This is a genomic window from Streptomyces stelliscabiei, from assembly GCF_014873495.1.
Classification (GTDB): Bacteria; Actinomycetota; Actinomycetes; order Streptomycetales; family Streptomycetaceae; genus Streptomyces; species Streptomyces bottropensis.
On record NZ_JADBGF010000001.1, the window covers coordinates 7,388,193 to 7,618,878 of the forward strand.

179 protein-coding genes, 6 tRNA genes, 3 rRNA genes and 5 pseudogenes are annotated in these 230,686 nt (G+C 70.9%); 136 read left to right on the forward strand and 57 right to left on the reverse strand.

Annotated elements, in window-relative coordinates; translation table 11 throughout:
* Positions 1 to 589: 589 nt before the first annotated feature.
* From H4687_RS32835 to H4687_RS32880, 10 genes are all read right to left on the reverse strand, one after another.
* Positions 590 to 1,066, reverse strand: a complete 477-nt coding sequence (locus H4687_RS32835; RefSeq protein WP_046919883.1) for a YbjN domain-containing protein — start codon at positions 1,064 to 1,066, stop codon at positions 590 to 592.
* A complete protein-coding gene (locus H4687_RS32840) occupies positions 1,056 to 2,054 on the reverse strand; it encodes a serine/threonine-protein kinase (RefSeq protein ID WP_046919882.1) in 999 nt (332 codons plus the stop codon). Before H4687_RS32840 ends, H4687_RS32835 begins: the two co-directional genes overlap by 11 nt.
* Before the next feature lie 183 nt (positions 2,055 to 2,237).
* Positions 2,238 to 2,819, reverse strand: a complete 582-nt coding sequence (locus H4687_RS32845) for a GTP-binding protein (protein ID WP_013000463.1) — start codon at positions 2,817 to 2,819, stop codon at positions 2,238 to 2,240.
* Positions 2,800 to 3,369 (reverse strand): DUF742 domain-containing protein, encoded by a 570-nt coding sequence (locus H4687_RS32850; RefSeq protein ID WP_045561500.1) that lies wholly within the window; start codon positions 3,367 to 3,369, stop codon positions 2,800 to 2,802. The genes H4687_RS32845 and H4687_RS32850 overlap by 20 nt, the downstream gene beginning before the upstream one ends.
* Positions 3,370 to 3,467: 98 nt before the next feature.
* On the reverse strand, positions 3,468 to 3,881 hold the full coding sequence (locus H4687_RS32855; protein WP_005479603.1) for a roadblock/LC7 domain-containing protein: 414 nt from the start codon (positions 3,879 to 3,881) through the stop codon (positions 3,468 to 3,470).
* Between the two features lie 10 nt (positions 3,882 to 3,891).
* Positions 3,892 to 7,128 (reverse strand): sensor histidine kinase, encoded by a 3,237-nt coding sequence (locus tag H4687_RS32860; protein WP_179860004.1) that lies wholly within the window; start codon positions 7,126 to 7,128, stop codon positions 3,892 to 3,894.
* A 398-nt stretch (positions 7,129 to 7,526) separates the two neighbouring features.
* Positions 7,527 to 8,102 (reverse strand): GTP-binding protein, encoded by a 576-nt coding sequence (locus H4687_RS32865; protein ID WP_013000460.1) that lies wholly within the window; start codon positions 8,100 to 8,102, stop codon positions 7,527 to 7,529.
* Positions 8,083 to 8,481, reverse strand: coding sequence for a DUF742 domain-containing protein (locus tag H4687_RS32870; protein WP_037695902.1), 399 nt, complete (start codon positions 8,479 to 8,481; stop codon positions 8,083 to 8,085). The genes H4687_RS32865 and H4687_RS32870 overlap by 20 nt, the downstream gene beginning before the upstream one ends.
* Positions 8,482 to 8,592: 111 nt before the next feature.
* Entirely contained in the window at positions 8,593 to 9,006 is a 414-nt protein-coding gene (locus H4687_RS32875) for a roadblock/LC7 domain-containing protein (RefSeq protein WP_005479910.1), read from the reverse strand.
* Between the two features lie 9 nt (positions 9,007 to 9,015).
* Positions 9,016 to 12,954: a sensor histidine kinase gene (locus H4687_RS32880; protein WP_046913010.1), complete on the reverse strand. Its 3,939-nt coding sequence runs from the start codon at positions 12,952 to 12,954 to the stop codon at positions 9,016 to 9,018.
* Between the two features lie 606 nt (positions 12,955 to 13,560).
* Here H4687_RS32880 and H4687_RS32885 point away from each other — a divergent pair.
* The 9 genes from H4687_RS32885 (at position 13,561) to H4687_RS32925 (ending at position 17,678) form a co-directional block, all read left to right on the forward strand.
* Positions 13,561 to 13,740 (forward strand): hypothetical protein, encoded by a 180-nt coding sequence (locus H4687_RS32885; RefSeq protein WP_005479907.1) that lies wholly within the window; start codon positions 13,561 to 13,563, stop codon positions 13,738 to 13,740.
* A 232-nt stretch (positions 13,741 to 13,972) separates the two neighbouring features.
* Positions 13,973 to 14,749, forward strand: coding sequence for a fumarylacetoacetate hydrolase family protein (locus H4687_RS32890; protein ID WP_046913011.1), 777 nt, complete (start codon positions 13,973 to 13,975; stop codon positions 14,747 to 14,749).
* Complete coding sequence (gene gltX / locus H4687_RS32895; RefSeq protein ID WP_078907346.1) at positions 14,742 to 16,217, forward strand: glutamate--tRNA ligase; 1,476 nt, start codon at positions 14,742 to 14,744, stop codon at positions 16,215 to 16,217. Before H4687_RS32890 ends, gltX begins: the two co-directional genes overlap by 8 nt.
* A 101-nt stretch (positions 16,218 to 16,318) precedes the next feature.
* Positions 16,319 to 17,050, forward strand: a complete 732-nt coding sequence (locus H4687_RS32900; RefSeq protein WP_046913013.1) for an HAD family hydrolase — start codon at positions 16,319 to 16,321, stop codon at positions 17,048 to 17,050.
* Positions 17,051 to 17,141: 91 nt separating this feature from the next.
* A tRNA-Gln gene (locus H4687_RS32905) sits at positions 17,142 to 17,213 on the forward strand.
* A gap of 43 nt (positions 17,214 to 17,256) precedes the next feature.
* Positions 17,257 to 17,329, forward strand: a tRNA-Glu gene (locus H4687_RS32910).
* A 62-nt stretch (positions 17,330 to 17,391) separates the two neighbouring features.
* Positions 17,392 to 17,464: transfer RNA gene (locus H4687_RS32915), tRNA-Glu, on the forward strand.
* A gap of 23 nt (positions 17,465 to 17,487) precedes the next feature.
* Positions 17,488 to 17,559, forward strand: a tRNA-Gln gene (locus tag H4687_RS32920).
* 46 nt (positions 17,560 to 17,605) lie between these two features.
* A tRNA-Glu gene (locus H4687_RS32925) sits at positions 17,606 to 17,678 on the forward strand.
* An 82-nt stretch (positions 17,679 to 17,760) separates the two neighbouring features.
* Here the strand turns inward: H4687_RS32925 and H4687_RS32930 are convergent.
* On the reverse strand, positions 17,761 to 18,405 hold the full coding sequence (locus H4687_RS32930; protein WP_046913014.1) for a MerR family transcriptional regulator: 645 nt from the start codon (positions 18,403 to 18,405) through the stop codon (positions 17,761 to 17,763).
* Between the two features lie 81 nt (positions 18,406 to 18,486).
* Between H4687_RS32930 and H4687_RS32935 the strand changes: the two genes are divergently transcribed.
* Entirely contained in the window at positions 18,487 to 18,996 is a 510-nt protein-coding gene (locus H4687_RS32935) for a DUF4188 domain-containing protein (RefSeq protein ID WP_046913015.1), read from the forward strand.
* A 176-nt stretch (positions 18,997 to 19,172) separates the two neighbouring features.
* Here H4687_RS32935 and ndgR read toward each other — a convergent pair whose 3' ends face one another.
* Positions 19,173 to 19,889 (reverse strand): IclR family transcriptional regulator NdgR, encoded by a 717-nt coding sequence (gene ndgR, locus H4687_RS32940; protein WP_003993203.1) that lies wholly within the window; start codon positions 19,887 to 19,889, stop codon positions 19,173 to 19,175.
* Between the two features lie 193 nt (positions 19,890 to 20,082).
* Here ndgR and leuC point away from each other — a divergent pair, with 193 nt between their 5' ends.
* The 4 genes from leuC (at position 20,083) to H4687_RS32960 (ending at position 23,417) form a co-directional block, all read left to right on the forward strand.
* Positions 20,083 to 21,507, forward strand: a complete 1,425-nt coding sequence (leuC, locus tag H4687_RS32945) for a 3-isopropylmalate dehydratase large subunit (RefSeq protein ID WP_046913016.1) — start codon at positions 20,083 to 20,085, stop codon at positions 21,505 to 21,507.
* Positions 21,508 to 21,513: 6 nt separating this feature from the next.
* Positions 21,514 to 22,107 carry a 3-isopropylmalate dehydratase small subunit gene (gene leuD / locus H4687_RS32950; protein WP_046913017.1) on the forward strand — a complete coding sequence of 198 codons (594 nt, stop codon included), beginning with the start codon at positions 21,514 to 21,516 and terminating at the stop codon, positions 22,105 to 22,107.
* A 288-nt stretch (positions 22,108 to 22,395) separates the two neighbouring features.
* The gene (locus tag H4687_RS32955) at positions 22,396 to 22,626 is read left to right on the forward strand and encodes an SCO5555 family protein (protein ID WP_020665515.1); all 231 of its coding nucleotides are present in this window, start codon (positions 22,396 to 22,398) and stop codon (positions 22,624 to 22,626) included.
* Positions 22,627 to 22,763: 137 nt separating this feature from the next.
* The gene (locus tag H4687_RS32960) at positions 22,764 to 23,417 is read left to right on the forward strand and encodes an HU family DNA-binding protein (protein ID WP_046913018.1); all 654 of its coding nucleotides are present in this window, start codon (positions 22,764 to 22,766) and stop codon (positions 23,415 to 23,417) included.
* Between the two features lie 87 nt (positions 23,418 to 23,504).
* Here H4687_RS32960 and H4687_RS32965 read toward each other — a convergent pair whose 3' ends face one another.
* On the reverse strand, positions 23,505 to 23,708 hold the full coding sequence (locus H4687_RS32965) for a hypothetical protein (RefSeq protein ID WP_005479889.1): 204 nt from the start codon (positions 23,706 to 23,708) through the stop codon (positions 23,505 to 23,507).
* Between the two features lie 9 nt (positions 23,709 to 23,717).
* Entirely contained in the window at positions 23,718 to 24,368 is a 651-nt protein-coding gene (cofC, locus tag H4687_RS32970) for a 2-phospho-L-lactate guanylyltransferase (RefSeq protein WP_046913019.1), read from the reverse strand.
* Positions 24,369 to 24,533: 165 nt separating this feature from the next.
* Between cofC and H4687_RS32975 the strand changes: the two genes are divergently transcribed.
* The 3 genes from H4687_RS32975 to H4687_RS32985 are packed head-to-tail and all read left to right on the forward strand — an operon-like array spanning position 24,534 to position 27,570.
* Complete coding sequence (locus H4687_RS32975) at positions 24,534 to 25,346, forward strand: lysophospholipid acyltransferase family protein (protein ID WP_046913020.1); 813 nt, start codon at positions 24,534 to 24,536, stop codon at positions 25,344 to 25,346.
* On the forward strand, positions 25,343 to 26,353 hold the full coding sequence (locus H4687_RS32980; RefSeq protein ID WP_046913021.1) for an NAD(P)H-dependent glycerol-3-phosphate dehydrogenase: 1,011 nt from the start codon (positions 25,343 to 25,345) through the stop codon (positions 26,351 to 26,353). Before H4687_RS32975 ends, H4687_RS32980 begins: the two co-directional genes overlap by 4 nt.
* 59 nt (positions 26,354 to 26,412) lie before the next feature.
* The gene (locus H4687_RS32985) at positions 26,413 to 27,570 is read left to right on the forward strand and encodes a D-alanine--D-alanine ligase family protein (RefSeq protein WP_046913022.1); all 1,158 of its coding nucleotides are present in this window, start codon (positions 26,413 to 26,415) and stop codon (positions 27,568 to 27,570) included.
* Positions 27,571 to 27,672: 102 nt separating this feature from the next.
* Here the strand turns inward: H4687_RS32985 and H4687_RS32990 are convergent, their stop codons facing one another.
* Positions 27,673 to 28,194: a DUF3515 family protein gene (locus H4687_RS32990; RefSeq protein WP_046913023.1), complete on the reverse strand. Its 522-nt coding sequence runs from the start codon at positions 28,192 to 28,194 to the stop codon at positions 27,673 to 27,675.
* Between the two features lie 20 nt (positions 28,195 to 28,214).
* Positions 28,215 to 28,448, reverse strand: coding sequence for an Lrp/AsnC family transcriptional regulator (locus tag H4687_RS32995; protein ID WP_005479877.1), 234 nt, complete (start codon positions 28,446 to 28,448; stop codon positions 28,215 to 28,217).
* 227 nt (positions 28,449 to 28,675) lie between these two features.
* On the opposite strand from H4687_RS32995, the gene H4687_RS33000 reads away from it, so the two are divergent.
* Together H4687_RS33000 and thiD are read left to right on the forward strand one after the other, a co-directional pair.
* Positions 28,676 to 29,641: a thiamine-phosphate kinase gene (locus H4687_RS33000; RefSeq protein WP_046913024.1), complete on the forward strand. Its 966-nt coding sequence runs from the start codon at positions 28,676 to 28,678 to the stop codon at positions 29,639 to 29,641.
* Positions 29,638 to 30,447, forward strand: coding sequence for a bifunctional hydroxymethylpyrimidine kinase/phosphomethylpyrimidine kinase (gene thiD, locus H4687_RS33005; protein ID WP_046913025.1), 810 nt, complete (start codon positions 29,638 to 29,640; stop codon positions 30,445 to 30,447). Before H4687_RS33000 ends, thiD begins: the two co-directional genes overlap by 4 nt.
* On the opposite strand, the gene H4687_RS47605 is transcribed toward thiD, so the two are convergent.
* Together H4687_RS47605 and rpmB are read right to left on the reverse strand one after the other, a co-directional pair.
* Positions 30,422 to 30,550, reverse strand: a complete 129-nt coding sequence (locus tag H4687_RS47605; protein WP_257034341.1) for a hypothetical protein — start codon at positions 30,548 to 30,550, stop codon at positions 30,422 to 30,424. The two genes, thiD and H4687_RS47605, sit on opposite strands and share 26 nt — an antisense overlap.
* A gap of 76 nt (positions 30,551 to 30,626) precedes the next feature.
* Positions 30,627 to 30,812: a 50S ribosomal protein L28 gene (rpmB, locus tag H4687_RS33010; RefSeq protein ID WP_003993230.1), complete on the reverse strand. Its 186-nt coding sequence runs from the start codon at positions 30,810 to 30,812 to the stop codon at positions 30,627 to 30,629.
* Between the two features lie 300 nt (positions 30,813 to 31,112).
* Between rpmB and H4687_RS33015 the strand changes: the two genes are divergently transcribed.
* Positions 31,113 to 32,798, forward strand: a complete 1,686-nt coding sequence (locus H4687_RS33015; RefSeq protein WP_050398710.1) for a DAK2 domain-containing protein — start codon at positions 31,113 to 31,115, stop codon at positions 32,796 to 32,798.
* A 175-nt stretch (positions 32,799 to 32,973) separates the two neighbouring features.
* On the opposite strand, the gene H4687_RS33020 is transcribed toward H4687_RS33015, so the two are convergent.
* Positions 32,974 to 35,931: a tetratricopeptide repeat protein gene (locus H4687_RS33020; RefSeq protein WP_192781832.1), complete on the reverse strand. Its 2,958-nt coding sequence runs from the start codon at positions 35,929 to 35,931 to the stop codon at positions 32,974 to 32,976.
* 8 nt (positions 35,932 to 35,939) lie between these two features.
* Positions 35,940 to 37,793, reverse strand: coding sequence for an HSP90 family protein (locus tag H4687_RS33025; protein WP_179860003.1), 1,854 nt, complete (start codon positions 37,791 to 37,793; stop codon positions 35,940 to 35,942).
* A 195-nt stretch (positions 37,794 to 37,988) separates the two neighbouring features.
* On the opposite strand from H4687_RS33025, the gene recG reads away from it, so the two are divergent.
* From recG to mutM, 8 genes are all read left to right on the forward strand, one after another.
* Positions 37,989 to 40,205, forward strand: a complete 2,217-nt coding sequence (gene recG / locus H4687_RS33030; RefSeq protein ID WP_046914201.1) for an ATP-dependent DNA helicase RecG — start codon at positions 37,989 to 37,991, stop codon at positions 40,203 to 40,205.
* Between the two features lie 339 nt (positions 40,206 to 40,544).
* Positions 40,545 to 41,132, forward strand: coding sequence for a 16S rRNA (guanine(966)-N(2))-methyltransferase RsmD (rsmD, locus tag H4687_RS33035; protein WP_046914202.1), 588 nt, complete (start codon positions 40,545 to 40,547; stop codon positions 41,130 to 41,132).
* A gap of 26 nt (positions 41,133 to 41,158) precedes the next feature.
* Complete coding sequence (gene coaD / locus H4687_RS33040; protein ID WP_005479853.1) at positions 41,159 to 41,638, forward strand: pantetheine-phosphate adenylyltransferase; 480 nt, start codon at positions 41,159 to 41,161, stop codon at positions 41,636 to 41,638.
* Positions 41,639 to 41,727: 89 nt separating this feature from the next.
* Positions 41,728 to 42,792, forward strand: coding sequence for a cell division initiation protein (locus tag H4687_RS33045; protein WP_192781833.1), 1,065 nt, complete (start codon positions 41,728 to 41,730; stop codon positions 42,790 to 42,792).
* Positions 42,793 to 42,944: 152 nt separating this feature from the next.
* Positions 42,945 to 43,598 carry a YceD family protein gene (locus H4687_RS33050; RefSeq protein WP_005479851.1) on the forward strand — a complete coding sequence of 218 codons (654 nt, stop codon included), beginning with the start codon at positions 42,945 to 42,947 and terminating at the stop codon, positions 43,596 to 43,598.
* Between the two features lie 2 nt (positions 43,599 to 43,600).
* Positions 43,601 to 43,774, forward strand: a complete 174-nt coding sequence (gene rpmF / locus H4687_RS33055; RefSeq protein WP_007493396.1) for a 50S ribosomal protein L32 — start codon at positions 43,601 to 43,603, stop codon at positions 43,772 to 43,774.
* Between the two features lie 19 nt (positions 43,775 to 43,793).
* Positions 43,794 to 44,609 (forward strand): ribonuclease III, encoded by an 816-nt coding sequence (gene rnc / locus H4687_RS33060; protein WP_046914204.1) that lies wholly within the window; start codon positions 43,794 to 43,796, stop codon positions 44,607 to 44,609.
* 211 nt (positions 44,610 to 44,820) lie between these two features.
* Positions 44,821 to 45,681 (forward strand): bifunctional DNA-formamidopyrimidine glycosylase/DNA-(apurinic or apyrimidinic site) lyase, encoded by an 861-nt coding sequence (mutM, locus tag H4687_RS33065; RefSeq protein WP_005479848.1) that lies wholly within the window; start codon positions 44,821 to 44,823, stop codon positions 45,679 to 45,681.
* Here mutM and H4687_RS33070 read toward each other — a convergent pair.
* Positions 45,654 to 46,094: a winged helix-turn-helix transcriptional regulator gene (locus tag H4687_RS33070; protein ID WP_078907347.1), complete on the reverse strand. Its 441-nt coding sequence runs from the start codon at positions 46,092 to 46,094 to the stop codon at positions 45,654 to 45,656. The genes mutM and H4687_RS33070 overlap by 28 nt on opposite strands.
* Positions 46,095 to 46,173: 79 nt before the next feature.
* Positions 46,174 to 47,160, reverse strand: coding sequence for a CAP domain-containing protein (locus H4687_RS33075; protein WP_046917003.1), 987 nt, complete (start codon positions 47,158 to 47,160; stop codon positions 46,174 to 46,176).
* A gap of 189 nt (positions 47,161 to 47,349) precedes the next feature.
* Between H4687_RS33075 and H4687_RS33080 the strand changes: the two genes are divergently transcribed.
* The 4 genes from H4687_RS33080 to H4687_RS33095 all read left to right on the forward strand — a co-directional run bounded on the left by H4687_RS33080 (position 47,350) and on the right by H4687_RS33095 (position 53,784).
* On the forward strand, positions 47,350 to 47,631 hold the full coding sequence (locus H4687_RS33080) for an acylphosphatase (RefSeq protein WP_005479842.1): 282 nt from the start codon (positions 47,350 to 47,352) through the stop codon (positions 47,629 to 47,631).
* 401 nt (positions 47,632 to 48,032) lie between these two features.
* Positions 48,033 to 48,233, forward strand: a complete 201-nt coding sequence (locus tag H4687_RS33085; RefSeq protein ID WP_005479841.1) for a hypothetical protein — start codon at positions 48,033 to 48,035, stop codon at positions 48,231 to 48,233.
* A gap of 301 nt (positions 48,234 to 48,534) precedes the next feature.
* Positions 48,535 to 52,152, forward strand: coding sequence for a chromosome segregation protein SMC (smc, locus tag H4687_RS33090; RefSeq protein WP_046917004.1), 3,618 nt, complete (start codon positions 48,535 to 48,537; stop codon positions 52,150 to 52,152).
* 213 nt (positions 52,153 to 52,365) lie between these two features.
* Positions 52,366 to 53,784, forward strand: a complete 1,419-nt coding sequence (locus H4687_RS33095; RefSeq protein ID WP_046917005.1) for a sugar porter family MFS transporter — start codon at positions 52,366 to 52,368, stop codon at positions 53,782 to 53,784.
* A gap of 94 nt (positions 53,785 to 53,878) precedes the next feature.
* On the opposite strand, the gene H4687_RS33100 is transcribed toward H4687_RS33095, so the two are convergent.
* Positions 53,879 to 54,850 (reverse strand): LLM class flavin-dependent oxidoreductase, encoded by a 972-nt coding sequence (locus tag H4687_RS33100; RefSeq protein ID WP_046917006.1) that lies wholly within the window; start codon positions 54,848 to 54,850, stop codon positions 53,879 to 53,881.
* Between the two features lie 136 nt (positions 54,851 to 54,986).
* Between H4687_RS33100 and ftsY the strand changes: the two genes are divergently transcribed.
* On the forward strand, positions 54,987 to 56,192 hold the full coding sequence (gene ftsY / locus H4687_RS33105; protein ID WP_005479836.1) for a signal recognition particle-docking protein FtsY: 1,206 nt from the start codon (positions 54,987 to 54,989) through the stop codon (positions 56,190 to 56,192).
* A gap of 106 nt (positions 56,193 to 56,298) precedes the next feature.
* On the opposite strand, the gene H4687_RS33110 is transcribed toward ftsY, so the two are convergent.
* Entirely contained in the window at positions 56,299 to 56,955 is a 657-nt protein-coding gene (locus H4687_RS33110) for a bifunctional DNA primase/polymerase (protein WP_046917007.1), read from the reverse strand.
* A 439-nt stretch (positions 56,956 to 57,394) separates the two neighbouring features.
* Here H4687_RS33110 and nsdA point away from each other — a divergent pair, with 439 nt between their 5' ends.
* The 5 genes from nsdA to ffh all read left to right on the forward strand — a co-directional run bounded on the left by nsdA (position 57,395) and on the right by ffh (position 65,061).
* Positions 57,395 to 58,870: a transcriptional repressor NsdA gene (gene nsdA / locus H4687_RS33115; protein WP_046917008.1), complete on the forward strand. Its 1,476-nt coding sequence runs from the start codon at positions 57,395 to 57,397 to the stop codon at positions 58,868 to 58,870.
* A gap of 433 nt (positions 58,871 to 59,303) precedes the next feature.
* Positions 59,304 to 60,548, forward strand: coding sequence for an ammonium transporter (locus H4687_RS33120; protein ID WP_373560669.1), 1,245 nt, complete (start codon positions 59,304 to 59,306; stop codon positions 60,546 to 60,548).
* On the forward strand, positions 60,545 to 60,883 hold the full coding sequence (locus H4687_RS33125; RefSeq protein WP_003997576.1) for a P-II family nitrogen regulator: 339 nt from the start codon (positions 60,545 to 60,547) through the stop codon (positions 60,881 to 60,883). The genes H4687_RS33120 and H4687_RS33125 overlap by 4 nt, the downstream gene beginning before the upstream one ends.
* A 26-nt stretch (positions 60,884 to 60,909) precedes the next feature.
* Positions 60,910 to 63,360 (forward strand): [protein-PII] uridylyltransferase, encoded by a 2,451-nt coding sequence (locus tag H4687_RS33130; RefSeq protein WP_046917010.1) that lies wholly within the window; start codon positions 60,910 to 60,912, stop codon positions 63,358 to 63,360.
* Between the two features lie 150 nt (positions 63,361 to 63,510).
* Positions 63,511 to 65,061: a signal recognition particle protein gene (gene ffh, locus H4687_RS33135; RefSeq protein WP_005479823.1), complete on the forward strand. Its 1,551-nt coding sequence runs from the start codon at positions 63,511 to 63,513 to the stop codon at positions 65,059 to 65,061.
* A 348-nt stretch (positions 65,062 to 65,409) separates the two neighbouring features.
* On the opposite strand, the gene H4687_RS33140 is transcribed toward ffh, so the two are convergent.
* Positions 65,410 to 66,168 carry a class I SAM-dependent methyltransferase gene (locus tag H4687_RS33140; protein WP_046917011.1) on the reverse strand — a complete coding sequence of 253 codons (759 nt, stop codon included), beginning with the start codon at positions 66,166 to 66,168 and terminating at the stop codon, positions 65,410 to 65,412.
* A 304-nt stretch (positions 66,169 to 66,472) separates the two neighbouring features.
* Here H4687_RS33140 and proS point away from each other — a divergent pair, with 304 nt between their 5' ends.
* The 18 genes from proS (at position 66,473) to H4687_RS33230 (ending at position 81,526) form a co-directional block, all read left to right on the forward strand.
* Positions 66,473 to 67,888: a proline--tRNA ligase gene (gene proS, locus H4687_RS33145; protein ID WP_046917023.1), complete on the forward strand. Its 1,416-nt coding sequence runs from the start codon at positions 66,473 to 66,475 to the stop codon at positions 67,886 to 67,888.
* 260 nt (positions 67,889 to 68,148) lie between these two features.
* A complete protein-coding gene (locus H4687_RS33150) occupies positions 68,149 to 68,745 on the forward strand; it encodes a hypothetical protein (protein WP_005479817.1) in 597 nt (198 codons plus the stop codon).
* Positions 68,746 to 69,112: 367 nt separating this feature from the next.
* Positions 69,113 to 69,532: a 30S ribosomal protein S16 gene (rpsP, locus tag H4687_RS33155; RefSeq protein ID WP_046917012.1), complete on the forward strand. Its 420-nt coding sequence runs from the start codon at positions 69,113 to 69,115 to the stop codon at positions 69,530 to 69,532.
* 2 nt (positions 69,533 to 69,534) lie between these two features.
* On the forward strand, positions 69,535 to 69,774 hold the full coding sequence (locus tag H4687_RS33160; RefSeq protein ID WP_031100565.1) for an RNA-binding protein: 240 nt from the start codon (positions 69,535 to 69,537) through the stop codon (positions 69,772 to 69,774).
* Positions 69,775 to 69,858: 84 nt separating this feature from the next.
* Positions 69,859 to 70,446, forward strand: a complete 588-nt coding sequence (gene rimM, locus H4687_RS33165; protein WP_046917013.1) for a ribosome maturation factor RimM — start codon at positions 69,859 to 69,861, stop codon at positions 70,444 to 70,446.
* Complete coding sequence (trmD, locus tag H4687_RS33170) at positions 70,446 to 71,279, forward strand: tRNA (guanosine(37)-N1)-methyltransferase TrmD (protein ID WP_046917014.1); 834 nt, start codon at positions 70,446 to 70,448, stop codon at positions 71,277 to 71,279. Before rimM ends, trmD begins: the two co-directional genes overlap by 1 nt.
* 132 nt (positions 71,280 to 71,411) lie before the next feature.
* Entirely contained in the window at positions 71,412 to 71,762 is a 351-nt protein-coding gene (gene rplS, locus H4687_RS33175) for a 50S ribosomal protein L19 (protein ID WP_013000407.1), read from the forward strand.
* 57 nt (positions 71,763 to 71,819) lie between these two features.
* Entirely contained in the window at positions 71,820 to 72,548 is a 729-nt protein-coding gene (gene lepB / locus H4687_RS33180) for a signal peptidase I (RefSeq protein WP_046917015.1), read from the forward strand.
* Positions 72,541 to 73,671: a signal peptidase I gene (gene lepB, locus H4687_RS48180; protein WP_046917016.1), complete on the forward strand. Its 1,131-nt coding sequence runs from the start codon at positions 72,541 to 72,543 to the stop codon at positions 73,669 to 73,671. The genes lepB (H4687_RS33180) and lepB (H4687_RS48180) overlap by 8 nt, the downstream gene beginning before the upstream one ends.
* The gene (lepB, locus tag H4687_RS33190; protein WP_046917017.1) at positions 73,637 to 74,527 is read left to right on the forward strand and encodes a signal peptidase I; all 891 of its coding nucleotides are present in this window, start codon (positions 73,637 to 73,639) and stop codon (positions 74,525 to 74,527) included. The genes lepB (H4687_RS48180) and lepB (H4687_RS33190) overlap by 35 nt, the downstream gene beginning before the upstream one ends.
* Before the next feature lie 79 nt (positions 74,528 to 74,606).
* Positions 74,607 to 75,353 (forward strand): signal peptidase I, encoded by a 747-nt coding sequence (gene lepB / locus H4687_RS33195; protein ID WP_046917018.1) that lies wholly within the window; start codon positions 74,607 to 74,609, stop codon positions 75,351 to 75,353.
* Positions 75,343 to 75,858, forward strand: a complete 516-nt coding sequence (locus tag H4687_RS33200) for an NUDIX hydrolase (RefSeq protein ID WP_046917019.1) — start codon at positions 75,343 to 75,345, stop codon at positions 75,856 to 75,858. Before lepB (H4687_RS33195) ends, H4687_RS33200 begins: the two co-directional genes overlap by 11 nt.
* Positions 75,859 to 75,914: 56 nt before the next feature.
* A complete protein-coding gene (locus tag H4687_RS33205) occupies positions 75,915 to 76,223 on the forward strand; it encodes a DUF2469 domain-containing protein (RefSeq protein ID WP_005311352.1) in 309 nt (102 codons plus the stop codon).
* 128 nt (positions 76,224 to 76,351) lie between these two features.
* Positions 76,352 to 76,717 (forward strand): YraN family protein, encoded by a 366-nt coding sequence (locus tag H4687_RS33210; protein ID WP_046917020.1) that lies wholly within the window; start codon positions 76,352 to 76,354, stop codon positions 76,715 to 76,717.
* Entirely contained in the window at positions 76,717 to 78,339 is a 1,623-nt protein-coding gene (locus H4687_RS33215; protein WP_046917021.1) for a YifB family Mg chelatase-like AAA ATPase, read from the forward strand. The genes H4687_RS33210 and H4687_RS33215 overlap by 1 nt, the downstream gene beginning before the upstream one ends.
* Before the next feature lie 55 nt (positions 78,340 to 78,394).
* Positions 78,395 to 79,555, forward strand: coding sequence for a DNA-processing protein DprA (gene dprA / locus H4687_RS33220; RefSeq protein WP_225966900.1), 1,161 nt, complete (start codon positions 78,395 to 78,397; stop codon positions 79,553 to 79,555).
* 272 nt (positions 79,556 to 79,827) lie between these two features.
* Entirely contained in the window at positions 79,828 to 80,664 is an 837-nt protein-coding gene (whiG, locus tag H4687_RS33225; protein WP_020114085.1) for an RNA polymerase sigma factor WhiG, read from the forward strand.
* 304 nt (positions 80,665 to 80,968) lie between these two features.
* Entirely contained in the window at positions 80,969 to 81,526 is a 558-nt protein-coding gene (locus H4687_RS33230) for a TetR/AcrR family transcriptional regulator (RefSeq protein ID WP_050398715.1), read from the forward strand.
* Positions 81,527 to 81,655: 129 nt separating this feature from the next.
* Here H4687_RS33230 and H4687_RS33235 read toward each other — a convergent pair whose 3' ends face one another.
* Positions 81,656 to 82,267, reverse strand: a complete 612-nt coding sequence (locus H4687_RS33235) for a M23 family metallopeptidase (protein WP_050398717.1) — start codon at positions 82,265 to 82,267, stop codon at positions 81,656 to 81,658.
* A gap of 273 nt (positions 82,268 to 82,540) precedes the next feature.
* Here H4687_RS33235 and rpsB point away from each other — a divergent pair, with 273 nt between their 5' ends.
* The 9 genes from rpsB to H4687_RS33280 all read left to right on the forward strand — a co-directional run bounded on the left by rpsB (position 82,541) and on the right by H4687_RS33280 (position 92,719).
* Positions 82,541 to 83,467, forward strand: a complete 927-nt coding sequence (gene rpsB / locus H4687_RS33240; RefSeq protein ID WP_046917404.1) for a 30S ribosomal protein S2 — start codon at positions 82,541 to 82,543, stop codon at positions 83,465 to 83,467.
* A 159-nt stretch (positions 83,468 to 83,626) separates the two neighbouring features.
* Positions 83,627 to 84,463 (forward strand): translation elongation factor Ts, encoded by an 837-nt coding sequence (tsf, locus tag H4687_RS33245; RefSeq protein WP_005479786.1) that lies wholly within the window; start codon positions 83,627 to 83,629, stop codon positions 84,461 to 84,463.
* A gap of 195 nt (positions 84,464 to 84,658) precedes the next feature.
* On the forward strand, positions 84,659 to 85,420 hold the full coding sequence (pyrH, locus tag H4687_RS33250; protein WP_013000392.1) for a UMP kinase: 762 nt from the start codon (positions 84,659 to 84,661) through the stop codon (positions 85,418 to 85,420).
* A gap of 155 nt (positions 85,421 to 85,575) precedes the next feature.
* Positions 85,576 to 86,133: a ribosome recycling factor gene (frr, locus tag H4687_RS33255; protein WP_045561444.1), complete on the forward strand. Its 558-nt coding sequence runs from the start codon at positions 85,576 to 85,578 to the stop codon at positions 86,131 to 86,133.
* Entirely contained in the window at positions 86,133 to 87,260 is a 1,128-nt protein-coding gene (locus tag H4687_RS33260; RefSeq protein ID WP_097249290.1) for a phosphatidate cytidylyltransferase, read from the forward strand. The genes frr and H4687_RS33260 overlap by 1 nt, the downstream gene beginning before the upstream one ends.
* A gap of 195 nt (positions 87,261 to 87,455) precedes the next feature.
* On the forward strand, positions 87,456 to 88,562 hold the full coding sequence (gene rlmN / locus H4687_RS33265; protein ID WP_046917402.1) for a 23S rRNA (adenine(2503)-C(2))-methyltransferase RlmN: 1,107 nt from the start codon (positions 87,456 to 87,458) through the stop codon (positions 88,560 to 88,562).
* A gap of 343 nt (positions 88,563 to 88,905) precedes the next feature.
* Positions 88,906 to 89,982, forward strand: coding sequence for a thiamine ABC transporter substrate-binding protein (locus H4687_RS33270; protein ID WP_046917401.1), 1,077 nt, complete (start codon positions 88,906 to 88,908; stop codon positions 89,980 to 89,982).
* Positions 89,958 to 91,685, forward strand: coding sequence for an ABC transporter permease (locus H4687_RS33275; RefSeq protein ID WP_179860001.1), 1,728 nt, complete (start codon positions 89,958 to 89,960; stop codon positions 91,683 to 91,685). Before H4687_RS33270 ends, H4687_RS33275 begins: the two co-directional genes overlap by 25 nt.
* Positions 91,685 to 92,719: an ABC transporter ATP-binding protein gene (locus H4687_RS33280; protein ID WP_046917399.1), complete on the forward strand. Its 1,035-nt coding sequence runs from the start codon at positions 91,685 to 91,687 to the stop codon at positions 92,717 to 92,719. The genes H4687_RS33275 and H4687_RS33280 overlap by 1 nt, the downstream gene beginning before the upstream one ends.
* A 91-nt stretch (positions 92,720 to 92,810) precedes the next feature.
* Here the strand turns inward: H4687_RS33280 and H4687_RS33285 are convergent, their stop codons facing one another.
* The 7 genes and pseudogenes from H4687_RS33285 to H4687_RS33315 all read right to left on the reverse strand — a co-directional run bounded on the left by H4687_RS33285 (position 92,811) and on the right by H4687_RS33315 (position 99,918).
* Entirely contained in the window at positions 92,811 to 93,569 is a 759-nt protein-coding gene (locus H4687_RS33285) for an LAETG motif-containing sortase-dependent surface protein (RefSeq protein WP_046917398.1), read from the reverse strand.
* 193 nt (positions 93,570 to 93,762) lie between these two features.
* Positions 93,763 to 94,887, reverse strand: coding sequence for an LOG family protein (locus tag H4687_RS33290; protein ID WP_046917397.1), 1,125 nt, complete (start codon positions 94,885 to 94,887; stop codon positions 93,763 to 93,765).
* A gap of 133 nt (positions 94,888 to 95,020) precedes the next feature.
* Positions 95,021 to 95,428 (reverse strand): VOC family protein, encoded by a 408-nt coding sequence (locus H4687_RS33295; protein WP_046917396.1) that lies wholly within the window; start codon positions 95,426 to 95,428, stop codon positions 95,021 to 95,023.
* Between the two features lie 113 nt (positions 95,429 to 95,541).
* Complete coding sequence (locus tag H4687_RS33300) at positions 95,542 to 96,828, reverse strand: hypothetical protein (RefSeq protein WP_046917395.1); 1,287 nt, start codon at positions 96,826 to 96,828, stop codon at positions 95,542 to 95,544.
* A 230-nt stretch (positions 96,829 to 97,058) separates the two neighbouring features.
* Positions 97,059 to 97,769: pseudogene (locus tag H4687_RS33305) on the reverse strand (ABC transporter ATP-binding protein); the annotation flags it as partial.
* A gap of 249 nt (positions 97,770 to 98,018) precedes the next feature.
* Positions 98,019 to 99,383 carry an aspartate aminotransferase family protein gene (locus H4687_RS33310; protein WP_046917393.1) on the reverse strand — a complete coding sequence of 455 codons (1,365 nt, stop codon included), beginning with the start codon at positions 99,381 to 99,383 and terminating at the stop codon, positions 98,019 to 98,021.
* Positions 99,384 to 99,402: 19 nt separating this feature from the next.
* Entirely contained in the window at positions 99,403 to 99,918 is a 516-nt protein-coding gene (locus H4687_RS33315) for an Lrp/AsnC family transcriptional regulator (protein WP_078531442.1), read from the reverse strand.
* A gap of 164 nt (positions 99,919 to 100,082) precedes the next feature.
* Here H4687_RS33315 and H4687_RS33320 point away from each other — a divergent pair, with 164 nt between their 5' ends.
* The 4 genes from H4687_RS33320 to H4687_RS33335 all read left to right on the forward strand — a co-directional run bounded on the left by H4687_RS33320 (position 100,083) and on the right by H4687_RS33335 (position 105,332).
* On the forward strand, positions 100,083 to 101,519 hold the full coding sequence (locus H4687_RS33320) for a gamma-aminobutyraldehyde dehydrogenase (RefSeq protein WP_046917392.1): 1,437 nt from the start codon (positions 100,083 to 100,085) through the stop codon (positions 101,517 to 101,519).
* 677 nt (positions 101,520 to 102,196) lie between these two features.
* The gene (locus tag H4687_RS33325; protein ID WP_046917391.1) at positions 102,197 to 102,856 is read left to right on the forward strand and encodes a YceI family protein; all 660 of its coding nucleotides are present in this window, start codon (positions 102,197 to 102,199) and stop codon (positions 102,854 to 102,856) included.
* A gap of 84 nt (positions 102,857 to 102,940) precedes the next feature.
* Complete coding sequence (locus H4687_RS33330) at positions 102,941 to 103,489, forward strand: hypothetical protein (protein ID WP_046917390.1); 549 nt, start codon at positions 102,941 to 102,943, stop codon at positions 103,487 to 103,489.
* A gap of 148 nt (positions 103,490 to 103,637) precedes the next feature.
* Positions 103,638 to 105,332 carry an RNA polymerase sigma factor gene (locus H4687_RS33335; RefSeq protein WP_046917389.1) on the forward strand — a complete coding sequence of 565 codons (1,695 nt, stop codon included), beginning with the start codon at positions 103,638 to 103,640 and terminating at the stop codon, positions 105,330 to 105,332.
* A gap of 23 nt (positions 105,333 to 105,355) precedes the next feature.
* Here H4687_RS33335 and H4687_RS33340 read toward each other — a convergent pair whose 3' ends face one another.
* Complete coding sequence (locus H4687_RS33340; protein WP_050398724.1) at positions 105,356 to 106,045, reverse strand: glycerophosphodiester phosphodiesterase; 690 nt, start codon at positions 106,043 to 106,045, stop codon at positions 105,356 to 105,358.
* Positions 106,046 to 106,067: 22 nt separating this feature from the next.
* A pseudogene (locus H4687_RS33345) lies at positions 106,068 to 107,290 on the reverse strand (adenosine deaminase).
* A 79-nt stretch (positions 107,291 to 107,369) separates the two neighbouring features.
* Between H4687_RS33345 and H4687_RS46775 the strand changes: the two are divergent.
* Positions 107,370 to 108,269, forward strand: coding sequence for a DUF4190 domain-containing protein (locus H4687_RS46775; protein ID WP_225966901.1), 900 nt, complete (start codon positions 107,370 to 107,372; stop codon positions 108,267 to 108,269).
* Positions 108,270 to 108,351: 82 nt separating this feature from the next.
* Here the strand turns inward: H4687_RS46775 and H4687_RS33355 are convergent, their stop codons facing one another.
* Positions 108,352 to 108,918 carry an NADAR family protein gene (locus tag H4687_RS33355; protein WP_179860000.1) on the reverse strand — a complete coding sequence of 189 codons (567 nt, stop codon included), beginning with the start codon at positions 108,916 to 108,918 and terminating at the stop codon, positions 108,352 to 108,354.
* 212 nt (positions 108,919 to 109,130) lie between these two features.
* On the opposite strand from H4687_RS33355, the gene H4687_RS33360 reads away from it, so the two are divergent.
* From H4687_RS33360 to H4687_RS33390, 7 genes are all read left to right on the forward strand, one after another.
* A complete protein-coding gene (locus H4687_RS33360; RefSeq protein WP_046912853.1) occupies positions 109,131 to 110,666 on the forward strand; it encodes a gamma-aminobutyraldehyde dehydrogenase in 1,536 nt (511 codons plus the stop codon).
* Positions 110,667 to 110,722: 56 nt separating this feature from the next.
* Positions 110,723 to 111,970: an ABC transporter substrate-binding protein gene (locus H4687_RS33365; RefSeq protein WP_046912854.1), complete on the forward strand. Its 1,248-nt coding sequence runs from the start codon at positions 110,723 to 110,725 to the stop codon at positions 111,968 to 111,970.
* Positions 111,967 to 113,133, forward strand: a complete 1,167-nt coding sequence (locus H4687_RS33370; protein ID WP_046912855.1) for an ABC transporter ATP-binding protein — start codon at positions 111,967 to 111,969, stop codon at positions 113,131 to 113,133. Before H4687_RS33365 ends, H4687_RS33370 begins: the two co-directional genes overlap by 4 nt.
* Entirely contained in the window at positions 113,133 to 114,062 is a 930-nt protein-coding gene (locus H4687_RS33375) for an ABC transporter permease (protein ID WP_046912856.1), read from the forward strand. The genes H4687_RS33370 and H4687_RS33375 overlap by 1 nt, the downstream gene beginning before the upstream one ends.
* Complete coding sequence (locus H4687_RS33380) at positions 114,063 to 114,863, forward strand: ABC transporter permease (RefSeq protein ID WP_046912857.1); 801 nt, start codon at positions 114,063 to 114,065, stop codon at positions 114,861 to 114,863. It begins immediately after the preceding gene.
* A 34-nt stretch (positions 114,864 to 114,897) separates the two neighbouring features.
* Positions 114,898 to 116,316 (forward strand): NAD(P)/FAD-dependent oxidoreductase, encoded by a 1,419-nt coding sequence (locus tag H4687_RS33385; protein ID WP_046912858.1) that lies wholly within the window; start codon positions 114,898 to 114,900, stop codon positions 116,314 to 116,316.
* Positions 116,317 to 116,516: 200 nt separating this feature from the next.
* The gene (locus tag H4687_RS33390; RefSeq protein ID WP_046912859.1) at positions 116,517 to 116,993 is read left to right on the forward strand and encodes a hypothetical protein; all 477 of its coding nucleotides are present in this window, start codon (positions 116,517 to 116,519) and stop codon (positions 116,991 to 116,993) included.
* Between the two features lie 90 nt (positions 116,994 to 117,083).
* On the opposite strand, the gene H4687_RS33395 is transcribed toward H4687_RS33390, so the two are convergent.
* The gene (locus H4687_RS33395; RefSeq protein WP_046912860.1) at positions 117,084 to 117,770 is read right to left on the reverse strand and encodes a phosphatase PAP2 family protein; all 687 of its coding nucleotides are present in this window, start codon (positions 117,768 to 117,770) and stop codon (positions 117,084 to 117,086) included.
* 477 nt (positions 117,771 to 118,247) lie between these two features.
* Positions 118,248 to 119,591 carry a 4-aminobutyrate--2-oxoglutarate transaminase gene (gabT, locus tag H4687_RS33400; RefSeq protein WP_046912861.1) on the reverse strand — a complete coding sequence of 448 codons (1,344 nt, stop codon included), beginning with the start codon at positions 119,589 to 119,591 and terminating at the stop codon, positions 118,248 to 118,250.
* A 339-nt stretch (positions 119,592 to 119,930) separates the two neighbouring features.
* On the opposite strand from gabT, the gene H4687_RS33405 reads away from it, so the two are divergent.
* From H4687_RS33405 to H4687_RS33415, 3 genes are all read left to right on the forward strand, one after another.
* Positions 119,931 to 122,060 carry an ATP-binding protein gene (locus tag H4687_RS33405; RefSeq protein WP_078907348.1) on the forward strand — a complete coding sequence of 710 codons (2,130 nt, stop codon included), beginning with the start codon at positions 119,931 to 119,933 and terminating at the stop codon, positions 122,058 to 122,060.
* Positions 122,061 to 122,195: 135 nt separating this feature from the next.
* On the forward strand, positions 122,196 to 123,818 hold the full coding sequence (locus H4687_RS33410) for a PucR family transcriptional regulator (RefSeq protein WP_046914037.1): 1,623 nt from the start codon (positions 122,196 to 122,198) through the stop codon (positions 123,816 to 123,818).
* A 275-nt stretch (positions 123,819 to 124,093) separates the two neighbouring features.
* Positions 124,094 to 125,545 (forward strand): aldehyde dehydrogenase family protein, encoded by a 1,452-nt coding sequence (locus H4687_RS33415; RefSeq protein ID WP_046919341.1) that lies wholly within the window; start codon positions 124,094 to 124,096, stop codon positions 125,543 to 125,545.
* A gap of 158 nt (positions 125,546 to 125,703) precedes the next feature.
* Here the strand turns inward: H4687_RS33415 and H4687_RS33420 are convergent, their stop codons facing one another.
* Positions 125,704 to 128,556 (reverse strand): glycoside hydrolase family 3 C-terminal domain-containing protein, encoded by a 2,853-nt coding sequence (locus tag H4687_RS33420; RefSeq protein WP_046919340.1) that lies wholly within the window; start codon positions 128,554 to 128,556, stop codon positions 125,704 to 125,706.
* A 377-nt stretch (positions 128,557 to 128,933) separates the two neighbouring features.
* On the opposite strand from H4687_RS33420, the gene H4687_RS33425 reads away from it, so the two are divergent.
* From H4687_RS33425 to H4687_RS33450, 6 genes are all read left to right on the forward strand, one after another.
* Positions 128,934 to 130,619: an extracellular solute-binding protein gene (locus H4687_RS33425; protein ID WP_046919339.1), complete on the forward strand. Its 1,686-nt coding sequence runs from the start codon at positions 128,934 to 128,936 to the stop codon at positions 130,617 to 130,619.
* Positions 130,620 to 130,645: 26 nt separating this feature from the next.
* Positions 130,646 to 131,686 carry an ABC transporter permease gene (locus H4687_RS33430; RefSeq protein WP_046919338.1) on the forward strand — a complete coding sequence of 347 codons (1,041 nt, stop codon included), beginning with the start codon at positions 130,646 to 130,648 and terminating at the stop codon, positions 131,684 to 131,686.
* Complete coding sequence (locus H4687_RS33435) at positions 131,683 to 132,654, forward strand: carbohydrate ABC transporter permease (protein WP_046919337.1); 972 nt, start codon at positions 131,683 to 131,685, stop codon at positions 132,652 to 132,654. The genes H4687_RS33430 and H4687_RS33435 overlap by 4 nt, the downstream gene beginning before the upstream one ends.
* Positions 132,655 to 132,899: 245 nt before the next feature.
* Positions 132,900 to 135,122, forward strand: coding sequence for a sialidase/neuraminidase family protein (locus H4687_RS33440; protein ID WP_192781746.1), 2,223 nt, complete (start codon positions 132,900 to 132,902; stop codon positions 135,120 to 135,122).
* Positions 135,122 to 137,113, forward strand: a complete 1,992-nt coding sequence (locus tag H4687_RS33445) for a beta-galactosidase (protein WP_046913145.1) — start codon at positions 135,122 to 135,124, stop codon at positions 137,111 to 137,113. Before H4687_RS33440 ends, H4687_RS33445 begins: the two co-directional genes overlap by 1 nt.
* A gap of 130 nt (positions 137,114 to 137,243) precedes the next feature.
* Complete coding sequence (locus H4687_RS33450) at positions 137,244 to 137,990, forward strand: glycoside hydrolase family 12 protein (protein ID WP_046913144.1); 747 nt, start codon at positions 137,244 to 137,246, stop codon at positions 137,988 to 137,990.
* Positions 137,991 to 138,066: 76 nt separating this feature from the next.
* Here the strand turns inward: H4687_RS33450 and H4687_RS33455 are convergent, their stop codons facing one another.
* Positions 138,067 to 140,301: an alpha-galactosidase gene (locus tag H4687_RS33455; protein WP_046913143.1), complete on the reverse strand. Its 2,235-nt coding sequence runs from the start codon at positions 140,299 to 140,301 to the stop codon at positions 138,067 to 138,069.
* A gap of 105 nt (positions 140,302 to 140,406) precedes the next feature.
* Between H4687_RS33455 and H4687_RS33460 the strand changes: the two genes are divergently transcribed.
* The 5 genes from H4687_RS33460 to H4687_RS33480 all read left to right on the forward strand — a co-directional run bounded on the left by H4687_RS33460 (position 140,407) and on the right by H4687_RS33480 (position 147,234).
* A complete protein-coding gene (locus H4687_RS33460) occupies positions 140,407 to 141,447 on the forward strand; it encodes a LacI family DNA-binding transcriptional regulator (protein WP_046913142.1) in 1,041 nt (346 codons plus the stop codon).
* Between the two features lie 96 nt (positions 141,448 to 141,543).
* On the forward strand, positions 141,544 to 142,875 hold the full coding sequence (locus tag H4687_RS33465) for an ABC transporter substrate-binding protein (protein WP_046913141.1): 1,332 nt from the start codon (positions 141,544 to 141,546) through the stop codon (positions 142,873 to 142,875).
* 36 nt (positions 142,876 to 142,911) lie between these two features.
* Positions 142,912 to 143,835 (forward strand): carbohydrate ABC transporter permease, encoded by a 924-nt coding sequence (locus H4687_RS33470; protein ID WP_046913140.1) that lies wholly within the window; start codon positions 142,912 to 142,914, stop codon positions 143,833 to 143,835.
* 8 nt (positions 143,836 to 143,843) lie between these two features.
* On the forward strand, positions 143,844 to 144,659 hold the full coding sequence (locus tag H4687_RS33475) for a carbohydrate ABC transporter permease (protein ID WP_046913159.1): 816 nt from the start codon (positions 143,844 to 143,846) through the stop codon (positions 144,657 to 144,659).
* Between the two features lie 100 nt (positions 144,660 to 144,759).
* On the forward strand, positions 144,760 to 147,234 hold the full coding sequence (locus H4687_RS33480; protein ID WP_046913139.1) for a CBM35 domain-containing protein: 2,475 nt from the start codon (positions 144,760 to 144,762) through the stop codon (positions 147,232 to 147,234).
* Between the two features lie 67 nt (positions 147,235 to 147,301).
* On the opposite strand, the gene H4687_RS33485 is transcribed toward H4687_RS33480, so the two are convergent.
* The 4 genes from H4687_RS33485 to H4687_RS33500 form a co-directional block, all read right to left on the reverse strand.
* Positions 147,302 to 148,489 carry a sulfotransferase family protein gene (locus H4687_RS33485; RefSeq protein WP_046913138.1) on the reverse strand — a complete coding sequence of 396 codons (1,188 nt, stop codon included), beginning with the start codon at positions 148,487 to 148,489 and terminating at the stop codon, positions 147,302 to 147,304.
* A gap of 132 nt (positions 148,490 to 148,621) precedes the next feature.
* Positions 148,622 to 149,668 carry an AI-2E family transporter gene (locus H4687_RS33490; protein WP_046913137.1) on the reverse strand — a complete coding sequence of 349 codons (1,047 nt, stop codon included), beginning with the start codon at positions 149,666 to 149,668 and terminating at the stop codon, positions 148,622 to 148,624.
* Between the two features lie 305 nt (positions 149,669 to 149,973).
* Positions 149,974 to 152,025 carry a glycoside hydrolase family 31 protein gene (locus tag H4687_RS33495; protein ID WP_046913136.1) on the reverse strand — a complete coding sequence of 684 codons (2,052 nt, stop codon included), beginning with the start codon at positions 152,023 to 152,025 and terminating at the stop codon, positions 149,974 to 149,976.
* A 227-nt stretch (positions 152,026 to 152,252) separates the two neighbouring features.
* A complete protein-coding gene (locus H4687_RS33500; RefSeq protein ID WP_046913135.1) occupies positions 152,253 to 153,263 on the reverse strand; it encodes a LacI family DNA-binding transcriptional regulator in 1,011 nt (336 codons plus the stop codon).
* A gap of 456 nt (positions 153,264 to 153,719) precedes the next feature.
* On the opposite strand from H4687_RS33500, the gene H4687_RS33505 reads away from it, so the two are divergent.
* The gene (locus H4687_RS33505) at positions 153,720 to 155,660 is read left to right on the forward strand and encodes an acyl-CoA dehydrogenase family protein (protein ID WP_046913134.1); all 1,941 of its coding nucleotides are present in this window, start codon (positions 153,720 to 153,722) and stop codon (positions 155,658 to 155,660) included.
* Between the two features lie 112 nt (positions 155,661 to 155,772).
* Here the strand turns inward: H4687_RS33505 and H4687_RS33510 are convergent, their stop codons facing one another.
* Complete coding sequence (locus H4687_RS33510) at positions 155,773 to 156,228, reverse strand: lamin tail domain-containing protein (protein WP_046913133.1); 456 nt, start codon at positions 156,226 to 156,228, stop codon at positions 155,773 to 155,775.
* A gap of 200 nt (positions 156,229 to 156,428) precedes the next feature.
* On the opposite strand from H4687_RS33510, the gene dxr reads away from it, so the two are divergent.
* The 6 genes from dxr to H4687_RS33540 all read left to right on the forward strand — a co-directional run bounded on the left by dxr (position 156,429) and on the right by H4687_RS33540 (position 163,904).
* Positions 156,429 to 157,712, forward strand: a complete 1,284-nt coding sequence (gene dxr / locus H4687_RS33515) for a 1-deoxy-D-xylulose-5-phosphate reductoisomerase (RefSeq protein WP_005479683.1) — start codon at positions 156,429 to 156,431, stop codon at positions 157,710 to 157,712.
* Positions 157,709 to 159,013 carry a M50 family metallopeptidase gene (locus H4687_RS33520; RefSeq protein WP_046913132.1) on the forward strand — a complete coding sequence of 435 codons (1,305 nt, stop codon included), beginning with the start codon at positions 157,709 to 157,711 and terminating at the stop codon, positions 159,011 to 159,013. The genes dxr and H4687_RS33520 overlap by 4 nt, the downstream gene beginning before the upstream one ends.
* 249 nt (positions 159,014 to 159,262) lie before the next feature.
* Positions 159,263 to 160,399 (forward strand): flavodoxin-dependent (E)-4-hydroxy-3-methylbut-2-enyl-diphosphate synthase, encoded by a 1,137-nt coding sequence (gene ispG / locus H4687_RS33525; RefSeq protein WP_046913131.1) that lies wholly within the window; start codon positions 159,263 to 159,265, stop codon positions 160,397 to 160,399.
* Positions 160,400 to 160,603: 204 nt separating this feature from the next.
* Entirely contained in the window at positions 160,604 to 161,458 is an 855-nt protein-coding gene (locus tag H4687_RS33530; RefSeq protein ID WP_046913130.1) for a GNAT family N-acetyltransferase, read from the forward strand.
* 118 nt (positions 161,459 to 161,576) lie between these two features.
* Positions 161,577 to 162,107 (forward strand): GNAT family N-acetyltransferase, encoded by a 531-nt coding sequence (locus H4687_RS33535; RefSeq protein WP_046913129.1) that lies wholly within the window; start codon positions 161,577 to 161,579, stop codon positions 162,105 to 162,107.
* A 90-nt stretch (positions 162,108 to 162,197) separates the two neighbouring features.
* Complete coding sequence (locus tag H4687_RS33540) at positions 162,198 to 163,904, forward strand: proline--tRNA ligase (protein ID WP_046913128.1); 1,707 nt, start codon at positions 162,198 to 162,200, stop codon at positions 163,902 to 163,904.
* A 251-nt stretch (positions 163,905 to 164,155) separates the two neighbouring features.
* Here the strand turns inward: H4687_RS33540 and H4687_RS33545 are convergent, their stop codons facing one another.
* From H4687_RS33545 to H4687_RS33555, 3 genes are read right to left on the reverse strand one after another with little or no spacing between them, the layout of a single operon-like run.
* Positions 164,156 to 165,088, reverse strand: a complete 933-nt coding sequence (locus H4687_RS33545; RefSeq protein ID WP_046913127.1) for an aminoglycoside phosphotransferase family protein — start codon at positions 165,086 to 165,088, stop codon at positions 164,156 to 164,158.
* A 28-nt stretch (positions 165,089 to 165,116) separates the two neighbouring features.
* Entirely contained in the window at positions 165,117 to 165,572 is a 456-nt protein-coding gene (locus tag H4687_RS33550) for a ferritin-like domain-containing protein (RefSeq protein ID WP_046913126.1), read from the reverse strand.
* Positions 165,569 to 166,081 (reverse strand): hypothetical protein, encoded by a 513-nt coding sequence (locus H4687_RS33555; protein WP_063778506.1) that lies wholly within the window; start codon positions 166,079 to 166,081, stop codon positions 165,569 to 165,571. Before H4687_RS33555 ends, H4687_RS33550 begins: the two co-directional genes overlap by 4 nt.
* A gap of 308 nt (positions 166,082 to 166,389) precedes the next feature.
* Here H4687_RS33555 and rimP point away from each other — a divergent pair, with 308 nt between their 5' ends.
* The 9 genes from rimP to H4687_RS33600 all read left to right on the forward strand — a co-directional run bounded on the left by rimP (position 166,390) and on the right by H4687_RS33600 (position 178,697).
* Complete coding sequence (gene rimP / locus H4687_RS33560; protein WP_046913124.1) at positions 166,390 to 166,899, forward strand: ribosome maturation factor RimP; 510 nt, start codon at positions 166,390 to 166,392, stop codon at positions 166,897 to 166,899.
* A 2-nt stretch (positions 166,900 to 166,901) separates the two neighbouring features.
* Complete coding sequence (gene nusA / locus H4687_RS33565) at positions 166,902 to 167,888, forward strand: transcription termination factor NusA (protein WP_013000332.1); 987 nt, start codon at positions 166,902 to 166,904, stop codon at positions 167,886 to 167,888.
* Between the two features lie 148 nt (positions 167,889 to 168,036).
* Positions 168,037 to 168,333 carry a YlxR family protein gene (locus H4687_RS33570; RefSeq protein ID WP_167358649.1) on the forward strand — a complete coding sequence of 99 codons (297 nt, stop codon included), beginning with the start codon at positions 168,037 to 168,039 and terminating at the stop codon, positions 168,331 to 168,333.
* Between the two features lie 147 nt (positions 168,334 to 168,480).
* A complete protein-coding gene (infB, locus tag H4687_RS48185; RefSeq protein WP_078907351.1) occupies positions 168,481 to 171,618 on the forward strand; it encodes a translation initiation factor IF-2 in 3,138 nt (1,045 codons plus the stop codon).
* Between the two features lie 196 nt (positions 171,619 to 171,814).
* Entirely contained in the window at positions 171,815 to 172,108 is a 294-nt protein-coding gene (locus tag H4687_RS33580) for a DUF503 domain-containing protein (protein ID WP_046913123.1), read from the forward strand.
* A 60-nt stretch (positions 172,109 to 172,168) separates the two neighbouring features.
* On the forward strand, positions 172,169 to 172,615 hold the full coding sequence (rbfA, locus tag H4687_RS33585; protein WP_005479664.1) for a 30S ribosome-binding factor RbfA: 447 nt from the start codon (positions 172,169 to 172,171) through the stop codon (positions 172,613 to 172,615).
* Positions 172,612 to 173,526, forward strand: a complete 915-nt coding sequence (truB, locus tag H4687_RS33590; RefSeq protein ID WP_046913122.1) for a tRNA pseudouridine(55) synthase TruB — start codon at positions 172,612 to 172,614, stop codon at positions 173,524 to 173,526. Before rbfA ends, truB begins: the two co-directional genes overlap by 4 nt.
* Before the next feature lie 264 nt (positions 173,527 to 173,790).
* Positions 173,791 to 177,609 (forward strand): trypsin-like peptidase domain-containing protein, encoded by a 3,819-nt coding sequence (locus H4687_RS33595; RefSeq protein ID WP_050398730.1) that lies wholly within the window; start codon positions 173,791 to 173,793, stop codon positions 177,607 to 177,609.
* Between the two features lie 134 nt (positions 177,610 to 177,743).
* The gene (locus H4687_RS33600) at positions 177,744 to 178,697 is read left to right on the forward strand and encodes a bifunctional riboflavin kinase/FAD synthetase (RefSeq protein ID WP_078907352.1); all 954 of its coding nucleotides are present in this window, start codon (positions 177,744 to 177,746) and stop codon (positions 178,695 to 178,697) included.
* A gap of 131 nt (positions 178,698 to 178,828) precedes the next feature.
* Here H4687_RS33600 and H4687_RS33605 read toward each other — a convergent pair whose 3' ends face one another.
* Both H4687_RS33605 and H4687_RS33610 read right to left on the reverse strand, forming a co-directional pair.
* Positions 178,829 to 182,623 carry an SCO5717 family growth-regulating ATPase gene (locus tag H4687_RS33605; RefSeq protein ID WP_318787719.1) on the reverse strand — a complete coding sequence of 1,265 codons (3,795 nt, stop codon included), beginning with the start codon at positions 182,621 to 182,623 and terminating at the stop codon, positions 178,829 to 178,831.
* 579 nt (positions 182,624 to 183,202) lie between these two features.
* The gene (locus H4687_RS33610; protein ID WP_050398031.1) at positions 183,203 to 183,496 is read right to left on the reverse strand and encodes a DUF397 domain-containing protein; all 294 of its coding nucleotides are present in this window, start codon (positions 183,494 to 183,496) and stop codon (positions 183,203 to 183,205) included.
* A 488-nt stretch (positions 183,497 to 183,984) separates the two neighbouring features.
* Between H4687_RS33610 and rpsO the strand changes: the two genes are divergently transcribed.
* From rpsO to H4687_RS33635, 5 genes are all read left to right on the forward strand, one after another.
* Positions 183,985 to 184,272: a 30S ribosomal protein S15 gene (rpsO, locus tag H4687_RS33615; protein ID WP_046913577.1), complete on the forward strand. Its 288-nt coding sequence runs from the start codon at positions 183,985 to 183,987 to the stop codon at positions 184,270 to 184,272.
* A gap of 409 nt (positions 184,273 to 184,681) precedes the next feature.
* Positions 184,682 to 186,901: a polyribonucleotide nucleotidyltransferase gene (locus tag H4687_RS33620; protein ID WP_046913578.1), complete on the forward strand. Its 2,220-nt coding sequence runs from the start codon at positions 184,682 to 184,684 to the stop codon at positions 186,899 to 186,901.
* Positions 186,898 to 188,277, forward strand: coding sequence for a M16 family metallopeptidase (locus H4687_RS33625; RefSeq protein WP_046913579.1), 1,380 nt, complete (start codon positions 186,898 to 186,900; stop codon positions 188,275 to 188,277). Before H4687_RS33620 ends, H4687_RS33625 begins: the two co-directional genes overlap by 4 nt.
* A gap of 23 nt (positions 188,278 to 188,300) precedes the next feature.
* The gene (dapB, locus tag H4687_RS33630; protein ID WP_046913580.1) at positions 188,301 to 189,053 is read left to right on the forward strand and encodes a 4-hydroxy-tetrahydrodipicolinate reductase; all 753 of its coding nucleotides are present in this window, start codon (positions 188,301 to 188,303) and stop codon (positions 189,051 to 189,053) included.
* 17 nt (positions 189,054 to 189,070) lie between these two features.
* A complete protein-coding gene (locus tag H4687_RS33635; RefSeq protein ID WP_046913581.1) occupies positions 189,071 to 189,526 on the forward strand; it encodes a tetratricopeptide repeat protein in 456 nt (151 codons plus the stop codon).
* An 86-nt stretch (positions 189,527 to 189,612) separates the two neighbouring features.
* On the opposite strand, the gene H4687_RS33640 is transcribed toward H4687_RS33635, so the two are convergent.
* Positions 189,613 to 190,170 (reverse strand): hypothetical protein, encoded by a 558-nt coding sequence (locus H4687_RS33640; RefSeq protein WP_046913582.1) that lies wholly within the window; start codon positions 190,168 to 190,170, stop codon positions 189,613 to 189,615.
* Positions 190,171 to 190,358: 188 nt separating this feature from the next.
* On the opposite strand from H4687_RS33640, the pseudogene H4687_RS46780 reads away from it, so the two are divergent.
* The 10 genes and pseudogenes from H4687_RS46780 to H4687_RS33680 form a co-directional block, all read left to right on the forward strand.
* A pseudogene (locus H4687_RS46780) lies at positions 190,359 to 190,649 on the forward strand (FAD-dependent thymidylate synthase); the annotation flags it as partial.
* 159 nt (positions 190,650 to 190,808) lie between these two features.
* Positions 190,809 to 191,555 (forward strand): annotated as a pseudogene (locus H4687_RS47630) (HNH endonuclease); the annotation flags it as partial.
* 3 nt (positions 191,556 to 191,558) lie between these two features.
* Positions 191,559 to 192,008, forward strand: a pseudogene (gene thyX / locus H4687_RS47635) (FAD-dependent thymidylate synthase); the annotation flags it as partial.
* Positions 192,009 to 192,219: 211 nt separating this feature from the next.
* Positions 192,220 to 193,119 carry a 4-hydroxy-tetrahydrodipicolinate synthase gene (gene dapA, locus H4687_RS33650; RefSeq protein ID WP_005479644.1) on the forward strand — a complete coding sequence of 300 codons (900 nt, stop codon included), beginning with the start codon at positions 192,220 to 192,222 and terminating at the stop codon, positions 193,117 to 193,119.
* 148 nt (positions 193,120 to 193,267) lie between these two features.
* The gene (locus H4687_RS33655) at positions 193,268 to 194,953 is read left to right on the forward strand and encodes a ribonuclease J (protein ID WP_046913584.1); all 1,686 of its coding nucleotides are present in this window, start codon (positions 193,268 to 193,270) and stop codon (positions 194,951 to 194,953) included.
* A 501-nt stretch (positions 194,954 to 195,454) separates the two neighbouring features.
* Positions 195,455 to 196,982 (forward strand): 16S ribosomal RNA (locus H4687_RS33660).
* Positions 196,983 to 197,297: 315 nt separating this feature from the next.
* Positions 197,298 to 200,421: ribosomal RNA gene (locus tag H4687_RS33665) — 23S ribosomal RNA — on the forward strand.
* Positions 200,422 to 200,518: 97 nt separating this feature from the next.
* Positions 200,519 to 200,635 (forward strand): 5S ribosomal RNA (gene rrf / locus H4687_RS33670).
* Together the 16S, 23S and 5S rRNA genes form the textbook arrangement of a ribosomal RNA operon.
* 112 nt (positions 200,636 to 200,747) lie before the next feature.
* On the forward strand, positions 200,748 to 201,410 hold the full coding sequence (locus H4687_RS33675; RefSeq protein ID WP_046918132.1) for a DegT/DnrJ/EryC1/StrS family aminotransferase: 663 nt from the start codon (positions 200,748 to 200,750) through the stop codon (positions 201,408 to 201,410).
* Between the two features lie 129 nt (positions 201,411 to 201,539).
* Positions 201,540 to 201,612: transfer RNA gene (locus H4687_RS33680), tRNA-Thr, on the forward strand.
* Positions 201,613 to 201,661: 49 nt separating this feature from the next.
* Here H4687_RS33680 and H4687_RS33685 read toward each other — a convergent pair.
* Positions 201,662 to 204,406 carry a SpoIIE family protein phosphatase gene (locus H4687_RS33685; protein WP_046918133.1) on the reverse strand — a complete coding sequence of 915 codons (2,745 nt, stop codon included), beginning with the start codon at positions 204,404 to 204,406 and terminating at the stop codon, positions 201,662 to 201,664.
* Positions 204,407 to 204,816: 410 nt separating this feature from the next.
* On the opposite strand from H4687_RS33685, the gene H4687_RS33690 reads away from it, so the two are divergent.
* Together H4687_RS33690 and H4687_RS33695 are read left to right on the forward strand one after the other, a co-directional pair.
* Positions 204,817 to 210,315 (forward strand): HAMP domain-containing protein, encoded by a 5,499-nt coding sequence (locus tag H4687_RS33690; RefSeq protein ID WP_097249250.1) that lies wholly within the window; start codon positions 204,817 to 204,819, stop codon positions 210,313 to 210,315.
* A gap of 297 nt (positions 210,316 to 210,612) precedes the next feature.
* Positions 210,613 to 211,296, forward strand: a complete 684-nt coding sequence (locus H4687_RS33695; RefSeq protein ID WP_005481428.1) for a response regulator — start codon at positions 210,613 to 210,615, stop codon at positions 211,294 to 211,296.
* 219 nt (positions 211,297 to 211,515) lie between these two features.
* On the opposite strand, the gene H4687_RS48190 is transcribed toward H4687_RS33695, so the two are convergent.
* Positions 211,516 to 211,674: a hypothetical protein gene (locus tag H4687_RS48190; protein WP_233443575.1), complete on the reverse strand. Its 159-nt coding sequence runs from the start codon at positions 211,672 to 211,674 to the stop codon at positions 211,516 to 211,518.
* Between the two features lie 7 nt (positions 211,675 to 211,681).
* On the opposite strand from H4687_RS48190, the gene H4687_RS33700 reads away from it, so the two are divergent.
* The 8 genes from H4687_RS33700 to H4687_RS46785 all read left to right on the forward strand — a co-directional run bounded on the left by H4687_RS33700 (position 211,682) and on the right by H4687_RS46785 (position 220,121).
* The gene (locus H4687_RS33700; RefSeq protein WP_046918135.1) at positions 211,682 to 214,252 is read left to right on the forward strand and encodes an FtsK/SpoIIIE family DNA translocase; all 2,571 of its coding nucleotides are present in this window, start codon (positions 211,682 to 211,684) and stop codon (positions 214,250 to 214,252) included.
* Positions 214,253 to 214,575: 323 nt separating this feature from the next.
* Positions 214,576 to 215,442: a helix-turn-helix domain-containing protein gene (locus tag H4687_RS33705; protein WP_046918136.1), complete on the forward strand. Its 867-nt coding sequence runs from the start codon at positions 214,576 to 214,578 to the stop codon at positions 215,440 to 215,442.
* Positions 215,443 to 215,566: 124 nt separating this feature from the next.
* Positions 215,567 to 217,048: a 30S ribosomal protein S12 methylthiotransferase RimO gene (gene rimO, locus H4687_RS33710; RefSeq protein ID WP_046918137.1), complete on the forward strand. Its 1,482-nt coding sequence runs from the start codon at positions 215,567 to 215,569 to the stop codon at positions 217,046 to 217,048.
* Positions 217,045 to 217,791 carry a CDP-diacylglycerol--glycerol-3-phosphate 3-phosphatidyltransferase gene (pgsA, locus tag H4687_RS33715; protein ID WP_046918138.1) on the forward strand — a complete coding sequence of 249 codons (747 nt, stop codon included), beginning with the start codon at positions 217,045 to 217,047 and terminating at the stop codon, positions 217,789 to 217,791. Before rimO ends, pgsA begins: the two co-directional genes overlap by 4 nt.
* Positions 217,788 to 218,333: a CinA family protein gene (locus tag H4687_RS33720; protein WP_046918139.1), complete on the forward strand. Its 546-nt coding sequence runs from the start codon at positions 217,788 to 217,790 to the stop codon at positions 218,331 to 218,333. Before pgsA ends, H4687_RS33720 begins: the two co-directional genes overlap by 4 nt.
* Positions 218,334 to 218,442: 109 nt before the next feature.
* Complete coding sequence (locus H4687_RS33725; protein ID WP_005481441.1) at positions 218,443 to 218,820, forward strand: helix-turn-helix domain-containing protein; 378 nt, start codon at positions 218,443 to 218,445, stop codon at positions 218,818 to 218,820.
* Between the two features lie 276 nt (positions 218,821 to 219,096).
* Positions 219,097 to 219,567, forward strand: coding sequence for a Dps family protein (locus H4687_RS33730; RefSeq protein WP_046918140.1), 471 nt, complete (start codon positions 219,097 to 219,099; stop codon positions 219,565 to 219,567).
* Between the two features lie 260 nt (positions 219,568 to 219,827).
* Positions 219,828 to 220,121 (forward strand): hypothetical protein, encoded by a 294-nt coding sequence (locus H4687_RS46785; protein WP_078907481.1) that lies wholly within the window; start codon positions 219,828 to 219,830, stop codon positions 220,119 to 220,121.
* Here the strand turns inward: H4687_RS46785 and H4687_RS33735 are convergent.
* The 3 genes from H4687_RS33735 to H4687_RS33745 all read right to left on the reverse strand — a co-directional run bounded on the left by H4687_RS33735 (position 220,069) and on the right by H4687_RS33745 (position 226,798).
* A complete protein-coding gene (locus H4687_RS33735) occupies positions 220,069 to 220,833 on the reverse strand; it encodes an SDR family NAD(P)-dependent oxidoreductase (protein WP_050399281.1) in 765 nt (254 codons plus the stop codon). The genes H4687_RS46785 and H4687_RS33735 overlap by 53 nt on opposite strands.
* Positions 220,834 to 220,865: 32 nt before the next feature.
* Positions 220,866 to 221,720: an Fpg/Nei family DNA glycosylase gene (locus H4687_RS33740; protein ID WP_046920173.1), complete on the reverse strand. Its 855-nt coding sequence runs from the start codon at positions 221,718 to 221,720 to the stop codon at positions 220,866 to 220,868.
* Between the two features lie 131 nt (positions 221,721 to 221,851).
* Positions 221,852 to 226,798 (reverse strand): ATP-dependent helicase, encoded by a 4,947-nt coding sequence (locus H4687_RS33745; protein ID WP_192781747.1) that lies wholly within the window; start codon positions 226,796 to 226,798, stop codon positions 221,852 to 221,854.
* 246 nt (positions 226,799 to 227,044) lie between these two features.
* On the opposite strand from H4687_RS33745, the gene H4687_RS33750 reads away from it, so the two are divergent.
* The 3 genes from H4687_RS33750 to H4687_RS33760 all read left to right on the forward strand — a co-directional run bounded on the left by H4687_RS33750 (position 227,045) and on the right by H4687_RS33760 (position 229,177).
* The gene (locus H4687_RS33750; protein WP_050399282.1) at positions 227,045 to 227,908 is read left to right on the forward strand and encodes an AraC family transcriptional regulator; all 864 of its coding nucleotides are present in this window, start codon (positions 227,045 to 227,047) and stop codon (positions 227,906 to 227,908) included.
* A gap of 154 nt (positions 227,909 to 228,062) precedes the next feature.
* Entirely contained in the window at positions 228,063 to 228,872 is an 810-nt protein-coding gene (locus H4687_RS33755) for an AzlC family ABC transporter permease (protein WP_046920252.1), read from the forward strand.
* The gene (locus H4687_RS33760) at positions 228,869 to 229,177 is read left to right on the forward strand and encodes an AzlD domain-containing protein (protein WP_046920249.1); all 309 of its coding nucleotides are present in this window, start codon (positions 228,869 to 228,871) and stop codon (positions 229,175 to 229,177) included. The genes H4687_RS33755 and H4687_RS33760 overlap by 4 nt, the downstream gene beginning before the upstream one ends.
* Before the next feature lie 106 nt (positions 229,178 to 229,283).
* Here H4687_RS33760 and H4687_RS33765 read toward each other — a convergent pair whose 3' ends face one another.
* Positions 229,284 to 230,228 (reverse strand): hypothetical protein, encoded by a 945-nt coding sequence (locus tag H4687_RS33765; RefSeq protein WP_046920250.1) that lies wholly within the window; start codon positions 230,226 to 230,228, stop codon positions 229,284 to 229,286.
* Between the two features lie 79 nt (positions 230,229 to 230,307).
* Here H4687_RS33765 and H4687_RS33770 point away from each other — a divergent pair, with 79 nt between their 5' ends.
* Positions 230,308 to 230,502, forward strand: coding sequence for a DUF3046 domain-containing protein (locus H4687_RS33770; protein ID WP_046920251.1), 195 nt, complete (start codon positions 230,308 to 230,310; stop codon positions 230,500 to 230,502).
* The last annotated feature ends 184 nt before the right edge of the window (positions 230,503 to 230,686 follow it).

The following is a 230,686-nucleotide window of genomic DNA, read 5'->3' on the forward strand; positions in this document are numbered from 1 at the left end:
CCCCTCGGCGCCCGCACGCTCGTCCGACGCTCCGCGCCCGCCGGACCCGCCACTCTGATCGGGCGCCCCCTGCCCCCCGACCTCACCGTGCCCCGCGCCCTTCGCGGAGACCTCGTGGGCCCAGTGCCCCAGCGCGGCCCCCGCCCACTCCAGCAGTCGGCCGGGGAGGCCGAGCAGCCAGCGCACATCCGTGCTCAGGCGGCGGCCGGTCGTCCCCCGGGCCGGGCGTCCCGGGCGGCGGGCACGGTCGGACGTGGCCGACGAACCGCGGGTGCTGCCGACCCCGCGCCTGTTCCTCCGGCCCCCGAGCCGCACGCTCGCACGCTCTCCCCCGGGCTCGCCCCGCCGCCTCTCCCTACGCCTCCCAGGGCTTCCGGGACCGTCCTTCTCCCCCTCCTCCTGCTCGGCGTCGCGGCCGTCCCCGGGCTCTTCCCGCAGGTCCCGCTGCGGGCGCAGGTGCCCGTCCGGGGAGCGACGGCCGCCGGGCCGCCGGGAGGGGCGGGCGCGTGTGGCCCAGATGAGTGCCGTCCCCACCGTGATCAGTGCCACCAGCACGGCCCAGAGCGTGTGGAACACGAGTTGCACCGGATCACCCCCGCGCCGCGAGGTCGTCGGCGCCGCGCAGCGTGTGTCCCAGGTCCCGGCACTCCGCGAGCAGCCGGGTCGCCCGTTCCAGCACGGTGTCCAGCGTCGCGTCGAAGCCGGCCGGGGTCATGTGCGAGGTCAGGGGGAGCGTCGACACCGCGGAGAGCAGGGGGAGGTCGGTGCGGTCGTACCCGAGGACGGCCGTGGGGGTCACTTCGCGCGCGTTCCACGCCGTCGCCGCCGCGGCGGTCGACGCGACCCGGTCGGGCGGCACGAGGGTGCCGTCCGTGACGATCACCACCACCCACCCGCCGGCCTGGTTGAAGTCCACGACGAGCGCCGGCCCGGCGCTCCCCTCCGGGGTGATGTCGACGCCGAGCGCGCCGTGCTCGGCGGTGACGCGGGCGCCGCGTCGGCGGGCCCAGGTGCGGGCCAGTGCCTCCCAGCCGTCGCGCAGCGGGACGAGGGGATCAGCGGTCATGGTGCGCGAGTGCCTTCCGGATGAGTGCCTGGGTCAGTCCTGCGTCCAGCAGCCGGACGGCGGCGGGCCGCAGCGCGCAGCCGCCGCCCGGCTCCGGCGGCCCCGGCGCATGGCACCGGTGCGGCGGCCCGGGCACCGGGCGTGACCGCCTGCCGTCCCGCGAGGGCGCCCGCTGCGGCCGGGTCGGGGTGTCCGCCAGTGCGGCCAGACCGGCCATGACCTCCAGCGGGGTGGGCCGGGCCAGGGGCGCGTAGGAGAGGCAGGCGGTGATCAGCGGGGTGAGGGCCGCGGGCATGCCGCCCAGGTCGGGCCGGGCGGCGCCGAGGATCCGCCGGTCGGCCTCCCGGCCCGTGCCGTACGGGGGCCGGCCCGTCGCCGCGAAGGTCAGGACCGCGCCGAGGGCGAAGATGTCGACCGCGGGCGTGGGCGAGTGGCCCGTGAGCTGCTCGGGGGCCATGTAGCCGGAGGTGCCGAGGACGGTGCCCGGCGCGGTGAGGCCGCCGGCCGCGGCGGCCGACCGGGCGATGCCGAAGTCGATGAGGCGGGGCTCGTCGCCCTCCAGGACGATGTTCCCGGGCTTGAGGTCGCGGTGGATCACCCCGCGCTCGTGCACGGTGACGAGCGCCTCGGCGAGCATCAGACCGAACCGCTGGACGAGCCCCGTGGAGAGCGGCCCCCGCTCGTGGACCCGCACGGCCAGAGTGGGCCCGTCGACATAGCGGGTGGCCAGCCACAGCGGGGGAGTGCCGGTCTCGGCGTCGTACACCGGCACGGTGTAGGGGCAGTTCACCTCGCGCAGCGCCGCCACCTCGCGCGCGAACCGCAGTCGTATCTCGCTCTGTTCGGCGAGGTCCTCACGGATGACCTTGACCGCCAGCCGCTGCCCGGCGGGAGTGCGGCACAGATAGACCGTGCCCATGCCCCCGCTGCCGAGCCGGCCGACGACCGTGTACCGCCCCACCCGTGCCGTACCGCCAGGCCAGTCCATGTGTCCCCCGAGCGTCCCGGCGCCGACAGCCGTCCCCCTGACCTGTCGCCGCGCCGCAGGTCGCTCAACGTACCCGAAGGCACACGCTCGGTGGGTGGATTTGCTGTTAGTACGACAAAAGCCGCGTTCTCCCGGATCGACGGGGAACGCGGCTTTCGGCGCGAGGACTGCGGGGGCGGCTTCCTACCGGAGGCGGGCCATGAGCGCGTGCTCGACGAGCGTGATCAGAGCCGACTTGGCGTCCGACCGGTGCCGCGCGTCCGTCGTGATGATCGGCGTGTCCGGCCCGATCTGCAGGGCCTCGCGCACCTCGTCCGGGTTGTACGGCTGCTGACCGTCGAAGCCGTTGAGGGCGATGACGAAGGGGAGGCCGCTGTTCTCGAAGTAGTCGACGGCGGGGAAGCAGTCGGCGAGGCGGCGGGTGTCGACGAGGACGATGGCGCCGATGGCGCCGCGGACGAGGTCGTCCCACATGAACCAGAAGCGGTCCTGTCCGGGGGTGCCGAACAGGTACAGGATGAGGTCCTGGTCGAGGGTGATGCGGCCGAAGTCCATGGCGACCGTGGTGGTCGTCTTGTCTCCGGTGTGGGTGAGGTCGTCGATGCCCGCGGACGCGGACGTCATGACGGCCTCGGTACGCAGCGGGTTGATCTCCGAGACGGCCCCGACGAACGTGGTCTTGCCCACGCCGAAGCCACCCGCCACCACGATCTTCGCCGAGGTGGTGGAGCGGGAAGGACCGCCGCTAGAGCTTGCGAAGTCCACTGAGCACCCTTTCGAGCAGTGTCACGTCTGGCTGGCCGCCGGCGCTCTCGTCGCCGCCGGGCTGATGAATGGCGACCAGGCCCGCCTCCGCCAAGTCGGCGACGAGGATTCTGGCCACACCGAGAGGGATCGTCAGGAGGGCCGAGATCTCGGCCACCGACTTGATCTCCCGGCAGAGGTTGCAGATCCGCTGATGCTCGGGCAGCTGCCCCTGCATCTGGTGCGGCTGTGCGGTGGTGTGCACCAGCGCCTCGATGGCGAGCTGGTAGCGGGGCCTGGTGCGGCCGCCCGTCATGGCGTACGGGCGCACCAGGGGGTTGGTCGCCGCCCCCGCGGGCGAGGGCTCAGGGGTGCGGCGCTGCGGCTGCACGGGCTGGATGCGCGGTGCCGGCGGCTGGTCGTACGGCGAGGGGCCGGGGCCCTGCGGTGCGTACGGCTGCTGGCGGCTCGGTGCGGAGGGGAAGTTGTACCGGTTCTGGTCACCCTGGCCCGGCCCCTGGCCAGGGTAGGACCAGTTGCCCGACGATGAACCGCCTGGGGGTGTTGCCACGTTCTCTCCTCCTCCGACTGTGCTGGCATCCATGGCTCATTGGAAGCCGCGTCCCGAAACCTTACGGCCCCGGGACGCCAAAACGCACCGTCTGACTGTTAGTTGAGCAGGCTGCCCTGGAGCTCCGCACGAAGATCGGGCGTCAGGACCGTACCGGCACGGTCCACCAGAAGGGCCATCTCGTACCCGATGAGACCGATGTCGGCCTCCGGATGTGCGAGAACGGCGAGCGAGGAACCGTCGGAAACGGACATGATGAACAGGAATCCCCGCTCCATCTCCACAACCGTCTGATTGACGCTGCCACCTTCGAAGATGCGGGAGGCACCCGCGGTCAGAGAGGTCAGACCCGACGCGACGGCCGCCAGCTGGTCGGCACGGTCACGGGGAAAACCTTCGGACATCGCCAGAAGGAGTCCGTCGGCGGAGACCACCACCGTGTGCGACACCCCGGGGGTGTTGTCCACGAAATTGGTGATCAACCAGTTCAGGTTCTGCGCCGCCTGGCTCATCGGGCTCACACTAACGCTCCTGGTTGTAGGTGCTGTCAGGCCCACTGTGGTGATTCCTAGTGGCCTGGCCGTTCGTTTCACTGCTTGCGTTGCGCCCACGCTGGACACCCCGGCGCAGGTTGCTCAGCCTGCCCCGGACGTCCTCGGGAGCGCGGGAGATCTGTGGACCTCCCTGCGGGGTCGTCTGGGCGGCGCCCTCGACCAGGTTGGCCTTGGGCACCCGCCGCGGCAGGCCGGAGGAGGTGACCCCGCCCGCCTTGGGCTTCTTCAGCTGGGAGGCCTGCTGCCAGCGCGCGTCGTTGTCCGAGCGCCAGTCGCCGTTCGGTCCCCCGGCCGTCGGCTGGTCCTGGGCCACTTCCTGCCGTCCGTTCACGGCGCCCGCGCTCGTGCCGCCCATGCTCGCGGTGGATCCGCGGCGGGGCAGGCCGGCGTCGGTCAGCGCGTGGCCGGCGGAGGGTGTGGGTCCCGGACGGTCGAAGCCTACGCGGTCCGGCTCCTTCACGTCAGCGGCCTGCGAAGATTCCGGTTCCGGAGCGTACTCGGAGCGGTACGAGCTCTGGTAGTCCTGCTGCTGCGGCCAGTCGTCCTGATAGGGCTGCTCGTCGAAGCCCGCGTACGACTCCGGGGCGCTCGCGGCGGCTGCCGTGTGCTCCTCCTGGACGGACTCCGCATAGGAGGGCTCGGGGTAGCCGCCGGTGGCGGAGAACGTGTCGTTCCCGCCCGGCAGGTGCCCGTTGCCGTTCGCCATGCCGTTGCCGCCCTGGCCGAAGTACGTCTCGTCGTACGACGGCTGCTGCGGCTCCTCGTACGCCGTCTGCTGGTCGAACGACCGCTGCGGGTCCACGTAGGCCGTCGCGCCGTTGTCGTAGGACGGTTCGGGGGACTGGAAGTCGTCGCCGTAGCGCGGCGTCTGGCCCGGGGGCAGCTGAGGGCTCTGGTGCGCCTGCGACTCCAGGGCCGCACGGCGCTCCTCGCGTATCAGCGAGCGGCCCACGGGGTCCAGGTCGCGCAGGTCGTCCGGGATCTCGTAGCGGCTGTCGTCGAAGCCCAGCTCGGCGGCGGTCCGCATCGGGGCCACGGCCGGCTGCTGGAACGCGTGCTGCTGCTCCGGGATGATCTGCGAGACCGTGAACTGGTCGGCCGCCGGCTGCTGCTCGCCACCGCCACCGTGGGTGATGACGTCGGGGAGCATGACCAGCGAGGTCGTCCCGGCCTGCTCGCCCGAGGGGCGGAGCTGGACGCGGATGCCGTGCCGGTCGGACAGCCGGCCGACCACGAACAGACCCATGCGCTGCGAGATCGCGGCGTCCACGGTCGGCGGGTTGGCCAGCTTGTGGTTGATGTCCGCGAAGTCCTCGGCGGTGAGGCCGATGCCCTTGTCGTGGATCTCGATCATCACGCGGCCGTCGGGCAGTCGGGTCGCGGTGACGCGGACCTTGGTCTGCGGGGAGGAGAACGTGGTGGCGTTCTCCAGCAGCTCGGCGAGCAGGTGCACGAGGTCGGTCACGGCGCGGCCGTGGATCTCGGCCTCCGGGACGCCGGACAGCTCGATGCGCTCGTACTGCTCCACCTCGGAGGAGGCGGCGCGCAGCACGTCGATCAGCGGGACCGGCTGGTCCCAGCGGCGGCCGGGCTCCTCGCCGGCGAGGACCAGGAGGTTCTCGCCGTTGCGGCGCATACGGGTGGCCAGGTGGTCCAGCTTGAAGAGGTTCTCCAGCTGGTCCGGGTCGGCCTCGTTGTTCTCCAGGTCGGTGATGAGGGTCAGCTGGCCCTCGATCAGCGACTGGTTGCGGCGCGAGAGGTTGGTGAAGATCGCGTTGATGTTGCCCCGCAGCAGGGCCTGCTCGGCGGCGAGCCGGACGGCCTCACGGTGGACCTGGTCGAAGGCGCGCGCGACCTCGCCGATCTCGTCCGTGCTGTTGATGGGGATCGGCGCGACGCGGGTGTCGACGCGGCCGGGGTCGGTGCGCGAGAGCTGGTCGACCAGCATCGGCAGACGCTGCTCGGCGATGCCGAAGGCGGCGTTGCGCAGCTGGCGCATCGAACGGCTCATCTGGCGGGCCATGATCCCGGCGATGATGAACGCGGCGAGCAGGGCGACGATGACGATGGCGCCGTTGATGTAGGCGTCGCGCTGGGCGTCGGAGGCGATCTGTCCGGCCTCGGCCACCGCGCGGTTGATCAGCTCGGTCTCGACCTCGCTGTAGCCCTCGAACTTGAGAGTCGAGGCCGCCATCCAGTTCTGGTAGGTGACGCCCTGCTTCGCCAGGTCCTCGGGCGAGGCGCCGCTGCCGATCGCCTGGATCATCTTCAGCATGGTGTCCGGCGGCGGGACGTAGTTCTTGTCCTTGGCCGCGGCCTCGGCGGCCTGCTTCTTGCCCTCTTCGGTCTTCTGCGCCATGACCGACTCCAGGCGCGCGGCGTCGGCCTCGGTACCGCCGGAGACGTACTCCTGTACGGCGATGTTCTCCAGGTACGCGTACGAGGTGAACGCGGTGACCTGCTGACGGAAGATTTTCTGGTCCTCGCTGGGCCGGACCAGCAGGTGGGTGCCGATCGAGCGCTGCAGGGAGGCGGCGCCCTTGGCGAGCGTGACCGCGTAGACCGTACGGCCGTACGCGGTGATGTTGCCGGTACCGAGTCCCAGCTCGTTGGAGAACTCCGCCAGGAGGTGCTCGACGGTGACGTAGCCCTCTTCGGTCTGTACCGGGTCGGCGGCCCGGGTGAAGGCGGTCTGCCGGAGCTTCTCCAGCGCGGGCTCGGCCTCCTCCACCAGACGCAGCCGGCGCTCCAGGCCCTGCCCGGACGGCATTCCGACGACCTCCGCGTGGAAGGCGTCGGCCTTCTCGTCGGTGAAGGCGCGGGCGTCCTTGACGACCTCGCTGTCGCGGTCGCCGTCCAGCAGCGGCTGGGCGGAGATGTCCCGCTCGTTGAGGAGTGCCTCCGCGTAGACGCCGGCGGCGGATACGATCTTGGCGACCTTCTCCGCGTCCCGGGCGTCCTGCCAGGTGTCGATCGAGTTCTTCACCTGGAAGCCGCCCATGACCAGGCCGACCAGCACGGGTATGAGGAGGATCGCGTTCAGACGCGTGGGTACACGCCAGTTGCGGGGGGAGAGACGACTTCCGCTGGACGCGGGAGCTGCCGTCGGCTCCGGCCCGGTCACTTGTGCGGGTGCCGCTCCGCGCGGCGGCGGGGTGAAGTTGCCCCGCGCCGACGGCTCGGGACCTTTCTTGCTTCGCCTCACTCGACCAACAACCTCTCGGCGCCGGCACCTACGTCGTGCCGCGGGTGACTCCACGCCCTAGTACGTCTTTGACTAATGGGCAGTTCAGGCATTCCAGCACGTCACGCTGAGGACTTCCAAACACTGGGAGGCAACGATTCCGCGTGATGTAAGTCCCAGATAAAACGGTCATAAAGAGCGAGCCGCGCCAAAAAGCGGGGGCAAGGTGAGCGCAGTGGTACTGATCGACCGCGACGCGTGGTCGTACCACCCTATTTCTCTGTCGAAACGTTATGAACACCGGGGCCGACCGTGTCAAAGGACACAGCCGGCTCCGGTGTAACTACGACAACTGTCTTATGCGGTTGTGGACTTGGGTCCTGTTTTGGTCCCAGTCGTGGTACTTCGGCCCCGCGGAACTACCGCAGCCGTGCCATGAGGGCGTGCTCGACGAGGGTGATCAGGGCCGACTTGGCGTCCGCGCGGTGGCGGGCGTCCGTCGTGATGATCGGGGTGTCGGGCCCGATCTGGAGTGCCTCACGTACCTCGTCCGGCGTGTAGGGCTGGTGCCCCTCGAAGCCGTTGAGGGCGATGACGAAGGGGAGGCCGCTGTTCTCGAAGTAGTCGACGGCGGGGAAGCAGTCGGCGAGGCGGCGGGTGTCGACGAGGACGATGGCGCCGATGGCGCCGCGGACGAGGTCGTCCCACATGAACCAGAAGCGGTCCTGTCCGGGGGTGCCGAACAGGTACAGGATGAGGTCCTGGTCGAGGGTGATGCGGCCGAAGTCCATGGCGACCGTGGTGGTCGTCTTGTCTCCGGTGTGGGTGAGGTCGTCGATGCCCGCGGACGCGGACGTCATGACGGCCTCGGTACGCAGCGGGTTGATCTCCGAGACGGCCCCGACGAACGTGGTCTTGCCCACGCCGAAGCCACCCGCCACCACGATCTTCGCCGAGGTGGTGGCCCGCCCCGATTCAGAGCTTCCGAAGTCCACTGAGAACCCTTTCCAGCAGAGTCACGTCCGGGGCACCACCGGCGTTCTCGTCGCCACCGGGCTGGTGGATCGCGACGAGTCCGGCCTCGGCGAGGTCCGCGACAAGGATCCGTGCCACACCGAGCGGCATGGACAGCAGGGCCGACACCTCGGCCACCGACTTCACCTCGCGGCACAGGTGACAGATCCGCTGGTGCTCGGGGAGCAGTCCCGTCAGGTGCGCGGGGTCTGCCGTCGTGCTGATCAGCGCCTCGAGGGCGAGCTGGTAACGCGGCCGCGTCCGGCCACCGGTCATGGCGTACGGCCGAACCAGAGGCTGGTCGCCCTCGTCTCCGTACGGCTCTGCGTACGGATCGTGAGGAGCGGTGGGCGGGGTCATTGATCCTCCGAGCGGGACAGCATGTCGGTCAGTCGTGCCGTCTGACGGGGGCCGGTGGGGGGACTGTGTCGGCCTGACGGTGATGTGGTGAGGTCTGTGGATCCGCAGGCATCAGTGGAGCAGACTGCCTTGGAGTTCGGCGCGCAGATCGGGCGTGAGCACGGCACCCGCGCGGTCGACGAGCAGCGCCATCTCGTAACCGACCAGGCCGATGTCGCACTCGGGGTGGGCGAGTACGGCCAGGGACGATCCGTCGGAGACGGACATCAGGAACAGGAAGCCGCGTTCCATCTCGACCACCGTCTGGGCCACGTCCCCGCCCTCGAAGATCCGGGACGCCCCGGCCGTGAGCGAGGTGAGTCCGGAGGCGACGGCCGCGAGCTGATCGGCACGGTCGCGCGGGAAGCCTTCCGACATCGCCAGAAGAAGGCCGTCGGCGGACACGACGACGGTGTGGGACACCCCGGGGGTGTTGTCCACGAAGTTGGTGATCAACCAGTTGAGGTTCTGTGCCGCTTGGCTCATCTGGCTCAACTAACGCTCCTGCTGGTGAGTGGGGCTCGGGAAGCTGCCGGTCTGGCCGTTGCCGGCCTGTCGACCCTGCGCGATGCCCCGACGGAGATTGGTCAGCCGGCCGCGTACGTCGTCAGGCGAACGCGAGACCTGCGGACCGGTTTGGTGCTGTTGCTGCTGAGCCGTGCCCGGCACGAGGTTCGCGCGCGGGACCCGGCGCGGCAGGCCGGAGGTGGTGACCCCGCCCGCCGAAGGCTGTCGGGCACGTTCGGCCTGGCGGACCAGGTCGTCGTTGGGCGTGCTGCGCCAGCTGGTGGAAGCGGGCGCGGCGGGGCTCGCCGGACGCTGAGGAGCGGCCGGAGTCTGGGGAGCGGGGGCGGCAGGCTGCTGCGGCGCGGAACCGTTGCTCTGCTGTCCCTGCTGCTGGCCGTTCTGGCCGTTCTGGCCGCCCTGACCGTGGAACCAGTTGGTCTCCAGCGTGTCGTAGAGCGGGGTACGGCCGTCCATCGGACCCGTCGCCGGGGGCAGTGCCTCCGGCTCCTGCGGGCGCGCCGGACGCTGTGGCGGCACCGGGGGACGCTGCGGCGGCACGGGCGGGCGGGGCGCGTTGAAGCCCTCCCCGTTGACCTGCGGCCGCTCGAACTGACCGGTGTCCTGGGAGTTCTGCCGGCCCGGCGCGTCGTACCGCCCGGGGCCCTGGCCGTTCTGCCGGCCGGGCGCGCCGAACTGCGCCGGGTCCTGCGGACCGGGTCGGCCGGGAGCACCGAACTGGCCGGTGCCCTGCGGGTTCTGCCGTCCCGGCGCCGGGAACTGGCCCGTGCCGGAGCCGTCGTAACCCGTCACGGCGAACTGGCCGGTGGACGACGGGTCATGCGAGGCACCCCGGGACGGACCGGTGGGCGCCGGCGGAGCACCGGCCCCGCCGTAGACGTCGGAGCGGATGTAGGAGCCGGTGCCGTCCTGTGCGGGCGTGCCCGCGCCGGGGCGGCGGCTGTCGAAGTCGGCACCCGGGTTGTGCGGGAAGTCCGCGGGCGAGCCCGGAGCCTGGCCGGGGTCGACGCGCGGCATCGGCGCGGTGACGTCCGGCTGCTCCTCGTGGCCGCGCGGGGCGTCCAGCGAGGCGCGCGGTACCGGAGGCTGCGCGTTGTCGTCGCTCCAGCTGGGCGTCCGCGACGGGGCGTTGCCCCCGGGCAGCTCGGCGCGCGGGCCACCGCGGCCGGGCAGCTGCGGACGGCGCCTGCCGGAACGTTCCTTGCCCTGCTTGGGCGGTACGGCGCCCGGACCGCCGTCGGCCGGGCCGGGACGGGACGCGCCGGTGTCACCGGGACCGCCGGCCGGGCGCAGGCCCGAGCCGGTCGGGAAGCCGCCCTGGCGTCCGGAGTCGTCGAAGCTCTCGAAGCCGTTCGCGCCACCGGTCCCGGCGGCCTGGAGGCCCTGCGGGGCACCGGGCGCCTGACCGCCGCCGAACGCACCGCCGCCGCCGAACCCGCCGGCACCGGCGCCCGCCGGAGGCCGGCCGCCCTGCGGGGGCACCGGCGGACCCCCCTGGGGACCACGCGGGCCACCGGGGTTGCCGAGACCGCCCGGACCACTGGGGTTGCCGGGCAGCGCGGCCCGCGGGCCCTGGCCCGCGCCGACCTGCCCACGCTGGGGGGCACCACCGAGGAGGCCACCACCGGCGGAGGGGCCGCCGAGCGGCGGACCCGACTGGTTGCCGGCCTGGCGACGCGCGGCGGCGGCACCGGCCGCGGCCTGTGCGGCGGCCGGACCACCGGTGGAGGGAGCGCCCTGGCCGGGCTTGCCCGGGGTGGGCTTCTTGTTGCCCTGTGCCACGTCGACGGGAAGCATGACGAGCGCGGTCGTACCGCCCGAGTCGGACGGGCGCAGCTGGATACGGATGCCGTGGCGCTGCGACAGCCGGCCGACCACGAACAGACCCATGCGGCGGGAGACCGAGACGTCCACGGTGGGCGGCGAGGCGAGGCGCTCGTTGATCGCCGCGAGGTCCTCGGGGGAGAGGCCGATACCGGTGTCGTGGATCTCGATCAGCACCCGGCCGTCGGGCAGTGCGTGACCGGTGACCTTGACCTTGGTCTGCGGCGAGGAGAAGGAGGTGGCGTTCTCCAGCAGCTCGGCGAGCAGGTGCACGAGGTCGTTGACCACGCGGCCGGCGACCTCGGTCGTCGGCACGGAGGACAGTTCGATGCGCTCGTACTGCTCCACCTCGGACGCGGCGGCGCGGAGCACGTCGACCAGCGGGACCGGTCGGGTCCAGCGGCGGCCGGGTTCCTCACCGGCGAGGACGAGGAGGTTCTCGCCGTTACGGCGCATGCGGGTGGCGAGGTGGTCGAGCTTGAAGAGGGAGGACAGCTGGTCCGGGTCGGCCTCGCGCGACTCCAGTTCGGAGATGAGCGACAGCTGACGCTGGATGAGGCCCTGGGAGCGGCGCGAGAGGTTGGTGAACATCGCGTTGACGTTGCCCCGCAGGAGGGCCTGCTCGGCGGCGAGGCGGACGGCCTCGCGGTGCACGTCGTCGAAGGCCGCGGCCACCTGGCCGATCTCGTCCCGGGAGTGCACACCGACGGACTCGACTGAGGTGTCGACGTCCTGCGGATCCGACTCCGACAGCTGCTTGACCAGCTCGGGCAGCCGGTCCTGGGCGACCTTGGTCGCGGTGTCCTGCAGCCGGCGCAGCGAGCGGATCATGGACCGGGCCACGACGAACGCGCCGACCAGGGAGACACCGAGGACGAGGAGGATCAGCGCACCGGAGATGATCGCCTCTTGCTCCGCGTCGGCGCGGAGGTTGCGGGCGGTCTGTTCCATCTCCTCGAGGAGCGAGCCCTCGATCTTCTTCATCTGCTCGATCTTGGCGGCGGAGTCGTCGGTCCAGTCCTTGTACGAGCGCTTGTCCTGCCCGCCCAGACCGCCCGCGCTGGCGAGGACCCGGTCCGCGTAGACGTCGGAGGCCTCGATGGTCGGGCTCGCGTCGTCGATCGGCCTGGTGAGTTCCTCGGCACCGGAACCGTAGATGTCGGAGAAGGTGCTGCGGTCGGACTCCTCGTTCGCCAGCGCCGCGTTCGCGTACAGCCGGTCGTTCTCGGAGAGCTTGCCGGCCTTGTCGTCGGTCTCGGGCAGGGCCGCCGCGATGACCGCGCGCTGCACGGAGGCGTACTCCTTGGCGGAGGAGAACGCCGCCAGGGCACGGGTCCGCTTGATCATGTCCGGGTTGCTGGTGGCCTCGGCCATGTCCGTGGACAGGTCCAGCAGCTGGTCGACGAGGCGGTGGTAGGCCTCGACCGTCTGCGTGGAGTTCTTGGGGTCCACGTAGGCGTTCTTGCGGATGGTGCTCAGGTTGTAGAGCTCGCGCACGACCCGGACGAGGCTGTCGCGCACACCGGGCATCTTCTCGGTGGTGTTCGCGGTCTCGGCGGCCTGGGTCGCGTCGGTGAACTGGACGCGGGCCTGGTCCGTCTTCTCGCGGGCGCCCTTGACCGTGTAGTCGTTGGCGTTCAGACCGTGCGCGAGGGGACCGGCGGACAGGTCGCGCTCCTGCTGGAGCGCGGTGGCCAGCTCGGTCGCCTGCTTGGTCATGTCCGTGAGCAGCCGCATGTTGTCGAGCTGCTGGATGTCGTCCACGTTGTCGCCGATGCGCAGGGCACCGAGCGAGGTCGCCGCCACCACGGGGAGCGCGAGCAGCGAGACCAGACGGGTGGAGATGCGCCAGTTGCGCAGGGCTATTCGGGAGCCGCTCGTGGCCCCGCCGTTGGTGCCGCCCTTGGATTTCCCGGACGCCTGGGGAGCAACTGACGCGCCGGGGCGCCCTGAGCGCTCCCCGCCGTCGCCGATCTCCGCCGGACCCGGGTTCTGGGCGTGCTGGGGGGAGGAACCGTTACCGGTTCCGTTGTGTGGCTCCGGCTCCGCCGAAGCGCTGCCATCCCTCTTGAAACGTCCCTGCACTAGCGTCGCAACCTCTGGACCAGGCGCCCCACCGCGTGAACGGCGGGACGGTGTCGGCGTCTTCGGGGGCGCCCTGAATACGTCCCCAATTGGTGGTCGTGAGTGACCGGCGCTGGCTCCCCCTCCCACCGCCGCCAGGCGCTGTTTCTTCTGCGCCCCTGCGCGCCGGCACGATCCTGCGGCGGTCCGTGGAATTCCAGCACAGTGCCGGATCTCCAACAAGGCCAATGGGTAACGGTCTGTTCACTGTGACAGCATGTGAGGACCGTGTCACGGGGCGTGGAAGGTGTTTGCGTCGATAACGGACATACCCGTGCGATCCCATGGCGTGAGCAGGGTGTCCTAGTCGCCATGATCAGGAGCGGAATGGGCGCTTCAGGTGCGTTATGCCCGTTTGGTGAAGGTGTATGGATGGCCTGAATTGACCGTTTTGCCCATGACTGAGTGAGCAAACTCACACGCCGATCATGCCTTCTTCACGACTTGACCCGGGAATTGGATGTTTAGCCTGACGCTTTACAGGGATGGCGAATCCGACAACCCGCGCTTGTGGGACGGCCCTTGCGGTCCGCCCGGCGCCCGCACACGACGAGGTCCAGGACAACAGTGAAGACGACGACGATGTTCCGCAACATAGCCAACCCCCGGCGCACGACGCTGGCCCACCTCGCCGACGCCGAGGACCTGCGCACGCCGGAGCAGGAGCACTCCGTCGACCTCCCCTCCCAGACCGCCAACCCCCGCCGGACGGTCCTGATGACGGTCCCGGTCCAGGCGGCGGAGTAGTTGCAAGCTCAAGTACGCAGGGAATCCGCCCCCCGCTCAACGCGGTTCCGGTGAAGATTTTCCCGAGACCCGTGCGGACTCCCGCGCGTACGCACGGCGAAGGGCGCCCGGCACACCTGCCGGGCGCCCTTCGCCCTGCGTGGGCGAGTAATGCGCGAGGCGGCCGCCCCGCCCCGCGTTAGCCTGGACCGTCATACTCCAGCCAGCTCAGTCAAGGGGGCGCAGGCATCCCGTGCGCATCGCCAGGTTCTCCATCGACGGGAACGTAGCCTTCGGCGCGATCGAGGGCGACAAGCCGGACGAGCTCGTCCTCGACATCATCAAGGGCATCCCGTTCGCGGACTTCCAGCTCTCCGGTACGAAGGTCCCGCTCAGCAAGGTCAGGCTGCTGCCGCCGGTGCTCCCCAACAAGGTCGTGGCCTTCGGCCGCAACTACGCCGAACACGCGCGCGAGCTGGGCAACGAGGTCCCGGACGCCCCGTTCGCCTTCTTCAAGCCGGCCACCTCGGTGATCGGCTCCGGCGACGACATCCAGTACCCCGCGTTCTCCCAGGAACTGCACCACGAGGCCGAGCTGGCCGTCGTCATCGGCCGGCTGTGCCGCGAGGTCCCGCGCGAACGCGTCAAGGACGTGATCTTCGGCTACACCTGCGCCAACGACGTCACCGCACGGGACGTCCAGAAGCGCGAGAAGCAGTGGGCCAGGGCCAAGGGCTTCGACACCTCCTGCCCGCTGGGCCCCTGGGTGGAGACCGACCTCGACCCGAGCGACCTGACCATCCAGCTCACCGTCAACGGCGGTCAGCGCCAGCTGGGCCGCACCAGCGAGATGATCAACTCCATCGAGGACCTGATCGTCAACATCACCGAGGCCATGACGCTGCTCCCCGGCGACGTGATCCTCACGGGCACCCCGGCAGGGGTCGGCCCCCTCAACGTCGGCGACGAGGTCGCCGTCACCATCGAAGGCATCGGCACTCTCACCAACAAGGTGATCAAGCGTGGCTAACGGCTCCGTCCGCGTACGTTTCTGTCCGTCCCCGACCGGCAACCCCCATGTGGGTCTGGTCCGCACGGCCCTGTTCAACTGGGCGTTCGCCCGCCACACCGGCGGCACGTTCGTCTTCCGCATCGAGGACACCGACGCGGCCCGCGACTCCGAGGAGTCCTACGAGCAGCTCCTGGACTCCCTGCGCTGGCTGGGCTTCACCTGGGACGAGGGCCCCGAGGTCGGCGGCCCCCACGCGCCGTACCGCCAGTCGCAGCGCATGGAGACGTACCAGGAGGTGGCCGAGAAGCTCAAGGACGCCGGCCGCGCCTACCCCTGCTACTGCACCGCCTCCGAGCTGGAGGAGCGCCGCGACGCCGCCCGCGCCGCCGGCAGGCCCTCCGGCTACGACGGCAAGTGCCGCGAGGTCACACCGGAGCAGAAGGCGCGCTACGAGGCCGAGGGCCGCGAGCCGATCGTCCGCTTCCGGATGCCCGACGAGACGATCACCTTCACGGACCTGGTCCGCGGCGAGCTGACCTTCACCCCGGAGAACGTGCCGGACTACGGCATCGTCCGCGCGAACGGCGCCCCCCTCTACACGCTCGTCAACCCCGTCGACGACGCCCTCATGGAGATCACCCACGTCCTGCGCGGCGAGGACCTGCTCTCCTCCACCCCCCGCCAGATCGCCCTCTACAAGGCGCTGATCGAGCTGGGCATCGCCAAGGAGGTCCCGTCCTTCGGGCACCTGCCGTACGTGATGGGCGAGGGCAACAAGAAGCTGTCGAAGCGCGACCCGCAGTCCTCGCTCAACCTCTACCGGGAGCGCGGCTTCCTGCCCGAGGGCCTGCTCAACTATCTCTCCCTGCTCGGCTGGTCGCTCTCCGCCGACAAGGACATCTTCACGATCGAGGAGATGGTCGCCGCCTTCGACGTCGCGGACGTGAACCCCAACCCGGCCCGCTTCGACCTCAAGAAGGCCGAGGCGATCAACGCCGACCACATCCGTCTGCTGGACGTGAAGGAGTTCACCGGGCGCTGCGCCCCCTGGCTGCAGGCCCCCTTCGCCCCCTGGGCGCCCGAGGACTTCGACGAGGCCAAGTGGGAGGCCATCGCCCCGCACGCGCAGACCCGTCTGAAGGTCCTCTCCGAGATCACGGAGAACGTCGACTTCCTGTTCCTGCCGGAGCCGGTGGAGGACGAGGCGAGCTGGGCGAAGGCCATGAAGGAGGGCTCCGACGCCCTCCTGCGCACGGCGAGGGAGAAGCTGGAGGCGGCCGACTGGGCCTCGGCCGAGTCCCTGAAGGAGGCCGTCCTGGCCGCCGGCGAGGCCCACGGCCTCAAGCTCGGCAAGGCCCAGGCCCCCGTCCGAGTCGCCGTCACCGGCCGCACGGTCGGCCTCCCGCTCTTCGAGTCCCTGGAGATCCTGGGCAGGGAGAAGACGCTGGCCCGGATCGACGCGGCCCTGGCGAAGCTGGCCGCTTAACCGCCGCGGACGAAGGGGGCGGCACCCGGGCATCCCGGTGCCGCCCCCTTCGTCGTCCCAACCTCCGGACAGGACGCCCGGCCCCGGGCTACCGTCGGATCATGGACATCAAGGCCGTGCTCTGGGACGTCGACGACACCCTTTTCGACTACACCGCGGCCGACCGGGCCGGCATGCGCGACCATCTCGCCGCCGAGGGCCTGCTCCTCGGACACGACTCCGTCGAGGACGCCCTGACCCGCTGGCGCGAACTGACCAGCCTGCACTGGCGGCGGTACGCGGCCGGCGAGGGCGACTGGGAGTCCACCCGCCGCGACCGGGTGCGGGACTTCCACGGGCAGCCCCTGAGCGACACCGAGGCCGACGCCTGGTTCGAGCGCTACATCGCCCACTACGAACGGGCCTGGACGCTCTTCCCGGACGTCGTGCCCGTCCTGGACGCGCTGGCCGCCAGCCACCGGCACGCGGTGCTGTCCAACTCCAGCCTCCCCGTCCAGGAACGCAAGCTCCGCGCGCTCGGCGTGTGGGACCGCTTCGAGACGGTGCTGTGCGCCGAGCAACTGGGCATCCACAAACCGGCCGCCGAGGCGTTCCACGTGGCCTGCGAGGCCCTGGAGCTGCCCCCGCACGAGGTCGCCTACGTGGGCGACCACCCGGAGATCGACGGCCGGGGCGCGGCCGACGCCGGACTGCTGTCGGTGTGGATCGACCGCGGCGGCCTCTACGCGACCGTCGACCCGCCCGTCGGGCCGCACCGGATCGCCACCCTCGCCGAACTCCCGGCGATCCTCGGCTCGGATACCCGTTTTGGAGCGCCGTCCACCTTCGGGTAATGTTCTTCCTGCGCCGCCGGAGAGCGGGCCGAAAGGCCTGGAACCGGAGACGCACACTAGAACAAGATCCCTTCAAGGGCTTGAGTTCCAGTGGCCTATGGTGTAATTGGCAGCACGACGGTTTCTGGTTCCGTTAGTCTTGGTTCGAGTCCAGGTAGGCCAGCTCGCAGAGCTCATCTGCACCAGTGGAAGATCGCTTCCACGAAGCCCCCGTTGTGTAGCGGCCTAGCACGCTGCCCTCTCACGGCAGTAGCGCCGGTTCGAATCCGGTCGGGGGTACAGATCCTTCCCGCGAAGGTGGCCAGGGTAGCTCCCACCACGCTCGATGCAGGATCGCTAGGGCCCCCGTTGTGTAGCGGCCTAGCACGCCGCCCTCTCAAGGCGGTAGCGCCGGTTCGAATCCGGTCGGGGGTACGCAAAAAAGGTATCAACCATATTGGTCTATGGTGTAATTGGCAACACTACGGTTTCTGGTACCGTCATTCTTGGTTCGAGTCCAGGTAGACCAGCTCGGACCTGCGGCGTTGTAAATTAAACGCGTGCAGGATCGCTAGGGCCCCCGTTGTGTAGCGGCCTAGCACGCCGCCCTCTCAAGGCGGTAGCGCCGGTTCGAATCCGGTCGGGGGTACGTGAATGAAGGCCCTCCACTTCGGTGGAGGGCCTTCGTCGTGTGCCCCCGGCCGGTCGTGTGCCCTGGCCGGCCGTCCCGGCTACTCGATGCCGTACCGCCGGGCCGACTCCTCCTCCTGGGCCAGCCGGTGCAGCGAGCGCAGCACCGGCTCGAAGAGCACCGCCGACGAGACCGCCTGCTCGACCATCTCCGTGTCGGACTCACAGGTCTCCATGCGGTCCAGGTCACGCGCGGCTGCCTGGTGCATCAACTCGGCGTACGGGGCCATGCTTTCGGCGTCGCACGGATAGCCGAGCCGCAGCAGCGTCGCGACCAGCGCCACCAGGGAACGGTGGACGGGGGAGAGGGCGCCGATCTCCCGCGCCGCGTCCCAGCCCAGCCGCTGCAGCAGCCGGTCCACCTCGGCCGTCGCGGCGACGGTGACCGGGTCCTCCTCGTCCGGGCCGGGGGTCTGCGGCAGGGCCCACAGGGCCGCGCCGAGCCGGATCGTACGGCCCAGCGACTCGTCGTCCACGTGCCGGAGCACCTCCCGGGCGTTCACCACCGGCACCTTGCCCACCTGGATCAACGCCCGCACCAGCCGCAGCCGGCGCAGATGCTCCTCGTCGTACTCCGCCGTGGTCGCGTTGACCTGGCGGCCCGGCGCCAACAGGCCTTCACGCAGGTAGTACTTGATCGTCGCCGTGGACACCCCGCTGCGCTCGCTCAGCTCCGCCAGCCGCATCTCTCTTGCGCCTCTCCTTGGGAAGTGTCACTATCCAAGCACGGCAGTTCGGATAGTGCCGCTCACCAACCAGGGGGAGTCATGTTCGGAAAGCGGGTCGCGCCCGGCCGTACCACCGCGGCGGCCGAGGGCGAGGTGGTGGTGCTGCTGATCGGCACGCGGATCAACCACTTCTGGGCCGTGCACCACTGGGGTCCCGTGCTGACGGCGATGCCGCGGATGCTGCGGGAGCTGCGGAAGGACCCGGAACGGGGACTGCTGAACGCCGTGCTGCTGACGGCCTCACCGCGGACCTACTACGTCGTCCAGTACTGGGAGTCCAAGGAGAAGCTCTACGCCTACGCGCACGCGCCCGACGCGTTCCACCGTGTGGCGTGGGCGGCGCTCAACCGCAGGGAGCGCAAGGGGAAGTCGCGACAGCACGTGGGGCTCTGGCACGAGACCTATGTGGTGCCGGAGGGTTCGTACGAGTCGATCTACGCCGACATGCCCGCGTTCGGCCTCGCGGCGGCCACGGGGGTGCTGCCGCTGGAGAAGCGGGGGAGGTCGGCGAAGGAGAGGTTCGCTCACCGGCGGGGGGTCGGTGCCTAGCCTGCTGGCGTACTGGGCGCCGTGGGGGAGCTGTGTGGGGCGGCTGCGGGTGGATCGTGGTTGCTCGCGCGGTTCCCCGCGCCCCTGAAGGGCGCGGCTGCTGTCGCCCCATGAGAAAAGGCCTGCCGCGGCGTTGAGGCAGGCCTTTTCCCGTGGTCGGGCGGGGATGTGGTGGATCAACCGGTGCGGCGCAGGGCCTCCGAGAGACGGCCCGCGGCGTCGATGACCGCCTGGGCGTGCATACGGCCGGGGTGGCGGGTGAGGCGCTCGATGGGGCCGGAGACGGAGACGGCGGCCACCACGCGGTTCGACGGCCCGCGCACGGGGGCGGAGACCGAGGCGACGCCCGGCTCGCGCTCGCCGATGGACTGGGCCCAGCCCCGGCGCCGTACGCCCGAGAGGGCGGTGGCCGTGAAGCGGGCGCCCTGGAGGCCGCGGTGCAGCCGCTCCGGCTCCTCCCAGGCCATCAGGATCTGCGCCGACGAACCGGCCTTCATCGTGAGGGTCGAGCCGACCGGGACCGTGTCCCTGAGCCCCGAGAGTCGCTCCGCGGCGGCGACACAGATACGCATGTCGCCCTGTCGGCGATACAGCTGCGCGCTCTCGCCCGTGATGTCGCGCAGATGCGTGAGCACCGGGCCCGCCGTCGCGAGGAGGCGGTCCTCGCCGGCGGCCGCGGCCAGCTCGGCCAGCCGGGGGCCGAGGATGAACCGGCCCTGCATGTCGCGTGCCACCATGCGGTGGTGTTCCAGAGCCACGGCCAGGCGGTGGGCCGTGGGCCGTGCGAGTCCCGTGGCGCCGACCAGACCCGCGAGGGTGGCCGGACCGGACTCCAGAGCGCTCAGGACCAGGGCCGCCTTGTCCAGAACGCCGACGCCGCTACTGTTGTCCATGCAACGATACTCGCGTCTCACTCTGTGAAACGCAAGTTCAATTTCGCGTGGACCTTGCCACTCTGGAAGAAGAACAACGGCTCGCGGACCAACGAGCCCGGCGGCCGGCGCTCATACGAGGGGTACGTGCGCCCGCCACCTCCGATATCTCTAGTTGGGCCGGCGCTCGGACAAGCCGGCCGGAGGGAAAGCGATGGGTAGGACACTCGCGGAGAAGGTCTGGGACGACCACGTCGTCCGGCGCGCCGAGGGCGAGCCCGACCTCCTCTTCATCGATCTGCACCTGCTGCACGAGGTGACCAGCCCCCAGGCCTTCGACGGTCTCCGCAAGAGCGGGCGGAAGGTTCGCCGGCTCGACCTGACCATCGCGACCGAGGACCACAACACCCCCACCCTCGACATCGACAAGCCCATCGCGGACCCGGTCTCCCGCGTCCAGCTGGAGACGCTGCGCGCGAACGCCGCCGAGTTCGGTGTGCGTCTGCACCCGCTGGGCGACGTCGAGCAGGGCGTCGTGCACGTCGTCGGCCCCCAGCTGGGTCTCACCCAGCCCGGCATGACGGTCGTCTGTGGTGACTCCCACACCTCCACGCACGGCGCCTTCGGCGGTCTGGCGTTCGGTATCGGCACCTCCCAGGTGGAGCATGTGCTGGCGACCCAGACGCTGCCGCTGGTCCGCCCGAAGACCATGGCCATCACGGTCGAGGGCGAGCTGCCCGACGGCGTCACCGCCAAGGACCTGATCCTCGCGATCATCGCCAAGATCGGTACCGGCGGCGGCCAGGGCTATGTCCTGGAGTACCGCGGCCCCGCCATCGAGAAGCTCTCGATGGAGGCCCGCATGACCATCTGCAACATGTCGATCGAGGCCGGCGCCCGCGCGGGCATGATCGCCCCCGACGAGACCACCTTCGACTACCTCAAGGGCCGTCCGCACGCCCCCGAGGGTGCGGACTGGGACGCGGCCGTCGCGTACTGGAAGACGCTGAGGACGGACGAGGACGCCGAGTTCGACGCCGAGGTGATCATCGACGGTGCCTCCCTGTCGCCGTTCGTCACCTGGGGCACCAACCCCGGCCAGGGCGCGCCGCTTTCGGCGTCGGTCCCCGACCCGGCTTCGTACGAGGACGCTTCGGAGCGCCACGCCGCCGAAAAGGCCCTGGAGTACATGGGGTTGGAGGCCGGCCAGCCGCTGAAGTCCATCGACGTGGACACCGTCTTCGTAGGTTCGTGCACCAACGGCCGCATCGAGGACCTGCGCGCCGCCGCCGACCTGATCAAGGGCCGCAAAGTCGCCGACGGCGTACGGATGCTGGTCGTCCCCGGCTCCGCGCGGGTCGGTCTGCAGGCCGTCTCCGAGGGCCTGGACGTCGTCTTCAAGGAGGCCGGCGCCGAGTGGCGGCACGCGGGCTGCTCGATGTGTCTGGGCATGAACCCGGACCAGCTGGCCCCCGGTGAGCGCTCCGCGTCCACCTCCAACCGCAACTTCGAGGGCAGGCAGGGCAAGGGCGGCCGTACCCACCTGGTGTCGCCGCAGGTCGCCGCGGCGACGGCCGTCCTGGGCCACCTGGCGTCCCCCGCCGACCTGACCGACACCCCCGCGCCCGCTGGAGTCTGAACAGCCATGGAAGCATTCACCACCCACACCGGCCGGGCCGTCCCGCTGCGCCGCAGCAATGTCGACACCGACCAGATCATCCCCGCCCACTGGCTCAAGAAGGTGACCAGGGACGGCTTCGAGGACGGACTGTTCGAGGCCTGGCGCAAGGACGAGACCTTCGTCCTCAACCAGCCCGAGCGCCAGGGAGCCACCGTCCTGGTGGCCGGCCCCGACTTCGGCACCGGCTCCTCCCGTGAGCACGCCGTGTGGGCGCTGCAGAACTACGGCTTCAAGGCCGTCATCTCCTCCCGCTTCGCCGACATCTTCCGCGGCAACTCGCTCAAGAACGGCCTGCTCACGGTCGTCCTGGAGCAGGAGATCGTGGAGGCGCTGCAGCAGCTCGCGGAGAACGACCCGCAGGCCGAGATCACGGTCGACCTCCAGTCCCGCGAGGTGCGCGCCGAGGGCATCACCGCCTCCTTCGAGCTGGACGAGAACTCCCGCTGGCGGCTGCTGAACGGGCTGGACGACATCTCCATCACCCTCCAGAACGAGGCCGACATCTCCGCGTACGAGGCCAAGCGGCCGTCGTACAAGCCGAGGACGCTGAAAGTCTGATCCGCCCGGCGCGAGCCACCCGCCGGGCGGCCCGTGCAAGGCGCATTCCAGCCACCGCGACACCCCCAGGTACCCCCAATCGGGCACGGTTGGGGGTACCTGCATGTCCGGGTTCGGAGACCTTCGAAGTCATGTGCAGAAAGGTTTCAACTCCCCTAGTTACAAAGGTGATTGCTGGGGTACGCGCACCATGGTGTGGCATCGACCGGCAGTGCTCCTCAGGTCTCCGGAAGGCGGCAGTTGCCCCCTGCGCAGGCGACAACTCGCCCCAGATGGCACAATCTGTGCATGGAACACGACGGCCAACTCGAGCTCTATACGGCGGTCGCGGGCCAACTCAAGGAAGCGCACGCAAGAGTGCGCGCACTGCAAGTCCCGGAGGGCGTACGCATGGCGCTGACCCGGAAGCTGCTGGTCATTACGGCCGTGGCCAAGCACGATCTCGCCGACGCGGCAAGGCGGCTGGAGGGCTTCACGACGGACCTCGACGAGGGGCGAATGCCCGTAGAGGACCGCTGAGAGAACTCCGTGGCTGCCGAGTTCGTTGCGGCACAAGGGTGATAAGCCCGTTTCGTGTTTGATTTGCGGTATATATCTGCCTAACGTGCGAAAAGCTTGAACACTTTCGTTCTGGCGATGTCTCCGAAGGGGAAGACGTGAACAAGGCGCAGCTCGTAGAAGCGATTGCGGACAAGGTCGGCGGGCGTCAGCAGGCCGCCGACGCGGTCGACGCCGTTCTGGACGCCATCGTCCGCGCGGTCGTCGCCGGGGACCGGGTGTCGGTCACCGGCTTCGGTTCGTTCGAGAAGGTCGACCGGCCGGCCCGTTACGCCCGCAACCCGCAGACGGGTGAGCGGGTTCGGGTCAAGAAGACCTCCGTGCCGCGTTTCCGCGCGGGCCAGGGTTTCAAGGACCTGGTGAGCGGTTCGAAGAAGCTTCCCCGTGGTGGCGAGGTCGCGGTCAAGAAGGCGCCCAAGGGCAGCCTGAGCGGTGGGGCTTCGGCGACGGTCAAGAAGGCGGCGGCGAAGAAGACGGCCGCCAAGAAGACGACCGCCCGCAAGACCACCTCGGCCGCCGCCAAGAAGACGACGGCCGCCGCGAAGAAGACCACGGCGAAGAAGGCGACCGCGAAGAAGACGACCGCGAAGTCGACCGCCGCGAAGAAGACCACGGCGTCGAAGTCGACGGCCGCCAAGAAGACGGCCGCGAAGAGCGCGCCGGCGAAGAAGGCCACGGCCAAGAAGGCCCCGGCCAAGAAGTCGACGGCTCGCAAGACGACCGCGAAGAAGACCGCCGCCCGCCAGGCATAGGGCGCCTGGTACTCACACGCGCCGGGCCGGGCTCCTGATGGTGGAGCCCGGCCCGCGGCGTGTTCCGGGGAAGATCCCGGCAGGAGTTCAGAACGTCTGCAAGGTGATCAGGGTGATGCGCAGGGTCTCCCCCTCGCCCTCCGTCTCGATCCTGACCCGCTGCCCCGGGCGGAGCAGACGCAGGGCGCCCGCGTCGAAGGCCGGGGCGCCGAACGGGACCGGGGTGCCGTCGTCCAGGAGCACCTGGCCGGTGCGGGTGGCGGGGTCGTAGGTGTACGCGGTGGCCTGCATGGCCGCAGCCTACTGGCCGGGGATCAGCAGGCGCGCGGCGGCCGCGGCCGTCCGGGGGCCGACGCCGAGGCCGAGCGCGGCGCGGAGGTCGTCACCGGTGTCGACGTCCTGGCGCACGGAATCGACGGCGGTGACGGCGAGTTCCACGGCGCCGGAGCGACGGTGGCGCACCCGGGAACCGGGACCGAAGACGGGGGCGAGATCGTGACCGGGGGCCGCCGCGAGCAGGGTGGTGCCGGTGCCGGCCGCGTCCGGGAGGAAAGAGCGGGGGAATGCGGCGGCCGCGTTCAGCACCCGGGTCAATTCCCCGGGGCGCAGCGCGGGCAGATCGGCGTTCAGGGCCGCCACGGGGCTTTGCGGGCGTACATCGCGCACGACGGCCGTTCCGTGCCGCAGGGCGGCGTTCAGACCGTCCCCGGAGTCGCCGCGGGGGTCCTCCGGGACGGTGTGGGCACCCAGGGCGGCCAGTTCGCGCGCGGCGAGGGGGTCGTCCGTGACCACCACCACACCGGACACCGCCGTGGCGGCCAGGGCCGCGGCCACGGTGTCCTGGGCGAAGGCGAGGGCCAGGCCGGGGCGCACCGCGTCGGCGGCGGTGTCCGAGAGCCTGCTCTTGGCCCGCGCCAGGGGCTTCACGGGTACGACCAGGGTCCACTGCACGGGCGTTCCGTCCCTCTCTTGTCGCCGCCATTGTCACCTGGGCGCAATGGGCGGCCGTAGGGCGGGGCGTACGGTGTTCTCGACAGACCGGCAGCCCGGGGCGACACTTGTGCGGCTCCGGGCCCCCGGAACAGGCCCTGGGAAGTCCTAGAGGAAGGTGTCCGCGTGCCCCGCCGGAGAATCGGCTTCTGGTACCGCCTCGCCGCGGTGATCGCCAAACCGCCCCTGGTGGTGCTGATCAAGCGGGACTGGCGTGGAATGGAGAACATTCCGGCCGAGGGTGGATTTATCACCGCCGTGAACCACAATTCGCATGTCGATCCCTTTGCGTACGCCCATTATCAGTACAACAGCGGCCGGGTTCCGCGTTTTCTCGCGAAGAGCGGTCTCTTCGGCAAGGGATTCATCGGTGCCGTGATGCGCGGCACCGGTCAGATTCCCGTCTATCGCGAGAGCACCGACGCGCTGAGCGCCTTCCGGGCCGCCATCGAAGCCGTCGAGCGCGGCGAGTGCGTCGCCTTCTACCCCGAGGGCACCCTGACCCGCGACCCGGACGGCTGGCCCATGACCGGCAAGACCGGCGCCGCGCGGGTCGCCCTGCAGACCAGGTGCCCGGTGATCCCGGTCGCGCAGTGGGGCGCCAACGAGCTGCTGCCGCCGTACGCGAAGAAGCCCCATCTCCTGCCGCGCAAGACCCACCACGTGCTCGCGGGCCCGCCCGTCGACCTCACGCGCTTCTACGGCCAGGAGATGAGCCCGGACCTGCTGAAGGACGCCACGGAGGTCATCATGGCCGCCGTCACCCGCCAGCTGGAGCAGATCCGCGGCGAGCGGGCACCCGAGACCCCGTACGACCCGAAGCGGGAGCGGATCGAGCAGCGGCGCAGGAGCGCCGCCGCGGTCGAGCACCGGCGGCCCGAGCAGCACAATGGGGCACTGCGGGGACAGCGACGTCAGGAAGAGGGGCAGGGCAAGTGAGCAAGCCGGTCAAGGCGGCAGTGTTCGGCACCGGTTCGTGGGGCACCGCCTTCGGCATGGTGCTCGCCGACGCGGGATGCGACACCGTGCTGTGGGGGCGGCGTCCGGAACTCGCGGACGCGGTCAACTCCACCCGAACCAACCCGGACTACCTGCCCGGGGTGCGACTCCCGGAGAACCTGCGGGCCACCGCCGACGCCGCCGAGGCCGCCGCCGACGCCGACTTCACCGTCCTCGCCGTGCCCTCCCAGACGCTGCGCGCCAACCTCGCCGACTGGACCGGGCTGCTGGCGCCCGACACCGTCCTCGTCTCGCTCATGAAAGGCGTCGAACTCGGTTCCGCCATGCGGATGAGCGAGGTGATCGAGGACGTCGCCAAGGTCGGGCAGGACCGGGTCGCCGTCGTCACCGGGCCCAACCTGGCACGCGAGATCGCCTCCCGGATGCCGGCCGCCTCCGTGGTCGCCTGCACCGACGAGGCCGTCGCCCAGCGGCTCCAGGCCGCCTGCCACACCCCGTACTTCCGCCCGTACACCAACACCGACGTCGTCGGCTGCGAGCTGGGCGGCGCGGTGAAGAACGTCATCGGTCTCGCCGTCGGCATCGCGGACGGCATGGGCCTCGGCGACAACGCCAAGGGCTCGCTCATCACGCGCGGTCTCGCCGAGACGACCCGCCTCGGCCTCGCGATGGGCGCCGACCCGCTCACCTTCGCCGGACTCGCGGGACTCGGCGACCTGGTGGCGACCTGTTCCTCGCCGCTCTCCCGCAACCACACCTTCGGCACCAACCTCGGCAAGGGCATGACCCTCCAGGAGACCATCGCGGTCACGAAGCAGACCGCCGAGGGCGTCAAGTCCTGTGAGTCCGTACTGGACTTGGGGCGTCGGCACGGCGTCGACATGCCCATCACGGAGACGGTCGTCGACATCGTGCACGACGGCAAGCCGCCGGTCGTCGCCCTCAAGGAGATGATGTCGCGCAGCGCCAAGCCGGAGCGACGCTGAGCGAAAGCGACCGTATGGGCACTGACTGGCCCAGTACCAACGGGTACTCTCGACGCGATATGAGCACCGAGAACCTCCCCCAGAGCCCTGAGCAGCCGTCCCGCAAGCCGCGCGTGGCCGTCGTCTTCGGCGGCCGCAGCTCGGAACACGGGATCTCCGTGGTCACGGCCGGCGCCGTGCTGCGCTCCATCGACCGGACCAAGTACGACGTCCTGCCGATCGGTATCACCCGGGAGGGCCGCTGGTTCCTCACCGCCGACGAACCGGACCGCATGGCGATCACCGACCGCCGTACGCCGAGCGTCGAGGAACTCGCGGAGTCGCGCGAGGGCGGCGTCGTGCTCCCCGTCGACCCTGCCAACCGCGAAGTCGTCTACAGCGAGCCCGGATCGGTCCCCAAGGCGCTCGGCGAGGTCGACGTCGTCTTCCCCGTCCTGCACGGTCCCTACGGCGAGGACGGCACCCTCCAGGGCATGCTGGAACTCTCCGGGGTCCCCTACGTCGGCTCGGGCGTCCTCGCCTCGGCGGTCGGCCAGGACAAGGAGTACATGAAGCGGGTGTTCACCTCCTTCGGGCTGAAGGTGGGCCCGTACGTGGTCATCCGGCCGCGCGAGTGGCAGCTGGACGAGGCCGCCGCCCGCAAGAAGATCATCGACCTCGCCGGTGAGCACGGCTGGCCCCTCTTCGTGAAGCCCGCCCGCGCGGGGTCCTCCATCGGCATCACCAAGGTCGACGACCTCGCCGGTCTCGACGAGGCGATCGCCGAGGCCCAGCGCCACGACCCCAAGATCCTGGTCGAGGCGGCCCTGCGAGGCCGTGAGATCGAGTGCGGCGTCCTGGAGTTCGAGGACGGTCCCCGCGCCTCCGTCCCCGCCGAGATCCCGCCCCCCGAGGCGCACGCGTACTACGACTTCGACGCCAAGTACATCGACTCGACCCCCGGCATCGTCCCGGCGCCGCTGACGCCGGAGGAGACCGCCGAGGTCCAACGGCTCGCCGTCGACGCCTTCGACGCGGCGTCCTGCGAGGGCCTGGTCCGCGCGGACTTCTTCCTCACGGAGGACGGCGAGTTCGTGATCAACGAGATCAACACGCTGCCCGGCTTCACGCCGATCTCGATGTACCCGGCGATGTGGAAGGCGAGCGGCATCGCGTACCCGGAGCTGGTGGACCGCCTGATCCAGGCGGCGCTGCACCGTCCGACGGGCCTGCGCTGAGGCGGGCCCTTGATGGGCCGGAGGCTCAAAAGGTGCGCGGGGAACCGCGCGACCAGCCACAGGCCGGCCCGCATCCTCCCGACGGCCTCCCGAGGCACCCCCTCAGGAGGCGACCCCCTCAGGAACCGCCTTCTTGATGGCAGGCGCCAGCCCCACCAGGATCGGCGACGTGTCCTCGGCGGCCCGCTCGGCCGCCACCGTCACCTCCACGTACGCGGAGCGATTGGCCGTGGTGAAGCGGTAGGCGCCACCCTCCCGCTTCTCCATCAGCCAGTCCACCCCGTCGACGGCCCCGGCCACGGCATCGGCATCGCGTCCCTCCGCCACCCCGGGGTCGATCATCTTCGGCGGCCGGGGGACACCACAGCGCAGTATGATCACCGCGTCACCCCAGCCCGCCGTCAGCTCGGAGGCCGGCTGCGGATCCTGGCGGTCGAGACCGTCCACCTCGCGCGGCAACATCTCGTCCAGGTTCTGGCACAGTTTCACGGCGGCAGCCCCAGCGCTGGGAACCGCCGCCGAGCCGCCGTCGTCTGCTGAGGAGCAGCCCACGACGGCGATCAACGACACGGCCAGGACGGGCAGCCCGAGGCGAGCGGCGCGCCGGTGACGGAACGAGTTCACCGGCCAAGGGTAGACGGGGGCTACAGGTGCACGACCGGGCAGGTCAGGGTGCGGGTGATCCCGTCCACTTGCTGGACTTTCGCGACCACCAGCCGACCGAGGTCGTCGACGGTGTCGGCCTGGGCGCGCACGATGACGTCGTAGGGACCTGTCACGTCCTCGGCCTGGACGACGCCAGGGAGCTTGCTGATCGTGTCGGCGACGGTCGACGCTTTGCCGACCTCCGTCTGGATCAGGATGTACGCCTGTACCACGGAACCTCCAGGGCGGCCACGAGGATCATGTGGATCATGTCGGGAAAAGGAACGCCACGGTATCGCGTCGTCGGGCGCCGGGGGGAGACCCCTGGAGGCCGCGCCGCACGCACCGGGGGGCGCGGACGACGGAAGTTGACGGTCCACTCGACCGTACCGAGGACGACAACGGCCCGCGACCGGGCGCGAGTGACACTGCAAACGCCACGAGAAGGGGCGATACGACGATGAAGGGCACCGTGGGAGAGCTGGGGGAGTTCGGGCTCATCAGGGAGCTCACCTCCCGGCTCACCACCACCCCGGCGGTCCGGGTCGGTCCCGGCGACGACGCGGCCGTGGTGGCGGCGCCGGACCGCAGGGTCGTGGCGAGCACCGATCTGCTCCTGGAGGGGCGGCACTTCCGGCGCGACTGGTCCACGGCGTACGACGTCGGGCGCAAGGCCGCAGCCCAGAACCTCGCGGACATCGCCGCCATGGGGGCCGTGCCCACCGCCCTGCTGCTCGGTCTGGTCGCGCCCGCCGACCTTCCGGTGACCTGGGCCACCGAGCTGATGGACGGCCTGCGCGACGAGTGCCAGGTCGCCGGCGCGGCCGTGGTCGGCGGTGACGTCGTCCGCGGCGACACCATCATGATCTCCATCACCGCCCTCGGTGATCTGCGCAACCACGAACCCGTGACCAGGGGCGGAGCCCGGCCCGGTGACGCCGTCGCGGTCACCGGCTGGCTCGGCTGGTCCGCCGCCGGGCACGCGGTGCTCTCCCGCGGCTTCCGCTCGCCGCGCGCCTTCGTGGAGGCCCACCGGCGCCCCGAACCGCCGTACCACGCGGGTCCGGCGGCCGCCTCCCTCGGCGCGACCGCGATGTGCGACGTGAGCGACGGGCTGATCGCGGACCTGGGGCACATCGCGGAGGCGAGCAAGTGCCGGATCGACATCCGCTCCGGGGCGATCGACATCCCGACCCAGATGCACGACATCGGTCAGGCCGTCGGCGTCGACCCCCTCCAGTGGGTGCTCACCGGCGGCGAGGACCACGCGATCGTGGCGACCTTCCCGCCCGACGTGAAGCTGCCCGCGCGGTGGAAGGTGATCGGCGAGGTCCTCAACCCCTCGGCACTGCCCCAGGTGACCGTGGACGGGGCGCCCTGGACCAGCAAGGGCGGCTGGGACCACTTCGGGGACATCGAGTCATGACCCCGGCTCCCGCGCGCGTCCTCACCGTGGCCGGGTCCGACTCCGGCGGCGGGGCCGGTATCCAGGCCGACCTGAAGACGATGCTGGCGCTCGGCGTGCACGGCATGAGCGTCGTCACGGCGGTCACCGCGCAGAACTCCCGGGGCGTGCAGGGAGCCTGGGAACTGCCGGTCGAAGCCGTACGGGCCCAGTACCGCAGTGTCGTCGACGACATCGGCGTCCAGGCGGTCAAGACCGGCATGCTCGCCTCCGCCGAACTCGTCGAGGCGGTCGCCGAGTTGCTGGCGGCCACGGACGCACCGGTCGTCGTCGACCCGGTCGGCGTCTCCAAGCACGGAGACCCGCTCCTCGCCGCGACCGCGCTGGACTCCGTACGGACGCGGCTGCTGCCGACGGCCACGGTCGCCACCCCGAACCTCGACGAGGTCGCCCAGCTCACCGGCGTCGAGGTCCGGTCGGAGGCCGGGATGCGCGAGGCGGCCGAGGCCGTCCTGGCGTACGGGCCCCGGTGGGCGCTGATCAAGGGCGGGCATCTGCCGGGTGACGCCGTGGACCTCCTGACCGACGGCTCGGAGCAGCACTGGCTGCGCGCCCGCAGGTACGACAACCGGCACACGCACGGCACGGGCTGCACCCTCGCCTCCGCGATCGCCGCGCACCTCGCGCGGGGACTGAGTGTGCCGGAGGCCGTGACGGCGGCCAAGGAGTACGTCACCGGGGCGATCGCCGCCGGGTTCGCGCTCGGCGACGGGATCGGTCCCGTCGACCACGGCTGGGCTCTCACACGATCCGCTCCGGCGGGCTGACGTCGGTCGCCGACCGCTCGGTGAGGCGCCCGAACAGGGCGGGCATCGAGCGGACGGCCGCCGGACGGACGGGCATCGGGTGGTCGGCGAACGGCCGGGGCATGGCAAAAAGCCGGCCCACCTGACGGTGGACCGGCTCTGAGCAGCGAACCAGCAGTGGCCGCGCGCTTAGCTGAGCGTCAGCGCGAGACCTTGCCGGCCTTGATGCACGAGGTGCAGGCGTTCACGCGCTTCGGCGTCCCGCCGACCACGGTACGCACGCGCTGGATGTTCGGGTTCCAGCGACGGGACGTACGGCGGTGCGAGTGCGAGATGTTGTTGCCGAAGCCCGGCCCCTTGCCGCAGACGTCGCAGTTGGCAGCCACGGGTCACTCCAAAGACTTCAGATGCACTTACGGTTGATCCCGGCATGCCGGGATCACGATCCCGTTTGACGGGGATCTGAGTGGCGTTGCCAGGGGGAGAGTCCGGTTTGGATCAGCGATCCGAATCGGACAACCGGAGCAGCATACAACGACTGCGTCCGTACAACGAAACTACCATGGCTGGTCGGGGCCTCGTCCCGGCCCCCTTACCGGCGGTCACCACCGCGGGTCTACGCTGCGAGCGGCGTGCGGCGTCCCCCGGTCCCACGTCCAGCAGCCAAGCAGCTCAAGGAGGCGCAGGTGCCGCAGGTGCCGCAGACATTCTTCGATGCTCTCGCGGTACGCACCTGGTGCGCACTCGCGCTGGCGGCGCTGGGACGCGCGCGCGAGGAGATCGACGCCATCAACGTGTACCCGGTGGCCGACGGCGACACCGGCACGAACCTGTACCTGACCATGGAGTCGGCGGCGGCGGCCGTGGAAGCGGTCTTCGCGGGCCACGAGGCCGGCGCTCCCGCGGCCGGCGAGGGGGGACCCACGCTCGCCGAGGCCGCGCGGGCCATGGCGCACGGGGCCCTGATCGGGGCCCGGGGGAACTCCGGGACGATCCTCGCCCAGCTCCTGAGGGGCATGTCCCAGGTCCTCTCCGACGACAGTGAGGCGGTTCACACCGACGGCCGGGGTCTGCGGCTCGCGCTGCGGCACGCCGCCGACTCCGCCCGTGACGCCGTCGCCCATCCCGTCGAGGGCACCGTCCTCACCGTCGCCGCCGCGGCGGCCGACGCGGCCACCGGCACCGAGGGCGACTGCGCCGCGGTCGCCCGCTCCGCCTACGAGGGCGCCGGTACGGCCCTGGCGGCGACCCCGGGCCAACTGGCGGCCCTGGCCCGCGCCGGCGTCGTGGACGCGGGCGGACGGGGCCTGGTGGCGGTGCTGGCGGCGCTGGTGGAGACGTTCACGGGGGAGGCGCCGAGGGCGGTGGCCCTCGCCGGGGGCCGCGCGCGCGTGGCCGAGGCCGCGAAGGGCGCGGAGGTGTGCGTGGACGACCGGCCCGACGCGGGGGGCCCCGCGTTCGAGGTGATCTACCTCCTGGAGGCGGACGACGCGGCCGTGGCCCGCCTGCGGGGCCGGCTGGACGCGCTCGGCGACTCGCTCGTGGTGGTCGGCGGCGACGGACTGTGGAACGTGCACGTGCACGTCGACGACGCCGGGGCCGCGGTGGAGGCGGGCGTCGAGGCCGGGCGGCCGTACCGCATCCGGATCACGCACTTCGGGGCCGAGGACGCCCATGTGACCGGTGAGGCCGGACGGCCGCCGCGCGAGCGCGCCCAGCGGGCCGTCGTCGCCGTCGTGCCGGGGGAGGGGCTGGCCGGGCTGTACGCCGAGGCGGGCGCGACCACGGTCCTGGCCCGCCCCGGGGAGCCGCCCGCCAGCGGGGAGCTGGTGGAGGCCGTACGGCGCGCCCACGCGCGCGAGGTGGTGCTGCTGCCCAACGACGCGGACCTGCGCCACACGGCGGCTGCCGCCGCCGAGCAGGCCCGTACGGAGGGCGTCCGGGTCGCCCTCATCCCCACGCGCTCGGCCGTGCAGGGCATCGCCGCCCTCGCCGTCCACGAGCCCGACCGCCGCTTCGACGAGGACGTCGTCTCCATGACGTCCGCCGCCGGCGCCACGCGCTACGCCGAGGTCGTCATCGCCGAACGCCAGTCCTGGACCATGGCCGGCATCTGCCAGGCCGGGGACGTCCTCGGCCTCATCGACGGCGATGTCGCCGTCATCGGCTCCGACGTCACGCTCACGGCCGCCGCCGTGGTCGACCGGATGCTCGCCGCCGGCGGCGAGATGGTCACCCTCGTCCTGGGCGACGAGGCCCCCACCGAGGTCGTCGACCACGTGGAGACCCGGGTACGGGAGCACCTGGCGGTCGACACGGTGGTGTACCGGGGCGGCCGGCAGGGGTCGCTGCTGCTGATCGGCGTGGAGTAGCAGTCTGTCCGGGGCCCGGGGCCCTGACGCTTTTCAGGGGTGCGGGGGACTGCGCGAACGGGGTCCGGGGCGGAGCCCCGAGTCTGTGACGGGGGTCGAAGGGGCGCGCAGCCCCTGGGATGGGATGGGTAGGGGCGGCGGGGGCGAAATCCCCGGGGCACCCCCGGACTCCGGCTCAGCCCGGCGCCCCCGTCCCCGCCCCCGTCCCCTCCGCCGCCACGATCAACCGCTCCGCCTCCGCCCGCCGAGCCCCCGCCGTCTCGTCCTCACGATCACCGAACGCCGCCGACACCCCCCGCGCCCGCTCCACGGCCGCCTCCGAGCGCCCCAGATCGACCTCCAGCCACCCCGCCGCAAGCTCGGCCGCGGTCCGCGCGTCGAGGAACTCCCCGCCCAGGGAGCCGTACACGGCCACCGCCCGCTCGACGAAAACGAGCGCCTCCTCGAACACCGGCCCGAAGGAGACGAGTTCCGCGTCCTCGGCCACGGAACGGGCCAGCAGGTCGCCGAACTGCCGGTACGTCTCGCCCAGTTCCGCGACGATCCGCCGCCGGTTCTCCTCACCGCTCACGTCGGACAGCGCCGCCTCGCAGCCCACCACCGCGTCGCCCATCAGCTCCCGCGCCTCCTCCGGGGCGGAGCCCGCCGCACCCTCGCGACCCTCCCGTGCCGCGTACCAGGCCCGCGCCCGCAGCGCCCGGACGTACCCGTGGACGTTCCCCAGCTCGCCCCAGAGGTCGACGGCACGGGCGTACGCCCGGTCGGCCTCGGCGGGCAGCCCCGCGCGCGCGAGCGCTTCCGCCGCGAGGTGCGCGAGCATGGCGTGGTCGCGCTGCTCGGGCCAGTGCCGGGCGATGTCGGCGGCCCGCAGCCACCGTTCGGCGGCCTCGCGGTGCTCACCCAGCTCCGTGTGGCAGTCGCCGAGCCACCACAGGGTCTGGGCGAGGGCCCCGTCCCCGTGCGTCTCGGCAGTGAGATCCGACAGGGCCGACTCCAGCACCTCGGCCGCCTCCGCCCACCGCCCCAGCCGCAGCAGGAACCCGCCGAGCAGATGCCGGGCCCAGGCGCCGAGCGTCGGCCCCTCGCCCGCCTCGTCGGCCCAGTGCGCCGCCTCCAGGGCGTGTGCGAAGGCCGGCTCCACCCGCTCGCCGGCGCCGAGCAGTTCGGCCAGCTGGAGATGCAGCTGGGCGTGGCCCACCGGCTCCAGGTCCGACCCGCCGTGCTCCAGCGCCGCCAGCGCCGCCCGTTCGGCCGTCTCCAGGTCCCCGAGGTGCTGCGCGACCCCGGCGAGCCGGGCCTCGTACTGCACCGCGAACCACGGCAGCCCGGCCGTCACATAGCGCTCCGCGGCCTCCGCGAACAGGTCGGCGGCCGCCGCCGTGTCCCCGGCGCGCACGGCCAGCTCGCCGAACATCGCCCGCGCCTCCGCGGCCCGCGAGGCCAGCCGTACATCCTCTTCGCGGCGCGGCTCGACGAAGTCCGCCAGCGCGCGCACGGCGGCCTCGGCCGCGGGGACCGCGTCGGCGTCCTCGGTCTCGTGCATCCGCTGCACGAGTATCCGGGCACGCCCCACCAGCACGGACGCCGTCTGCCGGACACCCGTCCCGCCGTCCGCCCACAGGACGAGGATCTTCTCGTACGGCTCGGAGATCAACTCCAGGGCCGCGTCCGGGTGGCCCGTCAGCGCGTGCACGTTCGCCCCGCGCGCCCGTGCCGCCCACGCCTCGCCCGGGTCCCCGGCCTCCTCGTACAGCTCGGCCGCCCGCTCGAAGAGCGCGCGGCCCTCCGGCCCCCGGCCGATCGCTTCGTGGTCGACGATCTCCGCGCGGTCGAAGGCCTCCAGCTCCACGCCCTCGGCCTCGGCGGCCCGCGCCACGGCCGCCCAGGCGGCGACGGAACCGGGGTGCAGGGACTCGGAGAGCCGCCGAGCCTCCGCGAGGAGAGCGGGCAGGTCGTCCTCCGGCACGGCGGCGGTGTCCGTCCGCTCCTCGGCGGCCGGCTGCCGGGGTGTCGGCACCGGGACCACGGGCCGCGCCGAGCGCACGCCCAGCGGCAGCCGGTCCAGCAGCGGCGCCCGGTCCATCCGCTCCCGGACCCGGCCGCTGACGTACGCCGTGCCGTTGCGCTCGTCGAAGCGAGCGGCCAGGGAAAGGGCCTCCTCGCGCGCGTGGACGGCCAGTTCGCGGGCGGTCCAGGTGCGTCCGGCGGGGCCGGGGACCGTCTGATCGGCGAACCCACGGGCGGACAGGCGGCCCATGAGCAGGGCCACCACGCTCATGAAGTCCAGCTTGCTGCGCGGGTCGCCGGAGTCCGTGAAGTACGCCGGACGCTCCGCCAGCAGCTCCAGACCACGCGCCTCGTTGCCGGTCAGGGCGCAGAACTCCACGTGGTCCGCGTACGCGCCCCGCATGCTCTCCATGGCCCGCACCAGCCGGAAACCGCGCAGATGGTGGGCCCGGGCCTCGTCGTGGCGCCCCAGCCGCAGCAGCGGCACCAGGGACGACGCCAGGACGGTGTGCGGCTCGTGGGCGCACGTGTACTCGCCCTCCAGCACCGGTGCCCACAGCCGAAGCGCCTCGGCGTCCTCGCGCCGCCGGGCCCGCCACCAGCCCTGGCCGTGCAGCTCGCACGCGTGACAGTCGGCCATCGCGTCCCGGTCGGCGGCCAGCCACGCCCCGTACGCCCGCTCGGCCCGCGCCAGGTCGCCGACGTGCGCGGCCACGCTGAACTCGGCGCTGCGTACGGCCCGTTCCGAGTGCCCGGCGAGCCGGTAGCGGTGCTCCATCTCGCCGAGCCACTTCTCGATGGAGGCGAGCGGGACGTGCGGCTGGTTCAGCATCCCGGCCGACATCCACTTGAACACCCAGTGCAGGGAGTGGACCTCGTACTCGTCGAAGTCCTCCGGGCGCTCGTCCCACATGCGCAGCAGGCGCGCGAAGGGGACGAACATCTTGTCCTTCTCGGAGCTGTAGTTGTAGACCTTCAGCTGGTGCCCGAGCGCCTCGATCACGGCGAGCGGCTCGTTCAGCCTCTCCGCCTCCGCGAGCAGCACCTCCGCGCGCGCGTTGCGCGCGGGGCCCTCCGGCTGCTCGTAGTTCTCCGCCATGGCCCGGCGCAGCTCGTCGAAGTCCATGACGTCTCTCACGTGCGGCCGTCCCCCTCGGGGTGCGTGGCCCACTCCAGCAGGCCGATGAAGGCGCGGTTCAGCAGCGCCGAGTCCGCCGGCCGCAGCGGACGCTGCGCCATCAGCAGGGCCTGCCCGTACAGGGACTCGGTGGCCGTGCCGATCAGCTCCCGGTCGGACAGGGAACTGATCCGCCGGATCAGCGGGTTGAGATGGTTGAGCACCAGCCGCGCGCGCGGGGCGCTGCCCCGCAGCGAGCCGAGGATGCCCGCCCACAGGTCGTCCGCCCGCTCCTCCGCCTCCGCGCGGGCCTGCTCGTGCCGGGCGGAGCGGTCGTCCAGGTGCAGCGCTGGCACCGACAGCGGGTGGAAGGCCCGCAGCACCACATCGCACCCCAGGGGGTCGAGCCTGGCCCGCGCGGCCGACAGGAAACCCGCGAGAGCCAGTTCCACGTCCGGGTCCACCGCGTCCAGGTGCGCCGTCACCGTCTCCGCGTCCAGCTCGGCGACCACCGTCCCCGGCCGCACCGACGGCAGCGCCTCGACCAGCTCGCTGTCGTACGTGTAACCGCCGTTGACGACCCCGACGCCCTGGGCGGACGCGATCGGCGCCACCTGGCGGTACTCCTCGACCGTCCGCGTGAAGTGCACCACCGGATGCCGCTGCGCGAACTCCTCCAGGGACAGCCGCCCGTCCGTCGTCTCGAAGGGGAGCCACGGCAGCATCGTGCGCAGCATCTCCCTGTCGTGGCGTGCCAGGGACTTCACGCCCAGGTGGTGCACCGACAGGAAGGCCGCCAGCCGCTCCGGATCACCCGCGGCGAGTCCGCTCAGCCAGGAGCGGATCCGCTCGCCCAGGGCCTCCCGCACCGCCGCCAGGGTCTCGTCCTCGTACAGCGACTCGCGCGACGCCGTGGGCCGCAGACTGTCCGTGTCGAGCACGCACCGCACGAAGAACGCCCAGTCGGGCAGGAGCTGTTCGGCCCGCTCGGTGAGCAGCATGCCCTTCAGGTGCACCCGGTGGCTCGCCCGCTGGGCCGGACTGACGGCGGCCGGCAGGACGTACGCCACACCCCGGATCCCGGCCAGCGGCACGTTCAGCTCTATGGAGTCCAGCGGGGTGAACCCGAACAGGTCGTGGCAGTGCCGGGCCAGGGCCACCCGCCGGGTGGCGGGGGAGGGGTACGCGCGGTCCCAGGGAGCCGGCAGATCGGTGACCGCCTCGTCGCCCACCCGGACGTCGTAGGGCAGCAGCGACCCGAAGTCCCGCGCCAGGGTCAGCACGCGCGCGGGGGCGAGCCATTCGGCGGCTCCGGGCCGCGCGACCAGGTGCACGGTCGTGCCCGGCTCGACACGCGCCTCGTCGGGCAGGGTCCGCACGGTGTACGAGCCGTCGTCCGCCGCCGTCCACTCCACCGGCGGCGCCTGCGGCGTACGGGCGCTGCGGCTGACCACACGGATGCGCTCGGCGACCACGAAACACGCCAGCAGCCCGATGCCGAACTGCCCCAGGAAGTCCGAACGGACCTCCTGTATGCCGCCGTCGTCGCGCTTGGAACTGCGCCCGATCGTGGCGAGGAGGCTGTGCACATCGGCCTCGGTGAGCCCGATACCCGAGTCCTCCACCCGCAGCGCGCCGCCCTCGGCGAACAGCCGCACCCGGGCGGGCGCGCCGGGCTGCTCGGCGCGGCGGGCGGTGATCGCGTCCACGGCGTTCTGCAGCAGCTCGCGCAGGTAGACCTTCGGACTGGAATAGAGGTGGTGCGAGAGCAGATCCACCAGGCCGCGCAGATCGACCTGGAAGGTATGAGGCGACTGGGGCGCCGGAGGGGTCTGGGGTGCCTGGGATGACTGTGAGGTCATTGAATCCATCGTCGCAGCGCCGGTGGAGGGGATTCTGGCGACGGCGGCGGGGTCGGGCGGTCCCGGGAGAAGGTGACCGCGGACGGGAGGCGGTACGGACCCTGACTCGGCTGGGCCCGGGAGAGCGTCATCCTAGGCGCGAACGACCCGCCTGACCAGCGGATTTCACGTACCTCTACGGGATTGTCAGTGGCGTGGTGTGCAATGGATCTCGTGCCCGCGCTCGAAGAACCGCTCAAGAACTCGCTCGGCGCCGCCACCGCGAAGGTGATGGCCGAGCACCTCGGCCTGCACACCGTCGGGGATCTGCTGCACCACTACCCCCGCAGGTACGAGGAGCGCGGCCAGCTCACCCACCTCGCCGACCTGCCCATGGACGAGCACGTCACGGTGGTCGCCCAGGTCGCCGACGCCCGCCTGCACACCTTCGCCTCCGCCAAGGCTCCCCGGGGCAAGGGCCAGCGCCTCGAAGTGACCATCACGGACGGCAGCGGCCGCCTCCAGCTCGTCTTCTTCGGCCACGGCGTCCACAAGCCCCACAAGGACCTCCTCCCGGGCACCCGCGCCCTCTTCGCCGGCAAGGTCTCCGTCTTCAACCGCCGCCTCCAACTGGCCCACCCCGCCTACGAGCTGCTGCGCGGGGACGACGTCACCGAGACCGTCGACACCTGGGCCGGAGCCCTCATCCCGATCTACCCGGCCACCGCCAAACTGGAGTCCTGGAAGATCGCCAAGGCCGTCCAGACGGTCCTGCCGAGCGCCCAGGAGGCCGTGGACCCACTGCCCGAGTCGCTGCGGGAGGGCAGGGGCCTGGTCTCCCTGCCGGAGGCCCTCCTGAAGATCCACCGCCCCCACACCAAGGCGGACAGGGACAGCGCGCGCGACCGCCTCAAGTGGGACGAGGCCTTCGTCCTCCAGGTCGCCCTCGCCCGCCGCCGCCACGCCGACTCCCAACTCCCCGCCGTCGCCCGCCGCCCCGCCCCCGACGGCCTCCTCACCGCCTTCGACGCCCGCCTCCCCTTCACCCTCACCGACGGCCAGCAAAAGGTCTCCCGGGAGATCTTCGACGACCTGGCCACCGAGCACCCGATGCACCGGCTGCTGCAGGGGGAGGTCGGATCGGGAAAGACGATGGTGGCGCTGCGCGCCATGCTCGCCGTCGTCGACGCGGGCGGTCAGGCCGCGATGCTCGCGCCCACCGAGGTGCTCGCCCAGCAGCACCACCGGTCGGTGACCGAGATGATGGGCGAGCTGGCGGAAGGCGGCATGCTGGGCGGCGTCGAGCACGCCACCAAGGTGGTGCTGCTCACCGGCTCGATGGGAGCGGCCGCCCGCCGTCAGGCGCTGCTCGACCTGGTCACCGGCGAGGCCGGCATCGTCATCGGCACGCACGCCCTGATCGAGGACAAGGTGCAGTTCCACGACCTGGGCCTGGTCGTCGTGGACGAGCAGCACCGCTTCGGTGTCGAGCAGCGCGACGCCCTGCGCGGCAAAGGCAAACAGCCGCCCCACCTCCTCGTGATGACGGCGACCCCCATCCCGCGCACGGTCGCGATGACCGTCTTCGGCGACCTGGACACCTCGGTCCTCGACCAGCTCCCGGCCGGCCGCTCGCCCATCGCCAGCCATGTCGTCCCGGCCGCCGACAAACCGCACTTCCTCGCCCGCGCCTGGGAGCGCGTGCGCGAGGAGGTGGAGAACGGCCACCAGGCGTACGTCGTCTGCCCCCGCATCGGGGACGACATCGACGAACCCGCCGGTTCGAGGAAGGCCGGCGGGAAGTCCCCCGAGGACGAGGCGGAGAAGCGCCCGCCCCTCGCCGTCCTCGACGTCGCCGACCAGCTCTCCAAGGGCCCGCTCCAGGGCCTGCGGGTCGAGGTCCTGCACGGCAGGATGCACCCCGACGACAAGGACGCGGTCATGCGCCGCTTCGCCGCCGGCGAGACCCATGTCCTGGTCGCCACCACGGTCATCGAGGTCGGCGTGAACGTCCCGAACGCCACCGCCATGGTGATCATGGACGCCGACCGCTTCGGCGTCTCCCAGCTCCACCAGCTGCGCGGCCGGGTGGGCCGTGGCTCCGCCGCCGGCCTCTGCCTCCTGGTCACCGAGATGCCCGAGGCGAGCCCGGCCCGCCAGCGCCTCGGCGCCGTCGCCTCCACCCTCGACGGCTTCGAACTCTCCCGCATCGACCTCGAACAGCGCCGCGAGGGCGATGTCCTCGGCCAGGCCCAGTCCGGCGCCCGCACCAGCCTGCGCATGCTGACCGTCATCGACGACGAGGAGATCATCGCGGAGGCCAGGGAGGAGGCGGCCGCGGTGGTGGCGGCCGACCCGGACCTGGAGCACCTCCCAGCGCTACGGACAGCACTGGACGCCCTGCTGGACGAGGAGCGGGAGCAGTACCTGGACAAGGGCTGAGGGGCGGCCGCGGGCCCGGTGGGGCTTCTCGCGCCGTTCCCCGCGCCCCTGAGAACCCAGGCCGCGCGCCCCCGAAAACCCCAGACCCTGCGGGCCTGGGAGTCTGAACGGCAGTGGGCGCAACCCCTGTTCTCCAGGCGCGCGGGGAACGGCGCGACCAGCCCCACCCGCCCGCAGCCGAAAACGGTGCTGTCCGCGCAGACGGCACACCGGCAGCCCCGTTTCGCGCTCCTCCCGCATCCCCGACCGACAGCGGTCACCCTCCCGGTACCCGCACGCACCCCCCACCTCCGGCTGCCAGACTGGACCCGTGACCCCGCCCTCGAACAAGGACCCACGATGACCCGCGTGATCGCCGGCACAGCCGGCGGACGCCGCCTGGCGGTCCCGCCGGGGACAGGCACCCGCCCCACCTCCGACCGCGCGCGCGAGGGCCTCTTCTCCACCTGGGAATCCCTCCTCGGCGGCCCGCTGCACGGCGAACGGGTCCTCGACCTGTACGCCGGCTCGGGCGCCGTCGGCCTGGAGGCCCTCTCCAGGGGCGCCGGCCACACCCTCCTCGTCGAGGCCGACGCGCGAGCGGCCCGCACGATCCGGGACAACGTCAGATCGCTCGGCCTCCCCGGCGCCGAGGTGAGATCCGGCAAAGCGGAGCAGATCGTCCAGGGCCCGGCCCCGGACGAGCCGTACGGCCTCGTCTTCCTCGACCCCCCGTACGCCGTTCCGGACGACGATCTTCGAGAGATCCTGCTCACACTCCGTACCGGGGGCTGGCTCGACGGCGAAGCCCTCGTCACCGTGGAGCGCAGCACCAGAGGCGGTGAATTCGCCTGGCCGACCGGTTTCGACGCCATCAGGGCCCGTCGCTACGGCGAGGGAACGTTTTGGTACGGTCGCGCCGCCGCTACGTGCGAAGACGCACGATGACCGGACCGGAGAGCGAGGGATCCCAAGTGCGCCGTGCCGTCTGTCCCGGGTCGTTCGACCCCATCACCAACGGGCATCTCGACATCATTGGCCGCGCCTCCAAGTTGTACGACGAGGTCTATGTCGCGGTGATGATCAACAAGTCCAAGAAGGGCCTCTTCGAGGTCGAGGAGCGGATGGAGCTGATCCGCGAGGTCACCGCCGAGTACGCGAACGTGCGGGTGGAGGCCTTCCACGGCCTGCTCGTCGACTTCTGCAAGCAGCGCGACATCCCGGCCATCGTCAAGGGCCTGCGCGCGGTCAGCGACTTCGACTACGAGCTGCAGATGGCCCAGATGAACATCGGCCTGTCGGGCGTGGAGACCCTCTTCGTCCCCACCAACCCCACCTACAGCTTCCTGTCGTCCTCCTTGGTCAAGGAGGTCGCGACCTGGGGCGGCGACGTCTCCCACCTGGTGCCCCCGCTCGTCCTCGAAGCCCTCGGCGAACGCCTGAAGCAGGACTGAGCGGACGAACCTCCCCCGCTGGCCGTACAGTCGACCCGACCGTCTCCAACACAGTCGTAGAGAGTGGCGAGCACACGGTGGACCACACGGTGGACGTGCAGAAGAAGCTCGACGAGATCGTCTCGGTGGTCTCCGGCGCCCGATCCATGCCCATGTCGGCCTCGTGCGTGGTCAACCGCGCCGAACTGCTCTCCCTGCTCGACGAACTGCGCGCGGCCCTGCCGGACTCCCTCGCCCAGGCGCGGGAACTGATCGGCGACCGTGACCACATGGTCGAGCGGGCCCGCCAGGAGGCCGAGCGGATCGTCGCCAACGCGCACGCCGAGCGCGGCTCCCTGATCTCCGACACCGAGGTCGCCCGCCGCTCCCAGAACGAGGCCGACCGCATCCTCGGCGAGGCCCGCCAGGAGGCCGAGGAGGTCCGCGCCGAGGCCGACGACTACGTCGACTCCAAGCTCGCCAACTTCGAGGTCGTCCTCACCAAGACCCTCGGTTCCGTGGGCCGCGGCCGCGAGAAGCTCCTCGGGACGGGCCCCGGCCTCGACGAGCGGGGCTACGCGGACGAGGACGCCCCCGAGCGCAGTCAGGACCCCGAGACGCTGCGCAAGGACGCCGACGCCTACGTCGACGCCAAGCTCGGCGCCTTCGAGGCGGTCCTCGCCAAGACCCTGGAGGCCGTCGGCCGGGGCCGCCAGAAGCTCCACGGCCGGATCGCCTCCGACGACCTCGGCGCCCTCGCCCTGCACGACGACGGCACCTCCCCGCAGCTCACCAGCGACGCGGACTACCTGGCCAACCTCTCCGACACCTCCGCCCAGCAGTCCCGGCCGGTGCCGGAGCAGCAGTCGTACGGCGGGCAGCAGGAGTCGTACCAGGCGACGGCGTACCAGCAGGATCCGTACGGCGGCTACCAGCAGCAGTACGCCCAGCCCCAGCAGGCCGCGGACCCCTACGGCTACCAGCAGGCCGATCCGTACGCGGCCGGCTACCCGCAGCAGCCCGCGTACGACCCGAACCAGGGGCACCAGGACCAGGTGCCGCAGGACCAGCAGGGGTACCCGCAGCAGCAGGCGAACGTGCTCGACGAGACCAGTCTCTTCGACACCACCATGATCACGGCCGAGCAGTTGCGCCGGTACGAACAGGGCCGCTGACAGCGGATTGGGCCGATGGCGAAAGGTCCAGTATCCTGGATGTTCGGTCGCGAGTGCGTTCATGCTGTCCGCAACAGACGCCCGCGATCGAGCGCTGCCCGGAACACCAGGGGCGACGCTCCTCCTCCGCATCCCGAAGACCGAAAGCAGAAATGGCTCTGAACGCCCGCCTCGACCACCGCAACCCCCTCGTGTTCGACACGCACGAGCTGGGTCGGCGGCCCGGTGCGCAACAGCGCCTGACGCGCTCGGTCGACGCTCCGAAGGACCTCGGCCTCAAAGGGGTCGTCGGAGTGCCGGAAGGCGCCCCGGTGGAGCTCGAACTCCGTCTGGAGTCGGTCATGGAAGGGGTGCTTGTCACAGGCACCGCCCGTGCACTGGCCGAGGGGGAGTGCGTAAGGTGTCTGGAGCCACTGGAGCTGGAGCTCGCAGCGGACTTCCAGGAGATGTTCTCGTACCCCGACGCCGATGAGCGGGGCCGCGTGATCGCGGAGCCCGACACCGACGCCGAGGACGACGAGGACAGGCTCTTCCTCGAGGACGGCCTGTTCGACCTCGAACCCGTGCTGCGCGATGCGGTGGTGCTCGCACTGCCGATGCAGCCGGTGTGCCAGGACGACTGCCCCGGCCTGTGCTCCGAGTGTGGAGCGCGGCTGGCGGACGACCCGGACCACCACCACGACGCCGTCGACATCCGTTGGGCGGCACTGCAGGGACTCGCCGGTTCACTCGAAGATGGCGAGAAGGACGAGTTGAGCGGCGGCGCGCTTCCATCAGCGCACGTCGACGAGAAGCAGGAGAAGTAGCCGTGGCTGTTCCGAAGCGGAAGATGTCGCGCAGCAACACGCGCCACCGCCGGTCGCAGTGGAAGGCTGCGGTCCCCACCCTGGTTGCGTGCGAGCGCTGCCACGAGCCCAAGCTGCAGCACATCGCGTGCCCGTCTTGCGGCACCTACAACAAGCGCCAGGTCCTCGAGGTCTGAGCGGCTGGTGAGAGGCTCTATGTCTGACGCCAAGGCGGAGACCAACGCCAAGAAAAAGGCGGAGAACACAGCCTCGTCCCACACGCTTCTGGAAGGGCGGCTCGGCTACAAGCTCGAGTCCGCCCTTCTGGTGCGTGCGCTGACCCACCGTTCGTACGCGTACGAGAACGGCGGTCTGCCCACCAACGAACGCCTGGAGTTCCTCGGGGACTCCGTGCTCGGTCTGGTGGTCACGGACACGCTGTATCGCACCCACCCCGACCTGCCTGAAGGCCAACTGGCCAAGCTGCGGGCCGCGGTGGTCAACTCTCGTGCGCTGGCGGAGGTGGGCCGCGGGCTCGACCTCGGCTCCTTCATCCGGCTCGGCCGCGGTGAAGAGGGCACGGGTGGCCGGGACAAGGCATCCATCCTCGCCGACACCCTCGAAGCGGTGATCGGCGCGGTCTATCTCGACCAGGGGCTCGACTCGGCGGCGGAGCTGGTGCATCGCCTGTTCGACCCGTTGATCGAGAAGTCTTCGAATCTCGGAGCCGGCCTGGACTGGAAGACCAGTCTCCAGGAGCTCACCGCGACCGAGGGGCTCGGTGTGCCCGAGTACCTGGTCACGGAGACCGGCCCCGACCACGAGAAGACCTTCACAGCTGCCGCCCGCGTCGGAGGCGTCTCGTACGGCACCGGCACCGGCCGCAGCAAGAAGGAAGCGGAGCAGCAGGCGGCCGAGTCCGCCTGGCGGGCGATCCGCTCCGCGGCGGACGAGCGGGCGAAGGCGGCGGCCGAGGCCGCTGCCCAGGCCGACGACATCGCGGTCACCCCTTCGGACACCGCCCCGGCCTGACGCCGAGGACTGCCGCCCCCGGGCCCCCGCGAGGGGACGCGGGGGCGGTTTCGGTGCGTTGCCGGGTGGGAGTGGGGGCGGGCCTGAAAAGCATGGGGCGCAGCCCCTGCTTTTCAGGGGCGCGGGGAACTGCGCGAGAAGCCCCCACCGGACCCGCACCCACCCCCGACCGACACCCCCCAGCCCCCTCGCCCACCCTCCGGAGGACCCCGTGCCAGAACTCCCCGAGGTCGAGGTCGTCCGCCGCGGCCTGGAGCGCTGGGTGGCGCACCGCACCGTCGCCGACGTCGAGGTGCTGCACCCCCGGGCGATCCGCCGTCACCTGGCCGGCCCGGAGGACTTCGCGCTCCGGCTGAAGGGCCACCGCATCGGGGAGCCCAGCAGGCGCGGCAAGTACCTGTGGCTGCCGGTGGAGGACACCGGGATCGCCGTCCTCGCCCATCTCGGCATGAGCGGCCAACTGCTCGTGCAGCCGCACGAGACGGCCGACGAGAAGCACCTGAGGATCCGCGTCCGCTTCGCGGACGACCTCCGCACCGAACTCCGCTTCGTCGACCAACGCACCTTCGGCGGACTGTCGTTGCACGACACCACCCCCGACGGCCTGCCGGACGTCATCGCGCACATCGCCCGCGACCCCCTCGACCCGCTGTTCGACGCGGAGGCCTTCCACCAGGCGCTGCGCCGGAAGCGTACGACCATCAAACGGGCCCTGCTGGACCAGTCGTTGATCAGCGGGGTCGGCAACATCTACGCCGACGAGGCGCTCTGGCGGTCGAGGCTGCACTACGAGCGCCCCACCGCCGGCTTCACCCGCCCCCGCACCACCGAACTCCTCGGCCACGTACGGGACGTGATGAACGCGGCCCTCGCGGTGGGCGGCACGAGCTTCGACAGCCTGTACGTCAACGTGAACGGCGAGTCGGGGTACTTCGACCGCTCGCTGGACGCGTACGGCCGCGAGGGCCTGCCCTGTCGCCGCTGTGCCACGCCGATGCGGCGGCGGCCCTGGATGAACAGGTCCAGCTACTTCTGCCCGACGTGTCAGCGGGCCCCGCGCGCCTCGTCGTAACGCGCACGGGCCGTGAGCACGTCCTCCATGCGGTCCTCCACACAGGTGATGAGGGACAGCAGGCGCTCGGAGATCTCGCGGCCGAGCGGAGTGAGGCTGTAGTCGACGCGGGGCGGGTTGGTGGGCTGGGCCTCGCGGTGCACCAGGCCGTCCCGCTCCAGGGCGTGCAGGGTCTGGGAGAGCATCTTCTCGCTGACGCCGTCGACGCGGCGCCGCAGCTCGTTGAAGCGGAGCGAGCTGTCGTGCAGCGCGCCCAGTGTCAGCCCGCCCCAGCGGCCGGTGATGTGCTCCAGGGTGCCCCGCGACGGGCAGTTCCTGGCGAACACGTCGAAGGCCAGCTGGTCGAGGTTCCAGGCGTCCGCGCCCGCGGCGGCCTGCGCGGGCGTCACGGCACTCTGCGCGGTCGATTCCATACACCGAGCATACTCCGACGCAGCGCTAACCAGAAGGTCGCACTAACTTCTGGTTAGCGGGTGCTGTCCGGGGGATGTCTCAGTAGCCGAAGTCCTGCGTCCACCACGGTCCGCCGTCGCCCAGGTGGACACCGACGCCGAGGGTCTTGAAGTCGCAGTTCAGGATGTTCGCCCTGTGGCCGGGGCTGTTCATCCAGGCCTCCATGACCGCCTCGGCGGTGGCCTGGCCGCGGGCGATGTTCTCGCCGCCCAGCCCGGTGATCCCGAGGGCCGCCGCGCGGTCCCACGGGTCGGCGCCGTCGGGGTCCGTGTGGTCGAAGAAGGCGCGGAGCGCCATGTCCTTGCTGAAGGTCTCGGCCAGCCGGGAAAGGTCGCTGTCGGCCGCCACCGGGCTGCAGCCGGCCTTCGCCCGCTCCTCGTTGACGAGGAGGAGGACCGCGGCCTCGGCCTGGGTCTCGGTGGAGATCTCCACCGGAGAGGTCTTCTCCTTCTCCTTCTCCTTGCCCTTTTCCTTGGTGGGCTCGGAGGACGGCGTCCTGGTCTTCTCGGAGCCGGAGCCCTTGCCCGCCTTGTCGGCAGGAGCCTTCTCGGACGGGGTCTGCGAGGGGGCCGGGGTGCTGGACGGCGAGGCCTCGCGCTCGGCGTCACGGCTGGTGGACTCGTCCTCGCGCTGTTCCTGCGCGGCGCCGTCCGTACCGCCCTGCTGGGTGGCCGCGCCGGTCGGCGAGCCGGCGGGCACCACCGTCTCGTTGCTGCTGCCCCCGCTGACCGCGTACTTGTCGCCGCCCGGCAGCACTCCGGTGGCCACCGCGACGGTGCCGAGGGCGACGGCGGCGGACACACCGAGAAGACCGGTCTTCACCGGGGTCACGGTCCGCTTCTTGCGGCGGCGCGAGCCACCGCCGCGCGCTGCGGCCTGGGCGTCGGCCTCCAGGACCGCGGCGAACCCGTACAGGTTCTCCGGACCGTAGTGGGGTTCTTCGGAAGTGAAGCCCGTGTCGGTGACCCCGGCGGCGCGGCCCCCCCTGGCGGCGCGGCCGGCGGCGGAGCGTCGGTGGCGTCCCATGTCTTGGCCTTCCTCGTCCTTGCGGTGTCCTGCGTCAACGTTGGGGATGTTGTCAACGTTGTGATCGTCGCCTTCACGAATCTCACACGAAGGAGTGAGTTTCATATGAGATTCATTGGGTCGGGACGGTACAGCATGGCGCCGGGGGAGGGAGAGACCCGTGGGACATTGGCCCGTTAGCGTGCAGGCATGAGCGAGGATGTACGGCTGGTCACCTGGGTCCGCGGACGGGTGCAAGGGGTGGGTTTCCGCTGGTTCACGCGGGCGCGGGCGCTGGAGATCGGCGGACTGAGTGGTTTTGCTCTCAATTTGGCCGACGGACGGGTCCAGGTGGTCGCCGAGGGCCCCCGCGAGGCGTGCGAAGGGCTCCTGGGGTGGCTCCAGAGTGACGACACGCCCGGGCGCGTGGACGGCGTCACCGAGATCTGGGACACACCCCGAGGGGGCTACGACGGCTTCGCCATCCGCTGACCGTGCCGTGCGGAGCGGGCTGGGCGAGGGGGAGAGGTGCGCCACCGGCATATGCCAGGAGCATGCACACAACAGAAATGTGCAGGTGATTGCCAAGGCGGGTTTGTCATGGCACTCTCCGAAGAGACGATGATCCCCTCGCTCCGCCGGTCAGGAGAGGTCCCCGAACCGCCGCAGCGTCGCCCGCTCGGGGCCGCGCGGCAGAGGGATGCCCGTCAATGCGGGGCGTGATCGTGTTGACCGTCAAACTTTTTGGTGAGACGCTAAAAGCAACCCCGCGCACCTTAGCTGTTTGGCATGAAGACGGCAGCAAAAACTCAACAGTGCCAAGCATCGCGGGTGCGATTCCCTCACGACCCACACCGCTTCGGTCGGTCACTCAGTGTGGAGGACCATCCATCATGGCAAAGGCGCTTCTCGGTTACGTCGGCGGCTCCGACCCGCGACTCCTCGCCGAGATGCGACGGCTCCAGCAGCGTGTCCAGGACCTGGAATCCGAACTCGGACGCATCCAGGCGGAGAACGACGCGCTGACGGCTGCCGCTTCTCACGACTCGCTCATGGAGCTCGACGCACGCCAGGCGGAGCCTGCGCTCACCTGATCACTGCATCGCACACGACAGACAGCAGTGGTTGGGCTGCCCGTATCAACCGCTAAGTTGTCAGATCTGCAAGGGACGCCTTCTCACGAGGCGTCCCTTCTTTCTTTCCCCGACCCCTCGACCGGCGTCCCTGACCGACGCCCGACTTCTTGACGTGTCCGAGGGCCGACGACCCCCGGAAGACTTCAGAAGAACCCCCGAACTTCCTCACACTCCTTAACGTCTGATGTGCCCTGCACGTTCATGTGCGAAACCGCGCGTTCATGGAGTGGGACAAGGCCGGAAGGTAGAGTCCGGCGGCGTGCACCTCAAGGCCCTGACCCTTCGCGGGTTCAAGTCGTTCGCCTCGGCGACCACGCTCCGGTTCGAGCCGGGCATCACGTGCGTCGTCGGACCGAACGGCTCGGGCAAGTCGAACGTCGTGGACGCGCTCAGCTGGGTCATGGGCGAACAGGGCGCGAAATCCCTGCGCGGCGGCAAGATGGAGGACGTCATCTTCGCCGGCACCACCGGGCGCCCCCCGCTCGGCCGCGCCGAGGTGTCCTTGACCATAGACAACTCCGACGGGGCCCTGCCCATCGAGTACGCCGAGGTCACGATCACCCGGATCATGTTCCGCAACGGCGGCAGCGAGTACCAGATCAACGGTGACACCTGCCGCCTCCTCGACATCCAGGACCTGCTCTCCGACTCCGGCATCGGCCGCGAGATGCACGTCATCGTCGGCCAGGGCCAGCTCGACTCCGTCCTGCACGCCGACCCCATGGGCCGCCGCGCCTTCATCGAGGAGGCCGCCGGAGTCCTCAAGCACCGCAAGCGCAAGGAGAAGGCGCTGCGGAAACTGGACGCCATGCAGGCCAACCTGGCCCGCGTCCAGGACCTCACCGACGAACTCCGTCGCCAGCTCAAGCCGCTGGGCCGGCAGGCCGCCGTCGCACGCCGGGCCGCGGTCATCCAGGCGGACCTGCGGGACGCACGGCTGCGGCTGCTGGCCGACGACCTCGTACGGCTCCAGGCGGCGCTGCGCACCGAGGTCGCCGACGAGGCCGCGCTCAAAGCGCGCAAGGAGGCCGCCGAGACCGAGCTGAAGAAGGCGCTCCTGCGCGAGTCGCAACTGGAGGGCGAGGTACGGCGGCTGGCGCCGCGCCTCCAGCGGGCCCAGGAGACATGGTACGAACTGTCGCAGCTCGCCGAACGGGTGCGCGGCACGATCTCCCTGGCCGACGCCCGGGTCAAGAGCGCCACGTCCGCCTCCCCCGAGGAGCGGCGCGGGCGCGACCCCGAGGACATGGAGCGCGAGGCCGCCCGCGTCCGCGAACAGGAGGCCGAACTCGAAGCGGCCCTGGAGGCGGCCGAGCGCGCCCTGGAGGACACGGTCGAGCACCGGGCCGAGCTGGAGCGCGAACTGATGGCCGAGGAGCGGCGGCTGAAGGACGTGGCCCGGTCCATCGCCGACCGCCGCGAGTCCCTCGCCCGGCTGAACGGCCAGGTCAACGCCGCCCGCTCCCGTGCGGCCTCCGCCCAGGCCGAGATCGACCGGCTCGCCGCGGCCCGCGACGAGGCACAGGAGCGTGCCGTCACCGCCCAGGAGGAGTACGAGGCGCTGCAGGCCGAGGTCGACGGCCTCGACGCCGGCGACTCCGAACTGGCCGAGCTGCACGACGCCGCCAAGCGCGCCCTCGCCGAGGCCGAGTCCGCCGTCACCGAGGCCCGGGAGGCCACCACCACCGCCGAACGCCGCCGCGCGGCCACCCAGGCCCGCCACGAAGCCCTTGCGCTGGGCCTGCGCCGCAAGGACGGCACGGGCGCGCTGCTCGCCGCGAAGGACCGGCTCGGGGGCCTGCTGGGGCCGGCCGCCGGGCTGCTGACGGTCACTCCCGGCCACGAGGCCGCCCTGGCGGCGGCCTTCGGCGCGGCGGCCGACGCGATCGCCGTGACCACCCCCGCCTCGGCCGCCGAGGCCATCCGCCTGCTGCGCAAACAGGACGCGGGGCGGGCGGCACTGCTGCTGGCGGGGGCGCCGGAGGACCCGGAGCCGTCCCGGAGGGACGCGGGGGACCGCGCGACCGGCCTCGACCAAGTCGCGCGCGGGCCCCGGCCGCTCCCCGCGTCCCCCACCGCACACGTCGCGGCCGACCTCGTCCGCGGCCCCTCCGACCTCATGCCCGCCGTACGCCGCCTGCTCCACCGCGTCGTCGTGGTCGACACCCTCGAAGACGCCGAGGAACTCGTCTACGCGCGCCCCGACCTCACCGCCGTCACCGCCGAGGGGGACCTCCTCGGGGCGCACTTCGCGCACGGCGGGTCCGCCGGCGCGCCCAGCCTGCTGGAGGTGCAGGCGTCCGTCGACGAGGCGGCGGCGGAGTTGGAGGAACTGGCCGTACGGTGCGAGGAGTTGGCCGAGGTCCAGCGGAGCGCGGTCGAGTCGCGGCGGGAGCGGGCCGCGCTCGTGGAGGAGCTGGGCGAGCGGCGCCGGGCGGCGGAGCGGGAGAAGTCCGCGGTGGCCCAGCAGCTCGGGCGGCTGGCCGGGCAGGCGCGGGGCGCCGCCGGGGAGGCCGAGCGGTCCACGGCCGCCGCCGCACGCGCCCAGGACGCGCTCGACAGAGCCATGGAGGAAGCCGAGGAACTGGCCGAACGGCTCGCGGTGGCCGAGGAGATGCCCGTGGAGGAGGAGCCGGACACCTCCGTACGGGACCGGCTCGCGGCGGACGGGGCCAACGCGCGCCAGACCGAGATGGAGGCCCGGCTCCAGGTGCGGACGCACGAGGAGCGGGTCAAGGGGCTCGCGGGGCGCGCGGACTCGCTCGACCGGGCCGCGCGTGCCGAGCGGGAGGCGCGGGCGCGTGCCGAGCAGCGCAGGGCCCGGCTGCGGCACGAGGCGGCCGTCGCCGAAGCCGTCGCGTCCGGCGGCCGGCAACTGCTCGGCCATGTCGAGGTCTCCCTCGCCCGGGCGGCGGAGGAACGCACCGCCGCCGACGCCGCCAAGGCGCGCCGGGAGCAGGAGCTCGCGCGGGCCCGTGGCGAGGGGCGCGATCTCAAGGCCGAGATGGACAAGCTGACCGACTCCGTCCACCGGGGCGAGGTGCTCGGCGCCGAGAAGCGGATGCGGATCGAGCAACTGGAGACCAAGGCGCTGGAGGAGCTGGGCGTCGAGCCGGAGGGGCTGGTCGCGGAGTACGGGCCCGACCAGCTCGTACCGCCGTCGCCGCCGGCCGAGGGCGAGGAGCTGCCGGAGGACCCGGAGCACCCCCGCAACCAGCCGAAGACCTTCCACCGGGCCGAGCAGGAGAAGCGGCTCCGGGCGGCCGAGCGGGCGTACCAGCAGCTCGGCAAGGTCAATCCGCTGGCGCTGGAGGAGTTCGCGGCGCTGGAGGAGCGGCACAAGTTCCTCAGCGAGCAGTTGGAGGACCTGAAGAAGACCCGCGCCGACCTGCTCCAGGTGGTGAAGGAGGTCGACGAACGCGTCGAGCAGGTCTTCACCGAGGCCTTCTGGGACACCGCACGGGAGTTCGAAGGGGTGTTCTCCCGGCTCTTCCCCGGCGGGGAGGGGCGGCTGATCCTCACCGACCCGGACAACATGCTCACCACGGGCGTGGACGTCGAGGCCCGGCCGCCGGGCAAGAAGGTCAAGCGGCTGTCGCTGCTCTCCGGCGGTGAGCGGTCGCTGACCGCCGTCGCGATGCTCGTGTCGATCTTCAAGGCCCGCCCCAGCCCCTTCTATGTGATGGACGAGGTCGAGGCGGCGCTCGACGACACCAATCTGCAGCGGCTGATCCGGATCATGCAGGAGCTGCAGGAGGCCTCACAGCTGATCGTGATCACCCACCAGAAGCGGACGATGGAAGTCGCCGACGCGCTCTATGGCGTGTCGATGCAGGGTGACGGTGTGTCGAAGGTCATCAGCCAGCGGCTGCGTTAGCCGTTCCGGTCCACGGGTAGACGAGGGCCGTCGCGGGGTTCCCCGCGTCCGAGCCGGGGTCCCGATGCAGTCTCTTCAATACTTGAATCCAAACTCCTCACCAGTTCGCCGCATCCCTCGTGCAGGGATACTTGACCCCCCTCTTGACTTCGAAACTTGAAGACATATTCTCTGCGGCGTTGCCTTTACCTTCAAAGCGGAAGGTCCCCCCACGTGACCAGCACTGCGCAGGCGTCCAAGTCAGGAGCGCGCGAAGGCCAGCCCGACCATCTCTCGCACGTGATCTTCATCGCGGCGGCGGCCGCGATGGGCGGTTTCCTCTTCGGCTACGACAGTGCCGTGATCAACGGCGCGGTCGAAGCCATCCGGCACCGCTACGACATAGGCTCCACGGCTCTGGCCCAGGTCATCGCCGTCGCGCTCATCGGCTGCGCCGTCGGCGCGGCCACGGCCGGCCGGATAGCCGACCGCATCGGCCGCATCCGGTGCATGCAGATAGCCGCCGCCCTCTTCACGGTGAGCGCCGTCGGCTCCGCGCTCCCCTTCGCGCTGTACGACCTCGCCTTCTGGCGGATCGTCGGCGGCTTCGCCATCGGCATGGCGTCGGTCATCGGCCCCGCCTACATCGCCGAGGTGGCCCCGCCCGCCTACCGGGGACGGCTCGGTTCGTTCCAGCAGGCCGCGATCGTCGTCGGTATCGCCATCTCCCAGCTGGTCAACTGGGGCATCCTGAACGCCGCCGACGGCGACCAGCGCGGTGAGCTGCTCGGCCTGGAGGCCTGGCAGATCATGCTCGGCGTCATGGTCGTCCCGGCCGTGCTGTACGGCCTGCTCTCCTTCGCGATCCCCGAGTCCCCGCGCTTCCTGATCTCCGTCGGCAGGGACGAGCGCGCCCGTGAGGTGCTCGCCGAGGTCGAGGGCAAGGACGTCGACCTGGACGCCCGGGTCGCCGAGATCGAGTCGGCCATGCACCGCGAGCACAAGTCGACGTTCAAGGACCTGCTCGGCGGCAGCTTCCTCTTCAAGCCGATCGTCTGGATCGGCATCGGACTGTCGGTCTTCCAGCAGTTCGTCGGCATCAACGTCGCCTTCTACTACTCCGCGACGCTCTGGCAGTCCGTCGGCGTCGACCCGAGCGAGTCGTTCTTCTACTCCTTCACGACCTCGATCATCAACATCGTCGGCACCGTCATCGCGATGATCTTCGTGGACCGGATCGGCCGCAAGCCGCTCGCCCTGATCGGCTCCGTCGGCATGGTCGTGGGTCTGGCGCTGGAGGCCTGGGCCTTCTCCTTCGACCTCGTCGACGGCAAGCTCCCCGCCACCCAGGGCTGGGTCGCCCTGGTCGCCGCCCATGTCTTCGTCCTCTTCTTCGCCCTCTCCTGGGGCGTGGTCGTCTGGGTCATGCTCGGCGAGATGTTCCCGAACCGGCTGCGCGCCGCCGCCCTGGGCGTGGCCGCCTCCGCGCAGTGGATCGCCAACTGGGCCATCACCGCCAGCTTCCCGTCCCTGGCCGACTGGAACCTCTCGGTGACGTACGTGATCTACACGGTCTTCGCCGCGCTCTCCATCCCGTTCGTCCTGAAGTTCGTGAAGGAGACGAAGGGCAAGGCGCTGGAGGAGATGGGCTAGCCCGTCGGCCACCCGCCTCCCCGAGTTCGAGGAGAGGGGCCAAGCCCCCGCTGCCCCTCTCCTCGTACCCCTTCGTGCTCAGCGGCCGAGTCGCTCAGCCGCCGAGACGCGGCAGCACCCGCTCGGCGAACAGGCGCAGCCCCCGCCGGCCCTCCTCGACCGGCATCCCGCCCGCCAGCGGATGCAGGACGTAGGTGTCCAGGCCCAGCGCCACGCACTCGTCCGGCGTGACGATCCGGTACACGCCCTCCCCGCGCAGCTCCGCCACCGTCGCCGCCCCCGACCGCACCGCCGAGCGGATGCCGGCCGACTGCCAGGAGGCGTACGTCCGCGCCTCGTGCAGGAAGTGCGCGCCGTACTCGGCCCATGCCCGGTCCGGATCCTCCGCGACGTGCAGCAGCGGGGTCTCGGCGGCGGGCATCATCGTCCACCCCTCGGTGCCGTACTCCACGAGCCGCTCCTTGTAGTACGCCTCCAGCTCCGGCAGGTGCGCGCTCGGGAAGAAGGGGAGTCCGAGCCGGGCCGCCCTGCGGGCCGCGGCCTTCGACGAGCCGCCGACCAGCAGCAGCGGATGCGGCTCGGTCCCCGGACGCGGGGTGACCCGGACCGTGCGCCCCCGGTACGCGAACGGCTCGCCCGTCCACGCCCGCAGCAGCGTCTCCAGCACCTCGTCCTGAAGCTTCCCGCGGCTTTTCCAGTCGACGTCGAACTGCGCGTACTCCTGCGGTCGGTACCCGATCCCGGCGACGGTCACCAGCCGTCCGCCGCTCACCAGATCCAGTACGGCGATGTCCTCGGCCAGCCGCAGCGGGTCGTGCAGCGGGCCGATCACCGCCGACACCGTGACCGTGATCCGACGGGTGGCCCCGAACACCGCTCCCGCGAACACGAACGGCGACGGCAGCCAGTTGTTCTCGACCCCGTGGTGCTCCTCCGTCTGGACGGTGGAGATGCCCTGCTCATCGGCGTACGCGGCCATCTCCAGCGCGGCCCGGTAGCGGGCCCGGAGCGAGGCGGGCGTGGCGCCGGGCTCGACCAGATTGAAGCGGACGACCGTGACGGGCATGGGGGACCCCCTTCGGGCGACTGTGGAGGGGGACGTTAGCTGACGACTCGTCAGGTATCCAGGGGCGAGGAAGGGCAGCGTGCCCCCGTACGGCGACCGAACACCGCGCGGGGTGGTCCCGCATACTGGTGCCGTTATGGAACTCATCCTTGCTGTAGTCATCGCCGTGGTCGTGCTCGGCGTGCTGGGCGGGCTCGTCGTAGGCGGCCGCAGGAAGAAATCGCTGCCCCCGGCGCCCCCCACGACACCCGACATCACCGCACCCCCGGCCGAGCCGCACGTCGGCGACGAGGCCGAGACCCCGCGCGACGAGCCGCGCAGAACGATCGAGGAGGTGGACCTCCCGGCCGGCACGGCGACCCCGCCCGTCGCCGTCGAGGAGCCGTCGGTCGTGGAGGCTCCCGCGATCGAGATCCCCGAGCCGACCGCCGGCCGTCTGGTGCGGCTGCGGGCCCGGCTCTCCCGCTCGCAGAACGCGCTCGGCAAGGGGCTGCTCACGCTCCTCTCGCGCGAGCACCTCGACGACGACACCTGGGAGGAGATCGAGGACACCCTCCTCACCGCCGACGTCGGCGTCCAGCCCACCCAGGAGCTGGTCGAACGGCTGCGCGAGCGGGTGCGGGTGCTCGGCACCCGCACCCCGGCCGAGCTGCGCACCCTGCTGCGCGAGGAACTGCTGCAGATCCTCGTCCCCGAGTTCGACCGCGCGGTCAACACCGATTCGCCGCTCGACACCCCGGGCATCGTGATGGTCGTCGGGGTCAACGGCACCGGCAAGACCACCACCACCGGCAAGCTCGCCCGCGTCCTCGTCGCCGACGGCAAGAACGTGGTCCTCGGCGCCGCGGACACCTTCCGGGCCGCCGCCGCCGACCAGCTGCAGACCTGGGGCGAGCGGGTCGGTGCGCGTACCGTGCGCGGTCCCGAGGGCGGCGACCCCGCCTCCATCGCCTTCGACGCCGTCAAGGAGGGCATCGAGGAGGGCGCCGACGTCGTCCTCATCGACACGGCCGGCCGGCTGCACACCAAGACCGGCCTCATGGACGAGCTCGGCAAGGTCAAGCGGGTCGTCGAGAAGCACGCGCCGCTGGACGAGATCCTGCTCGTCCTCGACGCCACCACCGGTCAGAACGGTCTCGTCCAGGCCCGCGTCTTCGCCGAGGTCGTCGACGTCACCGGCATCGTCCTCACCAAGCTCGACGGCACGGCCAAGGGCGGCATCGTCATCGCGGTCCAGCGCGAGCTGGGCGTGCCCGTCAAGCTCATCGGACTGGGAGAGGGCGCGGACGACCTGGCGCCGTTCGAGCCGGAGGCGTTCGTGGATGCGCTCATCGGCGAATGACCCCGCGGACCACTTACGAGACTTCGTAGGTGCACGAAGAAGCGCCCGCCCCCGAGACAAGTCGGGGACGGGCGCTTCCCCGTGTACGTACCGCGGGCGGTCGAGGTCAGGCCCGTGACCGGTGGGCCACGTACGCCAGGGTCCCCAGCAGCAGGCGCGCGGCCGGAGGCTTCGTCGCCGAGTCGAGGTCGGGGGAGCGGAGCCAGCTGACCGGGCCGAGGCCGCCGCGGTCGGAGGGCGGGGCGGTGACATGGCTGCCGGGGCCGAGCCCGCGCAGGTCGAGAGCGGACGGGTCGTCCCAGCCCATGCGGTAGAGCAGAGTGGACAGCTCGGCGGCGGAACCCGGGGCGACGAAGAAGTGGGCGCGGCCCTCGGGGGTGGCGATCACGGGGCCGACGGGCAGGCCCATGCGTTCGAGACGGACGAGGGCGTGCCGGCCCGCGGACTCGGCGACCTCGATCACGTCGAAGGAGCGGCCCACCGGCAGCATCACGGCGGCCCCGGGGAACTCGGCCCAGGCCTCGGTCACCTCGTCGAGCGTCGCTCCGGCACGGACGGGGGGAGCGAAGTCGAGTGGATGCGCGCCGGGCGCGGAGCAGGTCGTCCTGCCGCACGAGCACGCGCCCGAAGCCGTCCGCGCGCCGGGGACGACGTCCCATCCCCAGAGCCCGGTGTACTCGGCCACAGCCGTGCACTCCGAGGAACGGCCGCGCCGACGCGTGCCGGATCGCATCTCCCGAATGCCGCCGATCGTGAAGCCCATGCCCCCTCCAACGGGTCCAGCGCGCCGGTGGTTACGCGACGGAGTCGGAAGGCGACGCTCTGCTTCCGCATGGGCGCTCCGCGTGGGCGGCGCACTACGGCGTTCTCGGTGGCGCGCTCGACGACGCGCGCCCCTGAATGCCTCGCTCCGCCCACTCCCGGCCGTCTGATGTCAAGTGAATCGCGTACGGGCGACCGTAGGTTCATTCGAAGGGGTGGCGAATGGTGGCGTTTCCGGAATCGCCGTGGCCGGACGCGTGATCGTAGGATTACTTTGAGTGCACGGGACCTGGGGACGCACGCGCTCGTGGGTATGCCGGAGGCAAGTCGTCTTTCCGTTCGATGGGTGACGGGGGTCGGACGTACGGCGTGGTAACCGGCATTCTGTTAGGGCTTGGCGCACACAGCGCACAGGTGGTTTCAGGGATGGGGGCGTTCCAGTGGGCGGCAACGGCGGAAGTGGTACGAACGCTGAGAAGCGCCCGAACGAACTCCTGGGCTCGTGGTTCGTCCGCAGCGGCTGGTCCAAGGGCGAGCTGGCCCGGCAGGTGAACCGCCGGGCGCGTCAGCTCGGCGCCAACCACATCTCCACCGACACCTCGCGCGTCCGGCGCTGGCTCGACGGCGAGAACCCGCGCGAGCCGATTCCCCGGATCCTGTCCGAGCTGTTCTCCGAGCGGTTCGGCTGCGTCGTCGCCGTGGAGGACCTGGGGCTGCGCGCGGCCCATCAGTCCCCTTCCGTCTCCGGTGTCGACCTGCCCTGGACGGGCCCGCAGACCGTGGCGCTGATCAGCGAGTTCTCACGCAGCGACCTGATGCTGGCGCGGCGCGGCTTCCTCGGGAGCTCGCTCGCCCTCTCCGCGGGCCCGGCCCTGATCGAGCCGATGCAGCGCTGGCTCGTCCCCGCCCCCGCCGCCCCGCGCGCGGAGCCCGAGCCGTCGGCCGCCGCGCGCCGCGCAGGCCGGCTCTCCCAGCCGGAGCTGGACCTCCTCGAATCCACCACCGTGATGTTCCGGCAGTGGGACGCCCAGTGCGGCGGCGGTCTGCGCCGCAAGGCCGTCGTCGGCCAGCTGCACGAGGTGACCGACCTCCTCCAGGAGCCCCAGCCCGAGGCCACCACCCGCCGGCTGTTCAAGGTCGCCGCCGAGCTGGCCGAGCTGGCCGGCTGGATGAGCTACGACATCGGCCTGCAGCCCACGGCGCAGAAGTACTTCGTCCTCGCCCTCCACGCGGCCAAGGAGGCGGGCGACAAGCCCCTCGGCTCGTACGTCCTGTCCAGCATGAGCCGCCAGATGATCCACCTCGGCCGGCCCGACGACGCCCTCGAACTGATCCATCTCGCCCAGTACGGCAGCCGTGAGTGCGCGAGTCCGCGCACCCAGTCGATGCTGTATGCGATGGAGGCCCGCGCCTACGCCAACATGGGCCAGCCCGGAAAGTGCAAACGGGCCGTGCGGATGGCCGAGGACGTCTTCGCCGACGCCGAGGAGTGGGACGACCCGGACCCCGACTGGATCCGCTTCTTCAACGAGGCCGAACTGCACGGAGAGAACTCCCACTCCTACCGCGACCTCGCCTACGTCGCCGGCCGCAGCCCCGCCTACGCCTCCCTCGCCGAGCCCGTGATGCGCCGGGCCGTCGAGCTGTTCTCCACGGACACCGAACACCAGCGGTCCTACGCGCTGAACCTCATCGGCATGGCCACCGTGCATCTGCTCCAGCGAGAGCCCGAGCGGGGGGCGGACATGGCCAAGCAGGCCATGGAGACAGCGAAGAAGGTGCGCTCCGAGCGGGTGAACACCCGTATCCGCAAGACCGTCGACACGGCCGTACGGGAGTTCGGCGGCCTCGCCGAGGTCGTGGACCTCACCGACCAGCTCGCCGTCCACCTCCCCGAGACCGCCGAGGCGGTCTGACCCCGGCCCCGCGCTCCGCGGGCCACGCCTGCTCCGGCCACGGCCGGCCATCCCGACTGCCCGACTCGGCTCCCCCATGCCAGGTCATCGGATGGTCTGCCGTGGCCGGTCCGTTCGGGGCGGCTCCACCGGAAGTTCCATCGGATACGAAACCGTTATCCGCGAAGGGCCCCGCAGAGGCTGGGCCCCACACGGGATGCCTCCTCCGCGATTCACGTTTCACCTGTCTGTAACGTGATGGGTGCCTTCGTCACGTCCGGGAAACATTTCCAAACTCCCGGCGAAACGGTGCTGCGTCAGTCTCCTCAGCACAGTCGGCCCTCCCCGATAGCTCCCCAGCTTCCGCATCCGCACGGGCCGTTCCGACCACGAGGAGATACCGGCATTGAACGGCACAGATACCGGATTCGTATTGATCAGTGCGGCGCTCGTCATGGTGATGACGCCGGGCCTGGCGCTCTTCTACGGCGGCATGGTCCGTGCCAAGAGCGTGCTGAACATGCTGATGATGTCCTTCATCTCGCTGGGCATCGTCAGCATCCTGTGGGTGCTGTTCGGGTACTCACTCGCCTTCAGCGGTGACGTCGGCCACTTCATCGGCAACCTCGACGCCATCGGTCTCAAGGGCATCGACGTCACGAGCACGGTCGACAGCTTCGTCACCAACGCCAAGGGCGAGCCGCACCAGATCGCCGCGTTCTCGTTCATCCTCTTCCAGATGCTGTTCGCGGTGATCACCCCGGCCCTGATGAGCGGCGCGCTCGCCGACCGCGTCAAGTTCAGCGCCTGGATGGTCTTCGTCGCGCTCTGGGTCACCCTCGCGTACTTCCCGGTCGCGCACTGGGTCTGGGCGCCGGGCGGCTGGCTCTTCGACATGGGTGTCATCGACTTCGCCGGTGGTACCGCGGTCCACATCAACGCCGGTGTCGGCGCGCTCGCCGCGGTCCTCGTCGTCGGCAAGCGGATCGGCTTCAAGAAGGACCCGATGCGGCCGCACAGCCTGCCGCTGGTCCTGGTCGGCACCGCCCTGCTGTGGTTCGGCTGGTTCGGTTTCAACGCCGGCTCCTGGCTCGGTGTCGACGGCACGACCGCCCGTATGGCCATCAACACGCAGATCGCGACGGCCGCGGCCATCATCGGCTGGCTGATCTACGAGCGCATCCGTCACGGCGCGTTCACCACCCTCGGTGCCTGCTCCGGTGCCGTCGCCGGCCTCGTCGCGATCACCCCCTCGGGCGGTCACGTCAACGCCTTCGGCGCCATGCTGATCGGCATCGTCGCCGGCGCGGTCTGCTCCTGGGCCGTCAGCCTCAAGTACAAGCTGGGCTACGACGACTCCCTCGACGTCGTCGGTGTCCACCTGGTGGGCGGTGTGCTCGGCACCCTGATGGTCGGCTTCCTGGCCACCGACGGGATCGGCGGCCTCGACCAGTTCGGCAAGCAGGCCACCGGCGCCTTCTCGGTCATGGGCTACACCTTCGTGGTGACCTGGCTCATCGCCTTCGCCATCCAGAAGACGATCGGCTTCCGGGCGTCCGAGGAGGACGAGGTCACCGGTGTCGACCAGACCCAGCACGCCGAGACCGCGTACGACTTCTCCTCGGCCGCCGGTTCCCACATCTCCAGCAGCACCACGAGCAGCGTCGCTGCCCCTGAGAGCAAGAAGGTCGAGGCATGAAGCTGATCACCGCCGTCGTCAAGCCGCACCGGCTCGACGAGATCAAGGAAGCCCTGCAGGCCTTCGGGGTGCACGGCCTTACGGTGACCGAGGCCAGTGGGTACGGTCGGCAGCGCGGCCACACGGAGGTGTACCGGGGTGCCGAGTACACGGTGGACCTGGTTCCCAAGATCCGTATCGAGGTGCTCGCCGAGGACGACGACGCCGAGCAGCTGATCGACGTCATCGTCAAGGCCGCCCGCACCGGCAAGATCGGTGACGGCAAGGTCTGGTCCCTCCCGGTCGAGACGGCCGTTCGGGTCCGGACCGGCGAGCGCGGCCCGGACGCGCTCTGATCGAAGAGAAGAACAGGAGTCGCTGGGTGACGAGTACGGACGTACGTACGGATGCAGAGGACTCGGGACCCAGCGGCTATGCGGCGGCCCGGCTGCGCCTCCTCCAGGAGGAGGCGCAGTCCGGGCCGCCGCGCCGTTCGGCCCTCGCGGAGCTGACCGACGACTGGCTCGCGGGCCTCTTCGGAGCGGGTGCCGCCGAACCGCGCGGGGTCTCCCTCGTGGCCGTCGGCGGATACGGGCGCGGTGAACTCTCGCCCCGCAGCGATCTCGACCTGCTGCTCCTGCACGACGGGTCCGACGAACGGGCGGTGGCCGCGCTGGCCGACCGCATCTGGTACCCCGTCTGGGACCTGGGGCTGGCCCTCGACCACTCCGTGCGCACCCCCGCCGAGGCCCGCAGGACGGCCGGCGAGGACCTCAAGGTGCAACTCGGGCTGCTGGACGCCCGCCACATCGCCGGTGATCTGGGCCTGACCGCGGGGCTGCGGACCTCCGTCCTCGCCGACTGGCGCAACCAGGCGCCCAAACGCCTCCCGGAACTGCAGGAGCTGTGCGCCGAGCGGGCCGAGCGGCAGGGGGAGCTGCAGTATCTGCTGGAGCCCGACCTCAAGGAGGCACGCGGCGGGCTGCGCGATGCCACCGCCCTGCGCGCCGTCGCCGCCTCATGGCTCGCCGACGCCCCGCGCGAGGGTCTCGCCGACGCCCGCCGCCGGCTCCTCGACGTGCGGGACGCGCTGCATCTGACCACCGGGCGCGCGACGGACCGGCTCGCGCTCCAGGAACAGGACCAGGTCGCCGCCGAACTGGGGCTGCTGGACGCCGACACCCTGCTGCGCCAGGTGTACGAGGCCGCCCGCGTGATCTCGTACGCCAGTGATGTGACCTGGCGTGAAGTGGGGCGCGTGCTGCGGTCGCGCGCCGTCCGGCCCCGGCTGCGCGCCATGCTGGGCGGCGGGAAGCCCGCTCCCGAGCGGTCGCCGCTGGCCGAGGGCGTGGTCGAGCAGGACGGCGAGGTCGTGCTCGCGCGGGCCGCCAAGCCCGACCGGGACCCCGTGCTGCCGCTGCGCGCCGCCGCCGCGGCCGCCCAGGCCGGACTGCCGCTCTCGCTGCACGCCGTGCGGCGCCTGGCGGCCGTCGCCCGGCCGCTCCCGACGCCCTGGCCCGCCGAGGCGCGCGAACAGCTCGTCACCCTGCTCGGTTCCGGGCGCCCGACCGTCGACGTCTGGGAAGCCCTGGAGGCCGAGGGCCTCATCACGCATCTGCTGCCCGACTGGGAGCGGGTGCGCTGCCGGCCGCAGCGCAACGCCGTGCACATCTGGACCGTCGACCGGCACCTCATCGAGACCGCGGTCCAGGCCTCCGAGATGACCCGCCGGGTGCACCGGCCCGACCTCCTGCTCGTGGCCGCGCTGCTGCACGACATCGGCAAGGGCTGGCCCGGCGACCACTCCGTCGCCGGCGAGATCATCGCCAAGGACGTGGCGGCCAGGATCGGCTTCGACCGCGAGGACGTGGCGGTGCTCGCCACCCTCGTCCGCCACCACCTGCTGCTCGTCGACACGGCCACCCGGCGCGACCTGGAGGATCCGGCCACCGTCCGGTCCGTGGCCGACGCCGTCGGATCGCCGGGCACGCTCGAACTGCTGCACGCGCTCACCGAGTCGGACGCGCTGGCCACCGGACCCGCCGCCTGGTCGTCGTGGCGGGCCTCGCTCGTGTCCGAGCTGGTGCAGCGGGTCGACGCGCTGTTCGCCGGGGACGCTCCCGAGGAACCGGAGCCCGGGGAGACCAGCGCCGAACAGGAGCGGCTCGCCATCGAGGCGTTCCGCACCGGCGGACCGGTGCTGTCGCTGCGCGCGCAGACGGAGGCCGCCGCCGACGACAAGGACGAGAAGGCCGACCCCGAGCCGCTCGGCGTGGAACTCCTCATCGCCGTACCGGACCAGGCGGGCGTCCTGCCGGCGGTCGCCGGCGTCCTCGCCATGCACCGGCTGACCGTGCGCACGGCCGAACTCGGCACGTTCGGCCTGCCCGACGGCGTCGAGGGCTCGGTGCTGCTGCTGAACTGGCGGGTGGCCGCGGAGTACGGCTCGCTGCCCCAGGCGGCCAGGCTCCGCGCGGACCTCGTACGGGCCCTGGACGGGTCGCTGGACATCGCCGGGCGGCTGGCCGAGCGGGACGCGGCCTATCCCCGGCGGCGAGGCGTCGTCGCACCACCGCCGCGCGTCACGGTGGCCCCGGCCGCCTCCCGGCACGCCACGGTCATCGAGGTGCGCGCCCAGGACGCCCCCGGGCTGCTGCACCGGATCGGGCGCGCCCTGGAGGACGCGCACGTACGGGTGCGCAGCGCGCACGTCAGCACGCTGGGCGCCAACGCCGTGGACGCCTTCTACGTCACCGGCACGGACGGGGCGCCGCTGCCGGGTGACGAGGCGGCGTCGCTGGCGCGCAAGCTGGAGGAGACTCTGCGCGGCTGAGCACGACGGGTACGGGGCCCGCCCGGCCCCGTACCCGTGCGGGCCCGGCCGCGTTCACGACTATCCACAGGGGTGGAGACCCGACCACACCCAGACAGATACCCTGGAGGGCAGCCCACCCTGCCCCCGACTCCGAGGACCGACACCGCCGTGTTCGATACGCTCTCCGATCGCCTCTCAGCGACGTTCAAGAACCTGCGCGGCAAGGGGCGCCTCTCCGAGGCGGACATCGACGCCACGGCGCGCGAGATCCGTATCGCGCTCCTCGAAGCGGACGTCGCGCTGCCCGTCGTCCGGACGTTCATCAAGAACGTCAAGGAAAGGGCACTCGGCAGCGACGTCTCCAAGGCGCTCAACCCGGCCCAGCAGGTCCTCAAGATCGTCAACGAGGAGCTGGTCGGGATCCTCGGTGGCGAGACCCGCCGGCTGCGGTTCGCCAAGAACCCGCCGACCGTGATCATGCTCGCCGGTCTGCAGGGTGCCGGTAAGACGACCCTCGCGGGCAAGCTGGGCCGCTGGCTGAAGGAGCAGGGCCACTCGCCGCTCCTCGTCGCCTGCGACCTCCAGCGCCCGAACGCGGTGAACCAGCTCAGTGTCGTCGCCGAGCGCGCGGGCGTCGCGGTCTACGCCCCCGAGCCGGGCAACGGCGTGGGCGACCCGGTCAAGGTCGCCAAGGACTCCATCGAGTTCGCGAAGTCCAAGGTCCACGACATCGTGGTCGTCGACACCGCCGGCCGCCTGGGCATCGACCAGGAGATGATGCGGCAGGCCGCCGACATCCGGGACGCGGTCTCCCCGGACGAGATCCTCTTCGTCGTCGACGCGATGATCGGTCAGGACGCCGTCAACACGGCCGAGGCGTTCCGGGACGGCGTCGGCTTCGACGGCGTGGTCCTCTCCAAGCTCGACGGTGACGCCCGCGGTGGTGCCGCCCTGTCGATCGCCTCGGTCACCGGCAAGCCGATCATGTTCGCGTCGAACGGCGAGAAGCTCGACGAGTTCGACCAGTTCCACCCGGACCGGATGGCCTCCCGCATCCTCGACATGGGTGACCTGCTCACCCTGATCGAGCAGGCGGAGAAGACCTTCAGCCAGGAAGAGGCCGCCAAGATGGCGGGCAAACTGGCGTCCAAGAAGGGGCAGGACTTCACGCTCGACGACTTCCTGGCCCAGATGGAGCAGGTCAGGAAGATGGGCAGCATCAGCAAGCTGCTCGGCATGCTCCCCGGCATGGGGCAGATCAAGGACCAGATCAACAACATCGACGAGCGTGACGTCGACCGCACGGCAGCGATCATCAAGTCGATGACCCCGGCCGAGCGCCAGGAGCCGACGATCATCAACGGCTCTCGCCGGGCCCGTATCGCCAAGGGTTCCGGTGTCGAGGTCAGCGCGGTGAAGAACCTGGTGGAGCGGTTCTTCGAGGCCCGCAAGATGATGTCCCGCATGGCCCAGGGCGGCGGCATGCCCGGGATGCCGGGTATGCCCGGCATGGGTGGCGGGCCGGGCCGCAGCAAGAAGCAGCCCAAGCAGGCCAAGGGCAAGCAGCGCTCCGGCAACCCGATGAAGCGCAAGCAGCAGGAGCAGGAGGAGGCCGCCCGCCGGGCCGCCGCCGCGCAGGGCGGTGCTCTCGGGCTGCCGGGCCAGCAGGCCCCTCAGGACTTCGAGCTGCCGGATGAGTTCAAGAAGTTCATGGGCTGACCCGCCACACGGCGGACGCCGCGTGCCGGCCGGGGGGTGTGGCCGGGCGCGCGGCGCCGGGTGCCGTTGCGTGGACGGCATGTGTGGTGATGTCGCTCGTGGTACTGGTGGTGGCAACCCCCGTACGCGGATGTGTTGTTCCCCTGGACGATGCGTCAGGCTATGGCTGCCGTGCGGCGTTTGGCCAAGCCTGAAGCGTTACCGACCCGCTTTCTTCACACCATTCACACCCGCGTCGGCAGATGTCTCGAAGACCTTCCCAGGCCGTCCCCGAACGGCTCCGGCCTTCCCCCTTCCCCTGACCGCGCGAACTTCCCCTGACCACGCGAACGCTCCTCGGCAGGCAGGCTAGGGCGTCCGAGCGATCAGATAGCGGAACACGTTCGGCATCCACACCGTGCCGTCCCGGCGGCGGTGCGGGTGCAGGGCCTCGGTGAGTTCCTTGTCCACCTGCACCTGGTCGGTGGCCGCGATCGCCGCGTCGAACAGGCCGGTCGACAGCAGTCCCCGCACCGCGTTGTCCACGTTGGCGTAGCCGAAGGGACAGGCCACGCGTCCGGAGCCGTCCGGCCGGAGGCCGGCCCGCTGGGCCACCTCCTCCAGGTCGTCCCTGAGCGCCGGGCGCCAACTGCCCCCGCCCCGCAGGGGATCGGCGAGCTTCGCGGCCACCCGCAGCACCGCCGACGTGGCGCAGCGCTCCGGCGGACCCCAGCCGGCGAGGACCACGGGGGTGCCGCGTTCCGCGAGCGGGGTCGCCGAGGCGAGCAGCTCACCGAGCCCCTCGGAGTCCCCGTCCAGGCAGCCGATCGGCTCGAAGGCGGTCACCAGGTTGTACAGCGGGTCACCGGGGGCGCGGGCCGCGTCCTCGGGAACGCCCTCGACGACACGGGCGCCGGTACGCGCGCGCGTGCCCCATGCCTCCGGCCGCAGCCGCTCCCGCGCGAGTGCCACTCTCTCGGGCGCCCCCGCGTCCACGCCGGTGACCGCGGCGCCCCGGGACGCCGCCATCAGCAGCGCGAGCCCCGAGCCGCAGCCGACCCCGAGCAGCCGGGTGCCGGAGCCGACGTCGAGCCGCCGATGGACGGCCTCGTACAGCGGTACCAGCATCCGTTCCTGGATCTCGGCCCAGTCACGCGCGCGTGCACACCGGTCCACGCGGGGTAAGGCCCCCGCGCGAGGCAGTTGCTGCCGCACGAGCGTAGGTGTCATATCGAAAGCGCCCCAATCCGCCGTGAGTTGCCGTTGCCGGATTTCCTGGCCCCCGTGGCAGTGCGCGCTCGCACACCCCCCGTATGCCAGGTAACTCCGCACCCGGCGCGCCGTCCAGGGGTCTCGGACATCGGTTTTGCGGAGTGTGGGGCCCGGCGAAAAGAATTCACATCACCGCAATATGCCCCCGTACTATCGCGCCATGGCAAAGGCACCCGTACTCACACCCCGGGCGGACGATTTCCCGCGCTGGTACCAGGATCTGATCACCAAGGCCGAGCTGGCCGACAACGGCCCGGTGCGCGGCACCATGGTGATCCGACCGTACGGGTACGGGCTGTGGGAGCGGATGCAGCAGGAGATGGACACCCGGATCAAGGAGACGGGCACGCAGAACGCGTATTTCCCGCTCCTGATCCCGCAGTCCTACCTCACGCGCGAGGCCGAGCACGTGGAGGGCTTCGCGCCCGAGCTGGCCGTGGTGACCCACGGCGGCGGCAAGGAGCTGGAGGAGCCCGCCGTCGTCCGCCCCACCTCCGAGATGATCATCAACGCCTCCTTCTCGAAGTGGGTGCAGAGCTACCGCGACCTGCCGCTGCTGATCAACCAGTGGGCGAACGTCGTCCGTTGGGAGCTGCGCCCCCGACTGTTCCTGCGCACCTCCGAATTCCTCTGGCAGGAGGGCCACACGGCGCACGCGACCTACGAGGAGGCGCGCGACTTCGCCGCGCACATCCATCGGGAGGTCTACGAGGACTTCATGGCGAACGTGCTCGCGATGGACGTGGTCCCCGGCCGCAAGACCGTGAAGGAGCGCTTCGCGGGCGCCATCAACACCCTCACCCTGGAAGGCATGATGGGCGACGGCAAGGCCCTCCAGATGGCCACCAGCCACGAACTGGGCCAGAACTTCGCCAAGGCCTTCAACACCCGGTACCTGTCGAGGGACGGCAGTCAGGAACTCGTCTGGCAGACCTCCTGGGGCTCCACCACCCGCATGATCGGCGCCCTGGTGATGATGCACGGCGACGACCACGGACTGAGGGTCCCGCCCCGGCTGGCGCAGACCCAGGTGGTCGTCCTCGCGATCAAGGGCGACGAGGCCGTTCTGGCCAAGGTCCGCGAGCTGGGCGACCGGCTGAAGGCCGCGGGCGTCCGGGTCCGGGTGGACGACCGTACGGACATCCCGTTCGGCCGCCGTGCCGTCGACTGGGAACTCAAGGGCGTCCCCGTACGTGTCGAGGTCGGCCCCCGTGACCTGGAGAACGGCACCGCTATGCTCGTCCGCCGCATCCCCGGCGGCAAGGCACCCGTCGCGATCGACTCGCTCGTACCCCTGCTTCCCTCGATCCTCGAAGAGGACCAGGCGCTCCTGCTGACGCAGTCCCGCGAGCGCCGCGAGTCCCGTACGGCCGAGGTGGCGACGCCCGACGAGGCGATCGAGGCCGCCGTGTCCGGTGGCTGGGCGCGTATCCCCTGGTCGACGTTGGGGGAGGAGGGCGAGGCCAGGCTCGGTGAGCACGCCGTGACCGTACGGTGTCTGGTCGCCGAGGACGGGTCGGTGCCCGACTCCTACGACGCACCCGGTAACGTCGCCGTCGTGGCGCGCGCTTACTAGAGCACCCCGTTCCGTCGGGAGCGCGACCGAAAGGTCCCTTGCGCATCCGCGGATCACAGATGTCCCGGCGCGTGGACCTTGTCTACGCGCCGGGGCGTACGTGTTGCTACGTACCGCCTTGTGGCGAGCTGCGAGGCTTCTCCGCAGATCAGCGCACCCGCCCTCGTCAGGACGCACTAGTGGCAACTGACGGGTACGTGCAAATTATTTGGGATGGCCCGGAATCGGAACACACGGGCACTCCGGCTCGTTGTCATTACGTGAGCACGACACAGACACCACCCGTTCTCGCCGCAGAACTGGCACAGGCGTGGGCCGACATTCAACGGCACCACCCCGAGCTGCCGGATCTTGCCGCTCCCGAGTCCCTGATCGGGGAGTCGTCGTCCGCATGCGGGCACGAACTCTCCTTCGAGCGACTGCTGCATGAGGCAGTCCATGGCATCGCCGCCGCGCGTGGAGTCCGCGACACCTCCCGGGCCGGCCGGTACCACAACCGCAGATTCCTCGCGATCGCCGAGGAACTCGGCCTCGACCACCCCGAGGAACCCCACCCCAGCAGTGGTTTCTCGCTGGTCACGCTCGATCCCGAGGCCAAGCGTCGCTACCGCCCGACCATCGAGAGACTGCAGCGCGCTCTCAAGGCACACACCGCGGCGACCTCCGCGGACACGGCCCGCAGCTTCCGGGGCCCGGCCGCCCGCCACGGTTCCTCGGGCGGCGGCGTCCGCGTCAAGGCCGTCTGCGACTGCGGTCGCAACGTCCGCGTCGTCCCCTCCGTGCTCGCCCAGGCACCCATCGTCTGTGGCGGCTGCGGCAAGCCCTTCCGGATCCCGGAGGTCCTGGGCGCGGCGTGAGACGAGGGTGAGCCGAGAAGACGGCGAACCGACTGGCGACGGCTGCTCGTGGCAGCCGTATCCGGTTCGCGGTCGACGGGTCCGCCCTCGCTGCGAGCAGTCGTGCCGCTGGGGCGGCGCGGGGCGCAGGCGGCGCCCGGTGAGCGGGGCGAAAGCCCCCGGCGCCGGGTGCCGCTTCGGCATGCGTTCACACAGCCCCGGTGAGAGACGATCCCCAGCGTGTGGCACAATGGCTAGCTGTACTCGACAGTCGCACAGGACCCCTCTCTCCTCCGGCTGACGCGTCCATCGGGCACTCGGGTACCGCAACCCCACGCGGCCTTTCTCGCCGTGCCCAATCACGTCAAAACCAGGAGAACCCACTCCCGTGGCAGTCAAGATCAAGCTGAAGCGTCTGGGCAAGATCCGTTCGCCTCACTACCGCATCGTCGTCGCCGACTCCCGCACCCGCCGTGACGGCCGTGCGATCGAGGAGATCGGCAAGTACCACCCGACGTACCACCCGTCCGTCATCGAGGTCGACGAGGACCGCGTCGCGTACTGGCTGGGTGTCGGCGCGCAGCCGACCGAGCCCGTGCTCGCCATCCTGAAGAAGACCGGCGACTGGCAGAAGTTCAAGGGTGAGCCCGCTCCGGCGCCGCTCCTCGTGGCTCAGCCGAAGTCCGCGCGCCCGTCGTTCGAGGCCCTGGGCGGCGACGACGAGGGCAAGGGTGAGGCGATCACCCAGAAGAAGAAGGCCGAGAAGAAGGACGAGGCTGCCGCCGAGTCCGAGTCGACCGAGGCCTGAGCATGCTCGAGGAGGCTCTCGAGCACCTCGTCAAGGGCATCGTCGACAACCCCGACGACGTGCAGGTCGCTTCCCGCGACCTGCGCCGCGGGCGCGTACTCGAGGTCCGGGTTCACCCCGACGACCTCGGCAAGGTGATCGGCCGCAACGGCCGTACCGCCCGCGCCCTGCGTACCGTCGTGGGTGCCATCGGCGGCCGCGGTATCCGTGTCGACCTGGTCGACGTGGATCACGTCCGCTGACGAACATGCGCAGCACCGGCTCGGGCCGGGGAAGGCCACTGGGCCGTCCCCGGCCCGTAGTCGTATGACAGGAGATCAAGCACAGTGCAGCTCGTAGTCGCACGGATCGGCCGCGCCCACGGCATCAAGGGCGAGGTCACCGTCGAGGTCCGCACCGACGAGCCGGAACTCCGGCTCGGCCCCGGCGCCGTCCTGCTCACGGACCCCGCCTCGACGGGCCCGCTCACCATCGAGACCGGCCGGGTCCACAGCGGCCGGCTGCTCCTGCGCTTCGAGGGCGTCCGCGACCGCAACGCCGCCGAGGCCCTGCGCAACACCCTGCTGATCGCGGAGGTGGACCCGGAGGAGCTGCCGGAGGAAGAGGACGAGTACTACGACCACCAGCTGATGGACCTGGACGTGGTCACCAAGGACGGGGCCGCGGTCGGCCGGATCACGGAGATCTCGCATCTGCCCTCCCAGGACCTCTTCATCGTCGAGCGGCCGGACGGCAGCGAGGTGATGATCCCGTTCGTGGAGACCATCGTCACCGAGATCGACCTGACCGAACAGCGGGCGGTCATCGACCCGCCGCCGGGACTGATCGACGACCGGGCGGAGATCGCGTCCGCCCGGGACGCCGCCGAGGAGTCCGCCACCGACTCCGCCGGACCGGCCGGGGACGAGGCCTGATGAGGCTCGACGTCGTCACGATCTTCCCCGACTACCTCGAACCCCTGAACGTCTCCCTCGTCGGCAAGGCGCGCGCGCGTGGACAGCTGAACGTGCACGTCCACGACCTGCGGGAATGGACGTACGACCGGCACAACACGGTCGACGACACCCCCTACGGCGGCGGTCCCGGCATGGTCATGAAGACCGACCCCTGGGGCGACGCCCTGGACTCGGTCCTCGCCGACGGCTACGAGGCCGGGGACGGTGAGCCCGCGCTCATCGTCCCCACCCCCAGCGGCCGCCCCTTCACGCAGGCACTCGCCGTCGAACTCTCCGAGCGCCCCTGGCTGGTCTTCACGCCGGCGCGCTACGAGGGCATCGACCGGCGCGTGATCGACGAGTACGCGACCCGGATGCCCGTGTACGAGGTGTCCATCGGCGACTACGTGCTCGCCGGCGGCGAAGCGGCCGTGCTCGTCGTCACCGAGGCGGTGGCGCGGCTGCTGCCCGGCGTCCTCGGCAACGCCGAGTCCCACCGGGACGACTCCTTCGCGCCCGGCCCCATGGCCAACCTCCTGGAGGGGCCGGTCTACACGAAGCCCCCCGAGTGGCGCGGCCGTGACATCCCCGACGTGCTGCTCAGCGGCCACCACGGCAAGATCGCGCGCTGGCGGCGCGACGAGGCACTGAAGCGAACCGCGGCCAACAGGCCCGATCTCATCGAGCGTTGCGACCCCAAGGCCTTCGACAAGAAGGACCGCGAGATGCTCTCCATCCTGGGCTGGGCCCCGGATCCGGCAGGGGAGTCGCACGGCCGATTTTGGCGGCGGCCCGAGGGCGTGGAAGAATAGGCCGCTGTTGTGCGTCGTCCGGCGCGCGCCCCTGCCGCAGGGGGACACGACGCCCGCCCCGACACGGACAGCATCCTCTCGAAACCTAGCTCCCGCCTATGACCTGTGGCATGGGTGAAGAAAGCAGACGAAATGTCTCACCTGCTCGACTCCGTCGACTCCGCGTCGCTGCGCAGCGACATCCCGGCCTTCCGCCCGGGTGACACCGTCAACGTCCACGTGCGCGTCATCGAGGGCAACCGCTCCCGTGTGCAGCAGTTCAAGGGCGTGGTGATCCGTCGCCAGGGCGCCGGTGTCCGCGAGACCTTCACGGTCCGCAAGGTCTCGTTCTCCGTCGGCGTCGAGCGCACCTTCCCGGTGCACACCCCGATCGTCGAGAAGATCGAGCTCGTCACCCGCGGTGACGTCCGTCGCGCGAAGCTGTACTACCTGCGCGAGCTGCGCGGCAAGGCCGCGAAGATCAAGGAGAAGCGCGACAACTGATCGCGCGCACGCGTCACCGAAGGTCGTCACAGCGGGGCCGGATACGATCTGGCCCCGATGGACACCGACGCACAGCAGCACATGGAGCGCGACCGTTCCCCTAGCCCTTCCCGCGACGAGGTCTCCGAGGAGATCTCCGACACAGGAAGGCCTGAGGAACGGTCGCGTTTCGCATGGGTGGACCGGACCACGGCCCTGGTGCCGGGCGGGAGATACACCCTGACCGTGCCGATCTGCCTGCTTTTTCTGGCGCTGTTCAGCAACTTCGTGATGCAGCCCTTCCAGATTCCCAGCAGCTCCATGGCCGACTCATTGAGGATCGGGGACCGCGTTCTCGTAAATAAGTTGGCGTACCGTTTCGGATCTGATCCGCAGCGCGGTGACGTCGTCGTGTTCGACGGCACCGGCTACTTCGGGAACGCCGACTACGTCAAGCGCGTTGTCGGCGTGGGGGGAGACCGGGTGGTCTGCTGCGACCAGGAGGGGAGGCTTGAGGTGAACGGCCGGTGGGTCGACGAGTCGTCGTTTCTGTACCCGGGCGACAGCCCGTCGAACGTACCCTTCGACGTGGTCGTCCCCGAGGGCAGACTGTTCCTCCTCGGCGACCACCGCAGTGACTCCAGCGATTCCCGCGACCATCTGGGTTCGCCCGGCGGTGGCATGGTCCCCCTCGACTCCGTGATCGGCAGGGCCGACTGGATCGCCTGGCCCGCCGGCCACTGGACGCGTCTGGACCGTCCGGGCGCCTACGCGCGGGTGCCCGCCGCCGGTGGTGCGCATGGGTAACCGGGGCAGGCCCCGCGGTGCCGCTCCCACCACCGCCGCCGAGAACCTGCTGCCCACGGGTCTGCGGCGGTCCGGCGGGGCCGCCCGGCCGAGCCGGGTGGAGCGGCGCAGGCTCGCCCGCAAGATCAAGCGGCGCAGGCGTCGTTCGGCGGTCAAGGAGATCCCGCTCCTCGTCGGCGTCGCCGTCCTCATAGCCCTGGTCCTGAAGACCTTCCTCGTCCAGGCGTTCGTGATCCCGTCGGGATCCATGGAGCAGACGATCCAGATCGGCGACCGCGTCCTGGTCGACAAGCTCACGCCCTGGTTCGGCTCCGAGCCCACCCGCGGTGACGTCGTCGTCTTCAAGGACCCGGGCGGCTGGCTGGAGGACGAGCAGACCACCGCGTCCGGCGAGGACCCCGTCGTCATCAAGCAGATCAAGGAAGGCCTGCAGTTCATCGGACTCCTTCCGTCCGACGATGAGCAGGACCTGATCAAGCGGGTCGTCGCGGTCGGCGGCGACACCGTCAAGTGCTGCGACACCCAGGGACGCGTCACGGTCAACGGCATGCCGCTGGACGAGACGGCGTACATCCACCCCGGCAACCAGCCCTCGACACAGCAGTTCCAGGTGACCGTGCCCCAGGGCCGGCTGTGGGTGATGGGCGACCACCGGGAGAACTCCGCGGACTCGCGCGCCCACCAGAACGACGATTCGAAAACGGCGCAGTTCGGCGGTACGGTCCCCCAGGACGCCGTCGTGGGCCGTGCCGTGGTCATCGCCTGGCCGGTCGGCCACTGGGGGCAGTTGGAGGAGCCGGACACGTTCTCGGCCGTGCCCGGCGGGTCGACCACCGCCCTCGGCGCTTCGCATAGGGTGGCGTCCGCGGATCGAAACGGATTGATCCCTCTCCCGACCCCTGCGGAACTCCCGCTCGTTATGGGAGTGGTGGGCCTGCACCGGCTGTGGCGCGGGCGGCGGTACGGAGTGAGGAGTGGATGTGGGGGATTTGGCGGTCGGCGCACGGTCCGGACACGGTGGTTCCGAAGATCGGCCGGAGCGATCCGACGAGGCGGTTTCCCCGGCCGCGGAGAACGTGGAGGGCGCCGTGAGTTCCGAGGGTTCCGCCGACTCCGGGAATGACTCCCCGGGCCCGGCGGACGGTGGCGAGTCCGCCCGGACCTCGGCCGACGACGGAGACCAGCAGGCGAGGCCCAAGAAGAAGCAGCGCTCCTTCTGGAAGGAGCTGCCGATCCTGGTCGGTATCGCGCTGGTGCTCGCCCTGCTGATCAAGACCTTCCTGGTGCAGGCGTTCTCCATCCCGTCCGACTCGATGCAGAACACCCTGCAGGAGGGCGACCGGGTCCTGGTCGACAAGCTCACCCCGTGGTTCGGCTCCGAGCCCGAGCGCGGCGAGGTCGTCGTCTTCCACGACCCGGACGGCTGGCTGAACGGCGAGCCGACCCTGGAGCCCAACGCCGCGCAGCGCGTCCTCGGCTGGATCGGCCTGATGCCGTCCGCCGAGGAGAAGGACCTCATCAAGCGGGTCATCGGCGTCGCCGGCGACACGGTGGAGTGCAACGGCACGGGCCCGCTCAAGGTCAACGGCAAGGCGCTGAACGAGCCGTACGTGTACCCGGGCAACACCCCCTGCACCGTCGACGACACCGGCGGCCAGTTCAAGGTGAAGGTACCCGAGGGCAAAATCTGGGTCATGGGCGACCACCGGCAGAACTCGCTGGACTCCCGCTACCACCAGAACGACAGCAACAAGGGCATGGTCCCCGTGAGCCAGGTCGTGGGCCGCGCCATCGTGGTCGCCTGGCCGCCCACCCGCTGGTCCACGCTGCCGATCCCCGACACCTTCGACCAGAACCTGAGCGCCGCCGCACCCGGCGCGCTCGGCCTCGCGGGCGCGGTGCCGCTGGTGCTGTGGCGCCGGCGCCACCTTCTGGCCGCCGAAAGCCCGAGGGTTACTGGCACGCGTACCGCCGGGTAGGGTGCCGTCCCAGATCGCCGATCTTCCACGGCCCGCGAGGGGCCGGGACGGTCGATTCTCCGACCTGGGGAGCACTGGGATGAGCGGGACGGCACATCGTACGGACGAGGGCCACGGACGGCTCGGCAGCAAGCTGTCGGGACTGGCCGTGGCCCTCGGCTGTGTGCTTTTCATGGGCGGCTTCGTCTGGGGCGCGATCCTCTACGCCCCCTACACGGTGCCCACCGACTCCATGTCCCCCACCATCACCTCCGGGGACCGCATCCTCGCCGAGCGGGTCGACGGCGCCGAGGTCAAGCGCGGCGACGTGGTCGTCTTCCGGCAGGAGACCTGGGGCAACACCCCCATGGTCAAGCGGGTCGTCGCGGTCGGCGGGGACACGGTCGCCTGCTGCACCGACGGCAGGCTGACCGTCAACGGCAAGAAGATCGACGAGGGCTATCTGCCTCCGGGCGAGGACGCCGAGCTGACCGGCATCCCCGAGATCACCGTCCCCAAGGGCCGGCTGTTCCTCCTCGGCGACGAGCGCAGCGGTTCGCTGGACTCCACCGCCCACCTCACGGAGGCCGGCAACGGCACGGTGCCGCGTGCCCACGTGGACGCGCGCGTGGACGCCGTGGTCTGGCCCATGGAGGGCATGCTGGCCCGCCCCACGGGCTTCGAGAAGCTCGGCGGGCTCTCCTCTCCCGGCCCGCTGCGGCTGATCACCGCCGCGCTGATCGTGGGCATGGCGCTGGTCCTGGGCGGAGGGGCCTACGGACCCGTCGCCAAGCGGCTCGGCGGCCGTGGCCGCAGGACGCAGTCGGAGCCGGCCGTTGTCGGCTGAGGACACCTACGAGGGCGGGCTGCGACGGGTGGCCCGGGTGATCCTGCTGGATCCCCGGGAGCGCATCCTGCTGCTGCACGGGCACGAGCCGGACGATCCGGCCGACGACTGGTGGTTCACGCCCGGCGGCGGCGTGGAGGGCACGGAGACCCGTGAGGAGGCCGCCCTGCGGGAACTCGTGGAGGAGACCGGGATCACGGACGTGGAGCTGGGGCCCGTGCTCTGGCGGCGGCGTTGCTCCTTCCCCTTCGCCGGGCGTCGCTGGGACCAGGACGAGTGGTACTACCTGGCGCGGACCACCGATACGCGCCAGGTCCAGCCCCTCGACGGGAGCCTCACGGAGCTGGAGCGACGCAGTGTCGCCGGAGCACGCTGGTGGACGTGCGGGGAACTGGCCCGGGCGCATGAGACGGTGTACCCGACCAGACTCGCCGAACTGCTTCGCACACTGCTCGACGAGGGTCCCCCGGCCAGACCCGTGGTCCTCGACACCGAAATCGTCTAGGTGCTCGCGGGACTGGCGCACAATGGTGGGATCGCACGGCTGAAGGGGAACATGCCATGAGCGCCGAGGACCTCGAGAAGTACGAGACCGAGATGGAGCTGAAGCTCTACCGGGAGTACCGCGATGTCGTCGGTCTGTTCAAATACGTGATCGAGACCGAGCGGCGTTTCTACCTGACCAACGACTACGAGATGCAGGTGCACTCGGTCCAGGGTGAAGTGTTCTTCGAGGTGTCGATGGCGGATGCCTGGGTGTGGGACATGTACCGGCCGGCTCGGTTCGTGAAGCAGGTGAGGGTGCTCACGTTCAAGGACGTGAACATCGAGGAGCTGAACAAGAGCGATCTGGAGCTGCCGGGCAGCTGACGGGTCCTCGGGGGCGGTGGGCCGCCATCCGTGTGGGTGACGAAGTTGTCCACAATCGGTTGGTTGTCCACCAAGATCCGCCGGCGGACTGATCTGCCCTCAGTGTTGGCGCCGGAGGTGGTGCCGACATGAACAAGGCACGAGGTGCACTCGGAAGGTACGGCGAGGAGCTGGCCGCACGGCGGCTGGCCGAGGCCGGGATGACGGTCCTGGAGCGCAACTGGCGCTGTGGAAGGACCGGCGAGATCGACATCGTGGCCCGCGACGGGGACGCGCTGGTCGTCTGCGAGGTGAAGACCCGCAGGGCCGGCTCCTTCGAGCACCCGATGGCGGCCGTCACGACCACCAAGGCACAACGGCTGCGCGGCCTCGCCGAACGCTGGCTCCAGGAACACGGGGGGAGCCCACCGGGCGGCGTCCGCATCGACGTCGTCGGCGTCGTCCTCCCCGTCCGCGGCGCCCCCCTCGTGGAGCATGTCCGGGGGGTGGCGTGATGGGATTCGCCCGCACGTGCTCCGTGGCCCTCGTGGGTGTCGAGGGCGTCGTCGTCGAGGTCCAGGCCGACCTGGAACCGGGAGTGGCGGCCTTCACGCTGGTGGGGCTGCCGGACAAGAGCCTGACGGAGAGCAGGGACCGGGTCAGGGCGGCGGTGGTCAACTCGGGCGCCGAGTGGCCGCAGAAGAAACTGACGGTGGGGCTCAGTCCCGCCTCGGTCCCGAAGGCCGGCAGCGGATTCGACCTGGCGGTCGCCAGCGCGGTCCTCGGCGCCTCCGAGCGGATCGACCCGCGGGTGCTCTCCGACATCGTGATGATCGGAGAGCTGGGACTCGACGGCCGTATCAGGCCGGTACGGGGGATCCTGCCCGCCGTGCTGGCCGCCGCCGAAGCCGGATACGAGCAGGTGGTGGTGCCCGAGTGCGCCGCAGCCGAGGCCTCGCTGGTGCCCGGCGTCTCGGTACTGGGCGTACGCACCCTTCGGCAGCTGATCGCCGTGCTGGCGGACGAACCGGTGCCGGACGAGGAGCCCGACGAGGGCCGCCCGGACCCCCTCCTGGCGGGCCTTCGGCTGCCCGGCACGGGGGCGGCCACCGGCATGCACACCGCGGGAGCCGCCCAGCAGGACCTGGGCCACGACCTCGCCGACGTCGTGGGCCAGCTCGCGGCGCGGACCGCCGTGGAGGTGGCGGCGGCGGGCGGACACCACCTCTTCCTGGAAGGCCCGCCGGGCGCGGGCAAGACGATGCTCGCCGAGCGGCTGCCGGCCGTCCTGCCGAAGCTGTCCCGGGAGGAGTCGCTGGAGGTCACGGCGGTCCACTCGATCGCCGGTCTCCTGCCGGTGGGGAAACCGCTGGTGGACGAGGCGCCCTACTGCGCCCCGCACCACTCGGCCACGATGCAGGCACTCGTCGGCGGCGGCCAGGGCACCGCACGGCCGGGCGCGGTCTCCCTGGCCCACCGTGGGGTCCTCTTCCTCGACGAGACCCCCGAGTTCGGCAGTCAGGCCCTGGACGCCCTGCGGCAGCCGCTGGAGGCGGGGCACATCGTGATCGCACGCAGCGCGGGAGTGGTCCGCTTCCCGGCGAAGTTCCTGATGGTGCTGGCCGCGAACCCCTGTCCCTGCGGCCGCTTCTCGCGGACGGACGACCTGTGCGAGTGTCCGCCCGCGTCCGTCCGCCGCTACCAGGCCCGGCTCTCCGGGCCGCTGCTCGACCGGGTCGACCTGCGGGTCGAGATCGACCGCGTCACTCGGTCCGAACTGACCCGGCGCGGCGCCCGGGGCGAGTCCACGGCGACCGTGGCCGACCGGGTGCGCGCGGCCAGGGAACGGGCGGCCGGACGTCTGCTCGGGACGCCCTGGCGGACGAACAGCGAGGTGCCGGGGCGTGAACTGCGCAGCCGGTGGCACGCGACCCCGGGTGCGATGGACGAGGCCGAGCGCTGCCTGGAACGGGGAGTGCTGACCGCGCGAGGCCTGGACCGGGTGCTCCGCGTCGCCTGGACCGTCGCGGACCTCGTCGGCCACGACCGCCCGGACGCGACGGACGTCAACCTGGCCCTGCAACTGCGCACCGGTGTCCCGCGCGGCGTGCCGATGGCGATCGGGGCGCTGACATGAGGACGGCGGACCCGGGCTCGTCGACGGGTGCGCCATGACCGGCGGGGGGTGCGCCATGGCCGGCAAGGGCCCGCCGGATGCCGAGCGGCGCGACCGGGCCTTCCTGGCCCGGGTCCTCGAACCCGGGGACGAACTCGGTGGGCGGTGGCTACGGCAGTTCGGCGCCGGGGAACTGGTGCGCAGCCTCTCCGACGGCGGGCGCCCCCTGCCGGGCGCCTCGGAGAAGCGGTGGGCGGGGCTGTGCGCCCGCTCCGGCCGCGCCGACCCCGAAGGGGACCTGGCCACCGCGCGAGAGTCCGGAGTCCGGTTCCTCGTGCCCGGGGACACCGAGTGGCCCGGGCAGCTCGATGACCTAGGGGACGGGCGGCCCGTGGGGCTGTGGGTGCGGGGGAAGGCCCATGTGCGGATGTGGGCGCTGCGGTCGGTGGCCGTGGTGGGGGCGCGGGCCTGCACGGAGTACGGGGCCCATATGGCGGCCACACTGGGGGCGGGGCTGGCCGAGCGGGGGTGGGTGGTCGTGTCCGGCGGCGCGTACGGCGTGGACGGGGCCGCGCATCGCGGGGCGCTCGGGGCCGGTGGGGCGACGATCGCCGTGCTGGCCTGCGGGGTGGACCGGCCGTACCCGAGAGGGCATGTGCAGTTGATCAGCCGGATCGCCGAACAGGGTCTGGTGGTGGGGGAGTTGCCACCGGGTGAGCATCCGACGCAGAGCCGCTTCATTCTGCGCAACCGGGTCATCGCCGCGCTCACCCGGGGGACCGTGGTCGTGGAGGCGGCCTACCGCAGCGGCGCGCTGGTCACGGCACGGGCGGCGCAGCGGCTGGGCCGCATCACGATGGGTGTCCCGGGCCCCGCGACCTCGGCCCTCTCGGCAGGGGTGCACGAACTGCTGCGGGGCGAGGCCGCGCTCGTGTCCGATGCCGCCGAAGTCGTCGAGCTGGTGGGCGACATGGGCGAGCTGGCGCCCGATCGACGTGGGCCGGTGCTCCCCCGTGACCTGCTGGAACCCGGCGCGCGGCAGGTCCTCGCCGCGTTGCCGGGGCGGGGGGCCGCGGCCGCCGACGAGGTCGCCCGGGGCGCGGGCACGACCGTCGACGACGCGGTCGGGAGGCTGTACGAACTCCGCGCACTCGGATACGTCGAACGACACGGCGACGGCTGGAAGTTGACACGCCAGGCGATGATCTCCGTCTCACCGGATCGCGGACGAAGTTGACCGAGGGTGTTCGGCCGTCCGGGGGAACGCCGACAGCCTTGCGGTTTCCGGCAGTTGGCCTTTCGCGCCGGTCACACTGCGCGACCACCCGAGCCCCGCGCGTCGTCCAGCGGAACGTATCTGCGCACGGGCGATCCGCCGGCCTTCGCGCACTGCGACTCCTCAGTCACGCTACGCTCACGAGGATTCCGACTCAGGACAGGCAACTCGGCATCAGACGGACAGCTCACCCAGGCATCCCCAGTTCACGGCAGAACGGCACAAGGCGACGAATGCCCCAGCACACCTCCGGGTCTGACCGGGCGGCGGTACCCTCCGCCGCTCGCGGCACCGTGCGCCCGCCCGCCCCCTCGACACTCGACGAGTTGTGGCGGACGTACAAGACGAGCGGCGACGAGCGGCTGCGCGAGCAGCTGATCCTGCACTACTCACCGCTGGTGAAGTACGTCGCGGGACGGGTGAGCGTCGGGCTGCCGGCCAACGTCGAGCAGGCCGACTTCGTCTCCTCCGGGGTCTTCGGGCTCATCGACGCGATCGAGAAGTTCGACATCGACCGCGAGATCAAGTTCGAGACGTACGCGATCACCCGGATCCGCGGCGCCATGATCGACGAGCTGCGTGCGCTGGACTGGATCCCCCGTTCGGTACGGCAGAAGGCGCGCAACGTGGAGCGGGCCTACGCCACCCTGGAGTCACGGCTCAGACGCACCCCGAGCGAGGGCGAGGTCGCCGCCGAGATGGGGATCGCGGTCGACGAACTGCACGCGGTGTTCAGCCAGTTGTCGCTGGCCAACGTGGTGGCGCTGGAGGAGTTGCTGCACGTCGGGGGCGAGGGCGGTGACCGGCTGAGCCTGATGGACACGCTGGAGGACACCGCCGCGGACAACCCGGTCGAGGTCGCCGAGGACCGCGAGCTGCGCCGCTTCCTGGCGCGTGCCATCAACACGCTGCCGGAGCGGGAGAAGACCGTCGTCACCCTGTACTACTACGAGGGGCTCACCCTCGCGGAGATCGGGAACGTGCTGGGGGTCACCGAGAGCCGGGTGAGCCAGATCCACACGAAGTCGGTGCTGCAGCTGCGGGCGAAGCTGGCGAGTTTCGGCCGTTGACCTGGTTGGGCGCGGTGCGGTGCGGTGAGCTGCGGTGCGGTGGGGACGGGGTCCGGTGGTTGGCGATCGGCGATCGGCGACCGGCCATTGGCGACCGCGACGGGCGACTGCGGCCGACAACCGGCGACCGCGACCGGCGACCGGGTCCGGCGATCGGCGTCCGGCGATCCGATGCCCGACGACAAGCGACCAGCGACCGTGGGTGTCCAGGGCGCTTCCGTCGGGGCCGGCCGGGGGAAGGCACTCCCGTGGGCGGCGGTCCGTCCGTAGAGTGGTTTACGTGCCAAGGATTCGAGCGGCCTCCGTGGCCGAGCACCGGTCGATGCAGCGAGCCGCCCTGCTGGACGCGGCACGATGCCTGTTGTCCGAGGGCGGGACGGAGGCGCTGACCTTCCCGGCGCTCGCCGAGCGCACGGGTCTGGCGCGGTCCTCCGTGTACGAGTACTTCCGGTCGCGGGCCGCCGTGGTCGAGGAGCTGTGCGAGGTCGACTTTCCCGTCTGGGCGGCGGAGGTCGAGGCGGCGATGGGCGCGGTCGAGCGGCCCGAGGGCAAGGTCGAGGCGTACGTCCGCAAGCAGTTGGAGCTGGTCGGGGACCGGCGGCACCGGGCCGTGGTGGCGATCTCGGCGAGTGAGTTGGACGCCGGGGCGCGGGAGAAGATCCGGGCCGCGCACGGTGGGCTCGTCGCGATGATCGTGGAGGCGCTCGCGGCCCTCGGACAGGAGGAGCCCCGGCTGGCCGCGATGCTCTTGCAGGGGGTCGTGGACGCGGCTGTGCGGCGTATCGAACTGGGTGCCGCCGAGGATCCCACCGTGGTCACCGAGGCGGCCGTGGGGATGGCTCTGCGGGGTGTGCGGGGCTGAGCCCTCGCGGTTCGGTGCCCTCTGCCTGGGCCAGGAAGGGCAGGTTGCCCGTCGGCGCCGTGGGGTGCCGTCCGCCCACTCGTGCCGTCCGCCCACTCGTGCCGCCCGGGGCTGAGGTCGGCCGGGCGGCTACCCGGGCACCGGCAGCAGGCGTGACGGGCCCCTGCGCAGCAGCCACGGCGGCAGCAGCGACAAAGGATCCAGGTAGGTCTCGCCCCTGCGCAGACCCCAGTGGAGGCATGCCGTCGGGCAGTGGGAGGGGGCGGGCTCCAGGGTGCCCAGGAGGGTGCCCGCGGTCACCTCGTCGCCCTTCTTCACCGTGGTCCGGACCGGTTCGTAGGTCGTGCGCAGAGGCGGATCGCCGGTGCCGGTCAGTTCGACCGTGACGACTCCCCGGCCCGCCACCCGGCCGGCGAAGAAGACGCGGCCCGCCGCCACCGCCCGCACCGGGGAGCCGGCCGGGGCGGACAGGTCGACGCCCCGGTGCCCTCGCGCGTAGGGGGTGGGCGGCGGTTCCCAGGCGCGGACCACCAAGGGGCGCAGGCCCACCGGCCAGACGCGGCCCACGCCCGGGACGGGCTCCCCGGGTACGGGATCACCGGACACGGGTGGCCCCGGGGCGGCCCGCGGCGCCGTCGTCCAGGCCGTGGCCAGGAGGATCGTCGTCAGGCACAGCAGCAGGATCGTCCACACACCGGCAGATCGGCGGACCGTTCGCTCATGGGTCGTCTCGTCGGACATGGGAGAAGCGTCCCGCGCACCGGGCGATCACGGCCGGGATCTGTGGAGTACCGGCCGGTTGTGGATATCGGCGTCACCCGGGGCCTCGCGGGTCCCGTACACTTCTGGTGGCGATCCGGGTCACCGGGTCGACTTCGCACGCCCCGGTACGAGGCCCGTCTGTGGTCCGTATCAGCGCCCCTCGGTCCCTAGTGGCAACGGCGCAACGCGGGCGTCAGGCGCGGGAGCCGTCCGGTTCCCGCGGCACAACCGAGCAAATCAAGGAGAACGGCCATGGCCGTCGTCACGATGCGGGAGCTGCTGGAAAGCGGCGTCCACTTCGGTCACCAGACCCGTCGCTGGAACCCGAAGATGAAGCGCTTCATCTTCACCGAGCGCAACGGCATCTACATCATCGACCTGCTCCAGTCGCTGTCGTACATCGACCGCGCCTACGAGTTCGTCAAGGAGACCGTCGCCCACGGCGGCACGGTCATGTTCGTCGGCACGAAGAAGCAGGCGCAGGAGGCGATCGCCGAGCAGGCGACCCGCGTCGGCATGCCCTACGTCAACCAGCGCTGGCTGGGCGGCATGCTCACCAACTTCTCGACCGTCTACAAGCGTCTGCAGCGCCTCAAGGAGCTCGAGCAGATCGACTTCGAGGACGTCGCCGCGTCGGGTCTCACCAAGAAGGAGCTTCTCGTGCTCTCGCGCGAGAAGGCCAAGCTGGAGAAGACCCTCGGTGGTATCCGCGAGATGTCCAAGGTGCCCAGCGCCGTCTGGATCGTGGACACCAAGAAGGAGCACATCGCGGTCGGTGAGGCCCGGAAGCTCAACATTCCGGTCGTCGCCATCCTCGACACCAACTGCGACCCCGACGAGGTCGACTACAAGATCCCGGGCAACGACGACGCGATCCGCTCCGTCACGCTGCTCACCCGTGTGATCGCCGACGCGGTCGCCGAGGGCCTCATCTCCCGCTCCCGGGTCGCCACCGAGGGCAAGGGCGACAAGGCCGCGGGCGAGCCGCTGGCCGCGTGGGAGCGCGACCTGCTCGAGGGCGAGAAGAAGGCCGACGAGGCTCCGGCCGCCGCTGAGGCTCCGGCTGCCGCCGAGGCCGCTGCCGAGGCTCCTGCCGAGGCTCCCGCTGCCGAGGCTCCCGCCGCCGAGGAGGCCCCGGCCGCCGCCGAGGCTCCGGCCGCGGACGCCGAGCAGGCCTGACCTTCACGGTCGTAGCGCTGTCGGGACGACGGCGGGTGGCGCCGAGCGCGCCACCCGCCGTTCACCCGCAGCCCGTAGATCTTCGGCGGGCGCCGGCCCTACGAGCGGCGGCGGACGCCGACTTCGAGACTTCGAACTCCGAGAAGAGATTCACAGATCATGGCGAACTACACCGCCGCCGACGTCAAGAAGCTCCGTGAGCTCACCGGCGCCGGCATGATGGACTGCAAGAAGGCGCTGGACGAGGCCGATGGCAGCGTCGACAAGGCCGTCGAGGCCCTGCGCATCAAGGGCCAGAAGGGCGTCGCCAAGCGCGAGGGCCGCTCCGCCGAGAACGGCGCCGTGGTCTCCCTCATCGCCGACGACAACACCTCCGGTGTCCTGGTCGAGCTGAAGTGCGAGACGGACTTCGTCGCCAAGGGCGAGAAGTTCCAGGCCGCCGCCGCAGCGGTCGCCGAGCACGTCGCCAAGACCTCCCCGGCCGACCTGGAGGCCCTGCTCGCCTCCGAGATCGAGGCCGGCAAGACCGTCCAGGCGTACGTCGACGAGGCCAACGCCAACCTCGGCGAGAAGATCGTCCTCGACCGCTTCGCGCAGTACGCCGACGGTTTCGTCTTCGCGTACATGCACCGCACCATGCCCGACCTGCCCCCGCAGATCGGTGTCCTGGTCGAGCTGGACAAGGCCGACGCCGCCGTGGCCAAGGGCATCGCCCAGCACATCGCCGCCTTCGCGCCGAAGTACCTCTCCAAGGAGGACGTGCCGGCCGAGGTCGTCGAGTCCGAGCGCCGCGTCGCCGAGGAGACCACCCGCGCCGAGGGCAAGCCCGAGGCCGCCCTGCCGAAGATCGTCGAGGGTCGCCTCAACGGCTTCTTCAAGGACGCCACGCTGCTCGGCCAGCCGTACGCGCTGGACAACAAGAAGTCGGTCCAGAAGGTCCTGGACGAGGCCGGTGTCACCCTGAAGCGCTTCACGCGCATCAAGGTCGGCATCTGAGTCCGTTACGCGACGGGCGCCCGGCCCCGATAGGGTCGGGTGCAGTCGTTCGCGTACGCCGCCCCGTGCGCGCGTGACGCGATGCGGACGACAGCAGATCTGACGAGGAGGCCATTGCCGAGCATGGGATGCGAACACCACCCCACCGGCAATGGCCTTCTTCGTATGTGCGACACGTGAAGAGGCGAGATCTCCATGACCACCAAGCCCGAGAAGAGCGACGTACGCAAAGCGGACCGCGGACGGTTCATGCTGAAGCTGTCCGGAGAGGCGTTCTCCGGGGGCGGTGGCCTCGGCGTCGACCCCGACGTGGTGCACGCGATCGCCCGTGAGATCGCGGCCGTCGTCCGTGACGGCGCGGAGATCGCGGTCGTCATCGGCGGCGGCAACTTCTTCCGCGGCGCCGAGCTGCAGCAGCGCGGCATGGACCGGGCCCGCTCCGACTACATGGGCATGCTCGGCACGGTCATGAACTGCCTCGCCCTCCAGGACTTCCTGGAGAAGGAAGGCATCGACAGCCGCGTCCAGACCGCCATCACCATGGGCCAGGTCGCCGAGCCGTACATCCCGCTGCGCGCCGTGCGCCACCTGGAGAAGGGGCGCGTGGTCATCTTCGGTGCCGGTATGGGCATGCCCTACTTCTCCACCGACACCACCGCCGCGCAGCGCGCCCTGGAGATCGACGCCGAGGCGCTGCTGATGGGCAAGAACGGCGTGGACGGGGTCTACGACTCCGACCCCAAGACCAACCCGGACGCGGTCAAGTTCGACTCCCTCGGCTACGGCGAGGTCATCACCCGCGAACTGAAGGTCGCCGACGCCACCGCGATCACGCTCTGCCGCGACAACAAGCTCCCGATCCTCGTGTTCGAGCTTCTCAAGGAGGGCAATATCGCGCGGGCCGTCAAGGGTGAGAAGATCGGCACTCTCGTGGGTGATCAGGGAAGCCGGGCCTGACCGGGTCCTTCCCCTGCCCGGGGGACGGGGCCTGACCGGGGGATGGACAATGTCCTGCCGGTCGGGAACCGTGCAGGAACAAGACGCGACGCAGCCGGCCGCCGACCAGACCAAGGACAGCTGCCGGGCCTACTCAAGACACGCAGGAGCAAGTGGTGATCGAAGAGACCCTCCTCGAGGCCGAGGAGAAGATGGAGAAGGCCGTCGTCGTCGCCAAGGACGACTTCGCCGCGATCCGCACCGGTCGTGCGCACCCGGCGATGTTCAACAAGATCGTGGCCGACTACTACGGTGCGCTGACGCCGATCAACCAGCTGGCCTCGTTCTCCGTGCCGGAGCCGCGCATGGCCGTGGTGACCCCGTTCGACAAGACCGCCCTGCGCAACATCGAACAGGCGATCCGCGACTCCGACCTCGGTGTCAACCCGAGCAACGACGGCAACATCATCCGCGTGGTGTTCCCCGAGCTGACCGAGGAGCGCCGCCGCGACTACATCAAGGTCGCCAAGAGCAAGGCGGAGGACTCCAAGGTGTCCATCCGCTCGGTCCGCCGCAAGGCCAAGGACGCGATCGACAAGCTCGTCAAGGACGGCGAGGTCGGCGAGGACGAGGGCCGTCGTGCGGAGAAGGAGCTCGACGACACCACGGCGAAGTACGTCGCCCAGGTGGACGAGCTGCTCAAGCACAAGGAAGCGGAGCTCCTCGAGGTCTGATGAACGACTCTTCCTGGGGCGCGCCGCCACCAGCCGGGTACTGGGCGCCGACCGACCGGGGACCTGTCCAGGGGCATGCCCCGGCGGGTCCCCCGTACGATGCGGCTGAGAGCCTGCATCCGATGCAGACTCAGCCCATGCCCATCGTGCCCGACGTACCCGCGCATGGCGGGAACCAGGACGACGACCGGGGGGCGGCTCGGCAGGCCGGCCCCCCGTTCCGTGACGAGACGCCGTCGGCGCACCCCTATGGGGAGGCGCCGCAGAAGCCGGAGCCCATGCCCCACGCCCCGCAGCCCGCCCCGCCGAAGAAGAGCGCGGGCCGTGACCTGGGCGCCGCCATAGGAGTCGGCGTCGGTCTCGGCGTGGTCATCGTCGCGTCGCTGTTCATCGTCAAGGCGGCCTTCGTCGGCGTCATAGCGGTCGCCGTGGTGGTGGGTCTGTGGGAGCTCACCTCACGCCTGCAGGAACGCAAGGGCATCAAGGCACCCCTCGTACCGCTCGCGGTCGGCGGGGCGGCCATGGTCGTCGCCGGGTACGTGCGCGGGCCCGAGGGCGCCTGGGTGGCCATGGCCCTCACCGCGCTCGCCGTCCTCGTCTGGCGGATGACCGAGCCACCCGAGAACTACCTCAAGGACGTCACGGCGGGGGTATTCGCGGCCTTCTACGTGCCGTTCCTCGCCACGTTCGTCGCGCTCATGCTCACCGCCGACGACGGGCCGCAGCGGGTCATGGTGTTCCTGCTGCTGACCGTGGTCAGCGACACGGGCGCGTACGCCGTCGGCTGGCGCTTCGGCACGCACAAGCTCGCGCCGCGCATCAGCCCCGGCAAGACCCGAGAGGGACTGCTCGGCGCGATCGCCTTCGCCATGGTCGCGGGCGCGCTGCTCATGGAGTTCGTCATCGACGGCGGAGCCTGGTGGCAGGGCCTGCTCCTCGGCCTCGCCGTCGCGGCGAGCGCCACGCTGGGCGACCTCGGCGAGTCCATGATCAAGCGGGACCTCGGCATCAAGGACATGGGCACGCTGCTGCCGGGCCACGGCGGCATCATGGACCGCCTGGACTCCCTCCTGCCGACGGCACCCGTGGTGTGGCTGCTGCTGGTGCTGTTCGTGGGCTCCGGCTGACGGGCCGACCGTACGCACGAGACGCGAGTGGGCCCCTGCTCTGGTTCGCCAGGGCGGGGGCCCACCGCTGTTGCCGTTCGGGGCGCGGTCGGGCCGGGCGGGACGGGCGGCGCAGGCAGCCGCGGGCGAGCGGGATCCCGCGGGCCGCACCGGCGGGGCGGGCCACTGCAGTGGATCTGCGACACTGGGTGGGTTATGCCGAAGCCCGGAGAACTCACATTCGTCGCCCCCCGCGGAGCCAAGAAGCCGCCGCGGCATCTTGCTGATCTTTCGCCTGTGGAGCGTAAGGAGGCTGTTGCCGCGATCGGGGAGAAGCCGTTTCGCGCCAAGCAGCTCTCGCAGCACTACTTCGCGCGGTACGCGCACGACCCGGAGCAGTGGACCGACATCCCCGCCGGGGCGCGGGAGAAGCTGCGGGAGGCGTTGCTTCCGGAGCTGATGACGGTCGTGCGGCATCTGTCGACCGACCAGGAGACCACGCGCAAGACGCTGTGGCGGCTGTTCGACGGGACGCTCGTCGAGTCGGTGCTGATGCGGTACCCGGACCGGGTGACGATGTGCATCAGTTCTCAGGCCGGGTGCGGGATGAACTGTCCGTTCTGCGCCACCGGGCAGGCGGGGCTGGACCGGAACCTGTCCACCGCCGAGATCGTCCATCAGATCGTCGACGGGATGCGGGCGCTGCGGGACGGAGAGATCCCGGGTGGACCCGCGCGGCTCTCCAACATCGTCTTCATGGGGATGGGCGAGCCGCTCGCCAACTACAACCGGGTCGTCGGCGCCATTCGCCGGCTCACCGACCCGGAGCCGGACGGGCTGGGGCTGTCACAGCGCGGCATCACGGTGTCGACGGTCGGGCTGGTGCCCGCCATCCACCGGTTCGCCGACGAGGGGTTCAAGTGCCGGCTCGCCATCTCCCTGCATGCGCCGGACGACGAACTGCGCGACACCCTCGTCCCCGTGAACACGCGGTGGAAGGTACGTGAGGTCCTCGACGCCGGGTGGGAGTACGCGGCCAGGTCCGGGCGCCGGCTGTCCATCGAGTACGCGCTGATCCGGGACATCAACGACCAGGCGTGGCGCGGTGACCGGCTGGGCCGGCTGCTCAAGGGCAAGCCGGTGCACGTGAACCTGATTCCGCTGAACCCCACTCCGGGGTCCAAGTGGACCGCCTCCCGGCCCGAGGACGAGAAGGCGTTCGTCGAGGCCATCGCCGCCCACGGCGTGCCGGTGACCGTCCGGGACACCCGGGGGCAGGAGATCGACGGGGCGTGCGGGCAGCTGGCGGCCACCGAGAGGTGAGAGGCCGGGGAGACCCCGACCGGGACGCAGACCCCGACCGGGGCGGAGACCCCGACCGGGGCCAGGAGCGAGCAGGAGCAGCTCGTGGCCACCGGCAGGAGTCGGAATCCGGCCACGGGGTACTCTGACCCCCGTACACACATCTTCATATTCCGACAGGGGAGCGCCACAGCGCTGAGAGTGCGGCAAGCGGGCCGCAGACCCTCTGAACCTCGCCCAGGTCATTCTGGGTAGGAAGTTCGGTCATCACTCAAGCTGTTGCGCCCTGCCCGGGTGCCTTCGCCAGTTCCGGAGGCACCCGGGCAGGGCCGCGTCTCTTCCTGGTCACTCCAGGAGGAATCCAGTGCACATCAGAACGTTCGTCGCCGCGGCCGTCGGACTCGGGCTCGTCACGCTGTCCGCGTGCGGCTCCTCGTCCGACGACACCGGGTCGGGCGGCTCCAGGACCGTCACGCTCGTCAGCCACGGCTCCTTCGCCTACTCCAAGGGCGTGCTGAAGGCGTTCGAGAAGGAGTCCGGGTACAAGGTCAAGGTCCTCAAGAGCGGGGACGCGGGGCAGGCCGTCAACCAGGCGATCCTCACCAAGGACAACCCGCAGGGCGACGTCTTCTTCGGCGTCGACAACACGCTGCTCTCCCGCGCGCTCGACAACGGCCTCTTCCAGCCGTACGAGGCGAAGGGACTCGACAAGGTCGGCGCCGCGTACCAGCTGGACAAGGCCGAGCACCGGGTCACGCCCATCGACTCCGGTGACATCTGCGTCAACTACGACAAGGCGTACTTCAGCGAGAAGAAGATCGAACCGCCCACGTCGTTCGACGATCTGGTCAAGCCCGAGTACAAGGACCTCCTCGTCACCGAGAACGCCTCCACCTCCTCGCCCGGGCTCGGCTTCGTCCTCGGTACAGCCGCCCGGTACGGGGACGACGGCTGGGAGGGCTACTGGAAGAAGCTCAAGGCCAACGGCGTGAAGGTCGTCGACGGCTGGGAGCAGGCGTACTACCAGGAGTTCTCCGGGTCGACGGACGGCAGGAAGGCCGGAGGTGACCGGCCGCTCGTGGTGTCGTACGCGTCCTCGCCGCCCGCCGAGGTCGTCTACGCGAACCCGCGGCCGAAGACCGCGCCGACCGGGGTCGCCGAGGGCACCTGCTTCCGGCAGATCGAGTTCGCGGGGCTGCTGAGCAACGCGAAGAACGCCGAGGGCGGCAAGGCGCTGATCGACTTCCTGATCTCGAAGAGGTTCCAGGAGGACATGCCGCTCAACATGTTCGTGTACCCGGTGGTCGAAGGCGCCTCCGTGCCCGCCGAGTTCACCGAGTACGGACCCGCGGCGAAGGACCCCGAGACCATGGCGCCGAAGAAGATCGCCGAGAACCGTGACCAGTGGGTCAAGTCGTGGACCTCGCTCGTACTGAAGTAGCGAAGACGTCGGCCGGGACCGCGCCGCGCGGACCCCGTCGGTCGGGGAGCGCGGCGCGGCTCGGGCTCATGGCGCTGCCGGTCGCGTTCTTCGGGGTGTTCTTCGCCCACCCCGTCGCCGCGATCGTGGTGCGCGGGCTCAAGGACGGCGGGACCTGGGACCTCGGGCGGATCGGGGAGGTACTGGGGGACTCCGGGATCCGGCACGTGCTGTGGTTCACCACCTGGCAGGCGTTCGTCTCGACCGCGCTCACGCTGCTGATCGCACTCCCCGGCGCGTATGTCTTCGCGCGCTTCGATTTCAGGGGCAAGGACCTGCTGCGGGCGGTCGTGACCGTGCCGTTCGTGCTGCCGACCGTGGTCGTCGGTACGGCTTTCCTGGCCCTGGTGGGGCGGGGCGGGCTGCTCGACGAGGTGTGGGGCGTACGGCTGGACACCACGGTCTGGGCCATCCTGCTCGCGCATGTGTTCTTCAACTACGCGGTGGTCGTACGGACCGTGGGCGGGCTGTGGGCGCAGCTCGACCCCCGACAGGAGGAGGCCGCGCGGATGCTCGGGGCGTCCCCGTTCGCGGCCTGGCGGAGGGTGACGCTCCCGGCGCTCGCGCCCGCCGTGGCCGCCGCCGCCCTGATGGTCTTCCTCTTCACCTTCACCTCGTTCGGGGTGGTGCAGATCCTCGGCGGCCCGACCTTCTCGACGCTGGAGGTGGAGATCTACCGGCAGACCTCGGAGATCTTCGACCTGTCGGCGGCCGCCGTGCTGACGCTCGTGCAGTTCGTCGCCGTCGGGCTGATCCTCGCCGTGCACGCGTGGACCGTACGGCGGCGGGAGACCGCGCTGCGGCTGGTGGACGCCACGCTCACGGCCCGGCGGCCGCGCGGAGCCGGGCAGTGGGCGCTGCTGGGCGGGGTGCTCGTCACCGTCGTCGTGCTGATCCTGCTGCCGTTGAGCGTGCTGGTGCAGAGGTCGCTCGACGCGCCCGGATTCGGCTACTACACGGCGCTGACCAGCGACGACGGCGGGATCTTCCTGGTGGCGCCGATCGAGGCGGTGGGCAACTCGCTCCTGTACGCGCTCGTCGCGACCGGCATCGCCCTGCTGGTCGGCGGGCTCGCCGCCGCCGCGCTCACCCTCCCCGACTCCCGGCGTCGTCCGCACGGGGGGACCCCCACGGCCGGCCGCCTCGTCCGGGGCTTCGACGCGCTGCTCATGCTGCCGCTCGGGGTGTCCGCGGTGACCGTCGGCTTCGGGTTCCTGATCGCGCTGGACGAGCCGCCGCTGGACCTGCGGTCGTCCTGGATCCTGGTGCCGCTCGCCCAGGCCCTGGTGGGCGTCCCCTTCGTCGTCCGGACCATGCTGCCCGTGCTGCGGGCGGTGGACGAACGGCTGCGGGAGGCGGCGGCCGTGCTGGGGGCGTCGCCGTGGCGGGTGTGGCGCGAGGTCGACCTGCCGCTGGTGCGGCGGGCCCTGCTGATCGCGGCCGGCTTCGCCTTCGCCGTCTCGCTCGGGGAGTTCGGGGCGACCGTGTTCATCGCGCGCGCCGACAACCCCACGCTCCCGGTGGCCGTGGCACGGCTGCTCGGCCGTCCCGGTGATCTCAACTACGGCCAGGCGATGGCCCTTTCGACGATTCTGATGGTGGTGTGCGCGGTGGCCCTGCTGGTGCTGGAGCGCCTGCGTACCGATCGCACGGGGGAGTTCTGATGTTGCTCGGGCTTGAGGGCGCGACCGTACGGTTCGACGGGCGGGCCGTGCTCGACGCGGTCGATCTGGAGGTCGCCGAGCACGAGATCGTGTGTGTGCTGGGGCCCAGCGGCAGCGGCAAGTCGACGCTGCTGCGGGTGGTCGCCGGGCTGCAACCGCTCGACGGCGGGCGGGTGCTGCTGGCCGGGAACGACCAGGCGGGTGTGCCCGCGCACAAGCGGGGTGTCGGCCTGATGTTCCAGGACCATCAGCTCTTCCCGCAGCGCGACGTCGCCGGGAACGTCGCCTTCGGTCCCCGGATGCATGGCGCGGCGAAGAGCGAACGTGCCCTACGGGTGCGGGAGTTGCTGGAGCTGGTCGGGCTGCCCGGAGCGGCCCGGCGGCCGGTCGGGGAGCTGTCCGGCGGTGAGCAGCAGCGGGTCGCGCTGGCCCGGGCCCTCGCCCCCCACCCCCGGTTGCTGATGCTCGACGAGCCCCTCGGCCAGCTGGACCGCTCGCTGCGGGAGCGGTTGGTCGTCGAACTGCGGCAGCTGTTCGCGGAGTTGGGCACGACCGTGCTGGCGGTCACGCATGACCAGGGTGAGGCGTTCGCGCTGGCCGACCGGGTCGTGGTGATGCGGGACGGACGGATCGCCCAGTCCGGCACGCCTCTCGACGTGTGGCAGCGGCCGGCCGACGAGTTCGTGGCCCGATTCCTCGGCTTCGACAACGTGGTCGAGGCGACCGTGACCGGGGCGGCCGCGGACACGGCGTGGGGCAAGGTGCCGGTGCCGGAGGGCTCGCCGCAGGGGGCGTGCACGCTGCTCGTGCGGCCCGCCGGGGTGCGCCTGGTCGACGCGGCGGACGGGCTGCGCTGCACCGTCACCGCGCGCACCTTCCGGGGCACCCATGTCGCCGTGCACCTCCAGCCCGAGGGCGCGCCGCGCCTGGAGGCGGCGTGCGGGCTGCGGGACGCGCCGGCGCTCGGGGAGCGGGTGGGCGTGAGCTTCGACGTGACCGAGATCGTCGTGCTGGGGGCCGGCCCGACCGCGTAGGCAGGCGCGCCGTGGCGATGCGTGGGAGAACGAGCGTGTGGCCCGTGCCCCTCCGAGAGGGGCACGGGCCACGGCTCTGACAAGCGTCTGATCAGCGTGTGGAGGCCCCACGCCGCCGCATGCTGTAGTACACGGCACCGGCGCCGAGGGCGACCAGGGCTGCCGCGGCACCGGCGATCGGGCCGGTGTTCGCGTCGCTGCCGGTCTCGGCGAGGTTGGAGTCGCCGCCGGTCTCGGTGAGACTGGAATCGCCCTCGGGGGAGGGGGCGTTGTTGTCGTTCGAGCCGACGGGGGTGGTGCCCTCGGACGCGGACGGCGTGGGGGACGTCCTGGTCTCGGAGGGCTCGTCCTCGCCCTTGCCGTTGCCCTTGCCCTTGCCGTTGCCCTGACCCTTGCCGTCCGAAGGCTTCTCCGGGCCCTTGGAGGCGGCCGGCGGGGTGTCCGCCTTGGTCCCGCAGGCCTTGGAGGGGGCGATCAGGTTCGGCTTGATGTCGTCGTCGACGTAGTTCTCCGCCGTGATGTGGACGCGGTACTCGGCCTTCGGCTCCCAGTCCTCCTCGAAGGTGATGGTGACACCGTCGGCGGTGGAGTCGGTGATCGTCCTGCTGCCGACCTGACGCAGGTCGGCCCCGTTGTTCTCCAGATAGACGGTGACCTCGGCCTCGACGCCCAGGGGGTCCACGTCGGTCACGCGGATGACGCCCTTGTCACCGTCGCACGCGGCGACGGCGGAGAAGTCCTTGATGCTGCAGGCCATGGCGTTGCCGGCAGCGCCGAACACGAGTGCGGCGGACGCGACGGCAACACCGACATAGCGCGAAGTCCGCGCGGTACGGAGAGATATGGACACTTTTGCCCTTCACGGGAAGCACAGGGGAGTGGGGGTGACGGAGGGCCGCCGGAGGGGCGGCTTCCCCATGTGCCTCACAGGTTTATAAGCGCGCCGTAAGGACTGTCAATCCGAAGAACTGTTTGAGCGGCCCGCCGTGCCCGCTTACCGGCCCTCCGCGGGGTTGACGCGGGGTCAAAGGCCCCCGCGCATCTCACCTCCCGAGACGCGCCAGAGCCTCCGGAGCCTCCTCGATCCGGTCCACCAGCGCGATCCGGGTCTCCATCGTGCGCCCCTGGGCCAGCGACCGGAGCAGCGGCCAGGCGGGCAGCCTCTCGGTCCAGTGGGCGCGGTCGACGAGGACCATGGGGGTCGGTTCGCCGCGCGACTCGTAGTAGTTGGGGGTCGCGTTGTCGAAGATCTCCTGGAGGGTTCCGGCGGCGCCCGGAAGGAAGACTATGCCGCTGTTCGAGCGGGCGAGGAGGCCGTCCTCACGGGTGGCGTTGGCGAAGTACTTGGCGAGGTGCGAGGCGAACGGGTTCGGCGGCTCGTGGCCGTAGAACCAGGTGGGGATGCCGACGGAGGTGCCGCCCCTCGGCCAGTGGGTGCGCACCTCGAAGGCGGCGCTCGCCCACTCGGTGATCGAGGGCGTGAACTTCGGCGCCTTCGCCAGGAGTCGCAGCGACTCGGCGAGCATCCCGTCGTCGTACGGGGCCGCGTAGGCGCCCAGGTTCGCCGCCTCCATGGCGCCCGGACCGCCGCCGGTGGCGACGGTGAGACCCGAGCGGGCCAGGGTGCGGCCGAGGCGGGCGGCGCCCTCGTACGCCTCGGTGCCGCGGGCCATCGCGTGGCCGCCCATCACGCCCACCACCCGGGCGCCGGAGAGGAGTTCGTCGAGGGCGTCCGAGACGGAGTCGTCGTGGACGGCGCGCAGCAGGGAGGCGTAGACGTCCCGGTCGGCCTTGGTCCGCTGGAACCAGGCGTACGCGAGGGCGTCGGGTGTCGCCTCGTAGCCGCCGTCCGACAGGGACGCGAAGAGTTCGTCGGGGGAGTAGAGCAGACCGCGGTAGGGGTCGAAGGGCAGGTCGGGGACGGGCGGGAAGACCAGGGCGCCGTCGGTGCGGATCTTCGCCGCGGCCTCCTCGCGCATCGGGCAGCCGAGGAAGACGGCTCCGGCCGTGGCGGTGGTGAGCAGTTCGCGCGTACGGTCCGTCAGGTCGACGGCCTGGACCCGGAATCCGCGGAGGGTGCCACGTGCCGAGACGATCGCGTCGAACTCCTCGATCGTCTCGATCTCGTGGTCGTCGTGGTGGGCCGCGTGGGCGGGCATCGTCTGCACCCGCCCATGCTAGGGCGCTCCGGCGGGCAGGGGCGGAGGCCCCTACGAGGTGGGGGCGGCCGCGTGTGAGCGGCCGCGGGTGGGCGGAGTGGTCGCTCACGCCCTTCCCGACGCCCCTTGCCGCGCGGCTGCCTCAGCCCTCGATCGCGGCCGGGTCCATCCAGACGACCTCCCAGGTGTGGCCGTCGAGGTCGTCGAAGGCGCGGCCGTACATGAAGTCCATCTCCTGGACCTTCTCCGACGCGGTGCCACCGGCCGCGACCGCCTTCTCGACCAGCTCGTCCACCTTCGCGCGGCTCTCGGCGCTCAGACAGAGCATCACCTCGCTGGTCCTGGTGGCGTCCGCGATCTCCTTGTTGGTGAAGGACGAGTAGAACGGCTTGGTGAGCAGCATCGCCACGATGGTGTCGCTGATCACGACGGAGGCCGCGTTCTCGTCGCTGAACTGGGGGTTGAGCGTGTACCCCAGCTCCGTGAAGAACTTCTTCGAGGCGTCGAGGTCGTTCACGGGCAGGTTGATGAAGATCATCTGCTGGTACATGGCGAGGTCTCTTCCGTCCGTCTCGGTCCGTTCGGTTCCGGTCCGTTCGAAGGGGTAGACCGGGGGGCCCCGAGGAACTCATCGGTGCGCGCGAACTTTTTTCGTACGGGTTTTCAGGCGGCCAGCGGGAGCGCGGCCAGCTGGGCGACCGTCCAGGTCAGAGGGCCGAACACGGCGAGCAGGGCTCCCGCGCGGAGCAGGGCAGCCTGCCGGGGCAGAGCGCTGGACGCCCCCAGCCGCACCAGCGCGGCCGTGGTGTCCGCGCGCGCCCTCCGGGCCTCCACGGCGGCCGTCGCGAGGGTGAGCACGGCGCAGCCGGCCACCACGAGCGCGCCCAGCGTGGTGAGCGGGCCGACCGTGGGGCGCACGCCGGAGGACAACGTGGCCATGGCGTACGCCCCGGAGGCCACCGCGCAGACCACCCCGAGCGGGCGCCCGATGCGCCGGGCCTCTTCCTGGAGCACGCGCCCGGACAGCAGGCGCAGTGCGCCGGGGCGGGCGGACTGGAGCAGGCGCCCGGTGAGGTGGGCGAGCCCCGGTCCGATGAGGACCAGCCCCAGGGCGGTGAGCAGCCAGCCGCCGAGGACACCGGCGGGGCTGTCCGCGAAGCCGCCGGGGAGGGTGAGGCCGGAGCCGTCGTGGGACTGACCCGCGTACGTCTCGACGGCGAGGCCGACGGCGAGCACGGTGATGCCCCAGGGGAGGCCGCCGGGGGCGGAGCGCGGAGCCGTCGGTCCCGGCGGCTCGGGGGCGGCCGCGGGGGCGTCGGCCGTGTCGTCGGGCTCCTCCTCGTACCGGGTGGCGCCCGCCGGGGACGCGGCGCGTCGGCCGACGGCGAAGGTGTCGTACGCCATGAAGCGCGTCCGGAGGCCGGCGGGCCGGGGCCCGGTGCTCTCGGGGCGCAGGACGAGGGCGGTCGCGACACAGGCGGCGGCCGGTACGAGGGCGAGGAGGGTGAGGGCGGCCGGGAGGGGCAGGGGGTGACCGGCGGCGAGGACGTCGGCGGCGGCGCCGTCGAAGGGCATGCCGGTGAGGTCGCCGCGCAGATGCAGGAAGAACAGCAGGGCCAGGAGCGAGCCGAGGACGGTGGACAGGGCCGTGGTGACCGCCGAGACGGCCATCAGCCGGCCGGGGCCCAGGCCGACCGCGGACAGGCCGGGGCGGGGCCGGGTGCCGGGGTCGGTGCGGGCCACCGTCACCGCGAAGTACACGGTCGCGGCGGCGGGTGCGACGCACCAGGCCAGCCGCAGCACCGAGCCGGCCGGGGCGTGCGGGTGGGTCATGGCGTGCCCGAGGGCGCACAGCAGCAGGAATCCCGTACCGCCGGCGGCCGCGGCGACCAGGAGCCGGCGGAGCTGGACGACGGGGTGGGCCCGGCGGGCTAGGCGGAGAGCGAGCACGCGGCCCGGCCTTCCCCGTCGGCGGCGGCCCGGTCCTCGGAGGCCCCGGCGCCCGGGGCCTGCCCTTCGCCCGAGGGCTCGTCTCCCTGCCGGGCCACGGCCTCGCCGCCGCCGTCGACGGTGGACCGCCCGCCCGGCCCGGCGGGCGAGCGGCCTCCTCGCCCGGCGGCGGGCCCCCCTTCCGCGGAGGCGGTGGGCCGGGGTTTCTGCGCGGCGCGCGGTGGGTGGCCGCCCGCGGCCGTCGGGGCCGGAGGCAGCTGGAGGGTCTTCACCTGGCGGCCGTCCAGCAGGGTCAGCGTGCGGTCCGCGAGGGCCGCGGTCGCGGGGTCGTGGGTGGCGAGGACGACCGTGATGTCGTGCGAGCGGGCGGCGGTGGTGAGGGTGCGCAGGACGTGGGCGTGTTCGGCGCGGTGCAGCGCGGCGGTCGGCTCGTCCGCGAAGAGCACCGTGGGGGCGGCGACCAGGGCCCGGGCCACGACCACCCGCTGGCGCTCGGACTGCAGGAGGGCGTGGGGCCGCTTGCGGGCCGTGTCGCGGATGTCGAGGCGCTCCAGCCACTCCAGGGCGGCGGCCTTGGCGGCCCGGCGGCCGGTGCCGCGCAGCATCAGCGGCAGGGCGGTGTTCTCCCAGGCGTTCAGCTCGGGGACGAGGACCGGTTCGGGGTCGATCCAGCCGAAGCGGTCGAGGCGCAGGCGTTCCCGGGCGAGCGGGCCCATGGTGTGCACGGGAACGCTGTTGAACCACACCTCCCCCCGCTGCGCCCGCAGCTGGCCGGACAGGCACCGCAGGAGCGTGGTCTTTCCGCTGCCGCGCGGGCCGGTGACGGCGAGGATCTCGCCCTCCCGGACGGCCAGCGACACGCCGTGCAGGGCGGGCGAGCCGTCGTGCGCGTAGGTCAGACCACGTGCCCAGAGCACGTCGTTGTCCGGCGGGGCCACCATGGGCGTACACCTCGGTTCGGATCAGGGTTGCCGGGGGAGCCCCCCGTCCGGGGGAACGAAGGCAGGGCCGATCGGTTACAGGGGCACGCTAGGGAGTCAGGGCGGTGGGGGCCGGACAGCACACGGCCCGGGACGCCCCCATCTCACTCGGATGGGGGCGTCCCGGGCCGTTCGGGGGACGCGTGGCGGCGCGGGCCGTGTGCACCGGTTCGGCGGCGGGCCGCACCTGTCGGTGGTGCCCGCCCGGGCCTACAGCAGCTTCCACGCCTCCGTCAGCGTCGCCCGCAGGATCTGCTCGATCTCGTCGAAGGTCGACTGGTCGGAGATCAGCGGCGGCGCGAGCTGGACGACCGGGTCGCCGCGGTCGTCGGCCCGGCAGTAGAGGCCGTTCTCGAACAGCTTCTTCGACAGGAAGCCGTAGAGGATCCGCTCGGTCTCGTCCTCGTCGAAGCTCTCCTTCGTCGCCTTGTCCTTGACCAGCTCGATCCCGTAGAAGAAGCCGTTGCCGCGGACGTCGCCGACGATCGGCAGGTCGTACAGCTTCTCCAGCGTGGACCGGAACGCGTCCTCGTTGTCGAGGACGTGCTGGTTGATGCCCTCGCGCTCGAACAGGTCGAGGTTGGCGACGCCGACGGCCGCGGAGACCGGGTGGCCGCCGAAGGTGTAGCCGTGCAGGAAGGTGTTGTCGCCCTTGTAGAAGGGTTCGGCTATGCGGTCCGAGACGATGCAGGCGCCGATCGGCGAGTAGCCCGAGGTCATGCCCTTGGCGCAGGTGATCATGTCCGGGACGTAGCCGAACTTGTCGCAGGCGAACATCGTGCCGAGCCGGCCGAAGGCACAGATGACCTCGTCCGACACCAGCAGCACGTCGTACTGGTCGCAGATCTCGCGGACCCGCTGGAAGTAGCCGGGCGGCGGCGGGAAGCAACCGCCCGCGTTCTGCACCGGCTCCAGGAAGACCGCGGCGACCGTTTCCGGGCCCTCGAAGAGGATCTGCTGCTCGATCTGGTCGGCGGCCCAGCGGCCGAAGGCCTCGGGGTCGTCGCCGAAGATCGGGGCGCGGTAGATGTTGGTGTTGGGGACCTTGTGCGCGCCCGGCACCAGCGGCTCGAAGGGGGCCTTCAGGGCCGGCAGGCCGGTGATGGACAGGGCGCCCTGCGGGGTGCCGTGGTAGGCGACCGCGCGGGAGATGACCTTGTACTTGGTCGGCTTGCCCTTGAGCTTGAAGTACTGCTTGGCGAGCTTCCAGGCGGTCTCGACCGCCTCACCGCCGCCGGTGGTGAAGAAGACCTTGTTCAGGTCGCCGGGCGCGTAGGAGGCGATGCGTTCCGCCAGTTCGACGGCCTTCGGGTGGGCGTAGGACCACACCGGGAAGAAGGCCAGCTCCTGCGCTTGCTTGAACGCGGTCTCCGCCAGCTCGGTGCGGCCGTGGCCCGCCTGGACGACGAAGAGACCCGCGAGACCGTCGAGGTACCGCCTGCCCTTGTCGTCGTAGATGTACGTGCCCTCACCCCGGACGATGGTCGGCACCGGGGCGTTCTCGTACGAGGACATGCGGGTGAAATGCATCCACAGGTGGTCGTACGCGGTCTGGCTGAGATCCTTGGGGCTCACGGGTATCGCGTCCTCACGGTTATCGGGTTCCCCACATGTAGGTCTGCTTCTTGAGCTTGAGGTAGACGAAGCTCTCCGTCGACCGCACGCCGGGCAGGGTCCGGATGCGCTTGTTGATGACTTCCAGGAGGTGGTCGTCGTCCTCGCAGACGACCTCCGCCATCAGGTCGAAGGAGCCGGCGGTGATCACGATGTACTCGACCTCCGACATGGCTGTCAGCGCGTCCGCCACGGGATCCAGGTCGCCGTCGACGTTGATGCCGAGCATCGCCTGCCGCCGGAAGCCCACGGTGAGCGGGTCCGTGACGGCGACGATCTGCATCACGCCCTGGTCGAGCAGCTTCTGGACGCGCTGGCGCACGGCCGCCTCGGAGAGGCCGACGGCCTTGCCGATCGCGGCGTACGGCCGTCGCCCGTCCTCCTGCAGCTGCTCGACGATGGCGAGGGACACGGCGTCCAGCTGCGGAGTGCCGTTCCTGGGCTCCCTGGAGTCCTTCTGGTCTGAGCTTCGACTGGCCACGGGGTCACTGTGCACGACGTCTCGACAGTTCCGCAAGGCTGGATCGATGTAATTCGTTGTTTACGGGTCCGTAGCTTGCGGATTTCGCAGCAAGTGAGGTGTCGGGGGTGTTGAAAACGTGGGGCCGCGGATTAGGGTGGTGTCTCAAGGAATGGACACCCACATCTGGAGGGCCGGCAGTGAGCACCGAGCTGCGTCGTCTGCGTAACTACATCGACGGGGAATTCCGTGACGCCGTCGACGGACGGACCACCGAGGTGGTCAACCCCGCGACGGGCGAGGCCTACGCGACCGCGCCCCTGTCCGGCCAGGCCGACGTCGACGCGGCGATGGCCGCCGCCGAGGCCGCGTTCCCGGCCTGGCGCGACACGACCCCGGCCGAGCGCCAGAAGGCCCTGCTGAAGATCGCCGACGCGTTCGAGGAGCGGGCCGAGGAGCTCATCGCGGCGGAGGTGGAGAACACGGGCAAGCCGATCGGGCTGACCCGCTCCGAGGAGATCCCGCCGATGGTGGACCAGATCCGCTTCTTCGCGGGTGCCGCGCGGATGCTGGAGGGCCGGTCGGCCGGCGAGTACATGGAGGGGATGACCTCCATCGTCCGCCGTGAGCCGGTGGGCGTCTGTGCCCAGGTCGCGCCGTGGAACTACCCGATGATGATGGCCGTGTGGAAGTTCGCGCCGGCGATCGCCGCCGGCAACACGGTCGTGCTGAAGCCGTCGGACACGACGCCGGCCTCGACCGTCCTCATCGCGGAGATCATCGGGGCGATCCTGCCGAAGGGCGTCTTCAACGTGATCACGGGCGACCGTGACACCGGACGCCTGATGGTCGAGCACCCCGTCCCGGCGATGGCGTCCATCACCGGGTCGGTGCGGGCCGGCATGTCCGTCGCCGAGTCCGCGGCCAAGGACGTCAAGCGCGTCCACCTGGAGCTGGGCGGCAAGGCGCCGGTCGTCGTCTTCGCCGACACCGACATCGCCAAGGCCGTCGAGGACATCTCCGTGGCCGGCTTCTTCAACGCCGGGCAGGACTGTACGGCCGCCACGCGCGTGCTGGTGCAGGAGTCGATCCACGACGAGTTCGTGGCCGCGCTGGCCAAGGCCGCCGCCGAGACGAAGACCGGGCAGCCGGACGACGAGGACGTGCTGTTCGGTCCGCTCAACAACCCCCACCAGCTCAAGCAGGTCTCGGGGTTCATCGAGCGGCTGCCTGCCCACGCGAAGGTCGAGACCGGCGGTCAGCGGGTCGGCGACAAGGGGTACTTCTACGCGCCGACCGTCGTCTCCGGGCTGCGACAGGACGACGAGATCATCCAGAACGAGGTCTTCGGGCCGGTCATCACGGTGCAGTCGTTCACGGACGAGGCGCAGGCCGTCGGCTGGGCGAACGGCGTCGAGTACGCGCTCGCGTCGTCGGTGTGGACGAAGGACCACGCGCGCGCGATGCGGATGTCCAAGGCGCTGGACTTCGGCTGCGTGTGGATCAACACGCACATCCCGCTGGTCGCGGAGATGCCGCACGGCGGGTTCAAGAAGTCCGGGTACGGCAAGGACCTCTCGGGCTACGGGTTCGACGACTACACGCGGATCAAGCACGTGATGACGTCGCTGGGCTGAGGCCCTGCCCCGACCGGCCGTGTCTCCGTCGCGCGGCCGGTCGTGCGCTCCCCGCCCTGTACGTGGCTGCGGCCCGTGGGGGCGGGGAACCGACCTGCGGTGGCACGCTGCCCGCAGGTCCCGCCCGCGCGGCACCGGAGGCCGATCGGTCGATCGGTCACCCCCGTCGCCGAGCGGGACGACGGTCGGAGCCCGTCGCCGCCCACGGGCACCCCTGCCGGCCTTGTCGTCCCCGGTCGCTGCCGCCGCCCGCGTACGCGCCGGCCCGAAGGGCTCACGGTCGGCGTCGCCGCCACCGGGGCGCTCGCGGCGAAGTTCCCGGCGAGAACCGGACTCGGCGGGTCGGCGCCGTGGATCTCTGCCCCTACGGTCTCCCTGATCGCGGTCGCGGTCGCGGTCGCGGTCGCGGTCGCGGTCCCGATCGCGGTCCATTCCTGGTCCTGGACCGCAGTTCCGGAGCGCCGAGAAGGCGACCGGTCGGCGCCGCTGATTCCGAGGACTTGTTTCCGGTCACGGCGAGGCGAATCAGCACGGGTGATTCGTGGCGACGCTGTGGAGATAGTGCAATCGTCTGCCGCGTGGTGGCGCTTTATCAGCCTTTCGGGGTCGATGCGGACGCGACGGATCGACGGCAGAAGGGTTGCGGCGTATTCCGTCGTGCCGTAGTTACGTGAACCATGAACCTGTTCACCCGTGCTGCGTCCCTGCGCCGCCCGGCATCCCCCACGGCCTCGCAACTCCCCCACGAGTCGCAGGCGTTCCCTTCCACCGGCCCGTCCGCTCCCGGCCTGGCCATGCTGACCGGCGAATGGATGATCGACGCGGCGCACAGCCGTATCGGTTTCTCCGTCCGGCACGCCCTGGTGACGACCGTGCGCGGAGCGTTCACCGAATATCAGAGCCGGCTCTACTTCGACGGTCGTGATCCCGCGCGGTCGCGGGCCGAGATCGTGCTGTCCACCGCGTCCGTCGACACCGGAGTGCAACAACGCGACGGCCATCTCATGGGCCGCGACTTCCTGGACGCCGCGACCTATCCGCGGATGCGTTTCGTGAGTACCGCCGTGCGCCCGGTGGGCAACGATGTCTACCGCATGGCCGGAGAACTCACGATCAAGAACGTCACCCGTCCCGTGGATCTCGAACTCACCTATATAGGACACGTGATGGATCCGTTCGGCTACGAGCGGGTCGGTTTCGACGGGACGACCACCATCAACCGCTCCGAATGGGGCCTCACCTACAACCAGCGACTGGCGGAGGGCGGAGCCATGGTGAGCGAGAAGGTGCGGCTGCAGTTCGACCTCGCCGTGATTCGCTCGATCCCCGGGGGCTGACGCCCTGTCGCGTTCTCCTGGGGGCCCGGCCGTTGCCGGGCCCCCACTTTTGAACGCGTTCAAGCAGGGGCGTACGCTCCCCGCATGAGCGACAGAGCCGCCCTGTTGAAGGGCATCCGTGCGTGGCTGGTCTTCTTCGTCATCTGTCTGGTGCTGAGTGGTGCCACCGCGTTCCCGCTGGTCCACGAGCTGCGGTTGACCGAGGAGTTGCTGCGGTCGCTGTCCGTCGGGGAGTACCTGCCGGCGTTCGTGGACTGGATCGAGCGCGTCCGGGCCGGGCTGGACGAGGCCGACGCCGAGTACCCGTTCCTCCTGTACGGCACCGACTGGCTGGCCTTCGCGCACCTGGTGATCGCGGTGGCCTTCTACGGCCCCTACCGCGACCCGGTCCGCAACATCTGGGTGGTCGAGTTCGGGATGATCGCCTGCGCGGGGATCATCCCGCTGGCCCTGGTCTGCGGGCCGATCCGGGGCATCCCCTTCTGGTGGACGGTGATCGACATGTCGTTCGGCGTGCTCGGGGTGATCCCGCTGTACGTCGTACGGCAGCGGATCAAGCGGCTGGAGGCGCTCACCGGCGGGTGGGAGGCAGGAAAAACTGTTATCCCCGCCGCCTCCACACCGTCTCCGTAGGGACCCCCTGTCTCCCCCGCACAGGAGCGAGCCCCATGAGCAGTGTGATCTCCGCCTCGGAGCTTCCCCATGTCACCGCGCTGGCTGAGAAGGTTCGGAACGCGGCCGGGTGAACAGGGTGAGGCCGGCGGGACCGGAGGGAACGTACGTGGACGGGCGGCAGTGGCGCTCCACCATCGCGGCCGCGCAGGCGGGGGACCGGCGCGCCCTCGACGAGCTGGTCGCGGGCTGGCTGCCCCTCGTCTACAACATCGTCGGCCGGGCCCTCAACGGTCACGCCGACGTCGACGACGTCGTGCAGGAGACCATGCTGCGCGCGGTCGACAACCTCGACACGCTGCGCGATCCGGACAGCTTCCGCTCCTGGCTGGTCGCCATCGCGATGCGGCAGATACGGGACCGCGCGCGCCGCCGCACCGCCGACCGGCTCGCCGACGCCGACGCCCGCGGCGCGGCGGACTTCGCCGAACTGACCGTGCTGCGACTGCAGTTGGAGGGCCAGCGCAGGGAGGTCGCGGAAGCCGTCCGCTGGCTCGACGACGAGGACCGCCAACTGCTGTCCCTGTGGTGGCTGGAGGTCGCCGGCGAACTCACCCGGCGCGAACTCGCCGCCGCCGTCGGCATCAGCAGACAGCACGCCGCCGTCCGCGTGCAGCGGATGAAGGCCCGCCTGGAGACCGCGCGCGGCATCGTGCGCGCCCTCGACTCCTCCTGCTCCGACCTGGGCCGGGTCACCGCCCGCTGGAGCGGACGGCCCGACTCGGTGTGGCGCAAGCGCATCGCCCGGCACATCCGCGACTGCGCCCGCTGCGACGCCGACGCCGTCCCCGGCGAGGTCGTCGTCCCCGCCGAACGCCTCCTCGTCGGCCTCGCCCTGGTCCCCGTCCCCGTCGGCTTCACCCTGTCGCTGGCGTTCGGCGGGAAGACCGCCGCGGCGGCGACCGCCGCGACCGCCTCGGTGGGCTGGTCCGCCAAGGTGCTCGGCGTCCTCACCAAGCCCGCCGTCGCGGTGACCGCGGGCGCGACGATGGTCGCCGGGGGCGCGTACGTGGTCACACAACCCCCGGGCGAGCGGCCCCCGCAGGTCGCGCCGACCGCGCTGAGCACGGCCCGCGCGCCGGTGGCCGCCGCGCCCCGCGCTCCCGCGCCCGCCGCGTCACGGCCGGCCTCGCCGTCCCCGTCCCTCCCGGCCTCCCCGTCCGTGACCGAGAGGGCCGATCCGTACGGCACCGTCGTCGACGCGGTGGACCGGGCGCCGGACCCGGACACCCCGCCCGCCGCCCTCCCGCGCCGGCCCGAGTCCGGCATCACCAGCAGCGGTGGCCCGCGGACCGTGATGAACCACCGCGGCGAGCACGTGACCTTCACGGGCGAGGGCTATGTCCTGGTCCGCTGGCAGATCTCGCCCCAGTACCGGCCGGGCGGCCTGGTCATGCCGTCCTGGACGGGCCTCAAGGGCAGGCTCTTCCATGTCGCCTCGGGCGGCGGCCGCCGGATGGACGACCCGGTCTCCGCCGACGGCCGGACCTCCGGCATGGGCGGCCCCGCCACCGGATACACCGTCCTGCCCGACGGCACCCAGCAGATGTGGCAGAACGAGTTCTTCTACCTCGACGGCACCGTCACCCTCACCCAGAACGAACGCGGCGCCGACTACGGCATCACCGTCGCCCCCTCCACCTGGACCGCCGTCACCGAGGACCTCGCCCACGGCCCCGACCGCGGTGCCATCCGCTACGGCCTCGTCCGCGACAACGGTGAGGACTCGGCTCCGGTACCGCAGTACGTCACCCGGGGCGAGCCGCAGGACCCGGCGACGGTGGCGCAGCGGTCGCGGGTGTAGGGGCCGGGGCCTCTGGTACCGGCTCAGCGCCCGTGCGGCCGCAGCTCGCACAGCGCGTCGACCCGGTTGGTGGTGATCGAGTCGACGCCCAGGTCCATCAGGCGGCGCATGGAACGCCGGGTGTCGGGGGTCCAGACGGACAGGAGGTAGCCGTCCCGGTGGACGCGGTCCGCCAGGGGGCGGGTGACGAGGCCGAAGCGGTAGTTGAGCCAGCGGGGGCGGATCACGGCGAGGAGGGCGGGGCGGGGTGGGGCGAGGGTCTTCCAGGTGAGGGCCAGTTCGGCGGCGGGGGCGGCGGCGCGGAGGGCCAGCAGGGTGGGCGGGTCGGCGCTGTAGTAGACCCGGTCCTCGGCGTCGTGCTCCCGTACGACGTCGAGGATCTGACGCATCGCCCGGCGGTTCACCGAGTCCGGCAGGTCGATCATCACCCGGCTGTCCTTGGTGGTGAGCAGCGCGTCGGCCAGCGTGGGTACCCCGTCGGCCGTCAGCCCGCGCAGCTCCGCGGCGGAGAGCGCGGACAGCGGCCGTTCCACCTCCCAGAGCCGGTTCAGCGTCGCGTCGTGGAGCAGGACGGGCACGCCGTCGCGGGTCGTGCGCACGTCGAACTCGACGGCGTCCGCGCCCAGTTCGAGCCCGGCTCGCAGGGAGTCGAGCGTGTTCTCGCGGTGGCGGTAGGGGGCGCCGCGGTGGGCGACGGCTGTCAGGGTGCGCATGGGGTGAGGGTTCCCGATCGGGTCAGGGGGTCAGCCAGGCCGAGGTGTAGGTGTCGATCTCGGCGGACAGCCGGGCCTTGCCGGGCGCGTCGAGGAAGGACGCCTCCACGGCGTTCTTCGCGAGCGCGGCCAGCCCCCGCTCGTCGAGGTCCAGCAGACGCGCGGCCACCGCGTACTCGGTGTTCAGGTCTGTGCCGAACATCGGCGGGTCGTCGGAGTTGATGGTGACCGGCACTCCGGCCCGTACGAAGTCCGCGAGGGGGTGTTCGTCGAGGGTGCGGACCGCGCGCGTGGCGATGTTCGAGGTCGGGCAGACCTCCAGGGCGATCCGGTGCTCGGCGAGGTGGGCGAGCAGCTTCGGATCGCCCGCAGCGCTGGTGCCGTGCCCGATGCGCTCGGCGCGGAGTTCGACCAGCGCGTCCCAGACGGTCTCGGGGCCCGTCGTCTCGCCGGCGTGCGGCACGGAGTGCAGCCCGGCCGCGATCGCCCGGTCGAAGTACGGCTTGAACTGCGGCCTCGGTACGCCGATCTCGGGACCGCCGAGCCCGAACGACACCAGCCCCTCGGGGCGCACCCGGTCCTCGGTCGCGAGCCGGGCCGTCTCCTCGGCCGCTTCGAGCCCCGCCTCGCCGGGGATGTCGAAGCACCACCGCAGTACGGTCCCGAACTCGGCCTCCGCCGCCTTGCGGGCGTCCTCGATCGCGGCCATGAAGGCCAGCTCGTCGATCCCGCGCCGGGTGGAGGAGAACGGGGTGATGGTCAGCTCGGCGTACCGCACCTGCTGCCGGGCGAGGTCCCGCGCCACCTCGAAGGTCAGCAGCCGGACGTCCTCCGGGGTGCGGATGAGGTCGACGACGGACAGATACACCTGGACGAAGTGGGCGAAGTCCGTGAACGTGAAGTAGTCCGCGAGCGCCTCGGGATCCGTCGGCACCTTGGAGTCGGGGTGGCGGGCGGCCAGTTCCGAGACGATGCGGGGGGAGGCGGAGCCGACGTGGTGCACGTGCAGTTCGGCCTTGGGCAGACCGGCGATGAAGGCGGGCAGGTCGCGGGCGCCGGAAGTGCCGGGAACGGCGGGGGTCACGGGCACGCCCTGCGTGGTGCGGCGGTCGGTCAAGGTTCCTCCCCGGGAACGGCGTCCGCCCCGGACCGTGGTCTGCGTCGGGGGACGCGGGTGATCGGCTGATCGATGACTCGGGGATCATCGTAGGCGGCGATCCCCGCGCTGACCCCGGGCTCTAGCATGACCGAACGTACAGCTGAGCGCGTGCGGCCGAAAAGCCGACGCGGATCGGCACGAACGTGACAACAGGGGGAACCGCTCATGCCGTCGGACGAGGCACCGATTCCGAAGACACCTGCCGACCCGCAACCGGACCCGTGGGCACCGCCACAGGACCGCGTCCCGACACCGCCGACGCCGGCCGGTGCCGGGGACGCGATACCGGGGGCCGGGGTCGCGCTGGACAAGCAGGCCGCGCCGGGGGCGGGACTCCCGCCCACTGCTCCCTCGGTGCACGACCAGATGACGGTCGCGTCCATGCCGGTTGTGCGGCCGAGCGGCCCGATACCGGCCGGTGCCGGCGGACCGACGCCTCCCCGGGCCCCCACGCCGGCGCCCTGGGCCGGCCCCGACCCGTTCGCGCCGCCGGGCGGCCCGCTGCCCGGTGTGCCCTCCGCTGCGGCCCCCGACCCGTTCGCCCCGCCCGCGCCCCACGCGTCCTACCCGCCGCCCGCGGTCGGTGTGCCCCACGCCGCCGTCCCGCCGCCGCCCCTCAGCCCCGAGGGGCCCGGGCCGGTGCCGTACGGCTACCCGCCGCAGTACCGGGCGGCGTACCCGGGCGACCACGCGCACCCCGGCATGGGGTACCCCGCTCCCGTCGCGGGCTACGCCTGGCCCGCGACGGCGGCGCCGCCGAGCAACGGGATGGGCATCGCGGCGATGGTGCTCGGCATCTGTGCCGCCGCGCTGTTCTGTCTGTGGCCGCTGGCGATCCTGCTCGGGGTCATGGCCGTGATCTTCGGATCCATCGGCCGCGTCAAGGCCCGCCGGGGCGAGGCGACGAACCCCGGGCACGCCCTGGCCGGAATCATCTGCGGAGTGGTCGGCATCCTGCTGGGCATCGGCTTCATCGTCCTGCTCGTCGTGGCGCCCGGCAGCGCAGACACCGACTCGGACACCGACCCCTTCGACGACGGCTACTCCACCTCGCTCTCGCTCTAGCGGGTCCCGCACCCCGCGCCCGCCGGGCGCGAGGGCCCGCCGGGCGGCCACGACGCAGGTCAGCCGCCCCCGGGCGGAGCGCTCAGACGTCGACCCCGCTCAGCAGCCGCTCACGGGCCGCCATCAGCGCGAAGCCCAGCAGGTTGGGGCCCCGCCACCGGGCGGGGTCCATGGCGCGTTCGTCGTCCGCCGCGAGGCCGATGCCCCAGACGCGGTCGAGGGGGCTCGCTTCGACGAGGACGCGGTTGTGCGTGCCGAGCAGGAAGGCCCCCAGGTCGGGGTGGGCGGCGAACTTGTGGAAGCTGCCCTCGGTGACGATCGCGAGGCGCTCCCGCTCCCACAGGGCGTCGTCGAAGCCGCGGACGAGCCGCCCGATCTTCTTGGCCTGCGCGGGGCCCGCCGCGGCCACGGCTCTGCGCTCCGCCTCCGCGTCCCCGAACAGCCGGGCCTTCGACGCCATCATCCAGTGCTCGGCCGTGGCGTACTCCACGCCGTCCACCGTGAACGGCGAGGGCCACCACTGACTCAGACAGCTCGCGCCGATCCGGCCGTCGGGCCGCGGCCGGTGCCCCCAGAAGTGCAGGTACTTGATCCTCGCCCCCGCGCGGACCGCTTCCGTCAGCGTCTCCCAGGAATCGATCTTCTCCATGTCGACGAGTCTGGCAGCCGCCACTGACACTCCGTCCTTGATTTTCGGCCCTGACTCGACACCTGGTCGACAGATTCCGTCGCGTAACCAAAAGGCAACAACGGAATCACTTGTTGGTGCCGCATGGCTCTGTCAGGATCGGCACTCAAATCGAGCTGGAGCTACGCCACCCGCCCCCGGGGACAGAGGGGGCACAGGCGGAGGAGAGCGACATGCAGAACCCGGGCACCGCGACCCCGGACCGATTCCCCGCACAGGACCGCTTCGCGGTCGGCGCGCAGTACGTCGCCGGCCGCCTGACGAAGGGCACTTCCGGCCGCACCCACGCGGTCGTCGACCCCGCGACCGGTGACGAGGTCCTCACCTACGAGCTGGCCGGACCCGACGACGTGGACGCGGCCGTGGCCGCCGCCCGCGCGGCCTTCCCGGGCTGGGCCGCCACGACACCCGGCGAGCGGTCGGACGCGCTGCACCGCTTCGCCGCGGTGCTGGCCGACCGGGCGGAGGAGTTCGCGCGGGCCGAGTCCCTGCAGTGCGGGAAGCCGCTCAAACTGACGCGTGAGTTCGACGTGCCCGGCACGATCGACAACATCGCGTTCTTCGCGGGCGCCGCCCGCCACCTCCAGGGCCAGTCGGCCGGCGAGTACTCGGGCGACCACACCTCCTACGTACGCCGTGAGCCCCTCGGGGTGGTGGGTTCCGTCGCACCCTGGAACTACCCCCTCCAGATGGCGGCCTGGAAGATCCTCCCGGCGGTCGCGGCGGGCAACACGATCGTGCTCAAGCCCGCCGAGTCGACCCCGCTCACCTCGCTGCTGTTCGCGCAGGCGGCCACGGACGCCGGCATTCCCGACGGTGTGATCAACATCGTCACCGGGACCGGCAAGGAGGCCGGTGAGCACCTCGTCGGCCATCCCGACGTGGTCATGACCTCCTTCACCGGGTCCACGGCCGTCGGCAGGCGCGTGGCCGAGATCGCCACCGCGACCCTCAAGCGTCTCCATCTGGAGCTGGGCGGCAAGGCCCCGTTCGTGGTCTTCGACGACGCCGACCTGGAGGCCGCAGCCAACGGCGCGGTCGCGGGCGCCCTCATCAACACCGGCCAGGACTGCACGGCCGCCACGCGCGCGTACGTGCAGCGGCCCCTGTACGAGGAGTTCGTCGCGCGGACGGCCGCCCTCATGGAGACCGTCCGGCTCGGCGACCCCTTCGCCCCGGGCACCGACCTCGGGCCGCTCATCTCGCACGTCCAGCGCGACCGTGTCGCCGGGTTCGTCGAGCGGGCACGCGCGTACGCGCGCGTGGTCACCGGCGGCCAGGCGCCCCAGGGAGAGCTGAAGGACGGCGCGTACTACCGGCCCACGCTCGTGGCGGACGCGGCCCAGGACAGCGAGATCGTCCAGTCGGAGATCTTCGGACCCGTGCTCGTGGTCCTGCCCTTCGACAGCGACGACGAGGGCATCCGGCTCGCGAACGACACCCCGTACGGGCTCGCCGCCTCCGCCTGGAGCCGGGACGTGTACCGGGCCGGCCGCGCCACACGGGAGATCCAGGCCGGATGCGTGTGGGTCAACGACCACATCCCGATCATCAGCGAGATGCCGCACGGCGGCTACAAGGCATCCGGCTTCGGCAAGGACATGTCCGCGTACTCGTTCGAGGAGTACACCCAGATCAAGCACGTCATGTTCGACAATACGGCGATCGCCAGGAAGGACTGGCACCGCACGATCTTCGGGGACCGCTAGCCAATCTCAGGCCGTCCGACCCGCGGCCGCCCACCTTCCCGAAAGGGCATCAGCGCATGGAGCAGTACGAGCCCGACCGCCTGTCGCCGGCCCAAGCGGCCGCCGTGCGGCGCAGCTTCCGCAACGGCCGGGCCGCCATGACACGGCGGTCCCTGTTGCGCGCCTCCGCGGGCGGCGCGCTCGCGGTCGGCGGCCTCGGGACGCTGAGCGCCTGCGGCATCCCCGCGGCCGGCACCACTCGGGGCGGCGTCTCCGCGGAGGACCACTCGGCCGAGGAGAAGACCGTCAACTTCTCCAACTGGACCGAGTACATCGACGTGGACGAGAGCGAGAAGCACCACCCCACGCTCGACCAGTTCAGGAAGCGGACCGGTATCTCGGTCAAGTACACCGAGGACATCAACGACAACGTCGAGTTCTTCGGGAAGATCAAGCCGCAGCTGGCCGCGGGGCAGGACACCGGGCGCGACATCATCGTCCTCACCGACTGGCTCGCCGCCCGGCTCATCCGCCTCGGATGGGTCCAGAAACTGGACGCCTCCAACCTGCCGCACGCCTATGCCAACCTGTCCGCGCAGTTCCGCGACCCGGACTGGGACCCGGGGCGGGCCTACTCCTATGTCTGGCAGGGCATCTCGACCGTCATCGCCTACAACAAGAAGGCCCTCGACGGCCAGGAGGTGAAGTCGATCTCCGACCTGCTCGACAACGACAAGCTCAAGGGCCGGGTCGGCTTCCTGTCGGAGATGCGCGACAGCATCGGCATGACCCTGCTCGACATGGGCAAGGACCCGGCGAACTTCACCGCCGACGACTACGACGCGGCGATCGCGCGGCTCCAGAAGGCCGTCGACAAGGGGCAGATCCGCCGCTTCACCGGCAACGACTACACCTCCGACCTGACCAGCGGCGACTTCGCGGCCTGTGTCGCCTGGGCCGGTGACGTGGTCCAGCTGAAGGCGGACAGCCCGGACATCGACTTCATCATCCCCGAGAGCGGATACATGACGTCGACCGACAACATGCTGATCCCCAACAAGGCCCGTCACAAGACGAACGCCGAGCGGTTGATCGACTTCTACTACCAGCCCCGGCCGGCCGCCGAGCTCGCCGCGTACATCAACTACGTGTCGCCCGTCGACGGGGTGAAGCCCGAGCTGGAGAAGATCGACCCGGATGCGGCGAACAACCCGCTGATCATCCCCGACAAGGCCATGGCCGCGAAGTCGCACGCCTTCCGCTCGCTGAGCTCGAAGGAAGAGACGGCATTTGAACAGAAGTTCGCAAAGCTGACGGGGGCGTGATCACCGTGACGAACAAGACCACCGAGCACAGCGGGGACGTCCGCCTCTCCGGCATCAGCAAGACCTACGACAACGGCTTCACCGCCGTACACCCGCTGGACCTGACCGTTCCCCAGGGCTCCTTCTTCGCCCTGCTCGGCGCCTCCGGCTGCGGCAAGACGACCACCCTGCGCATGATCGCCGGTCTGGAGGAGCCCACCACGGGCACCGTGCACCTCGGTGACCAGGAGGTCACCCGGCTGCCGCCCTACAAGCGGCCGGTGAACACCGTCTTCCAGTCGTACGCCCTCTTCCCGCACCTCGACATCTTCGAGAACGTGGCTTTCGGTCTGCGCCGGCGCGGCATCAAGTCGGTGAAGAAGCAGGTCGAGGACATGCTGGAGCTCGTGCAGCTGGGGGAGCAGGCGCGCAAGAAGCCGCACCAGCTCTCCGGCGGCCAGCAGCAGCGCGTCGCCGTCGCCCGGGCGCTGATCAACACGCCCAAGGTGCTGCTCCTGGACGAGCCGCTCGGCGCCCTCGACCTCAAGCTGCGCCGCCAGATGCAGCTGGAGCTCAAGCGCATCCAGACCGAGGTCGGCATCACCTTCGTGCACGTCACGCACGACCAGGAGGAGGCCATGACCATGGCCGACACGGTCGCCGTGATGAACGGCGGCAGGGTCGAGCAGCTCGGCTCGCCGACCGACCTGTACGAGAACCCGCAGACCACCTTCGTCGCCAACTTCCTCGGCACCTCCAACCTCATCGAGGCCGAGGTCGACTCCCGCATCGGCGGCGAGATCGTGCTGAAGGCGGGCGGCGGCAAGCTGGTGCTGCCCGAGGCGCGGTACTCCGGGCCGACCGCGACCGGCGGCAGGGTGCTGGTCGGCGTCCGCCCCGAGAAGATCTCCCTCACCCACGCCGACGAGGCGGGCGAGATCCCGGTGGGCCGCAACCGGATCACCGGCAAGATCGCCGACTCCTCCTTCATCGGCGTCTCCACGCAGTACGTCATCGACAGCCCCGTCTGCCCCGAGTTCGAGGTCTACGCCCAGAACATCGACCGTGACGACCGGCTGGTGCCCGGCGCCGAGGTCGTCCTGCACTGGAACCCGGCCCACACCTTCGGGCTGGACGCCGCCCAGGACATCGACGCCGGCATCCAGGAAGAGGCGACGCTCTGATGGCGACGCTCACCGAGGCGCCGCCGCCTCTGACCCCGACCGCGCCCGAGAAGAAGCCGCCACGCAGGAGGGGCCGCCTCACGCCGTACTGGCTGCTGCTGCCCGGCATCCTCTGGCTGGTCGTCTTCTTCGCGCTGCCGATGATCTACCAGGCCTCCACGTCCGTGCAGACGGGCTCCCTGGAGGAGGGCTACAAGGTCACCTGGCACTTCGCCACCTACTGGGACGCGCTGTCCGAGTACTGGCCGCAGTTCCTGCGCTCGATCCTGTACGCCGGCGCCGCCACGATCCTGTGCCTCGTCCTCGGCTACCCGCTCGCGTACCTCATCGCGTTCCGCGCGGGACGCTGGCGGAACCTGATCATGATCCTGGTGATCGCGCCGTTCTTCACCAGCTTCCTGATCCGCACCCTCGCCTGGAAGACGATCCTCGCGGACGGCGGCCCGGTCGTCGGCGCCCTCAACACCCTGCACGTCCTGGACGTCACCGACTGGCTCGGCTGGACGGCCGGCGACCGCGTGCTGGCCACGCCGCTCGCGGTGGTGTGCGGTCTGACCTACAACTTCCTGCCGTTCATGATCCTTCCGCTCTACACCTCCCTGGAGCGCATCGACGGACGGCTGCACGAGGCCGCGGGCGATCTGTACGCCAAGCCGGTCACCACCTTCCGCAAGGTGACCTTCCCGCTGTCGATGCCGGGCGTGGTCTCCGGCACGCTCTTGACCTTCATCCCGGCGGCCGGTGACTACGTCAACGCGGACCTGCTCGGATCCACGGACACACGCATGGTCGGAAACGTGATCCAGACGCAGTTCCTGCGCATCCTGGACTACCCGACGGCCGCGGCCCTCTCCTTCATCCTGATGGCCGCGATTCTCTTCATGGTCACGCTCTACATCCGCAGGTCGGGGACGGAGGATCTGGTTTAAATGGCCTTCGCCAACTGGCTCAGGCGCCATCTCGTCGTCATCGCGGGACTGTGCACGCTCGGTTATCTGCTGCTGCCGAACGTCGTCGTCACGGTGTTCTCCTTCAACAAACCGAAGGGCCGCTTCAACTACCAGTGGCAGCAGTTCTCCACGGACGCCTGGCAGGACCCCTGCGGAGTCGTCGGCATGTGCGGCTCGCTCTCCCTCAGCCTCCAGATCGCGTTCTGGGCGACGCTCGGCGCGACCGTCCTCGGCACGTTGATCGCCTTCGCGCTGGTCCGCTACCGCTTCCGGGCACGCGGCGCCGTGAACTCGCTGATCTTCCTGCCGATGGCGATGCCCGAGGTCGTCATGGCGGCCTCCCTGCTCACCCTGTTTCTCAACATGGGCGCGCAGCTGGGCTTCTGGACCGTCCTCATCGCGCACATCATGTTCTGCCTGAGCTTCGTCGTCACGGCGGTCAAGGCGCGGGTGATGTCGATGGACCCGCGCCTGGAGCAGGCCGCCCAGGACCTCTACGCCGGGCCCTTCCAGACCTTCATCAGGGTCACCCTGCCGATCGCCGCCCCCGGAATCGCCGCGGGCGCGATGCTCGCCTTCGCACTCTCCTTCGACGATTTCATCATCACCAATTTCAACGCGGGCTCGACCGTCACCTTCCCCATGTTCGTCTGGGGTTCGGCGCAGCGCGGCACGCCCGTCCAGATCAATGTCATCGGTACGGCCATGTTCCTGGTCGCCGTCCTGCTGGTGCTGGTCTCCATGGTCATCGGCAACCGCCGTGACAAGCAGAAGGCATAGGCCTTTCGCGCACCTTCCGTAGGGAGTTGAAATCATGGCCCCGAGCGCCATGAGCCGTTGGACGAAGTCGCTCTCCGAAGCCCAGCCGGTCCCGTACTGGCTCGAAGACCCGGGCCAACCCCGCCCCGAGCCCGCGCTCACCGGCGCGGAGACCTGCGACCTGCTGGTCGTCGGCGGTGGCTACAGCGGACTGTGGACCGCGCTGCTCGCCAAGGAGCGCGACCCGGGACGGGACGTCGTCCTGCTGGAGGGCCGTGAGGTGGGCTGGGCCGCCTCCGGCCGCAACGGCGGCTTCTGTGCCGCCTCGCTCACCCACGGCCTGGCCAACGGGCTCGCCCGCTGGCCCGACGAGATCCACACGCTGGAGGAACTGGGCGCCCGCAACCTCGACGAGATCGAGGCGGCGGTCGCCCGGCACGGCCTGGACTGCGACTTCGAACGCACCGGCGAGATCGACGTCGCCACCGAGCCCTACCAGGCCCGGGAACTGCGGGACTGGTACGACGAGATCGCCGGCAAGGGCCTCGCCGACGGCGTCGAGTTCCTGGACGCCGACGCGGTCCGCGAGCAGGTCGCCTCTCCGACCTTCCGGGCGGGCCTGTACGACCGCCGGGGCGTCGCCATGCTGCACCCCGCCAAACTCGCCTGGGGTCTCAAGCGGGCCTGCCTGAACCTCGGCGTCCGCGTCTACGAGCACACCCCCGCGCTGAACCTGAAGGCGTACGGCCCCGGCATGGCCGTCCGTACTCCCTACGGTCAGGTCCGTACCCGGCAGGTGGCGCTCGGCACGAACATCTTCCCCAGCCTGGTCAGGCGCGTCCGCGCGTACACCGTCCCGGTCTACGACTACGCCCTGATGACGGAGCCGCTGACCGCCGAGCAGCTGGCGTCGGTCGGCTGGAAGAACCGGCAGGGGCTCGGGGACTCGGCGAACCAGTTCCACTACTTCCGGCTCAGCGCCGACAACCGCATCCTCTGGGGCGGCTACGACGCGGTGTACCAGTACGGCGGCCGGGTGCGGGCCGAGTACGACGACCGGCCCGAGACGTACGCCAAGCTCGCGGGGCACTTCTTCACCTGCTTCCCGCAGCTGGAGGGCCTCCGCTTCACCCACGCCTGGGGCGGCGCGATCGACACCTGCTCCCGCTTCTCGGCGTTCTTCGGCACCGCCCACCAGGGCAAAGTCGCCTATGCGGCCGGTTATACGGGGCTGGGGGTGGGCGCCACCCGGTTCGGCGCCGACGTCATGCTCGACCTGCTCGCGGGCGAGCGCACGGAGCGCACCGAGCTGGCGATGGTCCGCAGGAAGCCGCTGCCGTTCCCGCCGGAGCCCTTCGCCTGGACCGGCATCGCCCTCACCAAGTGGTCCCTGGCACGCGCCGACTCCCACGCCGGTCGCCGCAACCTGTGGCTGAAGGCCATGGACCGGCTGGGACTGGGCTTCGACAGCTGAGGCGCGGACCGGAATGCCGTGCTCAGCGGGGCGCGAAGGCGTGCGCGTGATCAACGGGCGCACGCCCTGCTGAGCCGTGCTACTCCATTCACCACCAAGAAGTGGTCGGAACCCGCGTAATGCCCGGCCGAAACCTCTGTCTGTGCTCCTGACGCGAAAACCGCGTCCGACGAAGCACTAGAGAGAGGAAGGTCCCTGTCATGACTGGGGCCAAGACGGCGGCCGAGTGGCTGGCATCCGTATCACCGGATCCCGAGGCCTGCCGCTGGGAGTGGGAGCGCAACCCCCTGGGGGTCGCCCTGCTTCCGGCCGGCAGGGCCTGGGACGTGCTGATCCTGCCGGGCCTGCTCGGCTATCCCACCCTCGATGTCCTCACCCGCATCATCGACCGGCCCGGACCCGTGCTCGCCGACTTCGGCGACGACCGCATGGGGTTCTTCGTCCCGCCGGGCACGGCGTCGCGGTGGCTCGGCACGGGGGTGCGCAGCGCGGGCGGCGGCACCTGGATCGTGGTGCCGTACCCGGGACGGCAGACCGGCGGAGTCCGCTGGCTGATCCCGCCGGACGGCAGCGGCACCCTCACCGACCCGGCACTGCTCGAACTGGCGATGCACGAGGCGGCGGCGAGCCTCGCCAGGGACGAGGACCGGCAGCCGGGTGAGGATCACATGCGGTGACGGCGGCCGTCCCCCGGCCGCCCGGATGTGGTGACGGCGGCCCTCCCGGCCGCGCGCACCTGTCGGCCGCCCGTGCGGCCGACGCGGACGTCACCCGGGAGAACTCCGGCGTACCCCGGACCACAGCGAGGAGAGCAGCGGCACGCACACGCACCAGCTCGCCACCACGTCGAGCGGCCAGTGGTAGCCCTGGCGCACCAGACCGAAGCCGACCCCGATGTTCACCACGACCGCGAGCACGACGACCGCACGGCGCGCGGGGGCGCCGCGCAGCAGGGGCAGCAGGAGCAGGACGGCGGCGCCGTACGCGACGGAGGCGGTCGCGGTGTGGCCGGACGGGTAGAAACCGGTGCCCGGGCCCATGATCGGCGGACCGGACCGGGCGATGAGCCCCTTCAGCGGGATCACCCAGAGCGGTACGGCGGCCAGCAGGAGCGCGGCCGCGGCGGACGGCCGCCACCAGTGGTCCCGGCCGGCGGCACGCGCACGCCACGCGACGTACAGCAGGACGAGGGCGAGGACCGGGACGGCGACCGTGATGCCGCCGAGGTCGGCGAGGAACTGGGTGGGGGCGCCGCGGTGGACGAGCACGTCGCTGAGGCGTTCGTCCGCGCGGGCCAGGGGGCCGTGCGCGAGGACCTGCCAGGTGATCAGTGCGAAGAGGAGGGCCGGGGCGCCGAGAAGGAGGAGGGCGGCGCGGCGGCCCGGGAGGATGGTCGGCCGTCCTCGAACAGGGGGGGTGGTTCGAGGACGGCCGTCCGGATCGGTGTGCCGCACGCCCCGGGGGGTTTGGGGCGGGCGGCCATCCGATCGGTGAGGAGATCCGGAGCCGGAAGCTCCGGGTGTGTGCGCGAGGGCACGACCAGGGCGAAGCTGGGGAGGCCCCGACCCGGTGTCGCCCACAGTCCCCTGTGGGCGGGGTGTATCTCTCATCTGCTCCAGAACCTACGACAGGGGACGCGGCCACGACAGCCGGAATCGCGACCCGCCATGCACCTTGCACACCTTCTTCACGCGCTCCGACGCTTGTCCACAGGGACCGGAATCCGGGATCGGATTCCGGTTCCGGTTCAGGTCCCGTGCAGCGTGGGACGTCGGAGGCGGGTGGGGCATTCCGTATGCAGGCGCCCCGCAAGAAGAGGGCGGGCGTTCCGTATGAAGGGCGCGGGCGCCACGCGAGAAGGGTGCCGGGCGCCACGCGAGAAGGTGCCGGGCGCCCCGCTGGAACGGGCGCCCGGCACCGTGCGGTGTGGGTCAGACGCCGGTGAACGCCTGCTCGATGATGTCCAGGCCCTCGTTCAGGAGGTCGTCGCCGATGACGAGCGGGGGCAGGAAGCGCAGCACGTTGCCGTAGGTGCCGCAGGTCAGGACCAGCAGGCCCTCCTGGTGGCAGGCCTTCGCCAGCGCGGCGGTCGCCTCCGGGTTCGGCTCCTTCGTCGTACGGTCCTTGACCAGCTCGATGGCGATCATGGCGCCGCGGCCGCGGATGTCGCCGATGACATCGAACTTCTCGGCCATGGCGGTGAGGCGGGCCTTCATCGTCGCCTCGATGCTCTTCGCCCGGGCGTTGAGGTCGAGTTCCTTCATCGTCTCGATCGAGCCGAGGGCGCCCGCACAGGCGACGGGGTTGCCGCCGTAGGTGCCGCCGAGGCCGCCCGCGTGCGCCGCGTCCATGATCTCCGCGCGGCCGGTGACGGCGGCGAGCGGGAGGCCGCCGGCGATGCCCTTGGCGGTGGTGATCAGGTCCGGGACGATGCCCTCGTCCTCGCAGGCGAACCACTGGCCGGTGCGGCAGAAGCCCGACTGGATCTCGTCGGCGACGAAGACGATGCCGTTGTCGGCGGCGAACTCGCGGATCGCGGGCAGGAAGCCCTTGGCCGGCTCGATGAAGCCGCCCTCGCCGAGCACCGGCTCGATGATGATCGCGGCCACGTTCTCCGCGCCGACCTGCTTGGCGATCTGGTCGATCGCCTGCGCGGCGGCCTCGGGGCCCGCGTTGTCCGGACCGGTCGGCCAGCGGTAGCCGTAGGCGACGGGCACGCGGTACACCTCGGGCGCGAACGGGCCGAAGCCGTGCTTGTACGGCATGTTCTTCGCGGTCAGCGCCATCGTGAGGTTGGTGCGGCCGTGGTAGCCGTGGTCGAAGACGACCACGGCCTGCCGCTTGGTGTACGACCGGGCGATCTTCACCGCGTTCTCGACGGCCTCGGCGCCGCTGTTGAACAGCGCGGACTTCTTGGCGTGGTCGCCCGGGGTCAGCTCGGCGAGGGCCTCGGCGACGGCGACGTAGCCCTCGTACGGGGTGACCATGAAACAGGTGTGCGTGAAGTCCTGGAGCTGGGCGGTGGCCCGGCGGACCACGGCCTCGGCGCTGGCGCCGACGCTCGTGACGGCGATGCCCGAGCCGAAGTCGATCAGCCGGTTGCCGTCGACGTCCTCGATGACGCCGCCGCTCGCGCGCGCGGTGAACACCGGCAGCACCGACCCCACCCCCGCCGCGACCGCGGCGACACGACGGGCCTGCAGCTCCTGGGACTTCGGTCCGGGGATGGCGGTGACTACGCGGCGCTCCTGGGGAAGCGGCGGAAGGGCGGTCATGGGAGCTCCCTGGTGATCGTGCGTCTGTACGACTTGGGGCGTACGGGGGGGCGGGTCGGCGCGCGCGTCGACCGGTGACGGTGTTTTCTCGGACGCTTGCCTTCTTTTCTCGCAGGCTAGGGCGAGGGGCGGGGGGTGGGCATGCTCCATGTGGGCGTTGTCGAGGATTCGTCTTGTCCGCGTTGGACAGAGAGCAACAGGGGCGCGGGTGTGCGTCCGACCGCGTAATACGGTGAGCACGGCGGGACACCCGGCCGCGTAAGCGGTGAACTCCCCTTGCGGGAGCGTTAGATTGACTCGCTGATGGTGGACGGAACGGCTGGTCAGGGGGCAGGCGCGATGGACAGCGACGGAACGCGGGACGCGCGAGGGACACATGCGAACCCCGTGCCGCGTCCGGCGGGGTCGCCGGAGATGCCCGCGGCACCTCCGCTGCCACCCCGGCCCGCGGGGGTTCCCGGGGCGCCGCCCAGGCCGGACGGCAACGCCTTCCTGTCCTGGCTGCGGACACCGCGACCCGACGCGGCCCCCGGCGTGTGGCGGTTCGGGCACCGGCCCCGCCCGGAGGAGGAGCCCGAGACCGTCCCCGCCCGGCAGCTGCTCGGGGGCGCCCTGATCGCCTTCCTCGTCGGCTGGCTGATCTGGTCCCTGCTCTGGAACGGCTACCTCGGCGGCTGGTGGCTGGTGCCGCTCTTCGCGATGATCCCGGACTCCTGGGCGCCGGCCCACTCGTACTCCGCCGTGGTCATCAGCTATGTCTGGTACACCGTCGTCGGCCTGGCGATCCTGGTCGGTGTCGGACGGCTCGGCCGCTGGGGCGAGGTCTGGCGCCGGTACGGAGCACCGCGTTTCCGGCAGCCCCGGACCCGACAGGTGGTACCGCCGCCCGAGGACGACCCCGCCCAGTGGAACCAGCTCCGGGAGGCCGGGGCCGTCGACGCTGCCGAGCGGCTGGTCGTGGAGGGGGCGGCCGGGCTCATGCGGGATGTGGATCATGCGCGGATCATGCGGGCGTGGCAGGGCGTGCGGAGCGGGCGGTACAGTCTGGCGACGTTCACCGGGGCGGTGCTGAAGGACGGCGCGGCGGCGTGTCTGCACCCGTCCGGGGAGCGGGACCTGCCCGCCCGGCTCGCCCGGCACGACCTGGTCACCGGTCAGGTCCGCCTGGGCGGCACCGTCGACGACCCACGCAACCCCTACGCCTACCGGGGCACGGGCCTCGCCCTGGGCCCCGACCTGCTCGGCACGTCCCTGCTGGCCGTCGGACCCGCCGGATCGGGCAAGACCGGCAGCGTGGTCTGGCCCGTCGCCGAGTCGCTGTGTCTGCACGCGCTCGCCGGGCGGGCCGCGGTGGTGGTCGTGGGGGCGGCGGGAGCGGGCCTCGGTCCGGCCGACGCGTACGACGTCGTGGTGCGCATCGGGAACCCGGAGTCCGTCTACGACCTCGACCTCTACGGGGGGACCACGGACCCCGACGAGGCCGCGGCCGTCCTCGCGGAGGCGCTCGTCGGCGACCTGGCCGACCCGCACCCCGGCGGCGACAGCCGGCGCTCCACCACCGTCCTCGCCCAGCTGCTCGGCCCGTACCGGGCGGTGCACGGGCGGTTCCCCTCGGTGCCGCAGCTGCGGCAGCTGCTCGACGGCTCACCCGGCCCGCTGGGCGAGCTGCGCGAGGCCCTCCAGGCCGCCGGACAGGAGTCCCTGCTGCGGGAGCTGGACGCGCGGGAACGCCAGCTCGGGCACCCCGGGGACGTCGGTTCCGTCCTCGCCGACCGGGTCGCCCTCCTCGACCGGCCCGCCTTCGCCACGTTCTTCGACACCTCCGGCCAGTCCCGGCCCTTCTCCCTGCGCGCCCTCGACCACCCGGTACGGGTCCGTATCGACCTCCCCGAGCGCGGCCACTCCGACGCCTCCCGCATCCTGGCGCGGCTGGTGCTCGCGCAGTTCACCGCGAGCGTCGCCGTCCGGGAGGACCGGTCGCTGTTCGCCTGCCTCGTGCTCGACGACGCGACCGGGGTCGTCACGCCGGAGGCCGTACGCGGCATCCAGCGGCTGCGCTCGACCAACGCGGGCACGGTCCTCACCCTCCGCACCCTCGACGACGTGCCCCGGCCGCTGCGCGGGCCGCTCCTCGGCGCCACCGGCTGCCGGATGGCGCTGTCCGGGCTCACCCCCTGGGACGGGCAGGACTTCGCCGAGGTCTGGGGCAAGGAGTGGACCGAGGCGCGGGACGTCACCGACCGGCAGATCATCGCCGACTCCCCGGCGGGCAAGGCCTGGCACGCGCTGCGCCGGATGATCACCGGCCACGCGCCGACCGCGCGGGCCGTGACCGTACGCCAGGTCGAACGGGAGCGCTGGTCCGCCTCCGAACTGGCCCACGGCGTGCCGCCGGGCCACGCGGTGCTGTCGCTGACGACCGTGCGGGGCGAGCACGCGCCGCCGCTGCTGGTGGATCTGCGGGGCTGAACGACGGGCCGCGGCGCCGTTCGGTTCCAGCCGATCGGTGTGCGGTGCGGGGGGCTCCGGACCGTACGGTGAGGCAGAATCGGGGCAGGCCGTTCATACGCGGCGGCCAAAAGCCCCCGTCGACGTGAAGGTCCCATGCCCCCCACGCTCGCCTCGCTCGTCCATCACTCCACGCTCAAGCTGACCGTGCGGGCGGGCGAGGACCGCCTGGACGTACCGGTGCGCTGGGCGCACGCCAGTGAGCTGGCCGACCCCGTGCCGTACATGGAGGGCGGGGAGCTGCTGCTGATCACCGCGCTGAAGCTGGACGCGGAGGACCAGGAGGCGATGCGGCGCTATGTACGGCGGCTGGTGGGCGCCGGGGTCGTCGGGCTCGGCTTCGCCGTCGGGGTGCACTACGAGGAGATCCCCGAGGCGCTCGTCGTGGCGGCCGAGGGGGAGGGGCTGCCTCTGCTCGAAGTGCCCCGGCGTACGCCCTTCCTCGCCATCAGCAAGGCCGTATCGGCCGCCATCGCCGCCGAGCAGTACCGGGCGGTCACGGCGGGGTTCGCCGCCCAGCGGGAACTCACCCGGCAGGCGTTGACCGACGGCCCCGAAGGGCTGCTCGGCGCGCTCGCCGGGCAGGTCGACGGGTGGGCCGCCCTGTACGACGCCTCCGGCGCGGTCGTCGCGGTGGCGCCCGAGTGGGCGGAGCGGCGGGCCGGCCGGCTCACCACCGACGTCGAACGGCTCCGCGACCGGCCCGCGCCGGCCAGCGCGGTCGTCGGCGGCGAGGACCGCGTCGAACTGCACTCCCTCGGCAGCGGGCGCCGGGCCCGTGCCGCCCTCGCCGTCGGGACGGCGGCGGCCCTCGGCACGGCCGAGCGGTACGCGGTCCACTCCGCGATCGCCCTGCTGACCCTCACCACGGAGCGGTCGCGTCCGCTGCATGCCGCAGAGCAGCGGATCAGCGCGGCGGTGCTGCGGATGCTGCTGGCCGGTGAGTGCGACCATGCGCGCGCCGTCGCCGGGGATCTGTACGGGGGGCTGCTGGACGCGCCCTTCCGGCTGATCCTCGCGGAGTCCGCCTCGTCGTCATTCGCCACCGGCCCGGGGGGTGATCTGCTCGGACAGCTCGTCGAGGTCGTGGAGGCGGCCGCCGCGCGGGCCGGGGAGGCGGTGCTCGTCGTGCCCGACGGGGAGCGGCTGGTGGTGCTCGCCGTGGACGGGGGTGCGGCGGTGGCCGCGTGCGGGGCGTTCGCGGTGGAGCTGGAGACGGCGCGGGCGGCGGGGCGGGAACCGGTGTCCGGGGGCGGCTCCGTCCCTGTCCTCGTTTCCGCCGAGGAGGAGGAACTCGTCGTCGGGCTGTCCGCGCCCGCCGGGCCGATCGCGGCCGCCGCCGCGTACAAGCAGGCCGAGCAGGCGCTGTCCGTGGCCCGCAGGCGGGGGCGCTGTCTCGTCGAGCACGAGGAGCTGGCGGCGGGGTCCGTGTTGCCGTTGCTGGGTGACGATGCGGTGCGGGCGTTCGCGGACAGTCTGCTGCGGCCGCTTCGTGAGCACGACGCGACCGGGCGGGGGGATCTTGTCGCTTCGCTGCGGGCGTGGTTGTCGCGGCATGGGCAGTGGGATGCGGCTGCCGCGGATCTGGGGGTGCACCGGCATACGTTGCGCTATCGGATGCGGCGGGTGGAGGAGATCGTGGGGCGGTCGCTCGATGATCCCGATGTGCGGATGGAGTTGTGGCTGGCGTTGAAGGCGACCGCTGCCGCGGGGGAGTGAGGCGTACTTTTCCGCCCCCGCCGCCCCTACCCGTCCCTTCCCAGGGGCTGCGCCCCTTCGACCCCCGGCCGCGGGTCCGGTGGGGGCTTCTCGCGCAGTTCCCCGCGCCCCTGCTTTGCAGGGGCGCGGGGACACCCCACCCTGCCCCCACCCCTCCAATCCGGCGCACCCCTCAGCTGTAGTCATACGTGCCGGACAAGCGCCCCCTCGCCGTCCCGGCTCTACCGTGGAGCCGGAAGACGACATGTGTACCCACCGAAGGGCCGGGAACGACTATGACCGCCACTACCGCCTTCTGGCTCGCCGGCCGTCGGGCCACCGGTGAGACCACGTTCGATGTGACGTCGCCCTGGGACGGCCGCCTGGTCGCAGCGGTGAGCGTGCCGACGGACGAGCAGGTCGAAGAGGCCGTGGCCGCCGCGTACGCCGTACGGGACGAGTTCGCGGCGACGCCCGCGCACGTGCGGGCCGCCGTGCTCGACCACGTCAGCAGGAGTCTCGTCGAGCGGACCGAGGAGATCGCGCAGCTGATCTCCGCCGAGAACGGCAAGCCGATCAAGTGGGCGCGCGGCGAGGTCGGCCGTGCGGTCTCGGTGTTCCGGTTCGCGGCCGAGGAGGCCCGGCGGTTCAACGGCGGCGAGGCGCAGCGGCTCGACACCGACCTGGGCGGACAGGGCCGCCTCGCCCTCACGCGCCGCTTCCCCAAGGGCGTCGTCCTCGGGATCGCGCCCTTCAACTTCCCGCTCAACCTCTGCGCCCACAAGATCGCCCCGGCGATCGCGGCCGGTGTGCCGATCATCCTGAAGCCCGCCCCGGCGACGCCCCTGTCCGGGCTGATCATCGGTGAGCTGCTCGCGGACGCGGCGACCGCGCTGCCCGCCGGTTCCTGGAGCATCCTGCCGGTCGCGAACGACCGTATGCCCGCCCTCGTCCAGGACGAGCGGCTGCCCGTGATCTCCTTCACCGGGTCCGAGAAGGTCGGCTACGCGATCATGGACTCGGCGCCGCGCAAGTACTGCACCCTGGAGCTGGGCGGCAACGGCGCGGCGGTCGTGCTCGCCGACTACGCGAGCGACGAGGACCTCGACTGGGCCGCCGGCCGCATCGCGACCTTCTCGAACTACCAGGGCGGCCAGTCCTGCATCTCCGTGCAGCGGGTGATCGCGGACGCCTCCGTGTACGACCGGCTGCTGCCGAGGATCGTCGCCGCGGTCGAGGCGCAGGTGACCGGCGACCCGTCCGACGGCGCGACCGACGTGGGGCCGCTGGTCAGCGAGGACGCCGCCAAGCGGGTCGAGGCATGGGTGCGGGAGGCGGTCGACGCCGGCGCCACGCTGCTCACCGGCGGCAAGCGCGACGGCGCCTCGTACGCGCCGACCGTCCTCACCGACGTGCCCGCCGACGTGAGCGTCTCCTGCGAGGAGGTCTTCGGGCCCGTCCTCACCGTACGGAAGGCGGAGGGGGAGGCCGCGGCCTTCGCCGCCGTCAACGACTCCAAGTACGGCCTCCAGGCGGGCGTCTTCACCCACGACCTGCAGACCGCCTTCCGCGCCCACCGGACCCTGGAGGTCGGCGGCGTGGTCATCGGTGACGTGCCGTCCTACCGCGCCGACCAGATGCCCTACGGCGGGGTGAAGCAGTCCGGTGTCGGGCGGGAGGGTGTGCGCTTCGCCATGGACGACTACACCTACGAGCGGGTGATGGTGCTGACGGGGCTCCAGCTCTGAGCGCCGTCGGACCGACCGCCGGCCCACAATCCCCGACCGACCCCTAGCTTGTGACAATCATTTTCATGTAGTCTCGGGTCAGATCCCGGGATGAAGGGGCCCGGCACCGATGCCTTCCGGTGCCGGGCCCCTTCTGTGTGCCGGCTCGCTCCGGACCCTCAACCGGAGAAGCCGACGTGCGCCAGCCTCAGTGGGCCGCGCAGCACCAGGCGGACGTCGTGCGTCCCGGCCGTCGAGACGCCGGCGCGCAGGGTCCTGTACGCGTACGGCCCCGCGGTGGGCGGGTCGAGCGTCAGGGTGGTCAGTACCGGGCCGCCCACGAGCGAGACCTCGACGCTTCCCGCCCCCGCCGCCTCCACCGTGATCTCGGTGACGCCCGCCCCGAAGTCGCAGGCGCGGTAGAGCAGTTCACCGGGGCCGTCGTCGGCCGGTGTCACCGCGTCGCCGGACACCTTCGTGCGGTCGACGATCTCCGTGCCCCGCTCTTCGTCGAAGTCCGCCGCGCCCAGGCCGTGGGTCACGACCGGGCGCGGGGCGACCGGTGCGCCGTCGACGGTGACGGTCGTACGCAGGCGGATGTCCTCGCTGGACGTGCCCGCCAGCAGTTCGTAGGCGCCCGGCTCCAGGTGCCAGGCGCCGTGGGCCACGTCCCAGAACTCCAGTACGGAGAGCGGGAGTCGGAAGGTCAGCTCCGTCGAGGCGCCGGGGGCGAGCGTGATCCGGCGGTGGCCGGCCAGCTCGCGGCGCGGGCGCGGGACCGACGGGCTCTCGGCACGCACGTAGAGCTGGGCGACCTCGTCGGCGGTCACCGTGCCCGTGTTGGTGACGGTGAAGGAGACCGTCAGATCGCCGTCGCCCAGCTGGGCGGTCAGGTTTCCGTACGCGAACTCCGCGTAGGACAGGCCGTGGCCGAACGGGAACAACGGGGTGCCCTCGAAGTAGAGGTACGTCTGGCGGGCGCCGATCACGTCGTAGTCGAGGAGGCCGGGCAGGTCGGCGTCGGCCGCGTACCAGGTCTGCGGGAGGCGGCCCGCGGGGGAGACGTCACCGGCGAGGACGCGCGCCAGGGCGGTGCCCGCGGCCTGGCCGCCGTGCGCGGTCCACAGGACGGCGGGCAGGTCGGCGGGGTCGACGGCGTAGGGGTAGGCCGAGACCAGGACCAGCGCCGTGTTCGGGTTGGCGGCGCGGGCCGCGCCCAGCAGCCGTTCCTGGTGGGCGGGGAGGGCGAGGGTCGTACGGTCCTCGGTCTCGCGGCCGTTGATGTGCGGGTCGTTGCCCGCGACCACGAGGACGACGTCGGCCTCGGCCGCCACCCGTGCGACGGCGGCCTCGCCGCGCTCGGTCACGACCAGGTCGAAGATTTCCGGATTGCCGTCGGCAACCTTTACTCCGTCGGCGCCGACAGTGACGTACCGGCCGGTTCCCAGGTGCTTGAGGAGGTGCCCCTTCCCGTGGGGTTCGCAGGGCTCCAGGCGGAACGTCTCCTGGACGATCCAGCCGCCCGGCTGGTCGGCGGAGGCGCGCAGGAAGCAGTCGTCGGCGACCGAGAGATAGCGGCCGTCCGGCGCGCGCAGCGTGAGCACGTCCTCGCCCCAGTCGACGAGGGCCAGTTCGGTGCCGTCCGGGTCGGTGGTGAGCGGCGACAGATCGGTACGGCCGGCCAGGAGCGCCGGATCGAGCGCCCCCTGTGCGCCGCGCACCTCGTCGACGGCCTCGGGCGCCTCGGGGACGAACACGAACGCGCCGGTGGACTGCGCCCGCAGGCGCACCCGGTCCACGCCCTCCGCGAACGTCACGCGCTCGGCGCCGAAGCGGTCGTACAGGCCTTCGAGCGGGGTCGAGCGGTGCAGGAGGGTGCCGCTGTACCAGTCGAGCTTGCACTCGTCGGCGAGCAGACCGACGACGGCGATACGGGTGTCGGCGGCGAGGGGGAGCAGGCCGCCCTCGTTCTTCAGCAGGACCACCGCCCCTTCCGCGGCCTCCTGGGCGAGGGCGCGGTGGGCCGGGGTGTCGAAGTCCTTGACGTCGGCGTACGGGTCGCGGCCGGCGTCGAACTCGCCCAGGCGGAAGCGGACCGAGAGCTGCCGGCGGACCGCCTCGTCGATGTCGGCCGCGGTCAGCAGGGAGCGGGCCAGGGCGCCCCGGACGCGGTCGGTCATCGTCGAACCGTCCGTGCCGTGGTCGGTGAAGCTGTCGACCCCGGCGCGCAGCGAGGCGGCCGTCGCCTCCTCGTGGGTGTCGAAGTAGTGCTCGGAGTCGACCAGGTTCGTCGGCGCCCCCGCGTCCGAGCAGACCAGCAGGGGCTCGTCGGTCCAGGTCCGCAGGTGCTCCGCCAGGTGCGGCGAGACGTGGTTGGGGCGGCCGTTGACCAGGTTGTACGCGGGCATGACGCCGGCCACCGCGCCCGCCTCGACGGTCTCGCGGAAGGCGCGCAGGTCGTACTCGTGCAGCACGCGGGGGCGGACCGAGGACGAGGTGGTGGAGCGGTCGGTCTCGTTGTTGTGCGCCAGCCAGTGCTTGAGGACCGGGGCCGTGCGCCAGTACGTGGGGTGGTCGCCGCGCAGGCCGCGGGTGTACGCGGTCGCGATCGCCGAGGTCAGCCGTGGGTCCTCGGAGTACCCCTCCTCGTTGCGGCCCCACAGGGGGTGGCGCAGCAGATTGACCGTCGGGGACCAGACGTTGAGGCCGACGCGGTCGTCGCGCGCCCGCATCGCGCGCACCTCGGTGGACACGGCCTCGCCCACCCGGCGCACGAGGTCCTCGTTCCAGGTCGCACCGAGGCCGACGGCCTGCGGGAACACCGTCGCGGGACCCATCCACGCCACCCCGTGCAGCGCCTCCTGGCCGGTGCGGAAGGCGGCCACCCCGAGACGGTCGACGGCGGGCGTGAACTGGTGCAGGAACGCGATCCTCTCGTCCGGGGTGAGCCGCTGGAGCAGGTCGTCGATGCGCTTCGCGAGCGGCAACTGCGGATCGCGGAAAGGTGGCGTGGGGGTCGTCTCTGCGGTCACGTGGGGATCCCTTTGCGGTGGAGCGACGAGGCTCTTTCGAAGCGCTTCGATGCTCATTCGACGATGGGGTGGGTGTCAAGAGACCAAGGCGCAACAGATCCGTTTCCGCACCGTCATACAGGCCGGGAGAGCGAAGGTCGGAAGGGGCCGCTCCAGTCCTTCGCACCTCTGAGGAATCTGCGAATCGACCCTTGTGCACCCCCGGTCGTTCACTTAACCTCGCAGCAACATCGAAGCGCTTCGACTGCGGAGGGAACCGCTTCGCATGCTCACCTCCCTCCGATGATCATCGCTTCTGCACAGCCAGTTCTGTTGAAGACACCGCAGCCGACGGCCACCGCCGGGTGTCCTGGTGTGCGCCATGAAGGGTTGACGCAATGACGCCGAACTCCGCCACCTCCGCCGCGCCCGGCCGGAGAAGCTTTCTCGCCTCCACGGCGGTCGCCGCCGCCGTAGTGGCGGGGGGCGTGCCGCTGCTGTCCGCCTGCGGCGGCTCGCAGGAAGGCCGCAAGGAGGGCGCGACGTCGGGCAAGGACGCCAAGAAGATCCTTCCGACGTTCATCGCCTCGAACGTCGTGGCGCCCGACATCCCGTCGAAGAACGGCTCGGCGGCCGGCTTCACCAAGGCGATCCCCACGGCCGACCTGAAGACCTCGGTCCCGAAGAAGCTGGGCAGCGGCGGCGGACTGAAGGTCATGGCGCCGTTCTGGGGGACGCCGCCGAAGGGCGACAACCCGTACTACACGGCGATGAACGAGGCTGTGGGCGTCCAGGTGACCTGGCAGAACCAGGACGGCGTCACCTACGACCAGAAGCTCGGCGCGGTCCTCGCCTCCAGCGACATCCCCGACGTGGTCGTCGTCCCCGGCTGGAACCTGATGGGCAAGATACCGAGCGCCATCAACGCCAAGTTCGCCGACCTCGGCCCGTATCTCTCCGGCGACAAGGTCAAGGCGTACCCGAACCTCGCGGCCGTGCCCAGCGAGGCCTGGCAGCGCGGCATCTTCGGCGGCCAGCTGCGCGCGGTCCCGATGCCGGCCTCGTACGTCACGGACATCGCGCCCATGTACCGCCGGGACATCTTCGACAAGAAGGGCTACACCGTCCCCACCAGCCCCGACGAGTTCCTGTCCTGGGCGAAGGAGGCCACCGACGCCAAGTCGAAGGTGTGGGCCTGCGACGACATGAAGTGGTCGGCGTTCAACTTCTACGGTGTCTTCCCCGGCAGCGACAAGGCGCTGTGGTGGAACACGGTCGACGGCAAGCTGGTCAACCGCGTCGAGACCGAGGAGTACCTCGAAGCCCTGGAATGGGTCCGCAAGCTCTACGCGGCCCGTGTCGTCCATCCGGACGCGGTCTCCGGCAAGGCGGGCGGCAACTCCCGGAACCGGTTCACCGCCGGTGAGTCGCTGGTCTTCAACGACAACATCTCCGCCTGGTGGGGCTCGGTCTCCGAACAGGCCACCCAGAAGAGCGACTTCGACATGGCCGCGTTCGACATCTTCGGCCCCGACGGCGGTGACCCCACCCTGTGGGCGGTGCAGCCCGCCAACATCTTCACCTTCGTCAGCAAGAAGGCGTCCGCGCAGCAGATCAAGGACTTCCTGGCCCTCTGCAACTACTGCGCCGCGCCCTACGGCACCAAGGAGTTCATGCTCACCTCCTACGGCGTCGAGGGCACGGACTACGACACGAAGAAGGGCCTGCCGGTCAAGTCCACGACGGGCGTCAACGAGGTCAACGGCGCCTACGACTACACCGGCAACCCCGCCCCGTACGTCGCCTACCCCGACTTCCCCGAGGTCACCAAGGGCATCGTCGAGTGGCAGCAGCGCATGGGCGCCTTCACCAAGAAGACCTCCTTCTTCGGGCTGACCGTCACCGAGCCCAACCGCTGGGCCAACCTCGCCGACAACTTCGAGCAGTTGGAGGACGACGTCGTGCGCGGGCGCAAGAAGATCAGTGACGTCCAGCAGGCGGTGTCCGACTGGAAGAGCAAGGGCGGCGACGACCTGCGGGACTGGTACAAGAAGCTGCTCGACGACACCGGTTCGGCGAACTGACCCGGGGCCGAGGCGAGGAGAAGGCCGTGTCCCACAGCACGGTGCCCCGGCCGAGGGCCGAGGCGAAGACTCCCGGGACGGCCCCCGTGGCGTCCGACGACGCCCCGGGGCCCCCGCCCCGGAACGACGGGCGCGCGGGCAGGCCGAGCCTGCGCCTGAGATTCCGGCGCGACCGCACCCTGATCCTGATGACGCTGCCGGCGGTCCTGCTGATCCTGGTCTTCAACTACATACCGATCCTCGGCAACGTGGTCGCCTTCCAGGACTACGACCCCTACCTCAGCGAGAACGGCTTCGTCGCCATCTTCCAGAGCCCCTGGGTCGGCTTCGAGCAGTTCGAACGGATCTTCGCCGACTCGGACTTCTGGCACGCGGTGCAGAACACGTTCGTGCTGTTCTTCCTCCAGCTCGTCCTCTTCTTCCCCATCCCGATCCTGCTCGCGCTGCTCATCAACAGCATCGTCAGACCCCGGATCCGGGCGGTCGCCCAGGCGGTCATGTACCTCCCGCACTTCTTCTCCTGGGTCCTCGTCGTCACCGTGTTCATGCAGATCTTCGGCGGGGCGGGCGTCATCGCCCAGACCCTGCGCCAGCACGGCGTCGAGGGCTTCGACCTGATGACCAACCCGGAGACCTTCAAGTACCTGGTCACGGTCGAGATGATCTGGAAGGACGCCGGCTGGGGCATCATCGTCTTCCTCGCCGCGCTCTCCTCCGTCTCCCACGACCTCTACGAGGCCGCCGCGATGGACGGCGCCGGCCGCTGGCGGCGCATGTGGCACATCACCCTGCCCGCCCTGCGCCCGGTGATCGCCCTGCTGCTGGTGCTGCGCGTCGGCGACGCCCTGACCGTCGGCTTCGAGCAACTACTGCTCCAACGGCAGGCGGTGGGCGTCGAGGCCTCCGATGTCCTCGACACCTATGTGTGGTGGAACGGCATCCGCAACCAGGACTTCAGCTACGCCGCCGCGGCGGGACTCATCAAGGGCGTGGTCGGCCTCGCACTGGTCCTGACCGCCAACAAGGTCGCCCATCTCATGGGCGAGCAGGGGGTGTACAAGAAATGAGCGCGCTCCTCGACAAAGCGGGTGAGGCGGGCGGGACCGCCGCCCGGCGGCCGGCACCGGGCGGGCCGAGCCGCTGGGCCGCACCGCCCCGCCCGGTCTGGGAGGAGGAACCCGCCAAGGCGGGACTCGCGGGCAAGGGCATCGCCCTGGGCCTCGCCTGCTTCGCGATCCTCTTCCCTCTGTGGATCGTCGTCGTCACCAGCCTCCAGACGAAGAAGACCATCGACGAGGCGGGCGGTCTCGTCGTCATCCCCGAGGGCATCACCTTCGTCGCCTACCGGGAACTCCTCGGCGGCGGCCAGGTCCAGACGGCCGCCCTGGTCAGCGTGGGCGTCACGGTCGTCGGCACCCTGTTCAGCATGACCGTCTCGGTCCTGTGCGCCTACGGCCTGTCCCGCGTCGGCTCACTGGCCCACCGCTGGATCCTGATGACCCTGCTCGCCACGATGTTCTTCGGCGCGGGCCTCATCCCGACCTACCTGCTGGTCCAGGCCCTCGGCCTCACGGACACCTATCTCGCTCTGATCCTCCCCAGCGCGGTGAGCGTCTTCAACATCCTGGTCCTGCGCTCGTTCTTCATGGGCATCTCGCCGGAACTCATCGACAGCGCCCGCATCGACGGCGCGGGGGACTGGCGCATCCTGTGGAAGATCGTGATGCCGCTGTCGAGGGCGGTCCTCGCGGTCATCGCCCTCTTCTACGCGGTGGGCTACTGGAGCGCCTGGTTCAACGCCTCCATCTACCTCACCGACCAGGACATGATGCCGCTGCAGAACGTCATGATCCAGCTCGTCCAGAAACAGGAACGCCCGGTCGGCCTCTCCGCCCAGATCAACACCGGCCAGCTCTCCCCGCTCGCGATCCAGATGGCGGTCATGGTCATGGCCCTGCTCCCCGTCGCCGTCCTCTCCCCCTTCGTCCAGAAGCACTTCAAGAAGGGGATGCTCACGGGTGCGATCAAGGGCTGACCGGGGCGCCCGTGAACTCGGGGGTGCGGGTTCGTCGGCGGCTGCGGGTGCTTCGTGGCTGGTCGCGCAGTTCCCCGCGCCCCTTGAAGGGCTGCGCCCCTCAGCCCCCGGGAGCGGCCGGCGCTTTTGAGGGGCGCGGGGAACTGCGCGAGCAACCACACACCACCCGCAGCCGCCGACGCACCGACCCCCCCCGAGCCACAAGGCGCCCACCCCGTACCCCTCCCCGCAAAACGAGGTATGCCATGCGCACCCCCCACCCCAGCCGCCGCACCGTACTCGCCGCGACCTCCGCCACCGCCGCGCTCACCACCCTCCCCGCACTCGCCACCCCGGCCCACGCCACCGACGCGAAAAGCGGCCCGACCGCCGGACGCTACCGCTGGCGCACCGCCGTCATCGGCGGCACCGGCTTCGTCACCGGCGTCCTGTTCCACCCGACCGCGCGCGGACGCTCCTACGCCCGCACCGACATCGGCGGCGCCTACCGCTGGGACGACCACAAGGCCCGCTGGACCCCGCTGACCGACCACCTCGGCTGGGACGACTGGAACCTCCTCGGTGTGGAGGCCATCGCCGTCGACCCCGCCCACCCGAACCGCCTCTACCTCGCCCTCGGCACCTACACCCAGTCCTGGGCCGGCTACGGCGCGATCCTCCGCTCCGACGACCGCGGCGCCACCTGGGCCCGTACCGACCTCACCGTCCGGCTCGGTGCCAACGAGGACGGCCGGGGCACGGGCGAGCGCCTGCTCGTCGACCCCCGCGACAGCGACACCCTGTGGCTGGGCACCCGGCACGACGGTCTGCTCAGGTCGACCGACCGGGGCGCCACCTGGGCGACGGCGACCGGCTTCCCGGCGACCCCCAGCGCCTCCGGCCAGGGCGTCACCCTGCTCGTCGCCGCCGGACGCACCGTCTACGCCGGCTGGGGCGACGGCGACGGCACCACCGCCAACCTCTACCGGACCGGCGACGGCACCACCTGGGAAGCCGTCCCCGGCCACCCCACCGGCGCCTCCGCCAAGGTCCCGATCCGTGCCGCGTACGACAGCCACTCCCGCGAGCTGTACGTGACGTACGCCGACGCACCCGGCCCCAACGGCCAGTCCGACGGCAGTGTGCACAAGCTCCGCACCACCACCGGCAGATGGACCGACGTGACCCCGGTGCGGCCGGGCGGCACCACGAGCGACGGCGGAACCGACTCCTTCGGCTACGGCGGGGTCGCCGTCGACGCCCGGCGCCCCGGCACGGTGGTCGTCTCGACCAACAACCGCTGGGCCGAGATCGACACCGTGTTCCGCTCCACCGACGGCGGCCGTACCTGGAGATCCCTCAAGGACTCCGCCGTCCTCGACGTGTCCGAGACCCCCTATCTCGCCTGGGGGGCCGACAAGCCGAAGTTCGGCTGGTGGATCCAGGCCCTCGCCCTCGACCCGTACGACTCGAAGCACCTCGTGTACGGCACCGGCGCGACGCTCTACGGCACCCGCGACCTGAAGCACTGGGCGCCGCGGATCCGGGGCCTGGAGGAGACGTCCGTACGCCAGCTGATCTCCCCGCCGACCGGCGAGGCGCACCTGATCAGCGGCCTCGGGGACATCGGCACGATGTACCACGAGCGGCTCACGGCGTCCCCCTCGCGCGGCATGGCGTCCAATCCCGTGTTCGGGACGGCGACGGGACTCGCGCAGGCCGCCGCCAAGCCCTCGTACGTGGTCCGCACCGGCTGGGGCGACCACGGCAACGGCGCCTTTTCCCGCGACGGCGGGCGGACCTGGGCGCCGTTCGCGGCCCAGCCCGCCCTCGCCAAGGACGCGCCGGGCCCGATCGCCACCAACACCGACGGCACCGCGCTGCTGTGGTCGTTCGTGCACTGGGACGGCACGAAGTACCCCGCCCACCGCTCCGCCGACAACGGCGCGACCTGGACCGAGGTTCCCTCCTTCCCGAAGGGCGCCACACCGGTCGCCGACCCGGCCGACCCGGCCCTCTTCTACGCGTACGACACCGACGCGGGAACGCTGTACGCCAGCACCGACAGCGGCCGCTCGTTCGTGGCGCGCGCGAGCGGACTGCCGGGCGGGGACAGCCAGTTCGAGCTGGTCGCGGCCCCCGGACGCACCGGTGACCTGTGGCTGAGCCTGAAGGGGAACGGGCTCTACCGCTCCACCGACGGCGGGGTGACCTTCTCGAAGGTCGACAGCTGCCGGGCCGCGTACACCCTCGGCTTCGGCAAGGCCGCCGAGGGCGCCCGTTACCCGGCGGTCTACCTGGTCGGCACGACGGAGACCGTCACCGCCGTCCACCGCTCCGACGACGGCGCGAGGACCTGGACCCGTATCAACGACGACGCCCACCAGTGGGGCTGGACCGGCGAGGTCGTCATCGGCGACCCGCGCGTGTACGGCCGTGTGTACCTGGCGACGAACGGGCGCGGCATCCAGTACGGGGACCCGGTCTGATGCCCGGGGCGACACGGCCGTCCCTCGCCCACGCCACGCGCGGACGGGTCCTCTTCGGCGGCGACTACAACCCCGAGCAGTGGCCCGAGGAGACGTGGCACGAGGACGTCCGCCTCATGCGGGAGGCCGGCGTCACTACCGTCACCCTCGGCGTCTTCTCCTGGGCGAAGCTCGAACCGCGCCCGGGAGCACGGGAGTTCGGCTGGCTGGACACGCTGATGGACCTGATGCACGCGAACGGCATCGGCGTCGTCCTGGCCACCCCCACCTCCTCCCCGCCGCCGTGGATGGGCCGCCTGCACCCCGAGACCCTCCCGCGCGACGAGAACGGCCAGGTCGAGTGGTGGGGGTCCCGCCAGCACTTCTCCCACTCCAGCGCCACCTACCGCCGCTACGCCGCCGCCATCACCGAGGACCTCGCCGCCCGCTACGGCGGCCACCCGGCCCTCACCCTGTGGCACATCAACAACGAGTACTGCACCTACGACTGGGGCGACGAGGCGGCGGCCACCTTCCGCGACTGGCTCCGGCGCAGGTACGGCACCCTCGACGCGCTCAACCGGGCCTGGGGCACGGCCTTCTGGAGCCAGGGCTACGACGGCTGGCACGAGATCATCCCGCCGCGCCGCGCCCACTACCTGCGCAACCCCACGCACGTGCTCGACTTCAGACGCTTCACGAGCGACATGCTCCTGGAGTGCTACGCCATCGAGCGCGACATCGTCCGACGGCACACCCCGCACATCCCGGTCACCACCAACTTCATGCCGATGTGGACGGGCCAGGACGCCTGGCGGTGGGCCGAGGAGGAGGACGTCGTCTCGGTCGACATCTACCCGGACCCGCGCGACCCGCTCGGCGCACAGCACGGGGCGCTGGTGCAGGACATGACGCGCTCCCAGGCGGGCGGCGGCCCGTGGATGCTCATGGAACAGGCGGCCGGCCCGGTCAACTGGCGCGGTGTCAACCACCCCAAGCCGCGCGGCCTGAACCGCCTGTGGTCCCTCCAGGCCGTCGCCCGGGGCGCCGACGCCGTCTGCTACTTCCAGTGGCGGCAGTCCCGGCAGGGCGCGGAGAAGTTCCACTCCGGCATGGTCGGCCACGCGGGCTCGCGGGGGCGCACCTTCCAGGAGGTCAAGCGGCTCGGGGCCGAGCTGGCGGCCGTGGGACCGGCGGTGGCGGGGCAGCCCCTGCACACCGAGGTGGCGATGCTGTTCGACTGGCACTCCTGGTGGGCGGGCGACCATGACGGCCGGCTGTCGTCCGAGGTCGACCTGGCCCAGGTCGTACGGTCCTGGCACCGCGCCCTGTGGGAGTCGAACCTCACCACCGCCTTCGCCCACCCCGAGCACGACCTCTCCGCGTACCGGCTGGTCGTCGTACCGCAGCTCTATCTGCTCACTGACCCGGCCGTCGAGAACCTCCTCGCCTACGTACGGGGCGGCGGCACCCTCGTCAGCGGCTTCCTGACCGGCGTCGCCGACGAGGACGACCGCGTCCGCCCCGGCGGCATGGACGCGCGGCTCCGCGACCTCTTCGGCATCCGCACCCTGCACGAATGGTGGCCGCTGGACGCCGGGGAGGACGTCGAGTGCGAGGGCCCGCGCGGGGTGTTCCGCGGCACGCTGTGGTCCGAGGAGATCGAGGCGGCGGACGCGGACGAGGTCGTCGCCTACAAGGGCGGTGAACTCGACGGGCTCCCGGCGGTGTTGCGCAGGGGACGCGCCTGGTACGTCTCCACACTGCCCGAACCCGCGGAGCTGCGCGGCCTGTTGGCGCGGGTCGCGGCCGACGCCGGAGTACGGCCGGTGCTGGACGGGCTGCCCGACGGGGTCGAGGCGGTCCGGCGCGGCGATGTGCTGTTCGTGCTCAACCACGGCCGTGACACGGTCACCGTCGAGGTGCCGGGCACCCCTCGCGACCTGCTCACGGGCGCGACCGTGAGCGGCACGCTGTCGCTCGCCCGGTACGGCGTGGCGGTGCTGAGGTAACCCCGACTTCCTCCGGCGCCGAAACGTGCGTGGCGATCGGCCTCGTCGCCGGAGAAGACCGCGTCCTCACCCCGGGGTCGCGGTAGCTCCCCCCGCAGTTCCCCCCACCCATGGAAGGAACCGACACCCCATGGCAACACGCACCCGCACTCGTACCCGCACCCTGGGCCGGATCGGCAAGGTCCTGCTGGCCCCCGCCCTCGCCCTCGGTGCCACCGTCGGCCTCGCCTCCGCCCCCGCCTCGGCCGCCGTCTGGAACTCCTGCGACCAGTGGGGCAACACGAGCCTCAACGGCTACACCCTCTACAACAACATCTGGGGCTCCGGCGCCGGCAGCCAGTGCGTCTGGGCCAACTCCGGTACCAACTGGGGGGTCTGGGCCGACCACCCCAACACCGGAGGCATCAAGTCCTACCCCAACTCCAAGAAGGTGATCAACAAGTCGATCACCTCGCTCGGCTCGCTCAACAGCAGCTACAACGTCACGGTCCCGTCCTCGGGCGCGTACAACACCTCGTACGACGTCTGGGACACGGACCACGACTACGAGATCATGCTCTGGGTCAACTACAACGGCGCCGTCGGTGCCCTCGGCAGCTTCCAGCAGAGCGTGACGGTCGGCGGCCACAGCTGGAACGTCTACAAGGGCCGGGCCTACCGGTCCGACGGCACGTACTGGGACGTCATCTCGTTCCTGCGCACCTCGGACTCGAATTCCGGCACCGTCCAGATCCTCCCCGTCCTGAAGTGGATCAAGGACACCAAGGGCTGGATGGGCAACGAGACCATCGGCGACGTGCAGTTCGGTTTCGAGGTCACCTCGTCCTCCGGCGGCCTGAACTTCACCACCAACAACCTGACGGTCAGCAGCAGTTGACGCCTGTCCCGTCAGTGATCCGCAGATGAGACCGGGCCGGTGCCGTACCCCCACGCGGCACCGGCCCGGGTCCGTCCTACACCCGCGCCCCGCCCCGCGCCGTCAGCCGGAGCAGCAGCACCCCGGGGGCGCGCGGCACCGTCACCCGCAGGGCGCCGGCGCCCGGCTCCCAGACGGCCTTCGCCTGCGTCCGCGCGGTCGACGGGTGCAGGATCTCCACCCGGACCGGGGTGCCCGGCTCCGCCAGGTGCGCCACGGGCAGCCGCACCTCCTCCGCCCCGCCCCTGCGCCACACGGAGACGTACGCCGGTCCGCCTCGCTCGGGCGCCCGCAGTCCCAGCGCCAGCCACTCGTCCGTCCATCCCGGCAGACCGAGCGGCCAGAAGGGCACCGCGTGGGCCAGGTCCCCGCGGATCGCCTTGTACGTGTCCACCGCATCGCGCACGAGTCCGAGTTGATGTTCCGTCATGCGGTCGAGGTGACCCGACAGATGGATGCGGCCGAGGAGGGCGCCGCCCAGGGTGAAGGCGATCAGGGCGTCGTCGTGCTCGGGCTGTGGGTAGGCCCAGACGGCACCCTGTTCCGGTGGCACCGCCGTGGGCGCGGCGGCGGCGATCGGAGGGTAACGGAGGGGATCCTGCTGGTCGCTGGTGGACTGGAGCTGCGACACGGCCAGGGTGGCGCCGTCCATCCGCATTCCGCCGGAGGCGCAGTTCTCGACGACCAGGTGCGGGTAGCGGTCCAGCACGGCGGAGAGCCAGTCCAGGTAGGCCCGGGTGTGACCCAGGAGGCCGGCGCCGGGGGAGAGGTCGTCGGCGGCGGTGGTGCCGGGGTCGATCACGATGTTGTAGTCGAGCTTGAGGTAGCCCACGCCCCAGTCGCCGACCAGGCGGTCCACCGTCCTGTCGAGGTGCGCGCGGGCGGCCGGGTGGCGCAGGTCGAGCTGGTGACGGCCCTGCTCGGCCAGCCGCACCCCGTCCCGCTGGAAGAACGCCTCCGACGGCAGTTCGGCCGCGACCGGGCTGCGTACGCCGACGACCTCGGGCTCCAGCCACAGCCCGGGCACCATGCCGTGCCGGCGGATCCGGTCCAGGACGGCCCGGATGCCGCCGCCCGGGAAGCGGCGCGCCGACGGCAGCCACTCGCCCACGCCGTCCCACCAGCCGCCGTCCACCGAGTCGTCGTACCAGCCGGAGTCGATGCAGAAGTACTCCGCGCCCACACCCGCCGCCGCGTCGACCAGCGGCAGCAGCTTCGCGGTGGTGGGGTCCCCCATCAGGGTGTTCATGTAGTCGTTGAACACCACCGGCAGCGCCACGTGGTCCGCGTGCGGCCGCCGGACGGCCCGCCGGTACGAGGTCAGCGCACCCATGGCCTCGTCGAGCGCGGGGCCGGGCCCGGACCCGGTGTCCGCCCCGGCATCCACCCCCAGGGCCAGTGCCACCGGCACCGTGGTGAACTCCTCCCCCCGCCCCAGCCGCACCCGCCACTGGTGCTCGGCGTCGGTCGGGCCGTTCAGGGCGAGGTAGGTGCGGTGTGCGCGTTCCCCCAGGTCCCAGCGCCAGCCGGCCGGTGACTCCACCTGCCAGACCCATGCCCGGCCGCCGTCACCCCGTTCCGTGAGCGCCCCCATCGGCAGATGCCCGTCACTGGGCCAGCTGCCCCGCCCGGTGAGGGCGAGCGCCGCCCGGCTGTCGTGCTGATGGACGTCGACGCCGATGTCCGCGACGGTCGTCCGCAGCGGCTCGGCGTACCAACGGCACTCCGCCAGCCAGTCGTTGCGGGCGCGGTGCACGTCGAGAAGGTCGGGGGAGGGCAGCCCGCCGAGGAGGAGGCTGCTGACGGACTGGACGACCAGGGGCTCGGTGCCGTCGTTGCGGAGGCGTACCCGGGACCGGAGCACGGCGACCCCGGCGGGGGAGGACAGCTCGACGAACGCGGTCAACCCGCTCGCGGGATCGTGGAGTTCGATCGTCAGCCACTCCCAGCCACCGTCACCCTCACCCTCCCCACCGGAGCGGTGCCCCCGGTACGCCAGTCGCGCACCGAACGCCGTACCGGTGAAGCGCGGCCCGGACCACCCGCTGCCGTGGCCGAACGCGGTCAACTCGACCAAGGGGAGGGCGGCTTCGGCGTAGACGGTGTCACCGAAGGGACCGAGCCGGACCAGCCGCAACGTACCGTCGGCGGCCGTCGCGAACCTCGTCCCGATCGCCGGGTGACCCCAGGCGAAGCCCTCCCCGACGCCGTCGGCACCCCGCGAGCCGCCCGTCCGCCCGCTTCCGCCGAAGTCGTCCGCACCCGAGTCCACGTCGCTTCCTCTCCTCAGCCGTCACGTCGCCACTCGCCACGTACTCCGGCACGTTCTTTGTTACGTTCTCTTGACGACGCCTGTGTGACCGGTCACAATTCTGACATGAATGTGACCGGTCACACAAGCCGCCCGGCGAGCATCCGGGACGTCGCGACCGCCGCCGGAGTCTCGTACCAGACCGTCTCCCGGGTGATCAACAATCACCCCAGCGTCAAGCACACGACGCGCGAGAGGGTGCAGGCCGCCATCGACGAGCTGGGGTTCCGGCGCAACGCCACCGCACACGCGCTGGCCAGCGGGCGCACCCGGGCCGTGACCGTGCTGACCGCCAACACCACGCACTACGGCTATGCCTCGATCCTCCAGGGCATCGAGGAGGCGGCGCGGGCGGCGTCGTACGCGGTCGGGATCGGTGTGCTGGAGTCGGCGGACGAGGCCGCGGTCGCCGCCGAGGTGCAGCGGGCGGCGGACGCGGGCGGCGGCCTCGTCGTGATCGCCTACGATCCGGCCGGTGTGGCGGCCCTCGGCGCGGTCCCCGCCGCACTCCCGGTCGTCGGCGTCGTCGAGACCCCCGCGACCCCGCCCGGCGGCGACCGCCCCTGGGTGTGGACCGACGACCGCCAGGCCGCCTACGAGGCGACCCGTCACCTGCTCTCCCTCGGCCACGAGACGGTGCACTACGTCGCGATCCCCTCCAGCACCCGGCGGACCAGCGCGGCCCGCACCACCGGCTGGCGGCAGGCGCTCCAGGAGGCCGGGGCGCCGGAACCCCGTCCGCTGCAGGGGAGTTGGGGCCCGGCGGGCGGCCACGCGGCCGGGCTCGAACTGGCCGAGGACCCGGCGGTCACCGCGGTCCTGTGCGGCAACGACGACCTCGCGCTCGGTGTGCTGCGCGCGCTGCACGAGTCCGGGCGCTCCGTACCGGGCGAGGTGAGCGTCACCGGGTTCGACGACGCCCCGCACTCCGCCTATCTGACCCCGTCCCTGACGACCGTACGCCTGGACTTCACCGGCCTCGGGCGGGCCGCGTTCGCCCTGCTGCACGGAGTCCTGGAGGCGTCCGCGCAGATCGCCCCGCACCCGGTCTCCGTGCCGGAACTGGTGGTGCGGGAGAGCGTCGGCCCGCCGCCGGCCAAGCCCTGAACACCTCGGACCCACCTCCTCCCCCCCGGCCGCTCACCGCTGCTCCGCATCCTGCCCTGCCCTGCCCTGAACCCATCCGTTCTCGAAAGGCGCGCGATGAAGACAAGAGCTCTCCCCACGCTGGCCCTCATAGGCGCCCTCGGCCTGGCCGCCACCGCGTGCAGCGATCCCACGGCGGGGACCTCCGGCGCGGAGGAGGACACCGGGCGGACGGCCGTCGACCCGACCGCCCGGCTCGACGGCGTGAAACTGACGATGTGGACCGCGCAGAACACGGTCGACGCACCCCGGCAGGTCATCGACGCCTTCGAGAAGGCCACCGGCGCCGAGGTCGAGACCCAGCCGGTCCCGGACCCCTACGAGTCGAACGTGCCGACCAAGCTGGCCTCCGGCGACCGCCCCGACCTGATGTTCTGGCAGCCGTCCGTCTCCACGCTCCCCTTCGTCCAGCCGAGCCGGAACCTGCTCACCCTCGACGGCGAGCCCTGGGTCTCCAAGCTCGGCGACACCGAGAAGTCGCTCGGCGTCATCGACGGCAAGCGGTACGCGGCGATCGTCACCAGCCCCGCCATGCTCGGCGTCTACTACAACAAGGACGTCTTCCGGCAGGCCGGCATCGCCGAGAAGGACTTCCCGAAGTCGTACGACGACCTGCTCGCCCTCGGCCACCAGGTCGTCGACGACACGGACGCGGCCGCCTTCTACGAGGCCGGCGGCGACAAGTGGCCCCTCCAGTGGCAGATGCAGGTGCAGCTCACCGACCTCGACAAGCAGTGGTGGGCGGGCCTGAACGAGAACAAGGAGAAGTGGACCGACCCGGTCGTCGTCGGCGCGATCAAGAAGTACAAGGACAAGCTGCTGGACGCAGGGCTCGCCCAGAAGAACTACCGGACGGGCACCTTCACCGGGCAGGCCGACGCGCTGTGGAAGGGCGAGGCCGGCATGGTCCTCAACGTCACCTCCTTCCAGAGCCAGTTGCAGGCCAGGTACTCCACCGCGGACATCGACAAGAAGATCGGCTGGTTCCCGATCGCCAACTCGTCCGCCACCGGCCTGTACTCGCCCGACCAGACCAACGGTGTCGTCGCGTTCAGGACCGGTGACGAGAAGCGGCAGAACGCGGCCCGGCAGTTCCTCGCCTTCTGGCTCGGCCCCGACTACCCCGACTACATCAAGGCGATGAAGATCCCGTCCGTGCAGCCCTCCGTGCCCACCCCGGGCGGCCTCCCTGAGGCATCGAAGGCCCAGGTAGCGGCCCTGCCCACGGCCATCGGCGTCTTCCAGGCCAAGGCGATCGTCGCCCCGGACACCCACCTCTACCTCGCCGACATGCTCTTCGGGAAGAAGAGCCCGCGGCAGGTCGCCCAGGCCGTCCAGGACCAGTTCGCGCAGGTGGCCAAGGCCCAGGGCGCGCCCGGCTTCCCGTAGGGGAGAGGCAGGGCGAGGAGGAGACAGGGCTTTCCGATGGCGGACACGATCGTACGCACACGCAAACAGGCACCCACGAGAAGCGAACCCCGGCGGGTGGGGCGGCTGCCCCGCGCGGCCGTGCACCACCCCTGGTGGTTCGCGCTCCCCGCGATCGTCGTCTTCGCGGGCTTCTTCCTGGTGCCCAACCTGCTCAACTTCTACTACCCGTTCACCGACTGGTCCTCGTACCACCCGGACATCGCCTTCACGGGCCTCGACAACTTCACGACCATCGCCGACGACGGCACCCTCGTCCGCGCGATCCGCACGACCCTGCTCTACGCGTTGCTCGCGGCCGTCTTCCAGAACGGCTTCGGACTGGTGCTGGCGCTGCTGCTGGAGGACGACACCCGCTTCAACCGGTTCTTCCGCGCCGTCTTCTTCCTGCCGGTGCTCATCTCGGCCCTCGCCACCGGTTACGTCTTCCAGGCCCTCCTGAACCAGGACGGCGCGGTCAACTCCCTGCTGGGCACGGACATTCCGTGGCTGGGGTCGACGACCTGGACGCTCGTCGTCGTCACGCTCATCCACGGCTGGAAGTGGATGGGCCTGTCGATGCTGATCTACCTGGCGGGCCTCAAGGGCATCCCGGGCGACATGCTCGAAGCCGCCCGGATGGACGGGGCCGGGCCCTGGCGGACCTTCCGGTCGGTGCGCTGGCCGATGCTCTCCCCGGCCCTCACCTTCAACGTCACCACCGCGCTGATCGGCTCGATGAACACCTTCGACATCGTGCAGGCCACGACCGGCGGCGGGCCGGCCGCCTCCACCGAGGTCTTCAACATCTACATGTTCCGGATCTTCGGACAGGGCCTGTACGCACAGGCGTCCGCGATGAGTCTCGTCCTCTTCCTGGTCGTGGTGGCCGTCGCGATCCCGCTGGTCGTCGGACTGCGCCGAAGGGAGCAGCTGCTGTGAGCACGGTGATGTGGCGCCACGGCCGCCCGGCCCTCGTCCTGCTGCTCGCCGGACTCGCCGTCGGCGTCCCCCTGTGGCTGGTCCTCGTCACCTCCGCCAAGCCGCAGGCGGAGGCCATCGAACCCAGCCTGGACCCGCCCGCGCACTGGCAGCCCGGCGCCAACTACGACGACGCCGTCGCCCAGGGCGAGATGCTGCGCGGACTCCTCAACTCCCTGCTCGTCGTGGTCCCTTCGGTGGTCCTCGTGCTGATCCTCGGCGCGGGCGCCGCCTGGGTCTTCGCCCGCCGGAGGTCGAGGCTCGTCTCGGCGGCGTACGCGTTGTGCATCAGCGGGCTGCTGCTGCCGCCGGCGGTCATCACGATCGTGATGGAGCTGCGGCAACTGGGGCTGGCCGGCACCCGGCCGGGAATGATCGCCGTCTACACCGGGATGTACCTCTCCACGTCGATCTTCTTCATGACGGGGTTCATCCGGGCCATCCCCATGGAGCTGGAGGAAGCGGCCCGCATCGACGGGGCGAAGCCGCTGCGGATCTTCACCCGGATCGTCCTTCCCCTCCTGCGGCCCGTCATCGCCACCGCGACGATCATGGTGATGCTCTACGCCTGGAGCGACGTCTTCTACGCCTTCTTCGTCCTCGGCGGCGGCGACCGGGCCACCGTCCCGCTCAACCTCTACAAGGTCGCGAGCGCCCAGCTCTACCTCAACAACTGGCATCTCGTCTTCGCGTACGTCGTGGTGATGAGCCTGCCGATGGTCGCCGTCTTCGTCGTCGGCCAGCGAAAGATCGTGTCCGGAATCACCAGTGGAGCCGTCAAATGACCGGAGGTCCAGCAGCGTGAGCCCCCACACCGGTACGACCACCCCCATGCGATCCCGTACCAGAACCGCCTTGCTCACAGCACTACTTGGAGTCACCGCCATGGCAGGCAGCACCCTCCCCGCCACCGGAACGGCCACGGCCGCGGCAGCAGACCCGCAGCGCCTCTCCGTCGACCTCTCCGCCTCCGAGGGCCCGGTGATGCTCGGCGCCAACGGCGCGCTCTACGGGCTCAGCGACGACGGCGTACCCGGCGACGCGGCCCTCGCACCTCTGAAGATCACCAGCATCTCGCAGAAGCCGGAGGGCGGCGCCCAGCACCCCAACGGCGACGCGCTCACCGTCTCCCGGTCGTTCTTCCGCAACGGCGGCGGCGAGATCAACGTGATGATGCAGGACATCTACGCCAAGTGGCCCTACGAGGACCTCGGCATCGACGACTACCTCCCCAAGGTCGACAAGATCGTCAAGGAGGTGGCGGCCGACCCGAACAGCGACCGCTTCGTCTACATCCCGTTCAACGAACCCGACCAGATCTGGTACAAGCTCGACGTCGCCGACCAGGCGCGGTACGAGGTCAACCGCGACCGCTTCTTCCGGGACTGGAAGACGGTCTACGAGCGCATCCGCGCCGTCGACCCCGACGCGCGGATCGCCGGCCCCAACGAAGCCGCCTACCACACCCGCCTGCTCAAGGACTTCCTCGCCTTCGCCAAGCGCGAGAACGTCCTCCCCCAGGTGATGACCTGGCACGAACTGGGCTCCGGCTCCCTCCGGGACTTCCAGGCCCACTACGACGACTACCGCGCCCTGGAGCGCGCGGCCGGCATAGCCCCGTTGAAGATCAACATCGACGAGTACGCCAACCGCCGCGACCTCTCCGTCCCCGGCCAACTCGTCCAGTGGGTCTCGATGTTCGAGAGGAACAAGGTGTACGCCAACCAGGCGTACTGGGACGCGGCCGGCAACATGGACGGCAACGTCGTCCGCTCCAACATCCCCAACGGCGGCTGGTGGTTCTTCCGCTGGTACGCGGGTCTGACCGGGAACACCGTCCAGGTCACCCCGCCGCAGGCGAACACCGTCGACACCCTCCAGGGCCTCGCCTCCCTCGACACCTCCCGCCGCCAGGCGCAGGTGCTGCTCGGCGGCTCCGCCGGTGACACCGACGTCGTCGTCCGGAAGGTCCCCCGCTCCCTCTTCGGCCGCACCGTCACCGCGACCGTCGCCGAGGCCGCCTGGTCCGGCTACGAGGGTCAGCACGCGACCCCGCGCGTGCTGTCCCGTACCAAGGTGCGGATCGCGGACGACGGCACGGTGACCGTGCCCCTGCGGGGCATGCACAGGATGTCGGCCTACCGCGTCGTCCTCACCCCGGGCGGCTCCGGCACCCCGACCGCCCCGTCCGTCCCCTGGACCGCCTCCTACGAGGCCGAGGACGCCGCCATCACCGACGGCAAGGTCTACACCCAGGGCACCGTGAGCAACGCCAACGGCTACGCGGCCTCCGGCACCAAGGACGTCGGCTCGCTCAACCAGGCCGGCAGCAAGGTCGACTTCACGGTGTCGGTGCCGAAGGACGGCACGTACGACCTGGCGATCCTGTACGGCAACCAGTCCGGCGTCCCCGCCACCCAGAAGCTGACGGTCGACGACGGCGAACCGGTCACGGTCACCTACCCCTCCACCGAGAACTGGACCTACCGCGCGAAGAAGGACGTCACCGTCCACCTCACGGCCGGTACGCACCGGTTGACGCTCGCCAAGGACACCACCGAGGTCACCCTGGACCGGATCGACCTCACCGCCCGCACCGCCGAGCCCTCCGCCTCCTACGAGGCCACGCTCGCGGACATCAGCGGCAGGCCGTCGTACGACTACTCCTCGTCGAAGGGCGTCGGCACCGGCGAGCTGGTGCTGCGCGCCGGCGACCGGGCGGTCTTCGACGTGTACGCCCCCCGCGACGGCTACTACCGGGTCGTGCCCCGGGCGTCGGCGCCGGTGAAGCTCGCCCTGCACGGGCAGTCGGTGGCCGCCGTACCCGGCCGGCCGCTGCGGCTCTACCTGGTGGCGGGCAACAACCGGATCACCGCGACCGCCGGGCACACCGCCCTGCGCTCCCTCGACGTCACCGGCGCCGGCTCGACCACCGGCACCCTCGCCTACGAGGCCGCCGCGGCCACGCTCGCCGGTGGGGCCGAGCTCGTCGACTCCGCGTACGCCTCGGCCAGCTCCTACATCGGCCGGCTCGGCAACAGCGCGGACAGCACCGCCGAGTTCACGGTGAACGCCCCCACGGCCGGCCGCCACGTCCTGGTCGTCCACTACGCGCACAACGAACGCCGCGACAACGGCCACTCCTACAACACCGACATCATGTCCCGCACGGCGGACATCACGGTCGGGGCGGCCGAGCCGCGCAGGGTCACCTTCAAGAACACCTGGGGCTGGGACGACTACTGGACCGTCGGCGTCCCGGTCGACCTGAAGAAGGGCGCCAACAAGGTGACCTTCGCCAACGCCGGTGCCTGGGCGCCGAACATCGACCGGATCGAGGTGGGCCGGGTCGTCGGTTAGGCCCCACCGGACCCCGGTCACCGGTGTGCGCCGCCGGTGACCGGGGTCCGTGGCGTTCCGGGTCCTGTCAGGGCCGGTCGACCTCGGCCCGCAGCGCGTTGTACTCGGCGAACGCGGACTCCACGTCGGCCGGGGTCAGCCCGTAGCGGGCCAGGTCGTAGCGGTGGGGCCGGCTGCCCCGGGAGTGGGCGGCGGCCGCCGGGAGCCGGGCCGCGTCGGCCTCGGTCCAGCGGGCGCCGACGGCGTCGTACAGCTTCGGGGCGCCGGCGGCCGGGTCGGCGCCGAGCGAGGAGTACGGCACGTCCACCAGGGCCTCCGGGGCGATGGCGGTGCGGGCGGCGAGGCCGCGCCGGACGGAACGGCTCAGCAGGTCGAGCCAGGTGGCGCCGAGTTGACGTGGGTCGAACCGGCGCAGCGAGGTGACCATACCGACCTCGACCAGGCTGCAGAAGGACGCGACGGCGGCGGCCGGGTCGCGGTGGGTCCACACGAGCGTGGCGTCGGGGAAGACCTTGACCAGCGCGTCCAGGTTCCCGGTGTGGAAGGGGGACTTCAGGATCCAGCGGCGGCGCGGACGGCCGTACTGCAGGACCTGGAGGGCCTGCTTGAGGTGACGGTAGTCGGGTGTGAAGTCGTGCCCGAAGTGCCAGGCGTGGTAGGCCGGTATGTGTGCCTGGGCCAGCGGTACCAGGGCGTGCGGCAGGAGGAACGTGCACTCCTCCGGGCCCTCGGCGGTCATGGGGTGGATGTCACGGAAGCGCGGGCTGAGCAGATGGCTGCCGCTCAGGACGCGGCGCGCGGTCGTGATCCGCTTCTGCCGTTCCCGGGGCGACGGTTCCAGGCCGGGAGCCAGCAACTCCCACAGCAGCGGACACCGGTGGTCGTCCGAGAGGGAGAGCACCCCGTGGGTGAGCGTGCTCGCGGTGCGCGGCAGCCCGACCACGAACACCGGTTTCTCGACGGGCTCCTCCTCGATGGCCGGGTTCTCGGCGATCAGCCGCCGGAACCGGGCCCGGTTGGTGAGATGCCGGCGGACGTGTGCCTGCGCGGACTGCCAGCCGACCGGCCCGAGATCCTCGGCCTTCGCCCACTCCCGCAGCAGGAACCGGAAGTTCTCGACGAACTCCTCGTCGCCGTCCGCCCGTCCGGCCCCGGCGGCGATCCGGTCGAAGACCCGGTCCGGGTCGCGGCGGGAGCCGAGCGTGGGCCGGAGTAACAGGTTCGCCAGGGTGAGGGGCAGGGGAGTGGACGTCATCACAGGACTTCCCTTCGGTACGGACGGCCCAGGGCGGACGCCGGCCCAGGGCGGACGCCGGTCCGGGCCGGGCGCGATCCCGGCCCGGGCGAGGTGCCTCGGCGGCCGCCCGGCTGGGGCGGCCGCCGGTGATCATCCTCCCGCGCGGGCGATCTCCCGCTCCGCCGGGGGTACGGCCGGGCCCGCCCCGTCCCCGTACCGCGACCGCAGCTCCGACAGCACACCCGACACCGCCGCCGTCAGCGGCACCGCGAGGAGCATGCCGAGGATGCCGGCGATGGAGGCGCCCGCCGTGAGGGCCAGCAGGATCGCCGCCGGGTGCATCTGCACGGTCCGGCTGTGGATCATCGGCTGGAGCACGTTCCCTTCGAGGAGCTGCACCGCGAAGACCACGCCGACCGCCCACAGCGCGGTCACCAGACCCCGGTCCGCGAACGCGACGAGGATCGCCACCGCGCCCGACAGGAACGCGCCCAGATACGGGATGTACGCGCCGACGAACACGAGCGCGCCGAGGCCGACGGCACCCGGCACCTGCAGGATCAGCAGACCGACGGCGATACAGACACCGTCGATGAAGGCGATCAGCGTCGTGCCCCGCATATAGCCCTCGATCGCCCGGAACGCGCGCCGGGCCATCACCTCCAGGGTGTCACCCGAGCCGCGCGGCGCGAGCGAGTGCAGGGAGGCGACCGCCCGGTCGGAGTCGCGCAGGAAGAAGAACATCAGCAGCATCGCCAGCACGGCCGCCGCCACGAACTCGCTGACCGCGCTGACGCCGGTGAGCACCCCGGAGGCCGCGGTGCCGCCGAACTTCGGCAGCAGCTCCCTCGCGTTCTTCGCGAGGTCGTCCAGCGACGTCCCCGCGAGCCCGAACTCGTCGCTGAGCGACTTCGCCGCCTGCCTGAGCGAGGAGATGATCTGGTCACCGGTGTCGATCAGGGCGGCCACCACGATGTACGCGGCCCCGCCCATCACCACCATCACGGCGGCACAGGTGAGCCCGGCGGCCAGGGATTTGTTGAACCTCATCGCGACCAGCCGCCGGTAGAACGGGCCGAGCAGCGCGGTCCCCAGCAGCGCGATCAGCACCGGCGTGACCGCGGTCTGGAACGTCACGCAGATCCACACGCCCACGTAGACGACACCCGTCACCAGCAGCGTCAGCGCGCTCCACACGGCGATGTGCCGCGCGGGCCCCGGCAGGAAACCCCGGGGGACGCCCTCGCCCGACGGCGCGACGGCCCTCGGCGCCGCCGCGTACCCGCCGGTGGTGCGTATCGTCGTGCGTGTCCGATGGACAGGTCTGTGTGCGGGCCCGCCCCGACGGCCCTGCCGTCCCCCGCGTACTGCGCGGGGGTCTCCCGTACGGCTGTTCATCCTCCGCCATCTCCACTCGTTCAAGGGTCGCACGCACCCCTGAGGATCATGGGATGGCCGTGGCGCCATAGCGTAGACCCGGCCGGCGAACAGGCATCCGGCACCTACCCGGCGATCGGCACCGGGGCCCCGTCCCGCAGGAACACCGGAATCCGCTCCAGCGGCGCGTCCACGGTCACCGACCGGCCCCCCTCGTACGTCTCGCCGGTCCACGCGTCGGTCCACCGCGCTCCCACCGGCAGATACGTCGTCCAGCGGGTCACCCCCGCCTCCAGCACCGGCGCGACCAGCACGTCCCGCCCGAACAGGTAGGCGTCGTCCACCGACCAGGCCCGCTCGTCACCGGGGAACTCCAGGAACAGCGGCCGCATCACCGGCAGCCCCTCCTCGTGGGCCTCCCGCATGACGCGCAGCACATACGGCTTCAGGCGCTCCCGCAGCCGCAGGAAGTCCTCCAGGATCGCCCCGGCCTCCTCCCCGTACGACCACACCTCGTTGGGCCCTCCGGTCATGGCCGGCCCCAGCGGCATGCCGGGCTCACGGAACCCGTGCAGCCGCATCAGCGGCGAGAACGCGCCGAACTGGAACCAGCGCACCATCACCTCGCGGTACGCCGGATCGTCCGGGTCGCCGCCGTGGAAGCCGCCGATGTCGGTGTTCCACCAGGGGATGCCGGACAGCGCGGTGTTGAGGCCCGCCGCGATCTGCCGGCGCAGCGTGGCGAAGTCCGTGCCGATGTCACCGGACCACAGCGCGGCCCCCCACCGCTGACTGCCCGCCCACGCCGAACGGTTGAGGGAGACGATCTCCTCCTCACCCGACGCCCGCAGCCCCTCGTAGAAGGTACGGGCGATCTCGGCCGGGTAGATGTTGCCGACCTCCAGGCCGGGACCCGCCCAGTAGCGCAGGTTCTCCTGGAAGCCCGGCTTGATCTCCGGCTCGCAGGCGTCCAGCCAGAACGCCTTGATGCCGTACGGCTCCAGGTAGTTCTCCTTCACCCGCGACCACACGAACTGCCGGGCCTCGGGGTTCGTCGCGTCGTAGAAGGCGACCTGGACCGTCGAGGCGACCTCCTTGTCCGGCCAGTCGGCGTGCGCCATCGGGCCGTACTGGGTGCCGATGAAGTAGCCGCGCTGTTCCATCAGGTGATGGTTCTCGCTCAGCGGCGAGACCGACGGCCACACGGACACCACCAGCCTGATGCCCAGCTCCTCCAGCTCCCGGACCATGGCCCCGGGGTCGGGCCACTCGGCCGGGTCGAACTTCCACTCGCCGAGGTGCGTCCAGTGGAAGAAGTCGCACACGATGACGTCGATGGGCAGGCCCCGCCGCTTGTACTCCCGTGCCACGGCGAGGAGTTCGTCCTGCGTGCGGTAGCGCAGCTTGCACTGCCAGAACCCGGCCGCCCACTCCGGCAGCATCGGCGTGCGGCCCGTCGCCGCGCTGTAGCGGCGCTGCGCGTCGGCCGGGTCGCCCGCGGTGATCCAGTAGTCGAGCTGCCGGGCCGAGTCGGCGACCCACCGGGTGCCGTTGCCGGCCAGCTCGACGCGGCCGATCGCCGGGTTGTTCCACAGCAGGGTGTAGCCGCGGCTGGAGGTGAGCACCGGGATGCCGACCTCGGCGTTGCGCTGCACCAGGTCGAGCACCAGCCCCTTCTGGTCCAGCCGCCCGTGCTGGTGCTGACCGAGGCCGTACAGCTTCTCGTCGTCGTACGCGGCGAAGCGCTGCTCCAGGCGGTGGTGGCCGTTGCCGACGGCGGTGTAGAGGCGCGGGCCGGGCCACCAGAAGTGCGCGCGGGCCTCCGACAGCAGTTCGGCGCCGTCGGCGGTGCGCGAGTACCGGATCAGGCCCTCGGCGTCGACCTCGACGGTGAGCGCGCCGACGGTCAGCCGCCCGAGCCCGTCCTCGATCTTGACGCTGCTCTCGGTGCTCTCCGCCACGTCGAGCAGGGCGCCCGGCAGCCCGTCGAGGATGGGGCCGCCCAGGCGGGCGCGGACCCGGACCGCGTCCGGGCCCCAGGGCTCTATCCGCAGGGTCTCCTGGCGTCCGCTCCACTCCAGGGCCCCGTCCCGCTCACGGAACGTGCCGACGGTGGGGGAGGACTGGGCGAGGCTGACCGCACCCGTCGGGGTCTGGTTCTCGGCAGGCTGATTCACGAGAGGTCTCCTGGAAGGGAGGAGGAGGTCAGGGAGGAGGAGGGAGGAGGTCAGGGAGGAGGGGACCGTACGGCGGCTGCCGTACGGCGCTTACGTGCGGCGGTCAGCGGACGGCCGTCCGGCGCCCGTCATCCGTCATCCGTCGGCGTCGGCGTCGGCGTCGGGTCGGCGTCCGGGTCCGGGGGCCGGCCCGCGCCGGCGTACGACACGGGTGCGGCCCGTGCCGGTCAACCGGCGGTCAGCGGCCCCGTGCTCGCGCGGATGGTCAACTCGGGTGCGAGGAGCACCACTTCGTCGGTGTCCCGGCCCTCCAGCTTGGCGATCAGCTGTTCCACGGCCCGGCGGCCCATCTCCTGGGCGGGGATGGCGACGGAGGTGAGCCGTACCGAGGCCTGCACGGCGACCTGGTCGGGGCAGACCGCGATCACCGAGACGTCCTCGGGGACCGCGCGCCCCTGCTGCCGCAGCAGCGCGAGCAGCGGCTCCACCGCGGACTCGTTCTGCACGACGATCCCGGTGGTGCCCGGCCGCTCGTCGAAGATCCGGGCCAGGGTCGCGGCCATCGCGTCGTAGCCGCCCTCACAGGGGCGGTGCAGCACGCGCAGACCCAGCTCCCGCGCCCGGGACCGGAGTCCGTCGAGGGTGCGTTCGGCGAAACCGGTGTGCCGTTCGTACACCGCCGGCGCCTCGCCGACGACCGCGATGTCGCGGTGGCCGAGCATCGCCAGATGCTCCACGCACAGCGCGCCCGTGGCGCCGAAGTCCAGGTCGACGCAGGTCAGCCCGCTGGTGTCGGCCGGCAGTCCGATGAGTACCGATGGCTGATCCGTGCCGCGCAGCAGCGGCAGCCGCTCGTCGTCCAGCTCCACGTCCATCAGGATCATCGCGTCGGCGAGCCCGCTGCCGGTGACGCGGCGCACCGCGTCGGGGCCCTCCTCGCCGGTGAGCAGCAGCACGTCGTAGCCGTAGGTGCGGGCCGTGGTGGCCACCGCGATGGCGATCTCCATCATCACCGGGACGTACATGTCGGTGCGCAGCGGGACCATCAGGGCGACGATGTTCGACCTGCTGCTCGCCAGGGCGCGGGCCCCCGCGTTCGGGTGGTAGCCGAGCTCCTGGATGCTCCGCTCGACCCGCTGCCGGGTGCCGGCGGAGATGGACCGCTTGCCGCTGAGGACATAGCTCACTGTGCTCGCCGAGACTCCGGCGTGCTGGGCGACCTCGGCGAGGGTGACCATCCAGCTCTCCAAGCGTGTTTAAGCGCTTCGACAGCGCAGTGTTGCTGAACCAGGGCGAGTGAGGGTGGCACGACAGTAGCTCGGCGCCGGATGGGTGTCCATAGGTTGTCGAAGCGCTTCGATTATTCGCCCGGGCAGGGGAGGGAGTGGTGGGGGTGAGGCGGGTGCGGCCGCGGGTTCGTGGGGTTCTCGCGCGGTCCCCCGCGCCCCTTGAGGCACTCTCGGCCACAGTCTAGAACTCGTCGCCGCGCCCGGGCGGCCGTACCGCGCACGCGCGGGCGCATCCGGCCGGTGCGGGCCGCCGGGGCGTGCGCGGGCCGGCGGAAGCGGCCGAGCACACACGCGAGGGGTGGCGGGCTCATCCCGAATCGGGTACCAACGATCGAGTAGCACCCATCGGTAACCATTCAGGTACCCATCCGGTACGAGATCCCGATTCGCGGCGAGGTGAGCCTCATGTCCGCCCCACCCCTCAAGAAGCCCGTCGTCACAGAACGTGAGGCCCGCCAGGTGGCGGAGGCCGCCCGGGAGCAGGCCTGGCGCAAGCCCAGCTTCGCCAAGGAACTGTTCCTCGGCCGGTTCCGCCTCGACCTCATCCACCCCCATCCGCTGCCCACGGACGAGGCCGTCCGGCGCGGCGAGCAGTTCCTGACCAAGCTCCGCGCCTTCTGCGAGACGAAGGTCGACGGCGCCCTGATCGAGCGCGAGGCCCGGATCCCCGACGAGGTCATCGACGGCCTCAAGGAACTCGGCGCCCTCGGCATGAAGATCGACCCCAAGTACGGCGGTCTCGGCCTCACCCAGGTGTACTACAACAAGGCGCTGGCCCTGGTGGGTTCGGCCAGCCCGGCCATCGGCGTCCTGCTCTCGGCGCATCAGTCGATCGGCGTACCGCAGCCGCTGAAGCTGTTCGGCACCCCCGAACAGAAGGAGAAGTTCCTGCCGCGCTGTGCCCGCACCGACATCAGCGCCTTCCTCCTCACCGAGCCGGACGTCGGCTCCGACCCGGCCCGCCTCGCCACCACCGCGGTGCCCGACGGGGACGACTACCTCCTCGACGGCGTGAAGCTCTGGACGACGAACGGCGTGGTCGCCGACCTCCTCGTCGTCATGGCGCGGGTGCCGAAGTCCGACGGACACAAGGGCGGCATCACCGCCTTCGTGGTGGAGACCGACTCGCCCGGCGTCACCGTCGAGAACCGCAACGCCTTCATGGGCCTGCGCGGCATCGAGAACGGCGTCACCCGCCTGCACCAGGTCCGGGTCCCCGCCGCCCACCGCATCGGCCCCGAGGGTGCCGGCCTGAAGATCGCGCTCACCACCCTCAACACCGGCCGGCTCTCGCTCCCGGCGTCCTGCGTGGCCGCCGGCAAGTGGTGCCTGAAGATCGCCCGCGAGTGGTCGGCGGCCCGTGAGCAGTGGGGCAAGCCGGTCGCCCACCACGAGGCTGTCGGGCAGAAGATCTCCTTCATCGCCGCCACCACCTTCGCCCTCGAAGCGGTGCTGGACCTCTCCTCGCAGATGGCCGACGAGGACCGCAACGACATCCGTATCGAGGGCGCCCTCGCGAAACTCTTCGCCTCCGAGATGGGCTGGAAGATCGCCGACGAGCTGGTCCAGATCCGCGGCGGCCGGGGCTTCGAGACCGCCGACTCCCTCCGGGCGCGCGGCGAACGGGCCGTCCCCGCCGAGCAGATCCTGCGCGACCTGCGCATCAACCGGATCTTCGAGGGCTCCACGGAGATCATGCACCTGCTGATCGCCCGCGAGGCCGTCGACGCCCACCTCACCGTCGCCGGCGACCTGATCGACCCGGAGAAGTCCCTCTCCGACAAGGCGAAGGCCGGCGCGAACGCGGGCGTCTTCTACGCCAAGTGGCTGCCCAAGCTGGTCGCGGGCCCGGGTCAACTCCCGCGCACGTACGGCGACTTCCATCCGGCGGGCCACCCCGACCTCTCCACGCACCTGCGCTACGTCGAACGCAACGCCCGCAAGCTCGCCCGCTCCACCTTCTACGCCATGTCCCGCTGGCAGGGCCGGATGGAGACCAAGCAGGGCTTCCTGGGCCGGATCGTCGACATCGGCGCGGAACTCTTCGCCATGAGCGCGGCCGTCGTCCGCGCCGAACTGCTCCGCAGCCAGGGCGACCACGGCCGTGAGGCCTACCAGCTCGCCGACGTCTTCTGCCGCCAGTCCCGCATCCGCGTCGAGGAACTCTTCGGCCGCCTGTGGAGCAACACCGACGACCTCGACCGCAAGGTGGTCAAGGGCGTCCTAGGCGGTGCCTACGAGTGGCTGGAGCAGGGTGTGATCGACCCCTCCGGCGAGGGCCCCTGGATCGCGGAGGCGACTCCCGGCCCGAGCGGGAAGGAGAACGTCCACCGTCGCATCGGCTGAGCCCGGGTGGCACCCCCTGAAGACAGGCCCGCAGGGCCGTCTTCAGGGGCGCGGGGAACTGCGCGACCAGCCACGGCGGACCCGCGATCGAGAACGCGGCGCCCGCGCAGCGTCAGCAGTACTTGTCGCTGGCGTCGCGCGTGGTCCACGAGCAGGAGTCCACCTTCGCCCCGCTCGCCTTCAGCAGCTTCGCCGTGTCGCTGGTGTTGTTCCAGACATAGGCCTTGCGGTTCTGGTACTTGGTCGCGGTGGTGTCCGTACCCGACCCGGTGCGGATCTTGATGTACTTCTTCGCCCCGATCTTGATGTTCGGGAACGTGTACTTGTGGTTGTCGAGGTCCTTCAGCACCCAGCCCTTCAGCGAGATCGCCGACGAGCTCGTGTTCTTGATCTGCACCCACTCTGCGTTGTACTGCGCGTTGGTCCGCGTGTCCTTGCCCGGACTGTCGAAGTACACGCGGTGGATGACCACACCCCCGGCGGCCTCCGCCGGGCTGCTCAGCAGGGTGCCGGTCAGGGCCACCGCTCCGGCGAGCGCGGGCACGGCGGCGCGTATGCGCTTACGCATGAATCCCCCCAGGATCCTTGTTCATACGTTCGTGATCGGCTGATACGACAATCGGATCAGCAAGGGAGAAGTCATATCACCCCGCCTTCACGCGTGCTTCACAAACGGAGAAATGCGCTCGTCAACCGCACACGGCACGAAGTGGGTCATCAAGGGGGCGCGCGGTCCTGCCGGACACCGGATGCGGCCACAATGGGGGGATGAGCGACAGTCCAGCCCCTCTCGCCGATCCGCATCTCGTCTTCGACCCGGTCGACGGCGCACGGGACGTAGTGATCCTCGGATCGACCGGCTCGATCGGCACCCAGGCCATCGACCTCGTCCTGCGCAACCCGGACCGCTTCCGCGTCACCGGGCTCTCGGCCGCCGGAGGGCGGGTGCAGCTGCTGGCCGAACAGGCGCACCGGCTGCGTGTGCGGACCGTCGCCGTCGCCCGCGAGGACGTCGTACCGGCACTGCGCGAGGCCCTGGCCGCCGCCTACGGCGCCGGGGAGACCCTCCCCGAGATCCTGGCCGGCCCGGACGCGGCCACGGCCCTGGCTTCCTCCGACTGCCACACCGTGCTGAACGGCATCACCGGCTCCATCGGCCTCGCCCCGACCCTCGCCGCCCTGGAGGCGGGCCGCACCCTCGCGCTCGCCAACAAGGAGTCGCTCATCGTCGGCGGCCCACTGGTGAAGGCGGTGGCGAAGCCCGGCCAGATCATCCCGGTCGACTCCGAGCACGCCGCCCTCTTCCAGGCCCTCGCCTCCGGCACCCGGGCCGACGTGCGCAAGCTCGTCGTCACCGCCTCCGGCGGCCCGTTCCGGGGCCGTACGAAGGCCGAGCTGGCCGACGTGACACCCGCCGACGCCCTCGCCCACCCCACCTGGGCCATGGGCCCGGTCATCACCGTGAACTCCGCGACCCTCGTCAACAAGGGCCTGGAGGTCATCGAGGCGCACCTCCTCTACGACATTCCCTTCGACCGCATTGAGGTCGTCGTGCACCCCCAGTCGTATGTCCACTCGATGGTTGAGTTCACGGACGGATCGACGATGGCCCAGGCGACGCCCCCCGACATGCGCGGGCCCATCGCCATCGGCCTCGGCTGGCCGCAGCGCGTCCCGGACGCCGCGCCCGCCTTCGACTGGACCAAGGCGTCCAGCTGGGAGTTCTTCCCCCTCGACAACGACGCGTTCCCGTCGGTCGGGCTCGCCCGCCACGTGGGACAGCTCGCGGGCACCGCCCCGGCGGTGTTCAATGCGGCGAACGAGGAGTGCGTCGACGCGTTCCTGCACGGGGGTCTCCGGTTCGACGCGATCATGGAGACCGTCACACGGGTGGTGGCGGAGCACGGCACCCCCGCCTCGGGAACTTCCCTGACGGTGGCGGACGTCCTCGAAGCGGAGACCTGGGCGCGTGCCCGGGCCCGCGAACTGACCACCTCGACCACCTCGACCGGCAAACCCACCGAGCGGACGACCGCGGAGGCCCGTGCATGACGACCCTGATGTTCATCCTCGGCATAGTGGTCTTCGTGATCGGCCTGGCGTTCTCGATCGCGTGGCACGAGCTGGGCCACTTCTCGACCGCCAAACTCTTCGGCGTCCGCGTGCCCCAGTTCATGGTGGGCTTCGGCCCGACCATCTGGTCGAAGAAGAGGGGCGAGACCGAGTACGGCGTCAAGGCGATCCCGCTCGGCGGCTACATCCGCATGATCGGCATGATCCCGCCCGGTCCGGACGGCCGCATCGAGAGCCGCTCGACCTCCCCGTGGCGCGTCATGATCGAGGACGCCCGCGCGGCCTCCTTCGAGGAGCTCCAGCCCGGCGACGAGGACCGTCTCTTCTACCGGCGCAAGCCGTGGAAGCGCGTCATCGTGATGTTCGCCGGGCCCTTCATGAACCTGATCCTGGCCTTCGTGATCTTCCTCGGCGTGATGATGACCTTCGGCGCCCAGACCTCGACGACCACGGTCAGCAAGGTCTCGGACTGCGTCATCTCCGCCAGTGAGAACCGCTCGAAGTGCAAGGACGGCGACAAGGAGGCCCCCGCCAAGGCGGCGGGCCTGAAGCCCGGCGACAGGATCGTCGCCTTCGACGGCACCCCCGTCGAGGACTGGTCCGCCCTGCAGGCCGACATCCGCGACAACCCCGGCAAGCAGGTCACGCTCACCGTGGACCGGGGCGGCGAGAAGGTCGACCTGACCCCCACCCTCATCAAGAACCAGGTCAGCCAGACCGACGGCCAGGGCGGCTACGTCAAGGACAAGTACGTGTACGCCGGCTGGCTCGGCTTCACCCCCGCCTCCGACATCCTCCCGCTCTCCTTCGGCCAGTCCGTCGACCGCATGGGCGACATGATGGAGAACGGCGTCGAGTCCCTGCTCTCCCTGCCCGCCAAGGTCCCCGCCCTGTGGGACGCCACCTTCGGCGACGGCGAGCGCGCGGCGGACTCACCCATGGGCGTGGTCGGCGCGGCCCGCGTCGGCGGCGAGATCTTCACCATGGACATCCCCGCCACCCAGCAGCTCGCCAGCTTCCTGATCCTGCTGGCCGGCTTCAACCTCTCCCTGTTCCTGTTCAACATGCTCCCGCTGCTCCCGCTCGACGGCGGGCACATCGCGGGCGCCCTGTGGGAGTCGCTGCGCCGGAACACGGCCAAGGTGCTGCGCCGGCCCGACCCCGGCCCGTTCGACGTGGCCAAGCTGATGCCCGTCGCGTACGTGGTGGCCGGCATCTTCGTCTGCTTCACGCTGCTCGTACTGATCGCGGACCTCGTGAACCCGGTGCGCATCTCCTAGTCACCCGCGGTTCACGGCGGCCGGGCACACTCACGCGGTGGGCCCGGCCGCCGTCGTTCGCGCACGAACCGGCCACCCGCGCCCGAACACCGAGGCGAGCATCCCCAACGGGTGGGTTTACGGACCGTGATGTGCTCGGGTCGATGCCGGTGCCGTAATCTCGAAGCCCGGAGCCCGCGCGTACCGGGACCCGATCCTGATCCACAACTTGGGGTTGCACAGCAGATGACTACTGCGATTTCTCTCGGCATGCCGTCCGTTCCGACCAAGCTCGCCGAGCGCCGCAAGAGCCGGCAGATCCAGGTCGGGTCCGTGGCGGTCGGTGGAGACGCCCCGGTCTCGGTCCAGTCGATGACCACCACGCGTACGTCGGACATCGGCGCCACGCTGCAGCAGATCGCCGAGCTGACGGCGTCCGGCTGCCAGATCGTCCGCGTCGCCTGCCCCACGCAGGACGACGCCGACGCCCTCGCGGTGATCGCCCGCAAGTCGCAGATCCCGGTGATCGCGGACATCCACTTCCAGCCGAAGTACGTCTTCGCCGCGATCGAGGCCGGCTGCGCCGCCGTCCGCGTCAACCCGGGCAACATCAAGCAGTTCGACGACAAGGTCAAGGAGATCGCCCAGGCGGCGAACGACCACGGCACCCCGATCCGGATCGGCGTCAACGCCGGCTCCCTCGACCGCCGCCTCCTGCAGAAGTACGGCAAGGCCACCCCCGAGGCGCTGGTCGAGTCCGCCCTCTGGGAGGCCTCCCTCTTCGAGGAGCACGGCTTCCGGGACATCAAGATCTCGGTCAAGCACAACGACCCGGTCGTCATGGTCAACGCCTACCGCCAGCTCGCCGCCCAGTGCGACTACCCCCTCCACCTCGGCGTCACCGAGGCCGGGCCCGCCTTCCAGGGCACCATCAAGTCGGCCGTCGCCTTCGGCGCGCTGCTCTCCGAGGGCATCGGCGACACCATCCGCGTCTCCCTCTCGGCCCCGCCGGTCGAGGAGATCAAGGTCGGCAACCAGATCCTGGAGTCGCTGAACCTGAAGCCCCGCCGCCTCGAAATCGTCTCCTGCCCCTCCTGCGGCCGCGCCCAGGTCGACGTCTACAAGCTCGCCGAAGAGGTCACCGCCGGCCTCACCGGCATGGAGGTCCCCCTCCGCGTCGCCGTCATGGGCTGTGTCGTCAACGGCCCCGGCGAGGCCCGCGAGGCCGACCTCGGCGTCGCCTCCGGCAACGGCAAGGGGCAGATCTTCGTCAAGGGCGAGGTCATCAAGACCGTCCCCGAGTCCAAGATCGTCGAGACCCTCATCGAAGAGGCGATGAAGATCGCCGAGCAGATGGAGGCGGACGGCATCACCTCGGGCGAGCCGACGGTGGCGGTGGCGGGCTGAGGCCGTTGCCCCTGGAGGACAGGCCGCAGGCCGTCCTCCAGGGGCGCGGGGAACTGCGCGACAAGCCACGACGTGCCCGCACCCCGCCAACGCACAGGAGCCCCCGAGCCGTGAGGCGCCCGGCCCAGCGGCGCAGCCACGCCGCACAGCCCGGCAGGGTATCGTGCCAAGACCAGCGCAGACCCCAGGGTGAGGCCCCCGCACGTGTTGACCCAGACCACCACCAGGGTCCTCGAACCGAGTGACCTGGACGCCGCACTCGCCGTCCTGGACCGAGACCCCGTCGCGAACGCCTTCGTGACGTCCCGCGTCCAGGTCGCCGGCCTGGATCCCTGGCGGCTCGGCGGCGAGATGTGGGGCTGGTACGAGGACGGTGCCCTCACCTCCCTCTGCTACGCCGGCGCCAACCTCGTCCCCATCTGCGCCACCCCCCGCGCCGTGCGCGCCTTCGCCGACCGAGCCCGCCGGGCCGGGCGCCGCTGCTCCTCGGTCGTCGGCCCCGCCGAACCCACCGCCCAGCTCTGGCGGCTGCTCGAACCCAGCTGGGGTCCGGCCCGCGAGGTCCGCTCCCACCAGCCCCTCATGGTCACCGACCGGCTCGCCGACCCCGCCGAGGTCGTCCCCGACCCGTACGTCCGCCGCATCCGCAAGGACGAGATGGACACGATCATGCCGGCGTGCGTCGCGATGTTCACCGAGGAGGTCGGCGTCTCCCCGCTGGCCGGCGACGGCGGCCTCCTCTACCAGGCGCGGGTCGCCGAACTCGTGGGCTCCGGCCGCTCCTTCGCGCGCCTCGCCCCCGACGGCCGCGTCCTGTTCAAGGCCGAGATCGGCGCGGCGACGCCCCGCGCCTGCCAGATCCAGGGTGTCTGGGTGGCCCCCGAGTTCCGCGGCCAGGGCCTGGCCGCCCCCGGCATGGCAGCGGTGCTCCGCTACGCCCTGGCCGACGTCGCCCCCCTGGTCAGCCTGTACGTCAACGACTTCAACACGGCGGCGCGGCGCACGTACCAGCGGGTGGGCTTCCAAGAGGTCGGCGCGTTCATGAGCGTCCTGTTCTGAGAAGCCGGGCCCCGTAAGGGCGCGGGGCTGTGTCGATGCGCGGCTCCCCGCGTGGGCGGACCAGCCACATCCGGCCCGCACCCGGCACACGATCGGTACCCCCCTGTACAGTCCCCGCATGGACCTCGTCATCGGCCCCTTGGACCTCTCCGCCCACGTAGACGAGGCACTGGCCGTCCAAGCGATCGCCTTCGGACTCGGCCCCGACGAGGTGGCGGTCCGCCGCCAGATCGTCCTGCGCCACATGACGTACCCCGGCGCCCGTGCCCTCGGCGCCACCACCGCCGGACGGCTCGTCGGCTTCGTCTACGGCATGCCCAACGACCGCGCCCACTGGTGGTCCACCGTCGTCGAGCCCTACCTCCGCGCCCTCCACCACGACCACTGGCTCGACGACGCGTTCGTGATCACCGAACTTCACGTGCACCCCCGCCACCAGAATCGAGGCGTCGGCCGGGCCCTCATCACCACCATCACCGACAGCGCGGCCGAACCCCGCTCGATCCTCTCCGCGATCGACGTCGACAGCCCGGCCCGCGGCCTCTACCACTCCCTCGGCTACACCGACCTCGCCCGCCAGGTCGTCTTCCCCAGCGCCCCCAGGCCGTACGCGGTGATGGGCGCCCCTCTGCCCCTGCGCCGCAGGTAACGCCGTCCCCGCCCCGGTGGATTTCCACGGGCCCGCCCACCCCCGCTAACCTCCTGCCATCACCCGATCCGCAGCAGGAGTACGAGAATCATGGCGAACCCACCGGTCCAGCGCATGTCCCAGTTGATGGCGAAGACGCTGCGCGACGACCCGGCGGACGCCGAGGTGCTCAGCCACAAGCTCCTCGTCCGCGCCGGATACGTCCGCCGCACGGCGGCCGGGGTGTGGACCTGGCTGCCGCTCGGCAAGAAGGTCCTCGCCAACGTGGAGCGCATCGTCCGCGAGGAGATGGACGCGATCGGCGCCCAGGAGGTCCTGCTCCCCGCCCTGCTGCCGAAGGAGCCCTACGAGGCGACCGGCCGCTGGGACGAGTACGGCCCCGAGCTGTTCCGTCTCAAGGACCGCAAGGGCGGCGACTACCTCCTCGGCCCCACCCACGAGGAGATCTTCACGCTGATCGTGAAGGACCAGGCGTCCTCCTACAAGGACCTGCCGGTGATCCTCTACCAGATCCAGACGAAGTTCCGCGACGAGGCCCGCCCCCGCGCCGGCATCCTGCGCGGCCGTGAGTTCCTGATGAAGGACTCGTACTCCTTCGACACCGAGGACGAGGGGCTCGCCCGGTCGTACGCCCTGCACCGCCAGGCGTACCAGAAGGTGTTCGAGCGTCTGGGTCTCGACTACCGCATCTGCGCCGCCACGGCGGGCGCGATGGGCGGCTCCAAGTCGGAGGAGTTCCTGGCCCCGGCCGGCGCCGGCGAGGACACCTTCGCGGACTGCCCCGCCTGCGACTTCGCCGCCAACACCGAGGCGATCACGTTCGAGCTGAAGCCGGTGGACGCCGAGGGTGTGGCCGCCCTCGAAGAGATCCCGACACCCGACACCCCGACCATCGAGACCCTCGCCGCCCACCTCGGTGTCGAGGCCTCCGCCACCCTCAAGAACCTCCTCGTGAAGGTCGACGGCGAGATCGTCGCCGTCGGTGTCCCCGGCGACCGCGAGGTCGACATGGGCAAGGTCGAGGCGCACTTCGCCCCGGCGGTCGTCGAGATGGTCACCGAGGCGGACTTCGCGGGCCGCCCCGATCTGGTCCGCGGCTACGTCGGCCCGCAGGGCCTCGGCGAGAAGGTCACCTACATCGCCGACCCGCGCGTCGCGCCGGGGACCGCCTGGATCACCGGCGCCAACAAGCCGGGCACCCACGCGAAGAACGTCGTCGCGGGCCGTGACTTCGAGGTCGGCGCGTACGTCGACGTCGTGGTCGTCCAGGAGGGCGACCCCTGCCCGAACTGCGGCACCGGCCTCAAGCTGGACCGCGCCATCGAGATCGGCCACATCTTCCAGCTGGGCCGCAAGTACGCCGACGCCCTCAAGCTCGACGTCCTCGGTCAGCACGGCAAGCCCGTCCGGGTCACCATGGGCTCGTACGGCATCGGCGTCTCCCGCGCGGTCGCCGCCCTCGCCGAGCAGTCCGCCGACGACAAGGGCCTGTGCTGGCCCGCCGAGGTCGCCCCGGCCGACGTCCACGTGGTCGCCGCGGGCAAGGCCCTCCAGACCGAACTGGCCCTCGACGTCTCCGAGAAGCTGCGGGCCGCCGGCCTCCGCGTCCTGGTCGACGACCGGGCCGGTGTCTCCCCGGGTGTGAAGTTCACCGACTCCGAGCTGATCGGTGTGCCGAAGATCCTGGTCGCCGGCCGCCGCTCCGCCGAGGGCGTCCTGGAGCTGAAGGACCGCCGCACCGGTGAGCGCGAGGAGCTGACGGTCGACGAGGCGATCGCCCGCCTGACCGCCGCCTAGAGGACGCGCCGAGCATCCTCCGGGCGGGACCCGTAGGTCCCCCACAGGTTGCTTTCGGACCGTTCCCCGACCGCAGGGCGTGACAGACGTCTCTCCGGCCGGGGAACGGCCATGACGACCGGTGAACGCGCCCCGGTGGTCGGCCCGCGGGCCTCCTGGCCGGCAGGGGGCGGGGCGAACTGCGCGACCCGCCACGAACGACCCTCACCGTCCGAACGCCCCGCGACCGATCGGCTCACCGTCCGAACAGGTCAGAGCCACCCGGCGAACTCGAGCAGCAACTCCGCGTCCCTCGGCCGCCCCACGCGCAGCGCCCGTACCCCGGACTCCACGGCCCGGAACAGCGTCCACCCCCGCAACCGCTCCTGATCCACGTCCAACGACTCGGCCAGTTTCCTGACCCGCCGCCGCGTGATCGCCGCCCCCGACGGCGACGCGATCAGATCCTCCACCCGGTCCCGCACCAGGCGGGCGAGATCGAAGGCACACTCACCCACCACCGGGTCCGGCCCCACCGCCAGCCACGGCAACCGCTCCCCGGCCAGCACCTTGCTCTGCCGGAACGTCCCGTGCAGCAACCGCTCCTCGGGCGCGTCCGCGAGCAACTCCGCCCGCACGGCGAGGGCCGCGTCGACCAGGGCGCCGGTCTCCCCGTCACCGGCGGAGCCGGACCGCATCAGCTCGGCCTGCCGCCCCGTCCGCCCCGCCACGGTCTCGAAGACATGCGCCCCGGGCGGCTCGACCCACAGCCGCCGCAAGGTCGCCGCCGCCTCCAGCAACGCCTTCGCCTCGGGCAGCGACCGCACCGACAGATCGGGACGCAGCCGCTCCAGCAGCAGCAGACCGTGCCCGTTCCCGGGGTCGAGCAACCGCACCGCGCCCCGCCCGTCCCAGTGCGCGAGGGCCGCCCGCTCGCTCTCCGGCCGGGCCCGCTCGGGCGCCACCTTGAGCACGGCGGGGGTGCCGTCGATCAGCCGTACGAGGACCACGAGACTGCTGCGGCCACCGGGAGCCTGTACCCGCTCGACGGTCAACTCGCGTAGATCGACGGCCTGTTGCAGCACTTCGGGGAGGTTTTCCAGCCATGCGCCGATCCCGTCGCCGCCGTCCGGCCGCCGGGTCTCGGCCAGCGCTCGCACCAGCCGCTGCGGCGGTTCGAAGTCCTCGAAAGCCCTGCGCGCCATGTGCGAGTCGTTCCCTTCCGGACCGTGATCAGGAGTGCGGTGCGGCCGACGGACCCGCGGCGGCCGTCCGCTCGGCCAGACCAGGGAAGGCTACGCTCGCGCCCCGCCACCGCACCGCCCGCACCGCCGCTTCCCGCAGTGCCTCGGCCGCGGCGCTCCGCCGGTCGCCCTCGGATGCCCGGACGAGGTCGGAGTACACACCGGCCACCCGCTCCTCCAGCTCGGCGGCGAGCCGTTCGGCGGAGCCGGAATCGGTCACCTGGAAGGGCAGCGCGTATCCGGCCGCCGCCACGGCGGGCTCGCCGCCCAGGTCCCGCACCGCCCGGATGAGCTGGTCCCGGCGGGCCCGGTGCGCGTCGTAGGCCTTCCGCGCCTCGCTCTGCCGCGCCTCACCGATCTTCCCGCCGACGACGCCGTACCCGTACACCGCCGCGTGCTCGGCCCCGAGCGCCGCCTGGACCGCCTTCAGCTCCCCGTCGCTCACTTCGCACCCTCCGTCAGCATGTACGCGTGCCCGGCCCCCGCCGCCGCCACGGAAGCCATCAGCCGCGCCACCTCGCCCGGCACCTCCAGCAACGCCCTGGCCCGCCGGTCGGCGAGCTTCCGCTCGGCGGCGGCCAGCCCGGCGAGGGCGGCCCCGGGGTCCTCGGGCACGGGCGAGGGGGACGCCGACGCGGAGGGCGAGCCGGAAGCAGAGGCGGACGGAGAAGCGGAGGCCTTGTCCGTGCCCGCCTTCCCGGCACCCGCCGCCTTTCCGTCCCCGAACGCCTTGGCGTGCCGGACGACCTCCGCCCGCAGGGGTGTCAGCAGCGCCGCCAGATCGGGATGCGCGGCGACGACGGCGTCGTACCGCTCGACGAGCGCCTCGCTGTCCCGGGCGACACGTGCGCGTGCCCGCTCCACGGCCGACGGACCGCCCCCGGCGACGTCCGACCCCTCACCTCCGGACGAGCACCCCGCGAGCAGGCCCGCACCGGCGGCCCCGACGAGCAAACTCCTTCTGCGCGGCCCCGACAGGGCACGCGACGGCAGGCTGAACGACACAGCAGACGTCCTAGGGAGGTCGTACGAACAAAGAAGCGGTGCGATCACGGTACCCGCGCATGTGATCCAAGGTCGCCACCAGCGCGCCCCAAAGGGGGACGGGGAACCGCGCGGCGGGCCGCACCCCATCCGCGCCCGCCCTCCCGCGGCCACCGTCCGGGGCCGGAGGCGGACGGCAACACCCCAGTGGAGCGGCTACCCTTTGACCTGACACGCGCCCTACCCACAACAGCACACGCGGCCGAGGAGTCACCCGGATGAGCACCACCCAGAGCGAGAGGCTGCGAGAACTGCTGGAACCGCTCGTACGCTCCCAGGGCCTCGATCTCGAAGAGATCGCAGTGGACTCGGTCGGACGCAAGCGGGTGCTGCGCGTGGTCGTCGACTCGGACGAGGGCGCGGATCTGGACGCGGTCGCCGACGTCAGCCGCGCGATCTCGGCCGCGCTGGACGAGACGGACGCGATGGGCCAGTCGGAGTACACCCTGGAGGTCGGGACGCCGGGCGCCGAGCGCGCCCTCACCGAGCACCGCCACTACCGGCGTGCCGTGGACCGGCTGGTGAAGTTCACGCTCCGCGAGGACGGGGAACTGATCGCCAGAATCCTGACCGTGGACGACGACGGCCTCGACCTCGAAGTACCCGGTGTGAAGGGCCGCAAGGCCACCACCCGCCGGCTCGCCTTCGACGAGATCGACAAGGCCCGTGTCCAGGTCGAGTTCAACCGCAAGGACAAGAAGGACATGACGGAAGAGGAGGAGGCGTAGCCGTGGACATCGACATGAGCGCCCTGCGGGGCTTGGTACGGGAGAAGGAGATCTCCTTCGACCTGCTCGTCGAGGCGATCGAGGCGGCCCTCCTCATCGCCTACCACCGCACCGAGGGAAGCCGCCGTCACGCGCGCGTGGAGCTCAACCGGGAGACCGGCCATGTGACCGTGTGGGCGAAGGAGGACCCCGAGGACCTGGAGGAGGGGCAGGAGGCGCGCGCGTTCGACGACACCCCGTCGGACTTCGGGCGCATCGCCGCCACCACCGCCAAACAGGTGATCCTGCAGCGGCTGCGGGACGCGGAGGACGACGCGACGCTCGGCGAGTACGCGGGGCGCGAGGGCGACATCGTCACCGGTGTGGTCCAGCAGGGCCGTGACCCGAAGAACGTCCTCGTCGACATCGGCAAGCTGGAGGCCATCCTGCCGGTGCAGGAGCAGGTCCCGGGCGAGACGTACCAGCACGGCATGCGGCTGCGGTCGTACGTCGTGCGGGTGGCGAAGGGCGTGCGCGGTCCCTCCGTGACGCTCTCCCGCACCCACCCCAGCCTGGTGAAGAAGCTCTTCGCGCTGGAGGTGCCGGAGATCGCCGACGGGTCCGTCGAGATCGCCGCGATCGCCCGCGAGGCCGGTCACCGCACGAAGATCGCCGTCCGCTCCACCCGCAGCGGCCTGAACGCCAAGGGCGCCTGCATCGGCCCGATGGGCGGCCGGGTGCGCAACGTCATGGGCGAGCTGAACGGCGAGAAGATCGACATCGTCGACTGGTCGGACGATCCGGCGGAGATGGTGGCGAACGCGCTCTCCCCGGCCCGGGTCTCCAAGGTCGAGGTGGTGGACCTCGCGGCCCGCTCCGCGCGGGTGACGGTGCCCGACTACCAGCTGTCGCTGGCGATCGGCAAGGAGGGCCAGAACGCCCGCCTCGCCGCCCGTCTCACCGGCTGGCGGATCGACATCCGGCCGGACACCGAGCAGCCGTCGGAGTAATCACCCGATCGGACGTCCGAACGGGTCACCCGGGAACACTCCGGGGGCCGGGGAACAGATCCAAGCCGCATGTCGTTTGGATCACGACAACAACCGTTCGATTTTTGCCCCCAAGGGGTGAGGTCGGTGCGGGGAGGTAGACTTAGCAGTGTCTGGCCGGACGCACGCCCGCGCATGCCCTGAACGCACCTGTGTGGGGTGCAGGCGGCGATCGGCCAAGACCGAACTGCTGCGGGTCGTGGCGATCGAGGACGAATGCGTCCCCGATCATCGCGGTACGCTGCCCGGCCGGGGTGCGTACCTGCACCCCGCCCAGGTCTGTCTCGACCTGGCGGTACGCCGCCGGGCGTTCACGCGGGCGCTGCGTGCCCCGGGAGCGCTCGACACAAAGGCGTTGCGCCGATACGTGGAGCAGACAACAGTTGCCGAGCAGGCAACACCGTAAGACGCGTCGCGCGGAACCTCCGTGCGGCCCTGGTACCCCGCGAGTTGGAAGTAGGTCGAGATTGCGATGAGCACTCGATGAGCACGCGATGAGTACGCCCATGAAGTAGCGACGGTCCGGACGCACCCGGACCTAAAAAGGAGCGAAGTGGCTAAGGTCCGGGTATACGAACTCGCCAAGGAGTTCGGGGTTGAGAGCAAGGTCGTCATGGCCAAGCTCCAAGAGCTCGGTGAATTCGTCCGTTCGGCGTCCTCGACGATCGAGGCGCCCGTTGTACGCAAACTGACTGACGCCCTCCAGCAGGGCAGCGGCGGCGGCAAGCCCGCGCCGCGCAAGGCCGCCCCGGCTCGTCCGGCGGCCCCCTCTCCCGCGCAGGCCGCGCGTCCGGCCGCCCCGCGCCCGGGTCCGGCAGCGCCGAAGCCCCCCGCCGCGGAGAAGCCCGCCGCGTCGGCTCCGGCCCCGGGTCCGCGCCCGCTGCCCGGTCCCAAGCCGCCGACGCCGAAGCCCGCTCCGGCCTCCCCGGCCCCGAGCGTGCCCGAGTTCCAGGCGCCCCCGTCGGCTCCGGCCGCCGCCGCCTCCGCCCCGTCCGCTCCGCGTCCGGGCGCCCGTCCCGGTCCGGCGGCGCCGCGTCCCGGTGGTCAGCGTCCGGGTGGTCCCGGCCAGGATCGTCAGGACCGTGGTGACCGCGGTCAGGGCCAGCGTCCCGGCGGCCAGCGTTCCGAGCGCCCCGGTGGCGCCGGCGCGCCCAAGCCGGGCGGTGCCCGTCCGGCCGGTCCGCGTCCGGGCAACAACCCCTTCACCTCCGGTGGCTCGACCGGTATGGGACGCCCGCAGGCGCCCCGTCCGGGCGGCGCTCCGCGTCCCGGCGGCCCCGGTGGCGCCCAGGGCGGCGGTCCGCGTCCGCAGGCTCCCGGCCAGGCTCCCCGCCCCCAGGGCGGTCCCGGTGGCGCTCCGCGTCCCCAGGGCGGTCCGGGCGGTGCCCGTCCCACTCCGGGCGGCATGCCCCGTCCGCAGGCGCCCCGTCCCGGCGGCGGCCCCGGCGGCAACCGTCCCAACCCCGGCATGATGCCGCAGCGTCCGGCTGCCGGCCCGCGTCCCGGCGGCGGTGGCCCCGGCGGCCGCGGTCCCGGTGGCGGCGGCGGTCGTCCCGGCGGTCCCGGTGGCGGCGGCGGTCGTCCCGGTGGCGGCGGCGGCTTCGCCGGCCGTCCCGGTGGCGGCGGCGGCTTCGCCGGCCGTCCGGGCGGTCCCGGTGGCGCCGGTGGCGGTGGCGGTTTCGCCGGTCGTCCCGGTGGTCCCGGTGGCGGCGGCGGTCGTCCCGGCTTCGGTGGCCGTCCCGGTGGTCCGGGTGCCCGTGGTGGCACGCAGGGCGCCTTCGGCCGTCCCGGTGGTCCCGCGCGTCGTGGTCGCAAGTCGAAGCGGCAGAGGCGCCAGGAGTACGAGGCCATGCAGGCCCCGTCGGTCGGCGGCGTGATGCTGCCTCGCGGCAACGGACAGTCCGTCCGCCTGTCGCGCGGTGCGTCGCTCACCGACTTCGCCGAGAAGATCGGCGCCAACCCGGCATCGCTCGTCGGCGTGATGATGAACCTCGGCGAGATGGTCACTGCCACGCAGTCCGTCTCCGACGAGACGCTGAAGCTCCTCGCGGACGAGATGAACTTCATCCTCGAGATCGTCAGCCCGGAGGAGGAGGACCGCGAGCTGCTCGAGTCCTTCGACATCGAGTTCGGCGAGGACGAGGGCGACGAGGAAGACCTGGTGGTCCGTCCGCCCGTCGTCACCGTCATGGGTCACGTCGACCACGGTAAGACCCGCCTTCTCGACACCATCCGCAAGACGAACGTCGTCGCGGGCGAGGCCGGCGGTATCACGCAGCACATCGGCGCGTACCAGGTCGCGACCCAGGTCAACGACGAAGAGCGCAGGATCACCTTCATCGACACCCCGGGTCACGAGGCGTTCACCGCCATGCGTGCCCGTGGTGCGAAGTCGACCGACATCGCGATCCTCGTGGTGGCGGCCAACGACGGTGTGATGCCCCAGACGATCGAGGCGCTGAACCACGCCAAGGCGGCCGACGTGCCGATCGTGGTCGCGGTCAACAAGATCGACGTCGAGGGCGCCGACCCGACCAAGGTGCGCGGTCAGCTCACCGAGTTCGGTCTGGTGGCCGAGGAGTACGGCGGCGACACGATGTTCGTCGACATCTCCGCCAAGCAGGGGCTGAACATCGACTCCCTGCTGGAGGCCGTGGTCCTGACCGCGGACGCCTCGCTCGACCTGCGGGCCAACCCGGAGCAGGACGCGCAGGGCATCGCGATCGAGTCCCACCTCGACCGCGGCCGCGGTGCCGTCTCCACCGTCCTCGTCCAGCGCGGCACGCTGCGCATCGGCGACACGATGGTGGTCGGCGACGCGTACGGCCGAGTCCGGGCGATGCTCGACGACAACGGCAACAACGTCGAGGAAGCGGGTCCGTCGACCCCCGTCCTGGTCCTGGGTCTCACCAACGTCCCCGGCGCCGGCGACAACTTCCTGGTCGTCGACGAGGACCGCACGGCACGTCAGATCGCCGAGAAGCGCGCGGCGCGTGAGCGCAACGCCAACTTCGCCCGGCGTGGAGTCCGGTTCTCCCTGGAGAACCTGGACGAGGCCCTCAAGGCCGGTCTGGTGCAGGAACTCAACCTCATCATCAAGGGCGACGCGTCCGGTTCGGTGGAGGCTCTCGAGTCCTCACTGCTCCAGCTCGACGTCGGCGACGAGGTCGACATCCGTGTCCTGCACCGCGGTGTGGGTGCGGTCACCGAGTCCGACATCAACCTGGCGACCGGCTCGGACGCCATCGTCATCGGCTTCAACGTCCGCGCCGCGGGCCGCGCACAGCAGATGGCGGAGCGCGAGGGCGTCGACGTCCGGTACTACTCGGTGATCTACCAGGCCATCGAGGAGATCGAGGCGGCCCTCAAGGGCATGCTCAAGCCGGAGTACGAGGAGGTCGAGCTCGGCACGGCGGAGATCCGCGAGGTCTTCAAGTCGTCCAAGCTGGGCAACATCGCCGGTGTCCTGGTCCGCTCGGGCGAGGTCAAGCGCAACACGAAGGCTCGACTCGTCCGCGACGGCAAGGTCATCGCGGAGAACCTCAACATCTCCGGCCTGCGTCGCTTCAAGGACGACGTCACCGAGATCCGCGAAGGGTTCGAGGGCGGTATCAACCTCGGCAACTTCAACGACATCAAGATCGACGACGTCATCGCGACCTACGAGATGCGCGAGAAGCCGCGGTCGTAACCAGCGGTGGTCCATGCCGGCCGGGGGTGACCTGTTCACCCCCGGCCGGTGTGGCCGTTCCTGGGGGCTTCGCCCCCTCGGGCCCCCCGAACAATCCCGTCGAGGGTCCGCGCCTTTCGATGTACGGTTCTGATGTTCCCGCCCGCGATGCGGCCGGGCCGTCTATCCCGTACCGGCGGGTGAACCGGACACACACATGTACGTGGGGACTCTGTCCTTCGATCTCCTGCTCGGCGACGTACGGTCGCTGAAGGAGAAGCGCTCCGTCGTCCGCCCGATCGTGGCCGAGCTGCACCGCAAGTTCGCGGTGAGCGTGGCGGAGGTCGACCATATGGATCTGCACCGCCGGGCCGTGATCGGGCTGGCGGTGGTGTCGGGTGACACGGGGCACCTGACCGACGTACTCGACCGGTGCGAGCGACTGGTCGCGGGGCGTCCCGAGATCGAACTGCTCTCGGTCAGACGGCGGTTGCACGGTGACGACGACTGACCGGTCGCAGAGACCATTCAAGAACCAGCAGTAACGCAGAACGAGCTAGGAGACGGACCAGTGGCCGACAACGCGCGTGCCAAGAGGCTGGCGGACCTCATCCGAGAGGTGGTGGCCCAGAAGCTGCTGCGCGGGATCAAGGACCCGCGGCTCGGCTCCCACGTCACCATCACGGACACCCGGGTGACCGGCGACCTGCGGGAGGCGACCGTCTTCTACACGGTGTACGGGGACGACGAGGAGCGGGCGGCCGCCGCCGCGGGGCTGGAGAGCGCCAAGGGCATCCTCCGCTCCGAGGTCGGCCGTGCGGCCGGTGTGAAGTTCACGCCGTCCCTCACCTTCGTGGCCGACGCCCTCCCGGACACCGCCAAGACCATCGACGACCTCCTCGACAAGGCGCGCGCCTCGGACGCCCAGGTGCGCGAGACCGCGTCGGGCGCGAAGTACGCCGGTGAGGCCGACCCGTACCGCAAGCCGGAAGACGACGAGGACGACGCCGCCGAATGACCGAGCAGCGCCAGAAGAACACCACGCCCGACGGCCTTGTCATCGTCGACAAGCCGTCGGGCTTCACTTCGCACGACGTCGTCGCCAAGATGCGCGGCATCGCCCGGACCCGGCGGGTCGGGCACGCGGGGACGCTCGACCCCATGGCCACCGGGGTCCTCGTCCTGGGGGTGGAGAGGGCGACCAAGCTGCTCGGTCACCTCGCGCTCACCGAGAAGGAGTACCTCGGGACCGTCAGGCTCGGGCAGACGACGGTCACCGACGACGCCGAGGGCGAGATCACGGCGTCGGTCGACGCGTCGAAGGTCACCCGCGAAGCCGTCGACGCCGGAGTCGCGGAGTTGACCGGACGGATCATGCAGGTGCCGTCCAAGGTCAGCGCCATCAAGATCGACGGCGTGCGGTCCTACAAGCGGGCCCGGGACGGCGAGGACTTCGAGATTCCCGCCCGGCCCGTCACCATCTCCTCCTTCGCCGTGTACGACGTCCGGGACGCCGTCGCCGAGGACGGCACCCCGGTGCTCGACCTCGTGGTGTCGGTGGTGTGCTCCTCCGGGACGTACATCCGCGCCCTGGCCCGCGACCTGGGCGCCGGGCTCGGTGTCGGCGGCCACCTCACCGCGCTGCGCCGCACCCGCGTGGGGCCGTACAAGCTGGACTCCGCGCGGACCCTCGACCAGCTCCAGCAGGAGCTGACCGTGATGCCGGTCGCCGAGGCCGCCGGCGCCGCGTTCCCCCGCTGGGACGTGGACGACAGGCGGGCGGGGCTGCTCCTGAACGGGGTGCGGCTGGAGATGCCCGAGGAGTACGCCGAGCGCGGGGCCGTCGCCGTCTTCGACCCCGCCGGCCGCTTCCTGGCCCTGGTGGAGAGCCAGAAGGGCAAGGCCAAGAGCCTGGCCGTCTTCGGCTGAGGGACGCCGCCCCGAGGGGTGCGGGCACCTGTCGGAGCCGAGCGTGGAGCGGCGGTCACGGGGACTGCTGTTCCCGCCGCTCCACGTTCCCCCCTCGGTTCCCCCACCCAGAGGTGTATCCATCCGCCCGGGGCTATTCACCCCTTCGTGCAGGCGCTCGGAGTGAACCGAGGGAGCGGAAGGGGGCGCGTTCGCCGCGCGATCTGTTCCGCTGATCTTCACGTGCCTACCGTCGGAACACAGGTACGACGGGGAGGTCAGGACATGGCGGTACGGGGCCGTCGGGCGACCGACGACGGCCGTCGGGCGGCGCGGGACGAAGTCCTGGTGCGGGTCGGCGATCTGGCGGGACGACCACGCGGCACGGGCTTCGTCGCCGACCACCACGGCACGGTCGTCACCAGCCACGAGGCGGTGGACGGACTGGCCCGCATCGTGGTGCACGCCGCCGGCGACCGCGTCTGTGTGGTGACCTCCGACGCGGTGACCGCGCTGCCCGCCCTCGATCTCGCCCTCATCCGCACCGAGGGGCTGTGCGTGGACCCGCTGCCCTTCGCCCTGCGGGACGAGGTCGCGACGGGCACGTACGTCCGCATCGCGGCCGGCGGCTGGCGCGAGGCACGGGTGCTTGGCACGGCGGACGTCACGTACACGGCGACCGACGGTTTCCATCTGCTGCGCGGCGCCCTGGAGCTGGCGATCGGGACGGCCGGGAGCGAGGCGCTGCGGCTGGGCGGGGGCGCGGCCGGCGGACCCGTTCTCGACGTGACCACCGGCGCCGTGGTGGGCGTGCTCGGCACGGCGCTTCAGGCACCGCACCGCACCACCGGTTTCGCCGTACCCCTGCGCGACTGGCGGGCCGAGCGGCCACTGGCCGAGCTGCTCGCCCGCAACGCGGCGACCGTGGGCGCGTACGGCACCGATCTCAACCTGGCCGGGGTGCTGGAGCTCACGGCCACCACCGTGGGATCGGACGGGCCGGGGGCGGGAGCCGGAGCCGTCGCGGCGGCCGGTGCCGACCCGGTCGAACGCGCCGATGTCGTACGGGAGTTCACCGCCTTCGCCGACGGCCCCGCCACGGTCCTCGGCCTCGTCGGCCCACCCGGCAGCGGGCGTACGACGGAGCTGGCCGCCCTCGCCGCCCGGCGCGGCCGGGGCCCCGAGCCCGCGCCCACACTGTGGCTCCGCGGCGCCGACCTCCTGTCCGACGACGACTCCGTGGCGGACGCGGCACGACGCGCGCTGGAGCGGGCGGGGCGGATCGTGGCCGCGTCGGCGGGGTACGGGGGCGGGGCGGCGCCGGCGGCGTTCGCGGCCTCGACGGCCCCGCAGGGGTCCGGCACGCCAGGAGCTTCCGCGGCTGCGGAGGACGGGCTCGGTGCGGCGGGAGGGGCCTCGTCCGGCCGGTACGGCGGTGAGCTGGGGGACATCCGGCCCGAGCGGCTCGCCCGGCTCGCCGTGGCGGAGGGACGACCCCTGCTGCTGCTCCTCGACGGGCCCGAGGAGATGCCGCCGACGCTCGCGCACCGGCTGGCCGAGTGGACCGCCGGGACGGCACGGTGGCTGCGGGAGAACGGGGCCCGGCTCGTGGTGGCCTGCCGCGCCGAGTACTGGGAGCGGGCCGGGGCGCGGTTCCCGGCGGAGCTGCTGCACGGCGAGGCGGCCGGCGCAGAGGAACAGTCGCTGCCCGCCTGCGTACGGCTGGGTGACCTGACGGAGAGCGAGGCCCGGCGGGCCAGGCTCCGGTACGGGCTCCCCGAGGACGCGCTCGCCGGGCCCGACGCCCGGCACCCGCTCACCCTGCGGCTCCTGTCCGAGGTGCGGGCGGCGCTCCCGGCCACCCCGGGCGGGCGGCCCGGCGAGGATGGCGCCCTCGCCGGGCCGGACCACGCCGCGGCACCCTCCGCCGGCGCGGAAGCCTCCCGCGCCCCCTCGGGACGGCCCGGCCGGGACGAGGTGCTGGGTGCCTACCTGGATCTGATGTGTCTGCGCGTCGCCGTGCGGCTCGCCGCGGTGAACGGCGTACGGGGGACTGCCGTGCGGCGGCTCGCGGCGCAGGTCTCCGGACAGGTGCACGAGGCGGCCCGGCGATGTCTGGGCCCCGGCCAGGGAGAGCTGGACCGGACCGCGTTCGAGGCGGTGTTCCCCTGGGGGCCGGTGCCGGGGCGGCGGCTCGGCGGCACCACCGGCTGGGCCTCGGCCGTGCTCACCGAGGGACTGCTCGTCCCGGCGGGCGACGGCTACCGCTTCGCCCACGAGGAGCTGGCCGACTGGATCCAGGGCGCCCACCTGGACCTCGACGCGGCCCTGCACGCACTGGTGCACCGCGACTGGGTCGCGCAGGCCGAGGCTCGGCGAGGCTGGGGCACGATGCCCTCGGAGGCCCGTGTCCGCCGCCACGCCCGCCGGGCCACCCGCAACCTCCCCGTGCCCCGCCACCGCGTCGGCCCCGTCGTCCACGCCCTGCTCCTCCTCGCCCGGCACCAGGGCCCCACCGAACTCGCCGGGCGCCTGGAGGAGTTGCTGGACGCCCTCGACGCACTGCTGCCACCGGGCTCCCCGGCCCCCGACGACCCCACCTGGTGGGCCACCCGCCTCCTGTCCGAGGTGCTGCTCCGGGTGCCCGACGCGACGCCGTACACCCGGGTGCTGCGCTTCCTCACCGAGCGGATCGGGGCCTGGCGGGCCCAGGACCGGGGCGTGCCGGGGGAGTTCGGGCCGGACTTCTGGGCGGCGCTGCCGCTGCCCGAGGCGGAACGGTTCGACCTGCTGCGACGCCTGGTCGTCGCCGACCCGGCCACCGGCGAGGGGCCCCGCTACCTCGACGTGGTCTCCCGGCTCCTCGCGGCCCGCCCCGCCGTCGTGCAACCGCTGCTCACCCGCTGGTTCCTGGACGACACCCCGCTGGTCGCGACCCCCGACGCCACCGTGGCGACGGCCGCGCAGGCGCTGCTGCACACTCATCGGCGATGCGCCCTGGACGACCTCACCGAGGCGCTGGTCGACCGTGCGCACCGGCGCGGCGACGAACTGCTCGCGGTGCTCTCCGAGGAGGAACCCTCGGCGGTGTGCCGGGCCGTCGACCGATGGGCGCACGACGACCGCCCGGCCCGGCGGGTCGCCGGGCTCGCGTACGGGCTGCGGACCGCTCCGCACGTGGAGACGGAGGCCGACCGCGGGTTGCTCCGCCATGCGGCGCTCGCCCTGCTGGGCCGCCCCGCCGATGTCACCCTGCACGGCGGTGCCCTCGCCCTGCTCGTACGGGATCCGCTGACCCGGCCGCGGTATCTGCCGCAGGCGCTGGAACGCTTCGCGGCCGGGGACCCGCAGCTGCCGGCGAGCGCCCTGGTCACCGCGCTCGCCACCCACCCGGACCCGGTCCTCGACGCCTTCCGCGCCCGGCTGCGGACCCCGGGCGCCGAGGGCGCGGACGGCGAGGCCCTGCGCACCCTCGCCGAGGTCACCACGCCCGGACTCGCGCGCCGCGTCACCGTCCTGGTCCGGGAGGTCGTCGAGCGGCGCCCGGAGGTGGCCGGGCACGTGGCCGCATACGTCGATCGCAGGCTGGAGCACGGCCCGGGGACCCGAGCCGTGCTGTTCCCGCTGGTCAGCGGCCTGATCGTGGACGGCCCCGTGCAGGTCCGCGCGGCCCTCACGGCGGTCTTCGCCGAGGCGGGCACCCCTGCCTCCGGCCCCCTGCGGCGCGAACTGCTCGACCTGGTGATGGCCACCGAGCGGGACCCGTCCGTCCTCGACGCCCTCCTGCGGGCGGCCGCCGCGCGCGGCGTGACCACCGATGCGGAGGGGACGGAGGGCGCGGAGGGCATGGAGGGGACCAGCGACGCCGCGGCCACCCGCCTGCTGGTCCACCGGGTCGGGCTGCTGCTCGTGCGTACGCCGGAAGGGGCGACCCGGTTCGACTGGGCGCTGGTCGACCTGGCCCGCCATGTGCCCGGTTTCGCGGGGCTGGTGGCGGGCTGGCTGAGCGGCACACCCCAGGAGTGGGCGGCGGTGGTCGGGCCGAGCACCCGCCGGATGATCGAGAACCTGGCGGGCGTACAGGGGGTGCGGGTACCCGCGTGAACCGGGCCGACTTCCCGTGCTCCGGGTCACAGCACGGATGCCGATGCGGGGCGAGAGCACCGGGCATGGCACCCTTAGACCTGCGCAAGGGTTAGGCGTCAATACGGACACGGGTTCGACGAGGAGCGGTCACAGTGCAGCGCTGGCGTGGCTTGGAGGACATCCCCGAGGACTGGGGGCGCAGCGTCGTCACCATCGGTTCCTACGACGGGGTGCACCGCGGGCACCAGCTGATTCTCCGGCACGCCGTGGAACGCGCCCGCGAACGGGGCGTTCCCGCCGTCGTCGTGACCTTCGACCCGCACCCCAGCGAGGTCGTGCGCCCCGGCACCCATCCGCCGCTGCTCGCCCCGCACCACCGCCGTGCCGAACTCATGGCGGACCTGGGCGTGGACGCGGTGCTGATCCTGCCGTTCACCTCCGAGTTCTCGCGGCTGTCCCCGGCCGACTTCGTCGTCAAGGTCCTGGTCGACAAGCTGCACGCCAAGGCCGTCGTCGAGGGCCCCAACTTCCGCTTCGGCCACAAGGCCGCCGGAGACGTGGCGTTCCTGGCCGAGCAGGGCAAGACGTACGACTTCGAGGTCGAGATCGTCGACCTGTTCGTCACCGGTGAGGCGGGCGGCGGGCAGCCGTTCTCCTCGACCCTGACCCGGCGACTGGTCGCCGAGGGCGACGTCGAGGGCGCGCGCGAGATCCTCGGCCGGCCCCATCGCGTCGAGGGCGTCGTCGTCCGCGGTGCGCAGCGCGGCCGTGAACTGGGCTTCCCCACAGCCAACGTGGAGACGCTGCCGCACACCGCGATCCCCGCCGACGGCGTCTACGCCGGCTGGCTGCACATCGACGGCGAGGCCATGCCCGCCGCGATCTCCGTCGGTACGAACCCGCAGTTCGACGGCACCGAGCGCACCGTCGAGGCGTACGCCATCGACCGCGTCGGACTCGACCTCTACGGCCTGCACGCCGCCGTCGACTTCCTCGCCTTCGTGCGCGGCCAGGCGAAGTTCGACTCGCTGGAGGCGCTGCTCGTGGCGATGGGCGAGGACGTGAAGAGGTGCCGGGAACTGATCGCGGCGTACCGGCCGGAGTAGCGACGGTGGTCGGCTCCGGCCGTCCGAAGCCGAAGCCGGAGCCGAAGCCGGAGCCGACAGAGGGCCCGTAGCGTTCACGATCCGTGAACGGTACGGGCCCTCTGTTCGTCTTCCCCGACTCCTGCCGCCTCCTACTGCTGAGGCGGAGCCGGCGGGTAGGACTGACCCGGCTGCGGGTGCTGTGGTTGTTGCGGTGGGTAGGGCTGTCCGGGAGCCGGCTGGCCGGGGTGACCATAGGGCTGCGGGGCGGGGGCCTGGCCGGGGGCCGGCTGACCCGGGTAGGGCTGGCCGGGGTACGGCTGGCCCTGCTGCTGCGGATACGGCTGCTGGCCGGGATTGTGCTGACCGGGAATCTGCTGACCGGGAATCTGCTGGCCGGGCAGAGGCGGGGCGACCACCGGCGGCGGGTTGCCGTCCGAAGTCCACAGGCCGTGCGACTGCTGGTGCCTGGCGATGTCCTCGGCGACCATCGCGGCGAGCGTGAAGTACGCCTCCCGCACCTTCGGCCGCATCATGTCGAGGTCCAACTCGGCGCCGGCCGACAGGTGTTCGTCGAAGGGCACGACGACGACACCCCGGCAGCGCGTCTCGAAGTGGGAGACGATGTCGTCCACCTTGATCATCTTGCCGGTGTCGCGCACCCCCGAGATGACCGTGAGGGAACGGGCCACCAGGTCCTGGTACCCGTGCGCGGACAGCCAGTCCAGCGTCGTACTGGCGCTGCTCGCGCCGTCCACGGACGGCGTCGAGATGATGATGAGCTGGTCGGCGAGGTCGAGCACCCCGCGCATGGCGCTGTAGAGCAGGCCGGTGCCGGAGTCGGTGAGGATGATCGGGTACTGCTTGCCGAGGATGTCGATCGCGCGCCGGTAGTCCTCGTCGTTGAACGTCGTGGAGACGGCGGGGTCCACGTCGTTGGCGATGATCTCCAGCCCTGAGGCAGCCTGCGAGGTGAACCGCCGGATGTCCATGTACGAGTTGAGGTACGGGATCGCCTGGACGAGGTCACGGATGGTCGCCCCGGTCTCGCGCCGCACGCGACGGCCGAGCGTTCCGGCGTCCGGGTTGGCGTCGATCGCGAGGATTTTGTCCTGCCGCTCGGTGGCGAGCGTCGAGCCGAGGGCCGTGGTGGTCGTCGTCTTGCCGACGCCGCCCTTGAGGCTGATGACCGCGATGCGGTAGCAGGACAGCACCGGCGTCCTGATCAGCTCCAGCTTCCGCTGCCGCTCGGCCTCCTCCTTCTTGCCCCCCAGCCTGAACCGCCCGCCCCCGGACGCCGGGCGGCTGCTCTTCGTCTTCTGCTTCTTGCTGTTCAGCAGCCGGTCGGACGACAACTCCACCGCGGCCGTGTAACCGAGCGGCGCCACACCGGGGTTGGTGGGCTGCCGCTGATCATGCTGCACGGGCTGCGGCCAGGCCGCGCCTGCGCGGGGGTCAACGGGGGCGGTGGGAGCGGTGGGAGCGGTGGGCGTTGTGGGATACGGCTGCCCCCCAGGCTGACCGGGTTGACCCGTGTACTCCGGGTGGCCGGGCTGGGCGGGGGGCTGAGGGAAGCCGTAACCGCTCGGGGGAGCAGGGGAGTTGGGCGGCCCCTGAGGCGCCGGGGCGCCGGGCGGGAAGCCGTAGCCGGGCTGAGGGGCGGGCTGTTCGGGGTGGCCGGGCTGGGCGGGGGGTTGGGGGAAGCCGTAGCCGGTCTGTTGGGGGAGGGGTGCTTGCGGGGGTGCGGGTGCGTCGGGCTGGGGGAAGCCGTAGCCCGGGGCGGGTTGTGCCGGGGGCGGGGTGGGCGCGGGGGTGCCGGGTTGCCCGCCGGGCTGCGCGGGCTGGGCGGGGGGTTGGGGGAAGCCGTAGCCGGTCTGTTGGGGGAGGGGTGCTTGCGGGGGTGCGGGTGCGTCGGGCTGGGGGAAGCCGTAGCCCGGGGCGGGTTGTGCCGGGGGCGGGGTGGGCGCGGGGGTGCCGGGCTGCCCGCCGGGCTGCGCGGGCTGTGCGGGGGGTTGGGGGAAGCCGTAGCCGGCCTGTTGCGGGACGGGGGCGTGCGGCGGGACCGGCGCACCAGGTGGCGGGAAGCCGTAACCGGCGGGGGACGGGGTGTGGGGTGCCTGGGGGGCTGCCGGCTGCTGGTCGGGCGTGGGTGCCGGGGCCGGGGTGACGGGCGTGGCGGAGGCGTGCGGTGGTGCGGGGGGCACGGGGGCGCCGGGGGTGCCGGTCGTTCCGGTGGCCTCGGGTGACGGAGGCAGACCGGGGGCAGCGGGGTTGTCGGGCGGCAAGGGTGCGCCGGGGGTGGCCGGTGCACCGGAGGCAGCGGGGGTGCCTGTGGTGCCGGGCGCGCCGGGTGGCACAGGGCCTCCGGGGCTGGCCGGCGCACCGGGTGTGGCAGGTGCACCGGGCCCACCAGAGGTACCGGGGGTGGCATCGACCGGGTTGCCCCAGGCGGCAGGCGCACCCTGGGGAGCCTGCGGGGGGAACGGCTGCTGCTGGGGCGGCGGCACCGGCTGTTCGCCCTGGGCGGCCGCGGGCTGCTGGTTCGGCACCGCGGGATGCACCGGCGCCGTCGGCGCGACCGGCGGCCACTGCGCTCCCGCGGCGGGCGCCGGCGGCGTGGCCAGTTGGTACGCGGGCGGCAACGGCGGAAGCGCACCCTGCTGCGCCGGAGGCGTCCAGGCGGGAGGCGTCTGCGGTACGCCACCGGGGGCGCCCGGAGCGGGCGCGGCGTCCTGGGGCGCGGCCGGCTGAGGCGCGGCGGTCTGCGGCATCGCACCCGGGGACTCGACGGTGCCGGGGGCGCCGCCGACAGGCTCGGCAGGAACGGCGTCATGCGGAACCGAGTTCTGCGGCGCCAGATCCTGCGCAACGGCTGCCTGAGGTACGGCGCCCTGAGCGGGTGCATCCTGCGGTACGGCGCCCTGAGCCGGTGCCTCCTGCGGGACGGCATTCTGCGGGACAGGAATCTCGGCCACGGCATCCTGCCGGGCGACCGCACCCGGCTCGGCCTCGCCGGAGACCACATCCGGCCGCTCGGCACCGTCGGCCGACGCACCCTCGTGGTCACCGGTCTCTACGGCACCGGTCTCTACGGCGTCGGCCTCGCCAGACGCGTGCGCACCGGCCGACCCCTCGGCGCCCACACCGCCGTCGCTGCCCTCGCCCGCTCCGCCCTGAGCGTCCTGGCCCTCGCCGGACGACACCACGGGCTCGGCGGGCTGGGTGACAGCGCCAGCGCCGGCATCCGCGTCGGCACCGGCGCCCCCCGCACCCTGAGGCGCCGTCTCCACGGCCGTACCGGCTGCCGTCACGTCCCCGGGGCCGGAAACCTCGGAGTCGGAGCGCGCGGCGCTCGCCGGCTCCCCGCCCGTCACCTGCGGCGCGTTCAACTCGAAGTCACCGGCACTCGCCGCACCCTGGGCGGCACCCGCGTCAGAGCCCGCACCAGAGGTCGTACCCGCACCGGAGGCACCCTGGGCGGCAGCGCCATCCCCGACCTCGCGCTTCATCGCGGCAGCGGAGATCCGCATGGTCGCCCCGCTCTCGATGTCCCCGTCGCCCTCACCATCGGCGCCGGCCACGGGCGCGGCGGCCGTCGGAGGCCATGGAGGCGGATACGAACCGGGCACACCGGACATGTCGAGAGGAGCGCCGACGGGCGGCGCGAACGGCAGCCCGATCGGCGGCCGCACGGAACCGGCGACCGGAGCAACGCCCCCCGCACCGGCCGCACCGGTACCCGCCCCCGCACTCGTGTCAGCACCAGCACCAGCACCCGCACCCGGTTCCACGCCGGCCCCTCCCGGAGAGGCGTTCTGCGTGTACCAGGCAGGCGGCGCGTAGTCGATGGTGAACTCGCCCGTCATCTCGATGGCGGACTCCGCGTCGGGCTGGTCATCGTCGGGTGTGGCCCAGCCCCCGCGCATCCCGTCCCGATCGCTGCTCACAATTCCTCCTGGTGTGGTCGAGCACCCTCATGCCGTGCTGGGGCGACCGTTCCTGTCGTCTGATGTCGCCGGGCTGATCCCCCCTCGGGCCCCGGGCCAAGTCACACAGCCCGTACCACCCGCGTGCGGGCAACTCGCGACGTGCTGCACCCCAGCCTAATCATCAGGAGCGCGGGCCCGGCAGGCCCGTCTCTCCCGACCGGCTCACCCGAAGCACCCAAGCAGCCTGAAAAGGGAGCAACTTGGGCATGCTGCCCAGACTGGATCTTCGCGCGCCCGACTTGTCCCACAGCCGGAGCGGGCTCCCCGCGCACACAAGACCCACACAAGCCGAGACCCACACAAGCCGAGACCCACACAAGCCGAGACCCACACAAGCCGAGGCCCACACAAGGCGGGGGCCCGCACAGAACAAAAGGACCGACGCAAACAAAGGGAGCGACACAAACAAGAGGGCCGACGCAGAACAACAAGTGGACCGACGCAAAACAAGAGGGGCAGGCAGCCGACCCCGGCTCCCCGCCCCTTCGCCCGATCCGCGCTTCGCCCGATCCGCGCTTCGCGCCCGCGCCCGGCCCTCTACGCAGCCGGCGCCCCGTCCCCCGGTGCCGGCTCCAGATCGAACTCCCCGTCCCGCGCCCCCAGTACGAACGCCCGCCACTCCCCCTCCGTGTACCGCAGCACGGTGTCGGGGTCGAGTGAGGACCTCATGGCCACGGCGCCCTCCGGGAGGTAGGCGATCTCGACCCGCTCCTCCTGATCCTCGGTCCCCGGCGCGCTGTGCCACTCGACGCCGGAGATGTCGAGGGCGTACAGCTCGTCCTTCTCCCGCTCCTTGCGCGCCTTGAGTTCCTTGTCCTCGGCCTCGGCCATCGCGGCTGGGTCCCTTCGTCCGTGCCAACGAGCTTCGCGTCGACGAGCTTCGTGTCAACAAGCTGTCAGGTCACCCTACTTGTCCTCGTTCGCCCTGGTCAGGGGTTTGCCGATGTCCGCACAGCGCACCGTCGGCGACAGCGTGGTCCCCGGCCCGGCCGCTTCCCGCCCGCCCCTTCGGGATAAAGGTTTCTCCCTCACGTCAGCGGCTTCTCCCTCACGTCAGCGGCTTCACCCCCACGAAGCGGTCCGGGGTGCGACGGCCACGACGGTCGACGCTCGGCGCCGAAGGCGATCCGGGGCGCGCACGGCCCCCGGTCCGACGTACCCCTCCAAGCTGGTATTCTGTCCCGTGGCCGTTTGTGTGCGCACCTCCGGACTCCGGAGGTAGCCCCCAGCGGACCCCCGCCACCCGAGTCACAGAAGCCCCCCTGAGACGCAGACCAGGGGCACTCGGTGGCATCAACGAGACTCATGAGGAGTATCGCGTGTCGCTCGACGCCGCTACGAAGAAGCAGATCATCACCGAGTTCGGTACCAAGGAGGGCGACACCGGCTCCCCCGAGGTCCAGGTCGCGATGCTCTCCCGCCGCATCTCGGACCTGACCGAGCACCTCAAGGCCCACAAGCACGACCACCACTCCCGCCGTGGTCTGCTGATCCTGGTCGGTCAGCGTCGCCGTCTGCTGCAGTACCTCGCCAAGAAGGACATCCAGCGCTTCCGTGCGCTGGTCGACCGCCTCGGCATCCGCCGCGGTGCGGCGGGCGCCAAGTAGGACGCCGTGAGGGGAGCGGTTCCCGGGAGATCGGGGGACCGCTCCCTTTGCTGTAGGCACCGGAAATCCGCCGGCCCCGCCGACCCCGTCGGCAGGGGGCGCGCGGCCCCGACGCACGCGGGACGTACGGGCGGAAACGTGCGGAGTGTCACCACCCCTTTGTAGTGTGGTAGCACAACGCAAGAGGCACGACACAGCGTGAGGCGCCCGGAGGGCGACGCACGCACACGTACGAGGAGAAGCGCACCTCGCCGCCGCCGGTCCTCGGTAGTGGCCCCCGGGAGATTGCGAACCCGAGGGCTTCGATCGAAGACCGGCCCGCACCAGACGGCGCGCTTCTCCGCCACCGTCCCCCTGCCACACGGGCAGGCCCAGGGACGAAAGACGAAAAGTATCGGAGAATTTGCTAGTGGAGAACGAGACCCACTACGCCGAGGCCGTCATCGACAACGGCTCCTTCGGCACCCGCACCATCCGTTTCGAGACGGGCCGTCTGGCCCGCCAGGCCGCCGGCTCCGCCGTGGCCTACCTGGACGACGACACCATGGTGCTGTCGGCCACCACGGCTTCCAAGAACCCCAAGGACCAGCTCGACTTCTTCCCCCTCACGGTGGACGTCGAGGAGCGGATGTACGCCGCCGGCAAGATCCCCGGCAGCTTCTTCCGCCGTGAGGGCCGTCCCTCCGAGGACGCCATCCTCACCTGCCGCCTGATCGACCGCCCGCTGCGCCCGTCCTTCAAGAAGGGCCTGCGCAACGAGATCCAGGTCGTCGCCACGATCATGGCGCTCAACCCCGACCACCTGTACGACGTCGTCGCGATCAACGCCGCGTCCGCGTCCACGCAGCTGGCCGGTCTGCCCTTCTCCGGTCCGATCGGCGGCGTCCGCGTCGCGCTGATCAACAACCAGTGGGTGGCCTTCCCGACGCACACCGAGCTGGAGGACGCCGTCTTCGACATGGTCGTCGCCGGCCGTGTCCTGGAGGACGGCGACGTCGCGATCATGATGGTCGAGGCCGAGGCCACCGAGAAGACGATCCAGCTGGTCCAGGGCGGCGCCGAGGCGCCTACCGAGGAGGTCGTCGCCGCCGGTCTGGACGCCGCGAAGCCCTTCATCAAGGTGCTCTGCAAGGCCCAGGCCGACCTCGCGTCGAAGGCCGCCAAGCCGACCGGCGAGTTCCCGGTCTTCCTCGACTACCAGGACGACGTCCTGGAGGCGCTCACCGCCGCGGTCAAGGACGAGCTGACGCAGGCCCTCACCATCGCGGGCAAGCAGGAGCGCGAGGCCGAGCTGGACCGCGTCAAGGGTCTGGCCGCCGAGAAGCTGCTCCCGCAGTTCGAGGGCCGCGAGAAGGAGATCTCCGCCGCGTACCGCTCGCTGACCAAGTCCCTGGTCCGTGAGCGCGTCATCAAGGACAAGGTCCGCATCGACGGCCGCGGCGTCACGGACATCCGTACGCTGGCCGCCGAGGTCGAGGCCATCCCGCGCGTGCACGGTTCGGCGCTGTTCGAGCGTGGCGAGACCCAGATCCTGGGCGTCACCACCCTCAACATGCTCCGGATGGAGCAGCAGCTCGACACCCTCTCCCCGGTGACGCGCAAGCGCTACATGCACAACTACAACTTCCCGCCGTACTCCGTCGGCGAGACCGGCCGCGTCGGTTCCCCGAAGCGCCGCGAGATCGGCCACGGCGCCCTCGCCGAGCGCGCCATCGTGCCGGTGCTGCCGACGCGCGAGGAGTTCCCCTACGCGATCCGTCAGGTGTCCGAGGCCCTCGGCTCCAACGGCTCGACGTCCATGGGCTCGGTCTGCGCCTCCACCATGTCGCTGCTGAACGCCGGTGTGCCGCTGAAGGCCCCCGTCGCCGGTATCGCCATGGGCCTGATCTCGCAGGAGATCAACGGCGAGACGCACTACGTCGCCCTCACCGACATCCTCGGTGCGGAGGACGCCTTCGGCGACATGGACTTCAAGGTCGCCGGCACCAAGGAGTTCGTCACCGCCCTCCAGCTCGACACCAAGCTGGACGGCATCCCCGCCTCCGTCCTGGCCGCCGCCCTCAAGCAGGCCCGTGACGCCCGCCTCCACATCCTCGACGTGATGATGGAAGCGATCGACACGCCGGACGAGATGTCCCCCAACGCCCCGCGGATCATCACCGTCAAGATCCCCGTGGACAAGATCGGTGAGGTCATCGGCCCCAAGGGCAAGATGATCAACCAGATCCAGGAGGACACCGGCGCCGAGATCACGATCGAGGACGACGGCACCATCTACATCGGTGCCCAGCAGGGCTCGCAGGCCGAGGCCGCCCGCGCCACGATCAACGGCATCGCCAACCCGACCATGCCGGAGGTCGGCGAGCGCTACCTGGGCACCGTCGTGAAGACGACGACCTTCGGCGCGTTCGTGTCGCTGCTCCCGGGCAAGGACGGTCTGCTGCACATCTCGCAGATCCGCAAGCTCGCCGGTGGCAAGCGCGTGGAGAACGTCGAGGACGTCGTCGGCGTGGGCTCCAAGGTCCAGGTCGAGATCGCCGAGATCGACTCCCGCGGCAAGCTCTCCCTCATCCCCGTGATCGAGGGCGAGGACGGCTCCGAGGACAAGAAGGACGACGGCGACAAGTGACGTCCCGTAGCTCCCAGGCGACGGCCCGCACCTCCACGGAGGCGCGGGCCGTCGCCCGTACCCAAACCCTGATCAAGGGCAGAGACGGCATCGGCACGGTCCGCAAGACCACCCTCCCGGGCGGCCTGCGCATCGTCACCGAGACCCTGCCGTCCGTGCGCTCCGCCACCTTCGGCATCTGGGCGCACGTCGGCTCCCGCGACGAGTCGCCCGCGCTGAACGGCGCCACCCACTACCTGGAGCACCTGCTCTTCAAGGGCACCTCGCGCCGCAGCGCGCTCGACATCTCCTCCGCGATCGACGCGGTCGGCGGCGAGATGAACGCGTTCACGGCCAAGGAGTACACGTGCTACTACGCGCGCGTGCTCGACACCGACCTGCCGCTCGCCATCGACACGGTCTGCGACATGCTCACCGGCTCGCTCATCCGCGAGGAGGACGTCGACGTGGAGCGCGGCGCCATCCTCGAAGAGATCGCGATGACCGAGGACGACCCGGGCGACTGCGTGCACGACCTGTTCGCACACACCATGTTCGGCGACACCCCCCTCGGCCGCCCGGTCCTCGGCACGGTCGACACCGTCAACGCCCTCACCGCCGACCGCATCCGCCGCTTCTACAAGAAGCACTACGACCCGACCCACCTCGTGGTCGCCTGCGCGGGCAACGTCGACCACAACAAGGTCGTACGACAGGTCCGCGCGGCCTTCGAGAGCGCCGGCGCCCTCACCCGCGCCGATGCCACCCCGATCGCCCCGCGCGAGGGCCGCCGCGGCCTGCGTACGGCCGGCCGGGTCGAACTGGTCGGGCGTAAGACCGAGCAGGCGCACGTCGTCCTCGGCATGCCCGGCCTCGCCCGCACCGACGAGCGTCGCTGGGCCCTCGGCGTCCTCAACACCGCGCTCGGCGGCGGCATGTCCTCCCGTCTCTTCCAGGAGGTCCGGGAGAAGCGCGGCCTCGCCTACAGCGTGTACTCGTACACGTCCGGCTTCGCCGACTGCGGCCTCTTCGGCGTCTACGCCGGCTGCCGCCCGTCCCAGGTGCACGACGTGCTGAAGATCTGCCGCGACGAACTCGACCAGGTCGCCGAGAACGGGCTGCCCGACGACGAGATCGAGCGCGCCATCGGCCAGCTCCGCGGCTCCACGGTCCTCGGCCTGGAGGACACCGGCGCGATCATGAACCGCATCGGCAAGAGCGAGCTGTGCTGGGGCGAGCAGATGTCCGTCGACGAGATGCTGACCCGCATAGCGATGGTGACCCCGGACGAGGTCCGCTCCGTGGCCCGCGAGATTCTGGGCCGGCGGCCCTCCCTGTCGGTGATCGGCCCGCTCAAGGACAAACAGGCGTCCCGTCTCCACGAAGCCGTCGCCTGACACCCCAGTTAAGGAACCAAGCAATGAGCAAGCTGCGCGTGGCGGTCATCGGTGCCCGGGGCCGTATCGGCTCCGAGGCCGTGCGGGCCGTCGAGGCCGCCGAGGACATGGAGCTGGTCGCCGCCCTGAGCCGGGGCGACGAGCTGGAGACCCTGGCGGAGACCGGCGCCCAGGTCGCCGTCGAACTGACCACCCCCGCCTCGGTCATGGACAACCTCGACTTCTGCGTACGCCACGGCATCCACGCGGTCGTCGGGACGACGGGCTGGACCGACGAACGCCTCGCGCAGCTGGGCGGCTGGCTGGCGAAGTCCCCGGAGACGGGCGTGCTCATCGCGCCCAACTTCTCCATCGGGGCCGTCCTGACCATGAAGTTCGCGCAGATCGCCGCGCCGTACTTCGAGTCCGTCGAGGTCGTCGAACTGCACCACCCGAACAAGGTCGACGCCCCCAGCGGCACCGCCACCCGCACCGCGCAGCTCATCGCCGAGGCCCGCCGGGCCGCGGGCACGGCCCCCGCGCCGGACGCCACGGCCACGGCCCTGGACGGCGCGCGGGGCGCCGACGTCGACGGCGTCCCCGTGCACGCCGTACGCCTGCGGGGTCTCCTCGCCCACCAGGAGGTGCTGCTCGGCGGGGAGGGGGAGACCCTGACGGTTCGTCATGACTCCCTCCACCACAGCAGTTTCATGCCGGGCATCCTGCTCGGCGCCCGCCGCGTGGTGACGACCCCGGGCCTCACCTTCGGCCTCGAACACTTCCTCGACCTGGGCTGATCGGGCCGGGAGAAGTCATGCGCGCGAAGCTCACCTACGCCGTCACGGCAGCCGTCCTGGTCGTCTACTTCGTCCTGGTCGGCAGCCGCGGGGTCCTGCTCATCGAGACCGGCACACCGATCACGATCGCCTTCGGCGTCGCCGTGCTCGTCCTGCCGGGGATCGGCCTGTGGTTCCTCTGGAAGAACACCCAGTTCGTCCGCAGGGCCAACCAGCTCGCCGCCGAACTCGACTCCGAAGGGGGCCTGCCCGTCGACGAGTTGAAGCGGACCCCGAGCGGCCGCATCGACCGCGACTCGGCCGACGAGGTCTTCGCGCGCCGCAAGGAGGAGACCGAGGACGCCCCCGACGACTGGCGCACCTGGTTCCGGCTCGCCGTCGCCTACCACGACGCCCGCGACACCCCCCGGGCCCGCAAGGCCATGCAGCGCGCGATCGCCCTCCACGACGGCAGACCGGCACCGACCGTCTGACCTGCCGCCGTGCCCGCAAGTGCGCGGTCGCGTACGAGTGAGGGGCCGATCCGCACAGCGGATCGGCCCCTCACTCGTATGTGCGATTACGCGGCGCGCCCGTACTCCGCCGCCCACGCCTCGATCGTGTCGGCCGCCTTGTCGAAGGCCTCCGTACGTGCCAGGAAGTCGGCGTTGTGCGTGGTCATCAGCGGCGTCACGTACTCCTGCACCCGGTCCGTACGGACGAGGAGCAGCGCCTGTCCCTGCACGGACCGGGGCAGCCCGAGCCAGCGCACCGGCTGCTGCACGGTACGCACCGAGACGCTGGCCTCCCACGACGCGGTACGCGTGCGGAAGAAGCCCACCTGACGCACCCCCCGCGCACTCACCCAGATGCCGACCCGCAGCAGCCGCAGGGCGCAGCCGATGACCAGCAGGGCACCGCCGAAGCAGATCGCACCGGCCTGCGGGGTGTCGGCCACCGCGATGATGACGGCCGCGACCAGCACGTACGAGGCGAGCAGCAGCAGGAGCGCGGCCGCGCCGACCCGCCAGGGACCGGGGCGGTAGGGGCGTCGCCAGCGGTCGCGGTCCTCGAACGGCAGCGCCTCGTCCACCGTGTGGTCGAAGGCGCGGTCGGCGGTCAGGAAGGGCAGGGGCACGGCTGGTCCTCACTCGATCCACGCACAGCTTTCGCCGGGTGAGGCTACCGAGCCGGGCCCCTCCCCACCACTTTCGGGGGCCCGTCAGGGGTACAAGCAGGCGCAACTCGGGTCATCCCGCGCCCTGCGACGCCGAGCCGTAGAGTGGGCGCCGCCCGAGCGCAGCAATGGGAAGGATCCTCCGAGCCGTGACCGACACCCCCGCCGACGACCTCAAGCCCAGCTTCCGCAGCGATGTCACCGTCGAGTTGGTGAAGCACAGCGCGGCCGATTCGGACGTGCTGTGGGCCGCCCGAGTCTCCACTGCCGGCGAACAGTCCCTGGAGGAGCTGACGAAGGACCCCGAGCGCTCCAAGGGCCTCATCAACTACCTGATGCGGGACCGGCACGGCAGCCCCTTCGAGCACAACTCGATGACCTTCTTCATCAGCGCCCCGATCTTCGTCTTCCGCGAGTTCATGCGGCACCGGGTGGGCTGGTGCATCGCCGGAGACACAGAGATCACGCTGGAGAGCGAGGCCGGCCATGTCAGGCGGCGTTCCATCGCGGAGCTCTACAAGCTCTGGCACCTCGGAGTCGAGGACGGTCTCCCGCATTCCGCCGGTGGAGTGACCTGGCACGGCCGGGCCGGGAAGTGGATGGCGCAGGTCGGGCGCGGCGAGGAGAACCACTACCTCGGCCTGTACGAGAGTCGTGAGGCCGCCGAGTCCGCCGTGGCGGAATTCCGGGAACTGCACCCCGATACCCGTATCCGCAAGCTCGAGTCGGTCCGTCGCAACCGTGTGCGCTGCTACGACGAGGAGACGCTGCTGGCCCAGCGAGCCAGGATCGTCGACGTCATCGAGTCCGGGGTGAAGCCGCTCATCAGGATCACCACCGAGTCCGGGAAGACGCTCCGCTGCACGGTCGATCACGCGGTGCTGACGCCCGAGGGCTGGAGCAAGGCCGGGGAGTTGGCCGTCGGGGACGCGGTCATGGCGGCGGGAACCGTCCCCCACCCGTCGGAGGCACCGGTCCCGCCGAGCCTGGGTCGCGGCATCGGCGTGTGGGCCTCCATGCAGCGAGAGCGGCTGATCAAGGAGATCGACGCCTGCCACCTCTGCGGCCAGGATTTCCCCCGGTCGGAACTCGCCCTGGACCATGTGGTGCCGGTGGCGGGCGACCTGGCCCGGGCTCTCGACGAGAAGAACCTCGCCCCCGCGTGCGAACCGTGCCATGCGATCAAGAGTGCCGGCGAGCAGGCCCTGGCCCGTCGAGACGACAAGAGCGCCAAAGCCGTTCCGGACCGGATCGTCGCCGTCGAACAGGACGGCGAGGAGATGACGTACGACCTCTCCGTGGAAGGCCCCTGGCACAACTTCCTCGCCAACGGGATCGTCGTCCACAATTCGTACAACGAGGAGTCGGGCCGCTACCGGGAACTCCAGCCCCACTTCTACGTCCCCGACGAGGCCCGCAAGCTCGTCCAGGAGGGCCGGCCCGGCAAGTACGTCTTCGTGGAGGGCACGCAGGCGCAGCAGGAGCTGGTCGGGCGGGTCATGGAGGACTCGTACGTCCACGCCTACGAGGCGTACCAGGAGATGCTCGCCGCCGGAGTGGCCCGGGAGGTCGCGCGCGCGGTGCTGCCCGTCGGTCTCTTCTCCTCGATGTACGCCACCTGCAACGCCCGCTCGCTGATGCACTTCCTCGGTCTGCGCACCCAGCACGAGCTCGCGAAGGTGCCGTCCTTCCCCCAGCGGGAGATCGAGATGGTGGGCGAGCGGATGGAGGCGGAGTGGGCGAAGCTCATGCCGCTGACGCACGCCGCGTTCAATGCGAACGGCCGGGTAGCGCCGTAGCGGGCCGTCGAGTTTCGGCCAGGCACAGATGTACGGGTCAGCCGAGCGAAGTGTCCGTATTGCGGCATTTCGAGAAGTTCATCTAGCCTGATCAAACGGACCCGGCACTGCTTGAACCCCCGAGCAGGCAGTGCCGGGCTCCGCATTTGTCCTGACTTTTCCCGCCCCCCGAGGGCAGACCGTGCCCTGAGCAGCGAGTAGCGTGTTACCCATGGCTCCGACCTCGACTCCGCAGACCCCCTTCGGGCGGGTCCTCACCGCCATGGTCACGCCCTTCACGGCGGACGGCGCACTCGACCTCGACGGCGCGCAGCGGCTCGCCACCCACCTGGTGGACGCAGGCAACGACGGCCTGGTCATCAACGGCACCACCGGCGAGTCCCCCACCACCGGTGACGCGGAGAAATCGGACCTGGTACGAGCCGTCCTCGAAGCAGTCGGCGACCGCGCCCACATCATCGCCGGCGTCGGCACCAACGACACCCACCACAGCATCGAGCTGGCCCGCGCCGCCGAGAAGACCGGCGCCCACGGCCTCCTCGTCGTCACGCCGTACTACAACAAGCCCCCGCAGGAGGGCCTGTACCGCCACTTCAGGGCGATCGCCGACGCCGCCGAGCTGCCGGTGATGCTGTACGACATCCCCGGCCGCAGTGGCGTCCCGATCGACACCGAGACGATCGTCCGACTCGCCGAGCACCCGCGCATCGTCGCCAACAAGGACGCCAAGGGCGACCTCGGCCGCGCCAGCTGGGCCATCGCCCGCTCCGGTCTCGCCTGGTACTCCGGCGACGACATGCTGAACCTCCCGCTGCTCTCCGTGGGCGCGGTCGGTTTCGTCTCCGTCGTCGGCCACGTCGTCACCCCCGAGCTGCGCGCCCTAGTCGACGCGTACGTCTCCGGTGACGTCCAGAAGGCCACCGAGATCCACCAGAAGCTGCTCCCGGTCTTCACCGGCATGTTCCGCACGCAGGGCGTGATGACCACCAAGGCGGCGCTCGCCCTCCAGGGTCTGCCGTCCGGACCACTGCGCGCCCCCATGGTCGAGCTTTCGCCCGAGGAGACCGCCCAGCTCAAGATCGATCTTGGTGCCGGCGGGGTACAGCTCTGACAACGGACGTCGCACGACGCGCCAACCAGACTTCACAACTGAATAGGCAGGACGAAAGCGCCTGCGTCCCCATCCACAACTGCTTTTGCACGAACGTCATGCGCGCCACGTGCCCCAGGTACGTGGCGCGCATGGTGAGGAGAGTCTTTTGAGTCATCCGCATCCTGAACTCGGCCCACCGCCCCCGCTCCCGGAGGGTGGCCTGCGGGTCACCCCGCTGGGAGGTCTCGGCGAGATCGGCCGGAACATGACCGTCTTCGAATACGGCGGCCGGCTGCTGATCGTGGACTGCGGGGTGCTCTTCCCCGAGGAGGAGCAGCCCGGAATCGACCTGATCCTGCCGGACTTCTCGTCCGTCAGGGACCGCCTCGACGACATCGAGGGCATCGTCCTCACGCACGGTCACGAGGACCACATCGGAGCGGTCCCGTACCTGCTCCGCGAGAAGCCCGACATCCCGTTGATCGGCTCCAAGCTGACCCTCGCGCTCATCGAGGCCAAGCTCCAGGAGCACCGCATCCGCCCGTACACCCTTGAGGTGACCGAAGGGAACCGCGAGCGCATCGGTCCCTTCGACTGCGAGTTCGTCGCGGTCAACCACTCCATCCCGGACGCCCTGGCCGTGGCCATCCGCACGCCCGCGGGCATGGTGGTCCACACGGGCGACTTCAAGATGGACCAGCTCCCGCTGGACAACCGGCTGACAGATCTCCACGCGTTCGCACGGCTCAGCGAGGAGGGCATCGATCTCCTCCTCTCCGACTCCACGAACGCCGAGGTCCCGGGTTTCGTTCCGCCGGAGCGCGACATCTCCAACGTCCTGCGTCAGGTCTTCGCGGGAGCCGGCAAGCGGATCATCGTGGCCAGCTTCGCCAGCCACATCCACCGCATCCAGCAGATCCTCGACGCCGCCCACGAGTACGGCCGCCGGGTCGCCTTCGTCGGTCGCTCGATGGTCCGCAACATGGGCATCGCCAGGGACCTCGGCTATCTGAAGGTGCCGCCGGGCCTGGTCGTGGACGTCAAGACGCTCGACGACCTGCCGGACCACGAGATCGTCCTCGTGTGCACCGGTTCGCAGGGCGAGCCGATGGCCGCCCTGTCCCGCATGGCCAACCGGGACCACCAGATCCGTATCGTCCAGGGCGACACCGTGATCCTGGCCTCGTCCCTGATCCCCGGCAACGAGAACGCGGTCTACCGCGTCATCAACGGCCTGACCCGCTGGGGCGCCAACGTCGTCCACAAGGGCAACGCCAAGGTCCATGTCTCCGGACACGCCTCGGCCGGTGAGCTGCTGTACTTCTACAACATCTGCCGCCCGAGGAACCTGATGCCGGTGCACGGCGAATGGCGGCACCTGCGGGCCAACGCCGAACTGGGCGCCCTGACAGGCGTTCCGCACGACCGCATCGTCATCGCCGAGGACGGCGTGGTCGTCGACCTCATCGAGGGCAAGGCCAAGATCTCGGGCAAGGTCCAGGCCGGCTACGTGTACGTCGACGGCCTCTCGGTCGGCGACGTGGGCGAACCCGCGCTGAAGGACCGGAGGATCCTGGGCGACGAAGGCATCATCTCCGTCTTCGTCGTCGTGGACTCCTCCACCGGCAAGATCACCGGCGGTCCGCACATCCAGGCTCGCGGTTCCGGCATCGAGGACTCAGCCTTCAGCGCGGTCGCTCCGAAGATCACGGAAGTCCTGGAGCGGTCGGCGCAGGACGGGGTCGTCGAACCCCACCAGCTGCAACAGCTCATCCGCCGCACCCTCGGCAAGTGGGTCTCCGACACCTACCGGCGTCGGCCGATGATCCTGCCTGTGGTGGTTGAGGTCTGACCCACCGTCAGTGCCTGCTCCGGAGCGGGGCCCCTCGATTTGCATCGGGGCGCCCCGCTCCAGTACGTTTACGGCTCCGCCCAGGGGGAACCCGACGCAACGTGCGTCAGGAGTCACCCGGACCGGGCGGAAATTCCGACTCAGAGCTTCTGATAAAGTCGGAGTCGCCGGAAAGGGAAACGCGAAAGCGGAAACCTGGAAAGCACCGAGGAAATCGGAACCGGAAACGGTCTGATAGAGTCGGAAACGCAAGACCGAAGGGAAACTGCCCGGAGGAAAGCCCGAGAGTAGCTTGGGTGAGTACAAAGGAAGCGTCCGTTCCTTGAGAACTCAACAGCGTGCCAAAAATCAACGCCAGATATGTTGATACCCCGTCCGCCGGGCAGTGTTCCGGTGGTCGAGGTTCCTTTGAAACAAACACAGCGAGGACGCTGTGAACGGCCGGGCTTATTCCGCCTGGCTGTTCCGCTCTCGTGGTTTGCACCCGATTACGGGTACACATTCACGGAGAGTTTGATCCTGGCTCAGGACGAACGCTGGCGGCGTGCTTAACACATGCAAGTCGAACGATGAACCACTTCGGTGGGGATTAGTGGCGAACGGGTGAGTAACACGTGGGCAATCTGCCCTTCACTCTGGGACAAGCCCTGGAAACGGGGTCTAATACCGGATACAACCACTACAGGCATCTGTGGGTGGTGGAAAGCTCCGGCGGTGAAGGATGAGCCCGCGGCCTATCAGCTTGTTGGTGAGGTAACGGCTCACCAAGGCGACGACGGGTAGCCGGCCTGAGAGGGCGACCGGCCACACTGGGACTGAGACACGGCCCAGACTCCTACGGGAGGCAGCAGTGGGGAATATTGCACAATGGGCGAAAGCCTGATGCAGCGACGCCGCGTGAGGGATGACGGCCTTCGGGTTGTAAACCTCTTTCAGCAGGGAAGAAGCGAAAGTGACGGTACCTGCAGAAGAAGCGCCGGCTAACTACGTGCCAGCAGCCGCGGTAATACGTAGGGCGCGAGCGTTGTCCGGAATTATTGGGCGTAAAGAGCTCGTAGGCGGTCTGTCGCGTCGGATGTGAAAGCCCGGGGCTTAACCCCGGGTCTGCATTCGATACGGGCAGACTAGAGTGTGGTAGGGGAGATCGGAATTCCTGGTGTAGCGGTGAAATGCGCAGATATCAGGAGGAACACCGGTGGCGAAGGCGGATCTCTGGGCCATTACTGACGCTGAGGAGCGAAAGCGTGGGGAGCGAACAGGATTAGATACCCTGGTAGTCCACGCCGTAAACGGTGGGAACTAGGTGTTGGCGACATTCCACGTCGTCGGTGCCGCAGCTAACGCATTAAGTTCCCCGCCTGGGGAGTACGGCCGCAAGGCTAAAACTCAAAGGAATTGACGGGGGCCCGCACAAGCAGCGGAGCATGTGGCTTAATTCGACGCAACGCGAAGAACCTTACCAAGGCTTGACATCGCCCGGAAAGCATCAGAGATGGTGCCCCCCTTGTGGTCGGGTGACAGGTGGTGCATGGCTGTCGTCAGCTCGTGTCGTGAGATGTTGGGTTAAGTCCCGCAACGAGCGCAACCCTTGTTCTGTGTTGCCAGCATGCCCTTCGGGGTGATGGGGACTCACAGGAGACTGCCGGGGTCAACTCGGAGGAAGGTGGGGACGACGTCAAGTCATCATGCCCCTTATGTCTTGGGCTGCACACGTGCTACAATGGCAGGTACAATGAGCTGCGAAGCCGTGAGGCGGAGCGAATCTCAAAAAGCCTGTCTCAGTTCGGATTGGGGTCTGCAACTCGACCCCATGAAGTCGGAGTTGCTAGTAATCGCAGATCAGCATTGCTGCGGTGAATACGTTCCCGGGCCTTGTACACACCGCCCGTCACGTCACGAAAGTCGGTAACACCCGAAGCCGGTGGCCCAACCCCTTACGGGGAGGGAGCTGTCGAAGGTGGGACTGGCGATTGGGACGAAGTCGTAACAAGGTAGCCGTACCGGAAGGTGCGGCTGGATCACCTCCTTTCTAAGGAGCACTTCTACCGATCCCTTCGGGGTGAGGTCAGAGGCCAGATCATCAGCGAACGTCTGATGCTGGTTAGCTCATGGGTGGAACGTTGATTATTCGGCTTCTTGAGTCATCTCAGGCTGTGAGTACTGTCCTTTCGGGGGCGTGGAAAGCTGATCGGAGTGGTGAGGGATGCCGGGCACGCTGTTGGGTGTCTGAGGGTATGGCCGTATGGCTGCCTTCAGTGCCGGCCCCAGTGAACTCCGGTGGTTACCGGGGGTGATGGGTGGTTGGTCGTTGTTTGAGAACTGCACAGTGGACGCGAGCATCTGTGGCCAAGTTTTTAAGGGCGCACGGTGGATGCCTTGGCACCAGGAACCGATGAAGGACGTGGGAGGCCACGATAGTCCCCGGGGAGTCGTCAACCAGGCTTTGATCCGGGGGTTTCCGAATGGGGAAACCCGGCAGTCGTCATGGGCTGTCACCCTTGCCTGAACACATAGGGCAAGTGGAGGGAACGCGGGGAAGTGAAACATCTCAGTACCCGCAGGAAGAGAAAACAACCGTGATTCCGGGAGTAGTGGCGAGCGAAACCGGATGAGGCCAAACCGTATGCGTGTGAGACCCGGCAGGGGTTGCGTATACGGGGTTGTGGGATCTCTCTTTCACAGTCTGCCGGCTGTGAGGCGAGTCAGAAACCGTTGATGTAGGCGAAGGACATGCGAAAGGTCCGGCGTAGAGGGTAAGACCCCCGTAGCTGAAACATTGACGGCTCGTTTGAGAGACACCCAAGTAGCACGGGGCCCGAGAAATCCCGTGTGAATCTGGCGGGACCACCCGCTAAGCCTAAATATTCCCTGGTGACCGATAGCGGATAGTACCGTGAGGGAATGGTGAAAAGTACCGCGGGAGCGGAGTGAAATAGTACCTGAAACCGTGTGCCTACAAGCCGTGGGAGCGTCGCGCATCAAGTTTACTTGGTGCGTCGTGACTGCGTGCCTTTTGAAGAATGAGCCTGCGAGTTTGCGGTGTGTTGCGAGGTTAACCCGAGTGGGGTAGCCGTAGCGAAAGCGAGTCCGAACAGGGCGTTTCAGTAGCACGCTCAAGACCCGAAGCGGAGTGATCTAGCCATGGGCAGGTTGAAGCGGAGGTAAGACTTCGTGGAGGACCGAACCCACCAGGGTTGAAAACCTGGGGGATGACCTGTGGTTAGGGGTGAAAGGCCAATCAAACTCCGTGATAGCTGGTTCTCCCCGAAATGCATTTAGGTGCAGCGTCGTGTGTTTCTTGCCGGAGGTAGAGCACTGGATAGGCGATGGGCCCTACCGGGTTACTGACCTTAGCCAAACTCCGAATGCCGGTAAGTGAGAGCACGGCAGTGAGACTGTGGGGGATAAGCTCCATGGTCGAGAGGGAAACAGCCCAGAGCATCGACTAAGGCCCCTAAGCGTACGCTAAGTGGGAAAGGATGTGGAGTCGCAGAGACAACCAGGAGGTTGGCTTAGAAGCAGCCACCCTTGAAAGAGTGCGTAATAGCTCACTGGTCTAGTGATTCCGCGCCGACAATGTAGCGGGGCTCAAGCGTACCGCCGAAGTCGTGTCATTCCAGCATTGAGGGCCAACGCCTGCTGGGATGGGTAGGGGAGCGTCGTGTGCCGGGTGAAGCAGCCGCGGAAGCGAGTTGTGGACGGTTCACGAGTGAGAATGCAGGCATGAGTAGCGATACAAACGTGAGAAACGTTTGCGCCGATTGACCAAGGGTTCCTGGGTCAAGCTGATCTGCCCAGGGTAAGTCGGGACCTAAGGCGAGGCCGACAGGCGTAGTCGATGGATAACCGGTTGATATTCCGGTACCCGCTGTGAAGCGTCAAACACTGAACCAGGCGATGCTAAGTCCGTGAAGCCGTTCCGGACCCTTCGGGGAAAGGAAAGTGGTGGAGCCGACGGACCAGACTTGTAGTAGGTGAGTGATGGGGTGACGCAGGAAGGTAGTCCATCCCGGGCGGTGGTTGTCCCGGGGTAAGGGTGTAGGACGTCAGGTAGGTAAATCCGCCTGGCACATAGTCTGAGACCTGATGCCGAGCCGATTGTGGTGAAGTGGATGATCCTATGCTGTCGAGAAAAGCCTCTAGCGAGTTTCATGGCGGCCCGTACCCTAAACCGACTCAGGTGGTCAGGTAGAGAATACCGAGGCGTTCGGGTGAACTATGGTTAAGGAACTCGGCAAAATGCCCCCGTAACTTCGGGAGAAGGGGGGCCATCACCGGTGATAGCACTTGCTGCTTGAGCTGGGGGTGGCCGCAGAGACCAGCGAGAAGCGACTGTTTACTAAAAACACAGGTCCGTGCGAAGCCGTAAGGCGATGTATACGGACTGACGCCTGCCCGGTGCTGGAACGTTAAGGGGACCGGTTAGTCACATTTCGGTGTGGCGAAGCTGAGAACTTAAGCGCCAGTAAACGGCGGTGGTAACTATAACCATCCTAAGGTAGCGAAATTCCTTGTCGGGTAAGTTCCGACCTGCACGAATGGCGTAACGACTTCTCGACTGTCTCAACCATAGGCCCGGTGAAATTGCACTACGAGTAAAGATGCTCGTTTCGCGCAGCAGGACGGAAAGACCCCGGGACCTTTACTACAGTTTGATATTGGTGTTCGGTTCGGCTTGTGTAGGATAGCTGGGAGACTGTGAAGCTCGGACGCCAGTTCGGGTGGAGTCGTCGTTGAAATACCAGTCTGGTCGTGCTGGATGTCTAACCTGGGTCCGTGATCCGGATCAGGGACAGTGTCTGATGGGTAGTTTAACTGGGGCGGTTGCCTCCTAAAGAGTAACGGAGGCGCCCAAAGGTTCCCTCAGCCTGGTTGGCAATCAGGTGGTGAGTGTAAGTGCACAAGGGAGCTTGACTGTGAGACCGACGGGTCGAGCAGGGACGAAAGTCGGGACTAGTGATCCGGCGGTGGCTTGTGGAAGCGCCGTCGCTCAACGGATAAAAGGTACCCCGGGGATAACAGGCTGATCTTCCCCAAGAGTCCATATCGACGGGATGGTTTGGCACCTCGATGTCGGCTCGTCGCATCCTGGGGCTGGAGTCGGTCCCAAGGGTTGGGCTGTTCGCCCATTAAAGCGGTACGCGAGCTGGGTTTAGAACGTCGTGAGACAGTTCGGTCCCTATCCGCTGCGCGCGCAGGAATATTGAGAAGGGCTGTCCCTAGTACGAGAGGACCGGGACGGACGAACCTCTGGTGTGCCAGTTGTTCTGCCAAGGGCATGGCTGGTTGGCTACGTTCGGGAGGGATAACCGCTGAAAGCATCTAAGCGGGAAGCCTGCTTCGAGATGAGTATTCCCACCCACTTGATGGGGTAAGGCTCCCAGTAGACGACTGGGTTGATAGGCCAGATATGGAAGCCTGGTAACGGGTGGAGTTGACTGGTACTAATAGGCCGAGGGCTTGTCCTCAGTTGCTCGCGTCCACTGTGTTGGTTCTGAAACCACGAACAACCCCAACCCCCTTGTTGGTCACGGGGGGTTGGTGCGGTTGAGTGTTTCATAGTGTTTCGGTGGTCATAGCGTGAGGGAAACGCCCGGTTACATTCCGAACCCGGAAGCTAAGCCTTACAGCGCCGATGGTACTGCAGGGGGGACCCTGTGGGAGAGTAGGACGCCGCCGAACAAATATTGAGAGCTGGTCCCCGAACTTCGGTTCGGGGACCAGCTCTTTTTTGTTGTGTGTCACTTGGAGTTCACGTTGGCCGACCAGGATCCGCGCCATGGGTACCGTTGGAATGCTCAGGGCCGCGGGTGTCGGCGCCGGTGACGAAGTCGTAGTGCCGGCGTTCGGGAACCCGGAGGTCGCTCAGGCAGTGAGCCTGGCAGGGGCCGTGCCGGTGTTCGCCGACATAGACCCGGTGACGTACTGCCTGGATGCCTCGGCTGTCGAGGCCGCGGTGACGTCCCGGACGGTGGCGGCGGTCGTCGTCCACCGCTTCGGCAGGTGCGCCGATGTCGCGGCGCTTCGTCAAGTCGGTCAGCGGCACGGGCTGTTGGTGCTGGAGCAGGGGGAGTCGGAGACGCCGTACAGCGAGCTGGGGGAACGTCGGCGGCGGGCGGCGTACCTCAGTGCGAAGCTGAAGGGCGTGCGGACTCCCGAAGGGGGCGACGGGCACACCTTCCAGCAGTACGTCGTGCGCGTGCCCGGGAACGGGCGGCCGGACCGGGACGCGTTCGCACGGGCCGTACGGGCCAAGGGAGTCGAGTGCAGAGTGCCGGTGAAGACACCGGTGCACCGGATGCCCGGGTTCCGGCGGGACGTGTGTCTGCCCGAGACCGAGCGGGCCGCCGACGAGACGCTGGCGCTGCCCATCGGCGGCGAGATGTCGCGGCGCGAACTGCAGCGGCTGGTGTCCGCGTGCAACGCGCTCGGCGGTCTGCTGCAGCCGGCCTTCTAGCTCTTCGGATGCGGGGCGTCCAGGGGGACGTGTCCGTCTCTCGGTGGTGCGCTGGGTGGTTCTGGACAGCGGCCGATTCGGGGTATGATCTATCTCGTTGCCGCGAGGGAAACCTCGAACAGGTGACAGGCCCCTATAGCTCAGTCGGTAGAGCGTCTCCATGGTAAGGAGAAGGTCAACGGTTCGATTCCGTTTGGGGGCTCAAGTGAAAGGCCCCGCCCTATCGGGCGGGGCCTTTGTCGTGTCCGGAGTCAGTCGGTCTGGAGGCCCGGGACGCGCATGGCCAGGATGGCCATGTCGTCGGAGGGGGCGTCGGAGGCGAAGCGTTCGACCGCGCGCATGACGCGGGCCGCGACCGCGCCCGCCGTGAGGCCCGTGCAGGCGGTGAGAACCTCGGCGAGGCCGTCGTCGCCCAACATGCGGGTGCCTTCGCGGCGTTCGGTGACGCCGTCCGTGACACACAGGAGGACGTCGCCGGGGTCGAGGGTGACCGTCTGCTCGTACAGCTCCAGGTCCTCCATGACGCCGAGGAGCGCCTGTGGCTCGGCGGCGGGCTCGACCGTGCCGTCCTGGCGCAGGCGCAGCGGGAGCGGGTGGCCGGCGCAGACCACCTTCAGGAGGGCGCTGCCGTCCTCCTGGGGCCACAGCTCGCCGTACAGGAGCGTCAGGAAGCGGCTGCGGGCGCCCTCGTCGATGATCGCGGAGTTGAGGCGCTCCAGGACCGCCGGGCCCGCGTAGCCCTCGCGGGCCAGCAGGCGCAGGGCGTGGCGGGCCAGGCCGGTGACGGCGGCGGCCTCCGGGCCGGTGCCGCAGACGTCGCCGATGGCGAAGCCGTACGCGCCGTCACGGATGGGAAAGAGGTCGTAGAAGTCGCCGCCGACCTCGTTGCCCTCGCCGGCCGCGCGGTAGATGACCTCGACCTCGACCCCGTCGATCTGGGGGAGTTCCGGCGGGAGGAGGCTGCGCTGGAGGGACTGGCTGATGGCCACGCGCTCCGAGTACAGGCGGGCGTTGTCCAGGGCGAGGGCCGCCCGGCGGGAGAGGTCCTCGGCCAACTCCAGGATCTCCTGGCGGAAGTGCTCGTCCGTGGGCTTGCCGAGGGTCAGCATGCCGATGACGCGGTTGCGGGCCACGAGCGGCAGGACGACCGTCTCGCCGCCCACCGCCGAGGCCGTCGCCAGCGTCGTGCCGATGCCCGAGCTGACCGTGGCGGGCTCGCCCAGGCCCAGGCTGCGCATGGAGGTGCGCAGGGCCGCCTGGTGGGCCGCCTCGGCGGGGGCCGTCCAGACGCGGGCGCCGGGGGTCGGGATGGGCTCCGGCGGGCGGATCTTGGAGAGGAGGGCCTTGAGGCCGTCGATGAGGTCCTCGTCCTCGTGCAGGACGTATGACAGGTACGGGTCCGAGGCCTGGTCGGCGATCGTGTAGACCGCGCACCAGGTGGCGAGGGTCGGGATCGTCATCTGGGCCATGAGGGCGAGGGTCTGGTCACGGTCCAGGGTGCCCGCGAGGAGGTCGGAGGCCTCGACCAGGAAGCTCAGCGACCCGCGGCGCAGGCGCTCCAGCTCGCCCAGCCGGGCCGACTCGACGGCCAGGGCGATGCGGTCGGCGGCGAACTGCAGTCGCAGGGCCTCCTCGTTGGAGTACCGGCCCTGGGACTCGGCGGCGACGCCCAGGGAGCCCGTGAGGCGGCCCTCGACCTTGAGGGGGACCGTGACGACCGAGCGCATGCCCGTGCCGTTGAGGAGCGGGACGGCGCCGGGGACGGCCGTGAGGTCGTCGTGGACGGCGGGCATCCGGGCGGAGCCGTAACGGCCGGGGCCGGCGTCCACGGGGACGCGGGCGAAGCGCTGGCGGGCCGACGGGAGGCCGGTGGAGGCCCGGACTTCCAGTTCCGTCTCGTCGTCGGTCGCGAGGAGCAGGAAGGCGGAGTCGCCGTCGAGCATGTCGCGGGCGCGCTCGACCGTGCGCTGGAGGAGGCCGTCGAGGTCGTCCGGGGCGGGAGAGCCGATGAAGACCTCGAAGGGGTCCGTGGCCTGGCCGTCGCCGGAACCGGATCCGTCGGCCGCGGCCATGCGCAGCGGGGTCTGCAGGACGGCGCGCTCGTGGTCCCGGACGAGGAGACAGACGGTGGAGGGGTCGCCCGCGGTGTCGCGGACCCGGAGGTGGGAGGCGTAGACCGGTGTCACCCGGCCGTCGGCGGCGCGGATGCCGTAACTGCCCTCCCAGCGGGAGAGCCGGAGGGCCTCGGCGACGCCGGTGCTGGTGCCGGGGGTGTGGGGCCAGGCGGCGAGGTCGGTGAGGGGCTTGCCGATGACGTGGTCGGGGGCGTAGCCGAAGAGTTCCTCGGCGTCCTCGTTCCAGGCGCCGATCGCGCCCGCGCGGTCGATCTGGACGACCGCGACGCGGACCCGGCCGTCGGCGAGCGGGAGGAGGTCGGCGGGGAGGGCCGGGCCGGCGGAGCGGGTGCCCACGGGGCGGTCGGGGAGGTCGAGTTGGAACCAGACCTGCTTGTGCGTGGGGGTGTACTCGACGCCCCAGCGGGTGGCCATCGCCGCGCACAGCTGGAGGCCGCGGCCGCCCTCGCGGTCCGGGCTGCCCATGTTGATGCGGCTGCCCTGGAGAGGGATCTCACGCTCGGGATATCTGTCGGCGACCTCGATGCGTACGCCGTCGTCGGCCCGCAGGCACAGGACGTCGGCGGAGGTGCCCGCGTGGACGACCGCGTTGGTGACGAGTTCGCTGGTGAGGACCACCGCGTCGTCGACGATGTCGGCGAAGCCCCAGCCCTGGAGGGTGTCGCGGACGAACGAGCGGGCGGTCGCGACGGATCGTGAGACGGCAGCGAAGCTGGCGGCCGCGCGCGCGGTGATCACAGCACTCCTTGTCCGGTTCTCGATGTGGGGGGATCCTGGGACGGCCTCCTGCCGTGGCAGTGGCTGGTTCTCCGTCGGCCTGGGTTCCTGGGGGGTCTCCCCGGGATGCAGTCCGGTGGTCATGGTGAGGCCGCCCCTCCGATGCCTGCCCGCTCGTGCTCGTGCGCCACCGCCCAGGCCGGACGGGACCGGCATGGCTGGACAGCCGCATGCAAGGTTACTTACCTTCGCCGTCCATGCGGATGCCGGTCGTCTGTGTTTCCGCCCGGAGGTGTGCGGACCGTGTGCGAAGCTGCCGAACTGTTATGGCCTGGTTCAGCCATGGTGAAACACTGGGCAGGCTTCCGGGAGAAGGCCGGACGGGTCCGGGTACCTTCCCGGTGCGGCGGAGAGCGGCACCGGGTCCGCCGGGCGGAAGTATCCGAGTACGAAGCGGTACGAGTGGTACGAACAGTGTGAGCAGTACGTAGCGTTCGAATGCGGTGACGTACGCCCAGCAGAAACGAACGGTCGACCCTTGCGGGAGGGACACAGTGGAGTCTGGCGCAGCGACGCGAGGCACTAAGGCGCGCGCGAAAGGCGGACAGTCCCTGAGTGACAAGCGCACATCACGCAAACCGCGCAATGGGACCACCACTGTGGACACCGCTGCCCTGAACCGGCTGCTCACGGCGTTGGAAGCGATGCGGGACGGTAATTTCCGCAAGCGGCTGACGGTCTCGGGCGACGGTGTGATGGCCGAGATCGCCGCCGTGTACAACGAGGTGGCGGACCGGAATCTGCATCTGACGGGTGAGTTGTCGCGGGTGCGGCGTGTGGTGGGACGTGAGGGCAAGCTCACCGAACGGCTGGAGACGGGGGCCACCGAGGGGTCCTGGGCGGCCGCGATCGACGCGTCGAACGCGCTGGTCGACGACCTCGTACGGCCTGTCTCCGAGGTGAGCCGGGTGCTGTCGGCCGTCGCGGAAGGTGATCTGTCGCCGCGGATGGAGCTGCGGTCGCAGGGGCCGGACGGGACCGGGCATCCGCTGCGCGGGGAGTTCCTGAAGGTCGGGCGTACGGTCAACAACCTGGTCGACCAGTTGTCGACGTTCACCGACGAGGTCACGCGGGTGGCCAGCGAGGTGGGCACCGAGGGCAAGCTGGGCGGGCAGGCCAAGGTGCGCGGCATGTCCGGTTCGTGGAAGGACCTGACGGAGTCCGTCAACACCATGGCGCACCGGCTCACCGCACAGGTGAGGGACATCGCGCTGGTGACGACCGCGGTCGCGAAGGGTGACTTGTCCCGGAAGGTCACGGTTCATGTGGCCGGCGAGATGCTGGAGCTGAAGGAGACCGTCAACACGATGGTCGACCAGCTCTCGGCCTTCTCCTCCGAGGTGACCCGGGTCGCCCGCGAGGTGGGCACCGACGGGCAGCTCGGCGGGCAGGCCGAGGTGCCGGGTGTGGCGGGTGTGTGGAAGGAACTCACCGATTCGGTGAACACCATGGCCGGCAATCTCACCGCGCAGGTGCGGGGGATCGCGCAGGTCACCACGGCGGTCGCCAACGGTGATCTGTCGCAGAAGGTGACCGTGCCCGCACGCGGTGAGGTCGCCAAGCTCGCCGAGACCATCAACCAGATGACCGAGACGCTGCGGATCTTCGCGGACGAGGTCACGCGGGTGGCCAACGAGGTGGGTGCCGAGGGCCGGCTGGGCGGTCAGGCGCAGGTGCCGGGCGCGGCGGGAACGTGGAAGGACCTCACCGATTCGGTGAACACGGTCTTCCGGAACCTCACGATCCAGGTGCGGGACATCGCGGCGGTGACCACGGCCGTGGCCAACGGTGACCTCTCGCAGAAGGTCACCGTGGATGTGGCCGGCGAGATGCTGGAGCTGAAGAACACCGTCAACGGGATGGTCGACCAGCTCTCCTCCTTCGGTGACGAGGTCACGCGGGTGGCCAACGAGGTGGGTGCCGAGGGCCGGCTGGGCGGTCAGGCGCAGGTGCCGGGCGCGGCCGGTACATGGAAGGACCTGACGGACTCCGTCAACACGGCGTTCCGGAATCTCACCGGACAGGTGAGGAACATCGCGGCGGTGACGACGGCCGTGGCCAACGGCGACCTCTCGCAGAAGGTCACCGTCGATGTCGCGGGCGAGATGCTCGAACTGAAGAACACCGTGAACACGATGGTGGACCAGCTGTCGTCGTTCGCCGACCAGGTGACGCGGATGGCCCGGGACGTGGGCACGGAGGGCCGGCTCGGCGGTCAGGCCCGGGTGGACGGTGTGTCGGGGACGTGGAAGGAACTCACCGACTCCGTCAACTCGATGGCCGGCAACCTCACCTCGCAGGTGCGCAACATCGCGCAGGTGACGACGGCCGTGGCGCGGGGCGACCTGTCCCAGAAGATCGACGTGGACGCGCGCGGCGAGATCCTGGAGCTGAAGAACACCATCAACACGATGGTCGACCAGCTCTCCTCCTTCGCCGACCAGGTGACCCGCGTGGCCCGGGACGTGGGCACGGAGGGCCGGCTCGGCGGTCAGGCGCAGGTGCCCGGGGTCGCCGGGGTGTGGCGTGACCTCACCGAGTCCGTGAACGGCATGGCCGGCAACCTGACCGGCCAGGTCCGCAACATCGCGCAGGTCGCCACGGCGGTGGCCCGCGGCGACCTGTCCCAGAAGATCACCGTGGACGCGCGCGGCGAGATCCTGGAACTGAAGAACACGCTGAACACGATGGTGGACCAGCTGTCGTCGTTCGCGGAGGAGGTGACCCGGGTCGCCCGCGAGGTGGGCACGGAGGGTCAGCTCGGCGGTCAGGCCGAGGTGCAGGGTGTCTCCGGCACCTGGAAGGACCTCACGCAGTCGGTGAACTTCATGGCGAACAACCTGACGATCCAGGTGCGTCAGATCGCCGAGGTCACCACCGCCGTCGCCAAGGGCGACCTGTCGAAGAAGATCACCGTCGACGCGAAGGGCGAGATCCTCGAACTCGTCACCACCGTCAACACGATGGTCGACCAGCTGTCGTCGTTCGCCGAGCAGGTGACCCGGGTGGCCCGTGAGGTGGGCACGGAGGGCATCCTGGGCGGCCAGGCGCATGTGCCGGGCATCACCGGCATCTGGAAGGACCTCAGCGGCAATGTGAACCTGATGGCCAAGAACCTCACCATGCAGGTGCGGAACATCTCCCAGGTCGCGGCCGCCGTCGCCAACGGGGACCTGACCCGTACGGTGACGATCGAGGCGGCCGGTGAGGTCGCGGAGCTGGCCGACACCTTCAACAGCATGGTGAAGACGCTCAGTTCGTTCGCCGACCAGGTCACCAAGGTGGCCCGCGAGGTGGGCACGGACGGCATCCTGGGCGGCCAGGCGCACGTACCGGGTGTGGCGGGCACGTGGAAGGACCTCACCGAGTCCGTGAACTCGATGGCGTCCAACCTGACCGGCCAGGTCCGCAACATCGCCATGGTGACGACCGCCATCGCCAAGGGCGACCTGACCAAGAAGATCGACATCGACGCGCGCGGTGAGATCCTGGAGCTGAAGACCACCATCAACACGATGGTCGACCAGCTGTCGTCCTTCGCCGAGGAGGTCACCCGCGTGGCCCGCGAGGTGGGCACCGAGGGGCAGCTGGGCGGCCTCGCGCGCGTGCGGGACGTCGACGGCACCTGGCGGGACCTCACCGAGTCGGTGAACGAGATGGCCGGGAACCTGACCCGGCAGGTGCGCGCCATCGCGCGCGTGGCCACCGCGGTGACCCGGGGCGACCTGAACCTCAAGATCGACGTCGACGCGTCCGGCGAGATCAAGGAGCTGCAGGACTACATCAACAAGATGATCGCCAACCTGCGCGACACCACGATCGCCAACCAGGAGCAGGACTGGCTCAAGGGCAACCTCGCCCGGATCTCCGCCCTGATGCAGGGCCGCCGGGACCTGGACGACGTGGCCTCGCTGATCATGAGCGAACTGACGCCGGTGGTGTCCGCGCAGCACGGCGCCTTCTTCCTCGCGCTGCCGTTCCTCGACGGCAAGGACCTGGCCCCCGACAACGACGACCAGTACGAGCTGCGCATGCTGGGCTCGTACGGCTACTCCATGGGTTCCATGCCGGCGTCCTTCCGGCCGGGTGAGGCACTGGTCGGGACGGCGGCGAAGGAGAAGCGCACGATCCTGGTGGAGAACGCGCCGAGCGGTTATCTGAAGATCTCCTCCGGGCTCGGCGAGGCGCCTCCGGCACAGGTCATCGTGCTTCCGGTGCTCTTCGAGGGGACCGTGCTCGGTGTGATCGAGCTGGCGTCCTTCACGCCGTTCACGCAGATCCAGAAGGACTTCCTGAACCAGATCGCGGAGATGATCGCGACCAGCGTCAACACGATCTCCGTCAACACCAAGACCGAGGTGCTGCTGAAGCAGTCGCAGGAGCTGACCGAGCAACTTCGTGAACGCTCCGACGAGTTGGAGAACCGGCAGGAGGCCCTCCAGGCGTCCAACGCCGAGCTGGAGGAGAAGGCCGAACTGCTGGCCCGGCAGAACCGCGACATCGAGGTGAAGAACACCGAGATCGAGGAGGCGCGGCAGGTCCTGGAGGAGCGCGCCGAACAGCTCGCGGTCTCGATGCGTTACAAGAGCGAGTTCCTGGCGAACATGTCGCACGAGCTGCGCACCCCGCTCAACTCGCTGCTGATCCTCGCCAAGCTGCTCGCCGACAACGCCGAGTCGAACCTGACGCCCAAGCAGGTCGAGTTCGCCGAAACCATCCACGGGGCGGGCTCGGACCTGCTCCAGCTGATCAACGACATCCTGGACCTGTCGAAGGTCGAGGCGGGCAAGATGGACGTCTCGCCGACCCGTATCGCCCTCGTCCAGCTCGTCGACTACGTGGAGGCCACCTTCCGGCCGCTGACCGCGGAGAAGGGCCTGGACTTCTCGGTGCGGGTCTCGCCGGAGCTGCCCGCCACGCTGCACACGGACGAGCAGCGCCTGTTGCAGGTGCTGCGGAACCTGCTGTCCAACGCGGTGAAGTTCACCGACTCGGGGGCCGTGGAGCTGGTCATCCGGCCGGCCGGGGCGGATGTGCCGGTGGCCATCAAGGAGCAGCTGCTGGAGGCGGGCTCGCTGCGGGACGCGGACGCCGACATGATCGCGTTCTCGGTGACGGACACCGGCATCGGAATCGCGGCCAGCAAGATGCGGGTCATCTTCGAGGCGTTCAAGCAGGCGGACGGCACCACGAGCCGCAAGTACGGCGGTACGGGCCTGGGGCTGTCCATCTCGCGCGAGATCGCCCGGCTGCTGGGCGGCGAGATCCATGCGCAGAGCGAGCCCGGACGTGGTTCCACCTTCACCCTGTATTTGCCGCTGCACCCGAGCGAACTGCCCCCGCAGGGTTACGCGAACAGTGCTCCCGCCTCGCTGGAGGCGGGGGAGCTGCTGGCCTCCGAGCACGAGCTGGCCGAGCGCACCGAGACGCCGGCCGAGGTGAAGTCGTACCGCGAGACCCAGAACGGGGCAGCGGCACTCTTCCGTAGGCGCCGCAGGCCCGTGTCGGCCGGCTCCGCCTCCGACCTCCTCCGGCAGGACAACGGGCAGCCGCAGGAGCACTGGGCGCAGCAGGCCGCGCAGGAGGCGGCGGCCCCGTCGCGCCGAACGATCAGCTTCGACGGGGAGAAGGTGCTCATCGTCGACGACGACATCCGCAACGTCTTCGCGCTCACCAGCGTCCTGGAGCAGCACGGCCTGTCGGTGCTGTACGCCGAGAACGGCCGTGAGGGCATCGAGGTCCTGGAACAGCACGACGACGTGACGGTCGTCCTGATGGACATCATGATGCCCGAGATGGATGGGTACGCGACGACCACGGCGATCCGCCGGATGCCCCAGTTCGCCGGACTGCCGATCATCGCGCTGACGGCCAAGGCGATGAAGGGCGACCGGGAGAAGGCGATCGACTCGGGGGCCTCGGACTATGTGACCAAGCCCGTCGATCCGGATCATCTGCTGGAGGTCATGGAGCAGTGGATGCGGAGTGGGTGACGGAAGGTACGGCCCGTCGTCACAACCCGTGGAGGGGCGCGCGGAGTTGTTGACGGAGTGTGGCCGAGGCCGTGTAGAAACGCGGGATTCGGGGAACCTTCTGGTCCCCTGCCGCGTTTCTGCTACGAGCACAGTGACATCACGGTGACAGGGTGTGGCGACGGGCGGGGTGCGGCTACGATGACCGGCACAAGGACGGGTGGCGCGAGGGAGTCGTCCCCTGGGGTGGCACCGACCGGTGTCACGCCGAGTCCTGCGGACAGGGGAGGCCCCAAGCCGGGGCGAGGAGGGCGGGCCATGGTGCAGAAGGCCAAGATCCTCCTGGTCGATGACCGGCCGGAGAATCTGTTGGCGCTGGAGGCCATCCTCTCCGCGCTCGATCAGACACTGGTGCGGGCATCGTCCGGGGAGGAAGCGCTCAAGGCGCTGTTGACGGACGACTTCGCGGTCATCCTGCTGGACGTCCAGATGCCGGGAATGGACGGTTTCGAGACGGCCGCGCACATCAAGCGGCGTGAACGGACCCGGGACATCCCGATCATCTTCCTCACCGCCATCAACCACGGACCGCATCACACGTTCCGTGGGTACGCGGCGGGTGCGGTCGACTACATCTCGAAGCCGTTCGATCCTTGGGTGCTGCGTGCCAAGGTCTCGGTGTTCGTCGAGCTGTACATGAAGAACTGCCAGCTCAGGGAGCAGGCGGCGCTGCTGCGGCTGCAGTTGGAGGGTGGCGGCAAGGGCGCTGCGGGCGGTTCGAAGGAGCCTGCCGGCGGCATTCTCGCCGAGCTGTCCGCGCGGCTCGCGGCCGTCGAGGAGCAGGCGGAGGCGCTGTCCAAGCAGCTCGACGACGACTCGGCGGACGCCGCGGCGGTCGCCACGGCCGCGCATCTCGAACGCAAACTGACGGGTCTGCGCAGGGCGCTGGACGCGTTGGAGCCGGGCACGGGCGGGCCCTCGCCGATGCCGTCGCAGAACTGAGCACATCCCGGGGCACGTCCTCGGGTGCGTTCCCGGGCGCGGGCGGGGTCCTCCAAGTGGCCTCGGTCCGCGCCCGTTTGCGTACGGTCGCCGTGCGGGGTGAGGGTCTGTCAGGGTGCGTCACCTTCGGGCCCGGAGTCCGCGACACGAACGGGTGAAGCAGTAGGCACACGTGTCGGCTGTGGTCTCCACCGGTAACCTCACACTCATGGCCTCACGTCAGTCCGCAGCGAAGAAGCCGGCCGCGAAGAAGGCGGCCGCTCCGACGAAGGCTCCGGCGAAGAAGGCCCCCGCGAAGAAAGCCGCCGCCAGGAAGGCACCCGCCAAGCGGGCGGCGGCGAGGAGGACGGCCCCTCCGAAGCCGGCGCCCAGTCCCACCGGAGGCGTGTACAGACTCGTACGCGCCGTCTGGCTCGGTGCCGCGCACGCGGTCGGCGCCGTCTTCCGTGGCATAGGGCAGGGCGCGAAGGGTCTTGACCCGGCGCACCGCAAGGACGGTGTCGCGCTCCTGCTGCTCGCCCTCAGCCTGATCGTCGCCGCCGGTACCTGGTCCAATCTGCGCGGCCCTGTCGGCGATCTCGTCGAGATGCTCGTGACCGGCGCCTTCGGCCGGCTCGACCTGCTCGTGCCGATACTGCTCGCCGTCATCGCCGTGCGGTTCATCCGGCACCCCGAGAAGCCCGACGCCAACGGACGTATCGTCATCGGCCTGTCCGCGCTCGTCATCGGCATCCTCGGCCAGGTCCACCTCGCGTGCGGCTCGCCCGCGCGCAGCGCCGGCATGCAGGCGATAAGGGATGCCGGCGGACTCATCGGCTGGGGCACGGCCACCCCGCTGACGTACACCATGGGCGAGGCCCTGGCCGTGGCGATGCTCGTGCTGCTCACCGTCTTCGGTCTGCTCGTCGTCACCGCGACGCCGGTCAACGCGATTCCGCAACGGCTGCGGCTGCTCGGGCAGAAACTGGGCATCATCGCGGACGATGCCGTCGAGTACGACGACGTCGCCGAGTACGGCGAGGACGACGCCCGCTACGACGAACAGTGGCGCGACGCGGTGCCCGCGCGCCCCCGCAGGCGCGGCTCCGCCCCCGAGCCGTACGACCCCGACGGCGCCGAGCAGGAGGCCCTCACCCGGCGACGCCCGCGGCGCTCCGCAGTCCGCCAGCCCGACCCGAACCGGCCGATGGACGCCGTGGACGTCGCCGCGGCGGCCGCCGCCGCGCTCGACGGGGCGGTGCTGCACGGCATGCCGCCCTCGCCGGTCGTCGCCGACCTGACCCAGGGCGTGAGCGTGGGCGACCGGGAGGAGACCACTCCCGTCCCGGCCGCGCGCAGCAAGCCCGCCAAGGAGGACCCCCCGGCCGCGAGGCCGCCCAAGGGCGCCCGGCAGGACTCCCTGGTGCCGGACCTGACCAAGCAGGCCCCGGACGAGCCCCGCGAGCTGCCGCCGCGCGCCGAGCAGCTCCAGCTCGCCGGCGACATCACCTACTCCCTGCCCTCGCTGGACCTCCTGGAGCGGGGCGGCCCCGGCAAGACCCGCAGCGCGGCCAACGACGCCATAGTGGCCTCCCTGTCCAACGTGTTCTCCGAGTTCAAGGTCGACGCCTCCGTCACCGGCTTCACCCGCGGACCGACGGTCACCCGGTACGAGGTCGAGCTGGGCCCGGCGGTGAAGGTCGAGCGGATCACCGCGCTGACCAAGAACATCGCCTACGCCGTCGCCAGCCCGGACGTACGGATCATCAGCCCGATCCCCGGCAAGTCGGCCGTCGGCATCGAGATCCCCAACACCGACCGCGAAATGGTCAACCTGGGTGACGTCCTGCGTCTCGCGGACGCGGCCGAGGACGACCATCCGATGCTGGTCGCGCTCGGCAAGGACGTCGAGGGCGGCTATGTGATGGCCAATCTGGCGAAGATGCCGCACGTGCTCGTCGCGGGTGCGACCGGCTCCGGCAAATCGTCCTGCATCAACTGTCTGATCACCTCGGTCATGGTCCGCGCGACCCCCGAGGACGTCCGTATGGTCCTCGTCGACCCCAAGCGCGTCGAACTGACCGCCTACGAGGGCATCCCGCACCTCATCACGCCGATCATCACCAACCCCAAGCGGGCCGCCGAGGCACTGCAGTGGGTCGTGCGCGAGATGGACCTGCGCTACGACGACCTGGCCGCGTTCGGCTACCGGCACATCGACGACTTCAACGAGGCCATCCGCAACGGCAAGGTCAAGCTGCCCGAGGGCAGTGAGCGCGAGCTGCAGCCGTACCCGTACCTGCTGGTGATCGTGGACGAGCTGGCCGACCTGATGATGGTGGCGCCGAGGGACGTCGAGGACGCGATCGTGCGCATCACGCAGCTCGCGCGCGCGGCCGGCATCCACCTGGTGCTCGCGACGCAGCGGCCGTCCGTGGACGTCGTCACGGGTCTGATCAAGGCGAACGTGCCCTCGCGGCTCGCCTTCGCCACCTCCTCGCTCGCCGACTCGCGCGTCATCCTCGACCAGCCCGGCGCGGAGAAGCTGATCGGCAAGGGTGACGGGCTGTTCCTGCCGATGGGGGCGAACAAGCCGACCCGAATGCAGGGCGCGTTCGTGACCGAGGACGAGGTCGCGGCGATCGTGCAGCACTGCAAGGACCAGATGGCGCCCGTCTTCCGGGACGACGTCACCGTGGGCACCAAGCAGAAGAAGGAGATCGACGAGGAGATCGGCGACGACCTGGACCTGCTGTGCCAGGCGGCCGAACTGGTCGTCTCCACGCAGTTCGGCTCCACCTCGATGCTCCAGCGCAAGCTGCGCGTCGGCTTCGCCAAGGCCGGGCGGCTCATGGATCTCATGGAGTCCCGGGGCATCGTGGGGCCGAGCGAGGGCTCCAAGGCACGTGACGTTCTCGTGAAACCCGACGAGCTGGACGGCGTGCTGGCCGTGATCCGGGGGGAGACTGAGGCGTAGGGACCGCAGACGGGAACGCGGAGAGGCGCGGCCGGGGCCTACGGCGGGGAGAACCGGTTGCCGGGCGGGCGGAACACGGATGCGATTACGGCATCCGGGTAGGCGAACGTGACTGATCCGTAAGGAAAGGGTGAGCAACCGTTTCCCTTCGGCGTACGTCAAGTTGGACGAGGTGACAGCTCCGTGCCCCACCTTCACCACCAGCAGGATGACCGGCCATTCTGATGGCGTACAAAGTCCCACCGCCCGGTTGCCCCACCCTTTCGTACCCCCCCTAGACTGAACTTCCAGCACAGGTGGCTACACGCTCGAAAGGCGCCCCCGTGTCCATCGGCAACTCCCCTGACGGCAACTTCCCCGAAGACGAGCGTCCGTTCGAAGACGACCGTGACGAACGCTCGGCGGAACGCCCCTCGATCGGTCGTGTCCTCCAGCAGGCACGCATCGCGGCCGGGCTGACCGTCGACGACGTCAGCAACGCCACCCGGGTCCGCATCGCCATCGTGCACGCGATCGAGCAGGACGACTTCTCCCCCTGCGGTGGCGACGTCTACGCGCGCGGTCACATCCGCACCCTCGCGCGCGCGGTGCGCATCGACCCCGTCCCGCTGATGGAGCAGTACGACGAGGCCCACGGCGGACGGCCCGCGCCGACGCCCGCGGCCCCGCTGTTCGAGGCGGAACGGATCCGGCCCGAGCGGCGCGGCCCCAACTGGACCGCCGCCATGGTCGCCGCGATCGTCGCGGTGATCGGCTTCGTCGGCTTCACCGCGTTCGACGGCGGGGACGACGACGGCTCCGGCACACAGGTCGCCGAGGGCTCCACGCCCACCACCAGCAAGCCCGCCCCGTCCAAGCCCAGGACCGACAAGCCCGACGCCGACCCCAAGCCCGACCCGACCGACAGCGCCATCGCGGCAGCGCCCCGCGACAAGGTGACCGTGCGGGTCAGTGCCTCCGACGGGCGCAGCTGGATCTCCGCCAAGGACCACAACGGCCGGCTCCTGTGGGACGGCCTCCTCAAGCAGGGCGAGTCCAAGACCTTCCAGGACGGCTCCAAGATCGACCTCGTCCTCGGTGACGCCGGGGCCGTCCAGCTCTACGTCAACGGCAAGAAGATCGAGGACGACTTCCAGCCGGGCCAGGTCGAACGACTGACCTACACGAAGGGTGATCCCGAGGTCGGCTGAGCCCCCGGTAGGGCCGGACCGCGGACGCACGGACGATTCGAAGGAAGCGTGAGGGACGGGGTTGGCCAAGATCGGCCAACCCCGTCGACGTGGGCTGTCACTGGGACGAAGTAGTCTTGAGCCCATGCCTGAACGCCGTACCGTCGCACTCGTCACTCTTGGCTGCGCCCGTAACGAGGTGGACTCGGAGGAGCTCGCAGGCCGCTTGGAGGCGGACGGCTGGGAGCTCGTCGAGGACGCCGAGGAAGCGGACGTCGCGGTCGTCAACACCTGTGGCTTCGTCGAGGCCGCCAAGAAGGACTCCGTCGACGCGCTCCTGGAGGCCAACGACCTCAAGGGACACGGCAGAACCCAGGCCGTCGTGGCCGTCGGCTGCATGGCCGAGCGGTACGGCAAGGAGCTGGCCGAAGCGCTGCCCGAGGCCGACGGCGTGCTCGGCTTCGACGACTACGCGGACATCTCCGACCGCCTCCAGACCATCCTGAACGGCGGCATCCACGCCTCGCACACCCCGCGCGACCGCCGCAAGCTGCTGCCGATCAGCCCGGCCCAGCGCCAGGAGTCGGCCGCCGAGGTCGCGCTGCCGGGGCACGCACCCGCCGATCTTCCGGAGGGTCTCGCCCCGGCTTCCGGGCCGCGTTCGCCGCTGCGCCGCCGCCTGGACGGCTCGCCCGTCGCCTCCGTGAAGCTCGCCTCCGGCTGCGACCGCCGCTGCTCCTTCTGCGCTATTCCCTCCTTCCGCGGCTCCTTCATCTCCCGCCGCCCCTCGGACGTGCTGAACGAGACCCGCTGGCTGGCCGAGCAGGGCGTCAAGGAGGTCATGCTCGTCTCCGAGAACAACACCTCCTACGGCAAGGACCTGGGCGACATCCGGCTGCTGGAGTCCCTGCTGCCCGAGCTGGCCGAGGTCGACGGCATCGAGCGGGTGCGGGTGAGCTACCTCCAGCCCGCCGAGATGCGGCCCGGCCTCATCGACGTGCTCACCTCCACGCCCAAGGTCGTGCCCTACTTCGACCTCTCCTTCCAGCACTCCGCCCCGGCCGTACTGCGCTCCATGCGCCGCTTCGGCGACACCGACCGCTTCCTGGAACTGCTCGACACCATCCGCGGCAAGGCACCCGAAGCCGGCGTGCGCTCCAACTTCATCGTCGGCTTCCCCGGCGAGAGCGAGGCCGACCTCACGGAGCTGGAGCGCTTCCTGAACGGCGCGAGACTGGATGCGATCGGCGTCTTCGGGTACTCCGACGAGGAGGGCACCGAGGCGGCGACGTACGACGGCAAGCTGGCCGAGGACGTGGTCGCCGAGCGGCTCGCGCACATCTCGCGGCTGGCCGAGGAGCTGGTCTCGCAGCGTGCCGAGGAGCGCGTCGGGCAGACCGTCCGCGTGCTGGTCGAGTCGGTCGACGGACACGAGGGCGCCTACGGCCGGGCCGCCCACCAGGCACCCGAGACCGACGGCCAGGTGCTGTTCACGAGCGGCGAGGAGCTGAGCGTCGGCCTTATGGTCGAGGCGAAGGTGGTCGGCACGGAAGGCGTCGACCTGGTGGCCGAGGTGCTTCCGGGCTCGCACGACTCCCTCGCGTGTACTGAGGAGGCGGCCAGATGACGGGAGTCCCGGCATCCGCGGCGGGCGGCACCTCCGGCGCCAAGGGCGCGACGAGCGCCCCGGGCGTTCCCGGCGCCCCGAGCGCCGCCGCCTCCAGCGATGCCGGGGAGGCACGGGCCGTGCGTGGCGGGAAGCTGGGAGCTGCCGCCGTCAACCAGGCCAGCCTCTGGAACATCGCGAACATCCTGACCATGGTCCGCCTGGTCCTCGTGCCGGGCTTCGTCGTGCTGATGCTCATGGACGGCGGGTACGACCCGGTGTGGCGTGCCTGGGCATGGGCCGCCTTCGCCGTCGCCATGATCACCGACGTCTTCGACGGCCACCTGGCCCGGACCTACGACCTCGTCACCGACTTCGGGAAGATCGCCGACCCCATCGCCGACAAGGCGATCATGGGCGCCGCGCTGATCTGTCTGTCCTACCTCGGCGATCTGCCGTGGTGGGTGACGGGAGTCATCCTCGGCAGAGAGCTCGGGATCACGCTCCTGCGCTTCATCGTCATCCGCTACGGAGTCATCCCCGCGAGTCGCGGCGGCAAGCTGAAGACCCTGATCCAGGGCATCGCCGTCGGCATGTACGTCCTGGCGCTGGAGGGGTGGCTGGCCACTCTGAGGTGGTGGGTGATGGCCGCTGCGGTCATTCTGACCGTGGTCACCGGAATCGACTATGTGAGACAGGCCATTGTGCTGCGCCGGCGCGGAACCGCCGAGCGCGAAGCCGCAGCGGAGGGAACGGAGCATTGACTTCCATGGCCGCCGAAGTGCTGCGACTACTGACAGTGAGGGGCGAGACGCTCGCCGTCGCCGAGTCGCTGACCGGCGGCCTGGTCGCGGCCGCTCTCACCGCGGCCCCCGGCTCCTCCCAGGCGTTCCGGGGCTCGGTCACCGCCTACGCCACACAGCTGAAGCACCAGTTGCTCGATGTCGACGCCACCTTGCTGGAGCAGCGCGGGGCGGTGGATCCGCAGGTCGCGGCCCAGATGGCGGAGGGCGTCCGTAAGTCGCTCGGCGCCGACTGGGGAATTTCGACCACCGGAGTCGCGGGTCCCGAACCGCAGGACGGCCAACCCGTCGGCACGGTCTACGTGGCCGTCGCCGCGCCGTCCGCAGCCGATTCCGGCGTATCAGGTGGCGGGAAAGTGTCGTCGTTGCGGTTGAACGGCGGCCGGGCGGAAATCCGTATGGAGAGTGTACGGAGCGTACTCGCACTGCTTCTCGAGGAGCTTGCGGGCGAACAGACCGGAAATGAGCGGGCACAGGATACGGAACAGAACGGGGGGACCTGATGTTTGCAGCCCTGAGTGAACACAACAGCGCTCCCCGCACGGCCGCAGCGCAAGGCGGTACGGTGGGGCGTGAAGGATGCGGCTACGCGGTCCGAGGAGGGAGCCACCGATGATTCTGCTCCGTCGCCTGCTGGGTGACGTGCTGCGTCGGCAGCGCCAGCGCCAGGGCCGTACTCTGCGCGAAGTCTCCTCGTCCGCCCGAGTCTCACTCGGCTATCTCTCCGAGGTGGAGCGGGGGCAGAAGGAGGCTTCCTCCGAGCTGCTCTCCGCCATTTGCGACGCGTTGGACGTACGGATGTCCGAGCTCATGAGGGAAGTGAGCGACGAGCTCGCCCTCGCCGAGCTGGCCCAGTCCGCAGCGGCCACCGAGCCGGTGCCAGCACCAGTGCGTCGACCGATGCTCAACTCCGTCTCGGTGGCCGGTGTGCCGCCGGAACGGGTCACGATCAAGGCACCCGCCGAAGCGGTGGACGTCGTCGCGGCGTGACCTGCCGCGACGGTGTGCGAGAGGTTCGGCGCGTGCCGGTGAAGAAGTAGCAGCGAGACGGGAGCCCCGGGCGGGGTCTTCAGGGAGACCTGGGGGCGCCGGCCGGGGCTCTCGCGTCGCGCCCGTCGCGGGGCCGGGGTTCTGGGCCGCCCCCGTTTGCCGGGGTGGTGGTGTGCGGTCATGGTGGAGGGGCGGAACGGGGACCTGCGCGCCATTCGATCGTCTGTGCGGGCGCACGGGGTCGTACGGTCGTCTCAAGAATCCGGAGCTGCGCTGATGTACGTGGTGAAGAGCCCGCTGTCCGATGCCGATCTCAGGACCGTCTCCGAGGCGCTGCAGGGAGCCCTCGTCGATCTCGTCGACCTCTCCCTCGTGGCCAAGCAGATCCACTGGAACGTGGTCGGGCCGCGGTTCCGCTCGGTCCATCTCCAGCTCGACGAGGTCGTGGACACCGCCCGGCTGCACTCCGACACGGTCGCCGAACGCGCCTCCACCCTCGGCGTCCCACCGGACGGTCGGGCCCGGACGGTGGCCGGGAGCAGCGGGATCGCCCCGGTCCCGGACGGCTGGGTCAAGGACGCGGACGCGGTGGGGACCCTGGTCGACGCGCTCGGCTCGGTGATCACCCGAATGAGGACGCGGGTGGAGAGCACCGCGGAGGCGGATCCGGTGAGCCAGGACATCTTCATCCAGATCACCGCGGATCTGGAGAAGCATCACTGGATGTTCCAGGCGGAGAACGGATAGCGCGACGTCTTCCGGCGTCGCGAGCCGGCGCCGGGCTTCCGTGCGCTCCCGCCTCTCGCTGGGTCGTGCGCCCCCGGGCCGACGCGTGCGGTGGGGGCGTGAAAACGGCGGTGAGTGGCTGCGGGGCGCATCGTGTGCCCCGCGGGCGCGGTCCTCGTGAGAGGGGCGTGCGTCCCTGTGCCGGTGGTGCGCCCTCTCCGCCCGTGACGAGGGCCGTCTAGCGTCGTTCTGGGGGCCCGGAGGCCTTGGAGGTGGCGGCCATGCGGATAGTTCGCTGGGGGGCGGCTCTGGGGCTCGGTGCGCTGTGGTGGTGGGGTGTGCTGCGGCTCGCGCTGGTGCCGGACGCCGGCGCGGTGGAGGGGGCCGTCGCGGCCGGGGGGTGGGGGCTGAGCCTCCTTCCTGTGCACTGCGTACCGAAGGGACGGGCACCGGGACGGCCGGGGGGCGCGTCAGGGGGCGCGGGGGGTGGTCCGGTTCTGGAGGGCGCGGTGGGGGCCGCGGTCACCAGGGCATGGCCACCCCGCCGTTCGGACGGAGGATCTGACCCGTCGTGAACGCCGAGGCGTCGGAGGCGAGGTGCAGGACGGCGTGCGCGATGTCGTCGGGCTCGCCGACCCGGCTCAGGGGTGACAGCCGGGCCATGAAGGACTCCGTCCGCGCCTGTTCCTCGCCGTCGTGGCGATCGGTCATGGGCGTACGGATCCAGCCCGGGGCCACCGCGTTGACGCGGATGCCGTGGGCACCGACCTCGGTCGCCAGGGTCTTCGTCAGCTGGACCACCGCCGCCTTGGTCACGCCGTAGCAGAGCAGCCCCGGACCGCCGGTGTCGACGGCGCCCGAGGCCATGGTGACGATGCTGCCCCGCGTCCCGTCGTCGATCATCCGGCGGGCCGCCGTCTGGCAGGCGTGGAGAACTCCCTTGAAGTTGACGCTCCACACCCGTTCCAGGTCCTCGTCCCGTGTCTCCAGAACCGGGCTGCTGTGCATGATCCCGGCGATCGCCGCCATCACATGGAGCCGCTCGCAGGCGGCGACGGCCCGGGTGAGCTGGGCGCGGTCGGTGACGTCGAGGTGGTGGGTGTGGGCGGTGGCGTTCCTGGCCTTGATGAGGGTCGCCGTCTCGTGCAGGCCCTGTGCGTCGCGGTCCGCACAGTGCACCGTCGCGCCCGCCTCGGCGAGCAGCACGGCCGACGCGCGGCCGATGCCGCTGCCGGCGCCGGTGACGAACGCGGTGCGGCCGGTGAGGTCGTACGCCGGGATGGCCATGGCTCGACGGTACGAGCGTATCTGACGGCTCGTCAATTAGGTGTGCGGCGCTGTACTCGGTTGCCCGGGCGGGGTGTTCGCGTGGTGCCCGGGGCCGGCGACGGGCCCGGCTGGCAGGTGGGGCACCAGTAGGTGGGGCGTTCGCGGGAGCCGTCGCCCTGGTCGGCCACGCGGACGGAGGTGTGGCAGCGCAGACAGGGGCGGGGGGCCCGGCCGTACACGAACAGGTCGTGGTGGCGGTGGCCTGTCGTGTTGCGGATCGGGCGGTCGCGGTTGGCTTCGAGGAGCTTCTTGGCGAGGGCGGGCAGCCGGGCGGCGAGATCCTCCGGGAGGGCGCCGGCGGGGAGCCAGGGGGTGACCCGGAGCAGGAAGCACAGCTCGCTCTTGTAGACATTGCCGATGCCGGCCAGATTGCGCTGGTCCAGGAGGGCCTCGCCGAGGGCGCGGTCGGGGTCGCTCAGGAGGTTGGCGAGGGCGCGGTCGGGGTCCCAGTCCGGGCCGAGCAGGTCGGGGCCGAGGTGGCCGACGGCGCGGTGTTCGTCGGTGGTGCGCATCAACTCCAGGACGGGGAGGCGGTAGCCGACGGCCGTGCGCTCGGTGTTGCCCAGAATGGCGCGGATCTGGTGCGCGGGGCCGCCGCGCCAGCGCTCGCCGTGGGCGTACACCTTCCAGGAACCGTCCATCCGCAGGTGCGAGTGCAGCGTCAGGCCGCCTTCGACGCGGGTGAGGAGGTGTTTGCCGCGAGGGGTGACGTCCAGGACGGTACGGCCGGTGAGGTCGGCCGTGGCGTACTTCGGCACGCGGAGGTCGGAGCGGGACAGCACCTTGCCGGCGAGGGCGGTGTGGAGTCGCCTCGCCGCTTGCCAGACGGTGTCACCTTCGGGCATGGGTCAAGGGTGGCATGGGTTCGGTGGTGGGTGGTGGGTAGCCGGTGCTGGTGCCCGGCGTTGGGTGGCTCGGGGTGGGTGAAGGTGGGTGAGGTCGAGCGGGGCCGGTGCAGGGGTCTCGCGTTCGGTGATCATGCTCGGATACGGAGGCCGCGCGGGGTCGCGATGAAGCCCGCCGCTTCGAGGAGGGGGCCGTGGGGGGAGGTGAGGGCGGAGGTGCCGTTCACGCGCTCCACCGTGACGGTGCCGAGGGAACCCGCGCGTGCGGCCGCTGCCAGGGCTTCGGCGGCCGGGCGGAGGCGGGGGTCGTCCAGGGGCCTGGCGTCCGGGTCGGCGGGCCAGGCCAGGAGCGTCTTGCCGCCGCGCTCCATGTACACGGTCAGCTCGCCGTCGACCAGGACGACCAGGGAGCCCGCCTTGCGGCCCGGTTTGTGTCCGGCCTCAGTGGGCGGATCGGGCCAGGGGAGGGCGGCGCCGTAGGCGTTGGCGGGGTCGGCCGCGGCCAGGACGACGGCTCTGGGGGAGGGGGTGGCGCTGGTGCGGTGCGGGTCGCGGCCGGATCGGGCACGGGGGCTGAAAGGGCTGTCGGGCCCGGTGCGGCCGTAGGGGGTGCCGCCGTCAGAGTGAGCGAAGTCCTGGTCGTAGGTACCGGGCCCGCCGTGGGGGTCGGCGTCCAGGCTGTCGGGGGCGGCCAAGGAGGTGGGGGCGAACGGCTCGCCGGGGCCCGGGCCGTGGTGGCCCGGGCCGTCGGGGAAGCCGTCCCAGGGGGTGGGGGCCTGGGGTGTGCCGGGGGTTTCGGGGAAGTCGTCCGGGGCGGGGCTTCGCAGGGGCTCGTTCCGGTCGCGGGCGTTGGACACCGCGCGGAGGCGGTCCACGGCGCCGTCCATCGCGAACTGGGCGGCGCCCAGACCCTCGACGACATAACCGCGGCGGGCCTGGCCGCTCTCCTCGAAGACGGACAGGACGCGGTAGACCGCGGAGAAGCCGCCCTCGACGCCCTCGGCGGCCACAGCACCCCGGGTCACGACACCGTGGCGGTCGAGCAGTGTGCGGGCCAGGGCGTGGGCGCGGACGGTGGGGTCGGGCTCGTGGGCGGGGAGGAGGGACCAGCGGCCGGCGACCGTGGGCGGTCCCGTACGGGACTGGGGGCGGGCGGCGGCGGTCAGCGATCCGTACCGGCCGCGCGGGACGGTGCGCTTGGCGCGGTGGGCGGTGGAGCCCGCGGTGCGTCCCGAGCCCAGGAGGGAGCGCATCGGGGTGAGTGTGTCGTTCGTGAGCCTGCCGGACCAGGCCAGGTCCCACACGGCGTCGGCCAGTTGGGGGTCGGTGACGTCGGGGTGGGTGGTCGCGCGGATCTGGTCGGCGATCTGGCGGAAGAAGAGGCCGTAGCCGCCGGAGAGGGTGGTCAGGACCGATTCGTGGAGCGCGGTCAGCTCCAGGGGATGCGCCGGAGGCAGCAGGAGCGGGGCCGCGTCCGCCAGGTACAGCGAGACCCAGCCGTCCTTGCCCGGGAGGGCTCCGGCGCCCGCCCACACGACCTCGCCGGCCGCGGTGAGCTCGTCGAGCATCGCGGGGGTGTAGCCGGCGACCCGGGAGGGCAGGACCAGCTTCTCCAGTGCGGAGGCGGGCACCGAGGCCCCCTGCACCTGCTCGATCGCGCGCACCAGCCCGTCGATGCCCCGCAGCCCGTGACCGCCGCCCACGTGCTGCCACTGCGGCAGGAACTGGGCGAGCGCGGCGGGCGGCACCGGCTCCAGCTCGTGCCGCAGGGCCGCCAGCGAGCGGCGGCGCAGGCGGCGCAGCACGGCCGCGTCGCACCACTCCTGGCCGATGCCCGCCGGGTGGAACTCGCCCTGGACGACACGGCCGTTCGCCGCGAGCCGGTGGAGTGCCCCGTCCGTGACGGCCACCCCCAGGCCGAAGCGCGCGGCCGCCGTGGCCGAGGTGAAGGGGCCATGGGTGCGCGCGAACCGGGCGAGGAGGTCGCCGAGGGGATCCTTGACGGGCTCGGTGAAGGCTTCCGGGACGCCGACCGGCAGGGCCGTGCCGAGCGCGTCGCGCAGGCGGCCCGCGTCCTCGATCGCCGCCCAGTGGTCGGTGCCGGCGATCCGGACGCGGATGGCGCGGCGGGCCCCGGCCAGCTCCCGCGCCCACTGCGGCTCGGCGCCCCGCTCGGCCAACTCGGTGTCCTTGAGCGGGCCGAGGAGCCGGAGCAGGTCCGCGACACCTTCGGCGTCCTTGACCCGCCGGTCCTCGGTGCGCCACTGCAGCTCCTGCTCCAGCTCCGTCAGCACGTCGGCGTCGAGCAGTTCGCGCAGCTCCGCCTGGCCCAGCAGTTCGGCCAGCAGCCGGGAGTCCAGCGACAGTGCGGCCGCGCGGCGCTCGGCGAGCGGGGAGTCGCCCTCGTACAGGAACTGGGCGACGTAACCGAAGAGGAGGGAGCGGGCGAAGGGGGAGGGCTCCGGGGTGGTGACCTCGACGAGGCGGACCTTGCGGGACTCGATGTCGCCCATCAGCTCGGTGAGGCCCGGGACGTCGAAGACGTCCTGGAGGCATTCGCGGACCGCCTCCAGGACGATGGGGAAGGACCCGAACTCACTCGCCACCTGCAGCAGTTGGGCCGCGCGTTGACGCTGTTGCCACAGAGGTGTGCGCCTGCCCGGACTGCGGCGGGGCAGCAGGAGCGCGCGGGCGGCGCACTCGCGGAAGCGGGACGCGAACAGTGCCGAACCGCCCACCTGGTCGGTGACGATCTGGTCGACCTCGCCCTTGTCGAAGGCGACGTCCGCCGCGCCGATCGGGGCCTGCTCGGCGTCGTATTCGGTGCCCGCTCTCACGGGCTCCATGTCGAGCAGGTCCAGGCCCATCAGGTCGGCGTCGGGCAGGCGGAGCACGATGCCGTCGTCGGCATGCATGACCTGCGCGTCCATGCCGTACCGCTCGGAGAGCTTCGCGCCCAGGGCGAGGGCCCAGGGGGCGTGGACCTGGGCGCCGAAGGGGGAGTGGACGACGACCCGCCAGTCGCCCAGCTCGTCACGGAAGCGTTCGACGACGATCGTGCGGTCGTCGGGGACGTGGCCGCAGGCCTCGCGTTGTTCGGCCAGGTACGCGAGGACGTTGTCGGCGGCCCAGGCGTCGAGTCCGGCGGCCAGCAGGCGCAGCCGGGCGTCCTCGTCCGACAGGGAGCCCACCTCGCGCAGGAACGCGCCGACCGCGCGGCCCAGTTCGAGCGGGCGGCCGAGCTGATCGCCCTTCCAGAAGGGCAGGCGGCCCGGGACGCCCGGCGCGGGGGAGACGAGCACCCGGTCGCGGGTGATGTCCTCGATGCGCCAGGAGCTGGTGCCGAGGGTGAAGACGTCCCCGACGCGGGACTCGTACACCATCTCCTCGTCGAGTTCGCCGACCCGGCCGCCGCCCTTCTTGGGGTCGGAGCCCGCGAGGAAGACCCCGAAGAGGCCGCGGTCCGGGATCGTGCCCCCGGAGGTGACCGCGAGGCGCTGGGCGCCCGGCCGCCCCGTGATCGTGCCCGCGACCCGGTCCCACACCACGCGCGGGCGCAGCTCCGCGAAGGCGTCGGACGGATAGCGGCCCGCGAGCATGTCGAGGACGGCCGTGAACGCGGACTCGGGGAGGGCGGCGAAGGGCGCCGCGCGGCGGACCGTCGCCAGGAGATCGTCGAACTGCCAGGTGTCCATCGAGGTCATGGCGACGATCTGCTGCGCCAGCACGTCCAGGGGGTTGCCGGGGATCCTCATGGACTCGATGGAGCCGCTGCGCATCCGCTCGGTGACCACGGCCGACTGGACCAGGTCACCGCGGTACTTGGGAAAGACGACGCCCGTGGAGACCGCGCCCACCTGGTGTCCCGCGCGGCCCACACGCTGCAGGCCGGAGGCGACCGAGGGCGGCGACTCCACCTGGACGACGAGGTCCACCGCGCCCATGTCGATGCCCAGTTCGAGACTGGAGGTGGCGACCACGGCCGGCAGTCTTCCCGCCTTCAGATCTTCCTCGACCAGGGCGCGCTGTTCCTTGGAGACCGAGCCGTGGTGGGCGCGGGCCAGGACCGGGGGCGCTGCCTGGGCCGCGCCCGAACCGCCCATCAGCTCGGCCGGGCCGTGGTGCTCGTCCAGCGGCTCACCGGTGGCCCGCTCGTACGCGATCTCGTTCAGCCGGTTGCACAGGCGCTCCGCGAGGCGGCGGGAGTTGGCGAACACGATCGTCGAGCGGTGGGCCTGCACGAGGTCGGCGATCCGCTCCTCGACGTGCGGCCAGATCGAGGGGCGCTCCGCCCCCTCGTTGCCGTCCGCGACCGGGGAGCCGCCCAGCTCGCCCAGGTCCTCCACCGGCACGACCACCGACAGGTCGAACTCCTTGCCGGACGGAGGCTGGACGATCTCCACCCTGCGGCGCGGGGACAGATAGCGCGCGACCTCGTCGACCGGACGCACCGTGGCGGACAGGCCGATACGGCGGGCCGGCCTGGGCAGGAGCTCGTCGAGCCGCTCCAGGGACAGCGCGAGGTGGGCGCCGCGCTTGGTGCCCGCGACCGCGTGCACCTCGTCCAGGATCACCGTCTCCACGCCCGTGAGCGCGTCGCGGGTGGCCGACGTCAGCATCAGGAACAGGGACTCGGGGGTGGTGATCAGGATGTCCGGCGGACGCGTGGACAGGGCCCGGCGCTCGGCGGGTGGGGTGTCCCCGGAGCGGATGCCCACCTTCACCTCGGGCTCGGGCAGCCCCAGGCGTACCGATTCCTGGCGGATACCGGTGAGCGGACTGCGCAGGTTCCGCTCCACGTCCACCGCGAGCGCCTTCAGCGGGGACACGTACAGGACCCGGCAGCGCTTGCGGGGGTCGGCCGGGGGCGGGCTCGATGTCAGCTGGTCCAGCGCGGCGAGGAACGCGGCCAGTGTCTTGCCGGAGCCGGTCGGGGCCACCACCAGCACGTCCGAGCCCTCGCCGATCGCCCGCCACGCCCCGGCCTGGGCCGCGGTGGGCGCGGAGAAGGCCCCCGTGAACCAGCCGCGGGTCGCGGGGGAGAAGCCGTCGAGGGCTCGATCTGCGGAGCTGACCATGCCCCCATCCTGCACCCGGCCACTGACAATGGCCCGGACCTGCGGAAACGGAAGGGGCGGGGGCGGGGTGGATCCGCTGGGGGCCGCGATGTCGGCGGGTGGGTCCTCCCGGTCACTTGGTCACATGGTCCCCTTGGCCGCCGATCGCGTGTCACGGCGCTGCCGACGCTCCTCCGCACCAGGCCCGCACGCCCGCTACTGCCCCCGACTTCGATGCCCGGACGATCCACCCCGCAGAATGGGGGCATGGCGGGTTCGGCGGAGCGGGCGAGGCACTGGCGGTACGCGGAGCTGCCCGGTGTGGATCTGCTGCGGGCGACCTACGTCGAGAAGAAGTTCGTGCGGCACACCCACGAGCACTTCGTGATCGCGGCCATCGCCGACGGAGTGGAGATCTTCCGCCACGGGGGCGCCGATCAGTACGCCGGCCCGGGAGCGCTGGCCCTGGTCAACCCCGACACCCCGCACACCGGCCGCGCGGGTGTGCCCGAGGGCTGGCGGTACGGGGCGGTCTACCCGTCGCCGGACGTGGTGGCCGAGATCGCCGCCGAGACCACCACGATCCGCGGCACCCCCGGCTTCGTCACCCCCGTGCTCGAGGATCCGTACGCCGCCGGGCTCGTCCACCGGGTCCTGCGGGCCGTCGACGAGGGCAACGCGCTGGCGGCGGACACCCTGCTACGGGTGGTCGTGACCCGGCTGCTGCGCCTGAACGGCGGGCCCCTGCCCCAGCGTGCCGTCCGCACTGCCGGCTCCCCCGTCGCGGCACGCGCGCGTGCCGTGCTCGAGGAGCGGATGGCCGACCCGCCGACCCTGGAGCGGCTCTCGGCCGACCTCGGCACCAGCCCTTTCGCTCTCTTGCGGGCCTTCCGCTCGGCTTATGGCATGCCTCCGCACACCTGGCTGACCGATGCCCGCGTCCGCCGGGCCCGTGGCCTGCTCGACACCGGCACGACTCCCGCCGCGGCCGCCGTCGCCGTCGGCTTCACGGACCAGCCTCATCTCAACCGCCACTTCAGCCGCATCGTGGGCGTGCCGCCGGGCGCGTACCAGCGGGAACGCACGGGCGGGGCCGACGACGGATCGCGAACCCGGGGACGACGTATGTGAACGGGGGCGGGTGCGTTCGCGTATGGGCGCCGCGCCCACGAACGTGAGCCCCGTGAGCCCCGCGAGCCCCGCGTGCATGAGTGTGAGAGCGACGCGGGCGGGCGCAAGAACGTACAAGACCCGTAGGCGTGGCCGCTCGTACCGTCCAGGCGTGGTGACTGAACAGACTCGTCTCGTGGAGACGCAAGACGGCGGCGGCGTGAAACCCGACGGAGCCGTCGTCCGGGATGCTCTCGGCGTCGGGGTCGCGGTCGGACTGTCCGGGTTCGCCTTCGGGGTGACCTCGGCCGGCAGCGGGCTCGGGCTGCTGCAGACCTGTGCCCTGAGCCTTCTGGTGTTCACCGGGGCCTCCCAGTTCGCCCTGGTGGGCGCGCTCGCGGCCGGCGGCAACCCGTTCACGGCTGCGGCCGGGGCCTTCTTCCTGGGCGTGCGCAACGCGTTCTACGGGCTGCGCCTCTCCCAACTGCTGGCCCTCCCGCGCGCGGTGCGGCCTTTCGCCGCCCAGTGGGTCATCGACGAGACCACGGCCGTAGCCCTCGCCCAGCCCACGCGCCGCGCCGCCCGTATCGGCTTCACCGTCACCGGGCTCAGCCTCTATGTGCTGTGGAACCTCACCACGCTGCTCGGCGCGCTCGGCGCCGAGGCCATCGGCGACACCGACGCGTGGGGGCTCGACGCGGCCGGGCCCGCCGTCTTCCTGGCCCTCCTCGCGCCGATGCTGCGGACCACCGCGGAGCGGGCCGTCGCGGGCGTCGCCGTCGTCCTGGGGCTCGGACTGCTGCCCGTCCTGCCCGCCGGGGTCCCGGTCCTCGTCGCCGCGGTGGCCGCTCCGGTCGTCCTCTGGGCGGAGGGGCGCCGCAGGGCCGACGGCCGGCCGGACGACAGCCGACGAGGCGTCCAGGAAGACGGCGTCCCGGAAGACGACGCCCAGGAAGACGGCGTCCAGGAAGGTGGCGACCGATGAACGTCTGGATCGCGATCATCGGCACCGCCGTCGGCTGTTACGCCGTCAAACTGATCGGCCTGCTGGTCCCCGAGGGCATCCTGGAACGCCCGCTCGTCCAGCGCCTCGCCGCCCTGCTGCCCGTTGCCCTCCTCGCCGCTCTCACGGCCCAGCAGACCTTCGCCGACGGGCACGACCTGGTGCTGGACGCGAGGGCCGCCGGGCTCACCGCAGCCGCCGTCGCACTGCTCCTGCGTGCCCCGTTCCTGCTCGTCGTGGCCGCGGCGGTCGTCGTGACGGCCGGGGTGCGGGCGGTGTCGGGCTGACGCGGCTTGTCGTGGGGCACGCGCGCGTGTCGTCGATCTCGCCCTCGACGTACGCGCGCGTGCCGGCCGACCGGCCGCGCGCGTGGTGTCCGGTGCGTCGAAGGTCTCAGCCGATGGACCGCCCGTACGCCCGCAACGTGCGCAGCGCCTCGATCGTCACGATGGGGCGGCTCTCCATGGCGGTGCTCGGGGCCCATTGGCGCCAGCGGATCGGCCAGCCGCCGTCCTCGCCCTGTTCACTCGCCAGGAAGTCGAGGGAGCGGGCCATCTCCTCGTCGGTGAACCACGCGCGCGCGAGCGATTCCGGGGTGTGCGCGAAGTCGTGCGGGTAGTGGTGCTCGTCCGGGGCGTAACCGGCGGACACCGGGTAGTCGTCCGGTCGTGCCGGATCCAGTGTGGCGAGCCGGTGTTCGCGCACCAGGCGGCCGAGCCGGTCGGCGGCGGCCCGGGCACGCGAGCGGTCGGGCACGGACTCCAGGAACGCCACGGCGGCGTGGACCTCGTAGGGGTGCGACTTCTCCAGGGACTCGACCGCCTGCCAGCAGAAGTCGGTGGCCCGGAACAGCCAGGCGTGCCATACCTGGTTGCGGTGCAGCAGACCCACCACCGGCCCCGTGGCCAGCAGATCACTGGGCGGGTCGTCGACGATCGGCACGAACGGGGCCACCGGGTAGCCACGCTGGCTGGGGTGCACGGCGGGAAGGGCACCGTCCTGGGTCGACACCGACGTCAGATAGCGGCACACGCGCTCCACCCGCTGTCCGCCGCAGCGCCCGATCGAGTCCAGCACACGCAGCGCGTGCCCGGTGTGCAGCGGCTGGCTCACGGGCCCGCGCAGATCGGGTTCGAGCGCGTGGCCGTACCCGTCATCGGCATTGCGGTAGGCGGACAGCGTGGTCTCCACCGCGTCGGCTCCCCCGTCCAGGAAGTGGTACGCGAAGCGGCGCTGCTCCAGCACGCGCGCGGTCAGCCAGACGAACTGTTCGGCGCGAGCCAGCGGGGTGGGCGCCGGGGACGACGTGGGGAGTGGGGATGCTCCGGTTTCGGCCATGGCTCCGACCGTAGGGCGGAAAGCGGTATCGGAAAGCCGTCCCGGCCAGGCCCACCCCCTGGGGCGGGATACTGGACTCATGCGGTTGACGGTCTTCTGGCAGCGGATGGCGGATCACTTCGGTGAGGGGTACGCCGACACCTTCGCGCGCGATCATGTGATGTCCGGCCTCGGCGGGCGCACGGTCAGCGAGGCGCTGGACGCCGGCTGGGAGGCCAAGGACGTGTGGCACGTGGTGTGCGCGACCATGGGCGTTCCGGCGGAGAACCGCTGAGAGGCAGCGGACTTCACCGGACGGACGCTGCTCGTTGGACCGGAAGGCCCGGGGGCGGCGACTGATTGTCGGTGCCGTGGGCGAGACTTGGTCCGTGGCACCCACAGACGAGACCGCGCGTTTCGAGCACCAGGCAACTCCGTCCGGCACGACACCGCCCTCCGGCCCCCCGGTCGGCGCGGGG

What these genes read in the sequence shown, in the direction of transcription:
- H4687_RS33210 (WP_046917020.1), top strand. Translation starts at nt 76,352, where the DNA reads ATGAACAAGGCACGAGGTGCACTCGGAAGGTACGGCGAGGAGCTGGCC.
- H4687_RS33280 (WP_046917399.1), top strand. Translation starts at nt 91,685, where the DNA reads ATGTTGCTCGGGCTTGAGGGCGCGACCGTACGGTTCGACGGGCGGGCC.
- H4687_RS33100 (WP_046917006.1), bottom strand. Translation starts at nt 54,850, where the DNA reads ATGCCCGTCACGGTCGTCCGCTTCAATCTGGTCGAGCCCGGCGCCACG.
- H4687_RS33725 (WP_005481441.1), top strand. Translation starts at nt 218,443, where the DNA reads ATGATTCTGCTCCGTCGCCTGCTGGGTGACGTGCTGCGTCGGCAGCGC.
- H4687_RS47605 (WP_257034341.1), bottom strand. Translation starts at nt 30,550, where the DNA reads ATGCCCCGGCCGTTCGCCGACCACCCGATGCCCGTCCGTCCGGCGGCC.
- H4687_RS33730 (WP_046918140.1), top strand. Translation starts at nt 219,097, where the DNA reads ATGTACGTGGTGAAGAGCCCGCTGTCCGATGCCGATCTCAGGACCGTC.
- H4687_RS33020 (WP_192781832.1), bottom strand. Translation starts at nt 35,931, where the DNA reads ATGGACTTCGACGAGCTGCGCCGGGCCATGGCGGAGAACTACGAGCAG.
- H4687_RS33445 (WP_046913145.1), top strand. Translation starts at nt 135,122, where the DNA reads ATGCCCGGGGCGACACGGCCGTCCCTCGCCCACGCCACGCGCGGACGG.
- whiG (WP_020114085.1), top strand. Translation starts at nt 79,828, where the DNA reads ATGCCCCAGCACACCTCCGGGTCTGACCGGGCGGCGGTACCCTCCGCC.
- ndgR (WP_003993203.1), bottom strand. Translation starts at nt 19,889, where the DNA reads ATGGACAACAGTAGCGGCGTCGGCGTTCTGGACAAGGCGGCCCTGGTC.
- H4687_RS32835 (WP_046919883.1), bottom strand. Translation starts at nt 1,066, where the DNA reads ATGACCGCTGATCCCCTCGTCCCGCTGCGCGACGGCTGGGAGGCACTG.
- H4687_RS33440 (WP_192781746.1), top strand. Translation starts at nt 132,900, where the DNA reads ATGCGCACCCCCCACCCCAGCCGCCGCACCGTACTCGCCGCGACCTCC.
- leuD (WP_046913017.1), top strand. Translation starts at nt 21,514, where the DNA reads ATGGAAGCATTCACCACCCACACCGGCCGGGCCGTCCCGCTGCGCCGC.
- H4687_RS33460 (WP_046913142.1), top strand. Translation starts at nt 140,407, where the DNA reads ATGAATGTGACCGGTCACACAAGCCGCCCGGCGAGCATCCGGGACGTC.
- H4687_RS33450 (WP_046913144.1), top strand. Translation starts at nt 137,244, where the DNA reads ATGGCAACACGCACCCGCACTCGTACCCGCACCCTGGGCCGGATCGGC.
- H4687_RS33215 (WP_046917021.1), top strand. Translation starts at nt 76,717, where the DNA reads ATGGGATTCGCCCGCACGTGCTCCGTGGCCCTCGTGGGTGTCGAGGGC.
- H4687_RS33330 (WP_046917390.1), top strand. Translation starts at nt 102,941, where the DNA reads ATGAGCGACAGAGCCGCCCTGTTGAAGGGCATCCGTGCGTGGCTGGTC.
- H4687_RS33735 (WP_050399281.1), bottom strand. Translation starts at nt 220,833, where the DNA reads ATGGCCATCCCGGCGTACGACCTCACCGGCCGCACCGCGTTCGTCACC.
- lepB (WP_046917015.1), top strand. Translation starts at nt 71,820, where the DNA reads ATGGACACCGACGCACAGCAGCACATGGAGCGCGACCGTTCCCCTAGC.
- H4687_RS33075 (WP_046917003.1), bottom strand. Translation starts at nt 47,160, where the DNA reads ATGGGACGCCACCGACGCTCCGCCGCCGGCCGCGCCGCCAGGGGGGGC.
- H4687_RS33675 (WP_046918132.1), top strand. Translation starts at nt 200,748, where the DNA reads ATGCTCAGGGCCGCGGGTGTCGGCGCCGGTGACGAAGTCGTAGTGCCG.
- H4687_RS33080 (WP_005479842.1), top strand. Translation starts at nt 47,350, where the DNA reads ATGAGCGAGGATGTACGGCTGGTCACCTGGGTCCGCGGACGGGTGCAA.
- dapA (WP_005479644.1), top strand. Translation starts at nt 192,220, where the DNA reads ATGGCTCCGACCTCGACTCCGCAGACCCCCTTCGGGCGGGTCCTCACC.
- H4687_RS33685 (WP_046918133.1), bottom strand. Translation starts at nt 204,406, where the DNA reads ATGACCACCGGACTGCATCCCGGGGAGACCCCCCAGGAACCCAGGCCG.
- rpsB (WP_046917404.1), top strand. Translation starts at nt 82,541, where the DNA reads ATGGCCGTCGTCACGATGCGGGAGCTGCTGGAAAGCGGCGTCCACTTC.
- truB (WP_046913122.1), top strand. Translation starts at nt 172,612, where the DNA reads ATGACCGAGCAGCGCCAGAAGAACACCACGCCCGACGGCCTTGTCATC.
- H4687_RS33635 (WP_046913581.1), top strand. Translation starts at nt 189,071, where the DNA reads ATGCGCGCGAAGCTCACCTACGCCGTCACGGCAGCCGTCCTGGTCGTC.
- rimP (WP_046913124.1), top strand. Translation starts at nt 166,390, where the DNA reads ATGAGCACCACCCAGAGCGAGAGGCTGCGAGAACTGCTGGAACCGCTC.
- H4687_RS32840 (WP_046919882.1), bottom strand. Translation starts at nt 2,054, where the DNA reads ATGGACTGGCCTGGCGGTACGGCACGGGTGGGGCGGTACACGGTCGTC.
- H4687_RS33505 (WP_046913134.1), top strand. Translation starts at nt 153,720, where the DNA reads ATGTCCGCCCCACCCCTCAAGAAGCCCGTCGTCACAGAACGTGAGGCC.
- tsf (WP_005479786.1), top strand. Translation starts at nt 83,627, where the DNA reads ATGGCGAACTACACCGCCGCCGACGTCAAGAAGCTCCGTGAGCTCACC.
- H4687_RS33295 (WP_046917396.1), bottom strand. Translation starts at nt 95,428, where the DNA reads ATGTACCAGCAGATGATCTTCATCAACCTGCCCGTGAACGACCTCGAC.
- dxr (WP_005479683.1), top strand. Translation starts at nt 156,429, where the DNA reads ATGAGCGACAGTCCAGCCCCTCTCGCCGATCCGCATCTCGTCTTCGAC.
- H4687_RS33520 (WP_046913132.1), top strand. Translation starts at nt 157,709, where the DNA reads ATGACGACCCTGATGTTCATCCTCGGCATAGTGGTCTTCGTGATCGGC.
- H4687_RS33260 (WP_097249290.1), top strand. Translation starts at nt 86,133, where the DNA reads ATGAACGACTCTTCCTGGGGCGCGCCGCCACCAGCCGGGTACTGGGCG.
- H4687_RS32965 (WP_005479889.1), bottom strand. Translation starts at nt 23,708, where the DNA reads ATGCAGGCCACCGCGTACACCTACGACCCCGCCACCCGCACCGGCCAG.
- rplS (WP_013000407.1), top strand. Translation starts at nt 71,412, where the DNA reads ATGTCTCACCTGCTCGACTCCGTCGACTCCGCGTCGCTGCGCAGCGAC.
- thiD (WP_046913025.1), top strand. Translation starts at nt 29,638, where the DNA reads ATGACCCCGGCTCCCGCGCGCGTCCTCACCGTGGCCGGGTCCGACTCC.
- lepB (WP_046917016.1), top strand. Translation starts at nt 72,541, where the DNA reads ATGGGTAACCGGGGCAGGCCCCGCGGTGCCGCTCCCACCACCGCCGCC.
- H4687_RS33480 (WP_046913139.1), top strand. Translation starts at nt 144,760, where the DNA reads ATGGCAGGCAGCACCCTCCCCGCCACCGGAACGGCCACGGCCGCGGCA.
- H4687_RS32900 (WP_046913013.1), top strand. Translation starts at nt 16,319, where the DNA reads ATGGACATCAAGGCCGTGCTCTGGGACGTCGACGACACCCTTTTCGAC.
- H4687_RS33465 (WP_046913141.1), top strand. Translation starts at nt 141,544, where the DNA reads ATGAAGACAAGAGCTCTCCCCACGCTGGCCCTCATAGGCGCCCTCGGC.
- H4687_RS32935 (WP_046913015.1), top strand. Translation starts at nt 18,487, where the DNA reads ATGTTCGGAAAGCGGGTCGCGCCCGGCCGTACCACCGCGGCGGCCGAG.
- H4687_RS33770 (WP_046920251.1), top strand. Translation starts at nt 230,308, where the DNA reads ATGCGGTTGACGGTCTTCTGGCAGCGGATGGCGGATCACTTCGGTGAG.
- H4687_RS33470 (WP_046913140.1), top strand. Translation starts at nt 142,912, where the DNA reads ATGGCGGACACGATCGTACGCACACGCAAACAGGCACCCACGAGAAGC.
- H4687_RS33235 (WP_050398717.1), bottom strand. Translation starts at nt 82,267, where the DNA reads ATGTCCGACGAGACGACCCATGAGCGAACGGTCCGCCGATCTGCCGGT.
- H4687_RS33545 (WP_046913127.1), bottom strand. Translation starts at nt 165,088, where the DNA reads ATGGCGCGCAGGGCTTTCGAGGACTTCGAACCGCCGCAGCGGCTGGTG.
- H4687_RS33760 (WP_046920249.1), top strand. Translation starts at nt 228,869, where the DNA reads ATGAACGTCTGGATCGCGATCATCGGCACCGCCGTCGGCTGTTACGCC.
- H4687_RS33340 (WP_050398724.1), bottom strand. Translation starts at nt 106,045, where the DNA reads ATGCGCACCCTGACAGCCGTCGCCCACCGCGGCGCCCCCTACCGCCAC.
- H4687_RS33390 (WP_046912859.1), top strand. Translation starts at nt 116,517, where the DNA reads ATGACTGGGGCCAAGACGGCGGCCGAGTGGCTGGCATCCGTATCACCG.
- rlmN (WP_046917402.1), top strand. Translation starts at nt 87,456, where the DNA reads ATGCCGAAGCCCGGAGAACTCACATTCGTCGCCCCCCGCGGAGCCAAG.
- H4687_RS33160 (WP_031100565.1), top strand. Translation starts at nt 69,535, where the DNA reads ATGCTCGAGGAGGCTCTCGAGCACCTCGTCAAGGGCATCGTCGACAAC.
- H4687_RS32870 (WP_037695902.1), bottom strand. Translation starts at nt 8,481, where the DNA reads ATGACCCCGCCCACCGCTCCTCACGATCCGTACGCAGAGCCGTACGGA.
- H4687_RS33415 (WP_046919341.1), top strand. Translation starts at nt 124,094, where the DNA reads ATGACCGCCACTACCGCCTTCTGGCTCGCCGGCCGTCGGGCCACCGGT.
- H4687_RS32855 (WP_005479603.1), bottom strand. Translation starts at nt 3,881, where the DNA reads ATGAGCCAGGCGGCGCAGAACCTGAACTGGTTGATCACCAATTTCGTG.
- H4687_RS46785 (WP_078907481.1), top strand. Translation starts at nt 219,828, where the DNA reads ATGCGGATAGTTCGCTGGGGGGCGGCTCTGGGGCTCGGTGCGCTGTGG.
- H4687_RS32875 (WP_005479910.1), bottom strand. Translation starts at nt 9,006, where the DNA reads ATGAGCCAAGCGGCACAGAACCTCAACTGGTTGATCACCAACTTCGTG.
- H4687_RS46775 (WP_225966901.1), top strand. Translation starts at nt 107,370, where the DNA reads ATGCCGTCGGACGAGGCACCGATTCCGAAGACACCTGCCGACCCGCAA.
- H4687_RS33485 (WP_046913138.1), bottom strand. Translation starts at nt 148,489, where the DNA reads ATGACGTCCACTCCCCTGCCCCTCACCCTGGCGAACCTGTTACTCCGG.
- dapB (WP_046913580.1), top strand. Translation starts at nt 188,301, where the DNA reads ATGAGCAAGCTGCGCGTGGCGGTCATCGGTGCCCGGGGCCGTATCGGC.
- H4687_RS33740 (WP_046920173.1), bottom strand. Translation starts at nt 221,720, where the DNA reads ATGCCCGAAGGTGACACCGTCTGGCAAGCGGCGAGGCGACTCCACACC.
- dprA (WP_225966900.1), top strand. Translation starts at nt 78,395, where the DNA reads ATGGCCGGCAAGGGCCCGCCGGATGCCGAGCGGCGCGACCGGGCCTTC.
- H4687_RS33695 (WP_005481428.1), top strand. Translation starts at nt 210,613, where the DNA reads ATGGTGCAGAAGGCCAAGATCCTCCTGGTCGATGACCGGCCGGAGAAT.
- proS (WP_046917023.1), top strand. Translation starts at nt 66,473, where the DNA reads ATGGCAAAGGCACCCGTACTCACACCCCGGGCGGACGATTTCCCGCGC.
- H4687_RS33205 (WP_005311352.1), top strand. Translation starts at nt 75,915, where the DNA reads ATGAGCGCCGAGGACCTCGAGAAGTACGAGACCGAGATGGAGCTGAAG.
- H4687_RS32985 (WP_046913022.1), top strand. Translation starts at nt 26,413, where the DNA reads ATGAGCACCGAGAACCTCCCCCAGAGCCCTGAGCAGCCGTCCCGCAAG.
- H4687_RS33610 (WP_050398031.1), bottom strand. Translation starts at nt 183,496, where the DNA reads ATGGCCGAGGCCGAGGACAAGGAACTCAAGGCGCGCAAGGAGCGGGAG.
- H4687_RS33380 (WP_046912857.1), top strand. Translation starts at nt 114,063, where the DNA reads ATGGCCTTCGCCAACTGGCTCAGGCGCCATCTCGTCGTCATCGCGGGA.
- H4687_RS32930 (WP_046913014.1), bottom strand. Translation starts at nt 18,405, where the DNA reads ATGCGGCTGGCGGAGCTGAGCGAGCGCAGCGGGGTGTCCACGGCGACG.
- recG (WP_046914201.1), top strand. Translation starts at nt 37,989, where the DNA reads ATGGATCTCGTGCCCGCGCTCGAAGAACCGCTCAAGAACTCGCTCGGC.
- H4687_RS33375 (WP_046912856.1), top strand. Translation starts at nt 113,133, where the DNA reads ATGGCGACGCTCACCGAGGCGCCGCCGCCTCTGACCCCGACCGCGCCC.
- H4687_RS33595 (WP_050398730.1), top strand. Translation starts at nt 173,791, where the DNA reads ATGGCGGTACGGGGCCGTCGGGCGACCGACGACGGCCGTCGGGCGGCG.
- H4687_RS33410 (WP_046914037.1), top strand. Translation starts at nt 122,196, where the DNA reads ATGCCCCCCACGCTCGCCTCGCTCGTCCATCACTCCACGCTCAAGCTG.
- H4687_RS33140 (WP_046917011.1), bottom strand. Translation starts at nt 66,168, where the DNA reads ATGCTGGTACCGCTGTACGAGGCCGTCCATCGGCGGCTCGACGTCGGC.
- trmD (WP_046917014.1), top strand. Translation starts at nt 70,446, where the DNA reads ATGAGGCTCGACGTCGTCACGATCTTCCCCGACTACCTCGAACCCCTG.
- lepB (WP_046917018.1), top strand. Translation starts at nt 74,607, where the DNA reads ATGAGCGGGACGGCACATCGTACGGACGAGGGCCACGGACGGCTCGGC.
- ftsY (WP_005479836.1), top strand. Translation starts at nt 54,987, where the DNA reads ATGGAACTCATCCTTGCTGTAGTCATCGCCGTGGTCGTGCTCGGCGTG.
- H4687_RS33110 (WP_046917007.1), bottom strand. Translation starts at nt 56,955, where the DNA reads ATGGGCTTCACGATCGGCGGCATTCGGGAGATGCGATCCGGCACGCGT.
- H4687_RS33120 (WP_373560669.1), top strand. Translation starts at nt 59,304, where the DNA reads ATGGTGATGACGCCGGGCCTGGCGCTCTTCTACGGCGGCATGGTCCGT.
- H4687_RS33475 (WP_046913159.1), top strand. Translation starts at nt 143,844, where the DNA reads ATGTGGCGCCACGGCCGCCCGGCCCTCGTCCTGCTGCTCGCCGGACTC.
- H4687_RS33745 (WP_192781747.1), bottom strand. Translation starts at nt 226,798, where the DNA reads ATGGTCAGCTCCGCAGATCGAGCCCTCGACGGCTTCTCCCCCGCGACC.
- H4687_RS33000 (WP_046913024.1), top strand. Translation starts at nt 28,676, where the DNA reads ATGAAGGGCACCGTGGGAGAGCTGGGGGAGTTCGGGCTCATCAGGGAG.
- H4687_RS33070 (WP_078907347.1), bottom strand. Translation starts at nt 46,094, where the DNA reads ATGGAATCGACCGCGCAGAGTGCCGTGACGCCCGCGCAGGCCGCCGCG.
- leuC (WP_046913016.1), top strand. Translation starts at nt 20,083, where the DNA reads ATGGGTAGGACACTCGCGGAGAAGGTCTGGGACGACCACGTCGTCCGG.
- H4687_RS33050 (WP_005479851.1), top strand. Translation starts at nt 42,945, where the DNA reads ATGGCTCTGAACGCCCGCCTCGACCACCGCAACCCCCTCGTGTTCGAC.
- H4687_RS33360 (WP_046912853.1), top strand. Translation starts at nt 109,131, where the DNA reads ATGCAGAACCCGGGCACCGCGACCCCGGACCGATTCCCCGCACAGGAC.
- ispG (WP_046913131.1), top strand. Translation starts at nt 159,263, where the DNA reads ATGCCGTCCGTTCCGACCAAGCTCGCCGAGCGCCGCAAGAGCCGGCAG.
- H4687_RS33085 (WP_005479841.1), top strand. Translation starts at nt 48,033, where the DNA reads ATGGCAAAGGCGCTTCTCGGTTACGTCGGCGGCTCCGACCCGCGACTC.
- pgsA (WP_046918138.1), top strand. Translation starts at nt 217,045, where the DNA reads ATGACGGGAGTCCCGGCATCCGCGGCGGGCGGCACCTCCGGCGCCAAG.
- H4687_RS33765 (WP_046920250.1), bottom strand. Translation starts at nt 230,228, where the DNA reads ATGGCCGAAACCGGAGCATCCCCACTCCCCACGTCGTCCCCGGCGCCC.
- H4687_RS33405 (WP_078907348.1), top strand. Translation starts at nt 119,931, where the DNA reads ATGGACAGCGACGGAACGCGGGACGCGCGAGGGACACATGCGAACCCC.
- H4687_RS32955 (WP_020665515.1), top strand. Translation starts at nt 22,396, where the DNA reads ATGGAACACGACGGCCAACTCGAGCTCTATACGGCGGTCGCGGGCCAA.
- H4687_RS33365 (WP_046912854.1), top strand. Translation starts at nt 110,723, where the DNA reads ATGGAGCAGTACGAGCCCGACCGCCTGTCGCCGGCCCAAGCGGCCGCC.
- H4687_RS33535 (WP_046913129.1), top strand. Translation starts at nt 161,577, where the DNA reads ATGGACCTCGTCATCGGCCCCTTGGACCTCTCCGCCCACGTAGACGAG.
- H4687_RS33750 (WP_050399282.1), top strand. Translation starts at nt 227,045, where the DNA reads ATGGCGGGTTCGGCGGAGCGGGCGAGGCACTGGCGGTACGCGGAGCTG.
- gabT (WP_046912861.1), bottom strand. Translation starts at nt 119,591, where the DNA reads ATGACCGCCCTTCCGCCGCTTCCCCAGGAGCGCCGCGTAGTCACCGCC.
- H4687_RS33435 (WP_046919337.1), top strand. Translation starts at nt 131,683, where the DNA reads ATGAGCGCGCTCCTCGACAAAGCGGGTGAGGCGGGCGGGACCGCCGCC.
- H4687_RS33540 (WP_046913128.1), top strand. Translation starts at nt 162,198, where the DNA reads ATGGCGAACCCACCGGTCCAGCGCATGTCCCAGTTGATGGCGAAGACG.
- H4687_RS33500 (WP_046913135.1), bottom strand. Translation starts at nt 153,263, where the DNA reads ATGGTCACCCTCGCCGAGGTCGCCCAGCACGCCGGAGTCTCGGCGAGC.
- H4687_RS33580 (WP_046913123.1), top strand. Translation starts at nt 171,815, where the DNA reads ATGTACGTGGGGACTCTGTCCTTCGATCTCCTGCTCGGCGACGTACGG.
- H4687_RS33355 (WP_179860000.1), bottom strand. Translation starts at nt 108,918, where the DNA reads ATGGAGAAGATCGATTCCTGGGAGACGCTGACGGAAGCGGTCCGCGCG.
- H4687_RS33385 (WP_046912858.1), top strand. Translation starts at nt 114,898, where the DNA reads ATGGCCCCGAGCGCCATGAGCCGTTGGACGAAGTCGCTCTCCGAAGCC.
- rimO (WP_046918137.1), top strand. Translation starts at nt 215,567, where the DNA reads ATGCCTGAACGCCGTACCGTCGCACTCGTCACTCTTGGCTGCGCCCGT.
- H4687_RS33510 (WP_046913133.1), bottom strand. Translation starts at nt 156,228, where the DNA reads ATGCGTAAGCGCATACGCGCCGCCGTGCCCGCGCTCGCCGGAGCGGTG.
- rsmD (WP_046914202.1), top strand. Translation starts at nt 40,545, where the DNA reads ATGACCCGCGTGATCGCCGGCACAGCCGGCGGACGCCGCCTGGCGGTC.
- pyrH (WP_013000392.1), top strand. Translation starts at nt 84,659, where the DNA reads ATGACCACCAAGCCCGAGAAGAGCGACGTACGCAAAGCGGACCGCGGA.
- H4687_RS33325 (WP_046917391.1), top strand. Translation starts at nt 102,197, where the DNA reads ATGAACCTGTTCACCCGTGCTGCGTCCCTGCGCCGCCCGGCATCCCCC.
- H4687_RS33425 (WP_046919339.1), top strand. Translation starts at nt 128,934, where the DNA reads ATGACGCCGAACTCCGCCACCTCCGCCGCGCCCGGCCGGAGAAGCTTT.
- rnc (WP_046914204.1), top strand. Translation starts at nt 43,794, where the DNA reads ATGTCTGACGCCAAGGCGGAGACCAACGCCAAGAAAAAGGCGGAGAAC.
- H4687_RS33125 (WP_003997576.1), top strand. Translation starts at nt 60,545, where the DNA reads ATGAAGCTGATCACCGCCGTCGTCAAGCCGCACCGGCTCGACGAGATC.
- H4687_RS33025 (WP_179860003.1), bottom strand. Translation starts at nt 37,793, where the DNA reads ATGGATTCAATGACCTCACAGTCATCCCAGGCACCCCAGACCCCTCCG.